The following is a 230,686-nucleotide window of genomic DNA, read 5'->3' as shown; positions in this document are numbered from 1 at the left end:
GAACCATGATAAGTGGAGTAGAAGTAGTAGCTTTATTTAAAGAAAGTAAAGGCGGAATAAAAGTAAGCTTAAGGTCTAAAGAAATAGTTGACGTTAGTAAAGTAGCAGAAAACTTTAATGGTGGAGGTCATAAAAGAGCTTCTGGTCTTTTTTGTGAAGGTTCCATGGTTGATGTAAAAGATAAAATATACAAAATATTAGAAGAAGAGTTGATATCATATGATAGAAAATAATAAACCCTTTGGAGTTTTAAATATAAATAAACCACTTGGTATTAGTTCCTTTGATGTAGTGAGAAAAATAAAAAAGTTAGCTAAGGAGAAGAAAGTTGGACATGGCGGTACCTTAGATCCAGAAGCTTGTGGTGTGCTTCCAGTATGTATAGGAAGAGCAACTAAGGCTATAGACTTTATCATGGAAGGTGAGAAGGAATATATAGCAAAGGTTAAATTGGGAGTAGTTACAGATACTTACGATAGAGAAGGAAAAGTACTTCGTGAAAGTAGGGTAGATTCTACAGAAGAAGAAATCACTAAGGCTATATATAAATTTGTAGGAACTATTGCTCAAGTTCCACCTATGTATTCTGCCCTTAAACAAAATGGAAAAAAACTTTACGAATTAGCTAGAGAAGGAAAAGAAGTCTATAGGGAGCCAAGGACAGTTACTATACATAGTATTGATATATTATCCATAGATAGTCCTATAATTCACATAAAGGTTAGATGTTCTAAAGGAACTTATATAAGAAGTTTATGCTATGATATAGGTGAAGAACTTGGTTGTGGAGCTATGATGTGGGAACTGGAGAGAACAGCCACAGGTCCTTTTAACATAGAAAGCAGCGTGGAGCTAAAAGACTTAACAGAGGAAAATATAGATAATTATATTATTTCCTTAGATGAGGTATTTAATAAGTTTCCTAAACTTGTAGTTAATGAAAAGTTTGAAAGGCTAATATTAAATGGAGTAACTATAAATGATAGAACTCTTTTAAATAGAATTGAAAAGTTTTGCAAATATGCAGTATACAACAATTCTAATAAACTTATAGGAATTGGCTCAGAAAGCGATTCGGGATTTAAGTTAATAAAACTTTTTCTTTAGGGGATATATTTATGAAAATTATAGAAGACAATTTTAATGAAATACTTAAAACACCTAGTATAATTGTACTGGGAAGTTTTGATGGTATACATAGTGGTCATAGAGAATTAATTAATAGTGCTAAGCAATTAGCAGAAAAGATTAAATTAACTCAAAACATAAAGGATATAAAAGTTATGGTATGTACCTTTAAAAATCATCCTTTATCTGTGATTAATAAGGAGATTTGTCCAAAACTAATTATGAGCAATGAAGAGAAAACTATTTTATTTGAAAAGCTTCAAGTGAATATATTAAATTTTATAGAATTTAATAAGGAATTCATGTCAATTTCACCAGAACAATTCATAAATAATTTAAAGAAGCATTATAATGCTAAAGGTATAGTAGTTGGTTTTAATTATCGTTTTGGATATAAAAATTTAGGTGATGTAGAGATCTTTAAAAAATATAGTGAAATCTTAGACTATGAGCTTTTCGTAGTGGAACCTATAACTTCAGATGGAGAAGTGGTAAGTAGTTCTGCCATTAGGCATAATCTTCAAGAGGGGAATATAGAGAAAGCTAATAAGTTTCTTGGTAGACCATTTATGTTAAGTGGAAATATAATTAAGGGAAAGCAAATAGGAAGAACCATGGGATTTCCTACTGTAAACTTAAATTATGATAAAAAGTTTATAGTACCTAAGGGTGGAGTTTATGGAACTATTGTAGAGTATAAAAATAGCTTTTATAAAGCCATAACTAATATTGGGTATAATCCTACCCTAGAAGGTAATAAATTAAGTATTGAGACTAATATTTTAGAATTTGATAAAAATATATATGGAGAAGAAATTAAACTATATTTTATAGAAAAAATAAGAGAAGAAAAAAAGTTTGGTTCCATTGATGAACTAAAGAATCAACTATCTAAGGATAAAAATTATGTAAATAGTAAGGATTATTCTTTATATGTAGATAAAATTTATAGTTAACTAATTTTTACAAATTTTTATAATTTAATTAGTTTTCTATTTACAAAATAAATTTAGTTTGATATAATTTCATATGAACCTTATGCTATGTATTCTGAATGCCAACGGGGTACATGGCATATGGCGATTTAACTATTGGAGGTGCATACAATATGGAAAAGGCAAGAAAACAAGAAATAATGCAACAATTTGCAAGAACAGAAGGAGATACTGGTTCTCCAGAAGTACAAATAGCATTATTAACAGAAAGAATTAAGGAATTAACTGAGCATTTAAAAGTTCACAAAAAAGACCACCACTCAAGAAGAGGTCTTTTAATGATGGTTGGACAAAGAAAAGGACTTTTAAGCTACTTAAAGAAGCAAGATATCGAAAGATACCGTGTTATAATTGCTAAATTAGGAATTAGAAAATAATTAAGAGCGGCAAAGCCGCTCTATTATTTTAATTAAATAGCAAAAAAAAGATAATAATAAGTATATATCTATATATATATTTTTAATAACCGAAAGGAGGAGATTAAATGACAAATACGTTAAGTACTTCTGTAGCAGGAAGAGAAATGAAGATAGAAATCGGCAAAATTGGAATGTTATCTGATTGTGCTATGTTTATTAGTTATGGAGAGACTGTAATCCTTGTAAATGTAAATGCATCTGAAGAACCAAGACAAGGAATAGACTTTTTCCCACTAAGTGTAGAATATGAAGAAAGACTATATGCAGTAGGTAAAATTCCAGGAGGATTTTTAAAGAGAGAGGGAAGACCGTCAGAAAAAGCTATACTAAATTGTAGAGCTATAGATAGACCTATAAGACCTCTATTCCCAAAAGGATATAGAAATGATGTTCAAGTGGTTTGTACAGTATTATCTGTTGATCAAGATAATTCTCCAGAAATATTAGCTATGAATGCTGCTTCAATAGCATTACTTTTATCAAGCATACCATTTACTGACGCTGTAGCTACAGTATCAATTGGATTAATCGATGGAAAGTTTGTAGTTAACCCTACATCCAAAGAAAGAGAATTAAGTTCAATGCAATTAACTGTATGTGCTACTAAAGAAAGAGTTATGATGATAGAAGCTGGTGGAGATGAAATTCCAGAAGAAACTATGATTGAAGCTATAGACTTTGGATTTAATGAATGTCAATCTATCATAGCATTCCAAGAAGAGGCTAGAGCTAAATTTGGAAAAGTTAAACCTGAGCCAGTACTATACAAGGTGGATGCAGAAATTCAAAGTGAAGTAAAAAACTTTGCTTTTGATATGTTAAAAGAAGCTATGTATATCACTGATAAGGATGAAAGAAATCTTAAAGTAAGTGAAATTAAGGCTAAAATAAATGAAGAGTTTTCTGAAAAGTATCCAGAGGGCGGAAGTGACATAGGAGAAGTTGTTTACAATATTCAAAAGGAAATTGTAAGAAACATGTTACTTAGAGATAAGAGAAGACCTGATGGAAGAGGATTTAATCAAATTAGATCTATAGCTTGTGAAACTGGACTCCTTCCAAGAACTCATGGTACAGGATTATTTACAAGAGGATTAACTCAAGTAATGACTGTAGCTACATTAGGAGCTCTAGGTGATGTTCAAATCATAGATGGTATTGGAGAAGAAGACTTCAAGAGATATATGCATCACTACAATTTCCCAGCATACAGTGTTGGAGAAGTAAAACCACTTAGAGGACCAGGAAGAAGAGAAATAGGACACGGTGCTTTAGCTGAAAGAGCATTAGAACCACTAATTCCTTCTATAGAAGAATTCCCATATGCTATAAGACTTGTTTCAGAAGTTTTAAGTTCTAATGGATCTACATCTCAGGCAAGTGTATGTGGAAGTACATTAGCATTACTTGATGCCGGAGTTCCAATAAAGAGACCAGCAGCAGGAATTGCCATGGGACTTATAACTAGCGAAGATTTAAGTGAAGAAGCTGTAATTACAGATATTCAAGGAATCGAAGACTTCTTTGGAGATATGGACTTTAAAGTAGCTGGTACAGAAAAAGGAATAACTTCAATTCAAGTTGATACAAAAATAAAAGGATTATCTAAGTATTGCATAAGAACAGCTATAGAAGATGCTAGAACAGCTAGATTATTCATCTTAGATAAAATAAATGAATGCATAGCTGAGCCAAGAGCTGAGTTATCTCAATATGCTCCAAGAATGTACACTATAAACATAAAACCAGACAAAATTAGAGATATTATAGGACCTGGTGGAAAAACTATTAAGAAAATAATAGCAGATACAGGGGTTAAGATAGATACTAATGATGATGGTAAGATAGTTATAATGTCTACTGATAGTGAAAGTGCTAATGAAGCATTAAGAATTATAAAAGAAATCACTAAGGAAGTTGAAGTTGGCGAAATATACTTAGGTAAAGTTACTAAGATTATGGCTTTTGGTGCTTTTGTAGAAGTACTTCCAGGTAAAGAAGGCTTAGTACACATATCTAAATTAGCTAACGAAAGAGTAAACAAAGTAGAAGATATCGTAGCTATTGGGGATGAAATACTTGTAAAAGTAACAGAAATCGATTCTCAAGGAAGAGTAAATCTTTCTAGAAAAGATGCGTTAAAAGATAGTGAAGAGTCTAAAACTGAAGAGTAGATAGAAGTTAAAATAAAAAGGTAAAATGCCTTTTTATTTTTTTTATATTGGTGTTTATTATGGTAATAATTCCTCTACATAGAAATATTTTTACTGTAAAACATAAGAACATACTAGTGTATAATTTCATAAAGTATAATATAATTGTATTAAGTTTCGTTAATTTACTCATAAATGTGTAATAGAAAACATATTAATCATAGTAATTTATAAAATTATGTATGGGGTGATATGTGATGGAAGAAAAATATAGATATTTAAGTGAGATGGAACGATATGAAATTATAAATATTAATGATGGAGATAAGTATAGTGTCCTAGGCAATAATGATATAGTTATAAATGAGAATGGAGAACTAAAGCTACTATTACTTGGAGATGGAAAGTCTAGTAAGATGTTTTTTAGAAATAATGAAATGCTGGAAGTTTCATGGGATTACGTAAAGAAGATAGGTTCTAAAACTATAATCATCGATGTTGATGGGGAAACACTAAGAAAATCCCATATATAACATGGAGGTAAGTATGGATATAGTTGTTCAGAAATTTGGTGGTACATCAGTATCTAGTGAAGATAATAGAAGATTAGTTGCAAAAAAGATTAAAAATGCTATAAAGGATAGGTATAAACCTGTAGTAGTAGTATCAGCTATGGGCAGAAAAGGTTCTCCTTATGCAACAGATACATTACTATCTTTAGTTAGTGAAGAATTTAAGATAAATAATCCAAGGGGCTTAGATTTACTTTTGTCTTGTGGAGAAACTTTAAGTACAGTAGTAATGTGTAATGATTTATTAAGAGAAGGCATAGAGGCAGTTCCACTTATGGGGGGAGAAGCAGGTATAAAGACTGATAATAACTTCAATAACGCCTCCATTTTAAATGTTGATCCAAGGAGTGTACTAAAGGTATTAGAAGATGGTAAAATACCGGTAGTAGCAGGTTTTCAAGGTATAAGTGAAGAAGGTAGCATTACTACCATAGGAAGAGGTGGAAGTGACGTTACAGCAGCAATTTTAGGAGCAGCATTAAAGGCAAAGGAAGTTCAAATATATACAGATGTTGATGGTATAATGACAGCAGATCCAAGAATAGTTTCTAAGGCCTCATTAATAGAGAGTATAAGCTATGACGAAGTATTCCAATTTGCTGATCAAGGGGCTAAAGTAATACATCCTAGAGCAGTTGAAATATCTAGAAAATATAATATTCCATTAGTAATAAAAAATACTCTTAGCAATTGTGCAGGAACAACTATTTCTTCCTATGGGGAGGATAATGAAAGAATTATCACTGGAATTACTCATATGAGTAATAGAGTTCAAATAAGAGTTAATGGTGGGTCAAAGGAACACTGCAACAATATATTCCATATTTTAGCTAAAGAAGGAATAAGTATTGATTTGATAAGCGTATTCATTAAAGATAAAATATTCACTATAAGTGATGCAGACTTAGAAAAGTTCAAAAATATAGCAGCTAACTTTGAAATTACTTATCAGTACACAGAAAATTGTAGCAAAATATCTATAATAGGTTCAAAAATGAGAGGAATACCTGGAGTTATGTCTAGAATTCTAAAAGCTTTAGAAGAAGGTAATGTAGATATTCTTCAAACAGCTGATTCTCATACAACTATTTGGTGTCTTGTAGAAAGTAGTAAAGTTAAAGATGCTATAAATTTACTTCATAATGAATTTAAATTAGGATAGTATATAAACACCTCTTAATGCACAGAATAAGAAACATTAGGAGGTGTTTTTCCATGGATAATGAAGAGAAAAATAAAAAATATAAGGAAGACAAAGATACTAAACACAAAAAGAATAATAAAAGTAAAGTTATAATAAATGAAGAAAATGAAGATGAACAAAATGAAGAGGATAACTCTAGAGGACTAAGTAAGGAAGTTGCAAATCTTAAAGAAGTAGGGGTCATGTCTGTAGCTAAGGCTGATGACAGGATTCAAGTTATACCTATAGTAGGTCAAGTTGAAGGTCATAATATTTCTGGTAACCAGACTAAGTCTACTAAATATGAGTTAATCATTCCCCAGTTAATAGCTATTGAAAGAGATGATAATGTAAAAGGTATACTTATAGTATTAAACACGGCAGGAGGCGATGTGGAAGCAGGATTAGCTATTGCAGAAATGATAACTAGTCTTAGTAAGCCTACAGTATCCATAGTAATAGGTGGAGGACATTCTATCGGAGTTCCGTTAGCTACTGCATCAGATTATTCATTTATAACTCCTTCAGCTACAATGATAGTTCATCCTGTAAGAATGAATGGATTTGTTATAGGAGTGCCTCAAACATTTGAATACTTTAGAAAGATGCAGGAGCGAATAGTTGAATTTGTAGTTAGGACTTCTCAAATTAATTCAGATGAATTTAGAAATCTTATGAGTCAAACTGATGAGTTACTAAATGATATAGGAACTATATTGATAGGCGACCAAGCTGTAGAATGTGGACTTATTGATGAAGTAGGTGGAATTAGAGAAGCTTTAGATAAATTAGAAGAGTTAATAAAACAAGGAGAAACAAAAGAACAGGGAGAAATTTCAGAAGAAAATAGTAATAAATAAACAGATAAAATATTAGCTTTTAAGCATTAAGTTGTCAGCAAAAGTATGTTGACAACTTTTTATTTATAAAAAAATTTGAAATGTAGGTGGATTTCAATGTACAATATATTGAGATGGATAAATGGAAATTATTTTCATGAATCTTAGGAAAAGTTTTGGAGGAGATACTATGGCTAGAGGAAAAGAACCTTTAAAAAAGAAAAACAGTAGTAAAAAGAAGACTGTTAAAAATAATAGTTCAAAAGATAATATAGCTAAAAAAGATAGAATTTTTGATTTTAATGGAATTATACTGATAACCTTAGGCGTTTTAATATTTTTAGCTTTGTTATCAGCTATGTTTTCGGATCCAACCTCTTTGGCTGGATCAATGGGAGTATTTATTAATAGAATTTTTATAGGATTGCTTGGAATAGGTGCCTATGCTTTACCTTTTGTACTTTTATATATGGGAATAAGCTATATAAAAATAGATAAATATTTTAAAGTAAATAAAAAATCCGTTGGAATTTTAATGTTTTTAGTTACTACCATGATTTTTGTAGAACTTATAGTATTACCTGCTTACTATGTAAAAGGAAATATGGCAAGTGCTATTATAGATCAATTTAGATCTAAGTCTGTGCTTCATGGAGGTATTATATCTTTAGTAATTACGGTTCCTATAAGTTTACTTTTAGGAAAGATAGGTAGTTATATAGTTTTATTTGCGTTATATATAATATCTTTAGTTCTAATTAATAATATTACTATAAAAGAATTATTTACATTTGAAAAAGTAGAAAGTAAAAAAAGGACTAAGGATTTGAAAGCAACGAATATTGTAATAGATGAGCCTATGAAATATGTATCTGCAGATGGTAATACTATAGACAATAAAAGTAGTGAAGAATCAAAGATTAAAATCATAGATTTTATGAAGATTGATGAGGGAGATAATCAATTAGAAGGAAAAATGGAATCAATTGTAGAAGAACCTCATAAGGCAAAGGAAAATAAAAGTAACATAGAGGATGTAGATATTGACATTTCCTTTGGAGATGGAAATAAAATATATGCATATGAACATCCTTCACCAGAACTACTTCATAAAAATATAAATAGCATAGGAAAAAATGGTGATAAAAAAGAGCTTCTTAATAGTGCTAATAAACTTCAAGAAACTTTAGGAAGCTTTGGAGTTGAAGCTAAGGTAATACAGGTTACAAAAGGACCATCTGTAACTAGATTTGAATTACAACCTCATGTTGGAGTTAAGGTTAGTAAGATAGTTAATCTAGCTGATGACATAGCCCTAAATTTAGCAGCCTCAGGAGTTAGAATAGAGGCGCCAATACCAGGAAAGGCAGCAGTGGGTATAGAAGTACCTAATAAGGAGTTATCAGCTGTATTTTTGAGAGAAGTAATAGAAAGTGAAGAGTTTGCTGTTACTAAGAAAAATTTGGCATTTGCCCTTGGAAAGGATATTGCAGGAAATTGTGTAGTAGGAGATTTAACTAAGATGCCTCACCTTTTAATTGCAGGAGCTACAGGATCAGGGAAAAGTGTATGTATTAATACTCTTTTAATAAGCTTATTATATAAATATACACCCCAAGAGGTTAAATTACTTTTAATAGACCCTAAAGTGGTAGAACTAAATATATACAATGGAATACCACACCTATTAATTCCAGTAGTTACAGAGCCTAAAAAAGCTGCAGGAGCATTAAATTGGGCAGTTAATGAAATGACTAGAAGATATAAGCTCTTTGCAGATAATAACGTAAGAAATATTGAAGGATATAACGATTTTGTAGAAAAGGGAATAATAGAAGAAAAACTTCCATGGATAGTAATAATAATTGATGAGTTGGCAGACTTAATGATGGTATGTCCAAATGATGTGGAGGAATATATAGGTAGACTTGCTCAAATGGCTAGGGCGGCAGGAATGCATCTAGTAATAGCAACACAAAGGCCATCTGTAGATGTAATAACAGGAGTAATTAAAGCTAATATACCATCTAGAATATCCTTTGCAGTTTCAAGTCAAATAGACTCAAGAACTATTCTAGATTCTTCAGGAGCTGAGAAGCTTCTAGGTAAAGGGGATATGCTATATTATCCTGTGGGAGAATCTAAGCCACTTAGAATTCAAGGTGCCTTTGTGTCTGAGGAAGAAGTAGAGACTGTAGTAGAATTTATTCGTAATGGATTAAAGGAATTAGAGTATAAAAAAGAAATTATGGATGAGATAGAAAATAGTGTATCTAAATCTAAGGGGGGTGAAGACTGCGATGAGTTATTAGACGAAGCTATTAAAGTTGTATTAGAAGAAGGGCAAGCTTCAACATCCTTGTTGCAGAGAAGACTAAAAATAGGGTATAATAGAGCGGCTAGAATTATAGATGAAATGGAAGCAGAAGGGATTATATCTGGTCGTAATGGAAGTAAGCCAAGACAGGTTCTTGGAAGAGATGATACCATTAGATGATAATTTGTTAACCAAACTTTCATTGATTTTACAAAAGAAGAGGTCTTAAGTAATACAGAGATAACATAGGAGGATAAAGGTGGAAAAATTAAAATTTGGAGTAATAAATTTAGGTTGTGACAAGAATAGAATAGATGCAGAAATTATAATAAGTAATTTAAAAAGTAGGTATGAAGCAGTAGCAGATGAAAGACAGGCAGATATATTACTAGTAAACACCTGTGGATTTATAGAAACTTCTAAGCAAGAATCTATAGATACCATATTAGAAATGGCAAAGTACAAGAAAGATAAGTGTAGCGTACTAATAGCTACTGGGTGCTTAACTCAAAGATATGGTAGTGAGCTTTTAGAACTTATGCCAGAATTAGATATAATTTTAGGTGTAAATGATTATGACAAGTTACTTGAATGTATTGAAAAATCCATGGCAACTGGAGAAAAGAGCTGTATTACAACCTATAGTGATACTAATATAAATATAGGAAAAAGGCAGGTTACCACAGGAGGAACTACTGCTTATATAAGAATATCTGAAGGGTGTAACAATATTTGCGCCTACTGTGCAATTCCTAAAATAAGAGGAAAATATAGAAGTAGAGATATGGAAGATATCCTTAAAGAAGCTAAGGAATTAGCTTTAAATGGGTATAAGGAGTTAATTATAGTAGCACAAGATACTACTAATTATGGTGTAGATATATATGGAGAAAAAACTCTACACATACTTTTAAGAGAACTAGGTAAAATAAAAAGTATAAAATGGATAAGACTTCTTTATTGTTATGCAGAAGAGTTAACTGATGAAGTTATAAATGAAATAGCTATAAATGATAAGGTATGTAAGTATATAGATATTCCTATACAACATATTAGTGATGATATTTTAAAATCAATGAAAAGAAAAGGCAGAAAGAAAATAATTACTGAAAATATCAAAAAGCTTAGAGATACAGTTCCTAATATAACTATAAGAACTACTCTTATAGTAGGATTTCCAGGAGAAACAGAAGAAAACTTCTTAGAATTATTAAATTTTGTGAGAGAGACTAAGTTTGATAAGCTAGGAGTATTTACTTATTCTCAAGAGGAAGGAACTGTGGCTGCAGAAATGGAAGGTCAAATAGAAGAAGATGTTAAAGAAGAAAGACTTCACTCCATAATGATGGCTCAGCAAAGTATATCAACAGAAATAAATAAAAATAAAATAGGTAGCACCTATGATGTATTAATCGAAAGTAAAGAAAAAGGAACATATTGTGGAAGAAGTTATGAAATGGCTCCAGAAATTGACGGAGAAGTTTATGTAAAATCTAATAAATTAAGTATAGGTGATTTTGTTAAGGTTAAAATAAAAGATGCACTAGAGTATGATTTAATAGGAGAAATCGCTAAATAATTTTTAGTTTTTTATATTTATAATAAAAATATTAATTAATAATAGAGAGACAACTTTTTAAAGTTAAATTAATATTAATAAACTAAATAATTTTAAGATTTTATTGTATAATATTTGTATAAGATAAAATAATTTATAATTACTAATAGTAAGAATTTATTTTTAGTTCTTTACAATAAGATTTGAGTTTTATTTAGCTAAAATGATTATAGATTGTTAAATTTCAGGAGTAGGAGATGTTAATGATGAATCTTGCAAATAAGCTTACGGTATTAAGAATAATATTAGTTCCTATATTCTTAATATGTGCAATGGTTAATACCACCACAGCTAATATTATTGCTTTATCAATATTTATAGTAGCTTCAGTAACAGATAAATTAGATGGCTACATAGCGAGAAGCAGAAATCAGATAACTAATTTTGGGAAATTCATGGATCCTCTAGCAGACAAGCTTTTAGTTACCTGTGCTTTAATACTTTTAGTTGAAAAAGGAATTATTGCAGCTTGGGTAGTAGTTGTAATAATTGCTAGGGAATTTATAGTATCTGGCTTGAGGACGTTAGCTGCTTCACAAGGAGTGGTAATAGCTGCAAGTAATTGGGGAAAGCTGAAAACTGTAATTCAGATGATAGCTATTATAATGGGGCTATTGTCTCTAGTATATAATCCAGAATGGCTTAATATTACAACACAAGTTACTATATACCTAGCAGCTGTTATTACTATAATATCTGGAGTGGATTATTTTGTTAAAGGAAAAGATATTATAAATATTAATGAATAATGTTTATAATTCTATAACTATGTCAAAAATGGTAAAGAGTTCCTTGAAAGAAATTTAAAGGAACTCTTTACTATAACACTTGACCTGATAAATTAAATAATATATAATAAGCATATAAGAACTATTGTTCGTAATGGAAGGATGTGAACCCTAAAGGGGAATTTATGAATAACGATAAATTAAAAGCATTAGAAGCGGCTATGGGTCAAATAGAAAAGCAATTTGGTAAAGGCTCAATAATGAAATTAGGGGAAGAAAGTACTTTGAATATAGACTGCATATCTACAGGATGTTTAGGCCTGGATATTGCACTGGGAATTGGTGGAGTTCCTAGAGGAAGAATAATTGAGATATTTGGACCAGAATCATCTGGTAAAACTACTGTAGCTTTACATATAGTTGCAGAGGCTCAAAAGAACGGTGGTTGTGCAGCGTACATAGATGCAGAACATGCCCTTGATCCAGTTTATGCAAAAGCATTAGGTGTAGACATAGATAATTTAATAGTATCTCAACCAGATACAGGAGAGCAGGCTCTTGAAATTACCGAAGCTTTAGTTAGATCCGGTGCAATAGATATAGTAGTTATAGACTCTGTTGCTGCCTTAGTTCCAAAGGCTGAAATTGAAGGTGAAATGGGAGATGCCCATGTAGGTCTTCAAGCTAGACTTATGTCTCAAGCTTTAAGAAAACTTACTGGTTCTATAAACAAATCAAAATGCTCTACTATATTTATAAACCAATTGAGAGAAAAAGTTGGAGTTATGTTTGGAAATCCAGAAACAACTCCAGGAGGAAGAGCTCTTAAATTCTATGCATCTGTAAGAATTGACGTAAGAAAGATAGATACTATTAAACAAGGAGAAACCTTCTTAGGAAATAGAACTAGAGCTAAGTTAACTAAGAATAAAGTTGCGCCACCATTTAAACAAGCAGAATTTGATATTATGTATGGTGAAGGAATATCTAGAGTTGGAGATGTATTAGATATTGGTGTTAAAGAAGAAATTGTACAAAAGAGTGGTGCTTGGTTTGCATACGGAGACGTAAGACTGGGTCAAGGTAGAGAAAATGCTAAAAACTTTTTTAAGGAAAACCCAGAAATTGCTAATGAAATCGAAAATAAAATAAGAGAAAAGTATTCTTTGCCGTTAAGTAACAATGCAGTAAAATTTGAGAATAAAGTAGAAGAAAATTAAAATTATCCTATTAAATAGATATAAAATATAATTATATATACAATAAAAAGATATATGAAGCTTTAAGTTAAAATATACACTTTGAGCTTTATATATCTTTTTTAATTAAAATTTAAAAGAATATGTATGAAATATATAAATAAATGTATAATTAAGATGTGTGATATTTTTATAGAAAAATTAAAGGTGATATTCTAATTAAAAATTTTTTTAAAAAGGTTGAAGTGAAGCCTAAGAGCTAGGTTGAGAGAATTTGTAGTATTTAGTAATAACCTTGACAATGATGTTAAAGTAATATAAAATGAATACAAATACTGGTTTAATATAAAAGGAATTGAATAGAATATGCACCTTTTCGAGCTTTCATTTTACTGCTAATATATGTCATAAAATAAGCAAAGGAGGTGTTGGAAAATGACTGAACCAAGTCAAATTATTTTAATAATAGCTATTGCGCTAGTTGTTTGTTTAGTCGCTATTTTTGTTTTTATTTATACAAGAAAGAATATATCTTTAGCTAACGTATCTAAATCAGAGGAAGACGCTAAAAAGATTTTAGGTGAAGCGCAAAAAGAAGCAGAATCTAAAAAGAAAGAAGCAATCCTTGAAGCTAAAGAAGAAGTTCATAGATTAAGAGCTGATTTTGATAAAGAATCCAGAGAAAGAAGAAATGAAATTCAGCGATTAGAAAGAAGGGTTCTTCAAAAAGAGGAAACTTTAGATAAGAAAACCCTATCAATAGAAAGAAAAGAAGAAGTATTATCTAAAAAACAACAAGAGGTTGAGACATTAGAATCAGGAATACAAGAGTTATATAATAGTGTAAGAGAAGAATTACAAAGAGTAGCAGGATTAACCTCAGAAGAAGCAAAGCAAATACTATTAGACGAAGTCAAAAAAGAAATTAAACATGAAACAGCAATAATGATTAAAGAAATTGAAGTTAAAGCTAAAGAAGAAGCCGATAAAAAGGCAAGAGAAATTATAACATATGCTATACAGAGATGTGCAGCAGACCATGTAGCTGAATCTACAGTACATGTTGTATCACTTCCTAACGATGAAATGAAGGGAAGGATTATAGGGCGTGAAGGTAGAAATATAAGAGCCCTTGAAACTTTAACTGGAGTTGATTTAATAATAGATGATACTCCGGAAGCTGTTATTCTTTCAGCTTTTGATCCTATTAGAAGAGAGGTAGCTAAGATTGCCTTAGAAAAACTAATAGTTGATGGAAGAATACACCCAGCAAGAATTGAGGAAATGGTTGAAAAAGCGAAAAAAGATGTTGAAAATGACATAAGAGAAGAGGGCGAGCAAGCCACCTTTGAAACTGGTATCCATGGATTACATGTGGAAATAATCAGACTTTTAGGAAGATTGAAATATAGAACTAGTTATGGTCAAAATGTATTAAAACATTCTATAGAAGTTTCATACTTAGCAGGCCTTATGGCATCAGAGCTTGGAATAGATCCTACCATGGCAAAAAGGTGTGGATTATTACATGATATCGGTAAAGCTGTAGACCATGAAGTAGAAGGACCACATGCACTAATTGGTGCTGAGTTAGCTAAAAAATGTCATGAATCTCCAATAGTTGTAAATGCTATTGCAGCTCATCATGGAGATGTAGAGTATCAATCTCTAGAAGCAGTACTAGTTCAAGCAGCAGATGCTATATCAGCAGCTAGACCAGGTGCTAGAAGAGAAACTCTAGAAGCCTATATAAAAAGATTAGAAAAATTAGAAGAAATCGCAAACTCATATGAATGTGTAGAAAAGTCATATGCAATTCAAGCCGGAAGAGAAATCAGAATTATGATTAAACCAGAAGATATTGATGATGCAGGTGCTATTGAAGTGGCTAGAGATATTGTCAAGAAGATAGAATCAGAACTAGAATATCCAGGTCAAATAAAGGTTAATGTTATCAGAGAAACAAGAGCAGTAGAATATGCAAAGTAAAATTAGGTAATGAAAAAAGTGAGTCTCCTATTTATTAGGAGGCTTTTATTTTTTTAGCTGTTATTTTAAGTAAAGTTTTAATTTGCAATAAACTAAAATTGTATTTTCAATAAAAGGAATTTTCAATTAAGTGTAGAAATAATATATAAGATTCTAATAATATTAATTTAATAAGTGATAAGTAGTAGTAGTAGGAGGTTTAATATGGAGGTATTAAAAGTTTCAGCAAGATCTAATCCTAATTCAGTAGCAGGGGCTCTAGCAGGTGTACTAAAACAAAGTAACGGAGCAGAAATTCAAGCTATAGGAGCAGGAGCGATCAATCAAGCAGTAAAGGCTGTAGCTATAGCTAGAGGATTTGTGGCACCTAGTGGAGTTGACTTAGTATGTATACCAGCATTTACGGATGTAGAAATCGATGGGGAAGAAAGAACTGCTATTAAATTAATAGTACAATCTAAATAAATAATTTTTAATTTATAAAGACATGAAATTAAAAATTTAGTTTCATGTCTTTATATTTGGAGTAAATAAGTTTATGATTTTTGGACAAATATTATTAAAAGTTAGTATGTAAAAATAAAAAATGCGAATAATAATAGTACGTTAAAATTACCGTATAATCTTTACACTATATAGAATAAGTGGTATTATACAGATATGAAGTTTATCTTTCATATGAAGCCATAATGCATTGAAAAATTCATTAGATGTAGAATATCCAACTCGTTTATTATATTTTTGAAAGTATAATAAAATGAAAAGGTTTAAATAATATTTCTTTTATTTGGATAGTTTTAATTATTTTATATTGTAAAGAATAAATATTAATGGGGGTAGTTATAATGATGCTATCAAAAAAAGCAATGGGAATTTCACCATCACTAACATTAGCAATTACAGCAAAGGCTAAAAAGATGAAAGCTGAGGGGATTGACGTTATAGGCTTCGGTGCAGGAGAGCCAGATTTTAATACTCCAAAAAATATTCAACAAGCTGCTATAAAGGCAATTGAAGCAGGCCAAACAAGATATACAGCAGCTTCAGGTATAATTGAATTAAAGGAAGCGGTTGTAAATAAGTTTAAAAAAGATAATAACTTAACTTATAAAACTTCTCAAATTATTATTTCCACAGGAGCTAAACAATGTTTAGCAAATATTTTTCAAGCTATATTGAATCCAGGAGATGAAGTTTTAATAGGTGCTCCATATTGGGTTAGTTATCCAGAACTTGTACAATTGGCTGATGGAGTTCCAACTTTTGTTGAAACAGAAGAAAGTAATTCTTTTAAATTAACAGTGGAAGCTTTGGAAAAAGCAGTAAATGAAAAAACTAAAGCTATGATACTAAATAGCCCTAATAATCCAACTGGAACAGCGTACACGAAAGAAGAGTTAGAAAAAATTGCAGCTTTTGCACAAAAACATGATATAATAATTATATCAGATGAAATATATGAAAAACTTTTATATGGAGAAAGTGGTCATATTTCTGTAGCAAGTTTATCTGAAGATGCCTATAATAGAACAATAGTAATAAATGGGGTTTCTAAAGCTTATGCTATGACTGGATGGAGAATTGGTTATGCAGCAACTAGTGAAAAGATAACTTCATTAATGTCAAACATACAAAGTCATACTACTTCAAATCCATGTTCAATATCTCAATATGCATCTGTAGAAGCTTTAAATGGAGATCAAAGTGAAGTTGAAAGAATGAAACAGGAATTTAAAAAGAGAAGAGATTTTATGGTAGATAGAATTAATTCTATAAATAACTTATCCTGCGTTAAGCCAGAAGGTGCATTCTACGTTATGGTAAACATATCAAAGGTATTAAATAAGGAAGTGGACGGTAAGATTATAAAAGATTCTCTTACATTCAGTGACCTACTTCTTGAGAAGGAGAAGGTAGCAGTAATACCAGGTATTGCTTTTGGAGTAGATGATTTTATAAGATTATCTTATGCTACATCTATGGAAAACATAGAAAAAGGATTGAATAGAATAGAAGACTTTGTTAATGGCATAAAATAAATTCTCGTAAATGAGGTGATAATATGCTAACAAAGGAAATAATTATTAATAATCCACAGGGATTACATGCAAGACCAGCAACTTTATTAGTTCAAAAGGCTACTACTTTTAAGTGCGAGGTTACTATAGAATGTAATGGCAAAGGAGCTAATGCAAAAAGTCTCATTGGAGTGTTATCCTTAGGAGTTAATAAGGGATATACAGTAAAAATTATAACTAATGGAACTGATGAGGAACTTGCGCTTACAGAAATCATTTCTACTGTAGAAGGATTATAATTCAGATAAAAGAACTGCTAAGGCAGTTCTTTTGTTCTATAGTAGGATTTTGACATTGAGGAGGATTTTATGAATGAAATAATAATACATAGTAACAAGGAACTTTATTTAGAAAAAAATAAACATTTTATTCAATGCTTCCTAGATATAAAGGGTGGAAGAAGTAAATATACAGCCATTAGCTATGAAAAAGATATAAAGGATTTTTTTAATACAGAGATTATAACTAGTATAACAATAGAAAACATAAGAGAAATAAATATATTTCATGTTCAAAAGTTTATACTAGATTTGCAAAATGAAGGGTTATCTTCTGCTACTATAAATAGAAAGATATCATCCCTTTCTGCTCTTTATAAGTGGCTTATGAAGTATGAGGATAATTACAGTGATATAAGAATTATTAAGTTTAATCCTTTTGCAAATGTAAAGGAAGAAAAACCTATTGTAACTAATAAAGTTACGGAATTTTTAACTGAGGAAGAAAGCAAGATTTTACTAGGCAGTATTGATACTACAACTGTATTAGGACTTAGGAATAAAGCTATATTAGCATTAGCACTTACCACTGCATTAAGAAAATCAGAAATGATAAATATAAGAATATGTCATATAAAAAAGTATGGAGAGTATGATGTCATAGAAGTAACTAGAAAAGGAAATAAAAAGGATCTAGTAAAGCTTCAGCCTAAGGTGAAAAGTTTAATTGAGGAGTATATTTTAGTTACCGGTAGAGAGAAAGAAGAATTTAAGAACAACTATTTATTTATAGGACACTCATCTAATAATAGAAATGGAGAAAAGTTAAATCCTAGTACTTTAAACTATATGCTGAAAAGTATATGTAGTAAGTGCGATATAAATAAAAAACTAAAAGTTCACTCCACTAGACACACAGCGATCACTATGGCCATTACTCAAGGAGCCACCATAGAAAAAGTTAGAGAATTTGCAGCTCATAGTAGTATTGCTACTACGAATAGATATGTTCACTCTATAGACAAGCTTAAAGATAACCCTGGAGATAATATGGATATAATATAAAGTTATAGGAATTTATTAGAGGCTAAAAGCATACATTTTTAATGTAATATAAAAAATGGAGGTATGTTCATGGCTTTTGATAATGAATATGAATTTGTACCCTTGGCTCCTATGACACATAATTCTTTGCCGGATGAAATGAAAGATTTCATATCTGTATGTGGGATGATGGGAGTAATGCCAAGAAATAATTTTATACATCCAATGCAAAAAGAACTGGCTGAAATTATAGATTTAAAAGAAACTCATGAGGATATAGATATTCCTACGGAGGCTTATTTTGATGAAGACTTTGAAGATGATGTAGAGAGATATGTAGAAGAGAATGGAAATAGATTATTGAAAGACTTTGGCGATGAAAATGACTTTAAACTTAGACAGGCTTCATCAAAAGAAGAAAATAATGATGAACTTATGAGAATAGAAAAAGTTATTAAATCTATAGAAAGAAATAATTTAGGAGTTTTTAAATTTTTAGAAGTTAATGGTATGCCTTATGAAAAAGCAAAAAAATTTATTCGAAGAATAATAAGGCTATCCATTCGTTATGCTGAATAAGCTGAATAAAAAAATCGACTTTGTCGATTTTTTTATTTTTAAAGTAAATTCTATAGTAATATTTATCTTTAATTATATATATAAATTAATAGGACAGGTTATTTCAAATTTAAAGTTAATTTATATTAATTAGAAATGGGGGTATAAAATGAAGTACACAAGATACAATATAAAATCTAAACCAAAGAAGAGTAACAGTTTTTTATTTTACTTAGCTATAACTTTGCTTATGGCACTACTATTAGGAACTTTTATATTTAAATTTATACTTAAAGACTCAGGCAAAATAGGATTTCTAAAAGGATTAGATATAAGCAATTCTGAGCAGAAACAAAATAGTGGTAAAGAACCTAGTAAAGGTGAGGTGAAGGAAGAAGGAAATCCAAGTGAAGTAAAAGAAGAAAAAGCTGTATCAGAATATAATTTTTATATACTACAGTGTGGTGTATTTAAAGTGAAAAGTAATGCTGAGGAAACTTTAAATAAACTATCATCCTTTGGAAATCCTTTTATAGGAGAAGAGGGAGAGTTATCTAAGGTGTACTTTGGAATATATTCTGATAAAAATATAGAAAGTGGAGCTTCCATTTTAAAAGAAAAAGGGGTAGATAATACCAAAGTAACTATAAATATACCTATGGAGGATAAATCTACAAAACAATTTTGTGAAATTGTAGATAGTTTGTTGCAAGTAGTGAATAAAACTTCAGAAAGCGGTGTAAAATCTATTAATTCAAGTGAACTTAAAAAGTGGATAGATGGGTTGGAGAAAATAGATGAGACTATGAAACAATATAATGAAGTTAATTCTTTAAAGGAATATATTAAGGCTCTCCCAGATGAAATAGATAAAACTAAGGATGGAGAAGTATTAAAATATGTCTATGACCAGTTAATAAAATTTAAAAAGTAATGTAGATATTATCATAAATAAGTATATACAAGGCTATCTGTGAACAAAAGTTCACAGATAGCCTTAATTTATAAAAAAAGTTTAAAAAATTTGTTATGGTCTTGTGTAAAAAAATATTAAATGTTACACTATATAAGATATAAAATATTATTGGTTAGTACAAATAGTATATTGAACATTTTAAATATACTGGGGGATATTTTTATGGGAAAATCATATAAAACCACTAAAGAGTATGTATTTATAACTCTTTTAGGAGCTATTTCTGGAAGCTTTATTGGAGAATTTTTAGGAAATACTTTTAAAGCCTTAGATTTTTTAGGAAAGAACTATTTTATAGGGTTAAAAAATCCTTTAGTCATTGATTTAAAAGTTTTAGAATTAACTTTTGGTCTAGGATTTGGTCTGAATTTAATGGCTATAGTAGGTATGGTTTTAGCAATAGTATTATATAAAAAATTCTAGGAGGAAGTTATGGATATAGTATTAGCTTCTGCATCACCGCGAAGACAGGAATTATTAAAAAGGTTAGTATATAATTTTCAAATAGAGATTAGTAACTTTGATGAGGGTTCTATCAGATTTCAAGGTGATATAGATAAACATGTATGTGATTTGGCTGAAGGAAAAGCTAGAAATATTTTGAATAAAGTGCAGAAAAATAGTATTGTCATAGGGTGTGATACTGTAGTATATTTAAATGGCAAAATTCTTGGGAAACCAATAAATGATAAAGATGCATTTGAAATGCTAAAGTCACTCAGTGGAAATGTACATAAAGTTTATTCAGGATTAGTTTTAATAAACAGTAAAACCAATGAATTAATAAGGAAAAGTGTTTGTACTGAAGTTAAATTTATGAATCTATCTGAGGATATGATGCTTAGGTATATAAAATCAGGACAATGCAAGGATAAAGCTGGCGCCTATGGGATACAAGACGATGCTGCTGTATTTGTTGAGAATATTAATGGCTGTTATTACAATGTAGTAGGCTTGCCTTTAAATACTTTATATTTATCACTAAGGGAGATGGGGGTAAATCAATAAAGGAGTTAATTTATGAACTATAAATTAAAGATTAAAGATTTACCTAAAAATGAAAGACCTAGAGAAAAAATATTAAGGTATGGTGCAGAATATCTATCTAATTCTGAACTTTTAGCTCTTATATTGAGGACTGGAACGAAGGAAGATAGTGTTTTAAACCTATGCGATAGGTTATTATCCCATTGTGGAGGCATAAATGGAATTTCCAGCCCCAGTATTAATGACTTAAAGCAGGTAAAAGGAATAGGGGAAGTTAAAGCTACTCAAGTTTTAGCTCTTGCTGAGCTAGCTACTAGATTCAATTCTTTTAAATCTGGTGAAGAGTATGTAGTAAGTAGTCCCAAAGATGTGTCTAATTATATGATGAGACAAATGAAAGGTTTAAAAAAAGAATATTTTAAACTAATTATGTTGAATACTAAAAACATAATTATATCAGTTAAAGATATTTCTATAGGAAATTTAAATAGTTCCATTGTTCATCCGAGAGAAGTCTTTATAGAAGCTATAAAGCTTAGTAGTGCATCGGTGATATTGTGTCACAATCATCCATCAGGTGATCCAACACCTAGCAAAGAGGATATACTAATAACTAAAAGACTAAAGGAGTGTGGAACATTACTAGGAATTGAAGTTTTAGATCATATCATTATTGGTAACGAAGCTTATATAAGCTTAAAAGAAAAAGGTATTGTATAGATTGAGAGGAGAGTTTTTATGGGTTTTTTTGGAAGTTCTAGAGACATTGGAATAGATTTAGGAACTGCAAACACGTTAGTATATATTAAAGGAAAGGGTATCGTACTTAGAGAACCTTCCGTTGTAGCAATAAATAAAAATACAGGAAAAGTTTTAGCTGTAGGTAATGAAGCTAAAAATATGATAGGTAGAACACCAGGAAATATTGTAGCAATAAGACCAATGAAAGATGGAGTTATAGCAGATTTTGATGTGACTGAAAAAATGCTTAGACATTTTATTGAAAAAGTTGGAGGTAAAAATTCCTTTAAAAGTCCAAGAATCATAGTTTGTTTCCCATCTGGGGTAACTGAAGTAGAGAAGAGAGCAATTGAAGAAGCAACTAAGAGTGCTGGAGCTAGAGAAGTTGGATTATTAGAAGAACCAATGGCAGCAGCTATAGGTGCCGGACTTCCAGTTGGAGAACCTACAGGAAGTATGGTTGTAGATATCGGTGGAGGTACTACAGAAGTAGCAATAATATCTTTAGGTGGAGTTGTTACAAGTATGTCATTAAGAGTTGCAGGTGATGAATTAGATCAAGCAATAATAGCATACATAAAAAAACAATATAATTTAATGATTGGTGAGAGAACTTCAGAAAATATAAAAATACAATTAGGTTCAGCTTATGAGTTAGATGAAAAGGCAGAAAATATGCAAATTAGAGGAAGAGATTTGATAAGTGGTCTTCCTAAAGTAGTAGAAATAGGTGAAGATGAAGTAAGAGAAGCTTTAAGAGAACCTGTATACTCTATTATAGAAGCTATAAAAACAACATTAGAAAAAACACCACCAGAACTTGCAGCAGATATTATGGATAAAGGTATAATGCTTACAGGTGGCGGAGCTTTATTAAAAGGATTAGATGCACTAATAGCCCATGAAACCCATATGCCAGTAAATATAGCAGAAATACCATTAGATTGTGTAGCTGTAGGAACTGGAAAAGCATTAGACAATGTAGATATTATGAGTAGAAGATAAAAAATGAAGATATTCAAGAATAAGCTGGCAGTAATAGTTATACTACTGTCAGTGTGCTTTTTGGGGTTAATTGGTTATTCGGTTCAAAAGGATAAGATGTTCATGGTGGAAAATGGTGTAGGAAGTGCTATAAACTCTGTTCAAGGTGTTGTTTATAAAGTAGGTAGTAAAATAAAAAGTTCTTTTAACTTAGTCCTTAATTTAGGAGATATAAAGAGTGAAAATGAGGAGTTAAAAAAAGAAAATGAAAAGTTAAAATTTAATGCTACTCAAAATGAGCTTTTAAGAAAAGAAAATGACAAACTTAGAGGCATGTTAAACTTTGATGATCTCAAGGATCAGTATAATTATATAGGTGTAGATATTCAAGGTTTAGCTGGAAATAATTTTTTGGATGGATATGTAGTTAATAAAGGTGAAAAAGACGGAATAGAAAAAGGTATGATTGCTATAGAAGGAGAAAGTCTAGTTGGTCAAGTTACTAGTGTTGGTAGTAATTGGAGTATAGTTCAATCTATTTGTAACGAGAATATGGCTGTAGCAGGATATGTATCGAGCACTGGAGAAAGCAATGGTATTGTAAAGGGTTATAAGGGAAATGATGATAAGTTTCTTACGGAAATTACAGGACTTTCCATGGATTCAAAAATTAAAGAAGGGGACACTATAACAACCTCTGGACTAGGTGATATATATCCGAAAGGAATTAAAATAGGAGAAGTTCTAGAAGTCTATGAGGATAGAGCAAAGGTTGTGAAGAGGGCAATTGTGAAGCCAGCAGTAGATTTTAATAAGGTAGAGCAACTTGTGATTATAGTGCCAAAGGAAAAAAGAGATGTTAAGTAGTGATACTAAGGTTAAAAAAATATTATATTTATTTTTAATAATCATCACTCTTTTTATTTTCGACAATGCAATTGCACCTTTTTTTGCTATAAAAAATATATACCCAAGCGTTCTTTTTGTATTTATAGTTTGTTATTCAATGATAAATGGGTATGGTGAGGCAACAGCTATTGGTGTTATAACAGGAATCCTTCAAGATATTTATTTCCCAGGAGTTATGGGAATTAACATGTTAGTAAACATGTTAATTTGTTTAATAGCAGCTAAAATTGGAAAAGGAATTTTCAAAGATAAAGTTATCATACCTATTTTTTCAACATTCCTACTGAGTTTATTAAAGAGTATTTTTATTTTTGCTATGTTTATATTAATAGGAGCTAGTAATGATTTTTTACACTTAATTATATATAAAGCTATTTATGAGATGATAGTGGCTTTACTGATATATAAGATTATACTTAAGTTTAGTGAAACCAAAACTATAAAAAAGGAATGGAGATTCTAAAGAAAGTATGAAAAGAAATAAAATAGTAAATAAAAATAAACAAATAAATAAAAGTAAAAAAAGTAAAAAAATTTTTTCAAGATATAACGTATTCTATATAGCTATGGCAGCTATTTTTATTGGAATTACAGGAAGATTACTCTATTTACAAGTAGTAATGGTAGACGATTATAGGGAAACAGCTAATAGCAATAAATATAAAAATGTTTCTGTTGCAGCAGCTAGGGGAGATATAATAGATAGAAATGGTAAAGTTTTTGCTGAAAGTGTACAAAATTATGTATTACAATTTAGTGAAACAGAAGAAAGTAAAAAGTATTTTTTTGAAACTATGTCTAGAGTTTTTGAAATATTAGATGAAAAGCAAATACCTATTGTAGATGAATTTCCTATAATTATAAATAAAGAGGGAAAACTAGAATATAACTTTAAAGCTACCGATGAACCAAGTAGAAAATGGCTAGAACTTAGATTTAAAAAGGATAGAGGCTTTTTAGAGAAGGTAGTAAAGAAAGAATATGGTGAAGAAAAGAAAACCTCAGAGTTAACAAAAGAGCAAGCAAAACACGTAGATGAGTTGTTATTACAGATATCTGCTGAAGAGGCTTATAAAACTTTAGAGAAAGATTATGGTGTAGATAGATACTATGAGTTAACTCTTCCTGAAAGAAGAAGGTTTTTACTATTAAAAGATGCTATGAAGATGCAAAGTTTTTCAGGTTATAGTCCGGTAGTAATTGCAAATACTTTAGATCAAGAAACTGCTTTTCTATTTGAGCAGCTACAACCAGATATGCCAGGGATAATAGTAGATACTCAGCCTAGGAGAAATTATCCTAATGGAGAGTTAGGTTCTGCATTTTTAGGATATATGTCTCAAATTAACCCTTGGGAACAAGGAAAATATGAAGAAAAGGGCTATGATGTAAGTACTGATGATGTAGGAAAAGCTGGTATAGAAGCAGCCTATGAATCCTATTTAAAGGGAACTAAGGGACAAGAAAGTATAGAAATTAATAAGCAAGGACGTAGAGTTAGAACTCTAGGACAGGTTGAAGCTTATCAAGGAAAAACTGTACAATTAAACATTGATATGGATGTGCAAAGGGCTGCAGAAAAGGCACTAGACGATGTGATGGCTGATCTGCAAAAGAGTGGAAAAAATTATTATGGAGATAGTACTAATGCAACTAGAGGAGCAGCAGTAGCCCTAAGTACTAAGGGGGAAGTATTAGCCCTTGTTAGTAGACCAGGTTTTGATCCAAATATATTCACAGACCCTGGAAAATTAAGTACTGAATTGTCACAGCAATACTTTAACCCAGATTTAGAAGCTATGGGAAAAGAGTATATTAAAAAAAGAGGGCTTGCAAATAAAAAAGGTATTTTAACAGATGAGGAATTAACTAAAAGTTTAGCAGAAAGAGAGCAAATATTGCTAGATAAAATGTTCCCAATAGATAAAAGTATAGAAGGAAATACTGATAAAAGAGAAGACAAATACGATATATTCCCTAAGCCTTTTTATAACTACGGAACCTTATCATTAGTTCCACCAGGATCTACTTTTAAGCCAGTTACTGCTCTTGCAGGACTAGAGGAAGGTGTTATTAATGAAGGTACAAAAATTTTAGATGATGGATATTATGATCACAGATACCCTAGTTATAAAGGATCTTGTTGGATATATAATATGAATAATCGACATGGCTCCCATGGAAAAATTGATGTAAAAGAAGCTTTAGAGGTTTCTTGTAACTATTTCTTTTATGATGTAGCAGATCGCCTTTTTATGAAAGGTGGCGCAGAAAAAAGTCCTAAAAATGCTTTAGATTTAATAGCAAAATATGGTTGGCAGTTAGGTCTAGGATTACCTCAAGGTAGTGATTTAAAAGCTTCTACAGGTATAGAGATTGAAGAAAACTTTGGTCAAATATATAATTATGAATCAAATAAAAATGTTCAAGCCAATACATTTATAAATCAAATGGCTGAATACTTAGAAAAAGGAATTAGCTCAGTGAATGCATCACATCACTACAAGTCTTTTGATATTACTCAAAAAGATGAAAGTGGTAGCGGGAAAGAATTAGAACAAATAAAACTTACTAACTCTAAGAAAAAGACTTTAGTGGATACCATTAGGGGTGAAATGAAAAAAGATGAAAGACCTGACTATGATAATATTATGAAAATGTTGAAGCCTTTAGTTGAAGATATTATTAACACTAATGAAGATATAAAGGCATTAGGATATTCTGAAGCAGATATAGATAATATTGTTCTTGCAATGTATAATGCTATAAATGATACTAATGGATATATTAAATCGGCAGCTAATGCCTATGATGCATCCATAGGTCAAGGTATGAATCAATTTACACCGTTACAACTAGCTAGTTACCTTGCTACCCTTTTAAATGGTGGAGATAGATATGATGTGAAGCTAGTTGATAAAATTATTGATAGTGAGACTAAAGAAGTTATTGAAGATATAGAGCCAAAGATTATAAGCAAGGCTAATTTTAGTAAGGAAAACATTGAAATTATTAAAGAGGGAATGGGAAAGGTTACTCAAGGAGAAAATGGTACAACTTCATCTGTATTTAATGGATTTCCTATACCTACTGGAGGTAAAACAGGTACTTCTAACGTGGTAACTTATGATCTCCAAGAACCTCTCGGAAGGGATGCAGCCTCTGTATATGTAGGTTTTGCACCTTATGATAATCCAGAGATTGTAGTATGTTCTATAGTATTCGATGCTGCCCACGGTGATGGAAGTATTGCCAAGGCAATGTTTGAAGCTTATTTTAAGGAAGAAATATTAAAAACTAATCCTAATTACGAATTTAAATATAAATAAAAAAGATAACAAATGGATTACCATTTGTTATTTTTTTAAATGAGTATTGTTATATGATTAACATTTCAACAAAAAACTTTAATTTTTATTAATATAAAGAAGGAATTTAGGCTGTATACGTTGAAATAGTAAGAATATCTCGATATGTGGAGGTTACATATGCAAGATGATGGTATAAAATTTAAAGGCGAGAAAGATGGACTTAATTTAGTTGTAAATATTAAACTCTTTAGCTCTATAGAAAGCTTAATTGAAGCATTGAGAGTAAAGCTTCGAAAAGGTAGAAGATTCTATAAGGGTGCCTCCATTAAAATAACTGTGGATATGAGGCAATTAGAAGCTAGAGATTTAAGAGCGATACGAGACTTTTTATCAACAGAATTTATGATAAAGGATTGCTCTTTTATAAATTTAGAAGATAGTAGTAAAAAGGTTTTTAATGGTATAAATGAAGGTAAAACTAAATTTGTCAGAAAAACTATAAGAAGTGGTCAAAGATTTGAATATTCAGGAAACATAGTTATTGTAGGAGATGTAAATTCTGGAGCAGAGGTATATGCCGCAGGAAATATAATAGTATTAGGTTCAGTTAAAGGTAGTGTATATGCTGGAATTAATGGTAATAGCAGTGCTATAATAGCAGCCTTTGTGTTAACACCGCATATAATGCAAATTGCTGACGTAATTACTAGATCTCCAGAAGATATGGATAAACCTATTTATCCAGAGTTGGCAAAAATTAAAAATGGCAATATTGTTGTAGAACCATATTCAGTAAATAAATATATTTAATCGGAGGTATTGTTAAATGGGAGAGGCTATAGTTATAACATCTGGGAAAGGTGGGGTAGGAAAAACTACTACTACAGCAAACATAGGTACAGCTTTAGCATCAATGGATAAGAAAGTAGTTGTTATTGACGGAGATACAGGATTAAGAAATTTAGATGTTCTCATGGGACTTGAAAATAGAGTAGTATTTACATTAGTTGATGTTATTGAAGAAAAGTGTAGATTAAAGCAAGCACTTATAAAAGATAAGAGATTTAGTAATTTATTTCTTCTGCCTACAGCACAAACTAGAGATAAAAATGATGTAGATATAAATGAAATGTTAAGAGTTGTAACAGAGTTAAAACAAGAGTTTGACTATGTAATTTTAGATTGTCCTGCAGGTATTGAACAAGGCTTTGAAAATGCAATTGTAGGAGCAGATTGGGCAATTGTTGTTGTAAATCCAGAAATTACATCTGTTAGAGATGCAGATAGAGTGATTGGAAAGCTAGATGCTAAGGGTGTAGAAAGACAAGAGCTTATAGTTAACAGAATGAACTTTGATATGGCTAAGAACGGTGATATGTTAAGTATAGAAGATATAAAAGAATGTTTAGCTATTAAGGTTATAGGGGTAGTACCAGATGATAGAAAGGTAACTATATCTACTAATAAGGGTGAGCCTATAGTGTTAGATAGTTCTGCTTATGCTGGTCAAGCATTTAAAAACATTGGAAAAAGAATTTTAGGAGAAGAAGAGCCATTCCTAGATTTTAATGAAATATACGGCCAAAAAGGTTTTATGAGTGCAATAAAAAAGTTATTTGGAGGAGGTAGAAATTAGATATGGGCTTGTTTAAAATTTTTTCAAGCAAAGTATCTTCAAAGGATATTGCTGCAGATAGATTAAAACTTATTCTAGTCCATGATAGAGCTACAGTTTCACCAGATTTTTTAGAAAATATTAAAATGGAGTTACTTAAGACTATATCTAATTATGCAGAAATTGACAATGGAGAAGAAATTGAAATAAGAATAACTACTAGTGATGAATATGAGGGGAATTCTCCAGCTCTAGTGGCTAGTATACCTATTAAAAAAGTTAAGACAAGATAGTCAATAAAGCTATGTTTTTCATAGCTTTTTTTCCTTGTTGTGATATAATAGGAACAGGTATGGAGGGAGATGCAAATGAATAAATTATTTGAGAAATTTAAAATAAATACCAAATTAATTAAGAACATAGATTTTAGTATTTTAATTGTAGTATTTTTAATTGTAGCCTTTGGTATAGTTAATATTTATTCTGCCATTGGGCCTAAGTATGCTATGCTTCAATTTTGTTGGATGATCGCAGGTATGATAACTATATACTTCATATTAACATTAGACTATGTGCAAATATTAAATTATGCACCTATTATATATTGGGCAGCAGTTATACTTTTGCTTTTTAATGATATAACTGGTAAGGCAGTAAATGGAGCTAATGCATGGATTAAGTTGGGAAATAGAGCTATTCAACCTGGAGAATTTGCTAAAATTGGTATGATCCTTATGGTTGCAAAGGTTATAGAAAATGCTGAAGGTGATATAAATGATATAAAAACATTTTCTAAAATAGCCCTTTATGCAGCTATTCCAATGATACTAATTGTAATACAGCCAGATATGGGACTTACCATGGTTTCGTTTTTCATAATGTTAGGTATAGTGATTGTAGCAAACTTGAATTGGAAGGTTATAGTTGGGGGTCTTTCTGCAGTAGCAGTGGCAGTTGTAGGAATTTGGAATTCGCCTCTTATGAAAGAATATTGGAAAACAAGATTTAAAGCTGTTATTGATCCTGAAATGTATGCACAAACAGAAGGGATGCAGCTAATTCAATCTAAAATAGCCATAGGTTCTGGTGGAATATTTGGTATGGGATTTATGAATGGAAAACAATATAAGTTTGTACCAGAAAACCATACTGATTTTATCTTTGCTGTAATAGGTGAAGAATGGGGATTAGTTGGAGCTTTAGTGCTTATGATATTATATGGAATACTTTTATGCAAACTTATAAATATAGCAAAGAACTCAAAAGATATAGCTGGAGGTATTATAGTGGTAGGTGTTGTAGCATCTATACTATTTTCAATAATACAAAATATAGGGATGACCATAGGTTTACTTCCCATATCAGGTATAACATTACCTTTTGTTAGTTATGGTGGAAGTTCTATGTTAACTTATTTTATATCTTTAGGATTAGCTTTAAATATAGGTATGAGAAAGAATAAAATTAATTTTTAGGAGTGATTTAAATGAGAGTTGCATTGGTTGCACACGATAAAAAGAAGGATGACATCATTGATTTTGCTAAAAGATATAAGGATGTACTAAAGGATCATGAACTTTATGCTACAGGTACTACAGGAAAGCTTATTAATGAAATAGTTGGACTTCCTATATATAGATTTTTATCAGGTCCACTAGGTGGCGACCAACAAATAGGAGCAAGACTTGCTGAAGGAAATATGGATATGATAATTTTTTTAAGAGATCCTCTTACAGCTCAACCCCATGAACCTGATGTAACGGCACTTATAAGACTCTCAGATGTACACTGTATACCTCTCGCAACTAATATCGGTACAGCAGAAGTATTCATGAAGGCTCTAAAAAATAGATAATAAAATTAGTATTAATATTATATAAAAGAAGCTGTCTCAAGACAATTTGCCAATCTTTTTAAAATATTGAGTTTGTACTTAAATATAAGTTCAAGCTTAACATTAGTTTAAGATTTAGCTTATGATGAGATAGCTTTTTTTATGAAATAAATTCTCATACCCATCATAAAGTTTAATTTTTTTAATATATATAAATTAGTCATAGTAAATTATGGGAGGATATTTTATGGGAATTTATAATGAATACTATCAAAAATATTATTCTAATATGAAAAAACAATCTGGCATTAGTGAGTATAAGTCTACAAAATACAATGGAAATAATACTAAGGCTAGTCACTATAAAGCAAATGGTAGAAGAAATACCTTCCCTATTTATTTGAACGTTATGGGGAAAGGCTTTGCCAGCATATTTATTGTTCAATGTATAATAGTCCTAATTCTTCTAGCTGGATTATTTGTAGCTAAAACATATCCTAATGGCTACGTTAATAAGGGGTATGATAAGGGGATAGCAATTATAAATAATGGTTTGCTAAATGGGAAAAATATAACTATGGGAAATATAGTCCAAGCATTTAATAAGGAAAATATATTGAACATATTTAAGAAGGAGAAAATAACTGAAGTTTTTAATGAAGTAAAGTCTATAGTTAGTTTCGAGGAAAAGAAAGAAAACTATATAAAAGAAAATTATGTTACTCCTATCACTATCACAGATAAAAAACAAATTACTGTAAAAGACAATAGGCTTTTTCTAAATTTAACTGGTGAAAGTGACATAAAGGCATCTTTTCCAGGAAAGGTAAAAAGTATTACTGAAGGAAAAGAAATTACTTTAACTATAGATTATGGTGATGGTATTGAGATGAAATATTTTGGACTTAGTAACAGTGAAGTTAAAACTGGAGATGTTGTTGATACAGGTGAGGTTATTGGTAAAATCAAGGGAGATGAAGGCAACATATTAAGTATAGAAGTATTTTATATGGGAAATATATTAAACCCAGAGAAATGCTTTAATTTTGAAACTATGATATAGCAAGATTATTAGGGGGAAATCATTGATACGAATAAGCAAATACTTAATACCCTATATAATTTTAATATTGATTATAGGCTTTAAACGTGAGCTAATTGTAGGCTTTATAATCATAATAATCCATGAAATAATTCATTTAATAACCGCTAGAATATTAGGTTATTCAGGATTTTCTATAGACATATTACCAATTGGTACTACGCTAAAATTAAAGGATTTAGAGGAAGCAAGTCCTAAGGAGGATATTATTATATCTTTAAGTGGTCCTATGGGGAACTTTTTAATTGCTCTAATTAGTTATTTTTTAGGAAGATACTTTTCTAATTCAAGTTTTATTGAATTTAGTAATTATAATTTAGTTATAGGTATATTTAATCTTATACCAGCATTTCCCCTAGATGGAGGTCGAATACTAAGAGATATTCTTAATATTAAGCTCATATTTAAAAAAGCTAATAAGATTGCGCTAAATATAAGTATAGTAATAGGATATATATTTGGAGCAATCTTTTTAATGGGATTATGCATGGAACGGCTGGTTTTAGATTTTGCCTTTTTTTCTATATTTATATTAACGATTTCCTATAGGGAAAAAAGGAGGATAGCTTATATAATAATGGGATATATCATCAAAAAAAAGGAAAAACTAATAGGTAGAGGATACTTAGAAAATAAAAGTATTTCTGTTTACTGCAAAATAAATATATTACAATTAATAGAATTAATAGATAAAAACAAGTATAATGTATTTACTGTACTAGATGATGAAATGAACATGATAGGTGTTTTATATGAAGAGGATATATTAAATGGAATTAAGGAGTTGGGAAATATAACTCTTGAAGAACTTCTAGAAAGCTATGAAAAATAGTATAGTTACTTGAAATATTATATGGTTATGCTAAAATGAAACTTAGCTTTAGTAGAGTTTACCTCTGTTGAAGCTAAGTTGAATTAACTTAAGGAGGATACTCAATGAATAAAATTTCCGATGATATTTTGTACAGAGTTGAGAAACCGGCTAGATATATAGGTGGAGAATTAAACTCATACAATAAAGATAAAAACAGTGTAGATATAAGATATGCCTTTTGTTTCCCAGATGTTTATGAAGTGGCAATGTCCCACTTAGGAACCAAAATACTATATCATCTTATGAATGAGAGAGAGGATACCTTCTGTGAAAGATGCTTTGCACCTTGGCCAGATATGGAAAAACTACTAAGAGAAAATAACATTCCATTAGGAACCCTTGAAACTAAGGATTCTCTTAGTGAATTTGATATTTTAGGATTCACTCTTCAATATGAAATGAGCTATACAAATATTTTAAATATGTTAGATATGTGCAATATACCAGTTAGAGCTTCAAAAAGAGGTGAAGAATATCCTATTATCATGATGGGAGGTCCTTGTGCTTACAACCCTGAGCCCTTATATGATATAGCTGATGTATTCATATTAGGAGAAGGAGAAGAAGTTACCCATGACGTTTTAGATATATATAAGGAAATGAAGGGTAAACCTAAGGCTGAATACCTAAGAGCCATATCAAAGATTCAAGGAGTATATGTACCATCTCTTTATGATGTGACTTATAACGAGGATGGCACTATTAAGGAAATGACTCCAAAGTATGAGGATGTACCTAAAACAGTTAAAAAGAGAATAGTCGCAGATTTTAATGCTAACAATTCTCCAGAAAAATTTATAGTTCCTTATACAGAAATTATCCATGATAGGATAGTTATAGAGACCTTTAGAGGCTGTACAAGGGGATGTAGATTCTGCCAAGCAGGAATGATATACAGACCAGTTAGAGAAAAAACCACAGAAAAGCTTATGGAAGAAATCGATGTTCTAGTAAAAAACACAGGTTATCAGGAAATTTCTCTAAGTTCCTTAAGTATTTGTGATTACTCTAATATCCAAAACTTAATATTTTCTTTAATTGAAAAGTATGGAGAAGAAAAAATAGGAGTATCTATACCATCAATTAGAATAGATGCCTTCTCTGTAGATTTAATAAAGGAGATACAAAAGGTAAGAAAGACAGGATTAACCTTTGCTCCAGAAGCTGGAACTCAAAGGATGAGAGATGTAATAAACAAAGGGGTAACAGAAGAAGACTTATTAAGATCTGCTAGAAATGCCTTTGAATCAGGTTGGTCAACTATAAAGCTATACTTTGTTATAGGACTTCCTTACGAAACCGTAGAAGACGTAGAAGGAATTGCACATTTAGCAGAAAAGGTAGTAGAGGAATACTTCCATGTACCTAGGGATGTAAGAAAGAGGGGCTTAAGAGTTACAGTAAGTACTTCTATATTAGTACCAAAGCCATTTACACCTTTCCAATGGGCTCCAATGAATCAAGTGGCTGAAGTGAGAGAAAAAATTTCAAGTCTTAGAGATGCTATAAAAAGTAAGGCTATTAACTACAATTGGCATGAATCGGCACTTAGCTACCTAGAAGCAGTATTTGCAAGAGGGGATAGAAAACTTTGTGATGTTCTAGTGAAGGCCTTTGAAAAGGGCGCTAGGTTTGATGGTTGGAACGAGTACTTCAACTCTGAATTGTGGCAAGAAGCCTTTGAAGAGTGTGGAGTAGATGGAGAATTTTATGCTTATAGAGAAAGAAGCTATGATGAAATCTTACCATGGGACTTCATTGATATAGGAGTAAGTAAAAAGTACCTAATAAGTGAAAATGAAAAAGCTAAGGAAATGGTTTTAACACCGGACTGTAGAGAGAGATGTACAGGATGTGGAATCAATACTAGCTTTAAGGAAAGGGAGTGCTTTGATGGTGCGTTATTTAATAAAATACACTAAGGAAAGTGAAATAAAATTTTTATCTCATTTAGACTTAATGAGAACTATACAAAGAGTTATAAGAAGAGCAAAGTTGCCTATAGAGTATTCTAAGGGGTTTAATCCTCATATGAGCATATCTATAGCACAACCTCTATCAGTAGGAGTATATTCTACAGGGGAGTACTTAGATGCAGTGTTTATTGAAGAGGTAGATGAAAAGGAAATTCTAAAGGCTTTAAATGAAAATACAGTAGGTGGAGTTAAATTTTTATCTGTTACCACCGTGGCGAGAAAAGAAGGACAAAAAAATCAACAAGCCATGGCTACCATAGATGCAGCTAAATATATAATAAAGTTTAAACTGAAGGATGAGTCTGCCCTAGATATGGATTCTTTAATGAAGTTAAGTCAATGGACAATTTTAAAGAAATCTAAATCAGGAGAAAAAGAAACAGATATTAAGCCTTTAGTTAAAGAGATAAAGTACTACATAGATAATGAGATATTAACTGTAGAAGGATTTCTTAGTTGTGGAAGCAGAGAAAATCTATCAGCAAGCTTACTTAGTGAGTTCATAAAAGCACATGTAAATGGAATAAAGGAAGATGCCTTTGTTGATATAAAAAGAGTAGAAATGTATGCTTTTAGAGGAAAAGAACTACTTACACTTCAAGAGTATTTTGCACAGTACTAGGAGTTGATTTAATGAAAAAAATATTCATTGAAAGACAAAATACATTGTTAAAGATTGCAGTGAAATATGGTGATATTCTTAAAGAATGCTTTATAGAAGAAGAGACAGAAGGACCTAAGGTAGGGGACATATATAGAGGAGTAATTAAAAATATAGTACCTTCTATTCATGGTGCTTTCATAGATATAGGTTATGAAAAAAATGGTTATCTTTCCTTAGAAAAAAATCAACATATAACAACCCTTAAAAAAGGTGATGAGGTTATGGTAGAGATAGTAAAGGAAGAAATAGATAAAAAAGGCCCAAAGGTAACTAGAAACCTTTCCTTACCAGGAGCTTATGCAGTACTCACTAAAGAACATAGCCATATAGAAATTTCAAAGAAGATTAAAACACCTAACTTTAAGGAATTAATAGAAGAAGGTATATCAAAGCCTGAGGATGTTGGAATAATAATTAGAACTAAAGCAGAAAATATTGATATAAACATTTTAAAGGAAGAAATAAGTGAGTTAATACATAGATACGAAGAAATATGTAATAAGTTTACTTACTCATCTAAAGTGGGACCTCTTTATAAGGATAATGGAATCCTAAGTAGGGTTTTAAGAAATTATACTGAAGGTGGAGCTGAAATAGTAGTTGATAACTATGAAGATTACATTTACTATGAGAAGTTAATTAAAGAAAAGCATTTAGAAAATATTCATCTCAGCTTTTATGAAGGAACTTTATCCATATTTGATAATTACGGCATAGAAAAAGAAATTTTAGCTTTAAGACATAATAAAATGAACTTATGTAGTGGTGGTAACATTGTGTTAGAACGCACAGAGGCCATGAATGTGGTGGATGTAAATACAGCCAAAAACATAAAGCCATCCTTAAAGGAAAATAATATCGTAGTAACTAATATGGAAGCTGCTAAGGAAGTTGTAAAACAGATAAGGCTGAGAAACCTAGGTGGGATAATAGTAGTGGATTTTGTAGATATGAAATCTAATGAAGATAAAATTCAAGTTTTAAATGTTCTACAAGAAGAGTTTAAAGATGATAAAAATAATACTAAAATATATCCTTTCACAGAATTAAATTTAGTTCAGATAACTAGAAAAAAATATGGTAAATCTATATGTGATTATGTATTTAATCATTGTATTCACTGTAAAGGAACTGGAGAAAAAATTTCTTTAGAATATATATTAAGTATTTTAAAAGGAAAAGTGAAAAAAATAAAATCAGAACAGGGGATTAAAAATATCTATATAGAACTAGATAAAAACTATGAGAATGAAATAAACAGTGACATAGTAAGATTTATAGAGAAATTAGATGCTCTAGACTGTGATATCTTTATTAGATTTCAGGAAAATCTAGATAATTTTAAAGTTGAATCTTTAATTTTTAATAGTCAAATTCAGGCTATGAAAGAATTGAAAGTATTTTCAGCAAAAACTAGATGTAACTAATAATTTTAAGGATAAAAAATACTATAAGTTGCTTTACAATCATTAGCGTATGTGTTAAAATGTCATTTGTAGACCGCACACATAAGGTTTTTTAAACTAACTTATAAAATTTTCTAAAGAATTTGTAAGTTATACCTGAGATGGCGAGACTGGATTGAGGAGGTGTATTTAATGTACGCAGTTTTACTTACTGGAGGAAAGCAATACAGAGTTCAAGAGGGAGACGTTTTATTCGTTGAAAAACTTGAAGCTGAAGTTGATTCAACTGTAGAATTCGATAAGGTTTTAGCAGTTGGAAAAGAAGACGGTTTAGTAGTTGGAAAGCCTGTAGTTGAAGGAGCTAAAGTTGTTGCTAAAGTTGTAGCACAAGGAAAAGCTAAAAAAGTTATAGTTTTCAAATATAAGCCAAAGAAAGACTACAGAAAGAAACAAGGTCATAGACAACCATTTACTAAAGTTGTAATAGAGAAGATTGAAGCTTAATTATGATTAAGGTAAATTTCAAAAGAAAAAAAAGCATGTTAGTATCATTTCATGTAGATGGGCATGCTGAGTATTTTGATGTTAAGCAAAATACAACAGTTTATGATGATGTTGTTTGTGGTTCTGTAAGTAATTTGGCACAGGTAACAATCTTAGGAGTGTTAGAGGTGCTAAAGTTAAAACCTACATATATCGCGGAAGAAGGAAATATAGCTTTAGATGTATCTAAGTTATCTCAAGTGGAAATAGAAAGTACACAAGTCCTACTAGAAACGATGTTATTGGGATTAAAGAATTTAGAAATTAGTTATGGAAAATATATCAAAGTTGTAGTAGAGGAGGTGCAGTGATATGTTACTAATAAACCTTCAGTTATGTGCTCATAAAAAAGGAGTAGGTAGCTCTAAGAACGGTAGAGATAGTGAATCTAAGAGATTAGGGGTTAAACGTGCAGACGGACAATTTGTACTTGCAGGAAACATCCTTGTAAGACAAAGAGGAACAAAAATTCACCCAGGTACAAACGTTGGTATCGGTGGAGATGACACTCTTTTCGCTAAGGTTGATGGAGTTGTAAGATTTGAAAGAATGGGTAAAGACAAGAAAAAAGCTAGTGTTTATCCAATCGATGTAGAAATTGCAATAGCTGAATAGTTAATTAAGCACCCGTAAGGGTGCTTTTTTATGACATAGGACAATTATTTATTAAATCTATGTTATAAAAAAACATCCCTAGGTGTTAATTAGTTAAAAAAAAGCATAGGTAAAATTATTATTTTTGTAAATAATAATACTAAGTCCCTTATATTTAATTCATAAAATATCAAAGGATATTTTGTTAGGAAGGTGAAATAATAATGTTTATAGATACAGCCAAGATTTTTGTACAGTCCGGAGATGGTGGTAATGGTTCCATTCATTTTAGAAGAGAAAAGTTTGCTCCACTAGGTGGACCAGATGGTGGAGATGGTGGAGATGGTGGAAGTGTCATATTAGTAGTAGATAGTAATATGACTACCCTATTAGACTTTTCTTATCACCGTAAATTCGTAGCTCCTAATGGAGGTAAGGGTGAAGGCTCTAAATGCTACGGAAGAGGTGGAGAAGATATTATTATCAGAGTTCCAATGGGAACTATAGTTAAAGATTTTGAAACAGACAAAGTTATGTGTGATTTAGCTCATGATGGAGATAAATTTGTAGTATGTAAAGGTGGAAAAGGCGGAAAAGGAAATGCAAAGTTTTGTACTCCTACAAGACAGGCACCAAACTTTGCAGAACCAGGAATGCCAGGAGAAGAAAGATGGATTAAGCTAGAGCTTAAACTTTTAGCAGATGTAGGACTTCTAGGGTTCCCTAACGTAGGAAAATCAACACTTTTATCCATGGTATCTAAGGCTAGACCAAAGATAGCTAACTATCACTTTACTACTATAAAACCAAACCTTGGAGTAGTAGCGGTGAAAGGTATAGAACCTTTTGTTATTGCTGATATTCCAGGTATTATAGAAGGAGCGGCAGAGGGAGTGGGATTAGGCTTAGAGTTCTTAAGACATATCGAGAGAACTAGAATGCTTATTCATGTAGTTGACATTTCAGGAGTTGAAGGAAGAAATCCTATAGAAGACTTTAAAAGAATCAATGAAGAGCTTAAAAAATATAGCATAAAGCTATGGGATAGACCACAGATAATTGCAGCAAATAAATCTGATATGCTCTACGATGAAGAAGTTTATGAAAACTTTAAAAAAGAATTGAAAGCTTTAGGATATGATAAGATATATAAGATATCTGCAGCTACCAATGAAGGTGTAGATGATCTTATGAAAGCAGCAGCAGAAATGCTTAGTACAATTCCAGTTAAAGAATTAGAAATTTTAGAAGAAGATAAATTTATTCCTGAAGAGAAGAGATTTACTTACGAAATAAATGAAGTTGAAGAAGGTATATTTGAGATTACAGGATCCTTTGTTGATAGATTATTAACTAGTGTAAATGTAAATGAGCCAGATTCATTAAGATACTTCCATAAGGTTTTAAGAAATAAAGGAATTATCGATGAATTAAAGGATATGGGAATACAAGACGGTGACCTAGTAAGATTAAATGACTTTGAATTTGAGTTCTTATTATAAAATTAGGGGGAAATAAATAACATGATAACAACAAAACAAAGAAGCTATCTTAGATCTCTTGGAAATCAATTAGAACCTATATTCCAAGTTGGAAAAGGTGGTATAGAAGAAAATTTTATTAAGCAGATAGATCAAGCTCTAGAATCAAGAGAATTGATTAAGATAAAAACTTTAAATAACAGTGGAATTACAGCAAGAGAAGCTTCAGAGATTCTATGTGAAGAATTAGGTTGCGAAGGAATTCAAGCTATAGGAAGTAAGTTAGTCATATATCGTAAATCTAAGAAAAATCCTAAAGTAGAACTCCCTAAATAAAACTACATTTAATAGAGTTTTAGAAACCTTTAAATATATGTAACTTTTAAACAAGTATACCATTTATTCGATGACTACCAGCTCTAATACTCATCTTCTTCAAAGTGTGAGTAAAGAGCGGCTACGTCTCTGGATAACAATTTCTAAGTATCGAAAATACTGATACCAAGAACTCTGTTTATAGTTGGTAAAATACTTCATATATGGTATTATAATTTAAAGAGGTAATAGCATGAAAAAGGCAATTTTTGGAGGAACCTTTGACCCTATACATATAGGACATATACATATAGCCTATGAAGCACTATATAATTTAAGTCTAGATGAAGTCATATTTATGCCAAATGGTCGACCACCACATAAAAGAGCTAGGGCAGTGACTGAGGAGAAAATTAGGTATAAAATGGTGTCTCAGGCTATAAAAGAGGAGAAAAAGTTCTCCATAAGTGATTTTGAGATAAAAAGTGACAGTTTAAGTTATACTTATAATACTCTAATGCAGTTTAACCATAGGGAGCCTTATACTCAATGGTATTTCTTGGTTGGAGTAGATAGTTTAATGACTTTAAGGCAGTGGAAAAATATTCATATAATATTAGATAACTGCACTTTAGTTGTATTCTCTAGAACTGGATATGCTATGGATGATGTACTGAAAATGAAAAAGGAATTAGAGGAAGATTGTGGTAGGGAAATAATTTTGTTAGAAATGTCTCTTTTAGATATATCGTCTACAGAAATAAAAAAGAAAATTTCAGAAGATAAAAAGGTTAGTTATCTTCTTCCCCAAGGGGTCGAGGAGGTAATTAATCAATATAATTTATATAGAAATAAGGTGTAAGGTATGTGGCAGGAAAATAGAATAAAGGATTATATAAAAATTCATCTTACAAAGGAGAGATATAACCATAGTTTAGGTGTAATGAAAACTAGTGAAGAGCTTGCAAAACATTATGGGATAAATCCTAATAAAGGTAGAATAGCTGGGCTTTGTCATGATTGCGCTAAAAATTTTTCTGCCAATGATTTAATTAATAAAGCAAGAAGTAATGGGATAATTATTTCTGATATATATTACAAATCTCCTCAGCTTTTACATGGTTTAATTGGAGCATATATTTCAAAGGAAATGTTTCATGTGGAAGATGAAGATATTTTAAATGCAATAAAATATCATACTACAGGGCGAGAAAATATGTCCACATTAGAAAAAATAGTTTACATTGCTGATTGCATAGAGCCTTCAAGAAATTTTAGAGGTGTGGAAGAGTTAAGGGCTTTAGCCTATGAGGATTTAAATAAGGCCCTTTTAAAATCCTTTGAAGATACTATAATGTATATACTATCTAGAGGCTCAATAATGCATATAGATACCATTAAAGCTAGAAATTATTTATTAGTTACCAAAAGAAACTAATATTACTAGGTATTTAATTATCTAGATAATATATAATAATTTAATTTGGGGAGGCAAATAAAATGGAGAAGATCATAATTAACACAGAAAAAGCACCTGCAGCTTTAGGACCATACTCACAGGCAGTTAAGGTAGGAAATTTACTATACACTTCAGGTCAACTACCAATCAATGAAGCTGGAGAATTAGTAAATGATGATATACAAAAAGCTACAGCTGTGTGCTTAGAAAATGTTAAAGCAATTCTTGAAAAAGCTGGTACATCTTTAGATAAAGTTGTTAAAACTTTAGTATTCATAAAGGATATGAATGATTTTGCAGCCATGAATGAAGTATATGGAAAGTATTTTACGACAAATCCACCTGCAAGATCTTGTGTTCAACCAGGTAAATTACCAAAAGATGCTTTAATAGAAATAGAAGTAATAGCAATAGTAGAATAATTAAGTATATGATTAAGCCTCCTAAACAAGGAGGCTTAAATATTTATAAATAGAGGTGACTAAGAAGATGAGTGTTATTACATATAAGGTAGGAAGAGAAGGCCAGGATGTGAAGATAAGAGATTACATGAAGGAGAGTTTAAATCTTTCAGGTAGATTCATTCGTGGGTCAGCTATGAATAGAAGGTTAAGAGTAAATGGTAAGGAAGTAAAGCTTAATTATAAGCTTCAAGAAGAAGATATTATTGAAGTTACTGTAAATGCAGAGGAAAGCCAAAATATAGAAGGTGAAGATTTAAACATACAAGTTATTTATGAAGATGATGATTTGTTAATAGTTGATAAGCCTCCTTTTATGGTAGTTCACCCAACTAAAAGCCATCCTATGGGAACCTTAGCTAATGGAGTTATCCATCATTTTAGAAGTAATAATGATAATTCTATAGTAAGATTAGTTAGTAGATTAGATAGAGATACTTCTGGACTTATAATGATAGCTAAAAATCAATTTTCTCACATGAATCTAGCGAAATCCATGGATAAGAATTTAATCAAAAAGTCTTACTTAGCAATAATTCATGGAAATCTTGAAAATAAAGAAGGAACTATAGACTTACCTATAGGAAGACCAACAGATGAAACTATAAAAAGAGCAGTTTTAGAAGAGGGTCAAAGAAGTATTACTCATTATAAAGTAGTAGAAAGCTACAAAGTAGGGGCCTTAGTAGAATTGCTTTTAGAGACAGGAAGAACCCATCAAATAAGGGTACATTTAAGCTATGTAGGATGCCCTATATATGGAGAACAACTATATAGTGATTTTAATGATGAAGAATTAATATCTCGTCAAGCTCTTCATGCTTATGCTCTATCTTTGCCTCATCCACGAACTGGTGAGATTCTAAATTTCAAAAGTCATCTTCCGGAGGATATGACAAGGCTTATACATAAACTTCAATCTGTATAGAATATTTAATAAAATTAATAAAAAGAAATGGTGTTGCATGAAATAAAATGCAGCACCATTTCTTTTTTATTAAATTAATATTTTCCTTTGTAAGAAGAGAAAAGTTTTTTTCGTTTCTTGGCTAATTTTCTTTTCTTAATAATATATATAATAGCTAATATTAGAAGAATAATTCCTAAAACTATTCCACCTATAATCATAAATAGATTTTTATAGCTTATAGTGTTATCCTTTGTAGTAACCAAATTACCAACTACAGGAAGCACTTCTTCTTCGTAATCACTACCACTTAAAACCTCACTACTATAGCTTTGACCATTATAATTAACTGCAACAGTAGTAATAATATCCCCTTTATTAAAAAATTTATTACTAAGTGTATCCTTATTTATTGTTATAGATGGCTTTTCTTTAGATGTATTATCTTTAGTATATAGTATGTCTTTTTCAGCCACCAGAGGAATAATTGAACCATTAGTAGTTTTGTAAGTATCTATTTCTTCACCTTTAGAAAAAGCCTTTTGGGTGGAGAAATTTTTAAAGGCCCAATCAAAAAGTTTAGGAGCCTCATCATAATAAGCCTTTTTTTCATCATATAATATTGCTATTATAAACTTTGCATCACCCTTACAAGCAGAAGCTACAAAAGAATGACGAGATTCATCAGTATAACCAGTTTTACCAGCAATGGCATCTGGATAATAGCATTCATAGGCATCATGAAGTAATCTATTATCGTTCCAAAGAGGTCTTTTATCTTTAAATATATTTGTAGGTTCTAAAAATGTAGATTTAGTTTTAGATATTTCAATATATTTTTCATGATTTAATAATTCTTTTTCTATAAGAGCTAAATCATAAGCTGTAGTTCTATGTTTATCATCATAAAGTCCATGTGGATTCACAAAGTTGGTATTTTTACAACCAAGTTCCTTTGCACGTTGATTCATTAATACAGCAAATTTTTCAGTGGAGCCAGAGATATGCTCTGCTAAAGCAGCAGCACAATCGTTAGCAGAAACCATTATTACTGAATATAACATTTCTTCTACAGTCATCTTCTCTCCCACATCTATATAGATTTTTGAGCCCTCAATGGTAGGAGGAAGTTCACCTACAGTTACAATTTCATCTAAGTCACAATTTTCTAAAGTTAAAAGCACTGTCATAAGTTTTGTTGTAGATGCTGGAGGGTAAGGTTTATTTTCGTTTTTCCCATAGACCACTGCCCCTGTATTAGCATCCATAACTACCACACTTTCACCCGTTATTGAAGGTGGTTCTGTGTATGCATATGCATTACTATAACTTAGTAAGGTTATAGTAAAAAATGATAATATGATAAATAATAGCTTTTTCATAGAAATCTCCTTACTATACATATTTAATTTTTATTTAACAAATTTTTTTACACATAATAAATAATTATATCAAAAAATAGTTGGAAGTTCGATAATAATTTATAAAAAAAGTGGATAATATGTTAATTGGGAGGTGTATTAAAGTGAAATTAAAAGAAAAAATTATAGGAGCATTATCCATATTAATACTTAGTATTATATTTTTGGTAGCTGGGTACATAATAAATCATAATAAAGAGGAAGAATATAAAGAAGTATTTGTTAATGAGCGACAGTATCTTCAGGGTGAAAATCTCAAAGGTAGTGGAGAAAATGAAAATAATGAAAATAAAGAAAGTGAGAATAAAGAAAGTAAGAATCAAGAAAATGTAGATAATGGTAAGATAGTTGTAGATATAAAAGGTGCTGTTAAAAATCCTAAAGAATATGAATTAAAAGAAGGTTCTAGAATAAGAGATTTGATAGAAATAGCAGGTGGACTTACAGCAGAAGCTGATGAGGAAAAAATATATTTTTCTAAGATTCTAGAGGATGAACAATGTATTAAAATATATAAAATTGGAGAAGAAGTATTGGATTCAGAAATAGAAACTCAAGGACAGCAGGAAAAGGATACAGGAACTGTAGATTCAAAAGGTATGATAAATATAAATAAAGCAACGGTGGAGGAGCTTATGACAATACCAGGTATAGGTCAAACAAAAGCTCAAAGCATAGTGGATTACAGAAATGAAAATGGAAAGTTTAAATCTGTAGATGAGCTCACAAATATAACAGGTATAGGAGCAAAAACCCTAGAGAAATTGAGAGATAAGGTAGACATAAAATGAGTATTAGTATAGAATTATTAAAGAATTAGTATAATTTTAATACTAAATAAAATTTAATTTTAACGAGAAATAAAGTTTAATTTTAATTATAGATTAAGGAGGTAAAACTATGTCAAAAAGATTAACAGAACTTTCAAAGACCTCTGGATGAGCAGCTAAAATAGGGCCGGAGACCCTTTCAAAAATATTAGATAAATTACCTAAAATGTCAAATGAAAACTTATTAGTAGGAATAGAAACCTCTGATGATGCAGCAGTTTATAAGCTAACAGAGGATATAGCAGCTATTCAAACTTTAGACTTTTTTACACCAGTAGTAGATGATCCTTATACCTTTGGAGCCATAGCAGCTGCCAATTCCCTAAGTGATGTTTATGCCATGGGAGGAAAGCCTACAGTAGCTATGAATATAGTTTGTTTTCCTAATTGCCTTAATATAGATGTATTAGGAGAGATTTTAAAAGGTGGTGCCGATAAAGTTATAGAAGCAGGTGCCGTAGTGATTGGTGGACATACTGTTGAAGATGATGAACCTAAGTATGGATTATCTGTTATGGGAATAGTACATCCTGATAAAATTCTTAAAAACCACGGTTGTAAGGTAGGAGATGTACTTATATTAACAAAGCCTATAGGTACAGGAATTGTTAATACAGCCATAAAGGCTGAAATTGCATCCAAGGAAGTATACAATGAAGCTGTAAAGGTTATGAGTACCTTAAATAAATATGCAGGAGAGATTATAGTAGATTACAATATAAATGCATGTACAGATGTTACTGGCTTTGGAATAATGGGTCATGGATATGAGATGGCATCAGCTTCTGATATAACCATAAAATTATTTAAGGATAAAATTCCAGTAATTAATGGTGCTAGGGAATATGCTGAAATGGGATTAGTTCCTGCAGGAACCTATAACAATAAAGGATATTTAGAAAATAAATATAAATTAGTAGATATTCCAGAATGGTTAGAAGATATTTTATTTGATCCACAAACCTCAGGAGGTTTATTAATATCTACACCTAAGGATCAAGTTGAATCTATGATGGAAAGATTAATGGATTTAGAGATAAAATCTGCTATCATTGGAGAAGTAATTGACAAGGATGAAGTACCTCTAATTGTGGAGTAAAATTACTTATATCTTATTAAAGTAGTGTATAGGAGAAGTTATATGAATAAGGAATTATTAAGAAAACTACCTAAGATAGATGAACTTTTAAAACTTCAATCAGTAAATAAGTTAATAGAAGAAAATTCTAGAACCATAGTTTTAGAATCCTTAAGGGAAGCCATAGAATTTTATAGAAATGGGATATTAAAGGGTAGTGTGGAAAGTTTAAATACAGAACAAGTGTTAGATTTTGCAATTCATACCCTAGAAAGCAAAAACAAAATGCATCTAGAAAGGGTTATAAATGCCACAGGAACTGTTATACATACTAATTTAGGCCGTTCTCTTTTGGGGAAAAAAGCCATCAAAAATGTGATAACAGTGGCAGGTAGCTATAATAATTTAGAGTATGACATAGAAAGTGGAAAAAGAGGTTCTAGATATTCTCATATAGAAGAAATCATTAAAAAGGTTACAGGAGCAGAGGCTGCCATGGTAGTAAATAACAATGCTGCTGCTATAATGTTAGTTCTAGATACTCTTGCAAAGGAAAAGGAAGTTATAGTTTCTAGAGGAGAACTAGTAGAAATAGGTGGTTCCTTTAGAATACCAGAAGTTATGAAGTTTAGTGGAGCTAAGCTTATAGAAATAGGAACTACTAATAGAACACATCTATATGATTATGAAAATAATATAACGGAAAATACAGGAGTGCTTCTAAAGGTTCATACCTCTAATTTTAAAGTTTTAGGTTTCACAGAAAGTGTGTCCCTAGAGCAACTTGTAGAACTGGGAGAAGAACATGAAGTTCCAGTAGTAGAGGATATAGGTAGTGGAGTTCTTATAGACTTTGGTAAATATGGTTTTACCTATGAACCTACCGTACAGGACAGTATAAAAAAAGGTATTGATGTAGTAACCTTTAGCGGAGATAAAATGCTAGGTGGCCCACAGGCAGGCATCATTGTTGGTAAAAAGAAATACATAGATAAGATGAAAAAAAATCAACTAACGAGGGCTCTAAGAGTTGATAAAATGACTTTGGCTGCATTAGAAGGTACTTTAAAATATTATGTAGATGAAAAAGAAGCTGTAGATAATATTCCATCTTTAAATATGATTTTAATGCCTAAGGAAGAAGTTAAGAAAAAATGCATACTTCTAAAGAGAAAACTGCAAAATAAGACTCAAGATTTTAAATTTTATATAGATAAGGGAGAATCAATGGTAGGTGGAGGGTCTATGCCTACAGAAAAAATTGAAACCTACGTAATTAAGGTAACCAGTGATAAATTTTCTCCAGTAGATATGGAGAGAAAACTCAGATTAGGAGAAACTCCATTAATAGCTAGGGTTTACAACGATGAACTAGTATTAGATGGGAGAACCTTATTTAAAGAAGATTTTGATGAAATAGTACAATGTTTTAAGGCTTTAGAGTAGACTAGATCAATCAGGTGGGTTACTACCTATCTGCTCTATTAGAAAATAGTTGCTTTGAAAGGATGAAGTTAAATAGATGAAGCATATAATCATAGGTACTGCTGGACATATAGATCATGGTAAAACTACCCTAATTAAAGCTCTTACAGGAAGGGAAACGGATACCTTACAAGAAGAAAAAAATAGAGGAATATCTATAAATTTAGGATTTACCTATTTTGACTTACCTTCAGGAAGAAGAGCAGGAATAATTGATGTACCAGGTCATGAAAAGTTTATTAAAAATATGCTAGCAGGAATAAGTAGTATAGATGTGGTGTTACTTGTAATAGCTGCAGATGAAGGAATAATGCCGCAAACCAGGGAACACTTTGAAATATTAAAGCTTTTAAATATAAAAAAAGGTATAGTAGTATTAACAAAGGCAGATTTAGTTGAAACTGATTGGTTAGACATGATAAAGGAGGACATAAAGGAAGAGTTTAGGGATACTTTCTTAGAAGATGCACCTATTCATGCAGTATCATCTAAGACTGAAATGGGCTTTGAAGAATTAATTAAGGATATAGATAAATTAACTGAAGAAGTAGAAGCAAAGGATACAGAAGGTCATTTTAGATTACCAGTAGATAGATCCTTTAGCATAAGTGGTTTTGGTACAGTAGTAACTGGAACTATAATAAGTGGAAAGGTATCTCTAGGTGATACCGTGGAGATATATCCAGGTAAGGTTAAAGCTAAGGTTAGAGGAATAAGAGTCCATGATGTGCCTTCAGATGTTGGAGAAGCAGGACAGCGTTGTGCAATAAATCTTGCAAATATTAAGGTGTCAGAGGTACAAAGAGGTAATGTAGTAGCTAAGGAAGATATTATGGAACCATCTTTAATCATAGATTGTAAGTTATACCATATAAAAACCGCTGAAAAATCTATAGTTAATAGACAAAGGGTAAGGTTATATCATGGTACAGAAGAAATAATCTGTAGAATTGTACCCTTAGATAAAGAAGAAATTAAACCTGGACAGTGGGCTTATGTTCAGCTTAGATTAGAAAAGCCTATTACAGCTCAAAGAAATGATAGATACATCATTAGAAGTTATTCTCCTATGAATACCATAGCAGGAGGAATAATAATAGAGCCTAATGCTAAAAAATCTAAGAAAATCACAGCAGAGTACTTAGAAGAATTAAAATTAAAAGAAAGTGGTAAATCCACAAATATTTTAGAAAATACAGTGAAAAATTTAAGTGATACTTATCCAGATACTTTAGCTATATTAAAGAGTCTAGGAAAAAATATGGATAAGATAGAAGAAGAGTTGGAAGTTTTAGAGACTGAAGGTAAGCTAATAAGACTAGGTGGAAAGGATAATAGTATATTCATTCACCAAGATTTCTTAAAGGATAAAACTAAGGAACTAAAAGTCTTATTGGAGAATTTCCATAAAAAGAATCCATTAAAATTTGGAATGTCTAAAGAGGAAGCTAAAAATAAAATATTTACTAAAAAATTAAAACAAAAGAATTATGATGAGATATTAAATATGTTAGTAGAGAAGAAAACAGTAAAAGTTAGTGAGAAGTTTATAGCTTTATATGATTTTAATGTAACCTTGAATAAAGAGCAGGAAAGAATGAAGAACTTTATAATAAATGAATATAAAAAGTTAAAATTTACTCCACCTAAGTATGTAGACTTAGCACAGGTGGAAAAAGATAAAGTTGGCTTTAAGATGGTATATGAACTTCTACTAGATGAGGAAATTTTAATTAAATTAAATGAAGACTGCACTCTACTTAAGGAAGATTATGAAGAAGCTAAGGATAAGATAAGGAATTGTATCCTTGAAAATGGCTCTATATCAGCAGCTATAGCTAAAGAGCTTCTTGAAAGCAACAGAAAATATACTATTACTATTTTAGAACACCTAGATAGTATAAAATTCACTAAACGTGTAGAAAATGATAGAGTAATGTATTAATAGTGAAAAAAATCAAGTATTGATGATATTGATACTTGATTTTTTATCTATTACATCTTATAATACCAAGTGTAGGAAGTAATATGGGAGTAGATAGGTGCTGGTGTGCCTGCCGGTCTTCAAAACCGAGTTGCCGTGCTAAGACCACGACGGGTGAGTTCGATTCTCACATATTCCCGCCAAAGTAATATAGGGACTTGAAAGTTAATAATAGAACTTTCAAGTCCTTTTGTTTTATGGTTTTAAAATATAAATTTTCGTGAAATTTTCCTGTTATTCAAAATAAATACTTATAAAAATACATAGATTGAAAGAAAAGTATATATAAAATAAACACCCGCAAACCCGCATGAACAGAACAACTATTTAAATAGTTATATAGTTTTATATTTAAATAGTTTCCTATGAAAATATAAAAATAGTCATATACTTCATATACAACTATTTCTATATTTATATAGTTTATATTAGTTGGGCAGTTGAAGCTATGATTTTAGTTTGGGTTATATTTTTTAATAAAGATATGTAAAATGCAAAACTTATGAAAAGAAACTCAATTTAGAACTAGAGAAAAAGGTTCAGGAAAGCACAAAGAAATTAAATGATTTGATAAATAAAGATGTGGTTGCCGGATTACATAGCAGAAAAAATATATATAAATTGATTATAAAACAATTTAAAAAGTTATAATTTTATCCATAAAATTGAATTGTAACTTCTTACTTTGGCAATGATATTACAGGGTGATATTATGGATAAATCAATGATTCAGATATGCATAGCAGCAATTTTTGGATGTACTATATATTTTTTATACAGCTACATGGGAATTTTTCCAGCTGCAGGGTTTATAATAATTCATATGATTCTATTTAAAAAAGATTTTAAGAGACCCCTGACTTTTATAGTTATGGGGTTTTCTATGTTGTTTTTTGTAAACTGCATTATATACTTTTATGGTGTACAGTTAGGGGAAAATGTTAAGTGTAGAATAGTAGATGAAGGTAAGGATTATTACATTGGTAGTCTGCAAAATAGAAGAATTAAAATTTTTCCTAAGAACAAAAATATTCAATTGGGAAGGCAGTACATATTAAAGGGTGAATTTCATAGAAAGGTAGAATATAGTAAAGGAATTGTAGGAGATTATAACATAATAGATTCTAAGCCTTTAAAGGAAGACTTAATATACAAGGGATACATGCTAAAAGGCCAACTCTATCAAAAGCTTCTAACCTTTACAGATGAAGAGGGAGCTGCCATAATTTTAGCAGTAAGTGGTGGAGATGATAGTTATATTGATTATGATAAAAGGGAAGAATTTAGTGTTTTAGGTATATCTCATATAATAAGTGTATCAGGACTTCATGTATCTCTAATTTATCAAGTACTTCAAGGTATAATTGGATATAAGCTAGCATTAGTAGTGCTTTTCTTTTATGTAATATTTACTGGAGGAAAAAGTTCTACCTTTAGAGCCTTCATAATGATACTTTTACTAGTATTAGGCCCTAAGGTGAAAAAGACCTATGAAGGCGTATCAGTCCTAGCTTTTGCAGCATTTTTGTTATTGTTAATAAAACCTTACTACATATTAGATATAGGCTATGTTCTAAGCTTTTTAGCTGTACTAGGAATTTTCACTTTAAATAATAAGATTAAAAGAAAGTTTTATAAGTTACCAGATTTCATAGCTTCATCTCTTAGTTTAACTCTTAGCTCCATGATTTTTACTACACCTTATATAATAATGAGATTTAATACTGTGAGTTTAGGTGGTTTCATTTCTAATTTATTATTAATTCCATTTTACACATTTTTATTGGTTTTAGGTAATTTACTATTTCTATTTATTAAGATTCCAACATTCTTTAATCTTTTATCTCTCATTACAAACTCGGTACTACTTATAATTAATACCATGGAGGAATTCTTAGTAAATCTTTTACCAGCTCCCTTAGAGTTTACCTACATGGAAGGGGTTATGATTCTCATATTATACCTAAGTTATATTCTTATAAGAAGAGGAGTGAAATCTTTGAGATATTTGCCCATACTACTATTTCTTTTCACCATAAAGGAACAATACATAATTTACCCGGAAATAAATTTAATAGCTGGTAAAAAGTCTGATATTGTAGAAATAAACTATGGTACTAGAAAAGTATTAGTAAGTCCGCAAAAGGTAAAGTTAAAATATGTATATGAAAATTATAAGGGATTAGATAGAATTTATGATGAATTTGAAGAAGATATGATCTTAAAACTTTCAAAGAGTTGTAGTATAGATATAAAGGATAAGGATGGAAATTTAGCTTTATCCATAAATCACAGAGGGAAAATTAGTAATATAACTATAGATAAGGAATATGAAAAAGAAACTCTTCAATGTTGTTATAAAAGCAATTCTTCATCAACAAGTCCAAACTGTGATATAATAAGGATTAATAGAAAAAGAGAAGAAATTAATCTAGGACATTATTATGAAAGCTATAAACTCATAGGCGGAAAAGTATATCATAATTATGTTCACTAGAATAAACAAAGAAATCATTATCTAGGGACGTAGCCGCTCTTTACTCCCACTTTGAAGAAGGTGGGAGTATTAGAGCTGGTAGTCATCGGATTAACAGAGTTCTTAGCTTCTCTGAAGCTTTAGAAATCGTTATCCAGGGACGTAGCGGCTCTTTACTACCACTCTAAAGAAGGTGGGAGTATTAGAGCTGGTAGTCATCGGATAAATATTATGTTGAATTAAAGAGTGGAGGTATTTTCTTTGATAACCTTAGAACAGCTTGAAAAAGACTTAAAAGAAAATAAACTAAAAAATTGTTATATACTTTGCGGTTCTGATGAAGGACTTATAAAGACAGCTATAAAAAAAATGAGAAATTTAAAAATAGATGAAAGTTTTGCTGATTTTAACTATACTAAAATTTCGGGAGATAAATTAGATATAGATGCATTAATAAATAATTGCGAGACTATACCGTTTATGAGTGAATATAGAATGGTAGAAATCTTTAGAGCTAATTTCTTAAGAGATAAGGGAGAAGATAAGGGAAAGTATATAGATAATCTTAGAAACTATATAAAGGACATTCCTCCCTATACCTTTTTAATTATGTATTATGTCTTTGAAGATGATAGAGAAAAACTTAGTAATAAGGTGAAAAAACTTCAAAATCTATGTGAAGTTGTAAAGGTTGATAAGCTAAAGGGCATGGGACTTCAAAGCAAAGTAAAAGATATGTTTGAAGAAAAGGGAAAGTCCATAGGAAAAAGTGAGCTTGGATACTTTTGTTCCATCATTGAGAATAACATGAACATAGTGGATAACGAGATAGAAAAGCTTATTTTATACACTGAGGAAAGGGCAATAACTAGAGAAGATATAATAAAGATGTCTCCCTATGAAAAGGAAAATGATATATTTAATTTGGTATCCTATCTCTCAGAAAGAAATATAAAGGCAGCCATAGACACTTTAAATCAATTAATATATAGAGGTGAAAAACCGCCTAAAATTTTATCTATGATAGAGCGTCAATTTAAGCTTTTGTTTGCTATAAGGATAAAGATTGGAAAGGGCATTAGAAAAGAAGACATAGTAAAGGAATATAACTTAAATCCATATATTGCAGATAAGATGATAATACAAAGCAAGAAGTTTTCTCAGGAAGCACTAAAGAATAATATAGAAAGCTGTCTTGAAACGGAAAGTGAAATTAAAAGCAAATCTGTAGATCAAAAGAATGCCATTGAAATGCTTATGGTAAAAACTATGATGAATAAATAAAAAGGTAAAATATAAAATTTAATAAATGCAAAAAAATAAATAACCGGTGGAAACACCGGTTTATTTATTAAGCAGATAATCCATTTAATTTAGCTGCTAATCTTGATTTTTTCTTAGCTGCTTTATTCTTATGTATTATGCCTTTAGAAGCAGCCATATCAAGGGCTTTAACTACATTTTTAAAGTTTTCTTGAGCAGCAGCAACGTCATTGCTAGCTAGAACAGCTTCAAATTTCTTTATAGTTGTCTTTAAAGAAGACTTTATCATAGTGTTTCTCATAGTTTTAGCTTGAGTAACTTTGATTCTTTTTTTAGCTGACTTAATGTTTGCCATTATTAATTCACCCCCTTGTAGTTTTATCAATCTCTCAGCGGCAGCTTTGGGGAAGTCTGCTTACGAGTTTCATATAACAAAAGCTATTATAACATTAAATTTTGCGTACTTCAAGTAGAATTTACCTTTAACATATTAGTATATGAAAGAAACTTTGGGAAAAGATAAATATACAGGCTAATGCATATAGAAATGATATGAAAAATACCATAAATGAGGTGTAATAATTATGATGAAAGAAAGCAAGGCTAAAGATAAAGAAGAGGTAGTTTACAGTGTTAGGACAGATTTAGCTTTAGAAGCTAAAGAGATTTATAGTGAAAATAATCCTGGAAAATTATCAGGCGTAAAATCAGAGGAATACATAGACAAAAATGTTAGGGTTACTGCTGTAAAAATATTAGATGAAGAGGGAGCTAAAAACATAGGAAAACCTATAGGTGAATATATAACCTTAGAGTTTCCAGAGTTCGTATACTATGATGGTCAGAGGATAATAGATGTAAGTGAAGTTATGGCCAAGGGGTTATCAAAATTAATAGATTTAAAAGAAGATATGGTAGCTTTAGTAGTAGGTTTAGGTAACTGGAACATCACCGCTGATGCCGTAGGACCAAAGGTAGTGTCAAAAATAATGATAAGTAGACATTTAAAGGAATATGTGCCAGATAGCATTGATGAAGGTGTAAGACCAGTATGTGCTATATCTCCAGGTGTTTTAGGGCTTACAGGTATGGAAACCAGTGAAATTATAAAGGGTATAGTAGATAAGGTAAAACCTAGTATCATAATTTGTATAGATGCTCTTGCCTCTAGGAAAACACAGAGAGTAAATAGAACTATACAGCTAGGTAATACAGGTATATCTCCAGGAGCAGGAGTAGGAAATAGAAGATTAGAACTTAGTGAGAAGACTCTAGGAGTGCCTGTAATAGCAATAGGAGTACCTACAGTGGTAGATGCAGGAACCATAGCAAATGACACCATAGACTTAGTCTTAGAAAGCTTAATTAAGTCTTCGACTAAGGGTGGTGCCTTCTACACAATGCTTAAGGAAGTAGATAGAGATGAAAGACAAACTTTGATTAGAGAGGTCTTAGATCCAGAATTAGGTGGTATGGTAGTAACTCCTAAAGATATAGATAAAGTAATAGATAGTGTATCTAAAATAATTGCAAATGGCATTAATATATCTCTTCAACCAGCTTTAACTTTAGATGATATAAACACATATTTAAACTAAAGTAATAAAATTTATTCCCCCCTCATATAAATTATTAGAGTAATTAATTATACCTAAGTATAACTCAAACAGGGGGGGATACAGTGAATAACAAAAGTAGGACAAATGCTGGAAAGTATTGCGCTAGAGCTATCCTTGCTATAATAGCAGTAGTCATGGTAATATCTATGGGTTTAAATAGATCTACACAAGCATTAGATGATGATAACTTACAAAGCATTAATAGAACAAATTTCTTTATGAAGCTAATTGGAGAAAGTGTCAGTGCTTTAAAGCCAGCTGTAAATAGGGATGATACCACATTTGTAGGTAACTTCACATTGAATCCTTTGGACATAGTTAGAAAGGAAATAAGTTTTTTAGATGAAGAAAACTTAAAGGATAAAACTGCTATAGAAAATGTGAAGGAACATGCTAAGGTAGCAGAAAAAATTACAATAAATCCTTTTGAACTAAAAGATACTGACATAAATAAATTTGAAGAAGGGGTAGACGTAGTTGGTAACCCAGAAGATAATTCTAAAAAGAAGATATTAATATATCATACTCATACTAATGAAGCTTATGCAGAAGGCAATGATGGTTTATCTACTACTGTAGCAGGAGTCGGAGATGTTCTTACTTCTGAACTAGAAAAGTTAGGCTTTACAGTTGTACATGATAAAACAATACATGATAAGGCTGATTATAATAGAGCTTATCATGCATCTAGGGAAACAATAAGTAAAAATATAAGTAATTATGGAGAGTTTGATTTAATAATAGACCTTCATAGAGACGGTGGACCTAAAAAGGAGTCTGTTACCGGGAACATAGGGGGAGAAGATGTTGCTAAGCTTGTTTTAGTAACAACTACACAGGATCCTAAATATCCTCAACACATAAATAATATTAAGTCTATAGTAGATATAGCAAATGAGCTTTATCCTGGATTATATAGAGATAAAGGTATAATAGCTTATGATCATGGAGGCATTTTATTTTATAACCAAGATCTAAGTGATAATGCAATACTTATGGAGGTTGGAGCAGATACAAACAACTTACAAGAAGCAAAAAACTCTATGAAATGCATGAGTAGAGTTTTTGCACAGTATTTAAATTCAAAATAAATAAAATAGATTAAGAGGAGCTCAAAAAGGCTCCTTTTTTGTTCAATGGGGTAATTTTGCCTAAGGAAATCAAAGATTTAGAGTGTCATTTTGGAATAAAATCGTAAGAAAAAGTACATCATTAAGTGTGAGGTGCTTTTTTATTTTGTGTACCTATAGGTAAAGGAGAAAAGAAAAATGAATAGTAAGATATTAAGAACAGGAATATGCAAGTTTTTAATAATAATTTCAGTAGGGTTTATGATATATGGAATTTTAATGGTAAATATGAATCTACCTCAGGTGGTGAGGCAAAACTCTAGTTTTTATGTGAGTTGTAATGAGAACTCATCAAAGGTTAATATAAATATAGGAAATTTTAATATAATTCTTAATGGTGAACCCTTTAAGAACTTTGTTAAAGGTACTAAGGTTATAGGAGATACTATTAAGGAGCTAATATTGCCATCAAATGAAACTTAAAAAGTTAACATTATAAAGTGTATTGACAATAAACCTTTATGTTATGGTATAATTTATGTTGGTTTATTATCTAACTTAGTATAGTTGATAATTAGATTAGGCATCTGAAAATAAATAACAATTCAAAGATGGAAAGTATATTTTGAGTTAGACAAGGAAACAGGTTCCGCAGATAGTAGCACTATCTAAGGGTTCTGTTGACGCAGTATAACACAAAATAAACGAGCATTCTGACTTATTTATTTTTTGAAGATGCCTTAGAAGAGTGACTTTAATAAAGAGTTAATATAAATTTACGGGGGTAGTTGAGTAGATGCAAACTAACAGACAAAAACATATAAGAAATTTTTCTATAGTAGCACATATAGATCATGGTAAATCTACTTTAGCAGATAGATTACTTGAGAAAACAGGTACTTTAACAGCTAGAGAAATGGAAGAGCAAGTACTAGACAATATGGAACTAGAAAGAGAAAGAGGAATTACAATCAAGGCTCAAGCAGCAAGACTTATACATAGAACAGAAGAGGGAGAAGAATATATTCTAAACCTAATAGATACTCCAGGTCACGTAGACTTTAACTATGAGGTTTCTAGAAGTTTAGCAGCTTGTGAAGGAGCTGTATTAGTTGTGGATGCAACTCAAGGTATACAAGCACAAACCCTTGCAAACTGCTACTTAGCCTTAGACCATAACTTAGAAATTGCTCCAGTTATAAATAAAATAGACCTTCAAAGTGCAAGACCTGATGAGGTTAAGCAAGAAATCGAAGATGTTATTGGAATTCCAGCAGATGATGCACCATTAATATCTGCTAAGACGGGATTAAATATAGAAGATGTAATTAAAACTGTAATAGATAAAGTTCCAGCACCAGAGGGAGATGAAGAAGCTCCTCTTAAGGCTTTAATCTTTGACTCTTACTATGATTCCTATAAAGGGGTAGTAACCTATATAAGAGTGTTTGACGGAGTAGTAAAGCCAGGAACTAAGATTAAACTAATGAATACTAATAAAGTATATGACGTAACAGAGGTTGGAGTATTTACTCCAGGGCCATTGAAGGTGGATGAACTTAGAGCAGGAGATGTTGGATATTTAAGTGCAGCAATTAGAAATGTAAAAGATGCTAGAGCTGGAGATACTATTACAGAAGCTAATAGACCTACAGCAGAATCACTAGAAGGATATAGACCAGCTATACCTATGGTATTTAGTGGTATATACCCTGTAGATGGAGCTAAATATGAAACTTTAAAGGAAGCTCTTGAGAAGCTACAGCTTAATGATGCGGCATTATCCTTTGAACCAGAGACTTCTATAGCTCTAGGCTTTGGATTTAGATGTGGATTCTTAGGATTACTTCACATGGAGATAATTCAAGAGAGAATAGAGAGAGAGTTTAACCTAGACATAATCACCACTGCACCATCGGTTGTTTACAAGGTAGCTAAAACTGATGAAGAAATTATAGAGATTACAAACCCAACTAACCTACCTGAGCCAAGTGAAATATCTTACATGGAAGAGCCAGAAGTAAAGGCTTCAATAATATCGCCTTCAGAATATGTAGGAGCAATCATGGAGTTATGCCAAGAGAAGAGAGGAACCTTCATAGATATGCAATACATTGAAGAAACAAGGGTTGTAATTAACTATGATATTCCACTTAATGAAATAGTATATGATTTCTTTGATGCTTTAAAATCAAGAACTAGGGGTTATGCATCCTTTGACTATGAGCTTAAAGGATATAAGAGAACTCAACTTGTTAAGCTTGATATACTTCTTAATGGAGATATAGTGGATGCCTTATCTATGATAGTTCCAGCAGATAGAGCTTATCACAGAGGCAGATCTATGGTAGAGAAACTTAAGGAAATAATTCCAAGACAAATGTTTGAAATTCCAATTCAAGCAGCCATAGGAGCTAAAATAATAGCTAGAGAAACAGTAAAAGCAATGAGAAAAGACGTACTTGCTAAATGTTATGGTGGAGATATCTCAAGAAAGAAAAAACTTCTTGAAAAACAAAAAGAAGGTAAGAAGAGAATGAGACAAGTAGGAAGCGTTGAAGTTCCACAAGAAGCATTCATGGCGGTACTTAAAGTTGACTAATTAGTAGTGCCTAAAATAAATTAATTAATATATTAATATTATGAAAATTCTTCGCAATGACAATAGGTAATCGGCGTAGAAACAATCATAAATTTGATTTTAGAAATTCTTAGACGTAGCGTTATAAAATTACCGTAATTCTTGCCACGACGGCAAGAGCCGAACCCTGAGCCATGACGGCGAATGGTGAGGGTAGGTAGTTTTATAAAAGCGAAGACTTAGAATTTCTTAATCAAATTTAGTTTCCTAGCGATTAACCTTGTCATGGAGAAGAATTTTCAGAAGTTAATAAAGTGTATATAAAAGGAGAAGAAAAATGGACACAGTAGGATTATATATTCATATACCCTTTTGTAAGATGAAATGTCATTACTGTGATTTTCCTTCCTATAGTGGTAAAGAAAGTTTAATGATAGATTATGCTAAGGCATTGAGTGAAGAAATTAAACTTTCTTGCCAGGATAAAATTATAAGTACAATATTTATAGGTGGGGGTACTCCCACCTATTTGTGTATTGAAGGATGGAAAATTATAGAAAAATCCATAAGAGGATTAAATAGAATAGATGAAGGTTTTGAGTTTACAGTAGAAGGAAATCCTAAAACCTTTAATGAGGAGCAATTAAAAACTTTTAAAGCTATGGGGGTAAATAGAATTTCTATGGGACTTCAAGCTGTGCAACAGTGTCACCTTACATCACTAGGAAGAATCCATTCCCTTGAGGATTTTAAACATAGTTATGAAATGTTAAGAAATTTTGGTTTTAATAATATAAATGTAGATTTAATGTTTGGACTTCCAAATCAAAGTATAGATCAGTGGAAGGAAACGTTAAGTAAGGTGGTGGAGTTAAAGCCAGAGCATATATCTTGTTATAGTTTAATTATAGAAGAAGGAACTAAGTTTTCTAATCTTTATGAAAAGGATAAATTAATTTTACCTAGTGAAGATGTGGAGAGAGATATGTATGCTGAAGCTATTAACTTTTTAGAGGTACAAGGATATCATCAATATGAGATTTCAAATTTTGCAAAGGAGGGATTAGAGTGTAAGCACAATAAAATATATTGGAATTTAGAAAGTTATATTGGTTGTGGTTCATCTTCTCATTCCTATGTCAATGGTGTTAGGTATAGAAATGAAGAAAAAATAGAAACCTATATTATGTCTATGGAAAATAAAAAGTCTGCAGTGGTGGAGAGTAATGCAAATTCCTTAAAGGATGATATAGAAGAGTTTATGTTCCTAGGATTAAGAAAAATAGAAGGCATTAGCATAGAAGAATTTAATAGAAGGTTTAATATCTCCGTTTTCGAAAAATACAAAGAAGTTATAGATAAGCATGTAAAGTTAAATTTATTAATTTTAAAAGGAGATAGACTATTTCTTACTAAAAGGGGGATAGAGCTCAGCAATCAAGTAATGGTGGATTTTATCCTATGACTACCACCTTCTAACACTCCCATCTTCTTAAAAGTGGGAGTGAAGAGCTGTTACGTGCCTGGATAACTATTTCCCATAAAGGACAACGACTTCTAAGTATCAAAAATACTCATACTGAGAACCCTGTTAATTTTGTAAATAATTTATGAATCATATTGACATTAAATTTTATAAATGATATATATTAAATATAGTCATTAGCACTCGTAAGTAGTGAGTGCTAACAAAGAGGTGATAAGATGGATATGGATGAAAGAAAGATTAAAATCTTACAGGCTATAATAAATGATTATATAACTTACGGAGAACCTGTAGGTTCAAGAACCATATCTAAAAAATACGATTTAGGAATAAGTTCGGCGACTATTAGAAACGAAATGGCTGATCTTGAAGAAATGGGATTTTTAGAACAACTACATTCATCCTCTGGAAGACGACCTTCTGATAAGGGTTATAGACTTTATGTAGATAGACTTATGACCCCTAGCAGACTTACAGAAGAAGAGCATGAAACTATAAGACATGACCTGATAAAGGACACATCTATTAGTGAAATAGATAGTATTATTAAGGGTGCTATAGACGTACTTTCTAATATTACTAGACTAACTTCTGTAGTGAAAGTTGCTCCTGTTAAAAAGTCTAGTATTAAGTATATAAAGTTATTAGCTATAGAAAACAACATAATTTTATCTACCATAATAACAGACAATGGCAATATAAAAAATAATACTATTAGAGTAACAAATCCAGTAGATGATAATAAGCTAATAAAAGTCAATAATGCTCTTAATAGACTACTTGTAGGAATTAGCATAGAACAAATAACTTTAGATTTCCTTGTTAATTTAAAAAATGAATTAGTTGGTTACGAAGAGATATTTGATAGTATAATTCCTGTACTTCATGAAACACTAGTGTTGGGAGATTCTGGTGAAATTTATACTAAGGGTGCTACAAATATATTTAACTATCCTGAATATAATAATATCGATAAAGCAAAGGCGTTTTTAGGATTAGTAAATAATGAAGAAAACCTAAATGAAATTCTTAGCAAAGGAAATAAAGATTCTTTATTTATTAGTATAGGAGAAGAAAACTTTGTAGAGTGTGCTAAGGAGTGCAGTATAATCACTGCTAGCTATACTTGTAATGGCCGTATCATGGGTACTATAGGAGTTATAGGACCTACAAGAATCCATTATGATAGAGTTATAGCTGTTCTTGATACTGTGGTTAATGAGATAAACGACAAGATTTCTAGCATATATGATCCAGATTAACTATGGGTTTATATATATTCAAAATTCAAAGTAAATGAGATAAGCATTTAGATTGGAGGAAAGAGCATTGCAAAATAATATGGAAGAAAACCAAGAGCTAGATAAAAAAGATATGGAAGATAATGCGGATGAAGTTTTAGAAAATGACCCTTCTGAAAAAATTCAAAATGAAGAGGAAAGCACTTCCGGTGAAGAAACCTCAGAGGTTAAAGAGGAAGATGAGAAGGAAGATGAAATGAAAAAATTCAGAAATCGCAAAGAAGAAATTAAAGAGCTAAAAGAAGAAAATGATTCTTTGAAAGATAAATTATTAAGAACTGTCGCTGAATATGATAACTTTAGAAAAAGAACTTCTAAGGAAAAGGAAAATATATATACAGAGGCCTGTGCTGATGTATTAAAGGAAATACTACCGGTGTTAGACAATTTAGAAAGAGCTGTTGCAGTAGATGGTAGTGCAGAAGATCTTAAAAAAGGTATTGAATTAACTATAAATCAGTTTACAGCTTCCTTTGAAAAGCTAGGAGTTGAAGAAATCTCATCTGATGGAGAATTTGACCCTAACTTCCACAATGCAGTAATGCATGTAGAAGATGAAAACTTAGAAAAAAATCAAGTAGCTGAAGTATTCCTAAAGGGATATAAAAAAGGAGATAAAGTATTAAGACATAGTATGGTTAAAGTAGCAAATTAATCTATGCTTTAGAAAAGTTGCAATCATTAATTAAAAATAAATGTATATAGTAAATTAGAACAAATTAAATGTATTAATTTATAGGAGGAAATTACAATGGCAAAAATAATAGGAATTGATTTAGGAACAACAAACTCTTGTGTATCAGTTATGGAAGGTGGAGATCCAGTTATAATACCAAATTCAGAAGGTGCTAGAACTACTCCATCAGTAGTATCTTTCTTACAAGATGGTGAAAGACTTGTTGGTCAAGTAGCAAAAAGACAATCAATAACAAACCCAGATAAAACTATAATCTCAATTAAAAGAGAAATGGGAACAAATCATAAAGTAAATATAGATGGAAAAGAATATACTCCACAAGAAATATCAGCAATGGTACTTCAAAAATTAAAAGCTGATGCTGAAGCTTACTTAGGAGAAACAGTTACAGAAGCTGTTATCACAGTTCCAGCATACTTCAATGATAGCCAAAGACAAGCAACTAAAGATGCAGGAAGAATTGCAGGTCTTGATGTTAAGAGAATTATAAACGAGCCAACAGCTGCATCTCTTGCTTATGGTCTTGACAAAATGGATACAAACCAAAAAATATTTGTATATGACCTTGGTGGTGGTACTTTCGACGTATCTATCTTAGAACTTGGAGATGGAGTTTTCGAAGTTAAATCTACAAATGGAGATACTCGTCTTGGTGGAGATGACTTTGACCAAAAAGTTATGGATTATATAGCTGAAACTTTCAAAGCTTCTAATGGAATTGATTTAAGAAATGATAAAATGGCACTTCAAAGATTAAAAGAAGCTGCTGAAAAAGCTAAAATAGAATTATCATCTTCTACTCAAACAAACATTAATCTTCCATTCATCACAGCTGATGCTACAGGTCCAAAACATATAGACATGAACCTAACAAGAGCTAAATTCAATGAATTAACTCATGACTTAGTACAAAGAACTATTGAGCCAATGAGAAAAGCTCTTAACGATGCTGATCTTTCAATAGGAGAAATAGATAAAGTTGTATTAGTTGGTGGATCTACAAGAATTCCAGCTGTTGTAGAAGCTGTTAAAAACTTTACAGGAAAAGAGCCATCAAAAGGAGTTAACCCTGATGAATGTGTTGCAGCAGGTGCAGCTATTCAAGGTGGAGTTTTAACAGGGGATGTTAAAGATGTATTACTTCTTGACGTTTCACCATTAACATTAGGAATTGAGACTTTAGGTGGAGTTGCTACTCCATTAATCGAAAGAAATACAACAATTCCAACTAAGAAAAGCCAAGTATTCTCAACTGCAGCAGACGGTCAAACATCTGTTGAAATTCACGTAGTTCAAGGTGAAAGACAAATGGCAGCTGATAACAAAACTTTAGGAAGATTTACTCTTTCTGGAATTGCAGCAGCTCCAAGAGGAATTCCTCAAATCGAAGTTACTTTTGATATAGATGCTAACGGAATAGTTAAAGTTTCAGCTAAGGATAAAGGAACTGGAAAAGAAGCTAATATCACTATAACAGCTTCAACTAACTTAAGCGATGATGAAATCCAAAATGCAGTAAATGAAGCAGAAAGATTTGCAGAAGAAGATAAGAAGAGAAAAGAATCTATAGAAGTTAAAAACACTGCAGACCAAATGGTTTACCAAACAGAAAAAACTTTAGCTGACCTTGGAGATAAAGTTTCTGCTGATGATAAAGCTAAGGTAGAACAAAGAATTCAAGTATTAAAATCAGTTAAAGACGGAGAAGATATAGAAGCTATTAAAAAAGCTACAGAGGAATTAACACAAGAATTCTACGCTGTATCTTCAAAGGTATACCAAGCTGAAGGCGGTCAACCAGGTGCAGAAGGTTTTGATCCAAACAACATGGGTGGAGCAGCAGGAGCAGGAGCTCAAGATGCACCACATGATGACAATGTTGTAGATGCAGATTTTAAAGTAGATGGAGAATAATATTCATTAAATAGGTTAAGGGATGATGAAACACTCATCCCTTAATTTAAGTGACTATCTAAATCTATGATTTATCAATGAGAAGTTAAGTGACATACCAAATTTAAATTTGGTAGTGGAACTTACTCATTTGAACGTAAGTGAAAAGGAGTTTCCTTTTACACAAACCCATGTGAAAAGGAGTTTCCTTAAAATTGATTATATATTAAATTTTAATATTTACATTAATACATGGTTGCAATTATACATAATATATTTTAATATATTAATCGAAGTAAAATAGGTGGTGAATTTTAAATATGGCTAATAAAGATTATTATGAAGTACTTGGCATAGATAAAAGTGCCAGTGATGATGAGATAAAAAAAGCTTTTAAAAAGGCTGCTTTAAAGTATCATCCAGATAGAAATCAAGGAAATACTGAAGCAGAAGAAAAGTTTAAAGAGATAAATGAAGCATATCAAGTTTTATCAGACCCAGAGAAGAAACAGAGATATGATCAATTTGGTACAGCTGACTTTAATGGAGCCCAAGGTTTTGATGGATTTGATTTCGGTGGAGGCTTTGGAGGCTTTGGAGATATTTTTAGCGATATCTTTGGTGGAGGATTTTCATCTTCTTCTAATAGAAATGCTCCAAGAAAGGGTGCAGATTTAGAATTTAATTTAAATTTAACCTTTGAAGAGGCTGTATTTGGCTGTGAGAAGGAAATTAAGGTTACTAGAAGAGAAAAGTGTGAAACTTGTGGAGGTACAGGAGCTAAAAAAGGTACTACTCCTAAAACTTGCTCTAAGTGTAGTGGTAGAGGTAAGATAAATGTTCAAAGAAGAACTCCATTAGGAGTAATTTCTACAACTGCAACTTGTGATGCTTGTGGAGGTAAAGGTACTATAATAGAGGAGTCCTGTTCAACTTGTAGAGGAACTGGTAAAGAAAGAAAAACTAGAAATTTAAAAGTGAATGTTCCAGCAGGGGTAGATACAGGAAATGTAATGCCGCTTAGAGGACAAGGTGAAGCAGGAGAAAATGGAGGTCCAGCAGGAGATCTTTATATAAATATAAGAGTTACATCTCATAATATATTTAAACGTAAAGGCTTTGATATCCATATGGAAACTCACATATCCTTTGCAAAGGCTGCCCTTGGTACAGATATAAAAGTTCCAACAGTAGATGGAGATGTTACTTACAAGGTTCCAGCAGGTACTCAACCTGGAACTGTATTTAGGCTAAAAGCTAAGGGGGTTCCTAGAGTTAACTCAGCAGGTAGAGGAGATCACTATGTTAAGGTAATAGTAGATGTACCAAAATCTTTAAGTGAAAAACAAGAAGAAGCCCTAAGAATGTTTATGGAAGCTAGTGGAGAAGCACCAGAAACCACCGTGGAAAAGAAAAAACATAAAAAGGGAATATTCGGTAAATAATAAAAGTAACAATAAGGTAATCTATAATGAAGTAAAATAGCTAAAGTCTTGTAATAGTTAAGTATAAGACTTTGGCTATTTTTAATGGTATAAGTATTGACCAAAGATAAGTTCAATTAATGACAAAATGAAAATAGAGATAACTATATGAATATTTCTAAAGTTTAATAATTGACTTTATTAGACGAAATATTTATAATATCACTGTAGAATTTAATGGTATTTTAGGGTTTATTGCACTTTGATTGATAGAAATGTAGAAGTAAAATTTATTGGTGATAGTAAACCTTTTATTCATGTTAAAATTATGTTACATTCTACAAAATCATAAGATATAATTTTAATATAAAGGGTGGAGGCAATAACATGAAAATCGAAAAACAAAAGATCTATGACTTTACCATTGATACCTTTTATGACATCATTGGTAGTATACTTTATGCCGCGGGTATTTATACCTTTGCATTATCAGCTAACTTTGCACCTGGTGGAATTTCAGGTTTATCAATAATTATAAATCATTTTACTAAAATACCAATAGGTACATGTAGTTTACTACTTAACATACCAATTATAATAATAAGTTATAAAGTATTGGGAAAATGGTTTTTAGTTAAATCTCTAAAAACAATGGTTATTTCAGCTTTCTTTATGGACATGGTATTTCCACTTTTCCCAATCTATTCAGGGAATCCTTTACTTGCAGCTGTTTTTGCAGGAGTTTTATCAGGAGCGGGACTAGCACTGATTTATATGAGAAATTCATCTACTGGTGGAACAGACTTCTTAATTCTATCTGTAAGAAAAAAAACACCTCATTTATCTATTGGACAAATTACTATTGCCATTGATGGTTGTGTTATCCTTCTAGGCGGATTAGTATTTGGAACTATTGATGCAGTATTATTAGGAATTATTATGACTATAGTTACCTCAACAATAATAGATAAGATTATGTCAGGTTTTGAAGCAGGAAAAATGGCTATGGTAATAACTAATCATGGAAAAGAAATAGCAGATGTTATTGGAAAGGAAGTTGGACGTGGAGTTACCATAATGAATGTTACTGGTGCTTTTTCAGGAGAAAGCCGTCAAATGCTAATGTGTGCATGTAGTAAATCTCAAGTATATAATTTGCGCAGAATTATAAGTACCATAGATCCAACTGCTATGACTATGATTTCTTCCTTCGATGAAGCCTTTGGTCTTGGATTTAAGGATAATATTATCGACTAAGGCTCTTTGGAACATTAAAGCAATAAAATTAAAAGCTCAGAAAAAATATAGATAAAATAAAAACTCTTTCTTGCAATAGAAAAGGATTAACTATTGCAAAGAAAGAGTTATTTTGTTATTTTGTTATATGTAATATGTAATTACACAATAAAGATTATTTTGTTGTAATACCATAAACATCTTTTAAGTTAATGGCAATAATATTAACTGAAACCTATTAACTATTGTTGATATAATTTAAGTATAATAAACAGAGTTCTTTGTTTCAGCGGGAGTATTTACTCCAACTGAAGCTTACTAACAGAATTCTTAGTATCAGTATTTTCGATACTTAGAGTTCGTTGTCCTTTAGGGGAAATCGTTATCCAGGGACGTAGCTGCTCTTTATTCCCATTCTGAAGAAGATTGGAGTATTAGAGCTGTAGTTATCGGATGAACTTTAATAATAGAGATATGGAGGAAGTAGAAATGGATCAGGATTGGATTGAAGTAACTGTACTTACAAGCAGTGAGGCTACAGAAGCCGTAGCTGGTTTTCTTTATAACTGTGATGTAGAAGGAGTTTCCATAGAAGATGTGGCAGATGTGGAATTTAAGAAGAAAAATTTAGGCTTTGCAGATTTCATAAATGAGTCAGTTTTAACTATTGAAGAAGGAGCCATGGTTAAAGGATACTTTAAAGATAGTGAAAACTTTATGAATACACTAAACTACATAAAGGAAAGTGTAGATAAGTTAGGTGAATTTGGTTTTGATAAAGGTGAAGGCATAGTAACTTATCATAAGGTAAATCAAGATGATTGGGCAAACAATTGGAAACAGTACTATAAGCCAACCAAGGTTGGTGAGCAGATTGTAGTAAAGCCTACATGGGAAGATTATGAGGAAAGGGCTGGAGAGGTTGTAGTGGAACTAGACCCAGGAATGGCCTTTGGAACAGGAACTCATGAAACTACAAGAATGTGCATAAAAGCCCTAGAAAAGAAAGTAAAGAAGGATACCACTGTATTTGATATAGGTACTGGTTCTGGAATATTATCTATAGCTGCAGCGAAGTTAGGAGCAAAACATGTAGTGGGAGTAGATTTAGACCCAGTAGCCGTAGAATCTGCAAATAAAAATTTGGAGTTTAATAATGTAAATAACATTGAAATTCTTTATGGAGATTTAATGGAAGTAGTTGAAGGTAAAGCTAATATAGTAGTAGCTAATATCTTAGCTGATATAATCATGCTTTTAAGTGATGGTGTAAGAGCCTTTATAGAAGAGGGCGGATATTTCATAGCTTCTGGTATTTTAAACACTCAAAGAGGTAAAGTAGTTGAGAAGTTAGAAGCTTTAGACTTTAAAATTGAAGAAGTCATGGAAGATGGAGAATGGATTTGTATTATTGCTAAAAAATAAAGTTGTGTGATGGGAGTATATTTAAAATGCATAAGTTTTTTGTAGAAGATAATAGCATAAATGAAAATCTGTGCATCATTGAAGGTGATGATGTTAAGCACATATATAAGGTGCTTAGACTAAAACAAGGGGATAAAGTAAATATCAATAACTGTAAAGGTGTTGAATATATAGGAGAAATTCTAGAGGTAAATAAAAAAGAAGTAAGGGTAAACCTAATTGAAAAGGTAGCTTTAAATAATGAGAGCCCTTTAAAGGTTCAGCTTTTTCAAGGATTACCAAAGGCAGCTAAAATGGATTTAATAGCTCAAAAGTGTACCGAACTAGGAGTGAGTGAAATCACCCCTATAATTACAGAGAGGGTTGTAGTTAAGGGAAATGAGTCCTCAGAATTTAAAAAGGTAGATAGATGGAACAGAATAGCTTTAGAAGCTTGTAAACAAAGTAAAAGAAGCATAATCCCAACTATAAATCAACCTATAGATTTTAATAACTTGATGGAAGATATAAAGAACTTTGATTTAGTTATAGTACCCTATGAAAATCAAGAAAATCAAGGAATAAAATATGTGAAAAGCCAAGTATCAGATAAAAATATAGAAACAGCAGCCATTATAATAGGACCCGAGGGTGGCTTTGAAGAGGAGGAAATTCAGGCCTTAAAGGATACAGGAGCATTTATAGTAACTTTAGGACCTAGAATACTAAGAACAGAGACTGCTGGCTTTGTAGCTCTTAGCTTAATTATGTATGAGCTTGGTGACTTAGGAGGAAATTAAAAATGAAAGTAGCACTATATACATTAGGGTGTAGGGTTAACTCTTATGAATCAGAAGCCATGGCAGAAAAATTCATAAAAGAGGGATATGAAGTTGTAAGTTTTGATGAATTTTCGGATGTATATGTTATAAATACTTGTACAGTAACTAACATGGGAGATAAAAAGTCAAGACAGATGATAGGAAGAGCAAGACGTCATAATCCAGAGGCTATAATAGCAGTAGTTGGATGCTATTCGCAAATAGCTTCTGATGAAATAGCACAAATTGAAGGTGTAGATGTAGTCTTAGGAAGTAGAAATAAGGGAGACATTGTTCACTGGGTAAATAGAGCAAGAGAAGAAAGTAAGCAAGTAATAGAAGTTAAAGATGTACTTAAAGACAATAAATTTGAAGAACTAGCTATCAATGAATACCAAGATAAAACTAGAGCCTTTTTAAAGATACAGGATGGATGCAATAGATTTTGTTCATACTGTCTAATTCCTTTTGCTAGAGGAGGAGTTTGTAGTAAAGAACCTGAGCAAATTTTAAAGGAAGTAAAAGAACTAAGTAAAAATGGGTTTAAAGAAATAATTTTATCTGGAGTTCATACTGCTTCCTATGGAGTAGATTTAGAAGGTGATTGGGATTTAGTTAAAATCCTAGAAGAGATAAATAAAATAGAAGGAATAGAAAGAATTAGAATAGGCTCTATAGATCCAACCTTCTTCACTGAAGGGGTAATAGAGAGAATTTGTAACCTAGAGAAGATGTGTCCACACTTCCATCTATCTCTTCAAAGTGGCTGTGATGTAACTCTTAGAAGAATGAATAGAAAATATACAGCACAGGAATATAAGGATGTAGTAGAAAGTCTTAGAAAACATATGAAGGATGTTTCAATAACTACTGATATAATTGCAGGTTTCCCAGGAGAGTCTAATGGTGAGTTTGAAGCTACTTATGAGTTTTTAAAGGGAATAAAACTAAGTAAAATGCATATCTTTAAGTATAGTAAAAGAACTGGGACTAAGGCAGCAGAGATGCCTTTCCAAGTAGATGGACTTATAAAGGAAGAAAGAAGTAAAAAGTTAATAGAATTAAATAATACCTTAGAAGTAGAATTTATGGAGAAATTCATTGGAAGAGAAATGAGAGTTCTTTATGAGGAAGCTATAAGTGGAAAAGAAAATACTTATGTTGGGTATACAGAGAACTATATAAAAGTAATTACAGAAAGTGAAGAAAACATAGAAGGCAAAATATTGCCTACAAAACTTGTATCTGTAGAAAATGAAAACATGGTAGGAATAATATAATACGATTAAAATATGGATACACTATCGTGGATTTTTAGAGTATAATATAGGGTATAGAAAATCATATTATATATTATGGGAAACTATAAGTATAGGTTTTTACTACTGAGAATGGAGGTGAAAAAATGTCAGATTGTTTATTTTGTAAAATAGCAAAGGGTGAAATTCCTTCTAATAAGGTTTATGAAGATGATAAGATATTAGCATTTCATGACATAAGTCCTGAAGCACCTGTGCATATTCTTATAATCCCAAAGGAGCACATAAGCTGTGTTAATGATATAAATGAAGAAAATAGCAGCATTGTAGCTCATATTTTCGCCAACATACCAGAACTAGTAAAAAAATTGGGAATTGATAAAAGTGGATATAGAGTGGTAACTAACACCTTAGAGCACGGAGGTCAGACTGTACCACATTTACATTTTCATTTATTAGGTGGAAGAAATTTAAAATGGCCACCAGGCTAAAAATATGTAAATAAAACTAATGAAAATCTTGACATAAGTTAATGTGAATTGTATAATTGAAAATGTGCTATTTAGGCCTCGCATTGGCTACTTTTAATTAAAATTAAATTGAGCTAGCGGAGGGAGGGATATAAATGTCAGAGATAAAAGTTGGAGAAAACGAATCATTAGAGAATGCATTAAGAAGATTTAAAAAGAAATGTGCAAGATCAGGTGTGCTTTCAGAAGTTAGAAAGAGAGAACATTACGAAAAACCAAGCGTAAAAAGAAAGAAAAAATCAGAAGCTGCTAGAAAAAGAAAATTTAAGTAGAGTTTGAAAGAAGGTTTATTAATGTCATCCATTAAGGAAACATTACAGGAAGACTGGAAAAATGCTATTAAACAAAAGAATAGGTTTAAAGCAAATGTAATAAGTATGGCTAAAGCTGCTATTTTAATGGTTGAAAAATCAGGGGTAGGAGAAGTAGATGATAATAAAGTCATCGAAATTTTAGCGAAGGAAGTTAAACAAAGAAGAGATTCTATGGTTGAGTTTGACAATGGGAATAGACAAGATTTAGTTGATCAAACAAAAGCTGAAATCGAGATCTTATTACAATACCTTCCTCAGCAGTTAACGGAAGAAGAAATCCGAAAAATTGTTCTGGAGTCAGCCGAAAAACTTGGTACTAGTAGCATTAAAGATATGGGAAAACTTATGGCAGATGTTAGACCTAAGGTAAATGGTCGAGCAGATGGCAAAGTAGTTAGTCAAATAGTAAAAGAATATTTGAATAAATAAAGAACTCAGTTTACTGAGTTCTTTTTATTTTAAGTAATTTATCATGAAAAGAAATCATAAAATTTAAAAGAGAAACTTTGTAAGCAAAAATTATGATTTTGAGGTGATGAATTTGAGTGATAAATTAAAGAAGGTAAAAGAAAAAGTCATATATGGATTAGACTTACCAGTAGATGTAGCCCTTAGTTTACCTAAAATTACTGTGATAGCTAGAAAAGAAGTAACTGTAGAGAATCATAAAGGGATAATAAAATTTAGCGACAATGAATTAGTTATAAATACCTGTCTTGGAGCTTTAAAAATTTTAGGTGAGGATTTTGAAATTATTTTTGTAGGAGGTACCACCATAACTTTGAGCGGATATTTTAAATCTATGGTGTATGAAATCTATGAAGAAGATCAATAATTTTAATAAAAGCTATATAACTGTTCAAGTAGATTCCGTTGAAGGAGAAAAAGTACTTAATTATCTTTGGAACAAAAATGTAAGTGTAAAAAATATAAAAAAAAATAATGCCTTTTCCATAACACTAGAAATTTCAGTGTCAGACTATCTTCATTTAAAAGAAGCCGTTAGAAAAGTAAAGGGAAAAATAAAGATTTTAAATCGTAAAGGGGTAAACTTTTTTTATCTTAAATTAAGTACTAGGAAACTTCTAATTGCAGGTATTGCTGTATTTTTCATTATTCTATATTATTTTAGTGGTTTTGTTTGGAGTGTGGATATAACCACGGATAAATATCTAGCTCCCCTTGAAGTTAGAAACATACTTAAAAGCTATGGTATAATGGTTGGAAGCAAAAAGAATTCAATAGATGTTCTAAAGGCTGAAGAAAACTTAGTTACAGATATAGATGAAATAATGTGGGTTAAAGTTAGAATTGAAGGTTCTAGGCTTACTGTAGACATAGTAGAGAGACAAGAGCCACCAAAGATTAAAGAAAAAGAGTACACAGGAGATTTAGTAGCTAAAAAAAGTGGTGTTATAAATAGAATATATACTAGTGCCGGAACTCCTGTGAAAGCCCTTGGTACAGTAGTGGATAAGGGCGAAATAATTGTAAAAGGACAAGAAGGCAAAGAAGGTATGGAGTTTTCTGTGAAGGCTGAAGGTAGGATATATGCTACTACCTTTTATGAAGAAATTACACAGGTACCCTTATCAACTATATCAAAAAGAAGAACAGGAAATAAGCAGGTACGCTATGGAGTAAATGTAAACAATAATAAAATTTATCTTAAGAAATCATTAAATAACTATACAACTTATGATAAAATAGAAGAAAACTGGGGCATCTTTATAAAAGAGACTTATTATGAAACAGAACAGGTGGAAGAGGATACTAACACCGACACTGTAATAAAGGAACTTGAAAACAAAATTACATTAAATTTGGATAGAGGGGTAAAAATATTAGATATTACTCCAGAAGTTAAAAAGCAAGATAATCAATATGAAATTAGAGTATTAATTACTGTAGAAGAAGACATAGCAGAAAGCCAAGTTGTAGTTACAGATGTAGAAAAGGAAGATGAATCCCCTGAGACTTAAAAAGAGGTGTAAATATGGGATATAAAAAAAGATTATCAAGGATAAGATTTCCAAGAATAAAACCCTATATTACTTTTATAACTACCACATTAATAGTTTATTTAATTTTAAGCACTGTAGTAGTAAGTAAAAAATATAACCTTCAAGTAGGTGAAATAGCTAAATTTGACATTAAAGCGCCAAGGGATGTAGAAGATAAAGTAGCGACTCAAAAGAATATTGAAGAAGAGTTAAAGCATATACAAGAAACCTATACCTATGATGCGAATATAAGAAAGGTTGCTATAGATAACATAAATAAACTTTTTGAAGTAGTTAAAAAAATAAATTCTGAAAATCCTCCTTATAATCCTTCCAGTGAAGATGATAATGAAAAAATTAAGTCGGAACAGGAAAAAATTGATGGGGTAAAGCTTAAAAAGTTAAAAGAGGAAGGTCCTATAAAAAATCTTTCTAGTGAAAACTATGGAATACTTTTGTCCTTAAATGATACTCAACTAAATAGTCTCAACGAAGATATAATAAAGTGCATGAATAATTTGTATGATACAACTCCGATATATGAAAATAAACCGCAGGATATAGTTGCGGCACAGGGGTATATAACTTCTGTATTCAATAATTTGAGTTATTCTAAGGATGTTAAGGATTTAGCCATGGCCATAGGTTATTCTCAAACTAAGGCTACCTATTTTATAGATCATGAAAAAACAGAAGAGGCAAGACGAAATGTAACTAAAAATGTAACACCTGTAACCTATAAAAAGGATCAAACTATAATAGCAGAAGGTCAACCTATTACTGAATCTCAAATAGAACTTTTAAATGACCTAGGCCTTCTAGATAATGATAAATCTACAGGTATTTATATGAATATAGTTTTACTCCTTGTTGTAGCAGGAGTACTAGGATTGCAATGGAGATATATACAGGAAAAACGTAGGGATATATATGAAGACAATAGCAAAGTTATACTGATAAACCTACTGACAGTATTGACTGTAGTGTTAGCTAGGGTAGCTATTCTCATATCCCCTTATGTTATTCCATTTGCCTGTATTTCAATTTTATTATCTGTACTAATTGATAGTAAAACCTCTGTAACCATAGGAATATTAAACGTAATATTTATATCCTTTATTGTTAAATTTTCAATAGATTTAACTCTTATTGCTATGCTTAATGCAGTAATAGTTCCAATGGTATTAAAAAGGGTTCAGCAAAGAAATGACATATTGTATTCTTCCTTACTAATTGGAGCTATAAATGTAGTATTTACTGGTACCATGGGATATTTCTTAAGTACTAATATGACCAGTATAATTAATAAGGCTATACTTGCAGGTGTATCTGCCATTGTTTCAGGAATATTAGCCATAGGAATATTACCACTATTAGAAAATATATTTGACGTAATCACTAACATAAAACTTCTAGAGTTAGCTAACCCTAATCATCCTTTAATGAGAAGGTTACTTTTAGAAGCACCAGGCACTTACCATCACTGTGTGTTAGTTGCAAATCTGGCAGAGATGGCTGCAGAAAGTGTGGGAGCAAATCCAATACTAGCTAGAGTGGCAGCCTATTATCATGATGTTGGAAAGCTAGAAAGACCTTATTATTTTAAAGAAAATCAAATAGGTATAGCAAATCCTCATGATGACATGTCACCAGCTTTAAGTTCTGCTATAATATTATCCCATGTGGAAGATGGGGTTAAATTAGCAGAAAAATATAACTTACCTGAAGTCATAACTGATGTTGTAAGAGAGCATCACGGAGATTCCCTTGCTAAGTATTTTTATATCACTATGAGAAATAAAAGTGAGAATCCAGAGGCGGTAAATGAAGCAGATTATAGATATGGTGGACCACCACCAAGAACAAAGGAATCTACTATTATAATGTTAGCAGATGGAGTAGAAGCGTCTGTTAGGTCCATTAATAAGCCTAATAAAAAGAAAATAGAAGATATGGTAAATAATATAATCAAAGGTAGAATTGATGAAAATCAATTTGTTAACTCTGACTTAACCTTTAAAGACTTAGAGAAAATAAGAGAGAGTTTCCTAAAGGTTCTATCTGGAATTTACCATGAAAGAATAGAATATCCTAAAGAGAAGCTTAATTTAGCTAAAGAAAACAAAGAAAAAGCCATTGAGGATAAAGAGGTGGCATCCTCTAGTGAAGAACAACTCGGCTTAAAAGAGCCAGAACCAGTAATACAAATGAAGGAAGCTGAAAAAGAAAAGCAGATATCGGATAAATAGGAGATATATTATGATTTATATGGACGATAGACAAAGTCTTATTTACGTTGAAAAGGACTTAGAAGAAAATATTAAAGAAATTATAGATTATGCTTTAAAAGAGGAGCAGGTACTAATTCCTTACGAAGTAAGTCTAATTTATGTGGACAATGAAATAATAAGAGAAATAAATGCAGATACAAGAGGGATAGATAGGGCTACAGACGTACTATCTTTTCCAATGTTGGATTATGAAGATAAAAAGGTATTCAAAGAGTGTTACTTAAATCATAAATTTTCAATTGTTGATTTAAATGAAGGAAATTTAGTCCTTGGAGACATAGTATTATCCTTAGAGAGAGCACAGGAGCAGAGTGAAGAGTTTGGACACTCATTTATAAGAGAGGTGTGCTACCTAGTAACTCATTCCATTCTTCATTTATTAGGATATGATCATATGGAAGACGAAGATAAGGTAATAATGAGAGCTAGAGAAGAAGAAATTCTTAGTAAGTTTAACATTGAGAGATAATATAAGTATATATGGTTGTATTAGGGTTAATTAAGGTGGGATTATTTATGAAGGTAAAGAAGCTAATAGATAGTTTTAACTATGCTATAGAGGGAATAATTTATTCAATACGAACTCAAAGAAACATGAGAATCCACATGATAATAGCTATGTTAGTGCTAACAACTTGTTTTTTCTTCGATATGACAAAGATGGAGCTTTTAGTACTTGCCATTACAATAACCATGGTTATCGTTGCAGAGATGATCAACACAGCAGTGGAGTGCGCTATAGATGCCACCACCAACTTTTATCATCCCTTAGCAAAGATAGCAAAAAATGTAGCGGCAGGTGCAGTATTAATCACTGCCATTAATGCAGTTTTAGTAGCATATATAATTTTTGGTGATAAGGTTCTACCTTTTTCTATAATTATTCTTTTAAAAATTAAAAATTCAGACCCTCACATGATATTTTTATTACTAGTTATAGTGAGCATTGCTACAGTAGTAGTAAAAGCTATATATGATGAAGGTACACCTTTAAGAGGTGGAATGCCAAGTGGTCACAGTTCCATAGCCTTTGCTGTGGCAACTACCATAACATTATTAACCACAGAGCCACTAATAATGATATTGGCATTTTTATTAGCCTTCATAGTAGCGCAAAGCAGAGTTGACTCCAACGTACACTCAATCTTAGAAGTAGTCCTAGGAGGAGCCTTTGGATCCTTACTAACCTTGCTTCTATATCAGCTTATTGGATAAACAGAATTCGTTGTCCTTTAGGGAAATCGTATCCAGGGTCGTAGCCGCTCTTTACTCCCACTTTGAAGAAGATGGGAGTATTAGAGTGGGTAGTCATCGGATAAATACTAGTAAATAAAAAAGCTTATAAAAATTAATGTGATAAAATTCATATTCTATGGTAAACTAATATAACTAAAGAAATGTGTGATTATTTTAAACCATGGATAGATTTGAATAATTAGGTTGGAGGAAGATGAAATGGATATAAAAGAATTAGTTAAACGTGCAATAGATGCTAGAGAAAAAGCTTATGTACCATATTCTAAGTTTAAAGTTGGAGCAGCTATAGAAATGGAAGATGGAAGTGTGTTTACAGGATGTAATATAGAAAATGCTTCCTATGGAGCTACTAACTGTGCTGAAAGAACAGCTATATTTAAGGCTGTATCTGAAGGACATTCTATAATGAAAAAAATTGCTATAGTAGGAGATATGTCAACATATACAGCACCATGTGGAATATGTAGACAGGTTATTGCTGAGTTCGCAGCTAAAGATATAGAAATAGTATTAATTAAAAATCAAGATGAGTATATAGTGAAAACTTTGGAAGAAATATTACCAGGAGCTTTTACTAAAGAGGACTTACTTAAATAAGGAGAGAAATATGTTTAAATCAGGATTTATAACTATAATAGGAAGACCAAATGTTGGAAAATCAACTCTGTTAAATCATTTAATGGGAGAAAAATTATCCATAGTATCAAGTAGACCACAAACTACAAGAAACAATATACAAACCATATTAACAAGAGACAACTTTCAAATAGTATTTGTAGACACTCCAGGTATGCATAAGCCTAAGCATAAATTAGGTGAGTACATGGTGAAGATAGCTAAAGATTCCATGCAGGATGTGGATGTGGTGCTATTTTTAACAACTCCTGAAGGGGAAATAAACAAGTCAGATCTTCATGTCTTAGAACAATTAAAGCAGTGTAATACTTCAGTATTTTTAGTAGTAAATAAAATAGATGAAAACCCTGCTGATAGAGTAGCTAAAACTCTAGAAGAATACGCTAAAGTTTTTGATTTTAAAGAAATAATACCAATTTCAGCTATTAACGGAAAGAACGCTGATAAATTATTAAAATTAGTAGTTGATGAGTTGCCAGAGGGACCAATGTATTACCCAGAAGATATGATAACAGATCAACAAGAAAGATTTATAGTCATGGAAACAATAAGAGAAAAGGCCCTAAGACTTCTATCTCAAGAAGTACCTCATGGTATTGCTGTAGAGATTTTAACAATGAAGAAAAATGAAAATGGAAGTTATCTTATAGAGGCAAATATGCTATGTGAGAAGAACTCCCATAAGGGTATAATAATTGGTAAGAATGGAGCTATGATGAAGAAGATATCTACCTATGCAAGGCAAGATATTGAAAAATTCTTAGGCTGTAAAGTAAACCTAAAGATTTGGGTTAAGGTTAAATCTGAGTGGAGAGATAGTGCATTTGTATTGAAGGAACTTGGTTATAAGTAGAATTGCAGGTGTTATTTATTGAGTACTATCAAGACTAGAGGGATAGTTTTAAAAACCCAAGATTATAAAGAAAATGATAAATTACTATGGATATTTACAGAGGAATTTGGAAAGGTATCTGTCATTGCAAAGGGAGCTAGAAAAAGTAAAAATAAGAATTTTTCAAATACCTTACCCTTTTGCTTTGGTGATTATGTATTATATAAAGGAAGAACTTTATACAACTTAAATGAAGGTAGAATTATAGATTCCTTTCAGGATGTATTAAATGATTATGACACCTTAATATATGGTTCTTATTTTAACGAACTCATAGATATTGCCATAGAAGAAGGGGAGAGTCATCCCATATTTATAGATTTAATGAAATGCTTTTACCTTATGAGAAATAAGGCTATAGACTTAGACCTTCTGGCAAGAGCCTTTGAAGTTAAGGTTCTAAAGGCTACAGGCTATGGTATATCTTTAGAAAACTGTGCCATATGTGGAAACAAAATAAATACCACAGACTATATTTCTTTTCAATTCTATGGAGGAATTTGTAGCCAATGTGAAAAGCAATATGGTACAAAAGTATCTGCTGCCACATATAATGGATTAAAGTTCCTAAGTAAAGTGGAGTTGGAGAAGGTAGGAAGACTTAATTTAGATATAAATACAAAGGAGGAAATAGGAAAAATCCTAGAAAACTTTATAAGTCTAAATTATAGAAAAAAACCTAATAGTCTATCCTTACTTAAGAAATTTTAGTATATAAATAATATAATATACTTAAATGGTGAATATTGAGGAGGAAATATTTATGGATGAAGCTACATTAAAAAAGATAAATATATTAAAAGAAAGAGCTAATCTATCTGAAGAAGAAGCAGAAGAGCTATTAGAAAGATTCAATGGGGACTTAATAGAAGCATTAATTCACTGTGAAAGAGAAAAACAAAAGGGAAATAAAAATTTTAATGAAAAAATTACTCAAAGTGAATTTGTAGCCTATATCAAAGGGCTGATAAAGGCTGGCAATGTTTCTAGGATCATCATTAGAAAGGATGATTCTATCCTAGTGAATATTCCTGTAAATGCAGGAATTGTAGTGGGCTTAGCATTATTATTGCAACCAGTTTTATTAGTTTTAGGAGCTGCTACTGCAGTATTTATTGATTTAGAAATAGATATAATTAAAGAAGATGGAACTGTAGAAGTAGTAAATAAAGTTGTAAAGAGCACTATGGAAACAACTGCAAAAAAAGCTACAGAAGTAACCCATGAGCTAAAAGAAATCTTTCTTGAAACCTCAGGAAAGATTAAAGAAAAATTTTCTAAAACAAAAAAATAACATAAATAATTAATTTGCATTATAAATTTTATATATTTGGATATAAATTAAAGATGAGTATATGCTCATCTTTTTTTATTTAAAATAAAAATAAAATAAGAATTAACTAAATATTTTAAAAATGTTTAGAGAAAGTTGCAAATTAAATAAATCTTTTATACAATATAATAGAAAATTACTTAAAAATAGCACTTACTCACCCCAATGTGTGATATAATTAAAACTATAGAATTTGGAGTGAATAATAAAATTTTGAAAGGTGGCGAATTGTCATTAAACTCTCGCTTAGACAGGAACAAATAATAGAATTAGTTAAAGAAAATGAACCAATAACCAGTGAAGCTATCGCAAAAGAGTTAGGGCTTACGCGATCCGCCATAAGACCAGATTTATCTATATTAACTATGACCGGTATACTTCAAGCAAGGCCTAAAGTAGGATATGTGTGTGTTAAAAATTCAAATAAGGGACCTAAAAACAGTGAAATTAGAAATATAAAGGTTAAGGATGTAATGACTGAACCTATTTTAGTAAAGGAAGACACACCTGTTTATGAGGCCATTCTAACACTTTTTTTAAATGACACAGGGACTTTATTCATTGAAAATGAAGGAATATTATTAGGAGCTGTATCTAGAAAGGACTTTATAAAGATGGCTATGGGAACAGCTGATATGCATAGAGTACCCGTTGGAATTATCATGACTAGAATGCCTAATATAGTTAGTGTATCAGAGGAAGATTCAGCCTTTGATGCAGCAAAAAAAATAATTGAGCATCAGGTAGATTCCTTACCTGTTGTAAGACAAGAACTTTTAAGGGGAAAAGAAGTTTCGAAAATTGTAGGTAAAATATCCAAGACAACAATTTCTATGATATTTGTAAAACTGGGTGAAAATGAATAACTTTATTCATTTGACTATATAACTATAATTTAAGAGTTAAGGGGTTGTATAACATGGAAAAGAAAAAATATGTGTACCTTTTTAATGAAGGCAACGGAGGCATGAAAGATTTACTAGGCGGAAAGGGTGCAAACCTTGCAGAAATGACAAGCATAGGAATTCCGGTGCCACAAGGCTTCACAGTGACAACTGAAGCTTGTAATAAATACTATGATGATGGAAAGAAAATTGCTGAGGAAATCGTTGAAGAAATTCATGAAAAAATGTCTGAACTTGAAAAACTTACAGGTAAAAAATTTGGAAGTTTAGAGAATCCATTATTAGTTTCAGTAAGATCAGGTGCTAGAGCATCTATGCCTGGAATGATGGATACTATCCTTAATCTAGGATTAAACGATGAGACTGTTGAAGTAATGGCTAATAAGACAAACAATCCTAGATTTGCCTATGATTCATACAGAAGATTTATTCAAATGTTTGCTGATGTAGTTATGGAAGTAGAAAAGAGAAACTTTGAAGATATCATGGATGAAATGAAGGCTGCTAGAGGTGTAAAACTTGATACAGAATTAAATGCTGAAGACTTAAAAGAATTAGTAGTTAAGTTTAAAGCTTACTACAAAGAAGCTAAAGGCGAAGAATTCCCAAGCGATCCTACAGAGCAATTAATAGCTTCCATCACTGCTGTATTTAGATCTTGGAACAATCCTAGAGCTATAGTATACAGAAGAATGAACGATATTCCAGGTAGTTGGGGAACTGCTGTAAATGTTCAAGAGATGGTATTTGGTAATAAAGGAAACACTTCTGGTACAGGGGTTGCATTCTCAAGAAACCCATCTACTGGGGAAAAGAAAATATTTGCTGAATACTTAATGAATGCTCAAGGAGAAGACGTTGTTGCTGGTATCAGAACACCTCAACAAATCGAGCAATTAGAAAAAGAAAATGCAGAAGTGTACAAACAGTTCATGGATATTGTTAACACTTTAGAAAACCATTACAGAGATATGCAGGACATGGAGTTCACTATAGAAGAAGGAAAGCTTTACTTCCTACAAACAAGAAATGGTAAGAGAACAGCTCAATCTGCTCTTAAAATAGCAGTTGACCTTGTAGAAGAAGGAATGCTTACTAAAGAAGAAGCAATTCTTAAAGTTGAACCTAAACAATTAGATACATTATTACACCCTGCCTTTGATTCAGCATCACTTAAGGCTGCAACAGTTATAGCTAAAGGACTTCCAGCATCTCCTGGTGCTGCTTGTGGTAAGGTTTACTTCACTGCAGAAGAAGCAAAAGCTGCTCATGAAAAAGGTGAAAAGGTAGTTCTAGTTAGACTTGAAACTTCACCAGAAGATATTGAAGGTATGATTGCTTCTGAAGGTATATTAACAGTAAGAGGTGGAATGACTTCTCACGCAGCTGTTGTTGCTAGAGGAATGGGAACTTGCTGTGTTGCTGGTTGTGGAGAGTTAATAGTAAATGAAGGAAATAAAACCTTTGCAGTAGGTGGAGTTACTTATAAAGAAGGAGACTACATTTCAATAGATGGAAGTACAGGAAATGTATATGCAGGACAAATTAAAACTGTGGATCCTGAAATAAGTGGATATTTTGGAACATTTATGGCATGGGCTGATGAAATAAGAAGCCTAAAAGTAAGAACTAATGCTGATAATCCAAGAGATACTGCTCAAGCAGTAAAATTCGGAGCAGAAGGAATAGGACTTTGTAGAACAGAGCACATGTTCTTTGAAGGCGATAGAATCATGGCTATAAGACAAATGATTGTCGCTAAGGATGAAGCTACAAGAAGAGCAGCTCTAGAAAAATTATTACCAATGCAAAAGGGTGACTTTATAGGAATCTATGAGGAGCTACAAGATAGACCAGCTACTATAAGATTCTTAGATCCACCACTACACGAGTTCCTTCCTCATGAAGATGATGAAATAGTAGAATTAGCTAAAGATCTTGGAATTACCTTTGAGGATCTAAAAAATACTGTTGAATCATTACATGAGTTCAACCCAATGATGGGCCACAGAGGTTGTAGACTTGCTGTTTCTTACCCAGAAATAGCTGAAATGCAAACAAGAGCAGTAATAGAAGCTGCTATAGATGTTAAAACTAGAAAAGGTTATGATATAGTACCTGAAATCATGATACCATTAGTTGGAGAAGTAAAAGAGCTTAAGTATGTTAAAAATATAGTTACAGAAACAGCTGATAAAATCATAAAAGAATCAGGAATAGATATGAAGTACATGGTAGGAACAATGATAGAAATTCCAAGAGCTGCTTTAACTGCTGATGAAATAGCTAAAGAAGCTGAGTTCTTCTCTTTTGGAACTAATGACTTAACTCAAATGACCTTTGGATTCTCAAGAGATGACGCTGGGAACTTCTTGAAGCACTACTATGACAAGAGCATATACGAATCTGATCCATTTGCAAGATTAGACCAAGTGGGAGTTGGAAAACTTGTTAAGATGGCTGCAGACCTAGGAAAATCTGCTAGACCAGACATCAAACTTGGAATATGTGGAGAGCACGGTGGAGATCCATCTTCCGTTGAATTTTGCCATGAAGTAGGATTAAACTATGTATCTTGTTCACCATTCAGAGTTCCAGTAGCAAGACTTGCAGCTGCTCAAGCTGAAGTTAAAAATCCAAGAAAAAAATGCTGCTGTGGATGTAAATAAGTAGTAATAATTAATAAAAAATATTTAATAAAATGGGCTGTTTCAAAGAAACAGCCCATTTTTAATCTTTATGAATTTTAGTATTAAATTTATTTTCAATATAATCCATCAGTTTATAACTGAAATCAATATGTATGTCATTGTGACATACAGCTTTGTTTAGAAGATTAATAAAAGCTTTTTTATTACATTTAGATATATTTTTATAGTAATCTCTAGATAGCTTCCAATATTTTTGAGGAAAAGCTAAGTAGGCAAGAATATATTTATAATCATCTAAAGTTAATGGATGATTGCTCTCATATTCCTGTAAAAAGTTTATGGCTAAATCTCCATTCCAGCAAGTGTTTTCTCTTCTCAAAAGTCTCCTTAAGCAATAGGATATATCAAAGGCTGAGTAGTCATATCTACATTTATCAAAATCTATAACAAAAATTTTATCATTGTTTACGATAAGATTTTTACTTACATAATCGTTATGACATATGGAAATAGACAAGTTATCATAGTCTATGGTATTAGCAACATTAGTTGATAAATTTGCTAGGCACATGCTATTAGTAAAGCTAACCCTATATATTTTAGAAAAATAATCTTTATACTTCAATGCTAGATTTTCATTTTTTACCAGTTGAAGGGTATGTTTATTTAAAGATTCTGTAAGATTATTTAAACCTTCTTTATGTTTACTACCTAAAATAGGAGAAAATCCTAAAGAAATTTCATGAATTTGTCCCAAATTTCTACTTGCCATGTTTAGATTATTTATATCATCAAAATCACATTTGTCTCCTTGAATCCAATCTGTGAGAATAAATAACATATCATTATACTTTACATATCTTCCATGATTAGTAGTAGATAGTATTCTAGGCACATTTATATTGTTACGATATAGCCATTCTATGGCTGAGTAAATAAAAAGAAGCTCATCTACATCATAATATACTTTTTTTAAGCAATACTCATTGGAATCGCTTTCTATTTTATAAACAGCTCTTTGCTTATCTGTATCTTTAAACTTCACCTGATATATGCTACTGTTATTAGATAAATTATAATAAGGCAAAACATTTTTTTTAATATTATTTGGCGATAGTAAATTTGAGCTAGAACTATCTACTATTGCATTACTCATTGAACTTCTCCCCTTTAAAATACTATAAGATAATATTAAATATCTCTACTATAATTATGTTTATGTGTTATTGGTGTCAAATATATCAATTTTTGAAAAAATTGAAAAAAATTTATGGTTACTTAAAGGAATATTCATGGATAATACAGAAACAATATACATACATAATATAGTGATTAAATTTAATATTTAAAATATATAGAATATTTAAAGGTTATAGAAATAGAAACATGATTTATGATATAATGTTAAAGTTTTGATAAGCTAATGTAAAAGACCTAAGATTAACCTTAAGTATTTATTAAGAAATAAGGTAGGTGCAATCATGAATATTAGAGAAAAGATAGAAAAGTGTGAAGAGTATAGTATAATACCACAGGGCTCGAAATCTAGAAACTCTATGGGTAGGGATAGAAAAGAAGAACTAGATGAAGTTAGAACTGCTTATATGATTGACAGAGATAGAATTATACATTGCAAATCCTTCAGAAGACTAAAGAGAAAGACTCAAGTGTACATAAAAACCTGGAGTGACCACTATAGAACTAGGTTGACTCATACCCTAGAAGTAGCACAAATTGCTAGAACTATAGGTAGGGGGATAGGGTTAAATGAAGATTTAATAGAAGCCATAGCACTAGGTCATGATATTGGACATGTTGCCTTTGCTCACAGTGGAGAAGAGGTACTCAATGAATTACTTAGCAATGGTTTTAGCCATAACCAAAATAGTGTTAGGGTATTAACTTATATAGAAAATAATGGAAAGGGACTAAATTTATCAAAGGAGGTATTAGACGGTATATTGTATCATAGTGGTTTTTCTGATAGGAGTAGTAGGGCTTTTACATTAGAGGGGCAAGTAGTAAAGTACAGTGATAAAATTGCTTATGTGAATCACGATATTGATGATTCATTAAGAGCAGGAATTTTATATATGGAGGATATACCAAAGGATATACTTGAAGTTTTAGGGAATACTCATGGAGAGAGAGTAGATACCCTAGTTAAAGATTGTATTTATAGAACAACAAATAATATAAATTGCAATGATATTCAGGTATCCTTATCTAAAGATATAGATTATAGTTTTAAAAAGCTTAGGGATTTTATGTTTAAAGAAGTATATAATGGAGAGTTTCTAAAAGAAGAAAGAGATAAAGCTAGGTTTATTCTTATTCAATTATATAAATACTTTTATTTTCATGAAGAAAAACTACCTGAATTTTACAAGTCCATTGCCAAAGAAGAGGGACTTAATCAAGGTGTTGCTGATTACATAGCAGGAATGAGTGATGAATATTGTATAAATCTATTTAAGGAGATATATATACCTAGTTAAAGATATTTAGTTAAAGTAATAAACTTTATTTAACCATTTATTTAGATAATTATACGAATAAAATGATTCTTTGTGAAGGAAAACTATATCTTATACAGAATATATAATGCATAGAGTACAATTATATTACAAAAAACTTTTTTAAAAAAAGGATTTAAGAAATATATGTCGAATTATAAGACCTAGGAATTTATCTGAGTTTTATAATAAACAGAGTTCTTAGCTTCTTTGAAGCTTAGAAATCGTTATCCAGGGACGTAGCCGCTCTTTGCACCCACTTTGAAGAAGATGGGAGTATTAGAGCGGGTAGTCATCGGATAAACGTGTATTTAAATTTTAAAAAGCAAGTTAAGTTAAAAATGAGATAAGTTCTTTTAAACTTAAGGTATAACATACTTAGTAGGTTTCTTTAAGTTTAAGATCACTTGAGAGTGAGGTGAGTTGAGAATGTTTTCTGAAGAATTAATACAAAAAATAAAAGAAGAAAATGATATAGTGGATATCGTTTCAGAGGTAGTAACCTTAAGAAAGACAGGAAAAAATTATTTAGGAAGATGTCCATTTCACAGTGAAAAAACACCTTCATTTACTGTATCAAGTGAAAAACAAATATATAAATGCTTTGGATGTGGAGAGGCTGGTAATGTAATAAGTTTTGTTATGAAAACCAGGAATATGGCTTTCCCAGACGCAGTAAAATTTCTTGGAGAAAAGGTAGGCATTGTAGTAGATGATACAAATTCACCAGGTAAAAGTTCAGCAGCTAATGAAAAATATCAACGAATGTATGATATAAACATACAAGCTGGGAGGTATTATTATACTAATTTAAAAAGATATAAGGCTCCTTATGAATACCTAAAAGGAAGAGGTATAACAGATGAGACTATTAAAAAGTTTGGTATTGGCTTTGCACTAGACAATTGGCAGGGAATACGTTCCTATTTAAAACAAAGAGGATTTAGTGAAGAAGAAATATTAGAACTTGGACTTACTACAAAAAATGAAAAGGGAAATATATACGATAGATTTAGAAATAGAATTATATTTCCTGTATTCAACGTCAGTGGCAGGGTAATAGGCTTTGGTGGAAGGGTTTTAGATGATTCTAAACCCAAATATTTAAACTCTCCCGAAACCCCAATATTTCATAAAGGAACAAATCTTTATGGATTAAATTTAGCAATAAAGAATAATTCGGCTAGAACAGTTATCATGGTTGAAGGTTATATGGATGTAATCTCTCTTTTTCAACAAGGAGTAACGAATGTAGTTGCAACGCTAGGAACTGCATTAACTGAAGGCCAATGTAAATTATTAAAGAGATATATTGATACTGTCATAGTATCCTTTGATTCAGATGCAGCAGGTCAAAATGCTACTATAAGAGGATTAGAAATACTACAAAAATCTGGATTTAACCTTAAAATTCTTAGAATTCCCAAAGGTAAAGACCCCGATGAATTTATTAGAGCCTATGGTAAAGAAAAATTTCTAAATCTAGTAGATGGAGCTCTACCTCTTATTGATTTCAAGCTAAAGATGGCAGAAAAGGGAATTGACTTTTCTAAGAAAGAAATGGTGATTAAATATCTAAAAGAAGTAGTTATAGTGCTAAAAGACCTTGATCCACTAGAAAAAGCTGTATATATTAAGCAGGTTTCAGAGAAAAGTGGTATAGGTGAAGAAGCTATAATGGAGTCTGTAGACAAAAATCATAAGAAATATATACAAAATGATAAAAATCATAATATAAATAGGGAATTTGGGCAAAAATTATATCTAGAGCCCGGATTTGTTAGGGCGGAAAGAACTGTATTAAGCCTTGCACTTCATAAAAGACTAAGTGATAAAATATTTAGTAGTATAAGTGAAGATGAGCTTATTTTAAAAGCACATAAAGTAATTTATAAAATTATTAAAGAAAACAATATGTGCTCTAAGGAAGAATTAATTAAGGTTATTGAACTGCAAACTATGCAGGATAGTGAGTTCACAAGAGAATGGATAAAAATTCAAGAATGTAAAATTGATATAGATGAGGTATCCATAGACAAAATGATAAGTGACTGTGTGAATAAGATAAAAAAATACAAGTTAGAGGAGTCAAAAAGGAAGATTATGGATAAAATTAGAAGGTGTGAATCTGAAGGGTTAGTTGAAGAATCTTTAACGCTAGCTAGAGAGCTAATGGATATACAGAAGGAAATGGTAAAACTATAGATGAGAGGAGGTAATGGAATGAAGGATAAAGCAGGAAAAGTTGCTGTAGTAAAGAAATTGGTGGAAAAAGGTAAGAAAAAAGGGAACTTAACTTATAAAGAAATAATGGACGAAGTAGAAGGCGTAGAGTTAACTCCAGAGCAAATAGAAAAGATTTATGAAGTTCTTGAATCCATGGGTATTGATGTTATAGGTGCAGCTCCAGAGGAAGAAGATGAAGAAGAGGTAGAGATAGAGGTTGACATAACAATTCCAGAAGGGATTGCCATAGATGACCCAGTTAGAATGTACCTTAAAGAAATTGGTAAGGTACCTCTATTATCTGCAGAAGAAGAAATGAGACTTGCGAAACTTATAGAAAATGGTGATGAATATGCTAAGAAAAAACTAGCAGAAGCAAACCTTAGATTAGTTGTAAGTATTGCTAAGAGATATGTAGGTCGTGGTATGTTATTTTTAGACTTAATTCAAGAAGGTAACTTAGGACTTATAAAAGCTGTAGAAAAGTTTGATTACAGCAAGGGATTTAAATTCAGTACCTATGCTACATGGTGGATTAGACAGGCGATTACAAGAGCTATTGCAGACCAGGCTAGAACTATTAGAATACCAGTACACATGGTAGAAACTATTAATAAGTTGATTAGAGTATCTAGACAGCTTCTTCAAGAATTGGGAAGAGAGCCATTACCAGAAGAAATTGCAAAGCATATGGATATGAGCGTAGATAAGGTTAGAGAAATAATGAAGATTGCTCAAGAGCCTGTATCCTTAGAAACTCCTATAGGTGAAGAGGAAGATTCTCATCTTGGAGACTTTATTCCTGATGATGATGCATTAGCACCAGCAGAAGCAGCAGCCTTCACTATGTTAAAGGAACAACTAATCAGTCAACTTAGAACTTTAACTCCAAGGGAAGAAAAGGTGTTAAGACTTAGATTTGGTCTTGATGACGGAAGAGCTAGAACTCTTGAGGAAGTTGGAAAAGAATTCAATGTAACAAGAGAAAGAATTAGACAAATTGAAGCAAAGGCTTTAAGAAAGTTAAGACATCCAAGTAGAAGTAAAAAACTTAAGGATTATTTAGATTAGTTAGAGCTGTCTTTTAAGGCAGCTCTTTTTACATAGCTAGAATTTGTAATAGACAAAATCACTTAGTATAATATAGAATAGGTATATATACATTTTATAAGGAGGTAATCCATGAATAGTTTCAATAGCAATAAGAAGCTAGAAATAATTCCCACTATATTAACTTTTGTTGTCTTGAATGTAATAGGGGTATGGGCTACACACATTTTAGATTCCTATCTCATGTTGAGTTTAATTAGAGTGGTGTTGGTGATTTGTAATATATTCTATTTATATCACATAGGAATATGGTTAACTGTAAAGTATGAAATAACAAATAGTGAAGTAACGATAAATGCGCTGGGTGGACTAAAAAAAGTAATTTTACCTTTAAGTGATATAGAATGCTACACTGTAGGAAAGGGAAAAATTAGAGGGATAAGTCTTTCAGGTATATCATCTAATAAATTTGCCATAGGAAGAATTGTAGTAAAAAACTTAGGAACTTCCAGAATGTTTGTAACAAGTGGTAGTAGTATTATATATTTAAAAACTGAAGATATAAGCTATGCTCTATCACCTAAGAAATTCAAAGAGTTCATGGAGGTACTAAATAAGCTAGGCATTGAAGAGAAATCTTGGACAAAGGAATATAATAAGGTTAATAAACTGCATAAGGATAAAAAATTTATACTTCCATTAGTTATAACTAGTATAATAATTTTATTTACAACTTTTTATCCAATGGTTTTATATATACTAAATAAGCTTCCGGATATAATGCCTTTAGTTCTTAATGTGTCAATGGAAGCTGCGGAAGTGGGTACTGACAAGCAATTTGCCTTCTCTCAGATGCTCTATGGAATATTAAACATGGCAGTGATGTTCTGTATGTATTATGCAGCTCATTTTTGTGCAAAATATGATAAAAAGTCTGCCTATAGGTATATCTATATATCACTTTTAGTGGCAATAGTATTCCTATATCTTCAAATGAGACTTATGATAGCTGTTATATAAATAAGGTGTTAGGTGAAAATATGATAATTAGCAAAAGATTAAAATTAATAAGTGATTTAATCACAGGGGTTAAGTCTATGGTAGATGTAGGAACAGACCATGGATATGTACCCATAGAACTTTTAAAAAGGAATAAAATAGGCTTTGCCATAGCCAGTGATATAAATAAAGGTCCAGTGGAAAAAGCTAAAAAAAATGTAAGTGATAATAACCTTCAAGAGAAAATACAGTGTAGACTTGGAGGAGGGCTTACAACTGTAACTCCTGGAGAAGTAGAAGTAGCTGTCATTGCTGGTATGGGAGGAAACTTGATAAGAGATATCCTAGAAGAAAGCAAAGAGGTCTTTAAAGAGTTAAACTATGTAATAGTTCAGCCTGTACAAAATCCAGAAGTCTTAAGAGAATATCTTTATACCTCAGGGTGTAACATCCTAGATGAGTGGATAATATATGATGAAGAAAAATACTATGAGATTATGAAGATATCCTGGGGAATTGAGCCTAAAGATATGGAGCCTATTTATTATGAAATAAGCAAGATTCTTTTAGGTAAGAAAGATGATACTTATAAGGAATATTTAAATTATAAGCTGGAAAAATATTTAAGAATCCATGAAGACCTTAAGGGTGACACAGAAAATTCAAGAAAAAGAAAATTAGAGTTATGGGATAAAATTCAAAAGATAAAAGATTTTTTACTTGAATAAATGTGTGGAGGATATAATATGGTAAAAATAAATCAAGTCATTGATATAATGGAAGAAATTGCACCATTAAACCTAAAAGAAAGCTACGACAATGTAGGTTTTATGGTGGGAGATAGAGAAAGTGAAGTAACTAGGGTCTTAGTTGCTCTAGATTGCACTCTAAAGGTCATAGAGGAAGCAAAGGAGTTAGGAGCTCAGTTGATTCTAACTCATCATCCACTGCTGTTTATAAAGCCTAAAAGCATAACTACAGATAGCCTTCAAGGAAAAAAGATTATGAGGCTAATAGAAAATGACATAGCGCTATATTCTAGTCATACTAATTGGGACACTGTAAAAGGCGGATTAAATGATGAGTTTGTGAAACTCCTTGGTTTTGAAGGAAGTAAAATTATTGAGATATCTCCATCAAATCCTACAGCTGGAGTGGGAAGAATAGTTCAGCTGAAGGAAGATACAACAGTAGAGAGAATAATAAATGGGATTAAGGATAAACTAAACTTACAAAATTTAAGATATTCCGGAGAGTTAGATAAAAAAGTAAGAACCGTATCTCTAGTTAATGGAAGTGGAGAAGATTACTTGCAGCAATCCTATGACCTAGGTGCTGATCTATTAATCACAGGGGATACTACCTATCACTTTGTATCTGACTATGAAGAGTTGGGATTGTCTGTAATAGATATAGGGCATTTTAATTCAGAATGGCCATTAGTAATGAGTTTATCAGAAAATATCAAAAAAATATTAGTGCCTATGGGTGTAGAAGTTATTTTATCTAAAGTTATTAAGGATCCATATAATTTTATCCGATGACTACCGGCTCTAATACTCCCATCTTCTTCAAAGTGTGAGTAAAGAGTGGCTACGTCCCTGGATAACGATTTCTAAGCTTCACTGGGAGTAAAAAACTCCCTCTGAAGCAAAGAACTCTGTTTATTTAGGTTTATTACTTTATAAAAACTGGCTTAATAAAGAGATGGAAATCCTTGAAATCCGCGCTATCACAACAACTAGTTAACTATTTAAATAGTTAACTAGTTAAAATTTTATATATTAAACTAGTCATATAGGTAAAATTTTCTATAGTTTAATATTTGTATATTTATATAGACATATAGTTTTATATTTACATATGAAGCTAGTTAAATAGTTTTATATGTGGATTATATAACCAAAAATAGAAAATTTAAAGACGTTGCAATGAGAAAAGATTTATGTTAATATTAATTTTGCGAGTAAGTCAGACAATCGCTGCTGAGAAATCAGGAGAGGAAAGTCCGAGCTCCATAGGGCAGGGTGCTGGGTAACTCCCAGTGAAGGCGACTTTAAGGAAAGTGCAACAGAGATATACCGCCTGAGTGACTTTTTAGAGGAATACATTCTAACTAGTTAGAATGCATAAGTTCCACTAACCAAATCGTAGATTTGGAGTGTCACTTAAGGTAAGGGTGGAAAGGCGAGGTAAGAGCTCACCAGCGCAATGGCGACTTTGCGGCTATGTAAACCCCATCTGGAGCAAGATCGAAAGTGGAACATTATGGGGCTGCCCGTCCCGTTCCCGGGTGTATCGCTTGAGCCCATTAGTGATAATGGGCCTAGATAGATGATTGTCGAATACAGAACTCGGCTTATAGATTTACTCGTACCATTAAAAACACTAAGATTAAACTTAGTGTTTTTAATTTGCCATTTTTAAACGAAGTATGAATAAATAAAATTTTGAAATCTTATTCTTTCAATTAAGGAGAATAAGATTTTTTTATTTTTCATTTCTAATTGGTCAATTTTCTAGAATAGTAGTAAATATAAATTTTATAGCATTAAAAATATTTTTCACAAAATGAAACTTGAATTAAAGTAAAATGTATCAATTTATAAAAATAGAAAATGAAAAACTTAATAAAGTATAGAAAAGCGTAGTAATATGGATTAATTGAAATATAATTTCCATATATTAGATTAAATGAATGAAAATAAAGTTTGAAGATTTGAGAATATGATATATTATATAAATATAAAGAAAATTTAGAAAATTAGACAAAATGAAACAATTAACTTCTTAGATGGTTGCAAATAAGTTACATGGGTTATAATTGTTTCAATAACAATAATATCTGTAGGCTTATTAATATTTCGGCAAATAAAAAATACTAAAATTTAAGAAGTTGTTAGCATTTCGTACAAGCACTAACTATCTCCCTCATAGTGTTTGTATATATTATGCAAGACTAGGATATCCCCCTATCCTAGTCTTTTGTTTTGTAAATAATTCAATTTGAATCGGAAAAAATAGATATGCTTGTAAAATGGTTTGATTAATATGAATATTTCTAAAAAAACAGGTCGTCTTTAGGAGACTCAAAATAAGTAATACCAATGGTTTAAACTATGAAGAACATAAAAGCATAAAAACTTAAAAACTTAAGAATATAAATACATAGTAATATGTAATTGCTTTAAGCTATTAAAGTTTATATAATATATAAATACAAAGGATATATATGGCTATATTTCCATGTGGCTATGGTAAAATATATGGCAAAATATTATAAATTATGATATAATTTTTGAGTAACGATGGAAATAAAAAGTTTTTGTTAATAAAATCACTAAAAACATGAAGATTAATAAAGAATTATAGGACTAAAAATAGGACAAGCTCATTGGTTGTACATAAAAAATATAGGTAATATAACGGATAACAAAAGTTAAAATGATATATAACGTTAAATTTGTAATATGTCATTTTTATTATCGTATATTATATAGGGAAAGTTTATAAAGATCTGAAAAATAAATAAGATTAAGAATTAATTAAATTTATGAAGAATGAAAATTTCATATCTTTGATTGGAGGAAGTAAAAAGTGAAAAGAGCGTTTGATTTAGTGGTGAGTGTTATAGCATTAATGTTACTATCACCTATAATTCTAATTATTTCTATATTAATCAAGTTAAATAATAAGGGTTCTATAATATTTAAGCAATGTAGAGTAGGAAAAGATAATAAGGAATTTGTGATTTATAAGTTTAGATCAATGGTGAAAGGTGCACCAGAGATAGCAAGCACAGCTTTAGAAAATCCTGATGCATATATAACTTCAATAGGCAAGTTCTTGAGAAAAACAAGTTTAGATGAATTGCCACAATTACTAAACATCATAAAAGGTGATATGAGCTTAGTGGGCCCAAGACCTGTTATTAATGACGAAAGTGAAAAAGAATTATTGAAATTAAGAACTGAATATGGTGTTTGTAAATTAGTTCCAGGGCTTACTGGTTGGGCGCAAATTAATGGTAGAGATAATATGTCTACAGCTAGAAAAATCACCTTGGAAAAAGAGTATCTAGAAAAGAAAAGTTTTGTTTTTGATATTAAAATACTTTTTATGACTTTTGTGAAGGTTTTTAGGCAAGAAGGTATTGTTGACGGAAGAGAAGAATTAGAACAAGTGGTTTATCGCTCAGTAAAAGCGAAGGATGCTATGTAGTTATATCTAAAGTGACAAAAGAATAAATTTTCAAGGAGTGTAATAGTTGAAAATATTAGTAGTGACACAATATTTTTGGCCAGAAGAGTTTAGAATAAATGATATTTGTGCTGGTCTGGTAGAGGAAGGTAATGAAGTAGAAGTTTTGACGGGAATTCCTAATTACCCTAAAGGTAAATATTTAGAAGGTTATTCTATAAAAGGACCTTATAGGGATGTATATAAAGGAATGAAAATTAGAAGAGTACCTATAGTACCTAGAGGTAAAAATAGTTCCATACTCTTAATGTTAAATTACTTATCATTTATGATTTTGGCTACTATAAGGATGATTCCTCTACTTTTTAAGAAATATGATAAAGTATTTATGTTCGAAACATCACCAATAACTGCTGCGATACCTGCTTTGGTATATTCAAAAATAAGGAAGACTTCATCCTATATTTACGTGCAGGATGTGTGGCCGGAGATTTTCTATACTATTGTACCAATAAACAATGAAAAAGTTAAAAAAATATTAAAGAAGGTTTGTACTTCAATATATAATGGATTTGATAAAATACTTATTAGTTCTAAAGGGTTTAAAGATATTTTATGTAAGACAGGACTGGGTTCAGAGAAGATAATATATTTTCCACAATGGGCTGAAGACTTATATAGAACTAATGTGGATATAGAAAAGAATGAAGATTTTACTGTTACATTTGCAGGTAATATAGGAAAGGCGCAGAGTGTGGATACTATAGTAAAAGCTGCAAATTTATGTAAGAAAAATAAGGATATAAAGTGGAATATAGTTGGAGATGGCAGTGAGTTTGAAAATATAAAAAAAATGGTAAAGGAATATGGGCTGGAGGATACTGTGATACTACCAGGTAGAAAGCCAGTAAGTGAAATGCCTGTATGTTTTGCAATGTCCGATGCCTTGATAGTAACTCTAAGGGATGAAGAAATATTAAATGCTACATTACCAGCAAAGGTACAGTCATATATGGCCTCTGGAAAGCCTATAATAACTGCTATAAATGGAGAAGGCAGTGAAGTAGTAGAAAAAAGTGGTTGTGGATTAGCGGGACAAGCCGGTGATTATAAACAGCTATATGAAAATGTAATGTTATTATACAATATGACTAATGTTGAAAGAGTAACTATGGGTGAAAGAGGAAGAATATATTTCGAAGAGAACTTTACAAGAAAAAAATTATTAAAAAAGTTGATAAATATAATGATATAATTTACAAGTGCGACTATGCACTTTATTTATATATAAGTTGTATAAATGGGGGCGTTTTAATTATGTTTAAAGATAAAGTATTATTAATAACTGGAGGTACAGGATCCTTTGGTAATGCAGTATTAGATAGATTTTTAAATATTGACATTGGAGAAATTCGTATATTTTCTCGCGATGAAAAAAAACAAGATGATATGAGAAAAAAATATAATAATAGTAAAATAAAGTTTTACATAGGTGATGTAAGAGACTTACAAAGTATTAAAGCTGCAATGTATGATGTAGATTACGTATTTCATGCAGCAGCATTAAAACAAGTTCCTAGTTGTGAATTTTTTCCTTTAGAGGCGGTTAAAACAAATGTTATAGGAACTGACAATGTACTTACAGCCGCCATAGAAGCCGGAGTAAAAAAAGTAATATGCCTATCTACAGATAAAGCAGCTTATCCTGTAAATGCTATGGGAACTTCTAAAGCGATGATGGAAAAAGTTTTTGTAGCTAAATCAAGAACAGTATCACCAAAGAAAACTTTAATCTGTGGAACTAGATATGGAAATGTTTTATGTTCAAGAGGTTCAGTTGTTCCTCTATTTATCGAACAGTTGAAGAGTGGAAAGCCACTTACAATAACAGAACCAAAGATGACAAGATATATAATGAGTCTAGAAGAGGCTGTAGAGTTAGTTGCGTTTGCTTTTGAAAATGCAGAAAGTGGAGACATTATGGTTCAAAAGGCACCAGCTTGCACAATTGAAGTTTTAGCTCAGGCTGTAAAAGAGTTATTTGGAGTAGAATCTGAAACAAAAATAATAGGTATTCGTCATGGAGAAAAGATGTATGAAACACTTTTAACTAATGAGGAATGTGCAAACGCTATAGATATGGGAGATTTCTATAGAGTACCAGCAGATAAAAGAGATTTAAACTATGATAAGTACTTTACTGATGGAAATGAAGGAAGGACAAAACTTGAAGAATATAACTCTAATAATACTCAATTATTAAATGTAGAAGAAGTAAAATCAAAACTTTTAACTCTAGATTATATTAAAGATGAATTGGAAGCATGGAGGAATAGATAGTGAAAGTATTAGTAACTGGTTCAAATGGTTTCATAGGTAAAAATTTAATTGAAAAGTTAAAAGAAATAGGTGGTTATGAAATAGCATCTATTGATAAAGAAAATTCTAAAGAAGAGTTAAAGTCAGAAGTATTAACTTCAGACTTTATTTTTCACCTTGCTGGAATAAATAGACCAGAAAAGGAAGAGGAGTTCTTTCAAGGTAATTCAGGGTTAACAGGAGAAATAATAGAGCTGCTAGTAGAGAATAATAAAAAAACTCCGGTTTTAATAACTTCATCTATTCAAGCAGAGTTAGATAATGCCTATGGTAAAAGTAAGAAAATGGCTGAAGAAGAATTATTGAAATATAAAGAAGTTGCAGGAGCAAGGGTTTTAGTATATAGATTACCAAATGTTTTTGGAAAATGGTGTAGACCTAACTATAATTCAGCTGTGGCAACCTTTTGTAATAACATAGCTAAGGGTGAGGAAGTATGGGTATCAGACCCTAGTAAAGAAATGACTTTAGCTTATATAGATGATGTTGTAAGATGCTTTATAAACTCTATGAAATCTAATGAAGAAGTAAGAGGATATGCGTCTGTAGATGTAGAGCATAAAGTGACTTTAGGAAGAATAGTAGAACTTTTGAATTCCTTTAAGGACAGTAGAAAGAATCTAATGGTTCCAGATATGAGTGATGGATTTACTAAAAAGTTATATAGTACTTATCTTAGTTATTTACCAGAGAAGGAGTTTAGTTATCCTCTAAAGATGAATGTAGATAATAGAGGTTCTTTTACTGAGTTTTTAAAGAGCCCAGAGAGAGGTCAGGTATCTGTAAATATATCTAAGCCAGGTATAACTAAAGGAAACCATTGGCATCATACCAAAAATGAGAAGTTCCTTGTAGTTAGTGGAACTGGACTTATTAGATTTAGAAAAATTGGTAGTGAAGAAATAATAGAATATAAAGTTAGTGGAGAAAAACTTGAAGTAGTTGATATTCCAGTAGGATATACTCATAGTATTGTTAACACTGGTGATACTGATATGGTAACTATAATGTGGGTTAATGAAGTTTTTGATCCTCAGGTTCCTGATACAATATTCTTGGAGGTATAAAGATGAAAAAATTAAAGGTAATGACTATAGTTGGAACAAGACCGGAGATTATAAGATTAGCTGAAACAATAAAAAAGTGTGATGAGTACTTTGAACATATATTAGTTCATACAGGACAAAACTGGGATTATACGTTAAATGATGTGTTTTTTAAAGAGCTAGAACTTAGAGAACCTGATCATTTCTTAGGAGTAGTAGGAAGTGATTTAGGAGAAACCATGGGGAATATTTTAGCTGAAAGTTATAAAATATTAGTTAAAGAAAGACCAGATGCATTACTTATACTAGGTGATACTAACAGTTGCTTAAGTGCTATTTCAGCAAAGAGATTAAAAATTCCAGTGTTCCATATGGAAGCAGGAAATAGATGTTTTGATCAAAATGTGCCAGAAGAAATAAATAGAAGAATTGTTGACTGTACAAGTGATGTAAATTTGGCATATACAGAACATGCAAGAAGATATCTTTTATCAGAGGGGATGAGAAAGGAATATACTTTTGTAACAGGCTCACCATTACCAGAAGTGTTTAAGAAGTATATGTCTAAAATAGATGCTAGTGATGTGCTAGAAAGATTAGCTCTAGAAAAGGGTAACTACATATTAGTAAGTGCTCATAGAGAAGAAAATATAGATAATGATGAAAATTTTAAGAGCGTAACAGATGCTTTAAATGCTATAGCAGAAGAATATAATATGCCAATTATCTATTCAACTCATCCTAGAAGCTGGAAGAGAATTGAAGATAAAGGCATCAAGTTCCATGAAAATATTAAACAATTAAAGCCTTTTGGATTCTATGATTATAATAAACTTCAAAAGGATGCTTTCTGTGTATTATCGGATAGTGGTTCTTTAGCAGAAGAGTCTAATATTATGGGATTCCCAGCAGTATCTATAAGAACAAGTACTGAAAGACCAGAAGCTATTGATAAGGGTTCAATAGTTCTTGGAGGAATAACCTTTGATAGCATAACTCAAGCTATGGAAGTTATAGTTAAACAAAAATCACTAGGTGAAGAAACAGTAAAAGTACATGATTATACAGATGTAAATGTAGGAATGAAGGTAGTAAATGCAATTCAAGGATATACATCAGTAATTAATAAATTTATATGGAGAAAATAGTTAATATTTTGGGGGTAAGTCTTTTATGAATAATAAGCCATTAGTAAGTGTGATAATACCATTTTATAATAGAGTTGATTGGTTAATGCAAGCTATAGATAGCGTATTAAATCAAACATATACAAATTATGAGATATTAATCATAAATGATGGCTCAAAAGAAAATATGGATGATTTTTTATTAAGGTATAAGGAAAAAATTATTTATATTGTAAAGGAAAATGGGGGGCCAGCGGCTGCTAGAAATTTAGGGATAAAAAAGGCAAGGGGAGAGTATATTGCATTTTTAGATTCAGATGATTTGTGGATATCAAATAAATTAGAGTATCAGATAAATGAAATGATAAATAAAAATGCAGCATGGAGTCAAACATCTTATGAATTATTTGGAGATGGAGCTGATGGGAAAAAAGTTAATGCAATAATAAATCCTAATTTATTTAAAAAAATGCTTTATATATCAAATGGTATTGCAACCCCAACTGTCATTATCAAAAAGCGAATATTAGAGGGTGAAGATACATATTTTAAGGAATATAAAAGATATGGTGAAGACATTGATCTTTGGATTAGATTATCTAAGAAAAGTGATATTTTAAGCATAGACAAATATCTAACTAAAGTGAGAATTAGAGGGAAAAATGCGGGACTACTAGCTTCAGTTCAACTCCAAAGTAGAGCTGAGTTTTGTGAAGATATAAAATTAATGGAAGAAGTAAATGGTGGAATAAAATTAAATTACAAAATTTGTAAGATGATGTATCAAATTCTATGTGATATAAAGCATAGAATAACTGATAATCAAATAATCTTTGAAGCGTGTAGTAAAATATTATATTTTGTACCGTATGTAATATTTAAACTATATAAAATTTATATGTTAAACATAAAGTGGAAATAGATATATAGGAAGGATAGTATTATGGCATTAATAGATTTTGTTATACCTGTATATAATGTGAAAAAGTATATAAAGCCTTGTGTAGAAAGCATTAAATCACAGGATTTTAATAATTTTAATATTATACTGATAGATGATGGTTCGACAGATGGAAGTTCTGAATTATGTGATATTATTGCAAGTGAAGATGAAAGAATAAGTGTTATTCATAAAAAAAATGGAGGCTTATCTGATGCAAGAAATTTTGCTCTTAATTATTGTACAAGTGAATATGTAACTTTTTTTGATGGCGATGATTTAATGGAAAAAAATATGCTTGAGAAAATTGCAAATAAGTTAAAAAATGATACTCCTGATGTTATGATAGGTAGATATATTTATTATTATGAAAATACAAATGAAAAAGTAGAGGGTTGCTGTAAACTTGAGAATAATAAAGTTTATAATAAATCATGTGATGAAGTTATTCAATATTTACTATCATCACCAAATTATACAATGGAAGCTTGTAGATATTTTATAAAACTTGATTTGATAAAAATAAATAATTTACGATTTAAAAAAGGATTCTATCATGAAGATGAAGAATGGACACCACGACTTTTATGCAGTGCTAGAAAATTTAGTGTTTTGGAAGAACCATACTATATATATAGACAGAGAAGTGGGTCAATTATGGCATCATATAATATAGAAAAAGAACTACATAAGATAGAAATTTCTAAAATCTTGATTAATAATGCACTAAATCAAGAGTATTCAGAAGTTAAAAAATCATTTATGTTATATAGGGCTGCAGTATTATATATAAATATTTTTATTAATTATTGTGAATATAATAAAGAGGAAAGAAAAAAATTATATAATATTATAAAAGGAGAAAAATATATTCTTAATATGCATAATAGTAAAAAAGTAAAGACTGTAAAAATAGCTTCACAATTATTTGGGATAAGATTTGTGTGTAGATTATTGCATATTAGGAAGTATTTGAAAAGTGCAATGAAATAATATTAAATATTGTAAATAGTGTTTTTAACAATACTGGAAAATAATTAATTATATTTATAGTATAAGAAACTTTATACAGCATATTAGGAGAAGATAACATGGAAAAAATACAAAACTTTATTTTAAATAAGAATTGCTTTGTAATTGGTGCTCTGTTAAGTTCATTAATAACGATAATACCATTTTTCGCAAGATTAATTACTTTTAATAAATTATTTATTGTATGGGGAATGGTGATAATAATTAAAGATTTATTAAGTAAAAAGATTATATTCAAAAATAAATTAAGATTTATTTTGATAATATTTTGCTTATTTTATGGAATAACAGTAATATTAAATTATGAAAATAATTTTATTTCTCAAGTGTCACATTTTGGTTATATACTTTGTACTATTTTTATTTTATATTCATATGATTTAAGTATTGAAAAAATGAAATATATTAAAAATATATATACTTTTAATAAAATTTTTAATCTATATTCATGTATATTTACCACGATTTCATTAATCTTGATAATTACAGGAACTAAGCTTAGTTATAAGAATAGTATGGGAGTTGATAGATTTATAGGGATAGGTATAAATAACAGGGCAGCAGGAATGTATGGAAATCCAATTGATTTTGGGTTTATTTGCATGTTTACCATATTTTTATGCACGATAAATCTAATTATTTTGAAGAAATTTAATAAGAGAAGTATTTTTTATATAGTGAATATTGTACTACATATTATTTGTTTGCCACTTACAGGGTCTAGAGGTAGTTTATTGGGAACTGCTTTATTTATAATCTTAATGTGCTTCTTTACTTTTTTTAAAAAGATAGATAATATGAGTAAGAATGAAAGAAAAAAAATTTTATTTATAACGATTCCTATAGTGAGCATATTTATGGTTATAGGACTAGTAGCTATTATTAATAAATATACCAATATAGAAAATACCGCCGATATCACTAACATAGAGAAACCATATAGTGATGTAATGGAGGAAAAAAATGAAGCTTTCTTAGGTGATAGAGGTAATTTTCAAGGAAATCCTTTAAGTGGTAGACTTGGAACTTGGAGAAGTGGACTTAAGGCTATTGCAAAGAAACCAGTTTTTGGATATGGACTTATAAATACTTTAGAGCATGCTAAAAACATAGAAGGTTCAGAAGTAGAATACTATAACCTATCAGGTGGAATGCATAATATATTTTTAGAATTTCTAATTGGCTCAGGTTTAATAGGTCTAATATGCTTTTTAATATTTATAGTATCATATATAGTATTAATTATTAAAGTACCTATTAGAAAGTATAAAGAACAGTATAAATTAATATCCGGAATTATTTCTATTATAATTTCAATGCTGGCAACAAATATATTTGATTCATCAATTATATTCCCATTATATTTGCCTTCAGTGATTTTTTGGACATACCTAGGATTTGGTATGTATATTAGAGAAAAGAGTATAGGAGAAGTATGATGAAAAAGATAATCTTTTTAACCCAAAATTTAGACGGTGGAGGAGCAGAAAGAGTATTAGTAGATACGGTAAATAATCTTGATGCTTCGAAGTATGATATAACAATAATGACAGTTCAAAATAAAGGTATATACAGAGAGCAATTAAATTCTAACATCAAATATAGAACGTTAAACCCATTTAAAAATGTATTTATTGAAAAAATATGGAATAAATTGATTTGGAAGTACTTTTACAAAATGATACATAAAATATTTATTAATAATAAATATGATATTGAAATAGCATATTTAGAAGGAGTTTCAACTAAAATAATAAGTCAATCTAAAAATAGAAAATCAAAAAAATTAGCTTGGGTACATATAGATTTATACAATTTCTTTTACACAGAAAAAATATTTAGAAATATTCAGTGTCAGAAAGAGTGCTACAGTAAATTTGATAACATAATATGCGTATCAAATGGAGTTAAAGAAAATTTTATAAAACGGTTTGACATAGAGAAAAATGTTAGTGTTTTATATAATGTCCTCGATAACAACGCTATATGTTTAAAAGCAGAGGAAGATATTAATTATTCGAATTTTGAAAATGATTTTATTATTTGTACTATTGGAAGGTTAACAAAGCAAAAGGCATATGATAGGCTTTTACGCGTACATAATAAGCTTATAAATGAAGGATTAAATTATAAACTATGGATAATTGGAGAAGGGGAAGATAGAGAGAAATTGGAGGAATATATAGAAGAAAATAATCTTTCTAATACAGTAAAATTATATGGGTTTCAAAAAAATCCATATAAGTATTTAGGAAAAAGTAACATATTTGTTTGTTCTTCTATAGCTGAAGGATTTAGTACAGTTGCAACAGAGGCGGTTATATTAGGAATTCCAGTAGTTACTACAGATTGTGCTGGAATGAGAGAACTTTTAGAAGATAACTTATATGGGATAATTGTAGAAAATAGTGAAAAAGCATTATATAAAGGCTTGAAACAAATTATTTCTAATCCTGAAGTATATAATAAGTATCTAGAAAAGGTTAAAATGCGGAGTGAAGAATATAAAATAGAAAAACGTATTAAAGAAGTGGAATATTACTTTAAATAGAGGAGAAAGACAAATATGAAGAAAATAGCTTTATTAGATACATCAATTTTTTCGGATAATAAGGGTGATGATATTATAGTACAAAGTGTTGAAAAAAACATTAAACATTTACTAGAAGGTAATTTTGTTATGCACATTCCTACTCATTCACCAGCATATCATGCATATCAAACTTTTAAAAAAAATGATAATTTGAAGAAAAGATTAGAGGAATTCGATTTAAAATTTGTGTGCGGAACCAACTTGTTATGGTCAGATATGCTGAGTAGAAAGCCATTATGGGATATAAATATTTTAAATTCAAAATATTTGTGTGGAAGTATACTGGTAGGGGTAGGATGTCCTAATAATGATATAAATGTTAATTCTTATACAAAGAAACTATATAGACAAGTGCTATCACATGATTATATACATAGTGTAAGAGATAGTAAAACCGAACACATGATGAAAGATATGGGTTTTAAGGTTATTAATACAGGATGCGTTACAACTTGGTCATTAACTCCTGAGCATTGTGCAGAAATACCAACTATCAAGAGTAGTGAAGTTATCTTTACATTAACAGATTATTGTAAAGATGTAGTTAATGATCAAAAGTTAATTAATATATTAAATGACAACTATAGTAAGGTATATTTTTGGGTTCAAGGATTACATGATTATGAATATTTATGTTCATTAAAGAATACTGAAAACATAGAAGTAGTTAATCCTACACTAGATTCATTTGAATATATATTAACTAAAGATATAGATTATATAGGAACTCGACTGCATGCTGGTATAAAAGCACTACAATACAAGAGAAGATCGATTATCGTAGCTGTAGATAGTAGGGCGCGCAATATAAATAAAGATATAAATTTAAATTGTGTTGAAAGAAATGAAATAGATAGTATTGTAGAACGTATAAATAGTAACTGGAAGACTGATATAAAAATCAATCAAGGTGCTATAAACCAATGGTTATCTCAATTTGAAATATATAAGTAGGGTAGTGAATTTATGACTAGAAGTAAGAGTTTAATAAAAAATACCGCAGTGTTCGCTATTGGAAATCTATGTTCGTATGTTATTATGGCAATAATGGTTTCACTGTATACTTATGTTTTATCAACACAAGAATATGGAAGTGTTGATATTGTAATTCAATTAGTAAGTTTAACTATTCCTATTTTTACATTAGGAATTTCAGATGCAGTTTTTAGATTTTCTATGGATAAAAATTATGAAGTAGAGAGTGTATTAACATCATCTTTAGTTGTTTTATGTTTTGGATTATTTTTATCATTTATAACTATGCCATTAATATTAGGCAAAACAGATATAAGTAAATATACTATATATTTTTTAATAATATTATTTATTCAATCAGTTTCAGTATTAGTTAAACAATTTACAAAATCTATAGAAAAAGTTAGACTTTACGCTGTTGGAGGAATAATTAATTCATTTTGTCAGCTTGTGTTTAATCTTATATTTTTATATGTATTTAAGTTAAATATACAAGGATATTTTTTAGCTATATTTTTTGCATATTTAATTGAACTTTTATTTTTGATCATTAATATTAAAATATGGAAATATATGAGTATAAAAAAGATAAATATTAACCTAGTTAAGCATATGACTTTATTTAGCTTGCCATTAATTCCTAATACCATAATGTGGTGGATTGTAGGGGTATCTGATAGATTTATAATAGCAAGTTGGCTTGGAATATCAGCTACAGGATTATATGCAGTGGCGAGCAAAATACCTTCAATTTTAAATAGTGGATTGAAAGTGTTTTTTCAAGCATGGCAAATTTCAGCTATAAAAGAACTAAACAGTAATGATAAGGATGAATATCAGTCTAAAGTATTTAACTTTTTAGCATGTGTACTTTTTTTAACCGTTTCTATTATAGTTGTATTTTGTAAGATAATTTTAAAAGTTTGGGTAGCACCAGAATTTTTCGGAGCGTGGATGGTTATACCAATATTATTAATATCAATTATATTTGATTCACTACAAGCATTTCTTGGAACAAACTACATAGCTAACAAAAATACTATGGGGGCATTTTTATCTTCACTGACTGGAGCTTTAATAAATATTATCATTAATATATTTTTAATTCCTCATATAGGAATAGCAGCGGCAGCTATATCTACAGCTATTAGCTATATTGCAATATTTTTAATAAGATATTATGGTACAAAGAGATATGTTAAGATTAATATTGATGTGAAAAAATTTAGTTTATCGCTATCAATTATATTAGGACAAATAATATTGATATATTCATCTGATTCAACAATAAATTTGATTGCATTTGTAGGCTGTATAATTATGATTTTAGTGTACAAAAAAGAAATATTTTCAATTTTAAAATTAGCTTTAAAGAATAAGTAAAGTGGCATTAATTTGTATATAGATATATTCTAAAATTTTATTAACTGAAGTATAATTTAAAAATAAGTTAGTAAATACTTTATGCATTAAATTTTATAGTTAACAATTTAATTACAAGGTAATAATTATAAAAAATAAAACTATTTTAGAATTAAATATTTTCTAAGGTAGTTTTATTGTTTTATATTACTTAAATTAGTAATAAAATTTGAATTATTCCTCCAACACATTAAAATTATTAAGAAATATATCATACTTTTCAAGGAAAAAACTGATAATATATTATACATATAGTTCAATTTATGGTATATTAAATGAATACAAAATTTTATTAAACTTAAGAAAAAAATATTTTACTTTTTATAAATTTGATGTACAATTGTATATGTGAAAATAGGAGGAAGAATGATGAAAATAAATTTTTATGAATCACAAAGAGAATATAAAGAAAAAAAAGATGAATTTGATAAAGCTATAAAAAATATAATAGATAGTGGTGCTTTTATATTAGGAAATGAAGTTAAAGTATTTGAGGAAGAAATAAAAGAATTTACTGGAGCTAAACATGCCATAGGAGTTGCATCAGGAACAGATGCTTTAGTTATTGCATCAGATATCCTTGGTTTTAGTAATAATAAAGAAATAGTAACTACACCTTTTACATTTTTAGCTTCTACATCTTGTCTTGCAAAACATGGTGGAAGACCTGTATTTGTTGATATAGATGAAGAATCTTGTGGTATGGATGTAGCTCAATTAGAAGCTGCTATTAATGATAATACCGTAGGAATACTCCCAATACATTTATTTAATCAAATGTGTGATATGGATAGTATAATGAAAATTGCTAAGAGACATGACTTAAAAGTATTAGAAGATGCTGCTGAAGCCTTCGGAATGAGATGGCAAATGCAAGGTGAAGAAGGTTATAGACATGCAGGAACTATAGGCGATATGGGTGTGTTTTCATTCTTCCCTACTAAGACACTAGGTGGATATGGTGACGGTGGAATGATAGTTACTAATAGCGATGAACTAGCAGATATGTGCCGTATGTTTAGAGTTCATGGAGCATCAAAGAAATATCACTACGACTACATCGGTTATAACTCAAGATTAGATGCAATGCAAGCAGCTGTGTTAAGGGTTAAACTTAAATATATAAACAATGCTATTGAAAATAGAAATAGAGTTGCTAAACTTTACACTGAAGGGTTAAAGAATGTAGAAGGTGTGAAAGTTCAAGGTATTAAGGCAGCAAATCAACATAATGTTTATTATGTATTTAATATCTTTGCTGAAAATAGAGATGGCCTTGCTGAGTACTTAAAATCTAAGGGAGTAGCAACTAGTATATACTATCCAAAGCCATTACACCTACAAAAGTGTTTTGAATACCTAGGATATAAAGAAGGTCAATTCCCGGTAACAGAAAAAATGTGTGAACAAATTCTTGCATTACCTATATATCCAGAGCTTACAAATGAAGAAGTTCAATATATCTGTGAGTGCATAAAAGAATTTTATAATTAATAATTATTAGAGTTTATCCAGTGACAACTAAGTTGTTGGGTAAACCTAATTTATTGTTAAAAATATATCAATATTAATTAAAATAATAATTGCTAAATTAAACAGTAGGAGACGATATAATGAAAGATTTAAAAATATCTTTAGTAGGACTTGGCTATGTAGGAATGCCTTTAGCAGTAGCTTTTGCTAAGAAGGCTCCTGTAGTTGGATTTGATGTAAACAAAGAAAAGATAAATAAGTACTTAAGTGGAGTAGATGTAACTAATGAAGTTGGAGATGAAGCTATAAAAGCATCTACTGTAGATTTCACATACGATGAAACAAAATTAAGAGGATGTAACTTCCACATAGTTGCAGTGCCAACTCCAACTAATGAAGATAAAACTCCGGATTTAAGACCAGTTATAGGTGCAAGTGAAGTTTTAGGAAGAAACTTAACTAAAGGTTCTATAGTAGTATATGAATCTACAGTATATCCAGGAGTAACAGAGGAAATTTGCGTACCAATCCTTGAAAGAGAATCTGGACTTAAGTGCGGACAAGATTTTAAAATAGGATATTCTCCAGAGAGAATAAACCCAGGTGATAAGGTTCATAGATTAGAAAACATTGTGAAGATAGTATCTGGTATGGATGAAGAAACTCTTGATACAGTTGCTAAAGCTTATGAACTTGTTATAGAGGCTGGAGTATATAGAGCTGAAAGCATAAAGGTTGCAGAAGCAGCTAAATTAATAGAAAACTGTCAAAGAGATGTTAACATAGCTTTTGTTAATGAACTTGCTATAATCTTTGATAGAATGGGGATAGACACAAAAGCTGTAATAGACGCCGCAGGTAGTAAGTGGAACTTTATAAAACTAAACCCAGGTTTAGTAGGAGGACACTGCATTGGAGTAGACCCATACTACTTAATCCATAGAGCTAAAGAGTTTGGAATAGATTCAAAAGTTATAGCTTCAGGAAGAAGTATTAATGATGGTATGGCTAAGTTTATTGCAGAAAACACAGTAAAAAGCTTAATAAAGGCTAATAAGAGAGTTAAAAATGCTAAGGTAGCAGTTCTTGGACTTACCTTTAAGGAAGACTGTCCAGATACAAGAAACACAAAGGTAGTGGACATTATAGATGAACTTAAAGACTATGGAGTAAATGTATTAACCACAGATCCTGTAGCATGTAAAGAAGAAATCAAAGAAGAGTATGGAATAGATATGGTTTCTATGGAAGATATTAAAGATGTAGATGCTATTATCCTTGCGGTATCTCATCATCAGTATAGAGATATGAGCATAAAAGACTTTGCTCCATTATATAGAAGTGAATCTTTAGACGAAGTAGCAGCAGCTAAGGATGAAGTAGAGAAAGACGTATTCATAGATGTAAAAGGCATTATGGATAGACATTGTGTAGATTCAGATACTATGGTTTACTGGAGATTATAATAATATAAAGCATAAATAAATCTATATAACATAAATAAAACACCGATTATCCTAGGATAATCGGTGTTTTATTTTACATATTATTTCTTATCAGCAAATATATAATCTCTCATTTGCTTTTTAACAGTTTCAATATCAAACTTCAAGTAGTATGTTCCTGTGCTCATATCACCTTGAGCATCTCCATCCCTTGGAAATCTTTCTTGTTCTAAATTTCCATTTCCTAAACCTACTACCGTAGTTGCTAGAGATATAAAGTCACCAGAACTTAGATTGGTTTGAACTAGGGGAAGGATATTATTTAATATATTAGGATATGATGTAGGTGATGCTGCAAGAGCCTTATTAAATACTGCAGACATTACATTTCTATGTCTATGAGTTCTTTCATAATCTCCACCACTGGCATATCTTATTCTAGAGTAGGCTAAGGCTTGTTCACCAGTTAATAATGTAGGGCCAGCAGAACTTACGCCTGGAATGTGAGATATTTCCTCTTCTTTAATATCTATTGTAATTCCGCCTAAAATATCAATTATTTGTGGCAGTGAAGAAAAGTTTACTGATACAAAATCCTCTACATTAAGTCCAAAGTTTTCATTTAAGGTTCTTAAAGCTAAGGTTGGACCTCCATAGGCATAGGCGTGATTTATTTTGTCCATACCATGATCTGGAATATTAACATAAGAGTCTCTCATAATAGATGTTACCTTAACTTTATTATGAGCTGAATCAATGGTAGCTATCATTATAGAGTCTGAACGACCAGCTTGCCCCTCTTCTGCATCAATACCATATAAAGCTATATTTTTTATAGAGTCATGGTTTTCATATTCTTTAAAGGTATCCTTTGAAGCAATACCTAACTTAGATTTGTCTATCTCTACAGTATCCATTTTGTTATACAATGAATAAAAATATCCAGCACCGATAGCTATTATAAATATCAATACTCCTAATATCCCCATTGAAATTTTAAATCCTAGGGATTTTTTCTTCTTTTTTCTTCTTTTATTATTATTTTTGTCGGAATTAATTTTACGTTGTGACATAGTTACACTCCTTTCTCTACCTAATTTTATCACCATATGTTATATGTGTAAATATAAAGAAATATGCAATGGAATATTATTACATAAAATTTATATTAAATTTTTATACATTTGATACGATAATTTAATTATAAATTAATAATATAAAATTAATAGTATATATGGATGTAATATGAATATTTTTGTTGGAATATATTAAAATATTATTCAAAATTATATAAAATATTGCAAGTAACTGGCGTTTTTAACTAGTAAAGTTACAAGGAATATGATATTATACAAATGTGACAATTATGTATACAATTGAAATATAAAGAAATATGTACTATTATACGGGTTTTACAACTAGATATACAAATTAAATTTAAATAAGGTAAAAATATATAAAATGTGTTGTAATATGTATAAATTAATTTTGTAAGGAGAATTAATTTGGAAGAGAATATTATTAGTTTAAGTGAGATCTTCGAAATTTTAAAAAGAAAGTGGAAACTTATATTAGTATTTGTTTTGAGCTCAACTTTAGTAGCATCAATAGCATTGTTTGTACTGATAGATCCACAATATGAATCAACTACTAAGGTATTTATAGGTAAAGAAGAAAGTCAGCAGGAAGGATATAATATTTCAGATATACAAATGTATCAAAAATTATTAAAAACCTATGCTGAAGTTATTAAAACTGAAGATTTAGTTAAAAAAGCCATAGATAAAACAGGATTAGATATAAAACCGAAAGAAGCAGTTGAAAGTTTAACAGTGGTGTCCTTAGCTGATACACAGATTATAGAAATAAAATATAAAAGTAGCTCACCAGAGGATGCTGTAAAGCTAGTGTCTGCTGTAAAGGATGAATTTGTTAAAGTATCAACAGAGTTAGTTCCTAATGGAAATGTTCAAGTAATTGAAGAAGCTAGATTTCCACTAAAGGCAGTAAGTCCTAATAAGAATATGGGACTAGCAATAGCTATAGTATTAGGATTATTTATGGGAATAGGAGTTATCTTTCTTATGGAATTTTTAGATAATACCTATAAAAATAAAGATATATTAGAACAAGAATTAAGTATACCAGTTTTAGGGATAGTACCGAAAATAGACCTATAGAACCTTACGTAGGATGATGAACACAAGATGGAAACGGAGGAAGAATAATTTTGGAAGAACAAGTAATTAGCCTTGGAGAAATTCTAGAAGTGTTAAAAAAAAGGTGGAAGATGATACTAATAATAACTCTACTAGCAACATTAGTATCAGGTTTGGTGAGCTTTTTTTTAATAAGTCCTAAGTATGAAGCAAGTACAAAGTTATTTATAGGTAAGGAAGCAGGAGCAGAAAAAGGTTATGATCAAAGTGAGATAGCTATGTATCAAAAGTTAATGAAGACCTACTCAGAAGCGATAAAAACTAGAGATTTAGTTGGAAGAGCTATAAAGTCTGCTAACAGCAATCTAACAGAAGATGAAGTGCTAAAAAAACTTACAGTGGTAACTGTAGCCGATACACAAATTCTTCAAATTAAAATTGATGATAAGGACCCTAATATGGCAGCAACTATGGTACAAGCCATAACTAATGAGTTTGTCACTACTTCTAAGGTTTTAGTGCCAAATGGGAATATAAAAGTTATAGAATCCGTAAAAGTTCCAGAGACACCAGTAAGTCCTAATAAAAAAATGAATATAGCCATAGCCTTTTTACTTGGATTAATGGTAAGCGTAGGGATAAGCTTCTTATTAGAGTTCTTAGATAACACCTATAAGAATAGAGAACAATTAGAAAATGAATTAGGAATTCCAGTTATAGGAACTATACCTAACACTGAGCAATAGAGAGTTACAGTAGATAAACTTATTAGATTTTTACTTAAGGAGAGAAATTAATGTTTATAGTAGAAAAAGACCCTAAGTCTATAGCTGCAGAAAGTTATAGAACTCTAAGGACAAATTTGCAATATTCATCCTTTGATGAGGAATATAAAGTAATAGTAGTAACTAGTGCAGAACCGGGAGAAGGAAAGAGTACTACAGCAGGAAACTTAGCATTATCTATAGCTCAAAGCGATAAAAAGGTGGTACTTATAGATTGTGATTTAAGAAAGCCATCACTACATAAAAAATTTGAAATATCTAATACTGCAGGACTTTCTGATGTAATAGTTGGGAAAGAGAGTATTTCTATAGTAGGTCATAGATACAATAATAATCTTACCATATTGACCTCAGGTAAGATTCCACCTAACCCATCTGAGATGTTAGGTTCAAAGTCTATGAAGGCTCTAATTGATGCTTTAAAAAAGGTCTTTGATTATGTAATATTGGATACTCCACCAGTACAAGCAGTTACTGATGCACAAATCCTTTCCACTAGAGCCGATGGAACATTACTTGTGATTAGGGCAGAGAAAACAAAAAAAGATTCTGTTATAAACTCTGTAAATCTTTTAAAAAAGGTTAACGCAAATATCATTGGTACCATATTAAATGGAGTGGACACTAAAAGAAACAGTTATTATTACTATTATGGTGATAAATAATATATAAAATTTCACTTTAAAGGTTGGAGGAGTGCTTATGATAGATTTTCATAGCCATATACTTCATGGGGTGGATGATGGATCTAAAGATGAAGATATGACTATAAATATGCTTAAGCTTGCAGAAAGCTCAGGAACAACAGGAATTATTGCCACACCTCACTTTTTTAGAGGTAGGTTTCAAGTGCCTTATGAAGAAATAGAAAAGGAGGTAGCTAAATTAAAAACTTTAGCTAAAGAAAATGGTATAAATATAGAAATTTACTGTGGTCAAGAGGTTTATTATACTAGTAGAATTCTAGAAAGTTTTCAAAGTGGGGATATATCTACCATTGAAAACAGCAGATATATGTTAATAGAATTTCCTTTAAGGGAATTTTCTGTGGATGAAGTAATAAATGATATTTATGAACTTCAATTAAAGGGGATTGTACCTATAATTGCTCATCCAGAGCGATATAAAACATTTATAGAAGCCCCGGAATTAATAAATAAGTTTATTGAAGAGGGGTTTTTATTTCAACTTAATACAGGTAGCATAGCAGGAGACTTTGGAAGAAGTGTTAAAAAAACTGCAGAGTTATTTGTAAAACATAAAATATATAGCGTTATAGGTTCCGATGCTCATAGAGCAGATGTTAGAACTACAGATATGACCTTAGGAGTAAGGGCTATAGAAAAAATAAAACCTGGATATGTAAGGGGTATGGACAACATTTCTCAGGAAATTTTAAAGAACAATAAAGTGAACTTTCAAGGTGAGAAAATAAAAAAACAACGCGGAATTATGAGCTTATTTAAAAGATAAATTTAAAGTATAAAAAAATTTAAACTGGGTGTATCGGTTATGTAAAAGTTGGGAATTGGGGGTGCTTTTAATCTGATGACTACCAGCTCTAAACTCCCTTCTTCTTCGAAGTGGGAGTAAAGAGTTGCTATGTCCCTGGATAACGATTTCTAAGCTTCAAAGAAGCTAAGAACTCTGTTCATAGCCGATAGGGGTAATATAAAATTCGACATAAATAACTTAATTATAAAGGGAATTATGAAATGTAGCCTATACTTGGGCGCTTGGACTACATGGAGTTAGTAGCGCAACCCACCTTTATCTTATTAATTCAGGAGAACTATAAGTTTGAAGGGGAAATTTATAGTAGGCGAGTTATATAAAAGATAGCGGTGGGTTATTTTTATCTGGTTTTATAAATTAAGAAATGGTGGGCACTCTTAATTAGTGAGTAATATAAAAGATAAAGTTTTAGGGGGGGTATTGTATGGCAAATCATAACTCAAATAGGAATTTAATAATTCTAGGAGCCGGTGGGCATGGTCATGTAGTTAAGGAAGTAGCAGAAGCTATGGGTATATTTGATAAGATAGATTTCTTAGACGATAATCCTAACTCTGGTGAAGCTATAGGGTTATGCTCAGATAGTGAAAAATTTGTAGAAGAGTACACCTATGCAATACCAGCCTTTGGGAATAACAAACTTCGTATGGTGTGGATTGAAAAACTTGAGAAGAATAAATTTGAAATTCCAACTTTAATTCATCCTACAGCATATATTAGTCCATCAGCTATAGTTTCTTCAGGTTCAGTAGTAGCAGCTAAAGCAGTTGCAAGAAAGATTAGTTAGTTAATTTTATTTTAAGTATTTTTTATAGTATATGGGGGGATATAAATGTTAGAATTGAAAAAAGAGATATCCATAATTACATCTAGTGAAGAATATAGTATTAACAATATGTTTTGGATAAAAGTATATGAAAAGACAAAAAGAGTATTAGATATAATACTGTGTTTAATAGTATTTCCGCTAGGAATTGTATTAGTAGCCATAGCCACCATATTTATAAAAATAGAATCAAAAGGTCCGGTATTTTATATACAAGAAAGATTAGGGAAAAGCGGTAAGGTATTTAAGTTGTACAAGCTTAGAAGTATGATTGTAGATGCTGAAAAAGAGGGTGCTCGATGGGCTGAGAAGAATGACCCTAGAGTTACTAAGGTTGGTAAATTTATTAGAAAAACTAGAGTAGATGAGATTCCTCAACTTTGGAATATATTTAAAGGAGATATGAGTATAGTAGGGCCTAGACCTGAACGGAAAGTATTTTACGACAAATTTGAGTGTGAAGGTATTCCATATAGAAAAAGATTGTTAGTGACACCAGGACTTACTGGGTTTGCTCAGGTGAATGGTGGATATGAAATGAGCCCAGAGGAGAAGCTTGAGTGGGATATGGAGTATATAAGAGAGCGAAGTGTTATCACAGATATAAAGATAATGTTTAAAACTGTAGCTATCGTATTTACTGGGAATGGGTCTAGGTAGATAAAATTAAATTATAGTGAATTTAGGAGGTTCAAAATGAATGAGCTGGTTTCAATTATAACACCTACTTATAATGCTGAGAAATTTATTAAATACACAATTGAGTCGGTATTATGTCAAGATTATGAAAATTGGGAATTGATTATTATTGATGATTGTTCTAAAGACACTAGTAGAGAAATTGTTGAAGAGTATATGAAGATAGATAAGAGAATTAAAATGATAGCATTAACAAAAAATGGCGGGGTAGCTAATGCTAGGAATAATGGTATAAATAACGCAAAAGGCAGATATATTGCTTTTTTAGATAGTGATGATTTGTGGCATCCAAATAAGCTATCTATCCAAATCAGCTTTATGAAGAGAGAAAAATGTGCTTTTACATATACAGGATATGAATGGATTAATGAGGATGGAGCCAAGTTAGGCAAATTAATAGAGGTTCCAGCAAAAATTAACTACAATAAACTATTAAGAGGCAATCTTATTGGGTGTTTAACGGTAATTATAGATAAAGAGAAAATAAAAAATATAGAAATGCCATTAATAAGACATGAGGATTATGCAGCATGGTTGAATATTCTTAAAACTGGTGTTGTAGCTTATGGTATAAATAAAAATTTAGCTCTATATAGAAGAACATCAAATTCATTAAGTTCAAATAAAATTAAAACTATTTTTTGGACATGGAATATTTTTAGAAATAGTCAGGATATAAGAATATTAAAGTCTATTATACATATGATTCAGTTTGTATTTACTAAAATGTTTAAGTATGTTACGTAAGTGAAATTCGGTATTATTTGATTTGTATTATAATTTTAAAAATATTAAATCTATTCAATATTAAATCCTATCATTGTAAATAATGGTAGGATAGAAATGTAAAATACATATTTTTATAAAATATATTTAATTTAAGAGAGGAAAATACAAGTGGTTATAAAAAATAAAGGTTATAAGTTAAAATTAAAGGAATTAAGCAGATATATATCAACAATATTATTTTTAACTTCAACAGTAATTTTTCCAAGGGTTTTTGATATGACAAGTGGATATAGTTCTTATGTAAATATATTGAAGGTCATAACTGTGTTTTACAATTTTGGAGTATTTGTACTTTTATTCAAAACTAGAAAGAAGACTTTAGTAAGTATTTATTTTGTCTTTATTTTGTCATTAATTATATTAAATATGTCATTTGTAAATTTTATAGCATATGTTTTGGCAACATATGCATATGGAGAAAGTGATAAAAATTTTAAAGCATATGTTTATACTAAATTGATTTTAGTTATAATAATTTTTATTCTGAGCTTATTTGGATTAAATAGTGAACACATAATGTATGAATATGAAAGAGGAATTAGATTCACATTAGGATTTACGAATCCTAATACTCCAAGTATGATGATTTTTGATGTTGTTATAGGGCTTATATATATACATAATAAAGATAAGAAGATAATATTTATTTCAACTATGCTTGTGTTAGGTGTGTTTTATTATACTAATACTCGTACATTATTATTAGTATATATATATTGCTTATTTATTTTGATGCTCAACTCAAAGATATTAGCTTTTTTAAAACCAATTATAATTAGAAGTTTTCTAATATGCTTTGTTTTAAGTATTGTGTTTGCTTTGTTTCATGAATCATCATTAAATAGTTTTTTTAATAGAAGACCAGAGCTGATATATAAATTTTTAACTTTTTATAAACTTAATTTATTCGGATATTCAAGGGATGGATTGTCTATTTCAGTTGATAATTCATATTTAAGAATATTAGTTGAATTAGGACTTGTATATTTTACAATTCATAGTGTCTTAATTAAAAGGATGATTAAAAAAATGTTTTTATATGAAGATTACCTAGGTATTAAAATAATTATGTCAATTCTTTTATATGATATTTTTGAGCAGTTTTCCATAGCTCATGGGTCAATACTTTTAGTATTTTTGTCAAACTATATGATTAAGTGTTCATCAATAAATAAGGTTGAGAAGGTAACAGCAGGAATAGATAATTCACAATTTTTGATAAAAACGAAGCGGGGTGATTATATTGAAAATATGTATTCTAGGACCTGTAATTAATAAACATCATTTTGGAGGAGTAGCTACTTTTGATGAAGGACTTAGAAGTGGGTTTTTACAAAATGGAGATGAAGTTCTTATGATTACAAATATTGAAAAGAGTGGAGAAAATATAGAGTATTTTGGGAAAGTAGACTTCTTTGTTTTTAAAAGGAAAATTATAAAAAAAATTATTAAATTTAATCCCGATATTGTTATATCATCTATGTGGTATGGAATTTTAAACAGAAATATTAAAAAATATTTGCCTAGAACTAAAACAGTTCATTTTGTTCATGGATTTCCAACATATCGTTATAAAAATTATAAAAGATACCTATTGAATACTGCTTTTAAAGAATATCGAAAACACTCTGATTTTTTAGTTAGTAATAGTTCATTTACTGGATGTATAAATACTGAGATTTATGGTATAAAGTGTGACAAAACTATTCATATAGGTCTTAAAGAAAAATTTGTGGATTTTGAAAAACAAAAGAATGAGAATGTTAACTTTGTGTTTGCAGGTAGGATTGTAAAAGAAAAAAATGTTGATAAGGTGTGTGAAATTTTTAAATTTATTTATCAATTTGACCAGAGTGTTAAGTTAACTATTATAGGTGATGGACCTGAAAGAGAAATTCTTGAAAAAAAATATGAAAGTGAAAAAATTATTTTTTTAGGTAAAAAATCTCGAGAAGAAACTTTGCAAGCTTTAGAAAAGGCAGATGTTTTTATATCACTTAATCCACATGAGCCTTTCGGTTTAGTTTATTTAGAAGCTTTACTAAAGAAATGCAAGATTATTTGTCCAAACACAGGGGGACAAGTTGAGTTTTTAAATGATTTTGAAGAAGTACTATGTATTGATATCAACAATTATGAGAATTTTAAAGAAGAATTTATTAAATTAATAAACATAGATGGATTTACTAAAACTAATTTATCAAGTTTTTTTGAGTACTTTAATTATAGAAGAGTTGCAAAGGAATTGATTAAGTTAAAATAAAGGATGATGCAATATGGAAAAAATAAGTGTTATTTTGCCTAGTTATAATGTGGAAAAATATATTGGAAAATGTATTGATTCATTGATAAATCAGTCATATGAAAATATAGAAATTATTATTGTTAATGATGGTTCTACTGATAGAACATTAGAAGTAGCTAAAGAATATTCGAAGGTTGACAGTAGAATTAATATTATTAATCAAGAGAATAAAGGTGTAAGTTGTGCAAGAAATAACGCAATTAAGAAATCAACAGGGAGTTATATCATATTTATTGATCCTGATGATTACCTACATGAAGATTTTGTAAAAAGTTTATATGATAGATTAGTTGAAAGTAATTCTGATTTAACAATTTGTGGTCACACCAAGGTATATGATAATTTATATAAAACTAAAAGTAAAACATCTAAAACTATTTTTAAAGGTGATGAGATATTTAAAGAGTATTTTATAGGAGAAAGTACATTAACAGTTTTGATGTGTGATAAGATTTTTAAATCAAAAATAATAAAAGAAAATAATATTTACTGTCCAGAAGAAGTAACGAGTGGTCAAGATCAGGTTTTTATTCTAGAGTATTTAGTGTATTGTAATTCAGTTTCAACTATCGATAATAATTACTACTATTACTATCAAAGAGTGGGGAGTAAATCAAAAAGATATGAATACCATATATTTGAAAGAACAATAACTAAACTTGAGTATTTGAAGAGAATATTGGTTGAAAATTCTCTTTATGATAAGTTTGAAAGGTATTTTAAAATAAGATTATATATGAATTTATTTTCTCAAGGTTTATTGCTATACACATATAATTTTGAGAAGAATTTTAAGAGTACATTTAAAATCTTAAAAAAAGATTCAGTTAGGTATATAAATAAGAATAGATTTTCAATGTTGTTAGACATATTACTATTATCAAAGTTAAATATTAAAGAAAAAATTGCATGTTTTACAATCTATTATTTACCGAGCTTTTTTGTAGAATTATTATATAAAAAATATCTAAGAACTTAATAGAAAGGATATAAGGATGAATGATTTTATCGTGGTGACAAATGGTTATCCTAGCGAAAATAAACTTTATAATAATGCTTTTGTTCATAGAAGAGTAATTAACTATTTAGAAAAAGGTTATGAGGGTTTTGTTATAGTTATAAGACCAGAGCATAAAATAATAAAAAAGTATGAATTTGATAATGTTGTTGTTTATGAAGGTAATAGTGAGAATGTTAGAAAACTACTTTTAAACAATTTAAGAGCTAAAATTTTTATTCATTTTGTTGATATCCATATGATAAAAGCTATTACATCAGTCAATGAAGATTATGAGATATTTATATGGATTCATGGAACCGAGGCTTTATCTTGGAAAAGACGTATATTCAACTTAAGTTTTAACTTAAAATCTATTTTGAGTTTTATCAAGTACATTTATTGTAATACAAAGCAGATGAAATTTATGAGAGAGCTAATTTTAAATAAAAAATTAAATATAAAATATATTTTTGTATCTGAGTGGATGAAGGATATTTTAGCGTTAGATTCTAAAACGATTTTAAATGCGTCAAGATATGAAATAATACCAAACATTATTGATGATACGTTGTTTTATTATCATAAAAAAAACGAAAAACATAGGTTTAAAATTTTAAGTATACGACCATATTCAAGTAAAAAATATGCTAATGACATTTCGGTTAAAACAGTACTAAGGTTATCTAAAAGAGCTTATTTTGATGAATTAATTTTTGATTTTTATGGTGATGGCTATTTATTTGATAAAACTTTAAAGCCACTTAAAAAATTTAAAAATGTTAATATACATAAAACTTTTTTAAGTCAATCGGACATTGCTAAATTACATAGTAAGCATGGGGTAATTTTATCTCCAACAAGACAAGATGCTCAAGGTGTGTCTATGTGTGAAGCGATAGCAAGTGGATTAGTTCCAATAGTATCTAATAATACTGCTATTCCTGAGTTTGTAACTAATAACTTTGGATTTTTATGTAATGATGTTGATGACTTTATTGAAGCTTTTGATACGATATATAGTGATAGTGATGATTTTATAAGAAAGTCGCAATTAGGCTCTGAATTTATGTTAAATAAGTGTGGAAGGCATAATATTGATAGAGAGTTAAGGTTAATAGGATTTAATAATTGCAACAATAAGAAGAATAAGCAAAACATTCTATAGTAGTATACAAAGGTACATTGTACATAGGTGTATCAGAAAGTATAGAGGCTGAATGGATAGCAAAACTGAACGAGAAAAGTAGATATAGCTGTTATAAATGAGTTAGATATGATATTTAACAAAATTAATATGGATACTAAAGCAGAATAGATGCTTAAGATAGTAAGTAGAATTTTATAAATATGAATATAGGATTATTTTACGGACATTATACAGGATTAGAGTCATACTGCTTAGTACACGAGTTAAAGAAATTTGAGTAGAATCTAAGACGTAGTATAAAAAATATAACAAGGTAAAGGAGTATAATGGATAATAATTTGTTGAAAAAGTTTATTCAATTTGCAATGGGAAATTGTATAGTTTTATTGCTGGGATTCATATCATCTCCTATTATTACTAGGCTTATAGATGATCCGAGTCAAATGGGTAAATTTAATATGTTTACTACAGTAGCCAATTTAGCAATGGTAATAGTTATGGTTGGAATAGACCAATCATATGTTAAATATTACTATGAAGAAGAGTTAAATAGTAGAGGTAAATTGCTAAGAAAATGTATAAAAGTACCTTTGTTGATAAGTATAGTCATAGGAGAATTGATACTGCTCTTTAATAGAAGTATATCTATGTATATTGTAGGGCAAGAAAGTTTAGGAGTTGCATTTTTTATAGCATTACATATAGTAGGACTGGTAATTAATAGATTTGCTTTGCTACAAATAAGAATGAAGCAAAACGCAAAGCTTTATTCATTTTTATCTGTACTTACTAAAATAACAAATTTAATATTAGTCGGATTACTTTATTTTAGATATAATAATAATTATATGACTTTAGTACTGTCAATAATTATTTCCAATATACTGGTTAGCATATTGGCTATAATATTAGAAAGAAAAGAATGGTTTAAATTTGACCAAAATACTGAACTAAAGGTAACAACAAGGCAACTTATGGTATATGGATTTCCTCTAGTTTTTACAATGGTAATTACGTGGTTGTTTCAGTCAATTGATAAGCTATTTATAAATCATTTTTGTGGATATAAGGAAGTAGGACTTTATGGCTCGGCTATGACTATAGTGGGGTTGTTAAATACGTTTCAAAGTGCGTTCACAACGTTTTGGGTGCCTGTTGCATATGAACATTATAATAATAGTCCTGATGATAAAAGTTTCTTTGTAAAGATTAATAATATTGTAACTGTAGTTATGTTATTTCTGGCGATAGGACTAATAACAATGAAAGATATAGTCGTTTTGTTATTAGGACCTAATTACAGAGATGCTGTATTTATATTTCCATACTTAGTTTTTATGCCAATAATGTATACCATATCTGAAACAACTGTTATGGGAATAAATTTTAAAGGAAAAACTAAGAAGCATATACTAATAGCGTCTGTTGCAGCAATAGTTAATTTATTAGGAAACTCATTTTTAGTACCAATTTATGGAGCTAAAGGAGCTGCGATTTCGACGGGAGTAGCGTATGTGGTTTTCTTTGGAATGAGAACGTATATGTCTAAAAAGGAATACAAGGTAAATTATAAATTAAAAACTTTAGCTATATCTACTGTTATAGTATATATGTTTGCAACTTATTCTAGCTTTTACAAATTTAATATGGTTATATTTTTAGCTTCTTTAATATCAACATTTATTGTATCTGTGCTATATAAAGATACTATACTTAAAAGTTTAAAATTATTAAAACTAATAGTTAAAAGCAAAAAAGTGAAAAGGTAGATTAAATATTTATATATAAATTTTGAAATTATGCTAGTAAGCTATAAAAATTAAAATTATAGGTGGGTATATGAAAATGAAGAAAAAAATAATGCTCGTCTTTGGTACAAGACCAGAAGCCATAAAGATGTGCCCTTTGGTAAAAGAACTTAAGACACGAAAAAATATTAAAATAATTGTTTGTGTAACTGGACAGCACCGTCAAATGCTAGATCAAGTTCTTGAAGCTTTTGATGTTATTCCTGATTATGATTTATCTATAATGAAAGATAAACAAACGCTTTTTGATGTAACAACTAATATTTTAAATAGAATCAAAGAGGTATTGGAAGAAGTAAAACCGGATGTGGTGTTAGTTCATGGAGATACGTCAACAACTTTTGTTACAGCTTTAGCTTGTTTTTATTTACAGATTCCAATTGGACATGTTGAAGCTGGACTCAGAACCTATAATATATATTCACCATATCCAGAAGAGTTTAACAGACAATCTGTTGGGATTATAGCAAAGTATAATTTTGCTCCCACTGAATTATCTAAAGAAAATTTACTTAAAGAAGGTAAAGAATCCAAATCTATCTATGTTACTGGAAATACTGCCATTGATGCCTTAAAAACTACTGTTAGGGAAGATTATACTCATGACCAACTTAAATGGGCAGAAGATAGTAGACTTATTATGATAACTGCTCATAGAAGAGAGAATCTAGGAGAACCAATGAGAAATATGTTTAGAGCTATTAAAAGGATAGTAGATGAAACCCCAGATATTAAAGCTATTTATCCTATTCATATGAATCCTATAGTAAGACAAGCTGCAAATGGGATTCTTGGTGATTGTGATAGGATTAGAATAATTGATCCACTTGATGTATTAGATTTTCATAATTTCCTTTCTAGGTCCTATTTAATTTTAACTGATAGTGGTGGTATCCAGGAAGAAGCTCCAAGTTTAGGTAAGCCTGTGCTTGTTATGCGTGACACCACAGAGAGACCTGAAGGAATAGCCGCTGGTACGTTAAAATTAGTGGGAACTGATGAAGAGATTATTTATAATACATTTAAGTTATTACTTGAGGATAAATTAGAATATGAAAAAATGAGCCATGCAAGTAATCCATATGGTGATGGTTTTGCCAGTAAGAGAATAGCAGATATATTGGAGGGTCTAGGCACTTTTGTTCAAGAAACTTGAACATTAGAGGAAGTTGCTGCTTCAAAATAGTCTTTAAATACTAGGAGATTGAAATATGAAGGATATAGACATTAGGAATTTATTAGGTAGGGATACAATACAACTTAAATCAGACCATATTGATAGATATATCAAGGATAAGGTTATTCTTGTAACCGGTGGTGGAGGAAGTATTGGCTCAGAGATAATAAGGCAGATAACTAAATTTTCACCAAAGAAAATTCTTATTTTAGATATATATGAAAACAATGCTTATGATTTACAAATGGAGCTTAATAGAAACTGTCCTCAGGTGTGTAAAAGTGTGATAATTACTTCAGTGAGGGATTTAGTGAGAATGGATCAGGGGTTTTGTCAGTATAGACCTGATGTTGTATTTCATGCTGCAGCTCATAAGCATGTGCCTTTAATGGAAGAGAATATGGCTGATGCAATTAAAAACAACATAATAGGCACATATAATGTGGTTAAGTGCGCTCATAGGTATGGGGTAGATAAGCTTGTGTTAATTAGTACTGATAAGGCTGTGAATCCTACTAATATAATGGGAGCTACTAAGAGGTTTTGTGAACTTATAGTACAAGCTTTTAATGAAGTGAGTAAAACTGATTTTGTAGCAGTGAGATTTGGAAATGTCTTAGGAAGTAATGGTTCTGTGATACCACTATTTAAAAGGCAAATTGAAAAAGGTGGACCTGTCACAGTGACACATCCAGAGATAACTAGGTTCTTTATGACTATACCAGAAGCAGCTCAGCTTGTAATTCAAGCAGGAGGATTTGCAGAAGGTGGAGAGATATTTGTCCTTGATATGGGTAAACCAGTTAAGATGGTGGAGCTTGCAAAGGAGTTAATAACTCTTTCAGGTTATAAGCCAGAGGAAGATATAAAGATAGAGTATATAGGTCTAAGACCTGGAGAAAAACTTTATGAAGAACTACTTATGGATGAAGTTGCATTAACTTCTACGGAACATGATAAAATCTTTGTAGAAAAACCCAAGGAAGCAAATATAAACTTCATAGAATCATCTATAGATGAATTTAAAAATGTAGACAATATATCTAAAGAACAAATTATAAAATTAATGAAAGAAAAGGTTCCTACATATTTCCCTATGGTGTTAGATTATGGGGTATCCCAAATAGCTGAAATCTCGCAAACCCTTGCTACGTCAACAACTAGTTATATAGTTTTATAGTTAAATAGTTCTATATTTATGTAGTTTCCTAGAGGAAATTTTAAATAGTTAAATATTTCATAGGGTAAACTCAATGAGAGAAGAATATCTAGGTATTCTTCTTTTTTTGCACAATCAGCATTTATGCTGAGCCGTTAGGTTGAAAGAAGTTTAAGTTTCCCCACCGGGGTTTGAATCTTTCTACAGGTTTAATAATAGAAGAAGCTAAAAATATGAAATATAGTGCAGTTTTTAAGGAGTTTGGTTATAATATAAATAAATAGATTTAAAGAATGGAGGATATTATGAAATCAATTAAAGAAAGTGGAATAGATATTGATATGCTCTATGATGTTATAGCCTTATGCACTTTTGGAAGTTACAATGAAAGTTGTTGGGACAAGGAGCGAAGTGACATAGATGTTATGGTTCTTTCTAATACAGAGCTAGAATGGAATAGGGAAATGGAAATAGAAGATTATTTAACTAATCATTTATCAGTGTATTTTAATCATGAAAATATTCATATTACCTTCATCAATGATTTTGTTTACCCATTTGGAGAAATTATGATATCAAGTCCTAATAAAGTCATACTACAGGAAGAACAGTATTTGGATTATATACTTGGGTACTCATGTTTTAAGAGAGATAGAGAGTATTTAGAAATTATAAGAGACTATCACCTAAAGGAGAAAGGAGTGTAGTTATGGTTTATTATAAATATAAAAAAGAAAAGTTGGAAGAAAAGCTTGTAGAAAGTAAAGTTTTTTTAGTGAAAATAAGAGAGTGTTTAAAGAGAAACCCAAATAGTGATGATGAAATAGTAGATGAAGCTATGATATCTTACTTTAATTCTTTCTGTGAATTTATATTAGATATGTGTGAAACATATTTAGTAGCAACAGAAAATTATATACCTAATAAATCAGGGGTAGATATAATAGATTTATCATCAACCTTTGGATTCATATCTTCAGAGGATTCTAAGAAACTTCAGGGGATAGTGAGACTTAGGAATAGGTATACTCACGATTATTATCAAAGGAAGTTAGCAAGAAAAAGAATTATAGATATATGTAAATCTGAAATCATAACTTTAGATTTATTTCTAGAAACTTCTTCTGAGAAAATAAGATTAGTTGTTAGTGACAAGCAGTAAGAGACTGTGAAGAAGGGTTTAAGATGGCTGATGAATTTATTGAAAAATTCCTTAATTTAAGTTCTACTTGCTGAATTTATAATTAAGACAAAAGAGATGTTCAAATAGTAAAATTGAACCTATATGATAGACACTATAAAAAGAGAGCCTATCAGTATAGGTTCTTTTTGTACAATAAAAGTATGAGGTGATTAAAATGAGCAAAAAGACTTTTACTGCTGAAGAAGTTGAACTATTATCAAAGAATAAATATGTTCAAAATGTAAGCGAAAAATCAATAACATATTCGAATGAGTTTAAAATATATTTTATAGCTGAATCTAAGAAAGAAAAAACATCTAGATTAATCTTCGAAGAAGCTGGTTTTGATATTGGTATTATAGGTGAAAAGCATTGTGAAGTCGCTAGGGCTAGATGGCGAAAAGCTTTTAAAGACAAGGGCGTACTAGGCTTAGATGATACTCATTTGTGTAAAACAGCTAATGTATCCCGTTCGGGATATTATAACTACTTAAAATGCAATGATAAAAGGAAACAACGCGAAAAAGCAGACGTGGTAGTGCGTGATACCATATTAATTGCTTTTAATCATAGAGGTTATAAAAAGGGCTCTCGTTTCATCAACTTGTCAGATAAAATCACTCTTGATATAGCTACAGGTACAATTCATAAACTAATGGCTACGCCAGGGCTACATCTAGATAAGACTGCTTTTATACATTCTGATCAAGGTGTACATTAAGAAGAAATATTAAAAAGGCTGAAAAGATAGTTGAGATAAAATATGATTTATCTGCAGAGGAATTTTATGCCAATAATAAGATGACATTAAAAAAGCAGGGGCAGCAAGCTTAGTTCTATTAGAGGCAATAAGACATGTGGCTAATTATACTAAAAAGTTTGACTTTGAAGGCAGTATGATAGAAAATGTGAAAAATTCCTTTAGGCGATTTGGTGCTGTACAAGTACCATATTTTTGCATATACAAGGAGTATTCTAGATTGTTCAAGATGATAAATAGGATTAATGAAATTGTTAAAAGGTAGCAAGTTATATATATTATAAAATAATTTAAAAATGTTGGTATATATAGATAATGGGATTAGAGACCGTTGTAACGAGTTCTAATCCCATTGTAAAAACTTGTAATGGGGTCTGACCCCACTGAAAAAAATTACATTTGATTACCTGTTGGTTGAGATATGTTCTTTAGAGCATCTTGTGCATTGTCAGAAAGAATAGGCTCAAGAGAAATATCTCCTAATGAAACAATCCCTACAAGACTATTATTTTCTACGATAGGAAGCCTACGTATTTGCTCTTTGCTCATTATTTCAGCAGCATCATGAACATCCATTTCTGGATTCCCTACAGTAGGGTTTGAGGTCATAATATTACTGACTGTTGTTTGGCCTGAATCTTGACCTGAAGCTACAGCTCTTAAAGCAATATCACGATCTGTAACTATACCACTTACCATATTGTTACTACATACCGGTATGGAACCAACATTATATTGTTTCATAAGTTGAGCAGCTTTTTCAATAGAGTCCTGTGGGTTTAAGCAAGCAACATCTTTTGACATGATTTCTTTTACTTTCATATAATTCACCTCCATATATAGAGTAACCAATTAAATTACTATTTATTAGCTAGCAAGGTGAATATTTTCTTTATGGAGCCTACCATAGGAAGTTACGATGTCTTTGTTGAAGGAACTTTTGGAAAAGTAATTCAAACTGAAAGTAAGATGAGATTTAACAATAATGAAGTAATAGAGTCCAAGTAATAGAGTATAACACCATAGCTTGGACTCAAATATAAAGCTGACGTGATGTTTCACGTCAGCTTTTGCAATGTGTAAATGTTCAGTTTTATGTTGAACCATGAGGCTAAAAGAAGTCAGAGGTTCATGTTGAGAAAGATTATAAATTTGGTCTTTTAAACTTTAAACTTTAAATTTCATAATAATTGTTTGTAAGTTTTGTGCTAAATTTGATAGGTTTTCACTAGAGCTTGCAATTTCTTCTATGGAGGCAGCTTGTTCTTCCATGGAGGCTGTTGCTTCTTCAGTTGCAGCAGCACTTTCTTCAGCAAGGGCTGAAAGTTTTTCAAAAATATCTAATATTTCATACTTTGTTTTTTCCATCTTTTCTCCTGAAATATTTAACTGCTTAACTACTTTTCCAGATTCATTCATTGCTTCAGAAATTAACATATATTTATCTCTAGTATTAATTACACTACTAGCTTGTTCTTTAGATATATTAGATAGCCTTTCCATTGTATTTACAGCATTTTTAGCATTATTTTGCAATTCATCAACCATTCCATCAATCTCTTTTGTAGAAGTTGAAGATTGCTCAGCTAATTTTCTGATTTCCTCTGCTACTACTGTAAATCCTCTACCGGCTTCCCCGGCTCTTGCTGCTTCTATTGCTGCGTTTAATGCTAATAAATTAGTCTGTTCTGCTATAGAGGCAATGACATTACTTGCTTGTCCAATTTTATTAGAACTATCATTAGTTTTTAATATAACTTCATATATCTCTTTTGTTGCATCATTACTTTCTTCTGTTATTTTTGATAGGGTATCAATGTCATTTAATCCCTCACTAACCACTTCGGTTACCTTCATTGAAGCAGTATTTAAATTTCTCACATTTTCTTGATCTTTTTCAATAATTTCTCCTAATAAAGTAGCTTTTGAAGATCCTTCTTCTGTAATTCGTGCTTGTTCAGAGGCTTCCATTGCTATTTCTTCTACTGTTTTTGATACCTCGTCTACAGCTTTGGCTGATTGGTGTGAAGTAGCCGTCAACTCCTCTGAAGCAGCAGTAACTTGTTCGGAAGAATCACTGACTTTATCAATAACATCCCTAAGATTATTAATTATGCTTTGTAAAGCTTGGGCTAAGGCTCCAATTTCATCATTCTTTTTAAAATAGTTTTCAGAAACATCTTCTGTAATATCTAAATTAGCTATTTTTTCTGAATGTTTTATTGTTTTTATAATAGGTTTAGCAATGGAATTACCAATTAAATATGTAATAGCAATACTAATAAACAAGATTACAGAAGTAACTATTGTAATTGTTCTTTGTAGCCTAGGAATTGCAGATAAAACCTCACTCTCATTGGCAGTAGTAATAAGTATCCAATCAGTACCTTCAATAGGTGCATATCCAGCATATAAATCATCACCTTCAAAGGAATAGGTGCTGACTCCTTGCTTGTCTTTCAATGCTTTCTGAAGTAGTGTAGACATTGAAGTTAGACTTTTATTTTTTTTCATTTCTTCAGACGGATTAAACTGATTTAATACCTTTTCCCTGTCTGGATGAGCAATTATTGTTCCATTACTATTAATAATATAGCTATATCCTTCATCCCCATATCCGACATCATCAATAATTTCACTTAAAGCATTTCCGTCTCTACGACCTATTAAAGCACCTACGACTTTACCATCTCTTTCAATAGGAGCTGCATACATTAAAACAACTTCATTGGTTACACGACTAATTAATAAGTCAGATACGTTCGCTTCGCCATTTAAAGCCTTTTTTACGTATTCTCTATCACCTAATTGGTTAGTTGATCCATTTGAATAGTGGGCAGTACCATCAGGATCAACCACAGCAATATCAAGAAAATTTAGACCTTCTACTTGTCTTTGTAGTATAGGTTGTTGTAATTTCCAATCCATGCTCTTTATTTTGTCTAATAGAGCTATTGTTTTTAAGCACTGTTCTTGGGTTTCACTTCTACTCTCTGTTACTCTTGCTCCTTCAGCTGCTAGTGAAACTAGGGATTTTTCTGCTTCTTTTGTAAGAGAAGCGTTAATATTTTGTGTAGAAATCAACTCTAATAAAATTGATGATAATAAAATTAGTATAGAAAAGTAGATAACTAATTTTGTTTTAATACTTTTTAGTTTAAATTTACATATAAAGCTTTTTAGACTTTTCACTTCCATCCCTCCATTTAATGAATATATAGATTTTGATTCTTGATAACTGATTACTTAAGGGTAGATATTTATAAGATGTTAGATGTGGTAAGGTGTAAATGGATTCCTTTAATAAAAAATATTACAAAATATGTAGTTTGCATTCCAATTTATATTATAACAAATAATACTATAAAACAACACAATTGAAATATTTTATACAAATAATACTATTTTTTTTAACTTGATGAATCAATTTTTAGAAATATAAGTAATCTAAAAAGTTAAAAAAATACTGTTAACTATTGAATCGTAAATACATAAAGATTGAAGGAAGTAGTGCTGAAATACCAATATTAGTTTAAAAATATACCAATATAGGATATAATATACTGGTAAGGAGGGGGATATATGAGAAAAGATAGGATACAAACCATATTATGCATAGTACTATCTATTGCTTTAATTGCTACTTTAGCTTTAGGTATAAATAAATCTAAGAAGGAAAAAGAAAAGATTTTACAAAGCAAGAAGCAATATGAAAGCTCAATAAATACAGCATCTAAACCAGAAGAAGAGACTAAAGAAGGTAATATAGAGGAAGAAAAGCAAGAAAGTGAAGAAAAATTAACTTTAGAAGGAAAAACTCTACTTTCTCTTGGAGATGGAGTTTCAAAAGTAAGTACATATCAAGAAAAGGTAAAGAATCTTTTGAATTTAAAAAGTGTAATTAATAACTCTAATAATGGCTTAGTTATGAGTAGTATGATTAGCTACATTAATAAAGAGGCCCTTAAGGATACTGATATAATAATGATTATGGTAGGTACTAATGACTATACTAAAGGAAGAGCCCTCGGAACTATAGATGATGGTGGGGAAGTTGAGTCTTTTTATGGAGATGTACAAGCGGTTATAAATGCAGTAAAAAATGCTAAACCCGAGGTGAAACCTGTATTTTTAACTCCATTAAAGCATGGGAATATTGAAGGACAGCCAAGCTATCCTGATAAAAATAATATTGAACTTGGACTAGATGATTATGCTAAAGCCATTAAAGATGTATGCGATAAAAATTCAATACCAGTAGTAGACTTATTTAACAAAAGTGGCATAGAAGCAGAAAATATAGCTCAATATACTGTAGACAATATGAACTTAAATGAAGCTGGAAACGAAAAAGTAGCCAAGACGATCAGTGAAGCGTTACAAAAAATATATAAGTAGGATATACTTAAGTAGATATGCATAACATATAATATAGATTTATATTATATATGAAAATTCTTATTCATGACAAGTTAATCATTTGAAACCAAAATTTAATGAAGAAATTCTAAATCTCCTACTTAATAAAATTGTTTACCTTCACTATTCGCCTTCATGGCTCAGTGTTCAGCTCTTGCCTTCCGTGGCAAGAATTACAACAATTTTACACGTAGGAGCTAAAAATTTCTAACATTAAACTTTCAATGGTTTCTGTATTGATTAACTTTTGTCATTTCTAAGAATTTTCAATAAGAATTATCTATTATATTAGAAAGTATTCATACACATAAAGAATTGAGTTTGGACCTTAGCTTTTTAAAGGCTAGGGTTCTTCTTTTTGCTGCTGTAGAGTAGTTAAGACTTCTGGATATTGAATATTCTTTTAGGTTTCCTTCACAGTTTATGTAAATGAAGGTTATTAAGTCTCTTAAGTTTTCTTGGAGGTTGTCCACTTCTTTTTTTATAAGTTTATACATTTCTTTTTCTATAAAATTATCTTCAGTTGATGCATCAGCTATTAAAGTATCCTCTATTCTTAGGTTAGTGCTAACTGGAGCTTCAATGGTTTGTACTTCGTTATCTTTTGCTCTTTGTCTTATTAGATAATTAAAATTATTTTTTATTGCATAAGAAATATAGGCTGTAAAATTACCTTTTCCCTGTATATATTTCTCTAAGCAACGAATTATTGTTATGTTTCCTATTTGAATTAGGTCTTCCATTTCATAGCCTCGGACATGAACCTTTGAAGCCTGTTTGATTATTAAGTATTTGTATTCATTGAGCAATTCTTCCATAGCACTTTGGTCTTTATTTTTTGCTTTTAATATAAGATTCTCTAATTTCGAATAATTCATAGATATAACCTCCTAAAAATACTTTAATAACATATATGCATTTTTTTGAAAAAGTGGAATATAACTAACAAAGAAATTTTAGCAGAAACATTAGTTTGTGTAAATATAAAATTTGAAAAATTTGGATTGTAGTATTAGTGTTTTAAAATATAAGTGTGAGGGAAGAATATTTATAGCAAATTCATATTCTGTATTATTTGATAATTAAAACAGAATAATATATATTATTAAGAAATAAGAGTTTTAAATAGCTTGAACGTATTCTTTCTGTATTATTAAAAATTTTTAAAATAATGCAGAATATCTTGCAATAGATAATAAGTGTTTGTTAATATGTAGGTATGGAAGATAATATGAATGCGGAGGTAATAAAATGGAACCTTTAAAATTAACTAATTCAGTTCATTGGGTTGGGGTTAATAATCCTGAACTTAGAGTGTTTGACATAATAATGGAAACACAAATGGGAACTACATATAATTCCTATTTAATTGAAGATGAAAAGATAACTATAATTGATACAGTTAAGGATGGATACTTCGAAAAATATTTAAAAAATATTAAATCTATTATTGGAGATAAGAAAATAGATTATATTGTAGTACAACATACAGAACTTGACCATAGTGGTTCATTAAAGGAACTTTTAAAGGAATACCCAGAAGTGCAGGTTGTTGGATCAAAGGCGGCAATAAGATATCTTAAAGGAATTATAAACATGGATTTTAAAGCTTTGGATGCTTCAGGAGATCTATCTATAGGAAGCAAGACTTTAAGATTCATAAATGCGCCAAATCTTCACTGGCCTGACAGTATATTTACTTACTTAGTAGAAGAAAAGACATTATTCACCTGTGATTTTATGGGGTGCCATTATTCACCTAATGGATGCATTACTGATAGTTGTTCTGGCAACTATGAAACTGAAATGAAATATTATTTTGATGTTATTATGGGACCTTTTAAAAGATTTGTTAATATGGCCCTAGATAAGATTGAAAATATAGAAGCTGAAATTATTGCACCTAGCCATGGCCCAGTTCATATTGACGATAGAGAGTATTATAAAAATTTATATAAAAGTTGGGCTAAGGAAGAGGCTATTGAAGAAAAAAACATTCAAATATTTTATATTTCAGCCTATGGAAATACAGAAAAGGTTGCAAATTGCCTAAAGGATGCCATTGAGAGAAGGGGAGTCAAGGCTGGAGTTCATGAAATTACAACTACACCTTTAGGAGAACTTGTATCTCTTGTAGATAGATCAAGTGGTATACTGATAGGTTCTCCTACAATAAACCAAGATGCAGTAGAGCCAGCTTGGAATTTACTTGCTCATGTTAGTGCAATTGTAAATCGTGGTAAAATTGCGGGTGCTTTTGGATCCTATGGTTGGAGTGGTGAAAGCGTTCCTATGCTTACAGAAAGATTAAAGAGCCTTAAATTTAATGTAATTGATTCAGGCTTTAAATTTAACTTTGTACCAAGTGAAGAAGAACTTAAATTAGCAGATGAATTTGCTGGCAACTTTCTTGGAATGTTAAAATAATTTATAGAATTAAAGTAAATTAAGTTTATAATAAAAGATTATGGTATATTATTAAGGTATGAGATATAATATTTAATATTATATTCCATGCCTTTTTTCATAGTTAATATAAAATACATACTTAATAATATGTTTACATGAAAGATTTTATTAAGGAATAGGCTATAGATAAAAAATATGGTAAAATGTAAGAAAACTGAGAAATTTCATTGCATTTTTATAGGAGTGATTATATTGAAGTGGTTAAATAATTTAGAGAGAAAATATGGCAAGCATGCCATTCATGGGTTGATGAAATACATTGTAGCAGCTAATTTGGCTGTGTTTTTATTAAGTACCATAAGCCCAGGTTTAGAAGAAAACTTAATGCTAATACCTGAGGCAGTAATGGCAGGTCAAGTATGGAGGATATTTACCTTTATTTTAATTCCACCAGCAACCAGTGCCTTTTGGATACTATTTACCCTTTATTTCTATTATATTATAGGCATGGGATTAGAACAGGCTTGGGGAAGCTTTAAATTTAATATATATTATTTAGTAGGGATGATTGCTACTATAATTGTATCCTTAGTTGGAGGAAGTCCTGCTACAGGAACCTTTATAAATTTAACTTTATTTTTAGCCTTTGCATCTATATATCCTAATCATGAGGTTTTATTATTTTTCATTTTACCTGTTAAGATGAAATATTTAGCCATTTTTGATGCAGTGCTTTTGGCACAACAGTTTATAATGGGTGGCGTTGGAATAAAACTCATGATTCTTGCATCTTTAGCTAACTACTTTATTTTCTTTGGAAAAGACTTTATAGAGTTATTTAAAACTAAGAAGAAAGTTAAGAAGAATAAGGAAAGATTTAAGGTCATAGAGATGAAGGATTATGTACGTCATAGATGTACTGTATGTGGAATAACTGAAAGAGATGACCCAAATATGGAGTTTAGATATTGTTCAAAATGTAGTGGACATAAGGAATATTGCATGAATCACTTGAAAAATCATGAACATATTAATGATTAGTAGTTTATCCGATGACTACCTGCTCTAAGACTCCCATCTTCTTCAAAGTGTGAGTAAAGAGTAGCTACGTTCCTAGATAACGATTTACCCTAAAGGACAACGAGTTCTAAGTATCGAAAATACTGATACTTAGAATTCTGTTAGTAAGCTTCAGTGGGAGAAAAAAAAGCCTCTGAAGCAAAGAACTCTGTTTATAAAAAAATTTAAGGGATGTATCAAAATTATAGGTTCACTGTTATAGGTTAGCTAAATTTTGAGGCAGCCCTTTTAATTAGTACATATGAAGGAGGAAAATCTATGAGATATGAAGGTGCAGTTTATAGGCCACCTAGTGAAGGAAGAAGTTTAATAGTTCAGGCTACCATTGGTTGTTCTCACAACAAATGCAGTTTTTGTAATATGTATAAGGCAAAGCAGTTTAGAATGAGAAATCTAGAAGAGGTAATTGAGGATTTAACTTGGGCTAGAGAGAAATATAGATATATAGAAAAAATATTTATTGCTGATGGGGATGCCCTTATCATGCCTACTCATATACTTATTACTATTTTAGATAAAATTAAAGAGTTATTTCCAGAATGCAAAAGCATTACTGTGTATGCTAGTCCAAAATCTATTTTGCTTAAAACAGAAGAAGAATTAAAGCTTTTAAAAAGCAAGGGATTAAATATGGTATATCTAGGCATAGAAAGTGGAGATGATGAGATTTTACTTAAGGTAAATAAGGGAGCAACTGCAAAGGAACTTATAGAAGCTGGTAGAAAAATTAAGGATAGTGGAATTAAATTATCATGTACTCTAATTAGTGGCTTAGGTGGGGGAGAGAACTGGAAAAATCATGCTCTGAACTCTGCAAAAGTTATAAATGCCATAGATCCAGATTATTTGGGACTTTTGACCCTTATGACTCCTGAAGATGCACCTATATATGAAGAGATACAAAAGGGAAACCTTATACTTTTAAATCCTATACAAGTAATGGAGGAAGTATATCACCTTGTTAAAAATCTTGAACTTACAAATTGTATATTTAGGAGCAATCATGCATCAAACTATGCACCACTAGCAGCAGTCTTAGGAAAAGAAAAGGAAAGATTACTTTCGGATATAGAAGGCTTTTTAGTAGGGCAAAATAACTTTAAACCAGAATATTTTAGAGGGCTTTAATAATATTGAAATAAAGCCCTCCCTTTGCTATAATTATTACGATAAGTAGCATTGAAAAATGTAAACCATTACCTAATGAAAATGAAATATTAATGTACTATTTATATTTAAAACAGTCTATTAAGGAAGGATGTTAATAATGAAAAATACATACATAAATATTCTTAAAAGAGAAGTTATACCAGCGTTAGGGTGTACGGAGCCTATAGCTCTTGCTCTTGCAACAGCGAAATGTAGTCAAGCTTTAGGAGGAGTTCCAGATAAAGTTACAGTTCTTGTTAGTTGTAATATTCTTAAAAATGGTATGGGAGTAGGAATACCAGGTACAGGAATGGTTGGATTAAATATTGCAGCAGCCCTTGGAGCTATAGGTGGTAATGCGGAGGCTGGATTAGAGGTTTTAAAGGATGTTACTAAGTCAGATATTGAGAAATCAAAGGAATATATAGCAGATGGCAAGGTTACAATAGACCTTACTAAAGCACCGGAAAAACTATATGTAGAGGTTATTGGACATAGGGGAGATGATAGCTCTTCTGTAATAATTAAAAATAAGCATAATAATATAGTTTTAATTACAAGAAATGAAGAGATATTATTTGAAATAGAAGAGGTTAAGGCAGTAAGTACTGAGGATAATGGAAATGAGGAACAGTTATCTGTTAAAGATATATATGAATTTATAAAAAATGTACCTTATGAGGATATAGAGTTCTTAATGGAAGGTATAGAGATGAATCGTAGAGTTTCAGAGGCTGGAAGAAAAGAAGAATATGGACTTAAAGCAGGAAAGATTTTATTGGATGGAAAGAACAGTAAGATGTTTGCAGATTCTCTTCAAACCTATGCTATGGGATTAACGGCTGCAGGTGTTGATGCTAGAATGGATGGATGTACACTGCCAGTAATGAGTACAGCAGGTAGTGGAAACCAAGGCTTAACAGCTACTTTACCTGTAATTGCAGCGGCAGAAAAACTAGGCGTTAGTGATGATACTTTAGTTAGGGCAGTAGCACTTAGTGATCTTATAACTATTCATGTAAAAAGCTTTATAGGAAGACTTTCAGCTCTATGTGGATGTGGAGTTGCAGCTTCAATTGGAGCTAGCTGTGCCATTGTTTATATGCTAGGAGGAGAACTATGTGCTATAAATAAAGCTATAAAAAACATGGTGGCGGACGTATCTGGTATGGTCTGTGATGGAGCAAAACCAGGATGTGCTCTTAAAATTTCTACGGCAGTAGGTACATCAGTACTATGTGCAGCCCTTGCAGTAGAAGGAGTAGAAGTTTCATCCCATGATGGAATTGTTCATGAGGACGTAGAGAGAACTATAAAGAACATGGCAGATTTAGGGGTAGTTGGTATGGCTGATGCAGATAGAGTTATACTTAACTTAATGATGTGTAAATAAAGAAATAAATTAGTAAATCAAGCTTCTAATGAAAGTGTAGAAATAGATGTATAATCATTTTTGTATCGGTATGTATTGCTTAGCAATTTTCATACCGTTTTTTTTGTTGAACTGTTGTCAGCCTAGAAAAATTTATATATAATTTATTATAAGGAAATTATTTGAATATTATATAAATAAAATTTTTTGGGTGAGGATTATATTATGACGTATAATGAAATGAAGTTAAAAATGAGAGATGGAAAAGAGATTTATTTATACAAGTGGGAGTTAGATGAAAGTGTTAAGCCTAAGGCAGTTATACAACTTATCCATGGTATGGCTGAATATGGTAGCAGATATGATAGATTTGCAAAGGAATTAGTAAAGGATGGATTTATAGTTTATGCTGATGATCATAGAGGTCATGGAAAATCCGCAGAAAGCTTAAGTACTTTAGGGTATATTAGTGATAATGATGGATTCCATGATATGGTTCATGATCAATATGAAATAAATAATCTTATAAAAAAGGAAAACCCGGGGCTGGATGTTTATATTTTAGGACATAGTATGGGGTCTTTTATAACTCAAAGGTATATGGAGATATATGGAGATACAGTTAAGGGTGTAATTTTATCAGGAACTGGTGGAAAGCCTAGTTCTACAATGAATATGGGTATATTTTTGTCAAAGGTTATAATGAATCTTAGAGGTAGAAGAGCTAGTGGAAGGTTAATGGATGATTTAGGTTTTGGAAATTATAATAAGCTAGTAGAAAATCAAAAAACTAAATATGATTGGTTAAGTAGGGATGAGGATGAAGTGGAAAAATATATTCTAGACCCATATTGTGGAGGAGTGTTTCCAGTATCCTTTTTCTATGATTTTTTAAGGGGAATGAAGGCCATTCACAAAAAGGACAACCTTGCCGGAATACCGAAGAATTTATTTATAACCATGATTAGTGGTGATAAGGATCCAGTAGGAAACTATGGGAAGGGAATATTATCTCTAGTTAACACCTTTAAAAGTTTAGGCATTAAAAATTTAAGTTATAAGTTATATGAAGGCGGAAGACATGAAATATTAAATGAGATAAATAGAGATCAGGTTACAGAAGATATTAAGGAATGTTTAAATAGCTGGGTTCAAGGTGATAATTATATTAGCAATGAAGTGACCTACACTGGTACCTTCATTGAAGGTAGTACTTTAAGTGAAAATTAGGCATTTGAAAATAAATAACAAGTCAAAGATGGGAAGTATATTTTGAATTATTTATTTTTTGAAGATGCCTTAAGCTATATTATAGATAAGTTAGTAATATAAACCTTAAGATTATCTCTGGTTTGACATATCAATCATTACAATATAGAATAGATAGAGTTGTAGTTATTTGAAATTACTATGGTATATTCGATGACTATCAGCTCTAATACTCCCATCTTCTTCAAAGTGGGAGTAAAGAGCTGTTACGTCCCTGGATAACGATTTCTAAAGCTTCAGAGAAGCTAAGAACTCTGTTTATAAGGAAATTAAGGATTGTTTACCATGGTAAAGGGAATGACTGCTTTATGGAAAGATGTTACTTAATTTGGAGGAATGATTATGTCAAAAACCATAGAATATAAAGATCTAACTGGAGACTATGTCCTTGTTGATGTGAGAAGTACAGGGGAATATAATGAAGCTACTATTAACGGAGCGGTAAGTATTCCTCTTTTTAATGATGAAGAAAGAGCACTTATTGGAACTATATATACTAGAAAAAGTACTGATGAAGCAAAGAGAGTAGGAGTAGAGACAGTATCTAAAAAACTTCCTTATATATATGATAAAATTCATGAATTAGAAAAAGAGCATAAAAATGTAGTACTTTTTTGTGCTAGAGGTGGCATGAGAAGTGCCTCTATTACAGATCTTTTAGGTGCTCTTGGCATGAGAGTTAGTAGAATTAAGGATGGATATAAAGGATATAGAGCTTTCATTAATGAACAGCTACCTAAGGTTAATGAAAAAGTCAACTATATAGTACTTCATGGTAATACAGGAGTTGGAAAAACTGAGATTTTAAAAAAGCTTAGAGCTGATGGCTATGATGTATTGGACTTAGAAGGCTGTGCTAACCATAGAGGTTCAATATTAGGTGCTGTAGGTCTTGGAGATGGTACTAGTCAAAAGCAGTTTGAATCTAATGTCTATGAGGAGTTAAAGGCAGTTAAGGGTAAATATGTTTTCATTGAAGCAGAAAGTAGAAGGATAGGGAAGGTTTTAATTCCAGAATATATACATTCTGACATGAAAAATGGATTTCATATTTTTGTAGATGCACCCTTAGATTTTAGAAGTAAGATAATAATTGATGAGTATACTAAAAGTAATAGTTGTAATGAAGAAATTTGTGATGCTCTAAGAAGATTAAAGAAACACATCAGTGAAAAAAATATAGAAATTTATTGTGATATGGTTAATAATGATCAGTATGAAGAAGTGGTAAAGGAACTTATGGTAAAGTACTATGATCCACTATATACTCATAGCTCTGATAAGTATGAATATGATAAAAAGCTTATGATAAACTCCATAGATGAAGGAGTAGAAGAATTAAAAAGCTTTATAAATAATTTAAAATGTGAAGAATAAACAGGATTCTGAATAAAATATGTATATTAAGTAAAGCTTATAATTAATGTTTATGGGACTTTCGTAAAATAAACTAATCTAAATGAACGTTGAGGATGTACTTATAATATTAAAGCACATGCTAACCGTTCTATATAAGATTAGTTATATATTTTACGAAAAACCTACTAGAACAGTAATTGTAAGCTTTTTTGTATAAAGGTTTAATTATATTATAAAAATTGTAGGAAATAAATCTTTATTAAAGATAAAATAAGAACGTTTGTTTTACAATTTCAAGAAAAAACTTTACTACTTAGGAATAAAGTTATACAATAACAAATGTAACTCAACTTTTAAGGAGGGATAACATGGCAGAAAAAGAGAATAATAGAGGTACTTATGAAGTTACAGATCTCACATCTCTCGAGAAATTAGAGCCAGTAAGAGTTAGGCCTGGAATGTACATTGGATCAACAGGGACTAAAGGTTTACATCATTGCATATGGGAAATACTAGATAACTCTATTGATGAAGTTGCCAATGGATTTGGAGATAAAGTAATAGTTACTTTAAATAAAGATAAAACTGTTACTATTGAAGATAATGGAAGAGGAATACCTACAGGTATACATCCTGTTAAGAATAAATCTGGAGTGGAGATGGTTTATACAGAACTTCACACAGGAGGAAAATTTAACAATAATAACTACAAGACCTCAGGAGGACTTCATGGAGTTGGAGCTGCTGTTGTAAATGCGCTGTCTAAGTGGTTAGATGTAGAAGTTAAACAAAAGGGGAATATTTATTTACAGAAATTTCATTATGGATACGACAAAGAACTCAAAAGGGACATGCCGGGAACTCCAGCTACACCTTTGAAAGTAATAGGAAAATCTAATGAAACTGGAACTAAAGTAACCTTTTTAGCGGATAACGGGATTTTTGGGAATGTAGATTATAGGTTTGAAATAATTGATGAGAGATTAAAGGAACTTTCCTTCCAAAACAAAGGAATTACATTAATTCTTAGAGATGGTAGGAAGGATGAAGTAGAAGAAAAGGTATATCATTCTGAAAGAGGTCTTTTAGACTTTATAGATTATTTAAATGAAAGCAAAACTGTGCTTCACAAGGAGCCAATAATTTTTCAAGGAGAAAGAGAAATTAATGGACTTATGGTATCAGGAGAAATATGCATACAGTTTACAGACTCCACTACAGAATATATTGCTAGTTATGTAAATAATATTCCTACTAAGGAAGCTGGTACCCATGAAACAGGATTTAAGACAGGGATGACTAGAGCCTTTAAGGAAGGTAGTAGAAAGTTAAATCTTTTAAAGGAAAAGGATAAAGATTTTGAAGGAGACGATATTAGAGAAGGTATGACTGCCATTGTAAAGGTAAGAATTACAAATCCGGTCTTTGAAGGTCAAACTAAAACTAAGCTAGGAAATGTAGAGGCATATTCTGTAATGAATGAGCTTGCCTATACTAAGCTAGGAGAATGGATAGAAGATAATAAAGAACTAGCTACAGTAGTTATTAATAATGCAATTTCAGCTGCAGCTAGAAGAGAAAAAATTAAAAAAATTAATGAAGCAGAGAAGAAAAAGATAGGAAATGGAACTGCACCACTAGCAGGAAAAATAGCTGTCTGTACTTTAAAAGACAGAGAATACACTGAATTTATAGTAGTGGAGGGAGATTCAGCGGGAGGTTCTGCAAAACAAGCAAGGGATAGACGGTTCCAAACCATAATGCCTTCTAAGGGTAAGATTATGAATACGGAAAAGCAAAAACTAGAAAATGTTCTTGCTAGTGAAGAGCTTAGAATTTTTAATACTGCCATAGGAACTGGAGTTTTGGAAAACTTTAAAGCAGAAGAATTAAAGTATGGAAAAATAATTATACTAAGTGATGCCGATGTGGATGGATATCATATCAGAACCCTTTGGATGACTTATGTTTATAGATATATGAGACAACTTATTCAAAATGGAAATTTATTTATTGCTTTACCACCTCTTTATAAGGTTTATAAAACCACTAAAAATGGTGAGGTTAGCAAGTACGTTTATAATGGTGAAGAACTAGAAAAGGCTAAGAAAGAAATTGGTAAGGGTGCTTTGATTCAAAGATATAAAGGTCTAGGAGAGATGAATGCAGACCAACTTTGGGATACTACATTAAATCCAGCTACTAGAACTCTTCAAAGGGTAACCATTGAGGATGCCGCCAAGGCAGAAAAGATGGTATCTCTATTCATGGGAGATGTGGTAGAGCCAAGAAGAAATTACATGTACAATCACGGTGAATTTTAGGAGGTGTTACTATGGCAAAGAAAAAGGAAGCAATTCCAGTAGATAATAATATTATAGATGTTTCTATAGATGAGGCTATGCCAGAGAACTATCTCCCTTATGCTGTAGAAGTATCAAAGGATAGAGCTCTTCCAGATGTAAGAGATGGATTAAAGCCTGTTCATAGAAGAATTTTATATGGAGCATATGTGTTAAAGGCTTTCCCAGATAAGCCTTACTATAAATCTGCTAGAATAGTTGGAGATATTTTAGGTAAATATCATCCCCATGGGGATTCTTCAGTTTATGATGCTATGGTTATTTTAGCTCAAGATTTTAGTACTAGAAAACCCCTTATAGATGGTCATGGAAACTGGGGTTCTATAGATGGAGATAGTGCAGCTGCTATGCGTTATACTGAGGCGAGGCTTGCCCCTATTGCCATGGAGATGCTTAAGGATATAGATAAAGATGTAGTAGATATGATGGATAACTATTCTGACAGTGAAAAGGAGCCAAGGGTATTACCAGCTAAATATCCAAACCTTTTAGTTAATGGAGCCTTTGGTATAGCTGTAGGTTTAGCTACAAATATTCCACCGCATAATTTAGGTGAGGTTATTGATGGAGCCATTGCCTATGCAGATAATGAGGATATTACCACTAGAGAACTTATGGAATATATAAAGGGACCTGATTTACCTACTGGTGGAATTCTAATGGGAAAGGATTCTTTAGTTTCTGCCTATGAAACTGGAGAAGGGAAAGTGGTATTAAGAGCCAAAACTCATTTTGAAACCTTGGAAAATGGTAGACTTGGTCTTGTTATTACAGAGTTTCCTTATAGAAAAAATAAGGCTAAGCTTCTTCAAGGCATTTCTGATTTAACAGGGGATAAAAAGCATAGTAAGGCTGTAGAATCCATTGCAGATATTAGAGATGAATCCGATAGAAATGGTATTAGAGCCGTTATAGAATTTAAGAAGAATACTGCAGAGGAAACTGCAGATAGAGTACTTAAATATCTATTTAAGAGAACGGAGCTTCAATGTAATATATCCTTTAATATGGTGGCTCTAGCTGGTGGAAAGCCAAGAACAATGGGCCTTAAAACCATAATTAAATACTATATAGAACATCAAAAGGAAGTTGTTACAAGAAGAACAAGAAGAGAGCTAGAAATAGCAGAAAAGAGATTCCACATTGTAGAGGGCTTTATTAAAGCCATTGGAATCATGGATGCGATAATTAAGACTATTAGGGCATCTAAATCTAAAAAGGATGCAGGAGAAAATTTAGTAAGTCAATTTGGCTTTACTTATCCTCAATCAGAAGCTATTTTAGAGCTGATGCTTTATAGACTTACAGGTCTTGAAATTAAGATATTCCAAAAGGAACATAAAGAATTAGAGGCTAAAATTAAGGGCCTTAAAAAGGTATTAGGTAGTGAAAAGGAACTTATTAATGTTATTAAAAAGGAGCTTTTAGAGGTTAAGGAAAACTATGATGATCCAAGAAGGACTACTATTTTAGAGGACGATAGTGACGCTAAAATTGAGCTAGAAGAACTTATAGTAGAGGAAGATGTGGTAGTAACCATGTCTAATGATGGATATATTAAGAGAACTTCTTTAAAATCCTTTATTAGAACTACACAAAATACTGAGGATATAGAGTATAGAGAGGGAGACTTTAATAGATTCTTTTTTGAATGTAATACTAGAGATTCCCTATGCATTTTCACTAACCAAGGAAATATGTATCAATGTAAAGTTGGAAATTTAATCGAGTTTAAGTGGAGAGATAAGGGTGAGAGAATTCAAGGATTTATTAGAACTCTAGACTTAGATAAAGAAGTTATAGTTAATGCCTTCGTAGTAAGTGATTTTTCCCTTTCTAAGGATGTGATTCTTATAACATCTAGAGGCTTTATTAAGAAAACTGAACTAAGCAAGTTTATTACTAATAATTCAAGGCTTCAAGGTATTAAACTTAAAAAGGATGAAGAATTAATAAGTGCTGAGTTAGTAGAGAAAGATAGAGAAGAAAGATTTATAGATCTAACTACGGACAAGGGATTAAACTTCATAGTAGAGGAACCTAAGGTAGAGCCAGTGGATAGAGGTATAGTTGGAAAATCTATAATTAGTTTAACAGATGGAGACAGTATAACTCAGTGTAACTATGTAAATGAATTTAACTATAAAGAATTCTATATAACTGTTAATAAAAAAGGACTTTTAAAAACTTCTAGTAGAAAAAGCGGAGAGCCAGTTATCACTACATCAAACTCTAGTAGTGAGTTATTCCTATTTACAGCTCATGGAGATCTATTTAAAATATCAGCCTTAATGATACAAAACATAGATAAAAAGGGTATTGAACTGGAAAAACTATTTGAAGTTTATAATTCTAAGGATCAAGTAATTGCAATAATATCTGTGGATATGAAATCAAGTTCTAAAGAAAGTTTTTACTTCTTTACAGAAAAGGGTGTAGTAAAGAAAACTAGTATAGAAGAATTCTTAGGTGATTATACTCATAGCTCCGGATATAAATTTAAAACTCCAGATGATAAGCTGATTAAAGTGGAGCTTGAAGCTGAAGAAGGTGAAGGATTACTCTTTACAAGAAAGGGTATGTGCCTAAAATTTGATTTAGAAACCATAAATATTATGGGTAAAAATGCCAGTGGAGTTATGGGGATTAGTTTAAAGGATGATGACAAAGTTATTTTTGCAAAGGCAAGAAGTGGTGCAATTTCAAATAAAAATAATGAGTTATGTGTAGACTTATTTGAAGAAAATCTTAAAATAACTACAAATAATAGGCAAGAGAAGATAGTGGAATTAGGAGCCCTACCAATTCAAAATAGAGCTGGTAGAGGTAAAAATGTAATTGTATTTATGGATGATGACTTTATTCAGCAGGTAGAGCTAGTTAAGTAGTAGAAGTAAAGTGGGGAAAAACATGGATAAGGTAATTTTAAAACATGGAGTTAAGTTGCTCTATGAAAGAGTTCCAGGGAATATAACTTCTTTTACCATAGGTCTTGAAGCTGGAGCTAATAGTGAAAATTCTAATAGCATGGGTATTGCCCATGCTGTAGAGCACATGGTATTTAAGGGCACTCGCAGTAAAAGTGAGAAGGAAATTAATGAGCTATGCAATGAGTATCTAGGGTTTCATAATGCTATGACTAATTATCCCTATGTGGTTTACTATGGAAGTTCCTTAAAGGAAGATTTTAAAAATGCTTTTAGTATATATTTTGATATAGTTTTTAATCCAGCTTTTAGAGAAGAAGGCTTTAAGGAAGAAATGGCAGTTATCCTAGAAGAGCTTAAGGAGTGGAGTGATGATGTAGTTCAACACTGTGAAGACTTTTTATTCTACGAAAGCTTTGAAAAAAGAAGAATAAAGGAGTTAATCATAGGTAGAGAAGACACTATAAAGACTCTAACCTTAGACCATATTAGGGAGTATCATGAGAAGTTTTATGCTCTAGATAATTGTGTAATTTCTGTAGTAACATCTTTAGGAGTAGATGAAATTCTTGAAATTATTGAAGGTGAAATAAAATCCATGAAAAGAGCAAAAACTTATTTAAGAGATAAAACCAGTGAAATAGTTCCAATGGCTAAAGGTCTGGAAGTAGAGGCTTTTTCTCTTTATGAGAATCCAAAAGAGGGTACGTTTATAGAAGAGAATCTATCGATAAATGGATGTAAGCTCCAATATATATTTCCAATTCATAGTCTAAGTGAAAGGGAAGTCACCTTACTTCAATTATTTAATGAATATTTTGTAGGGGGCACTAGCTCCTTGTTATATGATGAAATCAGAACTAAGAGAGGGTTAGTCTATGATATTCAAGGGAATGTTAAGGGAGAGAAGGGCATAAAACTGTATACCATAACTTTATCCACTTCTAAGGGAAATATTGATTTAGTTAGGGCGATAATTAAAGAAAATATTAGTAGGGTAAAAGCTTCAAAGGGTATATTCACTGAAGACTTCTTTAGAAAATATATAAAAAGTCAAAATCTAAAGAGGATGTTAGCTATTGAGAAATCCATAGTTTTATCCATGCACCTAACTGTCTATGAAATAATGCACAGTGGTGGAGACTTACTTTTAAATGAGTTTTATAGCCTAAGTAATTGCACAGAAGAAGAAATGCTTAGTGTCATAAATAAAGTATTTATCAATGAAACCCTGGGAATCATAAGAAACTAAATAGGAAAGAGGTTGTCTCAAAATAAGTTGAATCTTGAATTAATGTTGAGTTTGCCCTGTATTATAATAATATTACGGCGCAAGCTCACATTTTATAAAGATAGGCGAATTATTTTTAGACAACCTTATTTTTTATTAAAAATATGATATGATAGGAGAAAAGCTAAAATAGAATTGACGGTAGAGTAAAGGTAAGGTGATTTGGTGAAGACTGTTTGGAAAGAGAGTCAGTGCTCTATGGAGGTTTTAAAGGAGTTACTTAGCTATATAAAAGTTACTCCTATTACTCTTAGGGTACTTATGAATAGAGGAATAGATACTAAGGATAAGGTGGAGGAGTTTTTAAATTCTTCTTTGAAGAAGATGCATAATCCTTATCTTATGAAGGATATGGATAAGGCTATAGAGATTATGGTAGATGCTATAAATAATAAAGAAAAAATAATTGTCTATGGAGATTATGATGCAGACGGTGTTACTAGTACTGCTATTCTTTATAAGGCCATAAAGAACTGTGGTGGAATAGTAGATTATTATATACCTCACAGGGAAAATGAAGGCTATGGTATGAGCGTTTCTAGAATAGAGACTATAGCGGAGGAAGGTTTTGACCTTATAATAAGTTGTGATAATGGGATTTCGGCTATAGAAGAGGTGAGAAGAGCTAAGGAACTTGGATTAAAGGTGATTATTACAGATCACCATGAGCTTCCCTTTGAGGAGATAGATGGAGAAAGAAGGGTGGTAGTTCCAAGTAGTGATGCCCTTATAAATCCTAAGCAGGAGGATTGTAATTATCCTTTTAAGCTTTTATGTGGAGCTGGCGTGGCTTATAAGTTTTCTTTAGCTTTATATGGAGCCATGAATATGGGAAATAAGAATACTGATGATCTTCTAGAGTTAGCTGCCATTGGTACTATATGTGACGTGGTAGACTTGATGGATGAAAATAGAATCATTGCCAAGGGAGGGCTAAAGATACTTTCTAACACAAAAAATTTAGGATTAAAGGCTTTAAAACATATAATTGATATAAAAGATGAGGTAACTTGCTACAATGTGGGTTTTAACATTGGACCTTGTATCAATGCTACAGGAAGGTTAGAAACAGCTCAGCTTTCTTTAGATTTACTGCTTTGTGAAGATATGGGTCAAGCTGTGGACATAGCTACAAAGGTATTTAATCTTAATAAAGAAAGACAAGACCTTACCACAGAAAGTGTAGAACAAGTTTGCGCTGATATAGAAGGATCTTCCTTAGTGAATGATAGAGTGCTTGTAGTATATAACCAGCATATACATGAGAGTATTGCAGGAATCGTGGCAGGAAGAATTAAAGAAAAGTATGGGAAGCCAACCTTTATTTTAACCAAGGGAAAAGAAATGCCAAAGGGCTCAGGTAGGTCCATTGAAGAATATAATATGTTTGAAGAAATGCTAAGGTGTAAAGACGTTTTAAGTAAGTTTGGTGGACATCCAATGGCGGCAGGACTTTCCATTGAAGAAAAAAATATTTCAAAGTTTAGACAGCTATTAAATGAAAACTGTAATTTAAGTGAGGAGGACTTAGCTTCAAAAATGAAAGTAGATTCTCCGATAAAGTTAAGCTATGTAACAGAACAGGTTGTGCAAGAATTTAAATTATTAGAGCCTTTTGGAAAGGGAAATCCAACACCAATTCTTCAAGCAAATAGAGTTTTAGTTGCAGATATAAGATTTTTAGGCAGTGAATACCAACATGTTAAGTTTAGATTTAATAAGGATGCTACTAATAACATGATAGATGGGCTATATTTCAATAAAAGAGATGAAGTTATTGAAATTCTAAAAGATGTCTATGGCGATGAATATGGAGATATTGGAAATGGATATATAAGACCAAAGGGTCTATTTTTGAACATATTATTTCAGCCAGATATAAATGAATATATGGGAAGAAGAAGTGTACAGTTAAAACTTAAAGATATAAAATTAAATTAATAAGGAGATGCACCTATAAGGTGCATCTCCTATTTTTGGGTTTACTTACTATTAAATAATTTATTTAGATATTAATATATCCTATAAATTTCTTTCGTAAGCTTCAACCATTTTTTTAACCATTTGTCCGCCGATTGATCCAGCTTCTCTAGAAGTTAAATCACCGTTATATCCTTCTTTTAGGTTAACTCCAACTTCTTGAGCTGCCTCCATCTTAAATCTGTCTAAACCTGCTTTAGCTTCTGGTACTAATAATCTACTTTTGCTTGTCATTTTATATTCCTCCTCCAATAAATTAGTAGAAGTCAACAAACATATTAATGTAAAACTCTTATTATTTAAACAAATTTTGCTAACTTCTTAAATAATAAATTTACCAACATGCTACTTACAAATGTTTAATTATAGATTTCTTTCGTAAGCTTCAACCATTTTTTTAACCATTTGACCACCAACTGATCCAGCTTCTCTAGAAGTTAGGTCTCCATTATATCCTTCTTTAAGATTAACTCCTACTTCTTGAGCAGCTTCCATTTTGAATTTGTTTAAACCTTCTTTAGCTTGAGGTACTGCTGGTTGATTAGAATTATTATTTGCCATGTAATTTCACCTCCTTTTCTTTGATAATAGTATTGTACCCGGATATAAGAAGATTATTTAAGAGAATGGGTGGCAACATATGAAAGATTATGAGTAATTACCTTTTATTGTATATTATTTGTTTTTATATAAATTTCTCATTTTATATTTACATTTATCTTCATATGTGGCATAACTTAATAAGGAGCATAATATATCTAATATAATATAAAAAAGTTATATAGTAATAACATTATTTTTAGCTTTAGTGAGTATACATATACTTAGCTAAGGCTTAGATATTTTTCTTTGAAATATTTCAAAGAAATTAATGCTTTTACTATGTTAATTTTAGGAGGACTTTTAAATTGAGTAACAAAAAAATCATTATGACTGGTGGAGGAACAGCTGGACATGTAACTCCAAATATCGCACTTATGCCCAAGCTTAAGGAGCTTGGATATGAAATTCAGTACATAGGTACTGAACATGGTATAGAAAGAAAACTTATAGAAGCAGAAAAAATAAAATATCATAGTATATCTAGTGGTAAGTTAAGAAGATATTTTGATGTAAAGAATTTTACAGATCCTTTTAAGGTGATTAAAGGGGTTTTTGAAGCGAAGTCAATTATAAAAAAAGAAAAACCGGACATAGTTTTTTCAAAGGGCGGATTTGTATCGGTTCCAGTGGTGTTAGGAGCATATTTTAATAAAATACCAGTTATAATACATGAATCAGATATTACACCAGGTCTAGCAAATAAAATATCCATGCCTTATTCAACAAAGATTTGTGTTACCTTTGAAGAGGCTATGGAGCATGTTAATAAAAAGAAAGCTGTACTTACAGGTTCACCAATTAGAAGTGAACTATTTAAAGGTAGTAAAATAAAGGCTAAAGAATTTTGCAACTTCAAAGATGATAAGCCGGTGATTTTAGTTACTGGAGGTAGTTTAGGTTCAAGAATTATAAATGAATGTGTTAGAGAAGCACTACAGGACATACTTAAAACTTTCAATGTAATACATCTATGTGGAAAAGGTAATTTAGATAAAAGCTTTAATGTAGTTGAGGGATATGCTCAGTTTGAATATATTAAGGAACAGTTATCAGATTTAATGCAATTAGCAGACATAGTAATTTCTAGAGCTGGATCTAATACTATATTTGAACTTTTAGCTTTAAAGAAACCTAATATTTTAATACCACTATCAGCTAAGGCAAGTAGAGGAGATCAAATATTAAACGCTAAGTCATTTAATAAATCTGGCTACAGTAAAGTTATTGAAGAAGAAAACTTAAATGCACTGACTCTTTTAGAAGCTATTGAAGATGTTGATAGAAATAAAGAAACATATATAAAAAATATGAGTAAAAGCAAACAAAGGGACAGCCTTGTAAAAATAATAGACTTAATAGAAAGCTGTAAAAGAAAATAAGAATAATAAAATTAATGTAGAGCATGTACTTATATTATTATCGCTCAGCCGTTTCGAAGCATTGATTTACTAAAAGGATTTATTCAAGTTAAAATCTACAACACAACAACTCGTATGCACTCAAACAAGTTGTGTTGCTTACGATTTTACCATTCATAAATCCTAAGTAAATCTAAGGCTCCTACAAATGGCGTTCGCTAACAATAATATTAAAGTACATGCTCTACATTTATAAAAATTATTATAGTATATACATAGAAAATACCTGAAACCCGCACTATGGCAACAACTATTTAACTAGTTAAATAGTTTTATAGTTAAATATAGAAAATTTTCCCTATATAAATAGTTATATAGGGGTATTTTTATATATGGAAATAGGTAAAAATTTAAATATATAAATAGTTCATACATAAACCTGTGGTATTAGTGAATAATAGTAATTAAACTAAAGAAAGATAGGAGAAGTGTTGATGGAGATAAAGTTAAAGTTTTTGGGAGCTACTAGGTGTGTTACAGGTTCAAGTCATTTGCTTACTGTTAATGATAAAAAAATACTTTTAGATTGTGGATTATTTCAAAGTAATGATTTAAAGACTTATAGTAATGATATATTGAATGTAGATCCTAAGGAAGTTGATTATATTGTGTTATCTCATAGTCATGTGGACCATAGTGGAAGAATACCGCTTTTGTTTAAGTTAGGATTTCAAGGGAAGGTTATTTGTACTGAGCCTACTAAGGATTTATGCGGGTATTTATTGAAGGATGCTGCTAGGATTCAACAGGAGGAAACTTATTTTGAAAATCTTTCTAGACATGGTAAGGGGGTTAAAGCTCTAACTCCTTTATATGATGAAGAGGATGTGGAATTAGCTCTAAAAAATTTTTATACCTATGGATATAATGAGGAAATTCTTTTGGAAGAGGATATAAAAGTTATTTTTAGAGATGCTGGGCACATATTAGGTTCCGCGATATGTGAAATTTTAATCAAAAATTGTGGTGAAAGTTGGACTAAATTGATATATACTGGAGATATAGGAAATATTAATAGAGATATTTTAAATAATCCATCAAAGGAACTCCATGGAGATTTTTTAATTGTTGAAAGTACTTATGGAGATAAAATGCATGAAGAAAAAGATAATTATTCAAAACTCCTAGAAATTGTAAAGGATATCATGGATTGTAATGGGAATTTAATAATCCCCTGTTTTTCACTAGGAAGAACCCAGGAGATTATATACATGTTAAATAGCTTTATAGAAAGTGGACAGGTGAAAGATTGTAATGTCTATGTAGATAGCCCCTTAGCATCAGAAATTACCAAAATATTTAGAAAATATGAAGAATACTTTGATAAGGAAGCGAAGGATCTTATAAAAAAAGGTGATGATCCTATGAACTTCAAAGGACTACATTTTATAGAAAATAGTGATGATGCAAAGAAGGTTTATGAAGTTAAATCAAAATCTATAATTATTGTAGCTGGAGGAGTTTATGATGGAGGAAGAATAGCTAAGCATTTAAGAAATAATCTTCCTAGGCCAGAGTGTGGAATATTAATTACATCTTATCAAGGAAACAAGAGTATTGGGAGTAAATTATTAAAAGGAAATAAAAGAATTAAGCTTAATGGTGAAACTATAGAGATTAAAGGAAAAATCTATTATATGGATGGATTATCAGGTCATGCAGATAAGGTAGGATTATACAACTGGGTAAACAGTATGAAGGAAAAACCTAAAAAAATATTTCTAGTTCATGGTGAAGGAAGGAATCTTGAATCCTTCACAAACAAATTAAAAAGCGAAAATTATTCGGTGATTACACCGGATTTTTTGGATGAATTTGCCTTAAAAATTAATTAAAAAGTTAACAAAGCCTGTTGATTTTAAGGGTTGAATTTTGACAAAATTGAGGTATAATTTAAATGTAAGACCATGTTAAAGATTACCAAGCCAAGCTTGGTATTAATATGTCTTAAAGTAATAGCTAAATATAAGTGAATTCATGATAGCATTTTCACAAAGAAAAAATAAGATTATGAGTTTGCTAATAAAATATTTATAGAAGAAAGAGGGTTGCTTACAATGAGAAAAATGAAAACTATGGACGGTAACACCGCCGCAGCTCACGTAGCCTATGCATATACTGATGTAGCAGCTATATACCCAATTACTCCATCATCACCAATGGCTGAACATTGTGATGAATGGGCAGCACAAGACAGAAAAAATGTATTTGGACAAAAGCTAAAGATAATGGAAATGCAATCAGAGGCAGGTGCAGCTGGAGCAGTTCACGGTTCACTACAAGCAGGTGCGTTAACAACTACTTTCACAGCATCACAAGGATTATTACTTATGGTTCCAAACATGTACAAGATGGCTGGAGAATTACTTCCAGGTGTATTACATGTAAGTGCTAGAGCATTAGCTGCTCAAGCTTTATCAATATTTGGAGATCATCAAGACGTTATGGCTACAAGACAAACAGGTTTTGCTTTACTTGCAACTAATAGCGTTCAAGAAGTTATGGACCTTGCTCCAGTAGCTCACTTAGCATCTATTGAAGGTAGAGTTCCATTCCTACATTTCTTCGATGGATTTAGAACATCACATGAAATACAAAAAATTCAAACTTGGGATTATGAAACTCTAGGAAAATTCTTAAATAGGGATGCAGTAGATGCATATAGAGCAAGTGCTTTAAACCCAGAGAAACCTGTAACTAGAGGAACAGCTCAAAACCCAGATATATACTTCCAAGCTAGAGAAGCTTCAAATCCATTCTACAATGCAATTCCAGGAGTTGTAGAAAAATATATGGAAATGATTAATAAAGAAATTGGTACTGATTATCACCTATTCAATTACTACGGAGCACCAGATGCAGATAGAGTAATTGTTGCAATGGGTTCAGTATGTGATGTTGCTGAAGAAACAGTTGATTACTTAACAGCACAGGGAGAAAAAGTTGGACTAGTTAAAGTTCACTTATATAGACCATTCTCATTAGAACACTTCTTTAAACATATGCCAGCAACAGTTAAAAAGATTGCCGTATTAGATAGAACAAAAGAGCCAGGATCTGCTGGTGAGCCATTATATCAAGACGTTAGAAACGCATTTTATGATAGAGTTGAAAGACCAGTTATTATTGGTGGAAGATATGGACTAGGTTCAAAAGATACTACTCCATCTCAAATAGTTACTGTGTTTGATCACTTAAAAGAAGAAGAACTTAAAAATGGATTTACTATTGGAATAGTTGATGACGTTACAAATACATCATTAGATATTACAAGAACTATAGCTACTACACCAAAAGGAACTGTAGAGTGTAAATTCTGGGGCTTAGGATCTGACGGAACAGTTGGAGCTAACAAGAGTGCTATAAAAATCATAGGAGACCATACAGACATGTATGCTCAAGCATATTTTGCTTATGACTCTAAAAAATCTGGTGGAGTAACAATGTCTCACTTAAGATTTGGTAAAGAAGAGATTAAATCTCCATACTTAATCAACCAAGCTAACTACATTGGATGTCATAACCAATCTTATGTTAATAGCTATGATGTATTAGCTGGAATTAAGGATGGTGGTACATTCTTATTAAACTGTATTTGGGATGAAAAAGATTTAGAAGAACACTTACCAGCAACAATGAAGAGATATATTGCTGAGCACAACATAAACTTCTACACAATAAATGCTGTAAAGGTTGCTCAAGAAATAGGTCTTGGTGGAAGAATTAACATGATTTGTCAAGCTGCTTTCTTCAAACTAGCTGAAATCATTCCAGTAGACGAAGCTATTAAATATCTTAAAGATGCTGTTCAAACATCTTATGGTAAAAAAGGTGAAAAAATTGTTAAAATGAATAATGATGCTATAGATGCTGGAGTTAATGCTATAGTTAAAGTTAATGTTCCAGAGTCTTGGAAAAATGCACAAGACAAAAATGAATGCAAGAAGGAAACTCCTGACTTCATTAAAAATATTGTTGAAGTTATGAATAGACAAGAAGGAGACAAACTTCCTGTAAGTGCTTTTGAAGGAAGAGAAGATGGTACTTTTGACCACGGAACAGCTGCTTATGAAAAAAGAGAAATAGCTGTTAACGTACCAGAGTGGATTCCAGAAAACTGTATCCAATGTAACCAATGTTCTTATGTATGTCCACATGCTACAATAAGACCATTTGTTGGAACAGAAGAAGATTTTGCTAATGCACCAGAAAATATTAAAGTTGTAGATGCTAAAGGTGGACAACTTAAAGGATTAAAATTTGCAATTTCTATATCACCTCAAGATTGTACAGGTTGTGGAAACTGCGCACAAGTTTGTCCAGCTAAACAAAAAGCTTTAGTTATGAAACCTCTTGATACTCAAAAAGATCAAATAGGTTGTTGGGAATTCTTAGTTAAAATGAAGAAACATGAAAATCCATTAGGTGTTGCTTCAGTTAAAGGTAGCCAATTTGAAACTCCGCTTCTAGAGTTCTCAGGTGCTTGTGCAGGTTGTGGAGAAACTCCATATGCTAAGCTTATAACTCAATTATTTGGAGACAGAATGATGATAGCTAATGCTACAGGATGTTCTTCAATTTGGGGAGGAAGTGCTCCTTCAACTCCATACACTAAGAATCAAGAAGGTAAAGGACCGGCTTGGGCTAACTCATTATTTGAAGATAACGCTGAGTTTGGTTTAGGTATGTTCTTAGGTGCTAATCACCAAAGAGAAATGCTTACTGATTTAGTAAAAGAAGTAGTATCAACAACTTCTAATGAAGAGTTAAAAGCTGCTTTAAATGAATGGTTAGAAAACAAAGATAATGCAGAAGCTTCAAAGGCTGCTACTAAGAAAGTACTTCCATTAATCGAAGCAAACAAAGATTGCTGCGAAACAATGGCAGAGTTATATAAATTTAAAGACTTCTTCGTTAAGAGATCTCAATGGATCTTCGGTGGAGACGGTTGGGCATACGACATTGGATATGGCGGTGTTGACCACGTTCTAGCATCAGGAGAAGATGTAAATGTATTTGTATTTGATACAGAAGTTTACTCTAATACTGGTGGACAATCTTCTAAAGCTACTCCAACTGCAGCAATTGCTAAATTTGCAGCTTCAGGTAAGAGAACTAAGAAGAAAGACCTTGGAATGATGGCAATGAGCTATGGCTATGTATATGTTGCTCAAATAGCTATGGGAGCTGACCAAGCTCAAACTCTTAAAGCTATAAGAGAAGCAGAGGCATATCCAGGTCCATCTTTAATCATAGCTTATGCTCCATGTATTAACCACGGAATTAAGAGTGGAATGGGTAATACTCAATTAGAATCTAAAAAAGCTGTTACTTGCGGATATTGGGGATTATACAGATTCAATCCAACTCTTAAAGAGGAAGGTAAGAATCCATTTAGCTTAGATTCTAAAGAGCCAACTGAATCTTTCAGAGACTTCTTATTAAGCGAAGTAAGATATGCATCACTTCAAAAAATGTTCCCAGAAGTAGCTGAGGAATTATTTGCTAAGACTGAACAAGATGCAAAAGAAAGATTAGAAGGTTATAAAAAACTTGCAGCTCAATAATAGTTTTAAATAATTTAGGGAGCTTTCGTAAAATAAACTAAGATTAGTGATATATTTTACGAAAGCCCCTTTTGTTTATATAAAATTGTGACGATAAAATAAAAACTTTATATGAAATATTATAAAAACACTTCTAAAATATGCAGATTAAGGGTACAATGAAAAGGAGTATTATTTAAGGAGGCTATTATTATGGGAAATAATTGTTGTGGACATAATGAAGATAAAAAAGAAACAGGCTGCTGTGGAGGACATAGCCATGATAGTCATGAAGGATGCTGTGGAGGGCACGACCATGATCATGACCATGAAGAATGTGGATGTGGTTGCGGAGAACACGAAGCAATGTTCGTTGAGTTAGAAGATGAAGAAGGAAATGTAACTCAATGTGAAATAGTTGATGGATTTTTATTTGAAGAAAATGAATATGCTTTAGTACAAAATCCAGATGATGGTTCAATATACTTATTTAAAGTAGTTGGTGATGATGAAGTAGGAGAGCTTGTTGTACCAGAAGATGAAGAGTATGATGCAGCAAAAGCATATTACGAAGAATTACTTGCAAATGAAAATAGTGAAAACTAATTAAATTTCTAAAAGCCGCTATTTATATAGCGGCTTTTGTGCTATGTTGTCCATATTCCTCTTTAATAGAGTAGATATATGACAGAGCTACCCAAGAAATGAAAAATTTTAAATAACACGAAAGTAGGTCAATTTCACATGGAAAAACTAGCTATATTTGATATTGATTATACATTAACCAAAAAGGAGACTTCTATAGAATTATATAAATATATGCTTAAGAAAGATAGGAAATTACTTAGATATTTACCATCTCATATAATAACAGGAATTTTTTATGGTATAAGGCTTTATAATGCTGGAAGAACTAAAGAAAATTTTTTAAGATTTTTAGCAGGAACCAGTGAAGAAGACTTAAAGGCTTCAGTGAAAAGCTTTTATAAGGAAAAGATAGAAGGTATATTGTACGAAGATGCAATTAAAGCAATTAAGGATTTTAAGGAAAAAGGTTATAAGATATATCTAATTTCTGCCTCTCCTGAGTTTTATGTTAATGAATTTTATAATATAAAAGAAGTAGATAAGGTTATAGGAACTAAGTTTCATATTGATGAGGGAAAATTTAATCCTAAAATTTTAGGCGAAAATTGCAAGGGCGAAGAAAAGGTAAGAAGATTAATGGAAGAACTTAAAAAAGATAATATAGAAGTGGATTTTAAAAATTCATATATGTTTTCTGATTCTCTTTCAGATCTACCTCTTTTAAAGCTAGTGGGTAAAGGATATTTAATAAATTATAAAAAAAATCATGAATTAGAGATTTTAAGGTGGCGATAATTATGGAGAATTGTATAAATGATTACTTTGTAAAAAATGATGAAGTTTATGAAAGAGATGAATTTCAGGATACATATGTAGCGGAAGGTAAGTGCATATATGAAGTTATAAGGGTTATAGATGGAGCTCCTCTATTTTTAAATGAACATTTAGCTAGACTTGAAAATTCATTAAATTTAGAGAAAAAAGAAGAACTTATATCAATGGATATAATTAAGGAATACATAGGAAAGTTAATAACTCTAAATAGAGTTGAGAATGGTAATTTAAAGCTTGTAATAAATAATGATAATCTGTTTATATTTTTTATAAAGCATTCTTATCCTACTAAGGAAATGTATAGTAATGGAGTAAAGACAATTCTTTATTTTGGAGAAAGACATAATCCTAATGCGAAGGTTATAGATAATTCTTTTAGGGAAAAAGTTAATGAGAAGATAGCAATTAGTAGTAGTTATGAAGCTATTCTAGTGAATAGTAAAGGATATATTACTGAAGGAAGTAAATCTAATATATTTATGATTAAGGGTGATGAAGTAATTACAGCCCCAGTGGAGGGGGTGCTTCCAGGAATAACTAGAAGTGAGATAATAAAATCTTGTGAACAGTTAGGTTTAAAGGTAAAAGAAGAAAATATTCAGTATGAACATATTAAAGATTTAGATGGATTATTCATATCTGGAACTTCTCCTAAGGTGCTACCTATAAATGAAGTTGAAGGAATTATAAAGTATGATAAAATTTATCAAAAAATTTATGATATAAAAGATAAATTTGAAGAATTAATTGCAATAAACTTGAAGAATTATAAAACAGATAAATAGTAAAGTATGTCAAAAACAATACGATAATATATTATAGTATTGTTTTTGTATTTTAGAAGGAAATAATCTGTATTATATATTAGGGGTGATAATGTGGAAAATAAGACATTAAGGGGAACTGCAAAAGTACTTGATGGCAAACTAATTATTACTGATGAAGAAAATATTTCGGAAGGTCCTTGGATTGTAAAGGGTAAGGGCGTTAGTTTATTAGTAGATGAACAAGAGGTAAAAGGAAGGGTTAGAGTTAGCTCTGAAAGTAAAATAGAAATAATTTTTAATGAATCTAAGGCAACAAGAGAATTAAATATTAACGTTAGCGAAGATAAAATGGTAGCTAGTATATCAATAAACTATAGTCCGGAAGTTATTTACACTTTAGAAGATACAGCAGAAGCATCTATGATTACCTTAAATTCAAAGGTAAAAGGAGAAAAGTTTCCACCTAAATTTACAAGAGATGAAATATTAAAAGAACTTAAAGCAAAGAACATAGTTTATGGAATAGATATTAAGATGATAGATGATTTAGGAAATATGGACAAGATAGAGAATATTATCGTTGCTAGGGGAAAGGAACCTGTTGAACCTATAGATGATATATTAGAAGTATATTTTGATACTAATATCAATAAAGGGTTTAAAAGCGACCAATGTGGTAATGTAGATTTCAAATCTATAGGTAGTATAACAAGTGTGAAAAAAGATGATATTCTTGCAAAACGTACTGTGGGAAAAGAAGGAACTATAGGTATTAACTTGTTTTCTCAACCTATCCAACCGAAGAAAAGAAAAGTTAAGGACATGATGGTGAAAACAGGATGTAAATTTAAAGATAAGGATACTATAGTGTCCACAATGGAGGGAAAACCTCAAGTAAAGGGATGCATTTTTCAGGTTAATAATGTTCATGAGGTTCTTAGTGATGTAGATATAACTACAGGAGATATTAATTTTATAGGAGATGTAATTATTAATGCTGATGTTAAAGAAGGTATGAAGGTTAAATCTGGGAATACCATAAATATAAAGGGAAATGCCATAAGATGTAGTCTTTGGTCAGAGGGGGATATGCAAATCATTGGTAGTGCAATTTCATCTACTATAAAGATTAGAAGTGAGTTCGCTGAGTTTAAGGGGTATTTAGAGGAGTTATCTGCCATAGTTGATAGTTTTCATAGTTTGTATAAAGCTGTAATAGCTGTTAAGGAAAGTGGAGATATAAAGGCTGGTATAAAAGATTGTGATATTATAAGCCTTGTTATAAAGAGTAAATTTCCTCTATTAACTAAGATAATTAATAAATTATTAAGTACAATGGTAGAAATTAATGATAATAACAATGAGTTATTTAGAATGTTAAAGATTAAATATGCCAATAAAAATTATATTTTAATAAGTGGTGTAGAAGAATTAATTAAGGTTAAGACTTTGGCAGAAGAAAAAATAAAGGCCATAGAAGCTATGAAAGATATTAACTCCGATGCAACAATAGGATATATACAGGATTGTACAGTAATCTGTTCTGGAAGCATAACAGTAAGTGGAAAAGGTATTTATAAATCCAATGTCTATGCAGAAAAGGGTATATATTTTACAGGAGAAGGTCAATGTGAGCTTCGAGGGGGAAAAGTTAAAGCAGAAAATGAAATTAAGGTAAAGGTAGTAGGTTCCCCTTCAGGAGTTATGACGGAGGTAATAGTGGGTAAGGAAGGTCATATTTATTGTGATATGGCTTACTTAAATACTAAGTTTATAGTTGGAAATATGGAAACTATAGTGGATGAAACATGCAAAAGTGTTCATGTATATATAGATAAAAATAGAGATTTAATCGTTGATAAGTTTAAAATTTAGGAGGTATAAAATTGGCAGAGGAATTTAAATTACTTATATTTAGATTAGGAGAGCAGTGCTTTGCGGCAGATATTAGAGAGGTGGAACGTATTCTAAACTATGAAGAGCCAACAAAAATTCCAGATTCACAGGATTTTTTAGAGGGAGTTATAAATTATCAAGATGGAATATTGCCAGTAATTAGCTTAGCTAAAAAATTTGGGATATATAATCTAGAAAGTAAGGAAAATAATGGCTCAATAGTAGTTGCTAGAAATGAAGACGGTGCCATAGGAGTCATAGTAGAGGCTGTTAATGAAGTTATATCTATGAACTTGGATGACTTAGAGGATACTCCAGACATATCTTCTAACATATCTAAAAGATATGTTAAAGGGATAATAAAAGACAAAAATAAAAATACTATTATTTTGCTTTTAAATTTAAATGAACTTCTTTCAAAGGATGAAAAGGAGCAGATAGAAAGGTAAGCTATGGAATACAAGGAGATAAGAGTAGGCATCGCAGATTATAAAATAGCCAAATGCCCAGATAGACTTATGACAATTGGGTTAGGTTCTTGTATTGGCATTGCTATGATAGACAAAAAAAATGGGGTTGGAGGCCTTGCACATATTATGCTCCCAGACAGTGAAAAATTTAATAAGGTTGCAAATGAAATAAAGTTTGCGAATCTTGCAATACCTATTCTAATTAAAGAAATGATAGAAAATGGGGCAAAAGAAAAGGATCTAAGAGCTAAGATTGCAGGGGGGGCATCTATGTTTAACTTTGCAGATAGCAAAGTTAATATGGATATAGGTGCTAGAAATAGCATGGCAGTTAAGGACATATTAAAGGCTAGAAGAATACCTATAGATAGTGAAGAAATTGGAGGAACTAAAGGAAGAACAATAACCTTTGATACAGTAACAGGAGAACTGTATGTGAAAACTGTAGGAGAAGGGATTAAAATTATATAGAAATTAATGATTGGAGTGATTACATATGGTACAGAAAATTTCAGTTATGGTTGTAGATGACTCCGCTTTAATGCGAAAGATGATATCAGATATGATAAACATGGAAGATGATATGGAAGTGATAGCCATTGCAAGAAATGGAGAAGACTTGCTAGAAAAGTTAAAAAATCAGGTTCCAGATGTTATCACCCTAGATATTGAAATGCCAAAGATGAATGGAATAGAGGCTTTGAAGAGAATAATGGAGTTAAAGATACCAACAAAAGTTATAATGATTAGTAGTTTAACTCAAGATGGTGCAGAGGTAACTATGGAATGTTTAGAAAATGGGGCTATAGATTTTGTACCTAAACCATCAGGTTCCATTTCTTTAAATATTAATGTGGTTAGAGAAATTTTGATTTCAAAAATAAGAGGTACTATATTTGTAAGAAAGCCGTCTACAATTAGTAGCACAAAAGATGTTGAACCAAAGGAAAGTAAAACAAGAGAAATACATAGAGTATCTACAGTTTTGAAAATCAGAGAAAGAAGTTCAACCCCTAAAGATATACGAAGTAAAGAAATAAGAAATAAGAAAGTTTCGGCAGTTGTAATAGGTGCATCCACAGGTGGTCCTAAAGCATTATTTAATGTTATTACAAATCTTCCGGAAAAATTGGGAGTTCCAATATTTGTAGTTCAGCATATGCCAGAAGGATTTACTAAGGCTTTTGCTGAGAGACTTGATAAATTTTCTAAGGTTAAGGTAGTTGAAGCGAGGGAAGGTATGGTCATAGAAAAAGATGTTGTCTATATAGCACCTGGTGGTAAACATATGGAGATAAGTAGAAATAAATCTATAACCTTAAATTTAGAACCTCAAATTTGGGGAGTACGGCCTGCTGTAGACAAGCTATTTGTTTCAGGAGCTAAGGTCTATGGGGAGAACTTATTAGGTATTATTCTAACGGGTATGGGAAGAGATGGAGCCGATGGAGTTATAGAAGTGAAAAAAGTAGGTGGAGCTACTATTTCTGAAGATGAGTCTACTTGTATAATATATGGAATGCCCAAAGCAGCTTATGACACTAATATGATAGATGAAGTTATTCCACTTTATGATATTAGTAAACGAATAGCTAATATAGTACTGGGGGATGTGAAAAATTAATGGATTTTACAAAGTTTGAGAATTTCGTATTGAGAGAGTTTAAATTAGATTTATCTGGATATAAATCAGCTCAGTTACATAGAAGAATACTTACTATTATGTCTAGAACTGGAGCCAAGGATTTAGATGAATATATGGTATTAATAAAAAAAGATAAGGTCATAAGGGAAAAGTTTTTGGATTATGTTACGATAAATGTAACAGAGTTCTATAGAAACCCACAAATATTTGAGGAGCTTCAAAACTTTATAAAAAGTGAATTACCTTACAATAGACCACTTAAAATATGGAGTGCAGCTTGTTCTATTGGAGCAGAACCATATTCTATATCTATGATGCTAAAAGAGATGACGCCTAGTGTTAGACATAAAATATTAGCTACAGACATAGATACCAATATCCTATTAAAAGCAAAAGCTGGAGAATATATAAGTGGAGATGTTAAAAATATTCCTAAGTACCAGTTTCATAAATATTTTAAATGTGAGGGTGAAAAATTTATAATTAATAAAGAAGTAAAAGATCTAGTAACATTTAAAAAACATGATCTCATACTAGATAGTTATGAAGATGGTTTTGACATAATAGTATGTAGGAATGTAGTTATATATTTTACTAATGAGGTAAAAGAAAAAATTTATGAAAAGTTTTCGAGAGCATTAAATCCAGGAGGATTATTATTTATAGGTGCTACTGAAAGTATATATGGATATAAAAATTTTGGTTTTGAAAAACTTTCAACATTTATCTATAAGAAAATTTAAGGAGGGGTAACATGGACACTTCTCAATATCTATCTATGTTTTTAGAAGAGTCAAGTGACAATCTACAACTATTAAATGAATCATTACTTATATTAGAAAATAATTCTGAAGATATGGAAATATTAAATCAAATCTTTAGAGTTGCACATACCATTAAAGGGATGGCTGCCACCATGGGATATACTAAAATGGCAGAACTTACCCATAAAATGGAGGATGTATTATCCAAGTTTAGAGAGGGACAACTTAAAGTAACCCATGAAGTAGTAACAGTATTATTTAATTGTCTAGATATTTTAGAATCCATGGTAGGAGACATTACTGATGGAGGTGATGGAGATTTAGAAGTTAATAATATTGTAACTCAATTAGTAAGCATAGCAGAGGGAAATAATGATATACCAGATAAAGAAAGTTCATCTGAGGTAGAAGTTAAAAAAGACATAATGGATAATCAAGGTGGGATAGGAATAGACTTCAATGAATATGATATTGATACATTAAAGGAAGCTTTAAAGAATGACTTTAATACCTTCAATATTAATATTGGACTAGATAAAAATACTGTTTTGAAATCTGCCAGAGTGTTTACTTTATTTCAGAAGTTAGAGGAGTATGGAGAAATAATAAAATCAAATCCAAATCTTGAGGATTTAGAAAATGAAAACTTTGATTTTGATATTAAGTTAACATTTGTAACAAAAGCTTCCTTAGAAACAATAAAAAATTCTATTGAAAAAATATCTGAAATTAGGGAAGTTGGAGTAATAGATATAGGGGATTTAGTAAGGCAAAGTAATACAAGCTCAAAAGAAAAAGAAAATAAAACTACCATAGATTTAAATCTTGATGAATATGATATTGATACTTTAAAGGAAGCTATAAAAAACAATTTCAATGCTTTCCATATTCATGTTGGTCTTGATGAAAAAACTATTTTGAAATCTGCTAGAGCCTTTATTTTATTCCAGACTTTAGAGGAGCATGGAGAAATATTAAAGTCAAATCCAAAGCTTGAGGATTTAGAAAGTGAAAACTTTGATTTTGATATTGATTTAGTATTTGTAACAGAAGCATCTCAAGAAATAATAAGTAAATCTGTTAATGGAATATCTGAAATAAGACAAGTTGAAGTAACAGATATAATCGGAATAATTAAAAACAGTAATGATGTTAAAGGTAATTCTAATAGTGATGTTAAGGAAGTTGCTGCCACAAGTGTAGTTACTAATACTCAGGTTGAAGAATCTAAAATTAAAGAAAATTCTAGTAAAGTAGTAGAGCTAAAAGAATCAAAAAATAATCTTAAGGCTAAAACTGTAGAAACAGCACCAAAGACCACAGAACAAAATAAAAAACAATCTGCAAGACCTAAGAATAAGGGCGTTGGACAATCTGTTAGGGTTGATCTAGAAAGATTAGATAACTTTATGAATATGGTATCTGAGCTAGTAATTCATAGAACTAGATTAGAGCAAATAAGTGCTAACCATAAGATTGTAGAACTAAATGAAACTTTAGAAGAGGTAGCTAGAACTACTACTGATCTTCAAGATTTAGTTATGAAGATTAGAATGTTACCTTTAGATGTGGTATTTAATAGATTCCCAAGAATGATAAGAGACTTATCAATGGAACTAAATAAAGAGATTGATTTTGAAATTCAAGGTCAGGATACAGAGTTAGATAGAACTGTAATCGAAGAAATAGGAGAACCTTTAATACATTTACTCAGAAATGCTGCAGACCATGGAGTTGAATCAGCAGAAAAAAGGATTAGTCAAGGTAAACCGGCAGCAGGAAAGATAAAATTGATAGCTTATTCTGAAGGTACTAAGGCTGTTATAAAGGTAGAAGATGATGGTAGTGGTATCAATGTAGAAAAGGTTAAGGCTAAGGCAGAAAAAAGTGGTATTAATACTGAAGGTATGAGCGATAATGATATAAAAAATCTTATTTTTGCTCAAGGCTTTAGTACCAATGAAGTAGTTACTGATATATCGGGAAGAGGAGTTGGAATGGATGTTGTAAAAACAAAAATTTCAAGTCTTGGAGGAACAGTAGATGTATTTAGTGAAGAAGGAAAGGGAACCTCCTTTATAATAAAGTTGCCTTTAACTCTTCAAATAATTCAATCCTTACTTGTTAAGATTGGAACAGAGACTATGGCTATATCCTTAGGATTTATAGATAGAGTTATGGAATATAATCCAGATGAAATTAAAAGAACAAATAATAAAGAAATTGTGGTATATAATGATAAGGTGTTTAAATTAGTAAGAATTAATGATAAATTAGATATAGAAAGTAAGGATTATGGCAAAAAATATGTAATACTTGCAAAGGTTGGCGAAAATGAAGTTGCCTTAGTAGTTGATTCATTATTAGGACAAAAGGAAATAGTTATAAAAACCTTTGGAAAAATATTAAAATCCACAAAAGAATATATTGGAGCTACTATATTAGGTGATGGATTAGTAACCTTAATTTTAGATGTAGCGGCACTTATATAGGGGGAGAACTATGGAATTTACCGAGTTACAAATAGATGCATTGAGAGAGATAGGTAATATAGGTCTTGGAAATGCAGCTACAGCCATGGCGCAAATCTTAGGAAAAGAGATACAGATATCAGTTCCTAGGGTAAATGTTATTTCTTTAGAGGAGATTTTTGAAAGAGTAGATGAGGAAACTACAGTTTATGCAGTAATTGCAAGAGTTCTCGGAGAAGCTCCAGGAAATATTTTGTTTATGTTTGATACAGCTACTATGATGAAGATAGCAGAAATGCTAGTTGGAAAGCAAGAGGGAGAAGAGTTAAATGAAATGGGTTATTCAGCTCTTGGTGAAATAGGTAACATAATATTTGCAACCTATATGAATGCCATAAGTCAAATGACTAATTTAAGGCTATTCCCATCGGTACCAGCAGTAACAAAGGACATGCTTACAGCTGTACTTTCCACAACTTTCATTGAATCTGGTCAATTTAATGACTATGTATTAGATATAGAAACAGGATTTTCTCAAGAGAATGAAGACTTAAGAGGTGATTTTTATTTTATCCCAGCACCAGGGTCTTTAGAAAGAATATTAGAATCATTAGGATTAAATTAACGGAGGTTATGTAGAAAATGGCAAGAGTATTAATAGTAGATGACGCGACTTTTATGAGAATGATGGTTAAGGATATTTTAGAAAAGAATGGATATGAAGTTATTGGAGAAGCTAGTAATGGAATTAAGGCAGTGGAGATTTATAAGGCAGAAAAACCAGATATAGTAACAATGGATATTACAATGCCTGAGATGGATGGAATAGAAGCAGTTAAACAAATCAAGGCTTTTGATCCAAGTGCTAAAATTGTTATGTGCAGTGCAATGGGACAGCAAAGCATGGTTATGGATGCTATAAAAGCAGGAGCAAAGGATTTTATAGTAAAACCATTCCAAGCAGACAGAGTGCTTGAAGCTATAAAAAAAGTATTAGGATAGTATGGGAGGGATTTTAGTGCAAGTTGTGGTTTTTACAATAGGTGACGAAGAATTTGCAGTAGAGACAAGTAAAGTTCAAGGAATAAATGGACTAATGAAAATCACAAAGGTTCCCAAAGCAGAAAAATATATTAAGGGACTCATAAATTTAAGAGGAAGTATTCTTTCTGTATTAGATATCAATCTTCTTTTAGGGATGAATATAAGCGATGAGAATAATAATAACATTATAGTTTTAGAGTTAGATGGTGAACAGGTTGGAATAACTGTAGACCATGTAGAAGAAGTTATGAATGTAGAAGAAGAGATGATTAAAAGAGTTCATGAAGATAAAAATAAGCCTTTTATAAAAGGACTTATAAATCTTGAAAATCGAATATTAACTATGATTGATATTGATAAACTACTACAATAGACCCATTGGGTAGAAAGAGGTAGAATATGGCAGAAACCTTATCACAAAGTGAAATAGATGCACTTTTATCTGCCTTGTCTTCTGGTGACTTAGAACCAAGTGACATTGAGAAAGATGAAGAAAATGTTAAAATTAAAAATTATGACTTTAAAAGACCACAAAAGTTTTCTAAGGATGTTATTAGAGCGGTAGAAGTTATCCATGATAATTATTCAAGAATAGTGTCTAACTATTTAACGGCTCAGCTTAGAAGTAATGTTAAGGTGAAGATAGAAAGTGTAGAGCAAATAACCTATGAAGAATTTATACATTCTATTCCAAGCACCACTGTGCTTAACTTGTTTAGAATGCCTCCCCTTGATGGTCAAATAATATTAGAGACCAATGAGGAGTTTGTACTTAGAATATATGATGTTCTAGCTGGAGGAAGTGGAGACAAAAAGCCTAAATTTAAGGAACTCACAGATATAGAAAAAAACATTATTAAGCATGTTAATCAGGAGATGATTTCTAAGTTAAAGTTAGCTTGGGAAGATGTAATGGAGGTAGAACCAATTCTAGATAGTATAGAAACTAATCCAGCATTGAATCAAATTCTAGCTCCTAATGAGCCTGTAGCATTAGTAACTTTTAGTGTGGATATGTTTGATACAAGTTTACTTATAAATATATGTATTCCGTATCTTAGCATAGAAAAGGTTTTAGATAACTTGGTTATAAAAAATTGGTTCAGCACCGTAGATAATGAACAAGGTGAAGAGGTAAAAGCAACTATAAATAAAACTATAAAAAATGTAGATGTAGCAATGAAGGCTGTCCTTGGAGAAACGAAAATTTCCGTAAATGACTTCTTGAATTTATTTACAGGAGACATTATTACTCTAGATAGAAGCTACGATAGTACAGTTGATATTTATGTAGAAGATGAACTTCTATTTAAAGCTAAACCTGGCCTAAAGGCTAAGAATAAGGCAGTTCAAATAATTGAATATATAGACAGAGGAGTTGAGAATGATGGATAATTCGTTTCTTTCACAAGAGGAAATAGATGCACTTCTAAATGTAGATGGTGGTTCTTCAGAAAGTGAACCAGTTAATGAACCAGAGAAGGATTTATCAGATTTAGAAAAGGATCTATTAGGTGAAGTGGGAAATATATCTATGGGTACAGCAGCCACAGCACTTTCAGCTGTAGTTGGTAAACCTGTAAATATTACAACTCCAACTATAACAATTAGTACATTAAATAAGCTAAAAAAGAGCTTTAAAACACCTAATATAGTATTAGATGTTCAATTTGTTAGTGGAATAGTTGGAGGAAACCTATTTATAATAAATATTATAGATTCAGCAGTTATTGCAAACTTAATGATGGGTGGAGATGGAGTTGTGGAGCCACCAAGTGAACTTTCTGAATTAGAGATAAGTGCTGTTCAGGAAGCCATGAACCAAATGATAGGTTCAGCAGCAACTTCCATGGCAACTATGTTTAATAGAGAAGTAAACATATCACCGCCTATATCTTCTGTTTGTGATGAAAATTCAGAGGAGATATCTACAGATATCACTGCAGATGAAGAAATAGTAAATGTTTCCTTTAGAATGACAATAGGTGATCTAGTAGATAGTAATATTGTTCAAATATTACCAATTGCTACAGCAAAGAAAATTGTAAGTATTATGATGGGAACTGAGGATGAAGTAGCAGTATCAGAACATACAAAGGTGCCAGCTGAAGTTGAAGTTGTAGCTGAGCCTAAAGAAATTTATATGAACAATGAAGAAGTGACCAATGAAACAGCTTCAAAGGAGACTTATAACAATGAAACTACTTACAGTGTTCAAGGTCAAGGAACTGTAGAAAATCGCTATCAAAGTCATGAAGAACCTGTTAATGTGAAGCAGGCAACCTTTGGACAACTAGAAGAAATTAGAGGTGCAGAAATGCCTAAAAATATAGACTTAATATTAGATGTTCCATTAGAATTATCAGTGGAGTTAGGTAGAACAAAGAAAAATATAAGAGATATCCTAGCCCTTACTAGAGGTTCTTTAATTGAATTAAATAAGCTAGCAGAGGAACCAGTAGATATTTTCATTAACGGTAAACGAATTGCCCATGGTGAAGTAGTTGTAGTAGATGAAAATTTTGGTGTTAAAATTACTGAAATAGCTAGTGGAGAGGATAGAGTAAAAAGTCTTTCTAAGTAAAGACTTTTTTTCTATTAATAAAAAATTAATAGGGTTGTAAAAATTTTACTTAAAAACCCTATAAACTTTGATTAAATAGATTCGAGTATAAAGGTAGAGAGAAATAGTTGGGAGTGAAATCATGAAAGTTAATAATGGAAATATTCACGCTCTATATGTAAATAGCTATAAGACTAAAGAAAATGCTAAATCAGAAAATAGTAATGTAAACAAGGAGGCTGTTAAGGATACTTGTCAGCTTTCAGCTTTAGGAAAGAGCCTGAATAAATTAGCATTAGAAGAAGAAAGTGTCGGTATGAGTGATAAAGAAGTAGAAAAGATTAAAAGTAGAATTTCTAAAGGAACATATACTGTAGATTCACAGGTCTTGGCTAAAGCTATGATGGCATATGGGAAGGGTGGACAATAGATGAAAAACCAGCTTAAAGGAATATTAGAAGAAGAGCTAAAAGCAATAAAGGCTCTTACGGATATTTTAGAAGCTCAACATGAACTATTGGTTCTTCAAGATGTGTTTAAATTAGAAACTATAACTAATGATATAGATGATTGTAGTAGAAACTTAGCAAGAGCTGAAGGTTTAAGAAGGAGCTTAACAGGAAAAGAGTCTATTAAAAAAATAGTAGAAGAAGTAAATGAAAAGGAAATTACTGATATATATGATGAAATCACTAAAGCTATTAATGCTTTAGTGATTCAAAAGGAAACTAATGAACTACTAATAAAACAAAGTCTTAGCTACACAAATTCTATGCTAGCTATGATAAGTCCTAAAAAAGAGCCAGTAGTTTATAATGGATATGGAAAAATAAAGAGATAAGGAGAAGATTATGTCAGGATTATTTGCAACATTAAATACATCAAAGGGTGGTATGTTTGCTCAACAGCAATATATCAATGTAACTAGCCATAATATTTCAAATGCTAATACGCCAGGTTTTTCAAGACAACATATTGTACTTCAAACAGCAAGACCTCAAACTATAGCAGGGGGCGTAGGACAAATTGGTACAGGTGTAACAGTAAGTTCCATTGAAAGAACAAGAAATCAGTTTCTTGATTTTCAAATAAGAAAGGAAAGCTCTCTTCTTGGCAATTATGGTGTTAGACAAGACTACTTATCAGAAATTGAAGGTATCTTTAATGAACCTTCTGATACAGGAATGTCAGAGCTTATGTCAGAGTTTTTTGATGCTTGGCAAACTCTTTCTAAAAATCCAGAAAAATCTGATGCTAGGACAGTAGTAGCTCAAAAGGCAAAAGCTTTAGCAGATGAATTGAATCATACTTATAAAAAATTAAATGATACTAAGGATAATGCAGCTAAAGAAATACAAAGCAACCTTTTTGAGGTAAACACTATTCTTGATCAATTAAATTCTATAAATAAGGAAATTATAACTGTTACCATTGCAGGTAACAATCCTAATGACTTATTAGATAGTAGAGATTTACTTTTAGATGAGCTTAGTACAAAGTTTGGTATTGATACTAGAAACCAAATGCTGAATGGAATTACTTGTCAACCGGAAGATAATAAATCTATGAATTTAATAAGAAATAAGGATTCACAAGACATTAATAAATTAGGATTCGTAAATAAATTAACAAAAAATGCTGATGGAACCTACGATATAGAATATTATAAAAATGGAGATATGACTTCAGATAAGAATAAAGTTACTTTAACAGGAGTTACTCTTTCACAAGAGCAATATGAAAATTTAAATAATGGAAGGGTTCTTGTTACTGATGAAGATGGAAATGTAAATCTCACAGGTGGAGCATTAAATAATGATCAAATATTTAATCCATCTTCAGGAAGAATAAGTGGGCTTCAATCAATTCACGAAGATGCTGAAAGTTACATAGAACAAACTAATACCTTAGCAAAGACTTTAGCATTTGCGGTAAATGCTATTCATACAGAGGGAGTTCCAGCAGGTGAGCAGTATGCTTTCTTTGTTAATTCAGGAAATAATCCTCTTGATTATGATGGTATTACTGCTGGAAATATAACAATGAATTCAGATATTCTAAAAAATGTTATGTTGATTCAGGCTGGAGCAAGTAAGGGATCAGGTTCTACTGATGGAGATAGAGCAGGAGCATTAGCGAGCCTAAGAGATTTTGGATTAAATATAGATAGTATTCAAAGTGGTAAAAAGAAGGATGGTTCAGTATATGACTATAAAGCTTTTGTAGAGGAACACTTAGGTACTACGGCTGAAGGCGATGTACCAAAGTTTAATACTATTTCTGGAGGCGTTAAGGTAGAGGGTTTCTTTAAGAATACTATAAATAAGTTAGGAGTTCAGTCTGAGGAAGCTACTAGAATTGTTAAAAACCAAAATACTTTGTTAAAGGGACTTGTTGAAAGAAGGCTTTCAACTTCAGGAGTATCCTTAGATGAGGAAGCTATAAATCTTGTGCAATTCCAACATGCCTTCCAAGCTAATGCAAAGGTAATAACAACAGTAGATCAATTGTTAGATGTGGTAATTGGTCTAGTTAGGTAAACAGATAAGAAGTTGAGGTGATAAAATGAGAATAACTCATGGTGTAATGGTTAATGGCTTTTTAGGTGATATGAATACTAACTTAAATAGCTTGAATAAAATACAAAAACAATTAAATACTGGTAAGGTATTTTCAAAACCTTCAGATGACCCTTTTAGAGTGGCAAGGTCCATGCAGATGTATTCAGAAATAAATGCTAACAAGCAATATAACACAAATATAAAGGATACTATAAACTGGATGGATACTACGGACACAGCTCTAAGCAATGGTACTAAGTGTCTTCAGAGAATAAGGGAACTTATGGTATCTGCAGGAAATGCTGCCTATGGTTCATCAGAATTTACTGCTATTAAAGAAGAGATAAATGAGAGAGTAGCAGAATTTGGACAGATCTTAAATACAAGCTTTGATGGAAAGTATATCTTTGGTGGTAAGGATGGAGCGTCAAAGCCAGTAGAGGTAAACTTAGATGGTGTAACAGGTGAAAATTCTATAAGTATAGCAGGAAATGAAAATATTATTAATAAGTCTTTAAAAGTAGAGATTTCTTCTGGAGTTACAGTGGATTACAACATAAATGCAGTAGAAGTTTTAAAATTTAAAGATGCTAATGGGAATGTGGTAGATGGTGCCGGAGTACCAACAGGTGAAATGGATGTAATGAAATTCTTTGATGACCTTCTAAATAATTTAGGCGATGTAAATGGAAAGTCTAAGGTTATAGGAGAGAACTTAGATCAAATAGATAGCATTATAGAAAATATGCTTAGTATAAGTGCCAAGGTTGGTACTGTACAAAATAGGATGGAAAGTGCTAAGGATTTAAATACAGCACAAAATGAAAACCTTACAGAAATACTATCAGCTAATGAAGATATAGATTTCATGGAAAAGAGTATGGAGATGGCAGTAGCTCAAACTATATACGTAGCCTCTCTACAAACTAGCTCCAAGGTACTTCAGCCATCAATTCTAGACTTTTTATAGAGAATTGTAATCTATGAAAATTCTTTTCCGTGCCAGGATAAGTGCTTGAAGCAAATTTTTCATTAAGAAACTCTAAGTTTACGCTTTTGTGAAATTACCTACCCTCACTATTCGCCATCGTGGCTCAGTGTTCAGCTCTTGCCGTCCGTGGCAAGAGTTACAGTAATTTCACAACGCTACAACTAAGAGTTTCTAGAATCAAAAATTTCATTGCTTCTGCTCTATTTATCCTTGTCATTACAAAGAATTTTTAAAGGTAAAGAAAAGCCATGTAAGAACTGATAGATGATAGGCTGAGGAGATTATTCTATACAATAGATAAGAGGTGTGATGATGACTTTAGAGGAAAAAGCAAATAATATTATTACATTTAATAATGGGTTACCTGGATTTGAGAGTTTGAAAACTTTTGTACTTGAGGATATAGAAGGGTCAGAGCCTTTTAAGATGATTAAGTCTATAGAGGATGAAAATATAGGCTTTGTTACTATAGTTCCCTTTGATTTCAAAGTGGATTATGAGGTTAAGTTAACGGAGGCTGTTATAAATTCTCTTAAGGTAGAAGCTCCTGAGGATGTGTTGATTTTAAATACGGTGACTCTTAATAGTGATGTTAAGAAGATTACTACTAATTTGAAGGCTCCTATTATAATAAATTTGAAAAATAACTTAGGGTATCAAATGATTCTAGATAGGGAAAACTATAGCATTAAACATCCCTTAATAAAGGAGTGATAGTATGCTAGTGGTAACAAGAAAACCAGGTGAAGGAATTAAAATTGGAGACGACGTAGAGATAACTATAGTTAAAATTGATGATAACTCTGTAAAGGTATCTATCAATGCACCTAAGGAAGTTAAAATATTAAGAAGTGAGCTTTATAAAGAAGTAGGAGAAGAAAATATCAATGCTTCTAAAATAAACATGGAGCTATTATCTAAAATAAAAAAATAATTTAGTCTATGACCCCCATATAGTTAAATATTTATATTTTTAACTATATGACTATATAAATATTTAGCTATATAAATATAAAATTATATAGCTATAAAACTATTTAACTATTTAACTAGTTGTTGTCATAGTGCGGGGTTGAGAGGTTAAATATAAATATCAGGGAAGATAATTAATATAATTTACCGAAACATTTATTATAAAATATTATAATTTGGGGGAATTAATATGGAAGTGAATAGAGTTAATGTTGGAAGAACCATGGAAGGTGTAACTCCAGCAAGAGAAGTTCAACGTGTTTCAGAAAATAATGCAACTACACAGGAAACTACAGATAAAAATCAAAATTATAAATTAGAAGAGATTCATAAGGCTGTTGATAAACTTAATAAATTTATGGAAGATGAAGATATCCATGCAGAGTATGAGGTACATGATAAATTTAATCAAGTTATGATAAAAATAGTAGATAATAAAACAAAGGATGTATTACTTGAAGTACCACCAAAAAAAATCCTAGACATGGTTGCTAAAATGTGTGAAATGGTGGGGATACTTGTAGATAAAAAGGCCTAAACTGGAGGAGATAAAATGTATAATGCAGGTGCTAATGCATATAATGCGTATAAAAATAATAGTGTAAATTATGCTTCTAAGGATCAATTGCTATTAATGCTTTTAGATGGAGCAGTAAAATTTTCTAAAATAGCTAGACAAGCTATTTTAGATAAAGACATTATCAAAAGTCATGAAAATCTTGTAAAGACTCAGGATATATTTACAGAACTTATGATTACCTTAGATCAAAATGCTGGTGAATGGGCTGTAAATATGTATAAGGTATATGAGTTTATAAAAGAAAGACTTTTCCAGGCAAACTTAAAAAAGGATGTAAAGATACTAGATGAGGTTATGCCCTTAATAGAAGAGGTAAGGAATACTTGGCATGAGGCCTATGAAGTTTCAAAAAGAAAGAAATAAGGAGGAGTAAATATGAGGATAACAGGACTTGCAACAGGGATGGATATGGATAAATTAGTTAAGGAAACCATGCAACCTTATAGAATTAAGATTCAACAACAACAACAGCAAAAGGAAATACTAGAGATAAAGCAACAACTTTACAGAGATGTAATTAAGGAGTCAAGAGAGCTTTATAATAAGTATTTTGATGTGGCAAAAACAGATAGTTTACTTTTAAGTAAGAACTGGTCAACAGTAAAATTTCAATCTTCCAATGAAAATGTACTGACTGTAACTGGTGGGAGTGATGTAAAGCCAGGAAACTATGCAGTTACAGGAAACACAGCCACATCAGCTAAATCAATAGTTACAGAGGGAATAGATGTAGGTAACAATCTTGTGATAAATGGAAAAGAATTTACGCTACACGGTGATACAGCAAAATTAAGAGCTGAGAATTTAAATAAAGAATTAAAAGAAGCTGGAATTAATGTATCTGTTAGATATAGCGATTTTGCAGGGACAGAAGCTGGAAATCAAAGCGGATTTATCTTTGAATCTACAGTTTTAGGTAAGGATAGTACCTTTACTATTGGAGGAACAAGCTCAACAATAGGAGCGATAGTAACTGGAATAGATGCAACAGCATCAACTGTAACTGGGTTTACAGTTCAAGATTTAAAAGATGCTAATGGTAAAATAAATATAAATGGTGAAATTATAACTATAGATATTAAAGATGAGTATGTTAATGATGATATAGAGAAATTACTACAAAGTAAATTGAGTGAAAAAAAATTAACTGCTGAAATTGCTGAAAATGGTGATATTACTTTTAGTAGTAAAGTATTAGGAAATGCAGTGGAAGATCCTAATATAGAGATAAATGGTAATATAGGAACTTTTACTAAAGGAATTAATGGTGAGAAGACTACTAATACAGTTGCTTTAGATAGTATAAAAAATCAAAAAATATCTATTAATGGAAATGTTATAGATATGTCTAAAGCAGTAGCGGGACAAGAAGTAGAATATTTAAATAAAGTACTGAAAGAACAAAATGTAAATACAACTGCTAAATTAGATGAAAGTGATCCAAGTAAGGTTATATTAACATATAATTTAGTTGGAGATGATTATAAAGTTGATATGAGCATATTAGACACTTCAACTAGTACAGCAATGATATCACAAGGTAGAGATTCATCAATAGTAATAAAGGATGATAAGGGCGGAGTATATACGCATACTGGTATTTCTAATACTATAACTTTAGACGGAATGACTTTTAAATTTACAGGGGAAATACCAGAGAATGGTACAATAAATGTAAATGGTAAAAATGATGTTGCTGGAGTAAAGGATAAGGTTGTTAATTTTATAAATGATTATAATAAGCTTATGGAAAAGCTTAATACCTTAACTACAGAAAAAAGAAATAAAAACTATTCGCCATTAACAGATGAACAAAAGAAAGGGTTATCTGAAAATGAAATAAAAGCTTGGAATGAAAAGGTTAAGCAAGGACAACTATACAAAGATTCTGATGTGTCAAGAATAGCAAATTCTATGAAAAGTGCAATGAGAGGTCTTGTAGCTGGGGTAGATGGAAATCTAAAGAAATTTGGAATTGAACCTGTGGCAGACTATCAAGGTGCTAAAAATGGAACCTATACCATAGATGAGACAAAACTTACAGAAGCTCTAGAAAACAACTCAGAGGAAGTAATGAAGCTTTTCATAGGCACTCCTACTGTAGTAGAAGGAATGTCTGATCAAGAAAAATTTAGTAACACAGGAATTGCCCAAAGGATAAAATCTGTGATTTATAATGAAACTGTAACTACATCTTCAAAGATTATAAAAAAAGCTGGTATAGAAGGAACTGCTTCTGTAGGTAATAATGAATTAACAAAATCTATAGAAAAGTATGAAAGAAAAATGAAGGATATGGAGATAGATTTTTCAAGAAGAGAACAACAGCTTTACTCAAAGTGGGCAACTATAGAAAGTATGATGAACAAATTAAACTCTCAACAAAGTTATCTAATGTCTCAGTTAGGAATGGCATAGACTATGGAATTAAGAGAACTATTGTTAAAATATAAAGATATTACTGAAAATTTTATTAAAGCTTTAGAAAATCAAGAATATGAATTCTGTGGTGAAGAACTTTTAAATAAAAGAGAAGAGCTTTTAGGCGAATTGAAGAGTATGTCTTTTAATAAGGATGAGTTTGTGAAAATTTCAAAGGAAATAGATTTAATGAATTTGGAAGAGAAATCTTTTAAGTTACTTAATATTGAGAAAAGTAAAATTAAAGAAGAGATTTTTAATTTGAAAAAAAACCATAATGCAGTTAAGTCCTATGGATTTAATTTAAAAAATTTTAATTTTATTAATGAAGAAGTATAAAGCAAAAGAAAAAAACTTCGATATATTTAGTATAAGGATTTAAATAATATATTAATTAGAAAAGATTTAAAAAAGATATAAAGTTAATATATAACTAATTCGAATATGAAATTATAAGGCTTAAGCAAAAGTTTTATATATAGAAATCTATTACCTAAGGGTAGTATTTCTAAACATCATTGATTAATGGTGAAAAATATATAAGGGACAAGGATGTCCGCAAAAATCAAGGAGGAATATAAAATGATAATTAATCACAATATGAATGCATTAAATGCACACAGAAACATGGGAATAAACACAACAGGAGCAGGTAAATCAATGGAAAAATTAAGCTCAGGTTTAAGAATAAACAGAGCTGGAGATGACGCTGCAGGATTAGCTATATCAGAAAAAATGAGAGGACAAATCAGAGGATTAGAGCAAGCATCAAGAAACTCTCAAGATGGTATCTCATTAATTCAAACAGCTGAAGGCGCTTTAAATGAAACTCACAACATTCTTCAAAGAATGAGAGAACTTTCAGTACAAGGTGCTAATGATACAAATGTATCAGTAGATAGAGCTGCTATACAAACAGAGTTAAAGCAATTAACTTCTGAAATTGATAGAATTGCTAGTCAAACTCAATTTAATAAACAAAATGTATTAGCTAATACATCAACAGTAAATATCCAAGTAGGAGCTAATTCAGGTCAAAAGATAACTATTTCATTAAAAACTATGAATAGTACAGCTTTAGGATTAGCATCAAAAGATTTAAAAGTTGGAACAACAGCTTCTGCAAATGATTTAACAACCAAACTTGATACAGCTATTGAAAGTGTATCAACTCATAGATCAAGCTTAGGAGCGCTACAAAACAGATTAGAGCATACAATAAGCAACTTAAACAATACATCAGAAAACTTAACAGCAGCAGAATCAAGAGTAAGAGATGTTGATATGGCTAAAGAAATGATGAACTTCTCTAAAAATAATATTCTTAACCAAGCTGCACAAGCAATGCTTGCACAAGCTAATCAAACACCACAGGGAGTTCTTCAATTATTAAGATAAGCATAAGCAGTGAACCAATTTTAGTGATATTCTAAAATTGTGTGGATCGCTTACTCTGCTACCAAATGGTATTCAGGTTTAACTTGAATTATAATTGATTTTGGTAATTTCAAAAAATATATAAATGAGTTATTTAATACTAAATAGAAGTCAGGTTTTAAAAATAAACTTAGATTTTCAATTTAGATAATAAAAAATATATAAGGGACAAGGATGTCCGCAAAAATCAAGGAGGAATATAAAATGATAATTAATCACAATATGAATGCATTAAATGCACACAGAAACATGGGAATGAACACAACAGCAGCAGGAAAATCAATGGAAAAATTAAGCTCAGGTTTAAGAATAAACAGAGCTGGAGATGACGCTGCAGGACTAGCTATATCAGAAAAAATGAGAGGACAAATCAGAGGCTTAGAGCAAGCATCAAGAAACTCTCAAGATGGTATATCATTAATTCAAACAGCAGAAGGAGCTTTAAATGAAACTCACAATATTCTTCAAAGAATGAGAGAGCTTTCAGTTCAAGGAGCTAATGATACAAATGTATCAGTAGACAGAACAGCTATAGAAACTGAGTTAAATCAATTATCATCTGAAATAGATAGAATTGCTAGCCAAACTCAGTTCAACAAGCAAAGCATATTAGCAAATACTTCAAAGGTAAATATTCAAGTAGGAGCTAATGCAAGTCAAAAAATTACTATTTCATTAAAAACTATGAATACTGCTGCTCTTAAAATAACTGCAGCAAGTTTAAAAGTTACATCTACAACAATAGCTAATGCGTTAACAACTGTATTAGATAAAGCTATCGAGGGTGTATCAACTCATAGATCTGATTTAGGAGCTCTACAAAACAGATTAGAGCATACAATAAGCAACTTAAACAATACATCAGAAAACTTAACAGCAGCAGAATCAAGAGTAAGAGATGTTGACATGGCTAAAGAAATGATGAACTTCTCTAAAAATAATATTCTTAACCAAGCTGCACAAGCAATGCTTGCACAAGCAAATCAACAACCACAAGGTGTTCTACAATTACTAAGATAAGTGATACTCTAAATCTATGATTTAGTTATTGGGAACTTACTCGGCGACCAGAAGGGAGTCGAGTTTCCTTTATAATAAGCATAAATATATTATTTAGTTAGTAAAGTATAGAAACACAAAAAGGACAAGGATGTCCGTAGAAATCAAGGAGGAATATAAAATGATAATTAATCACAATATGAATGCATTAAATGCACACAGAAATATGGGAATGAACACAACAGCAGCAGGGAAATCAATGGAAAAATTAAGCTCAGGTTTAAGAATAAACAGAGCTGGAGATGACGCTGCAGGATTAGCTATATCAGAAAAAATGAGAGGACAAATCAGAGGCTTAGAGCAAGCATCAAGAAACTCTCAAGATGGTATCTCATTAATTCAAACAGCTGAAGGAGCTTTAAATGAAACTCACAACATTCTTCAAAGAATGAGAGAGCTTTCAGTACAAGGTGCTAATGATACAAATGTATCAGTAGATAGAGCTGCCATAAAAACAGAATTAGACCAATTATCTCAAGAGATAACTAGAATTTCTGATCAAACTCAATTTAACAAGCAAGATATATTAAAATCAACTGGAACAGTAAATATTCAAGTTGGTGCTAATGCAAATCAAAAAATAACTATTTCATTAAAAACTATGAATGCTGCAACATTAGGAGTAGCAGGAGCAACTTTAGATGTTACTTCAACAGCTTCTGCAAATGATTTAACAACCGCATTAGATACAGCTATTGAAAATGTATCAACTCATAGATCAAGCTTAGGAGCTCTACAAAACAGATTAGAGCATACAATAAGCAACTTAAACAATACATCAGAAAACTTAACAGCAGCAGAATCAAGAGTAAGAGATGTTGATATGGCTAAAGAAATGATGAACTTCTCTAAAAATAATATTCTTAACCAAGCTGCACAAGCAATGCTTGCACAAGCTAATCAAGCACCACAAGGTGTTCTACAATTATTAAGATAGTAAAATTATTTAAAGAGGGGCTAAGGTCCCTCTTTAAAATTATAATTTTAAGGAGCAATACAATGGATAAAAAAATGAATATTAAGGAATTGGATAGAAAAACAAAATATAAACTTAGTATATGTATGATAGTTAGAGATGAGGAAAAATTCCTTGACAACTGTTTAAGAAGTTTAAAACCGTTAATAGATTCTAATTTAGCAGAATTGGTAATAGTTGACACAGGATCTATTGACAATACAGTAGAAATTGCTAAGAATTATACGGAACGGATATATTTTAAACAGTGGAATAATAATTTTTCGGAAGCAAGAAATTATAGTATATCTCTTGCTAGGGGCGAATACATATTTATAATGGACGCAGACCAGGAGATGGAATATGTTGAGGTTGAAAAACTGATTAAACTTTTTAGTAGTAATGCCTATAAAAAATTTAATACATATTCATTAGTTTATAAAAATTTTACTAATGAGGACTTAAATGAATATACATATTTTTCTTTAAACTTAATATTTAAAAATGATGGTTATTTCAAGTATGAAGGCAAAATTCATAATCAACCTTTATATAAAGGACCAGTAAAGAATTTAGAAATATATATGCTTCATTATGGATATATAATGACAGAAGATATAAAGGAAAAAAAATTTAAAAGAACAGCTACCTTATTAAAAAATGAAATAGAAAAAGATCCGAAAAATATTTATTATATATATCAGCTTAGTAGAAGCTATGAAATGCATGGAGATACTAAAGATGCTGTAATTGAATTAGAAAATTATTTATCATTAATGGAAACAGAAAAAGTTAATGATAATTTTAAAATAAATTATTATCACAATGCTACAATTATATATTTTAATGCAAAAGAGTATGATAAATGTATTTATTATTGTGAAAGAATGAAAGAGTTAGATAATGAATTAATTGATTGCTATTATTTAAAAGGAAAATGCAATGTTATCGAAGGAAATATGGATGAAGCAATAGAAAATTTAAATTTGTATCTAAAATATTTAGAAAACTTCAAATATGAGAAATATGCAAGCACTAATGGGTTGGAAATATTTTCATATGGTCATAGGTACAGAGTAATTGGAGAGCTTTTAAGATTTAAAATAAAGATAAATCAATTAGAATGTATTGATAAGTATATTTATCTACTAATGGAAGATACGGATACATTTATGTTAATGTTAGGTGAAATATTGAAAGTATATATGATTCTTAAGGATTTTTCTTCTTTAGATAAAACAATTAATAAAGTGAAAGAAAGAAACGAAGAAATATTATTATTGTACTTACTTTCTAAGTCTATATGTGAAACAAATGATACAGACAAAGAATTAGTTATTAAAAAAATAAATGCACTAAGTAATGAAGAAAAGAAGTTATTAGATTTAAAAGTAAAAAAAGAAGAAAAAAATGCTTTTGAAAATTTGATTGATTTCATTGATGAAAGTGGAAAAGAAAGTAATAAAGTTATTAATATTGAAAATTGCGTTGTTCCATTAATTAATACATTAAATAGTTCGTCTATAGATGAAATTATTAGTTGCAATTTTAGAGATGATATGATTTATATTATTAAATATTTACTTAGTAAAAGTGATATGCTTATTAATGCATACTTAGTTGATAAATATAAAATAATCGAATTATTAAATAAATATGGATTGATTATTAAAAATTTAAATCAAGATAAATTTAAAGAAGACTTGGATTTTGTAGATAAATTAGATGAATTTAGAAGATATATTGATAATGGAGAAGTGATTAAAGGGATTTCTAAGCTAAAGGAAGCTATTGAAATTAAAAGTGAGTTTAGTAATTTAGTTGCTATCATAAAAGATTCTATACTATTGCCAGACTGCAATGAATCTAATAATTTAGTTTTATATAATGATATAATTAAGATTAAAGAAAATCTGATGACGTTAATTAATAGTAATATGATTAGAGAAGCCATGGAGTTATTCGCTCAATTAGAAGAGTTGTATAATATAAAGGAAGATGTTGAGTTATTATCTATTAAGAGTACATTAAAGTTTTATAATAATGAAATATTAGAGGCTGAGAAATTATTAAAAGAAGGATTAAAATATTATCCTAGAAATATAGATTTATTATATAATTTAGGTTATATATATGAAGCAAATAAGAAATATTTATCTGCAATGAATATTTATATTGTTATATTAGAAATTGATTCAGAAAAGTTATACTCTAAAGGAATTAATGATAATATGGATAGGTTAAGAAATTTAGTACCGATAATATAATTTAAAATAAAAGGAGTTTAATCTCCTTTTTATTGTAAAAGGAAGAAAAAATATGAATAAAAATATTTTATTAAGCATTTGTATGATAGTAAAAAATGAAGAAGAAAACATAGAAAAATGTTTAAAGAGCATGATACCTTTAATTAATGAGGATAGTATAGAATTAATAATAGTTGATACGGGCTCAACAGATAAAACTGTGGATATCTGTAAAAAGTATACAAAGCATGTTTATAATAAACAATGGAATGATGATTTTTCTGAGGCAAGAAATTATAGTATTTCTATAGCAAAGGGAGAGTACATTTTTATTCAAGATGCGGATCAGACTATAGATGAAAAGAGTATAGATAGGCTTATAAATTTGTTTAAAAATAAAGGGTATAGAAATTACAACACTATATATATAAAATTAAGAAATTATTTGAATGAAAAGTTAGATAAATTTTCTGAACTTAGATTTCCATTAATATTTAAGAATGATGGAGATTTTAAATATACGGGGGCTGTACATAACCAACCAATATTTAAAAAGCCTATAATGTATTCAGATATACAAATAAATCATTATGGATATATTATGAATGAAGAAAAGAGACTTGCCAAATTTAATAGAACAGCTACTATATTAAAAAAAGAGTTAGAAAGAGAACCAGATAATTACTATTATAGATTTCAACTAGCAAAAAGTTATAATTCTATAGGTGATTATAATAATGCTATGATTCAAGTTGATTATTACATGAAATACATTATAGATAGTAAGAATTATAGTAAAGATGATTTGAAATATTATAGAACTGCTGCGCAAACTTATTATATAAATGATAATTTTGATAAAACCATATATATATGCAATAGAGTATTAGATGGGTTTCCAAATTTTTTAGACTTTATATACTTAAAGGGTCTATCTCTTGGGAAAAAAGAAATTTATGAAGAAAGTAATAAGGAACTAAGTAACTATTTGAAAGTTTTAGATAGAGGACTATATCTAGAAAATAATGAAGTAGAGATGTTTTCAATTTCATCTAGAGATAATGCTGTAAAAACTATAGAAAAAAATAGAAGAGAAATGGAATTTAATAATCATGTACTTGTTATTAAGAGTAATTTAAAAGTTTTAATGGAAACCAATATTAAAGAAGCTGTTAAAATTATAGAGGAACTTAAAAAAATAGAAAAGTATAACAATATAAAGGATTTAGAGTTTTTCTCTATTACATCAGTTATATACTTTTTAAATATGAATTATGAGAAAGCATTAGAAGAAGTAGATAAAGGTCTGAGTATGGATAATAATTCATTTGATTTGGTATACAATAAAGCGTGTATATTAGAAGGCAAGGGGAACTTTAAAGAAGCCATAAAATATTATGATTTGGCTAGAAGCTTGTGCAATGATGCTGAATTATTATTAATTATTAATAATAAATTAAAAGAATCCAAGTAGATATAAGTGCATTGAGGTGTTGCTATTATGAATGATATATTAAGATATTCAAAAGATATCTGCGAATTAGAAGATATGATAAACACTATCAAATTGGAAAAGAATAGACTTTTTAATTTGGTGAATGATTTGGCAAATTTTTTGGATAATAATAAAGTAAGGTATCAAAGCTTTAATACGTATATAAAATTACTAGAAGAGTTGGTTATGTTCACTAAATGGTGTAATTCTAATAAATATAGTGAAGACGAAGTTAATTTACATGTCAATAATATTGCATTATGTATGGAAGAATTTTTATATGAATTGAAGGGTAAATATAGATATAATTTTATATTTAAAATAGATGATAGACTAGACTTTTTAGACGGATTTAAAGATTATAATAATATGAATAATAATTATATTGGCAACAAAATTTTCAATATAGTAATTTGCTATGAAAAAGATATAGAGAAATACAAGAGTGAGGAGAAATACAATTATGTTATTCCTTATGAATATATAAGCAAGCATTTGTTTGAAACATTTACTGAGAAGTATTATTTAAATTACCAATCATATTTTTTGAAAAATAGTATAGATAGGTCAAAAAAAAGTGATATCGAATCAATTTCAGTAGGTTTGTCATATGGTATGTTTGGAATAGATGAAAGAGTTTTAAAAGAAAATTGTAAAAATTTATGTCTAAGTAGCCAAGATTTATTTTATTCCTATATGATTTCAAAAGATATAATTGAAGATAATCTTTCAGTGAAAAAATGCTATATATGTTTAGGATATTATTCTTTATATTTTGATTTATCAAAAAGTGTAAATGAAAGAAGTAAGATTGAAAATGTTTATTATCCAATAACACATGAAAAACATAATTATGTAGAATGTAAATCTAAAGATATTTTTGATTTAAGTTTTATTGAGGATTGTGTGTTAAGATGTATAATTAAATCTATTGATCTCCAAATGCATTTTTATAGAATTATATATGAATGTGGAAATGAAGTGTATTTTAATGAATTCAATAATAGAAAATCTAATATACTACCAGATGGAGTGGAATTTAGGAATATAAATTTAAATACCAATATTGAATATGGTAAAATTAGAGCTAATCAACATAATCAGTTAATAAAATATTATAAAACAAGAAAAGAAAATATAGAGATATTAGAGAGTTTTATTAAATATTTAAATAGTAAAAGTATATTAACAAACATAATAATACTTCCTTGTACTAAGTATTATACAAATTATATAGATGAAAATTTTCAAGTTGATCTTTATAATGTCCTTGATTGTATTAAGAAAAAAGGCTTTAAGTTTAAGGTGCTAGATTTAAGTTATGATTCAGAATTTGATGATAATGATTTTATTGATTATGATCATCTAAGTGAATTAGGAGCTATAAAAGCCACAGAAAAAATATATGATATGGAATTTACTAAATTATATTAAAGATTAGTGGAAACTTTCCGAAAATACTTAAGGTAGCTTAGATAATTAGCTACCTATTTTCAATATAGAAGATAAATGTATAGTGATTAAAGACTATTTAGGAGGAATTATTTATGAAGATATCTTTAGCTATGATAGCTAAAAATGAAGAGGAAGTTTTAACAGAATGTATTAATAGTGTTAAAGATATTGTGGATGAAGTTGTATTGGTAGATACTGGCTCAGAAGATAACACTATGAGTATAGCTAAAGAAATGGGAGTTAAGTTATATGAGTTTAAATGGCAGGATGATTTTTCATTAGCGAGAAATTTTGCTGCTGAAAAATGTAGTGGTGATTGGATATTAGTTTTAGATGCTGATGAAATAGTTGAATTTGGAAGTAGAGAAACTTTAATAGAATTTGCAACTAATAATCCTAATAGTATAGGGAAGATAGAAATTTATAGTAAATTTATGGATGGTAATGAAATAAATTTTTCTAAAGAGTATGTATCTAGGTTTTATCCTAAAGGGATACTTTATAAAGGAGGTATTCACGAACAGTTAGAAACAAACAGATGTCGTATTAATATGGAATTTAAGGTAAATCATAGTGGATATTTTAAGAGAGATAAATCAGAGAGAAATTTACGACTTTTACTTAAAGAGTCAGAAAATAATCCTACAGATCATTATATACTATATCAAATAGCGAGAACTTTGCATGTAGCTAAAAGGTATTTAGAAGCAGATGAATATTTTGAAAAATATTATAAACTTACTAAAGGTGAGTATGCATATACAAGAAATTTTATAACTTTATATATATATAATACATTAAACACAGAAAAATTTTCTGTTGGACTAAGTATTATTGAAGAATATAGAGAAAAGTATTTTAATAATACAGACTTTAATTTTGCTTGTGGGATATTTTATATGAATTTGATTTTATCGGATGTCAGTTCTTATGGTCAACATCTTTATCTTATAGAGAAATCTTATTTACGATGTTTAGAAATTGGAGAAGATTTAGAAGATACTGTAGTAGGGCTTGGAACATTTAAGGCAGCATATAATTTAGGTGTGTATTATGAGACTACAGGGGATATAGATAATGCACTATATTACTATAATTTATCTGCAACATATGGATATAGACTAGCCATAGAAAGAATAGATAATATTGATGTCTAGTACATAATTAATTGTAAAATAGAATAATAATTTATTTGTTAATCTAAACTCTATTAAGATTTTTTAAATAAAAACGATAATTATACTATAAAATTTAAAGCAAGTGAGGAAAATTAAATGAATAATTGTAATAAAGAACTAGTTGAATTATTAAGCACTATGGATGAATATATAAATTATGGTAAGGAGAGATTAGAGAGTTCTAAATTTAATGAAGAATTTAATGATGGAATGAATGCTTTTATAGAAGGTTTCATTATGGCAGAAAAAGTAATACAAGCACATTCTGGAAAACTGAATGAAATAACATTAAAAGAAAAGAATAAGCTCGCTGAAGGATTGGAGTTAAGTATAGAGAAAATTAATGGCAAACAAGAATATTATTTAAATGAGTATTCAAAAAATATCATAGAACCATTTATAAATTGGAAAAATTTAATATTAAATAATATTGAGTTATCATCTTAACTATAAATTAAATTTAAAAATGTTTAATTAACAGGAAAGATAAAGGTAGATTATGGAAGAAAATAGAATTGAAGATATAAAAAGGAAAATAGAAAATTTAATTAATAATAATTATTGTAATGAAGCTATAGAGTTATTAAAGAAGTTAATTGAGTCTTTGCCACAGGATACAGATTTATATTCTATGTATACCGTATCATTATCTATGTTAGGAAGGTTTGAAGAGGCAATAGATATATGTAAAAAAGGGTTAGAAGTAGAATTAGATAATTTCGATTTAAACTATAATTTAGCTTATATATATGAATCTATGGGTGAATATTCAAAAGCTCTTTCTTTATATAATACATCTATCACATATTGTAATGATGAAAAATTAATAGAATCAATTAAAGAGATGACAAAAAATATACATTATACAAGAAAAGTAAGTGAATGTGATAAAATTATAGTATTTGTAAAAAAAAATATGGACTCTTTTTTGGGAGACATTATAAATGGATTAGAAAAAGAGTTTATAGTTGTAAAGGTTGTAGTTAACAATTATAATCAAATTGACTTAGGGATGGAATGGGCTGATATATGTTGGTTTGAGTGGTGTGACGAACTTATAGAGTATGGAAGTAGACATAGATTAGCTGAGGAAAAGAAGTTAATTTGCAGATTACATAGTTATGAGGCTTTTACGAATTATATTCTAAATATAAATTGGGATAATGTTGATAAAATTATATTTGTTGCACATCATATTAAAGAGCATGCATTGAGCAAAATTGATATAGATTTATCTAAAGTTGAGGTCATTCATAATGGAGTTGATGTCAATAAATATAATCTCATAGAAAGAAATCCAGGATTTAATATTGCTTATGTTGGATATATAAATTATAAAAAGGGTCCTATGCTGCTATTGCATACTTTTAAGGCTATATATGATAAAGATAATAGATATAAGCTTCATATAGCAGGGGATTTTCAAGATGAAAGGTATATTTTATATTTTGACCAAAAGATAAAAGAATTTGGTCTGGAAAATAATGTTATTTACCATGGATGGCAAGATAATATTTCAAAATGGCTAGAAGATAAAAATTATATTATATGTACTAGTGTGTTAGAGGGTAATCCGGTTGGATTGATGGAAGCGATGTCTAGAGGAATAAAACCTATAATTCATAGTTTTGTAGGAGCAAAGCAATTATACCCTGAAGAATATATATGGGACACTATAGATGAAGCAGTTAACATAGTTCTTAAAGGTGACTATGATTCTAATAAGTATAGAAGTTATATAGAAAAGAATTTTAGCATAGAACTTCAATTGGAAAAAATAAAGAAGGTGATTGAGAGTATGATTTTAAAAAAAAATATAGATGATTCATATATAAAGGGTATTAATGCAATTAATTTTCATAGTTATTTATCAGGTGATAAGTTTTCATCAGGATTAAAAGTATATGTAGAAAATAATAATATGAAAATTGTTGATAGAATGTCTTATTTAGTAGAAGTTTGTAAAAATAAAAATGTAATACATTTAGGATGTGCAGATCATTTAGAGTTAATCGATTCTAAAAGACAAAACAATTTATGGTTACATGATTTATTAACTAATGTTTCTCAAAAATGTATTGGGTTTGATATAAATGAAGAAGCAATAGATTATATAAATAAAGAGCTAAAAATTTCTAATGTATTTTATGAAAATATTATAAGCAAGAAATGTGATATGATATGTAATAGCAATTGGGATATCATGGTGATTGGTGAAATTTTAGAACATGTAAATAATCCAGTTGAATTTTTGAGCAAAATTAAAACCTTATATAAAGGCTCTTTGCAAAAGTTGGTTATAACTGTACCAAATGCATTAAGGTTAGAAAATTATATATTTTCTCAGAGTGGTTACGAATGTATAAATTCTGATCACAGATATTGGTTTACGCCATATACAATTAGTAAGGTAGTATATGAATCAGGTTTAAAAGTAGAAGAAATATTTATGACTACCGGATATAAAGTGGAGGATGAAAATATTAAAAACGTTCTTATGAAAAATAATATTTTAATGGATACTATAGCGGTAATTGTTAAATTATAATGTTGTATTTTAAATTATGTAATTTGGCCTATTGACCTCATGATTGAAGTATAAAATAATATACTGACTTCTATATGATTGAAAAGAAGGATGGTTAAATAATGTGCTTATACTTATATTTGTAAAAAAAGGTAATATAGTAAATTTGAATAAAAGATAAATTAAGAATAAGCTATGGATTTTATGAATCTCTTACTCATTGTGAAAATATATAGTTACTATGTGGTATGATACCACACCCGACATTCATTAAGAGGTGATAATTTTGCATTATAAACTAAACACAGTATATTTTAGTGCTACAGATACAACTAAGAAAGTAATATCTGGTATAGAAGAAGGATTTTCACAAGCTATGAATCTAAAGGAAAATATAAACAATATTGATTTTACATTGCAAAAAGCATTAATGGCTAAAAATAGCTGTTAATGCTTTTTAAAAATCATAAAGTTATTATTATAAATATCGATAATTTAAGTAATTTTAAATATATATTACTAAAATTTTGTGACAGGGGGGATTAAATTTATGAAAAGCTTAAAATGGAAAATAACTACTATTATTCTTACTATTATTATAATTATTTCGTTGTCTATGATGTTTATGGGACTTTTCAAGTCATTTAACGTTACTAAAAATATTATCAACAAGCAGTACGAAGAAACAATAAATTCAGGGTATAATATGTTGGAGATTTATCTTAGGAAGCAGTTTGGAACATTAAGTCTTAATAGTGAAGGAAAACTAGCAGACTCTTCTGGTAAGCCAATTGATGGAAGATTTGAGTATATTGATGAATTAGCAGAGGGTTCTAACATTGTTGCCACTGTTTTTGCTAAGTCGGGCGATGACTATGTAAGAGTTTTGACTACAATTAGAGATGAAAAAGGAGACCGAATTATTGGAACAAAATTGGATTCCAATGGGGAAGCCTACAAAGAGATTTCAAATGGAAATGCATATTTGGGTGATGCTGATATTTTAGGTGAAAAGTATATGACAAAGTACGCTCCTATTATAGGAGATAATAAAGAAGTTATAGGTATTTATTATGTTGGGAAATCTATAGAATCTATTATGGATATATATAATGAAGGGGTAGTATCTACACTTAAATCAGTAGTTATAATAATTATTATTGGATTACTTATATCTATTGCTATAAGCTATGGCTTAGGACTATCAATTACAAAACCTATAGTTGCTTTAACTACGACTATAAAAAAACAATCAAATCTAGATTTTAAACTTGATGAAAAAGATGAGGTATTAAAATATATAAAAAGAAAAAACGAAATAGGTATAATGGTAAGTTCTCTTAAGATTATGGAGAAAAATGTAAGAGAGTTTGTTTTAAAAACTTCAGAAGGTGCAGAAAAGGTAGTTGCAACTTCGCAGGAATTAACAGCAACATCAGAGCAATCAGCTATAGCTTCTGAAGAGATATCAAGAACTATAGAAAATATAGCTAGTGGAGCAAGTAGCCAAGCTCAAGATACAGGGGAAGCAGCTTTAAGTGTAGAAGAAATGGGCAATTTATTAGAAGAAAATAAAGAATATACAAAGGAAGTAAATAAAGCTGCAAAAGATATAGAAAAAGAAAAAGAAGAAGGCTTTATTATATTAAAAGATTTGGTATCAAAAACGGAAGAAAGTAATAATGCTTCTAAAGATGTATATGAAATTATAATAAGTAATAATGAAAGTGCAGAAAAAATAGAAAAGGCAAGTTCAATGATTCAATCCATATCTGCACAAACAAATCTTCTTGCTTTAAATGCAGCTATTGAAGCAGCAAGAGCTGGTGAGCATGGAAGAGGTTTTGCAGTAGTAGCGGAAGAAATAAGAAAACTTGCAGAAGAATCTAATAATTTTACAGGAGAAATTAAAACTGTAATGGAAGAATTAAAATTAAAATCTGAAAATGCAGTAAATAGAATGCAAGAAGTGAAAAGCATAATAGATTTACAATCTGAAAGCGTAGAGAAAACAGAAGAAAAATTTCATAGGATAGCAAATTCTATAGAAATAACTAATAATGTTATAGGCAAGCTTAATGAATCAGCAGAAAAAATGAATGAAAATAAAGAAAAGCTTGTAGATCTAATGCAAAATTTATCAGCAATAGCGGAAGAAAATGCGGCTGGAACTGAGGAAGCTTCAGCAGCCATAGAAGAACAATCAGCAAGTATAGAAGAAATAGCAAATGGCAGCGAAGGATTAGTAAACATTATAGATGAGCTACAAGGTATTATTAATAAATTTACAGTTTAGTTAAGGAGTCTGGCCCCACAGTAACTAAAGTATATTCACTACACTTCGATAATAAGAATATAAAAAGTTTGGTGGGGATTTTGCCCACATAGGGAGTGAGATAATGAGATTAAGTAGAAATATGGCCTCTGTAAGGATATTAAATAGTTATACTAAAAATTTAGCAGCTCAATCTAAGTCTTATAGTAGTATTAGCTCAGGACTTAAAATACAGACTTATAGAGACAATCCTAATGCTAAGGCTAAGAGCGAAAAGTTGAAGTTAGAGATTAGAGGGCTTCAAATGGCTACTAGAAACATTCAAGATAGTGTAAGTCTTATGCAAACTATGGATGGTGGTATGCAAAATATAAGTGAGTCTTTACAAAGGGCTAGAGAACTTATGGTTCAAGCTGGAGGAGCTACTACGGAGGAAGATAGAGCCATTATTCAAAAGGAAATAGACCAAAATCTAGAACATATAACTTTTACCGCTAATAATACAGAAATGAATGGTGTAAAGCTGTTAGCAGATAAAAATAATCCAGGTGATACAGTTGATCTACTTATTGGAGCAACTAGTGGAGAAGTAATTAAACTACCAACACGTAATTTTACATCTTCAGGATTAGGACTTGTGAATGTTGATGGTAGCAATAAGATAAGTGTGGACAACATAGATGATAGTTTAAATCGCTTAGATGATGCCATAAATAAGTTGAATTCTGGAAGAGGAAAGTATGGAGCTCTAAGTAATAGAATGGAGTCTACAGTGGATTATGCCAATGAAATATCTGGTAAAATCGAGGGAGCAGAAGCTATCATTACTGGAACTGATGTAGCATTTGAAATGATTGAGTATTCTAAAAACTCAATTCTGGTAGAATCTGGTATGGCGATGATGGCTCAAACGAACCAATTTCCAAAGGATATTTTGCAAATATTAAGCAATGTATACCCTAATAAATAAAAAAAGTAATTTCATGTAGCAAATAAGGAATTTTAAGCAAAAAATAAATAATTTTAAGTATAAATGTTGAATGAAAGAAAAATATAGTATATAATGCAAATATGTGAAAAATTTAATACGCAAAACTCACGAAAGTTAGTGACGCAAAGCTATAGGGGCTAAGCCTTAGGGGATGCCAGCCAGTTGCCAAAGAGTAAGTACACTTTTTGTTTTAGGTATTATAGAAGTAAATAATACTTTTATTCTAACCTTTTGTAATTTAAAGCTACTCTTTTTGAGTAGCTTTTTATTGTGTGAAATTTCTGATTTTTCATAAGAATTGCAATAAATTTTATGGAGTATATTATATTGTAAACATTTACTAGATTTGTGTTTTACAATTAATATTTATATAAGGTTATATGCAACCAATATTATTTGAAGTTTATCAGTATATGTTTTACTAATGATGAAATTTGTAGAATTATTTCTATTAAAAGTAAGGTTAAAGTATGTAAGAATAAATAATAATTCATGTAACTAACAAAAAAAGAAGGGAATTTAAAGTTTATGTCTAATTTATAAACGATAAGTATGTTCTTATAGGATGTGGAGGTATAAAATGTCGCAAAATGAAGTATATGGGTTGCTAAAAAAATCTATGAACGTAACCGTAGAGGCTAATAAGGTTATTGCTAATAATATAGCAAATGTAAATATGAAAGATTATAAAAGGTATTATGTTCCCTTTGAACAGGTTATGGAAGAGTCAACAGCTAGTGGTAAGTTAAAAATTACAAATGAAAAACATATAGGAATGAGAAGTAAGGATGTACAAGTTAAAAGAGATGACAGTACGTCTATGAGAGAAGATGGAAATAACGTGGATATTGAAACTGAAATGACAAGTCAAGCTTCTAATACCATGATGTATGAATCGTTAGTTAGATTTGCCAGTGGAAAAATAAACAGTACAAGTAGAGTTATAAAAGGAGGGAACTAAAAATGGAGGCATTTAGGGGGTTAAGAATTTCAGCTAGTGGGCTTACAGCAGAAAGATTAAGAATGGACACTATATCATCTAATATTGTTAATGCTGGGACTACTAGAGGAGAAGATGGAAAACCCTATGTAAGAAAAATAGCTGTGTTTCAAGAAAATTTAAAGGAAGCTTACAATAGAAGCACTGGAAAAGTAGAGAATAAGCTAAATGGCATTAAAGCAGTAGGCATTGTAGATGATGAATCAGAGCTTACTAAAGTATATAATCCAAGTCATCCAGATGCTGATGAAGAAGGATTTGTAACTATGCCTAATGTAAATATCTCAAATGAAATGGTAGAGTTAATTGCATCAAGTAGAGCTTATGAAGCAAATGTCAATGCAATGAATGCACAAAAGAGTATGTTTTTAAAAACTTTAGAAATAGGTAAATAATAGGATAGGAGTAGTACTTTATGATAAACAGTTACATACCAAACGCAACAATCTTTCAAAATGAATTACAACAAATTTATGGGGTAAAAGAAAGGGATACTGAGGAGAATAGCTCTTCAAATGGCACAGGTTTTGCAGTTATAATGAAGGATGAGTTACAAAAAGTGAACGATTTGCAGGTGGAAGCAGATAATAATATAAAAGGATATATTGCTGGAGAAAAAAGTATCAATGAAGTAGTGTTAGCCACAGAAGAAGCATCTATGTCCTTAGAGCTTGCTATTCAAATAAGAAATAAGCTGGTTGATGCTTATAAGGAATTTAATAATATGCAAGTATAATGGAGGTAAGGATTAGATGAGTAAGCTATCGGAGCTAATGAAGAAGATAAAAGATAAGTGGAATTCCATGTCGAAAACTAGAAAGATAGCTTTAGTGATAATTTCAGTAGTGACAGTTTTAGCAATAGGAACCCTACTTTATGTATCACTTAAACCAAAGTATACAGTTTTATTTTCAAATATGGATTCCCAAGATTCAGGAAAGATTATAGCCAATTTAGAAGGCAAAGGAACTAAGTACAAAATAGAAGGAAATTCAATCTTAGTTGAAAAGTCTCAAGTAGACAAGTTGAGAATGGAAATGCTGTCAGAGGTGCAAATAACAGAAGGAAGTCAAGGATTTGAACTTTTTGATAAAGGTAGCATAGGAGCTACAGATGAAGAGTCAAGAATAATGTATCAAAGAGCACTTTCTGGAGAATTAGAAAGAACTATAAAGGGATTTGAGGAAGTTGAAGCAGCAAAGGTAAATTTAGTTTTACCTAACAACTCAGCCTTTGTAACTAAACCAGCTCCTGCCAGTGCTTCAGTAACAGTAAAGTTAGTGCCAGGAAATGAACTTTCACCAGAACAAGTTAAGGCTATTGTGCACCTAGTAACAGGCAGTGTGGAAAACTTAGATAAGGAAGATGTTACAATAGTATCAGACAATTTAAAGTTATTAACAGAAGGTTTATTTGATAATGAAAAAGGAACTCAGGCTACTAGCACAGAAAACCAAATTGATTCAACTAAAAAAGTTGAAAAAGAATATGAAAAGAAAATTTTAAATGTACTAGAGCCAATTTACAAAGATAATGTGAAAGTATCTGTAAATGCAGAGCTTAACTTTGATGCTGTAAAGCAGAATAATGTTACATATGATCCGAAGACTTCGGCGGTAGTAAGTGAACATATCATTAAAGATAATAGTAAAGATACTGAAAATACTTCTGGAAGTACTGTAGATAACAATATGACTAATGCACAAGATGCAGAAAAAAATACTGAAAAAGCAGGTTATTCTGAAGAAACTAGAAACTTTAATAATTCTAAAAGTGAAGAAACAGTGGTAAAAGCTCCAGGGCAAGTGGAGAGAATTACCACATCTGTAGTTGTTAATGGAGATATAGATAATGCTACTAAAAATACTATAAAAAATTTAGTTTCTGATGCCATTGGTTTCGATAAAGATCGAGGTGATGGAATTTCAGTTGAAAGTTTAGATTTTAATGATGATTATAAAACTCAAGCAGAAGAAGAAATTAACGCTATGAAGGAAGCAGAAGCAAAATCTAGAAGGATTAAGCTTATTGCTTTAGGAGCAGGAGCGGTTATAGCACTTATACTTATTATTGTATTTATTTCTATTCTTAGAAATAAGAGAAAAGAAGAAGACGAAGAAGATGAAGAGGCTATAGAAGGACTAGATGTAGTTATAGGAGATGAAACTTTAGAAACAGTGGCAGATTTATATAAAGATTTAAATTTAGAAGCAGAAACTGAAAGAGAAAAAGTCATGAAAGAAGTTAAAAAATATGCAGAAAAGAAACCAGAACAGGTAGCTGATATTATAAAATCATGGATGACTGATGAAGAAGGGAGATAGTAATGGCTAAAACAGAAAAATTTACCGGCATTCAAAAAGCAGCAATATTATTTATCTCTTTGGGACCAGATGCATCTGCAGCAATAATAAAAAGATTAAATGAAAGAGATATACAAAAGGTAACCTATGAGATTGCTAATATGTCATCGGTTAAAGCTGAAGACAGACAAGCTGTTTTGGATGAGTTTATGGAATTAAATAAGGCTAAAGATTATATTCTTGAAGGTGGAGTAGAGTATGCTAGAAGCGTTTTATCTAAAGCTTTAGGGACTCAAAAGGCCAATGATATTTTAGATAGAGTTACAGAGTTTTCACAGCAGTTTAGACCGTTTTCTATTGCTAGAAAAGCTGATGCAACTCAGCTTATGAATGTAATTTCAGGAGAACATCCTCAAACTATAGCATTAATACTTTGTCATTTACAGCCGGATAAAGCAGGTCAGATAATGTCCGCACTTCCATCTGAATTGCAGAGTGAAGTTGCTTTTAGAGTTGCTACCATGAGTAACATATATCCGATAGTAGTGAAGGAAATTGAAGAGGTATTAAATAGTAAGTTATCTTCAGTAGTTACTAGTGAAAGCACTGTCATAGGAGGAGTTCAATCTTTAGTTAACATACTTAACCAAGTTGATAGGACTACAGAGAAAAATATTACAGAAGGTCTTGAAAGAGAAGATATGGAACTTGCAGATAAAGTTAAGGAATCTATGTTTGTATTTGAAGATATTATCACTATCAATGATGTGGAAATTCAAAGAATTTTACGTGAGGTTGATAATAAGGAGCTTTGTATGGCTCTAAAGGGTACTTCAGAACAAGTGATAGAAACTATATCAAGAAACCTTTCAAAACGTGCAGCAGCTACATTAAAGGAAGATATGGAATTCTTAGGACCTGTAAGACTTATGGATGTTGAAAAAGCTCAACAAAAAATTGTTGCATTAATTAGAAGACTAGATGAAGCTGGAGAAATAACAATTGTAAGAGGTGGAGACGATGCACTCATCTTATAGGGTAATTAAAAGTGTTAATGTATGTGAAAGCGGAACGAAGGTAATAGATACAGACTTTTATATAGAGCCAGCTCCTATAATAGAGGAGACCTTGGATTTAGAGAATTCTAGCCCCCTAAATATGGAGGAGTATCTAAAGCTAAAGAAAAAGGGTGAAGAAATAGTTAAAAATGCCAGTATAGAAGCTGAAGATATTCTTGCCAATGCAAAGGGAAAAGTAGAAGAAATCATATATGAAGCCAAGGAAAATGGATTTAATAAGGGTTATGAAGAAGGCCATGGCATTGGTTATAAAGAGGGTTATGATAAGGCTTATGATGAAGGTGTAAAAAAGGGTGAAGAAATAATTCAAAATGCAAATTTTATTCTTTATCAAGCTAAGGAAGAGTATGATAAATTTCTTAAGTCTAAGGAAATGGGCATTAGAAAAATTATTATAAATGCCGTAGAAAATATGCTCAAGAAGGAATTGGAGAATAAGGATGCACTAAATGAATTACTATTCGATATCCTATCCGAAGAGAAGAATGCTAAGATGATAATTATAAGAGTATCAACTAACTATTTAGAAAAAATAGAGGCCAAAATAGAAGAATTCAAACATAGTATAGGCATCAGAGGAGAAATAGTAGTTTTACAAGATAATTATTTAGAAGATGGAACCCTAGTTGTTGATAAGGATGATGGAAAAACAACCTTTACTATTAAGGGAAGCATAGAGAAACTAAAGGAAATTCTCATGGAAGCATAGAGGAAGATGGTATTATGATTAATTTGAATATAGAAGACATCGATAAAAATATTAATAAAACAAATTTTAATCATATGGAAGGCGTAGTTAAAAACATAATTGGTCTTACCATTGAAGTAAAAGGAGTTAAGGGGTTTGTAGGAGAGATTTTCCATATATATAATGAAGAAAATAATACTATAGTCTGTGAAGTAGTAGGGTTTAAAGATGGCAATTTAATTCTTATGCCCCTTGGAAACCTAATAGGCATATCGCCAGGATGCAGAGTAGAGAGAACAGGAAAGCAGCTAAGTATAAAGTGTTCAGATGAACTTTTAGGAAGAGTTTTAGATGGAATTGGCAATCCTTTAGATGAAAAGGAATTAACTCTTTATAAGAATTATCCTTTGGAAGCTATGCCACCAGACCCATTGAAGAGAAGAAGGATCAAAGAAATCCTTCCTACAGGGGTAAGAGCCATTGATGGATTTCTTACTTGTGGTGAAGGACAAAGGATTGGTATCTTTGCTGGTTCAGGGGTAGGAAAAAGTACTACCCTTGGAATGATTGCCAGGGAAGCAAAGGCTGATGTAAATGTGATATCCCTAATAGGTGAAAGAGGGAGAGAGGTTTTAGATTTCATAGAAAAAGATCTAGGACCAGAAGGGTTAAAAAAATCTGTAGTAGTATGTGCTACTTCTGATCAACCAGCCCTTGTCAGGCTAAAGGGGGCATTTACAGCCACAGCTATTGCAGAATACTTTAGAGATAAAGGGTTAAAGGTTATTCTTATGATGGACTCAGTGACCCGTTTTGCTATGGCACAAAGGGAGATTGGTCTTGCTATAGGAGAGCCTCCAGCTACTAAAGGATATACTCCTTCGGTTTTTGCAATGTTACCAAAACTTCTTGAACGTAGTGGAATGTCTGACAAAGGATCTATTACAGCTTTTTATACTGTACTAGTTGATGGAGATGACTTTAATGAGCCCATCGCAGATGCAGTAAGAGGTATTTTAGATGGACATATTGTATTAAGTCGTGACCTAGCTACTAAAAATCATTATCCAGCTATTGATGTGCTTAAGAGCGTATCTAGGCTTATGCCAGAAATTGCTGAGGAAATTCATATAAAGGCAGCTTCTCTTGCTAGAGATTTAATGGCATCTTACAAAGACGCGGAAGATTTAATAAATCTAGGAGCCTATGTAAAGGGAAGTAATTCCAAAATAGATATGGCCATTGAGTATATAGATAGTATAAATGGATTTTTAACTCAAGAAATAAAAGAAGCTTGTGAACTTGAAGAAAGTAAAGATATGCTTATTAATATGTTTAAATAAAGGTGGTGTAGACTTTGGGACAAATTTATAAATTTAAATTGCAAAGGTTGTTGGACATAAGAGAGAAAGAAGAAGACAGTAGAAAAATAGTTTTTATGGAAGCTCTAAGGGAAAAGAACAGGGTAGAAGCAGAGCTTGAAGGTCTAGAAAATAACTTCCAAAGATATTCTACTGTGAATAATAACATGAGTGTAACTGAAAGAAAAATTCAGCATCATTATTTGAATCTATTAAATAGTACTATTAGCATAACAAAAGAAAAACTTAAAACTGATGAAGAAAGGGTAGAAACTACGAGAAAAGAGTTAGTTACTGCTCAAGTAAACAAAAAGATAGTAGGGATATTAAAAGATAAGGATCGAGCAGCATTTATAAAGGAAGAAAATAGGATAGAGCAAATTCATAATGATGAATTTGCACTGTATGGATTTTTACGTGAAGGCGGGAGGCGATAAATTTGATGGAAATGGCACAAGTTAGTGTTGGAAATGACCTGTATAAAGGTAGTGGTATTGGTGAAAAAGTTAAAAAGTCTGAAGGAAATAATAATAAATATTTTAATGATGAATTTTCAAAGGAACTTAAAAACTACAGTAAAAACTATGAAAAGTATAAAACCGAAACTAAATCAGTAACTTCTAATGAACAGGGAAAAGTTAAAGAGCCTTCTAAGGATTACATAGTGAACTCTGAGGAAGTTGATCAAGGTGAAGAATTGAATACCTCAGAAAACATGCAGTCACTAATAAATTATATTTTAGCTCTTTTGAATAAGGAGAATACCGCTAACGCTGAATTAGATTCAACTAATATTATCAGTGAAACTGAAGCTAAAGGGGAAATTCAATCTTTATTAGAGATTTTAGGAAGTGAAAAAAAGGCAAACAATTTATTAGAACTATTAAATGAAGTATCACTAGATAGTGATAAGAAAAATAAACTTACAGAGTTACTCACTTTAATTAATGATGATTTCACAGATTTAAAAAGTAATAGAGAAGCTCTCATGAAATTACTGACATCAGAGGAAGGTATAGAGGCTGATGACCTAGTAAGTCAGTTGCAGAAAATAGTTTCAATGAAGGATGTTAATAAAGACGATGTTTCTTTAAATATACCTATAAGAATAGGTATGGAAGCTGAAGTTATAGATAAAAGTAGGGTAGTAGCTGGAGCTGAAGACAATAAAGAAAGTAATGGTACAGATAGTAAGTTTTCAAAAGAAACAGCTATTTTGAACAAAGTAATTAATGGTGAAGAGAAGGACTCAAAGGTTACAAGAGCTACTGATTTTATGTCATCATTTGAAAATAGTTTACTGAAATCTGGCGAAGTATCTAGTGATAAGCCTATAGCTATTACAAAGAGTGAGCTAAATAATGATGTAATAAAAGCTTTATCATATATGGATAAGAATGGTGTTAAAGATTTAACTGTAAAAATTTATCCTAAAGAATTAGGTGAAATATCGATATCTGTAAGTATGGAGCAAGGTGCTTTGAAAGCAATGATTAAGGCTACGTCAAAGGAAACGGTAGAGATGCTAGCTTTAGGACTTAAGGATATAAATGAAAAGTTAAATGGAAATAACATAAAAATACAATCAGTAAATATAGGACTATATGAAGAGGATACTACCTATTTTACTCATGGAAATAGCCAGGGTAAAGCTTATGAAAATGGTGGACAAGGTAGTAGTGAAAGTGGTAGACAAGGATCTCATGGGGATATAGTTGAAGAGGATGTTATACCTGAAGCTAAAGGTAAAGCTTCTAATGAAATAGATTTACTAGTTTAGGAGATGATGAAATGCCAATATCAACCCATAATACAAAAGTAACATCAGAAGTTTTAGGAAATAAAACGGAAAATGGTACACCTATTGTAAAACCAGGGGCAGAGTTCGACAAAAACTCTTTCTTTAAAATATTAGCTGCAGAGCTTTCTAATCAGGATCCAACCCAAGCTCAAGACACTACTGCTTACATCTCACAGTTAGCACAATTTACAACCCTTGAACAGATGAGTTCATTAAATTCTACAATGACTCTTTCTTCAGCACAAGGATTAACTGGAAAATTTGTGGCTTTAGATGCTTTAGATTCTAAAGGAGTTCCTCAGTGTGGGGTAGTTAGAGCTGTATATAAATACGGGGGAGACGTATATGTAACAGTAGAAGGTGTGGATGGAAAATATACAGATTATAAATATAGTCAAGTTACAGATGTTATTGATTCTGGAGATCCGAACATGGATAACTTAACCTTCTCTAATGCAGTAACATTGATGGGTAAGATTGTTGAAATAGCATTACCATCAGATACAACGGAAGAGAAACCAGAGGGGGATGGAAAGAAAGAGAAAGAAGAGAAAACTAAGTCTATTACAGGTAAAGTTGTAGAAGTATATAGGGATGCAGAAGGCATTAAACTTAAGGTTGAAGTTGAGGTTGATGGTAAAACTGAAATTAAAGATTACTTATTTGACTCTGTAATTGGAGTAAAAGGCTAATAAAATTATAGTAAAAAATAGAGAATCGGAGGGATAGTATAATATGTTAAATTCAATGTATTCAGGGATATCAGGTTTAGGAGCTAATCAAAAAAAGCTAGATGTAATAGGAAATAATGTGGCAAACTCAGGAACTACTTCCTTTAAATCATCTTCAGTTACTTTTCAAGATAGCATGTATCAAAGTTATAGAGGGGCATCAGGCCCAGGATTAAACCTAGGAGGAGTTAACCCTTCAAGAGTTGGTATGGGAGTTTCTATACAAAGTATAGTTACAAATATGGCTCAAGGAAGTTTACAACCAACAGGAAGACCTTATGATGTAGCTGTAGATGGAACAGGATATTTCATAGTAGCTAAAGGACCAGAAGGTGGAACAATAACAGTTAATCCAGACCAAAGTATGGGATCTACAACTTTAGAGAGCTTCTATACAAGAGATGGTTCTTTTAAGGTAGATAGTAAGGGTAATCTTTTGAATTCTAATGGATATAGAATTATGGGTTATGCTATAAGTGATGGAACAGCAACATCTCCAGCAGGTGGAATAGTTAATTATGTAGATGGAGAATCAGCAAGCTTAAATGCTAATCAAAATGAATTAGTACCACTTAAAATACCTGAAACTGTATCTAAGTTGGTAACTGATAAAGATGGAAATCCAGAAGTTGGTACTGATGGGAAGCCAACAGGAAGAAGAGAAGATGTTAGGATTCAAGGTTTCTCTATAGAAAATGATGGATTAATTAAAGCTGTTCTTGCTGATGGTAGTACTACTGTTCTTGGACAAGTTGCTATGGCATCATTTACTAACAATGAAGGTCTTGAGAAAATTGGTAACAATCTATATACTCCTTCAGCAAACTCAGGTAATCCATTAGCTAGAGTTGGAAAGTATGCAAATGAAGCGGCTTTAGGTGGAAGAGAAGATAATGGAAAGGCATATGGAAAAGTTTTAAATGGATTTTTAGAGATGTCAAATGTAGATTTATCTGCACAATTCACAGATATGATAGTAGCTACTCGTTCTTTCCAAGCTTGTGGTAAAATTATCACAACTGCTGATGAAATATTACAAGAACTTGTAAATTTAAAAAGATAATTAGCTTAAATATATAAATGTGATTTTTCTTAGGCTAAGTACAAGAATCATATTGTTCTTAGCTTAAGTAAATCTACTATATCATAGGAGGTATAGGAGAATATGATAGAAGTTAACCCCTTAAATGGAAATAAGTTTATTCTTAATAGTAATCACATTGAAAAAATTGAGGAAATCCCAGAAACAGTTATTACCTTAATCAATGGGAAAAAGTATTTAGTTAAAGAAAGTTCTAAAGAAATAGTTGAAAAGGTTATAGAGTTTAAGCGAAAATACTGGGCAAATGTACGGTTGGAGGAAAGCAATGAAGAAGAATGATATGTTAACAGCTATAGGTTTTGTGATTGCAATTGTACTTGTATTTTATGGAATGGTAAGTGGAGGATCGTTAAAGTTATTCTATGATGTACCATCCTTAGCTATAACAATAGGAGGCTCCTTTGGAGCACTTTTAATGTCATACCCTTTTAATGAAATTAAAAGATTTATTAAGGTTGCAGCACAGGCATTTAAAGAGGATAGTGTATCTAAAATAGATAATATTGCATTATTTGTTAATTTATCTAAGAAGGCTAGAAGAGATGGACTACTTTCTTTAGAAGAAGATATACAAGAGATTAATAACGAATTTGTTAAAAAAGGTTTGAATATGATAGTTGATGGTATTGAACCTGAATCTATAAGAGAAATAATGACTTTAGAAATTAAAGAGTTAGAAAAAAGACACGAAGATGCAGCATCTATGTTTACAACTTGGGGTGCATATGCTCCAGCAATGGGTATGATTGGAACATTAATTGGACTTATACAAATGCTTGCTAACTTATCGGATGCGGACAACTTAGCATCAGGTATGGGTAAGGCTCTTATTACAACTTTTTATGGTTCTATGCTTGCTAATTTAGTTGTACTTCCTATAGCAGGAAAACTGAATTATAAAACAGCTAATGAAGTAAACCAAATGGAAATGATGATTGAAGGGGTGCTTTCTATACAGTCAGGAGTAAACCCAAGGGTAATTGAAGATAAAATGATAGTATATTTATCACCAGAGGATAGAGTAAAGTATTTAAGCGGTGTTAATCAAGGAGAGTAGGTGAGTAATTATGGCGAAGAGAGAAATAAAGACTGATGGTTGGCTAGCTACTTATGCAGATACTGTTACTTTGCTATTAACCTTCTTTGTTTTACTTTATTCATTATCAACTGTAGACTCACAAAAGCTTCAGCAGATAGCTGCAGCAATGCAAAGTGCTTTTAGTGGCAAGGCTGATAAATCAATACTTGAATTTAATTCAAGTAGTGGAGATGTACCTATAGTTGGAAAACCACAACTTACAGTGGAGGATGCTCAAGAAAATGAAAACTTGGAAATTGTAGAAGATGTTTTAACTTACATTAAAGAAAATGATTTAGAGAATGATGTTCAAATATATGAAGATGAAAAAGGTCTTAATATACAGATGAAGGATTCAGTGCTTTTTGATACTGGAAAGGCAGAGCTAAGGTCAGATAGTAAAAATGTATTAGATAAGGTTAGTGATTTAATAGGTAAGGTAGACAATAAAATTATAATTGAAGGTCATACAGATAATATACCAATTAATAAACCGGGTATGCCAAATAACTGGCACTTATCTTCTGATAGAGCATTAAGTGTATTAGACTATTTTTTAGATAATAATAAAGTTTTAAATCCTAAGAGATTTTCAGCACAGGGATGTGGAGAGTATAAACCGATAGCTCCAAATGATACCAATGAAGGAAGAGCTAAAAATAGAAGAGTTAATATTATAGTTGTAACTAATGTAAAGGAGCAAGGAAATGAGCAAGAAAAATAGTAATGGTAATGAGTTAGAAAAAGAAAAGGGCGGAAGCTCTAAATTGGTTCTAATTATAGTAACCGCTATAGTAATATTTGCACTTATAACTGGAGCTGTGTTTGTTGGATATACGGTTGCAACAAAGCAGGCAGGTAAAAGTAATAGTGGCGCTAGTGAAAGTAATCTATTAGAAAAAGAAGCTACTTTAGACTTAAAGGAGTTTTTAGTAAATTTAAGTGATGAGGAAAAATCTAAATTTGTTAAGGTTAATATATTCTTAGGCTCTGATGGAAAAAACAAAAAATTACAAAAAGAGTTAACAGCAAAAGTTCCGCAAATAAGAGATTGCATAAATAAGATCCTAAGAACTAAAAAGTCTACAGACTTCACAACAGAAGGAGAAGCTCTATTAAAAGAAGAGATAATTGTAAAGGCAAATGAACTTTTAAATAATGGCAAGATAGCTAATGTTTATTTCACAGATTTAATTGTTCAGTAGGTGAAATATGGATAGTCAGTTGATTATGACATTATTAAAACTAGTAATATTTTTTCCATTAGTTATAGGACTAATTCTTTGGTTAGGAAAGACAGTTGAGAAATATAGTCACATAAATAGGAAATCTACAATGAGAGTAATAGAGAGATTAACAATCAGCAAAGATAACTCTCTGCTCATTGTAAAGATAGGAGATAAATTTTATTTAGTTACTTCAGCTCAAGGTAAAATAGAAATTGTAGAAGAAGTTGAAGGAGAAAATTACAAAGAAATTGAAATGGTTCAATTAAAGAATAGTAGGGAGTTAAAGCAACTTTTTAAAGACAAGTATCTAAAGTGGAGAAAGTAAAATATTATTTTAAGAATAAAGGGATAATACATATGAAAAAAATTGATCTAAAAAAGTTTATTAAACCAATAACACTAATACTACTGGTGTTTTGTGTTATTTCAATTAGTAGTAAAGTAGCTTATGCTACTGGAGACACCATGCCAATTCCAGATATAAATATATCCTTTGGAGATGGAAATACAAAAACTCCTACTGAATATGTGGACAATATAAAGTTATTATTAGTATTAACAGTACTTACAATACTTCCATCAATCCTTATAATGACCACAGGATTTATAAGAATTGTAACAGTACTTTCCTTTTTTAAGAGTGCTATAGGAGCTACATCAATTCCAAGACAAATAATTATTGGATTGTCCTTGTTTCTAACTTTCTTTGTAATGGCACCTACCTTTTCAGAAATTAATGAGAAGGCAGTTCAACCTTATATAAAAGAAGAAATAACTATGGATGTAGCTATAGATAAAGGTATTAAGCCCATGAGGGAATTTATGTTAAAACAAACTAGAGTAAAAGATTTAAAGCTTTTTCTTGAAGCAGGAAAAGTAGAGGATGCTGTTAAAGTAGATAAGGATGCAGAGGGTAAGGAGACATACAATTATGATGAAGTTCCGCTTTATGTAATTGTACCAGCTTTTGTTATAAGCGAATTAAGGACAGCCTTTGAAATAGGGTTTTTACTATTTATACCATTTATATTGGTAGACATTGTAACTGCTAGTGTGCTTATGTCTATGGGTATGTTTATGTTACCGCCGGCAATGATTTCACTGCCATTTAAATTACTTTTATTCGTATTAGTAGATGGATGGAACTTGTTAAGTCAATCCTTAATATTAGGATTTTAGAGAGGTGATATAATATGACACAGACTATGGTGGTTGCAATATTGCAGGATATGGTTAAGACTGCGTTAATGGCAGCTGGTCCTATATTGCTTACGGCTACAGCAGTGGGACTTTTGATAAGTATATTTCAGGCCACAACTCAAATACAAGAACAAACCTTAACCTTTGTACCTAAAATAATAGCTGTGGCTATAGTGGGAATAATTACTGCCACTTTTGTAGGAAATACAATTGTAGGGTTTACTCAAAGAATTTTTTCAATAATTTCTAATATAGGAGCTTAGGTGGGATAACGTTGGTAGATATTTTAATGTTCATAGCTTTTTTAATGATATTTATGAGGATAACATCCTTACTTTTTACAGTGCCAACCTTTTTCCCAACAGGAACACCAAGCATAGCTAAGATTGGTGTAGGACTTATTATATCCATGATTTTATCTCCAATAATTAGTACTGAAGCATTGCCAGAAATAAATAATATCTTTGTTTTTATAATGCTCATAGGCAAAGAGATAATGATGGGAATATGTCTAGGATATATAGTAAATTTACTGTTTAGTGTTGTACAGATGGCAGGACAAATTATGGACTTTTCCATAGGTTTTTCTATGATGAGCCTATTTGACCCAGTTGCAGGTGAAAACATATCAGTAATAGGAAGGTTGATGTACTGGATTTGTCTTGCTGTATTTATGTTAGTTGATGGACATCTTATTTTAGTACAGTGTCTTATAGATAGTTTTACATCAGTACCTATAGGATCTGTAACTTTTAATAAAGAAATTTTAGGATATATTATTCAGGTTATATTTGAATTTTTTACTATTGGGATTAAGATTGCAGTACCAATAATGCTTATAATACTTATGACTGAAATTGTATTAGGCTTAGTTTCAAGGGTTATGCCTCAGCTTAATGCTATGATACTAGGAATGCCAATCAAAATTTTTGTTGGACTTGCAACCTTTGTAATTTCGATTCCTTTAATTATGAAAATTATAGCTTCAAATTTTGATGCTATTAAACATATATTCTCTGAAATCTTCACTATGATGCCTTTTATATTAATTTCGGCAGCTAATGATAGTGGAGATAAGACAGAAAAACCTACTCCTAAAAAGCTTCAAGATGCTAAGAAAAAAGGGCAGGTAGCTAAAAGTAAGGAGTTATCTTCTGCATTAACTCTTTTAGCAGCTACTTTAGTTATAGCTATTTTAAGTAGCTTTGTACTAAATATCTTAAGAGATAGTATGAAAATGTATCTAGAGAGTTACTTAAATTTTCAATTAAGTCAGGAGAGTTTAGTGGGATTGCTAATAAAGGTTTTAATTGATATTTTTAAAATATTTATACCAGTGGCAGTTCCTATTATGGTTGTGGGAGTAATTGGGAATGTACTTCAAACAGGATTTATAAATACTACAGAACCTCTAAAACCACAGTTTAGTAAACTAAATCCTATAAGTGGATTTAAAAGAATGTTTTCAATAAGATCCTTAGTGGATTTAGTAAAGAACTTGTGTATTGTTTCTATTGTAGGATATATAGGATATAAGTTTGTGTTAGATAATTACTATAGTCTTTTAAATTTTGGAAACTATAAAACGGGAGTAATACTTACAGAATTAGGTAGTTTAATAATTAATGTTTTTATTAAAGTTGGTATAGCCTTATTAATAATAGGATGTATAGATTTTTTATATCAGAAATTCCAACATAATAAGGATTTAAAAATGACTAAACAAGAGATAAAGGAAGAATATAAACAACAAGAAGGAGACCCTGTAGTTAAGGGGAAAAGAAGACAGAAGCAAAGAGAAATGGCCATGAGAAGAATGATGCAATCAGTACCAGATGCTACTGTTGTAATTACAAATCCAACCCATATTGCGGTGGCTTTGAAATATGAAGAAAATAGTGGGAAAGCACCACTGGTTATAGCAAAGGGTAGTGAGTATGTAGCATTAAAGATTAAAGAAAAGGCTATCGAAAATAATGTACCAATTATAGAAAATAAACCATTAGCTAGACTCATGTTCAAAGAAGTTGAATTAGATAAAGAGATTCCCTTTGATATGTATAAGGCAGTGGCAGAAATATTAGTATTAGTCTATAAAATGAAGAAATAATGTAAAAAGGATGATAATTATGCTTAAAGATAAGGGATTTAGTATTAAGAATAACTTAGATATAATAGTAGCATTTGGGGTAATTCTTATTGTACTAATGATAATTATACCATTGCCACCGGGAGTACTTGATATTTTCTTTGCCATTAATATTTCAATATCTATAGTTATAATGTTACTTACAATGTTTACTACAAATGTATTACAACTATCAGTGTTTCCGACATTATTACTTGTAACTACTCTATTTAGGTTGGCATTAAATGTATCTTCTACTAGGCTTATTCTAGGACAAGCAGATGCAGGAAAGATAGTACAAGCCTTTGGAGAGTTCGTAATTGGTGGTAACTATTTTGTAGGAATAATAATCTTTTTAATTATTGTTATTATACAATTTTTAGTTATAACTAGTGGTGCTGGAAGAGTATCAGAGGTTTCAGCTAGATTCACCTTAGATGCAATGCCAGGAAAGCAAATGAGTATAGATGCAGATCTAAATGCAGGAATGATTACTGAAGAAGATGCAAGAAAGAAAAGACTTGACCTACAAAGAGAAGCAGATTTTTATGGAGCTATGGATGGAGCATCTAAATTTGTTAAAGGTGATGCTATAGCAGGTATTATTATTACTATAATTAATATTTTGGGTGGTATTGTTATAGGAGTAGTAATGATGGATATGCCAATAGGTGAAGCTGCTGGTAAGTTTACACAACTTACTATAGGAGATGGACTTGTAAGCCAATTGCCGGCACTGTTAATATCTACAGCATCAGGTATATTAGTTACTCGTTCAGGAAGTGATGACAACTTTGGAGCCCAAGTTACATCACAATTAACTGCATTCCCAGTAGTAATAGCCATAGCATCAATAGTATTATTTATACTAGGAATAATTCCAGGTATGCCTACACTTGTGTTTTTTGCTCTATCAGCAGCTGCTGGAACAAGTGCTTACCTAATGTATAAGGATGAAAAGCAGCAAGTTAAGCAGAAGATAGAAATAGAAGAAAAAGAAATTGTAGAAAGTGAGAGCAGAGAGCCAGAAAATGTGATGAATTTAATTTCAGTAGAGCCATTAGAGGTAGAAATAGGCTATGGACTTATTCCTATGGCAGATGAATCCTCAGGAGGAGATCTATTACAGAGAATTTCATCAGTAAGAAGGCAATGTGCTATAGAGATGGGAATTGTGGTTCAGCCTATCAGAATTAGAGACAATCTACAAATTAAAAATAATGAATATGTAATAAAGATAAGAGGAACAGTAATAGCTAGAGCCGATATAATGCCAAGCATGTTTCTATGTATGAATCCTTCTGGAGAAGATATAAATATGCAGGGAATAAAGACTATAGAACCTACCTTTGGAATAGAAGCTATTTGGATAAATAAGGATCAAAGAGAAGATGCAGAGATAAAGGGACTTACTGTGGTAGATCCAACTACAGTTATGGTTACCCATCTTACAGAAACTATTAAAGTTCATTCTTATGAACTTCTTGGTCGCCAAGAAACTAAAGTGATTCTAGATTCTGTGAAGGAAAAATACCCTACAGTTGTAGAGGAGCTTGTACCAGACCTTATGACTATAGGAGAAATTCAAAAGGTTTTACAAGGACTTTTAAAAGAAAAGGTATCTATAAAAGACATGGTAACTATATTAGAATGTCTTGCTGATAATTCGCGAAATACCAAGGATATAGAAATATTAACAGAATATGTGAGGTTCTCGCTAAGTAGAACCATATGCAATGACCTAGTGGATGAAGAACATAAAATTACAGCAGTAACTATATCTCCAGATATAGAAAAATTAATAGGAAGTAATATTCAAAAATCTATGCAGGGTTCTTTCCCAGCCATAAACCCAGATATTACAACTGAAATATTTAATAGTATTAAGGTAATGTTAGAAAGTACACACTTTCCAACTAATATACCTATAGTTCTAGTTTCGCCAAGAATTAGACCAGCTTTTAGAAAGCTTATAGAAATGGTATTTCCAGGTATTGTAGTATTATCTTTAAACGAAATACCTAATGATGTAGAGATAAGAACTGAAGGAGTTGTATCTATCTAATGATTATAAAGAAATATGTAGCTTCTAGTATGAAGGAAGCATTAAGTAAGATAGGTAAGGAATTAGGTAAAGATGCTGTAATTATAAGTCAAAGGGTTGTAAGAAAGCCTGGTATTAAAGGTTTATTTTCTCCTAAAGTAGTGGAGATAACGGCAGCTGTTGAATCTAAATCTAATGACTTAAGTTGTGATGATAAAGAAATAAACAATAAGAGTGTTTTACCAGTGGAAATAGTGAAAAATGATGAATTGGAGCTAAGACAAGAAGTTGAAACAATGAAGAGTATTATTGATTCCTATTTTTCTTCTCAAAATAATAATCCTATCAATGAGGAATTTAAATTAGAAGATTCAAATAAAAACAATCAAGAAGAAAATCAATTGCAGCAAGAAAATCGCAACCCTAATGAAATTTATTTTAATGAGGCTAAGGAAAGACTTAGAGAATTGGATGTATCAAAGGATATAGTTGAAGAATTAATTGAAACTATTAAATTAAGTAAAAAAGTGTCTTCCATTGATGAAATCATGAATGGAATTGTAGAGGAGCTTAAATCTAGTATAAAAATAGATTCAAGTGAAATAAATGGCATCGTGGCTTTAGTTGGTCCTACAGGAGTAGGGAAAACTACAACTATAGCAAAGCTAGCAGGGGATTTAGCCCTTGTAAAAAAGAAAAAGGTAGGTTTAATAACTGTGGATACTTATAGAATAGGCGCAGTAGAGCAGTTAAAAACCTATGCAGATATTATGAATATAGATTTCAAAGTGGTATTTTCACTAACTGAGATGGAAGAAGCAATAAACTCAATGAAAGAATGTGATGTAATTCTATTAGATACTACTGGTAGAAGTAGTAAGAATACTATGCAAGTATTGGAACTAAAGGCTTTTTTAGATAAGGCAAAGGTAGATAATGCTTATTTAGTAGTCAGTGCTACTACTAAGAGTGGTGACATGGACATCATAGCTAAAGGATTTTCTAATATAAAATATAAGGGATTAATACTTACTAAGCTAGATGAAACTTCAACTTATGGTTCTATATTAAATATATGTAGAAGGACTCAAGTTCCTATTAAATTTATCACTCTAGGACAGAATGTACCAGATGATATAAAGGTGCCATTGGAGGATGAGGTAATAAAATTGGTGTTAGGGGAAAATAGTATATGTTAGACCAGGCTTCAAGATTAAGACAGATGGTATTTGAAGAGCAAGAGAATATTGAAGAAAGCAATAAAAATACTAAAATTTTTACCATAACTTCCGGTAAGGGGGGAGTAGGTAAAAGTAACATGGTAATTAATTTAGCAATTTCTCTTAAAAAACTAGGGAAAAAGGTCTTAGTACTTGATGCAGACTTAGGTATGGGTAATGTAGATGTTTTAATAGGAACTATACCTAGATATACCATATTTGATATAATATTAAATAATAAATCCGTTAATGATGTAGTTATAAATGGGCCTTTAGGTATAAAAATTTTATGTGGAGGTACAGGGCTTTCTAGATTAGATGATTTAAATAAGGAACAAAGAGAAGTATTAATTAATAAGCTAGGCGAAATTAAAGATTTCGACTATATATTAATTGATACAGGAGCTGGCATAAATAGGACAGTTATGGCTTTTATAGAATGTAGTCATGAAGTTTTTATTGTGACTACGCCAGAACCAACAGCATTAACTGATGCATACAGCTTACTAAAAACTATATGCAGTCATAATGTGAAAAATAGAGCCAAAGTTATTGTAAATAAGGTTTTAACTAAGGAAGAAGGAAATGATACTTTTAATAGACTTAATAGTTCAGCAAAGAGATTTCTAGATGCTAAATTAGTGCATTTAGGAAATGTAGCAGAAGATAAAAAATTAGTGCAGGCTGTTAGGATGCAAAGACCTGTGGTATTGTCCTTTCCTAAAAGTGAAGTAAGTGAAAACATTGAAGCTATTGCAAAGGAGTTAGAAGGTATAAACTATAATAAGGGTAATAGCATACAAGGTATATTTAAAAAAATGCTTAATATTTTTTCATAGGAGGAGAGCATGAAGGCTAATAATATGATGGAAATCAATAATAAAATAGAGATTTACACAAAAAATTGTGAATTAGCAAAATCGATAGTTCAAGACATGGATGAAGAAGGTATATATATAGCTATAGCTACACCTATATTAAATGGCATAAGTTATCCCTTAACCACTGGAGATACAATTACGTGTAATTATAATGATGGAAAAGGCAATATATATAGCTTCCAGGCTAAAGTCAAAGGAAGAAAGTTTGATAATATAGCTATGATTATATTGGAAAGAGAAAGTGAACTAAAGAAAGTACAAAGAAGAGACCATGTAAGAATTCCATTTATGAATAAGGTAAAATATCTCCCTATAGATAAATATAATGAGAGCATGCTTAGAGATATTGAAAACTGTGATTATAGAGAAGGACAAACCCTAGACTTAAGTGGCGGAGGTATTAGAATAAAAGTAAAAGAAAGTCTTGATTTAGGACAACTAGTCATGCTGAATACTAAGATTAATAACCAAGACATTTTAGCATTAGGTAAAATAGTTAGAGATGAAACCCAAAATAAAAATGAACATATATATGGAGTAAAATTTAAATATATTGATGCTAAGGTAAGAGAAAGCATAATACAGTTTATTTTTCAGAATATGAGAAAGCTAATGAAAACAAAGTAGGAGGGAACTGATGTGTCTGTAGCTTGTGATCTAGATGTTAGGGAAGAGATAATTAAAAAGAATATACCACTTGTAAAGTATATTGCTTCTAAGATTATAGTAGGAAAAAATAAATATGTTGAATATGAAGACTTAATAAGTTATGGAATGATTGGGCTTATGGATGCAATAAATAAGTATGATGACACAAAGGGTATGAAATTTTCCACCTATGCTGCCATAAGAATAAATGGAAGTATTATAGATGAAATAAGAAAAAACAGCCCTATATCAAAAAGAGCAATAGATAAGCTTAATAGATATAATAAGGTAGTAGAAGAATTACAAAATAAGCTTTACAGAGAACCAAAGGATGCTGAAGTAGCTGAAAGGATGGAAATAAGTTTAAAGGAGCTTACAGATATACAGGGATATGTAAACTATATTTCAATGATGTCCTTAGAAACTATTCTATTTGGTGATGATGAGGAAATGTCTTTAATTAATTCCATAGAAGATACTAAAAGTCCGTCTCCACAAAGGTCATTGGAAGAAAAAGAAATGTTAGAATACCTAAGGAGAGGGCTAGATAATCTAAAGGAAAGAGATAGACTTATATTAAATTTATACTACTTTGAAAAGCTTACTTTAAAACAAGTGGGAGAAGTATTAGAGGTATCAGAATCAAGGGTTTGTCAACTTCACAGTAGAGCAATTTTGAATTTAAGAAAAGAAATTGAAAAACTCCAATATGACATTAAGTCATAGAAGATAGGTGGGAATATGTATATTTTATTAATTATTATTGGAGTGGCTTTAATTGCTACAAATATAAGGGCTATAATAAGAGAAGAAAATAACTTTAAGAAAGCTATAATAGATGCAGAATCTAATATAGATGAAGTAGATATGAGACTCATTGAAATAAGAAGTGAGTTTGCTAAAACAATTACAGAATTACAAAGAGAAATAAGTGATTTGAAAAAAGAAAATTATACTGAATTTATTAAAGAAGAATTATTAGAAAAAAGTGATGATTCGAAAAAAAATATTAGTAATGATGAGTACATAAACACCTTGGTAGATAAGGTTGATTCATTAGATGATGATATACTTATTCAAGGGGAGAACATAGATGAGTTAATGAATGACTCAAAAGAAGAAGAGAAAGACAGTAATCCTAAAAAAGATATAAGCGGTAATAGCTTAAAAGTAGAAGAGGTAAAAGAGCTATTAGTAGAGGGCTTAAGTGAAGATATCATAGCACAACGTCTGAATATAGGGAAGGGTGAGGTCTTATTAATAAAGGAATTATATCTAAAATAAAAAAGTTTATCAATGTTTTAAGTGATAGAAAAGTTTTGTTTGGTATAGGAATGGGTATAATTTTGGGAGTAATTTTTACTATACCTGCTAAAATAGATTATAAACTTAGTGATGGTGAAATTGAAATAAGAGCAAAAAAGTTAGGAATGAGTTATCCAGATCAGATTAAAATAGATATAAAGGCGGGTGCAAACAATGATTAGAGGGTTGTATACAGTAGCTTCTGGAATAATTACTAGTGAAAAGAATCAAAGTGCTATTATGAATAATCTAGCAAATATAAACACTACAGGATATAAGTCACAGATATTGTCAATGAAGAGTTTCGATGAGGTATATATTTCTAATAAAGATGGAAAAAATAATGAAAGAGTAACCATTGGATCTATGAGTAATGGAGTAGAAATAAATGATCGTACCACTAACTTTTCCCAAGGAAGTATAAAGGATACAGGAGTAACAACTGATTTCGCCCTTCAGGGAGAAGGATTTTTTGTAGTTCAAAGACAAACCGCTAATGGAGCTACAAATTATTATACAAGAGATGGTCATTTTGCTGTAGACACTTCAGGATATTTAGTGACCTCTAATGGAGATAGGGTACTTAGTAGGAGTGGAAATGGACTAGCACCGATATATATAGGTCAAGGAAGTATTTCTGCAGACGTTGCAGGAAATATATCTGTGGATGGAAGAGCAGCTGGTACATTAGCTGTGGTTAATTTCACAAAGAATGACCAAGGTAAATATGAAAATCTTAATGAATTTACATACAACCTTTTTGAAGGAACAAATCCAACCTTTGTTAATAATCCTTATGTGGTTAATAAGTCCCTTGAAGGCTCTAATGTTAGTGTAGTTCAAGAAACTAGTAACATGATGACCGTAATGAGAAACTTTGAAAGTAATGCAACTATTTTAAAGATCTTAGATTCTACTTTAGATAAGGCTGTCAATGAAATAGGTAATGCTAGATAAACAGAGTTCTTAGCTTCTCTGAAGCTTTAGAAATCGTTATCCAGGGACGTAGGCAACTCTTTACTCCAACTTTGAAGAAGATGGGAGTATTAGAGCTGGTAGTCATCGGATTAACAGAGTTCTTAGCTTCTTCGAAGGTTAGAAATCGTTATCCAGGGACGTAGCAACTCTTTACTCCAACTTTGAAGAAGATGGGAGTATAGAGCTGGTAGTCATCGGATAAAAGTAATAGAGAAAAAAATTTAAGGAGTGAGTTTATGTACGGTATGTTTTACACCAATAGAAGTGCAATGGAAGCACAACAGAATAAACTAGACCTAATATCAAACAATATAGCAAACACTGGTACTATTGGATATAAAAAAGTATCATCTACATTCCAGGACCTCTATACTAGTTCTTTAGAGAGACTGGGAGTACCTTGGTCTAAGGATGCAAATGCTGAACTTTATGTTGGTACAGGAGTGAAATCTACTAATGAAGTTAGAATAAAAACTCAAGGAAGCCTAACTAATACAAAGCTATCTACAGATTTAGCCATAGATGGAGAAGGGTTATTTAAAGTATATAAGCAAGATGGAAGTGCAGCGTATACTAGAAATGGAAACTTCAAAGTGGATGCTGCAGGAATTTTAGTAGATAATAATGGATATAGATTATCTATAACTGATGCCAATGGTAATGAAGTAAATGTACCAGGAGGTCCAATAAACTTTGCTAAAGATAAGTTTTCTATAGATGCAAATGGAGCGTTATCATTAGATAATGATGGAAATCCTATAAAAGTTGGAGACATTAAAACTTATAAGACTATAGGTGATACAGATTTTATTTCTGCTGGACAAAGCTTATTTGTTCCAATAGAAGGAGCTACCGTAATAGAAACTACCAATAGAGATATTTATCAAGGATTTACGGAAAACTCCAATGTAGATGTATCTACTGAGATGACTGACATGATTGTAGCTCAAAGAGCCTTTCAGTTAAGTTCCTCTGCTTTAAAAACTGCAGATGATATGTGGGGAATGATAAATAATTTGAGATAGACATGTAAATAGAAAAGAATGAAAGACAGAGTTTTTCATTCTTTTTTTATGTTTTAAAACATATAATATAACATTAACAAAGGATGAACTTTAAATAAGAGGAGGGATATGATGGGGTAGGATATTTATTTGGATGTTTGTTAAGTATATTATTTTGGAAGTTTGATAGGCATGACTTAGCAATAAAAGTTAATGAGAAATTTAGTGTGAAAATAAGAGACAAAGCAGTATTACAATGGGTATATTTTATACTTATAATCATCTTAGGCGTAATTATAAGTATTATATCTGATAGTGAGATTGTTAATGCTATTGTAGCTTTCTTCGTTATTGAGATAAGTAATAGTGAGAGAAAAACTGTAATTAAAAAATCAACTGAAAAAAAGGAATTTTACAATACTTTATCTTTAATTAGTAAATCACTGATTTGTGGGTTTTTAGCACCTTTAATCTATATTCTACTTATAGGTAATACAGGTGGAGTAATATATACATTAATATATTATACCAGTGATGATGAAGGACTAAAGTTTATAAATAGTATTTTAAATATGTTAAATATTATTCCCACTCTAATAGGAGGAATGTTCTTATATATTGTCTATGTAATTAGAAATAAAACCTTTAAAATTAATTTTAAAGGAGATTTTTTTATAAATATATTTACTAATCCACTATTAAACATATATATTTTAGCTGCGTATATTGAATCAGTTAACTTTTACTATATACAAGATAAGGGAGTGCATTATCTAAAAAGCTATGGGGTGTACCAGGGAAAAATTGATGATTTATGTGTTAAGGATTTTTTAACGGTTATATATGGAGTATGTTTTATTTTCTTTGTTATTTTCTGGATTTATATGGTGAATAAGGGCTCAATGATAAAATTAACAGTCATTTAACTCAATAGAAAGAGGCTGTCTCCATAATTAATTTTAGGGGACAGCCTTCTTTAGAGCTATGGAACTACTTGATTTGGTTTATAACTTCTGAAAGAGGTGGAATAACTTGTTTCTTTCTAGAAACTATCTTATCAATGTAAGCTGTTCCATTACTTAACTTCACATTAAAGGCTCTAGAGAATATTTCTTTGTGTTCACCACATACAATAAATAGAGAAGAACTTTTAAAGATGTCAGTAACCATAAGAATAATCATGTCAAATTTACCTTGAGTTAATTTTTCGTTCATTACAGTCTTTAAATCATTAATTAGCGGAGTAAATCCATCCATATAAGTAGTTGTTATTTGTCCAACTCCTACTTTGAAATTTCCCATATTAAAAATTTTAAAGTCTTGGTATAAAAGTTCTTTTGAACTTTTTCCTTCTAATGAAGTTCCAGCTTTAAACATCTCTTGTGCAAACTTTTCTATATCTATATCTGCAATTTCAGATAATCTCTTTAGAATGATTTCATCTACAATAGTCGCTGTTGGAGATTTTAATAGTAGAGTATCGGAAATAATAGCTCCACATAAAAGTCCAGCCACTTTTTTAGATGGTCTAATTCCATTTTCAAAGAATATATTAGCAACTATGGTAGAAGTACTTCCAACAGGCTCATTTCTAAAGTATATTGGTTGACCTGTTTGAATATCACCTATTCTGTGGTGGTCAATAATTTCTAAAATATTTGCATCCTCAAGACCATCTACAGACTGAGTCTTTTCATTATGATCCACTAAAATTACTTTCTTTCTTTGTTGTGTTATTAAGTGATATCTAGAAATACTTCCAACTACGGAACCATCTTCGTCTAAAACTGGATAACTTCTATATCTAGTTTCTAGCATAATATCCTTAATATCTTCAATGAAGTCACTAGTAGAAAAGGTAATTACATTATTTTTAGTCATTACATATTCTATAGGAATACTTTGAGGTATTAATCTAGCAGCAGTAAATGAGTCATATGGAGTACTGATTATAGTACAGCCTTTTTCTTTAGCTAGGTCAATGATTTTTTCAGAAGGAGTAGTATTATTAGTAATTATCATTAATCTAGCATTACACTCCAATACAAATTCCTGAACTACCTCGCGGTCTCCGCAGATGCAAATATCTTCTGCTTCTATTAGATTTCTATCATTTGGTTCCATCATAGAAACTACAACTTTTCCCTTAAGTTCTAAGTTTTCATCTGATAAATAAACAATTTGAGCAGATAAAGTTTCTAAAATGTTACTAATACTTGTTTTACTTTTTGCTAAAACATAATTATCCCAAATATCTAGATAGCTAGAAGCTAGATTTGATACTGAAACAATTCCAGCTAATTTCTCGTTAGGATATATAACTGGAAGAGTCTTAATATTTTTTTGCTTCATTATAGACCAAGCCATTTTTAATGATATGTCTGAAGCAATAGGAGCTACTGTATCTATTTTTAAATCCATAATTTGAGGTTTTACCGTTTGAACAAGTTGTGGTGGTTTAACTCCAAAGTAATCTAGAATAAATTGAGTTTCTCTACTAACATCTCCTAGTCTAATTGGGATAGCATTAATTCTTTGGGTTTTATTTTTAAACTCTGAATAGGCAATGGCTGAACATATAGAATCAGAGTCAGGATTTCTATGACCTGTTATGTATACCTTATTTATCATGAATAACCTTCCTTTATAATATCTATTTTATCCGATGACTACCAGCTCTAATACTCCCATCTTCTTTAAAGTGAGAGTAAAGAGCTGTTGCGTCCCTGGGTAATGATTTCTAAAGATTCAGAGAAGTTAAGAACTCTGTTAATCCGATGACTACACAGTGGGAGTAAAAACCTCCTCTGAAGCAAAGAACTCTGTTTACCTGATAATTAGTATTTTAAATGTTTATTTACTTTATGTAAAGTTAAAGTTTTCATATACTGGTAATATGCTACATATATTTAATAATAGATTATTTCTAACTATAATAAAATAAATTGTTAAGGGGGAGAAAATGTGAGTGCTAAAGAATATAGAGGACTATCTACCAATGAAATAGAAGTTAGACTGAAAGAATACGGACTAAATGAGTTACAGAGTAAGAAAAGAGTGTCACCTATAAAAATATTTTTATCACAATTTAATGACTTGATTATTTGGATATTAATGGTGGCAACTGTTATATCGGGTTTTATGGGGGATAAAGCAGATGCTATAACTATTTTAATAATTATAGTAATGAATGGAATTTTAGGCTTTGTTCAAGAATATAAAACTGAAAAATCCTTAGAACAGTTAAAAAAACTATCATCACCTACAGCTAAGGTAATAAGAGATGGAAAAATTGAAGTTATAAATTCTATATATCTAGTGCCAGGAGATTTAGTTATATTAGAAAGTGGCGATAGGATACCTGCAGATAGTATTTTAATTGAAGGAAATAATCTTATGATGGATGAATCTCTTCTAACTGGTGAATCAGTAGGAGTACACAAGAGTTCAGAGGATAGTGAAAATAATATATATATGGGAACTATTGTTTTAACAGGTAGGGGTAAGGCAAAGGTATATGGAACTGGTATGAATACAGAAATGGGTAGAATAGCTCATATGCTTCATTCTATAGAAGATGAACCATCACCATTAAAGGAAAGATTAAATTCCCTTGGAAAAGTACTTGTAGTTCTTTGTCTAATTATATGTGCTGTAGTAACATTTTTAGGTATTTATAGAGGGGAAAATATCTATGACATGTTTTTATCTGGAGTTAGTTTAGCCGTTGCTGCTATTCCAGAAGGATTATCAGCTATAGTAACTGTTGCACTTGCTTTAGGGGTATCTAGAATGCTTAAGAGAAATGCCCTAGTAAGAAAGTTACCAGCAGTGGAAACCCTAGGATGTACCTCTGTAATATGTAGTGATAAAACAGGAACATTAACAGAAAATAGAATGACGGTAACAGCACTTCTTCATAATGGAAAAATTCATGATATTGATGAAGATAAAAGCTTTGACCATGACATCTTAAAAAAAATATTTGTGTATTGTAATGATTGTAACTATAATTATTCTTCTAATTCTATAGAAAAGGCTTTAATGGGAGATCCTACAGAAACTGCTTTAATAAAAGGATTCTTTAAAAAGGTCTCTGAAATAGAAGCTTTTAATTGTAAAGTAGAGAGAATTTTTGATATACCCTTTGATTCAACAAGAAAAATGATGACAGTAATTGTGAAGGATACCAATACTAGAAAGGACATATGTTATGTTAAAGGAGCTCCAGAGAGAGTGCTAGATAGATGTTCACACATATTAGTAAATGGAAGAGTAGAACCATTAACTATTCCTTATAGAAGAAGTGTAGAAAAGCTTATTGATGATATGTCTTTTAGAGCTCTTAGATGCATTGCAGGTGCATATAAAGAGGATAATTTAATTAAAGGAGATAAAGTGGAAAATGGCTTAGTTTTTGTAGGTGTAGCTGGAATTATAGACCCACCGAGAAAAGAAGTAAAAGATGCAGTTTTAAGATGTAGAGTTGCAGGAATAAGACCTGTTATGATTACTGGTGATCATAAAAATACAGCATTTGCCATAGGCAAAGATCTAAATATATGTAATGAAAGCAAGGAAGTAATTACAGGAGCTGAACTTGATAGAATAAGTGATAAAGAACTTGAAAAGTCCATAGATGATTATAGAATATTTGCAAGAGTTAGCCCTAAGCACAAATTAAGAATAGTAAAGGCTTTTAAAAACAGGGGTAATATTGTAGCCATGACTGGTGATGGAGTTAATGATGCACCTGCTATTAAAGAAGCCGACATTGGAATAGCTATGGGAATTTCAGGAACAGATGTAACTAAGGAAGCTGCATCCATGATATTATTAGATGATAACTTTGCTACCATTGTAACTGCTGTAGAAGAAGGTAGGGTTATATATGATAATATTAGAAAGTTTATAAGATATTTATTGTCTTGTAATTTAGGTGAAGTATTGACCATGTTCTTAGCTTCATTGTTTTATTTAGAAGTACCACTACTTCCTATTCAAATTTTGTTTGTAAATCTAGTTACAGATGGACTGCCAGCTATAGCTCTTGGTGTAGATCCTCCAAATAAAAACATAATGTATGAAAAGCCAAGAAAAAAAGGAGAAAGTGTTTTTGCAAGAGGATTAAAAGAAAAGATATTAATTAGAGGAGCTTTAATTGGTGTTTGTACAGTTCTTGCATTCTTAGCAGGTAAGTATTATGGATATGGCTTGGGAATTTGTAGAACCTTGGCCCTTGGAACTTTAATTTGCTCACAGTTAATTCACGTATTTGAATGTAGAAGTGAAAAGTATTCATTATTTGAAATCAATCCATTTACTAATATGTATCTAATAGGCTCTGTTGTTATTTCAGTGACAGCACTTTTATTAGTAATATATGTTCCTGTATTACAAGGTATATTCCATACCATGTCTATAGGTATTGGTCAGTGGGCAATCATTGTATTCTTCTCAGGAATAATATCCTTTATTAATAGCATTGCTACCTTTGTAGGAAATAGATCCTAGCAATGTTCGAATTTATATAAAAACAATACCCACGGATACCGTTAAGGTGATGTGGGTATTTTATCTTGTAGATTACTTCATTTTTAATCTATATAAAATTAGCAAATATGGAGGCTCCAACTACTGTGAACAAACCTGCAACCGCTATTGCAAGACCACTCATAGCTCCTTCAATTTCTCCCATTTCCATTGCCTTTGCAGTTCCTATGGCATGGGAAGAGGTTCCTATGGCAATTCCTTTGGCAACAGGTTCATGAATATGAAATACCTTGCAAATCATTTCAGCAAGGATATTACCAATGATACCAGTTACAATAATAACAGCTACTGTAATTGTGACAATTCCATTTAGCTCTTCTGAAATTCCCATTCCTATAGCTGTGGTAATCGATTTTGGAAGCAAGGTTACATACTGTTCATGGGTAAACTGAAAAAGTAAAGCAAAGAGAAATACACTTATAAGACTAGCTGCTACTCCCGAAAAAATTCCTATTATAATAGCTTTAAAATTGTTTTTTAGTAAATCCAATTGTTCATATAAAGGGATTGCCAGACAAACTGTAGCAGGTGTTAACAAATAGCTTAAATATTTTGCTCCATCATTATAACTTTCAAAATCTACTCTAAAAATAACTAGAGCTATCATTACAAAAAGAATTGAAATAAGTAGCGGATTAAAGATTCCCTTATTAAATTTTTTCTTTAAAAATAAACCTATCTCATAGCCTAGGACACTGACTACTACACCAAAAAATGCTGAATTACATAATAAATCCTTCAATTCTTATTCATCCTCTCTAATTTAATCATAAGCTGAGTAACCTTACCTGTCACTGTCATTACAATTACAGTGGTTAAAATGGTTATTATAATAATAGGAATATAAATATCCTTTAGTGATTCCCAAGAAACTAGTAAACCAACTGCTGCTGGTATAAACATTAGAGGCATAATTTCTATTAAAAAAGTTCCAGTTTCTTTTACTTGATCAAGAGAAATTATTTTTGATTTTAAAATTAAAAGCATGAGAATTAAACCATATATACTGGCAGGAATAGGTAATGGAATAATATATTTTAATATCTCTCCAATAAAAGTTATTGACAAAATAATTCCAAATTGACGAACATACTTCATGCAAACATCCCTTTCTAAATTGGTACTACCAATTTAGAATTGTACCTCTTTTTTATATGCATGTCAAACGAAAAATAGTGGTTATTAACCACTATTTCTTATCATTTATTAATAATTTATCAATAACATTATAATGTTCATTGATTGCTTCAACACCTATGGACAAGTCTTTCTCTACTAGACTTTTAAATATTTTTTTATGCAAATTTATAAGGATAGTTTTTTCATTGTTTAATGTTCGACTTAGTATGTGTTCTATAAATTCTTGACATATCTCTGATAAGCCTTCCATAATACTTAGCATTAACTGGTTCTTAGATAGGGTCACAACAGCATAGTGAAATTCTTTATCTAAAATAGCTCGTTGTATTTCACTGCATTCATCCATTTCATCTAACAAAGTGTTAAGATTAGTTAAATCTTCTTCTGTAATTAGGTTCATAGCAAGGGAGAGAGCCTGAATTTCAATTCCACGTCTCAATTGACTAATTTCAAGATAATCTACACGTTTCATCAACAACATCATAGATAAGGAGTCTGTAAAACTCCTACCGATATTTCCCATCAAATAATTGCCAGAACCTTGGCGACTTTCTATAATTCCCATGTTTTCCATCATTCTTATTGCTTCACGTATAGAATTCCTACTTATATTTAATTTTTCTGACAACTCACGTTCTGTGGGGAGTTTATCTCCCATACTTAATTGCTCACTTAAAAGTAATTGTTTTATGTACTGAATTACTTTTAAATAAGATCTATTTTCAATTCCCATAAACCTCACCTTACCATATATGGCTACTTTACTTAAAGATATGAATTTTTCAAATTTCATTCACTTAGAATTTATCGGAAAAAGCACAGGATAAAAGTGGTATCCTGTGCTAACTAAGAAGTTAAGTTTTCCTATTAAGCCCCAGCTAAGGGAGCTTCTTTACTTATTTAAATCTTCTATCTTGTTTTACTCTCTGTATCTTCTTTTGACCACCCTCAACAGGAACTAAGTCTCTCTTATTAGTAAGATTCATAACGTTCATTATGCTTATGTAGTCTTTGAATTTCTTTTTCTTCTTTTTCTTTTTAGAATAATCAGGTTTTAAACCTTGGATTAATAGAGAATGACCTTGAGATACAGGAATGAATTCTGGCTTTTTAAACCATCTCTTTTTCTTATAAACACAAGTTGCTATAGTTCTAGCACTGTCTTGCTTTACTACAATAGTAACAATAATAGTATTTAAAATTCCAATAAAAGATTTTTCCTCTGTTTTAACAGATAAAGCTCTTCCTTGAACTTGCGTTATTCTATCGCCATATCTATTTATAAAAGCATTAGAATAACTTTGTGATAATTTGTCTTTGAATCCCATATGAATAACTCCTTTACATGAAGAATAAATAACTAAGTATAATATCTGACTGTATCCAAGTGTATAATATTACACAATACCATTATTATATAATAATTAAGTTGTTATAACAAGTTTATGTTTTATTTTTAAAAATTATATCATGAATTTTTATGTTTTTGTTCCAAAAGTCCTTTTATAAGAATACTAATATACTAAATGATTTTATTTGGGAGGACAGTATGAAAAGAGTTTTAAAACCCAGTGAAGTTTTGTATGATTTTGAAATTGTTGAAGATAGAGAAATAGAAGGCGAATTTATATTACCACAATATAAAGACGTATATAATAGAATAAAAACCTCACTTCTTTTAAATGGTGAAGGCTATAATATTTACTTAGTTGATGAATTTTGTAAAGATAGAGTAAAACATATTACTAGCTATGTGAAACATATATTAATGGATGGAAAGCCACCAAAGGATATATGTTATGTTATTAAAGGAAATGCAAAGGAACCTGTTCCTTTATCTGTTAATAATGGATATGGAAATAAGTTAAAAAAGATAGTAGATAAGATTCAAGAGTTTTATGCAGAGAGTATATTTAAATTTTATAATGGAATAGATAATAAAGAAAAAGAATATCTTATTAGTGCTATAAAAGACAGGCGTAGCAAAATAGTTGGTGATTTAATAAAACTTTCTAGAGAGCATGGCTTTGATATAAAAACTAGTGGAGATGGATTTACATTTATACCACTAGTTGATGGAAAAGAAATGACAGAGGAGGAATTTGATAATCTTAAAGAAGAAGAAAAATTTGATATATTAAATAAAGTGGATGAGTTAAAGATAAATGCTAATGATATATTAGAAAAGTTAAGAAATATGAAAAATAATGAAATAAATAGAATTAGAGAGATAATGGATAACTTTTTTAAAGAAGAAATTAAAGATTTAAATATTGTAATAGAAGAAGAATTTAAGGATGATAGTGAGGCTAAGGCTTATATACATTACTTAATTACTGAGATTAAGGGAGAACTTGAGGAAAACTATTCTATAAATTATGAGGATGATGAAGAAGGCATAAGAGATATTATATATAAATATGATGTAAATGTAATTGTTGATAATTCAGAGGTCACATATCCACCGGTAATTTTTGAAGAAGATCCTAGTGTATCTAACCTTTTTGGGTCTATAGATTATGAAAATCATAATAATATATATGTATCTACAGTAAAATCCATAAGAGCAGGAAGTTATGTAAGAGCTAACGGTGGATGTTTAGTTTTGAGAGCTAGTAGTTTATTAAGTAATTCTCAGTCCTATTATTATTTGAAAAGAGCTATAATATCAGAAAAGGTAGACTTAGATTACAACAGAGGATATATAGAACTCTTTACTTTAAGTAGTCTAAAACCGGTGCCTATGCCAATTAATACTAAAGTAATAATAATTGGTGATTATGATATTTATGACGCTTTGTATAACTATGATAAAGAATTTAGAACAATATTTAAGACAAGGGCTGATTATAGAGGAATATTAAAAGCAGAAAATAAGGTTAAGACGGTATTATTAAAAGAGATAAATAGATTGGCTAAAGAAAATAAGGTTGAACCTATTACTTCTAGTGGCATAAGAGAAGTTGCAAAATTTTTGTCTAGAAAGGCAGAAAATAAAAATAAGATATACTTTGACCATGATGAATTGTCAAACCTTATTATACAAGCTAATTATAGGGCTGTAGAGGAATCAAGGGAATTTATTGATGGAGATGATATAGAGAAGATTGCTTATAGAAAAGAAACTATAGAGAGAGAATATCTTGAGTTATATGATGAAAAAAAATTATTAATAGATGTTACAGGAAGTAAGGTGGGACAAATTAATGGGCTTTCTGTCATTGATACAGGATATACAAGTTTTGGAAAACCTGTTAAAATAACCTGTACTTGTTTTAAAGGAGAGGGAAAAGTCATAGATGCTCAAAGAGAATCCAATCTTAGTGGTAAAATTCATACTAAAGGAATCAATATTTTAAAAGGATACATTAATAATATCAATGGAGGATATAAAACTTTACCAGTAGATTTTAATCTTAGCTTTGAGCAGTTATATGGAGTTATAGATGGTGATAGTGCCTCAGTAGCTGAAGCATTAGCTATAATATCTGCGCTATGTAAGATTCCTATTAAACAAAATATTGCAATAACTGGTTCTATAAATCAATTTGGTCAAGTACAGCCTATAGGTGGTGTAAATGAAAAAATTGAAGGGTTTTTTGAAGTGTGTAAAATAATGGATGATATCGAAGATAAGGGAGTTATTATTCCTTTATCAAATAAAGATAATTTAGTACTTTCAAGAGGCGTTGAGAGAGCAATATTTGAAGGGAAATTTAAAATATATACTATTGAAACTGTAGAAGATGCAATGGAGTTAATATTTGATGCTGAAGAAATTAGCATGGATAATATAATAGATTTAATAAGTAAACAGTGTATGGAATATGAGAAGAAGTAATGGTAAAACAAAGGTGGATAATCTCTGAAACCCACATGAACAGAACAACTAGTTAACTAGTTAAATATTTCTATATACAAATATTTCAATATTTGTATAGGAATATAGAGATATAGCTAAATATTTATATATTTATAGTTATAATATTAAAAATAGGTATGAGTGAATTGCACTCATACCTATTTTATTAACTGTAGATTTATAAATAATCAATTATTTACATTATTATACGTTGAATCTAAAGTTTACAACATCCCCATCTTGCATTATATATTCTTTTCCCTCAAGTCTGTAGAATCCTTTTTCTTTAGCTGCAGCTTCAGAACCGCATTCAACTAACTTATCAAAGGAAATTACTTCTGCACGAATAAATCCACGTTCTATATCACTATGAATTTTACCAGCAGCAGCAGGAGCCTTTGTACCTATCTTAATTGTCCAAGCTCTCACCTCTTGAACACCAGCAGTTAAGTAACTCATTAGCCCAAGAAGTTTATAGCTAGCATGGATTAGTTTATCAAGACCAGATTCTTCAAGACCATATTCTGAAAGTAAGTCTTTCTTTTCTTCATCATCTAATGTAGATAACTCTTCTTCTAATTTAGCACAAACTATGATGATTTCAGATTTTTCATTAGCAGCATAGGCTTCAACTTCTTTTACCATATCATTTTCGCCGCCACACTCCATTAAATCATCTTCACTTACATTGCATGCGTATAATACAGGTTTAGAAGTTATTAAGAATAGAGATTTAACAAATTCTTCTTCTTCATCTGTAAACTCTAAAGTTCTAACAGGATTATTATCTTCTAAATGTTTTTTAACTTTTTCCATGATTGCATATTCAACTTTTGCAGTTTTATCACCTGAGCGTACTAGTTTTATTGATTTTTCCATTCTTCTTTCAAGCACTTCTAAATCAGAAAAAATTAACTCCAGATTAATAGTTTCAATATCTCTTATAGGTGATACAGATCCTTCTACATGAACAACATTGTCATCTTTAAAACATCTAACAGTATGAACTATTGAAGCTACTTCTCTTATATGAGATAAAAACTTATTTCCAAGTCCTTCACCTTTGCTTGCACCTTTAACTAATCCTGCTATGTCATAGAATTCTATGGCAGTATGTACTTGTTTTTTAGAGTTATATAAATTTTGTAATACATCAAGACGGCTGTCTGGTACACTAACAACTCCTACATTTGGCTCTATAGTACAAAATGGATAATTAGCAGACTCTGCTCCAGCTTTTGTAATGGCATTAAATAATGTACTCTTTCCTACGTTAGGTAAACCTACTATTCCTAATTTCATATAATATTCGTCCTTTCTATGTAAACCCTGGGGCTTATTACTTAAAAATTTCATTCTTTTAAATTATACTCTACAGCAAAGGGAATTTCAATAATTCCAAGGGCTATATGTATTAAATAGAAAAAAGGTGTAGAAAAATAAGGTGTTAAGTTGAAACTATGTAATATAATTGAATTTTGTTGAGGAATTTTTATAAATATTCATAAATTTGTTTAAAAAAATTTTTTTATTTAGCCAATATTTAAAAGGAATTTATGTAAACTTATAGAATTATTTATGGTACAATGATAAGTGTATAAATGGGGTCTATGATTTATATTATATAAATGTAAGACAAAACAAAGGAGAATATATAATGGAATTTAAACACTTTTCAGTAATGTTAGAAGAATGTATAGAAATGCTAGATATTAAAGAGGATGGTATATATGTTGATTGTACTCTAGGTGGAGCAGGACATTCAATGGAAATTTTAAAGAGACTTTCACCAAAGGGAAGATTAATAGGAATAGACCAAGATTTAGATGCACTTAAGGCTGCAAAGGAAAAACTAAAGGAATTTAAAAATGTTACCTATGTACACAATAATTTTTATAATATTAAGGACATATTGGAGTCTTTAGAAATAGAAAAAGTTGATGGTATACTCATGGATTTAGGAGTTTCATCTTATCAGCTGGATCAAGGTGAAAGGGGCTTTAGCTATATGAAGGAAGCTGCATTAGATATGAGAATGAATAGGGAGGAACCTTTTTCAGCTTATAATGTAGTAAATGAATATGGTGAGGACGAACTCTTTAGAATCCTTAGAGATTTTGGAGAGGAGAAGTTTTCAAGAAGAATTGCTAACAGGATAGTAGAAAAAAGAAAAATAAAACCTATTGAAACTACTCTTGAACTTGTAAAAATTATAGATGAGTGTATACCTGCAAAGTTTAAAAGAGAAGGTGGACACCCTGCTAAAAGGACATTTCAAGGTATCAGAATAGAAGTAAACAGTGAATTGAGTATTTTAGATAGAGCTATAAGTGATGGTATAGAAGCTTTAAATAAGGATGGAGTTATGGCAATAATTACGTTCCATTCCTTAGAAGATAGAATAGTGAAAAATAAGTTTAGAGATTTAGTAGATCCATGTAAGTGTCCTAAGAACCTTCCGATGTGTGTCTGTGGGAAAAAGCCAATAATTAAATTAGTTAACAAAAAGCCTATAGAAGCTACTAAGGAAGAACTTGATAACAATTCAAGAAGTAAAAGTGCTAAGTTAAGGGGATGTAGAAAAATTTAGTTCTAAAAACTAGATGGGGGTAGTAAAATGGTAGTAGAAAATAGAAAAAATGCGGTAAGTGGGAATACAGCTTTAGCTTCTCAGGCAAATCCGTTACCTAGAGAAAGGGTAAAAGTTCCTACTAAACAAGGCCCAAATAAAGAAGAATTAAGAAAAATTAGGAAGCAAAAGATAGCAAAATTTTTAAAGCTTAATGGAAGTATAGTAGCAGCAGGATTAGTTGGGGCTATTATAGTATCTAGATATAGTGCTATATATCATAATCAAAAGGAAATAATAGCTCTTCAAGAACAAATGCAAATTGTAACAGAAGAGAGTGAAGATTTGAGGATAAAGCTACTTAAGTTTAACAATATTTCCTACATAGAAGAAGTTGCCACTAAAGAATTAAAAATGATTGAACCAAAGAGTACTAATGCAATCTATTGTGATATTAATGCAGTTAAAGAGATAGCTACAAGTAGCGCTAATGAAGAAAAAGGGGAAAGTTTATTAAGTAAAATTAAGAACTTATTATTTAATTAGTTAGTGAGGTAATTGTAGGTGGCAAAGAAAAATTTTGTTGATAAGGTATTAATGAAAAAGAGAATGATAGTATCTATGCTGTTAGCTTTCTTAGTTTTCCTGGGATTAAGTATAAGATTAGGTTATGTTATGTTTGTTAAAGAATCTACCTATAAGTCTTTAGCAACACAGCAATGGACTAGTGATGTTAGGATAAATGCTAAAAGAGGCAGGATACTAGATAGAAATGGTAATGAGCTGGCGGTAAGTGGTGACGTTTATAGAGCGGACTTGGATTTGAATACTTTAAGGAAAGATATAGAAAATAATGGGATGACCATGGAACAAGTTGCAACAGCTCTAAGTGAAATAATTGGAGAAGAACAGGCTGATGTATTGCACATCTTAACTAATCCACTTCCAAATGGAAAGCCTAGAGGTTCTGCTATATTAAAGAGAAGAATAGAGAAAGATGTAACAGATGCCATAAGAGAGTTTTGTAAAAATAATAACATAAATGGTATACTAATATCACCTGATACGAAAAGGTATTATCCAAATGGTAATTTTGCAGCTCATATATTAGGTCATACTAATTCAGACGGAGAAGGACTTACGGGGTTAGAGCTTTATTATAATAAGTATCTAGCTGGAGTTCCAGGAATTAAGGTTGCTGAAATTGATCAAAAGAGTGAGGGATTACCTTATACAATCTCAGAATTTACAGAACCTATTGATGGAAGAGATGTAGTTACTAGTATTGATGAGAATATACAAAACTTTGCAGAAAAGTTAGCAGAAGAGGCTTTGGTAGATAATGAGGCTAAAGCAGTATCTATTATGGTTATGGATCCTAATACAGGAGAAATATTAGCTTTAGCAAATAAGCCAGATTATGATCCTAATAATCCATGGGTAGAAGGGGTGTCTGACGAAGACATTCAGCAGATGTGGAGAAATAGATTAGTCAGTGATGCCTATGAACCTGGGTCTATATTTAAGGTAGTTACAGCTACCGCAGCTATAGAAAAGGGGATTCTTACAGAAGGAGAAACCTTTAATTGTGGAGGATCACTTACTGTTGGAGGAAGAAATATTCACTGTTGGAAGACTTCAGGTCACGGGCCTCAAACCTTCGAAGAAATATTAAAAAATTCTTGCAACGTTGGATTTATGGTTTTAGGAGAAAGATTAGGTGCAGCAAATCTTAACGAATACATTGAAAAGTTTGGATTAGGACATAAAACAGGAATTGATTTACCGGGTGAATCAGCCGGTATAGTTAAAGCAACGGAAGATATATCTGCAACAGACTTAGCAACTATATCTTTTGGACAAAGTAATACAACTACAGGAGTTCAATTTATGAGAGCTTTCAATGCTATTGCCAATGGTGGATATTTGATAACGCCTCATCTAATGAAGGAAGTAACTCATAAGGATAAAAAAAATGAGCTAGTAGTTGATGAAACTTATAAAATAGAAAAACAACAACGGTTTACACCAGAGGCTATGACTGAAATGAGACTTCATCTAGAACAAGTAGTTGGTACTGGTGGAGGATCAAAGGCTAAAATAGATGGATATAGAATTGCAGGTAAAACAGGTACAGCTCAAAAGGTAGATACTGTTAATGGTGGATATGCAAATGGTAAATATCTTTCATCCTTTGCAGGAATGGCTCCTGCTGACAATCCAAAATACACAGTATTTGTGTCTATTGATGAACCAAACCCATCTTGGTACTATGCAGGACAAATTGCTGCTCCAGTTGGACAAAAGCTATTTAATGATTTGTTTAATTATACAGAAATGAAACCTAATGGAAGCTATATGGAGGCTGATGAAAGCTTAAAAGCAGATGTAATTGTACCTGAGGTTAGAGGGTTATCAGTTGCAGATGCTAAAAAAGTAATAACTGATGCAGGATTAACGGTTAGAGTAGAAGGTAGTGGAGGCACTATTACAGATATAAATCCAAAACCAGGTTTCACCCTTAAGGAAGGTAAGGAAATAATCTTATATGCAGGAGGAAGTAATGGAAGTACAGATACAGTTGTAATTCCTAATTTAAAGGGATTTACAAAGGAAAGTATTGAAAAGCTTTTTCAGGATTTAGGATTAAAGAGTGAATTTATAGGTGAAGGCCTAGTGGTAGAACAAAGTGTTGCACCAGACCAAGAGGTTAAAAAGGGAACAACAGTAACCTTCCACCTTGGTACCTTAGTAGATTAAATTATCCGGTAGTTACAGTTTGACTTGTGCTACCGGATTTTATATGCTATAGAGTATAAAAATTAAATTTTGGACAATGTTTTAATTAGTAAGAAAAGTATTTTAAGGATGTGATTAAGGTGAAAGTAGAAGATTTATTAAAGGGGTTAGCCTATAGAATATTAGGTGGAGATAAGAATATAGAAATTAATAATCCACAATATGATAGTAGAAAGATAAAACATGGAGATATGTTTTTCGCCATAGGAGGATTTAATGTAGATGGACATAATTTTATATCAAAGGCTATAGAAAATGGTGCTAAAGCAGTTGTAGTTGAAAAAGATGTGACTATCGTTGAAGGTATAACATATATAAAAGTCGAAAATGGTAGAAGGGCTTTAGCTGTAGCAGCTTCAAACTTTTATAACAATCCAAGCCAAAGGATGAAGATTATAGGTATAACTGGTACCAATGGAAAGACTACATCTGCCTTTATGTTAAAGGGAATATTAGAGTCTAGGGGTTATAAAGTTGGATTAATAGGTACTATAGCTAACTTTATAGGTGATAAAGAAATTCATACAGAAAAAACTACTCCTGAATCTTTAGAACTACAAC

The 230,686-nt window shown here is 30.7% G+C and carries 215 protein-coding genes, 1 tRNA gene, 1 other RNA gene, 1 pseudogene and 2 riboswitches (2 of these 220 only partly in view); of the genes and pseudogenes, 203 read left to right on the top strand and 15 right to left on the bottom strand.

Annotation, left to right across the window (positions count from 1 at the left end; genetic code table 11):
• From ABDZ93_RS04400 to ABDZ93_RS04180, 45 genes are all read left to right on the top strand, one after another.
• Positions 1-233, top strand: the 3' end of a protein-coding gene (locus ABDZ93_RS04400; RefSeq protein WP_343823982.1) for a DHH family phosphoesterase. The gene continues 742 nt to the left of window position 1, outside the view; only the last 233 of its 975 coding nucleotides appear in the window; its start codon lies off the left edge, out of view; the stop codon is at positions 231-233.
• Positions 220-1,107 (top strand): tRNA pseudouridine(55) synthase TruB, encoded by an 888-nt coding sequence (gene truB / locus ABDZ93_RS04395; protein ID WP_343823980.1) that lies wholly within the window; start codon positions 220-222, stop codon positions 1,105-1,107. The genes ABDZ93_RS04400 and truB overlap by 14 nt, the downstream gene beginning before the upstream one ends.
• Before the next feature lie 11 nt (positions 1,108-1,118).
• Positions 1,119-2,084: a bifunctional riboflavin kinase/FAD synthetase gene (locus ABDZ93_RS04390; RefSeq protein WP_343823978.1), complete on the top strand. Its 966-nt coding sequence runs from the start codon at positions 1,119-1,121 to the stop codon at positions 2,082-2,084.
• Between the two features lie 152 nt (positions 2,085-2,236).
• On the top strand, positions 2,237-2,500 hold the full coding sequence (gene rpsO, locus ABDZ93_RS04385) for a 30S ribosomal protein S15 (protein ID WP_150843836.1): 264 nt from the start codon (positions 2,237-2,239) through the stop codon (positions 2,498-2,500).
• Positions 2,501-2,607: 107 nt separating this feature from the next.
• Positions 2,608-4,716, top strand: coding sequence for a polyribonucleotide nucleotidyltransferase (locus ABDZ93_RS04380; protein ID WP_343823976.1), 2,109 nt, complete (start codon positions 2,608-2,610; stop codon positions 4,714-4,716).
• 236 nt (positions 4,717-4,952) lie between these two features.
• Positions 4,953-5,228: a YlmC/YmxH family sporulation protein gene (locus ABDZ93_RS04375; protein ID WP_035132817.1), complete on the top strand. Its 276-nt coding sequence runs from the start codon at positions 4,953-4,955 to the stop codon at positions 5,226-5,228.
• A gap of 13 nt (positions 5,229-5,241) precedes the next feature.
• Positions 5,242-6,429, top strand: coding sequence for an aspartate kinase (gene dapG / locus ABDZ93_RS04370; RefSeq protein WP_343823971.1), 1,188 nt, complete (start codon positions 5,242-5,244; stop codon positions 6,427-6,429).
• A 53-nt stretch (positions 6,430-6,482) separates the two neighbouring features.
• Complete coding sequence (locus ABDZ93_RS04365; RefSeq protein WP_343823969.1) at positions 6,483-7,310, top strand: ClpP family protease; 828 nt, start codon at positions 6,483-6,485, stop codon at positions 7,308-7,310.
• 169 nt (positions 7,311-7,479) lie between these two features.
• Positions 7,480-9,786 (top strand): FtsK/SpoIIIE family DNA translocase, encoded by a 2,307-nt coding sequence (locus tag ABDZ93_RS04360; protein WP_343823968.1) that lies wholly within the window; start codon positions 7,480-7,482, stop codon positions 9,784-9,786.
• A gap of 79 nt (positions 9,787-9,865) precedes the next feature.
• Entirely contained in the window at positions 9,866-11,185 is a 1,320-nt protein-coding gene (rimO, locus tag ABDZ93_RS04355) for a 30S ribosomal protein S12 methylthiotransferase RimO (RefSeq protein WP_343823967.1), read from the top strand.
• A 245-nt stretch (positions 11,186-11,430) separates the two neighbouring features.
• A complete protein-coding gene (gene pgsA / locus ABDZ93_RS04350) occupies positions 11,431-11,973 on the top strand; it encodes a CDP-diacylglycerol--glycerol-3-phosphate 3-phosphatidyltransferase (protein ID WP_343824529.1) in 543 nt (180 codons plus the stop codon).
• A 164-nt stretch (positions 11,974-12,137) separates the two neighbouring features.
• On the top strand, positions 12,138-13,172 hold the full coding sequence (gene recA / locus ABDZ93_RS04345) for a recombinase RecA (RefSeq protein WP_343823965.1): 1,035 nt from the start codon (positions 12,138-12,140) through the stop codon (positions 13,170-13,172).
• A 414-nt stretch (positions 13,173-13,586) separates the two neighbouring features.
• On the top strand, positions 13,587-15,140 hold the full coding sequence (rny, locus tag ABDZ93_RS04340) for a ribonuclease Y (RefSeq protein ID WP_343823963.1): 1,554 nt from the start codon (positions 13,587-13,589) through the stop codon (positions 15,138-15,140).
• A 204-nt stretch (positions 15,141-15,344) separates the two neighbouring features.
• Complete coding sequence (locus tag ABDZ93_RS04335; RefSeq protein ID WP_343823961.1) at positions 15,345-15,605, top strand: stage V sporulation protein S; 261 nt, start codon at positions 15,345-15,347, stop codon at positions 15,603-15,605.
• A gap of 380 nt (positions 15,606-15,985) precedes the next feature.
• Positions 15,986-17,179, top strand: a complete 1,194-nt coding sequence (locus tag ABDZ93_RS04330; RefSeq protein WP_343823959.1) for a pyridoxal phosphate-dependent aminotransferase — start codon at positions 15,986-15,988, stop codon at positions 17,177-17,179.
• Between the two features lie 23 nt (positions 17,180-17,202).
• Positions 17,203-17,457 (top strand): HPr family phosphocarrier protein, encoded by a 255-nt coding sequence (locus ABDZ93_RS04325; protein ID WP_035128745.1) that lies wholly within the window; start codon positions 17,203-17,205, stop codon positions 17,455-17,457.
• A gap of 69 nt (positions 17,458-17,526) precedes the next feature.
• Positions 17,527-18,501: a tyrosine-type recombinase/integrase gene (locus ABDZ93_RS04320; RefSeq protein WP_343823955.1), complete on the top strand. Its 975-nt coding sequence runs from the start codon at positions 17,527-17,529 to the stop codon at positions 18,499-18,501.
• Positions 18,502-18,570: 69 nt separating this feature from the next.
• Positions 18,571-19,059 carry a hypothetical protein gene (locus ABDZ93_RS04315; protein ID WP_343823953.1) on the top strand — a complete coding sequence of 163 codons (489 nt, stop codon included), beginning with the start codon at positions 18,571-18,573 and terminating at the stop codon, positions 19,057-19,059.
• A 148-nt stretch (positions 19,060-19,207) separates the two neighbouring features.
• A complete protein-coding gene (locus tag ABDZ93_RS04310; protein WP_343823951.1) occupies positions 19,208-19,972 on the top strand; it encodes an SPOR domain-containing protein in 765 nt (254 codons plus the stop codon).
• Between the two features lie 204 nt (positions 19,973-20,176).
• Positions 20,177-20,437 carry a DUF4321 domain-containing protein gene (locus tag ABDZ93_RS04305; protein ID WP_343823949.1) on the top strand — a complete coding sequence of 87 codons (261 nt, stop codon included), beginning with the start codon at positions 20,177-20,179 and terminating at the stop codon, positions 20,435-20,437.
• Between the two features lie 9 nt (positions 20,438-20,446).
• Positions 20,447-21,022 (top strand): Maf-like protein, encoded by a 576-nt coding sequence (locus ABDZ93_RS04300; protein ID WP_343823947.1) that lies wholly within the window; start codon positions 20,447-20,449, stop codon positions 21,020-21,022.
• A gap of 12 nt (positions 21,023-21,034) precedes the next feature.
• On the top strand, positions 21,035-21,721 hold the full coding sequence (radC, locus tag ABDZ93_RS04295; RefSeq protein ID WP_343823946.1) for a RadC family protein: 687 nt from the start codon (positions 21,035-21,037) through the stop codon (positions 21,719-21,721).
• Positions 21,722-21,739: 18 nt separating this feature from the next.
• Entirely contained in the window at positions 21,740-22,747 is a 1,008-nt protein-coding gene (locus tag ABDZ93_RS04290; RefSeq protein WP_343823945.1) for a rod shape-determining protein, read from the top strand.
• Between the two features lie 3 nt (positions 22,748-22,750).
• On the top strand, positions 22,751-23,593 hold the full coding sequence (mreC, locus tag ABDZ93_RS04285; RefSeq protein WP_343823944.1) for a rod shape-determining protein MreC: 843 nt from the start codon (positions 22,751-22,753) through the stop codon (positions 23,591-23,593).
• Positions 23,583-24,098, top strand: coding sequence for a rod shape-determining protein MreD (gene mreD / locus ABDZ93_RS04280; protein ID WP_343823943.1), 516 nt, complete (start codon positions 23,583-23,585; stop codon positions 24,096-24,098). Before mreC ends, mreD begins: the two co-directional genes overlap by 11 nt.
• Positions 24,099-24,105: 7 nt before the next feature.
• Entirely contained in the window at positions 24,106-26,964 is a 2,859-nt protein-coding gene (locus tag ABDZ93_RS04275) for a penicillin-binding transpeptidase domain-containing protein (protein WP_343823942.1), read from the top strand.
• Between the two features lie 159 nt (positions 26,965-27,123).
• Positions 27,124-27,756, top strand: coding sequence for a septum site-determining protein MinC (minC, locus tag ABDZ93_RS04270; protein WP_343823941.1), 633 nt, complete (start codon positions 27,124-27,126; stop codon positions 27,754-27,756).
• A 16-nt stretch (positions 27,757-27,772) separates the two neighbouring features.
• Entirely contained in the window at positions 27,773-28,582 is an 810-nt protein-coding gene (gene minD / locus ABDZ93_RS04265; RefSeq protein WP_343823940.1) for a septum site-determining protein MinD, read from the top strand.
• Between the two features lie 2 nt (positions 28,583-28,584).
• Entirely contained in the window at positions 28,585-28,854 is a 270-nt protein-coding gene (gene minE, locus ABDZ93_RS04260; protein ID WP_343823939.1) for a cell division topological specificity factor MinE, read from the top strand.
• Positions 28,855-28,929: 75 nt separating this feature from the next.
• Positions 28,930-30,036 (top strand): rod shape-determining protein RodA, encoded by a 1,107-nt coding sequence (rodA, locus tag ABDZ93_RS04255; protein WP_343823938.1) that lies wholly within the window; start codon positions 28,930-28,932, stop codon positions 30,034-30,036.
• Positions 30,037-30,047: 11 nt separating this feature from the next.
• The gene (gene mgsA / locus ABDZ93_RS04250; RefSeq protein WP_035128787.1) at positions 30,048-30,416 is read left to right on the top strand and encodes a methylglyoxal synthase; all 369 of its coding nucleotides are present in this window, start codon (positions 30,048-30,050) and stop codon (positions 30,414-30,416) included.
• A gap of 226 nt (positions 30,417-30,642) precedes the next feature.
• Positions 30,643-31,458: a peptidoglycan DD-metalloendopeptidase family protein gene (locus tag ABDZ93_RS04245; RefSeq protein WP_343823937.1), complete on the top strand. Its 816-nt coding sequence runs from the start codon at positions 30,643-30,645 to the stop codon at positions 31,456-31,458.
• Positions 31,459-31,480: 22 nt separating this feature from the next.
• Positions 31,481-32,329, top strand: coding sequence for a site-2 protease family protein (locus ABDZ93_RS04240; protein WP_343823936.1), 849 nt, complete (start codon positions 31,481-31,483; stop codon positions 32,327-32,329).
• Positions 32,330-32,433: 104 nt separating this feature from the next.
• Positions 32,434-34,293 (top strand): TIGR03960 family B12-binding radical SAM protein, encoded by a 1,860-nt coding sequence (locus ABDZ93_RS04235; RefSeq protein WP_343823935.1) that lies wholly within the window; start codon positions 32,434-32,436, stop codon positions 34,291-34,293.
• Positions 34,265-34,969: a TIGR03936 family radical SAM-associated protein gene (locus tag ABDZ93_RS04230; RefSeq protein ID WP_343823932.1), complete on the top strand. Its 705-nt coding sequence runs from the start codon at positions 34,265-34,267 to the stop codon at positions 34,967-34,969. The genes ABDZ93_RS04235 and ABDZ93_RS04230 overlap by 29 nt, the downstream gene beginning before the upstream one ends.
• Before the next feature lie 11 nt (positions 34,970-34,980).
• Complete coding sequence (locus tag ABDZ93_RS04225) at positions 34,981-36,438, top strand: Rne/Rng family ribonuclease (protein WP_343823931.1); 1,458 nt, start codon at positions 34,981-34,983, stop codon at positions 36,436-36,438.
• 171 nt (positions 36,439-36,609) lie between these two features.
• Positions 36,610-36,921, top strand: coding sequence for a 50S ribosomal protein L21 (rplU, locus tag ABDZ93_RS04220; RefSeq protein ID WP_035128800.1), 312 nt, complete (start codon positions 36,610-36,612; stop codon positions 36,919-36,921).
• Positions 36,922-36,923: 2 nt separating this feature from the next.
• A complete protein-coding gene (locus ABDZ93_RS04215; RefSeq protein WP_343823930.1) occupies positions 36,924-37,271 on the top strand; it encodes a ribosomal-processing cysteine protease Prp in 348 nt (115 codons plus the stop codon).
• Between the two features lies 1 nt (position 37,272).
• Positions 37,273-37,575, top strand: a complete 303-nt coding sequence (gene rpmA / locus ABDZ93_RS04210; RefSeq protein ID WP_343823928.1) for a 50S ribosomal protein L27 — start codon at positions 37,273-37,275, stop codon at positions 37,573-37,575.
• 203 nt (positions 37,576-37,778) lie between these two features.
• Positions 37,779-39,056 (top strand): GTPase ObgE, encoded by a 1,278-nt coding sequence (gene obgE, locus ABDZ93_RS04205; protein WP_343823926.1) that lies wholly within the window; start codon positions 37,779-37,781, stop codon positions 39,054-39,056.
• Positions 39,057-39,077: 21 nt separating this feature from the next.
• Positions 39,078-39,371, top strand: a complete 294-nt coding sequence (gene yhbY / locus ABDZ93_RS04200; RefSeq protein ID WP_343823924.1) for a ribosome assembly RNA-binding protein YhbY — start codon at positions 39,078-39,080, stop codon at positions 39,369-39,371.
• A 232-nt stretch (positions 39,372-39,603) separates the two neighbouring features.
• Positions 39,604-40,212, top strand: coding sequence for a nicotinate-nucleotide adenylyltransferase (gene nadD / locus ABDZ93_RS04195; protein WP_343823922.1), 609 nt, complete (start codon positions 39,604-39,606; stop codon positions 40,210-40,212).
• 3 nt (positions 40,213-40,215) lie between these two features.
• Entirely contained in the window at positions 40,216-40,788 is a 573-nt protein-coding gene (gene yqeK / locus ABDZ93_RS04190) for a bis(5'-nucleosyl)-tetraphosphatase (symmetrical) YqeK (protein ID WP_343823920.1), read from the top strand.
• A gap of 62 nt (positions 40,789-40,850) precedes the next feature.
• Positions 40,851-41,231, top strand: coding sequence for a RidA family protein (locus tag ABDZ93_RS04185; RefSeq protein WP_343823919.1), 381 nt, complete (start codon positions 40,851-40,853; stop codon positions 41,229-41,231).
• A 67-nt stretch (positions 41,232-41,298) separates the two neighbouring features.
• A complete protein-coding gene (locus tag ABDZ93_RS04180; RefSeq protein WP_343823918.1) occupies positions 41,299-42,198 on the top strand; it encodes an RluA family pseudouridine synthase in 900 nt (299 codons plus the stop codon).
• Between the two features lie 74 nt (positions 42,199-42,272).
• Here the strand turns inward: ABDZ93_RS04180 and ABDZ93_RS04175 are convergent, their stop codons facing one another.
• Positions 42,273-43,559 carry a serine hydrolase gene (locus tag ABDZ93_RS04175; protein WP_343823916.1) on the bottom strand — a complete coding sequence of 429 codons (1,287 nt, stop codon included), beginning with the start codon at positions 43,557-43,559 and terminating at the stop codon, positions 42,273-42,275.
• 143 nt (positions 43,560-43,702) lie between these two features.
• On the opposite strand from ABDZ93_RS04175, the gene ABDZ93_RS04170 reads away from it, so the two are divergent.
• The 7 genes from ABDZ93_RS04170 (at position 43,703) to holA (ending at position 52,735) form a co-directional block, all read left to right on the top strand.
• Positions 43,703-44,389 carry a helix-hairpin-helix domain-containing protein gene (locus ABDZ93_RS04170; protein ID WP_343823914.1) on the top strand — a complete coding sequence of 229 codons (687 nt, stop codon included), beginning with the start codon at positions 43,703-43,705 and terminating at the stop codon, positions 44,387-44,389.
• Positions 44,390-44,498: 109 nt separating this feature from the next.
• A complete protein-coding gene (selD, locus tag ABDZ93_RS04165; RefSeq protein ID WP_343823913.1) occupies positions 44,499-45,527 on the top strand; it encodes a selenide, water dikinase SelD in 1,029 nt (342 codons plus the stop codon).
• Between the two features lie 42 nt (positions 45,528-45,569).
• Positions 45,570-46,952 (top strand): L-seryl-tRNA(Sec) selenium transferase, encoded by a 1,383-nt coding sequence (gene selA, locus ABDZ93_RS04160; protein WP_343823911.1) that lies wholly within the window; start codon positions 45,570-45,572, stop codon positions 46,950-46,952.
• Between the two features lie 76 nt (positions 46,953-47,028).
• Positions 47,029-48,936 (top strand): selenocysteine-specific translation elongation factor, encoded by a 1,908-nt coding sequence (selB, locus tag ABDZ93_RS04155; RefSeq protein ID WP_343823909.1) that lies wholly within the window; start codon positions 47,029-47,031, stop codon positions 48,934-48,936.
• Positions 48,937-49,021: 85 nt separating this feature from the next.
• Positions 49,022-49,118: transfer RNA gene (locus ABDZ93_RS04150), tRNA-Sec, on the top strand.
• A 569-nt stretch (positions 49,119-49,687) separates the two neighbouring features.
• Positions 49,688-51,472, top strand: a complete 1,785-nt coding sequence (locus ABDZ93_RS04145; RefSeq protein WP_343823907.1) for a ComEC/Rec2 family competence protein — start codon at positions 49,688-49,690, stop codon at positions 51,470-51,472.
• 240 nt (positions 51,473-51,712) lie between these two features.
• On the top strand, positions 51,713-52,735 hold the full coding sequence (gene holA / locus ABDZ93_RS04140; protein WP_343823906.1) for a DNA polymerase III subunit delta: 1,023 nt from the start codon (positions 51,713-51,715) through the stop codon (positions 52,733-52,735).
• A 67-nt stretch (positions 52,736-52,802) separates the two neighbouring features.
• On the opposite strand, the gene rpsT is transcribed toward holA, so the two are convergent.
• Entirely contained in the window at positions 52,803-53,069 is a 267-nt protein-coding gene (rpsT, locus tag ABDZ93_RS04135) for a 30S ribosomal protein S20 (protein WP_343823904.1), read from the bottom strand.
• Positions 53,070-53,298: 229 nt separating this feature from the next.
• On the opposite strand from rpsT, the gene gpr reads away from it, so the two are divergent.
• The 27 genes from gpr to ppdK all read left to right on the top strand — a co-directional run bounded on the left by gpr (position 53,299) and on the right by ppdK (position 82,335).
• Positions 53,299-54,312, top strand: coding sequence for a GPR endopeptidase (gpr, locus tag ABDZ93_RS04130; protein WP_343823902.1), 1,014 nt, complete (start codon positions 53,299-53,301; stop codon positions 54,310-54,312).
• Between the two features lie 83 nt (positions 54,313-54,395).
• Positions 54,396-55,424 (top strand): stage II sporulation protein P, encoded by a 1,029-nt coding sequence (locus tag ABDZ93_RS04125; protein ID WP_343823900.1) that lies wholly within the window; start codon positions 54,396-54,398, stop codon positions 55,422-55,424.
• A gap of 177 nt (positions 55,425-55,601) precedes the next feature.
• Positions 55,602-55,886, top strand: a complete 285-nt coding sequence (locus ABDZ93_RS04120) for a hypothetical protein (protein ID WP_343823898.1) — start codon at positions 55,602-55,604, stop codon at positions 55,884-55,886.
• Positions 55,887-56,199: 313 nt separating this feature from the next.
• Positions 56,200-58,005, top strand: coding sequence for a translation elongation factor 4 (lepA, locus tag ABDZ93_RS04115; protein ID WP_343823896.1), 1,806 nt, complete (start codon positions 56,200-56,202; stop codon positions 58,003-58,005).
• Between the two features lie 316 nt (positions 58,006-58,321).
• Complete coding sequence (gene hemW, locus ABDZ93_RS04110; RefSeq protein ID WP_343823895.1) at positions 58,322-59,449, top strand: radical SAM family heme chaperone HemW; 1,128 nt, start codon at positions 58,322-58,324, stop codon at positions 59,447-59,449.
• 245 nt (positions 59,450-59,694) lie between these two features.
• A complete protein-coding gene (gene hrcA, locus ABDZ93_RS04105; protein WP_343824527.1) occupies positions 59,695-60,732 on the top strand; it encodes a heat-inducible transcriptional repressor HrcA in 1,038 nt (345 codons plus the stop codon).
• A gap of 67 nt (positions 60,733-60,799) precedes the next feature.
• A complete protein-coding gene (gene grpE / locus ABDZ93_RS04100; protein WP_343823893.1) occupies positions 60,800-61,426 on the top strand; it encodes a nucleotide exchange factor GrpE in 627 nt (208 codons plus the stop codon).
• Between the two features lie 96 nt (positions 61,427-61,522).
• Entirely contained in the window at positions 61,523-63,382 is a 1,860-nt protein-coding gene (gene dnaK / locus ABDZ93_RS04095; protein ID WP_343823891.1) for a molecular chaperone DnaK, read from the top strand.
• Positions 63,383-63,681: 299 nt separating this feature from the next.
• Positions 63,682-64,806, top strand: coding sequence for a molecular chaperone DnaJ (gene dnaJ, locus ABDZ93_RS04090; protein WP_343823889.1), 1,125 nt, complete (start codon positions 63,682-63,684; stop codon positions 64,804-64,806).
• 366 nt (positions 64,807-65,172) lie between these two features.
• Positions 65,173-66,042, top strand: coding sequence for a YitT family protein (locus ABDZ93_RS04085; RefSeq protein WP_343823887.1), 870 nt, complete (start codon positions 65,173-65,175; stop codon positions 66,040-66,042).
• Positions 66,043-66,510: 468 nt separating this feature from the next.
• On the top strand, positions 66,511-67,446 hold the full coding sequence (gene prmA, locus ABDZ93_RS04080; protein ID WP_343824525.1) for a 50S ribosomal protein L11 methyltransferase: 936 nt from the start codon (positions 66,511-66,513) through the stop codon (positions 67,444-67,446).
• Between the two features lie 26 nt (positions 67,447-67,472).
• A complete protein-coding gene (locus tag ABDZ93_RS04075; RefSeq protein ID WP_343823885.1) occupies positions 67,473-68,225 on the top strand; it encodes a 16S rRNA (uracil(1498)-N(3))-methyltransferase in 753 nt (250 codons plus the stop codon).
• A 2-nt stretch (positions 68,226-68,227) separates the two neighbouring features.
• On the top strand, positions 68,228-69,526 hold the full coding sequence (gene mtaB, locus ABDZ93_RS04070; RefSeq protein ID WP_343823883.1) for a tRNA (N(6)-L-threonylcarbamoyladenosine(37)-C(2))-methylthiotransferase MtaB: 1,299 nt from the start codon (positions 68,228-68,230) through the stop codon (positions 69,524-69,526).
• Between the two features lie 125 nt (positions 69,527-69,651).
• A complete protein-coding gene (locus tag ABDZ93_RS04065; RefSeq protein WP_343823881.1) occupies positions 69,652-69,996 on the top strand; it encodes a histidine triad nucleotide-binding protein in 345 nt (114 codons plus the stop codon).
• Between the two features lie 134 nt (positions 69,997-70,130).
• On the top strand, positions 70,131-70,307 hold the full coding sequence (gene rpsU, locus ABDZ93_RS04060; RefSeq protein WP_035128888.1) for a 30S ribosomal protein S21: 177 nt from the start codon (positions 70,131-70,133) through the stop codon (positions 70,305-70,307).
• A 21-nt stretch (positions 70,308-70,328) separates the two neighbouring features.
• The gene (locus ABDZ93_RS04055; protein WP_343823877.1) at positions 70,329-70,778 is read left to right on the top strand and encodes a GatB/YqeY domain-containing protein; all 450 of its coding nucleotides are present in this window, start codon (positions 70,329-70,331) and stop codon (positions 70,776-70,778) included.
• Positions 70,779-70,890: 112 nt separating this feature from the next.
• Positions 70,891-71,184 carry a sporulation protein YqfC gene (gene yqfC / locus ABDZ93_RS04050; RefSeq protein WP_343823875.1) on the top strand — a complete coding sequence of 98 codons (294 nt, stop codon included), beginning with the start codon at positions 70,891-70,893 and terminating at the stop codon, positions 71,182-71,184.
• The gene (gene yqfD, locus ABDZ93_RS04045) at positions 71,168-72,331 is read left to right on the top strand and encodes a sporulation protein YqfD (protein WP_343823874.1); all 1,164 of its coding nucleotides are present in this window, start codon (positions 71,168-71,170) and stop codon (positions 72,329-72,331) included. Before yqfC ends, yqfD begins: the two co-directional genes overlap by 17 nt.
• A 14-nt stretch (positions 72,332-72,345) precedes the next feature.
• Complete coding sequence (locus tag ABDZ93_RS04040) at positions 72,346-74,601, top strand: HD family phosphohydrolase (protein WP_343823872.1); 2,256 nt, start codon at positions 72,346-72,348, stop codon at positions 74,599-74,601.
• A 10-nt stretch (positions 74,602-74,611) separates the two neighbouring features.
• On the top strand, positions 74,612-75,112 hold the full coding sequence (ybeY, locus tag ABDZ93_RS04035; RefSeq protein ID WP_343823870.1) for an rRNA maturation RNase YbeY: 501 nt from the start codon (positions 74,612-74,614) through the stop codon (positions 75,110-75,112).
• Between the two features lie 47 nt (positions 75,113-75,159).
• Positions 75,160-75,858: a diacylglycerol kinase gene (locus ABDZ93_RS04030; protein ID WP_343823868.1), complete on the top strand. Its 699-nt coding sequence runs from the start codon at positions 75,160-75,162 to the stop codon at positions 75,856-75,858.
• 240 nt (positions 75,859-76,098) lie between these two features.
• Positions 76,099-76,497 carry a cytidine deaminase gene (locus ABDZ93_RS04025; RefSeq protein WP_343823866.1) on the top strand — a complete coding sequence of 133 codons (399 nt, stop codon included), beginning with the start codon at positions 76,099-76,101 and terminating at the stop codon, positions 76,495-76,497.
• Between the two features lie 10 nt (positions 76,498-76,507).
• Entirely contained in the window at positions 76,508-77,389 is an 882-nt protein-coding gene (era, locus tag ABDZ93_RS04020) for a GTPase Era (protein ID WP_343823864.1), read from the top strand.
• Between the two features lie 18 nt (positions 77,390-77,407).
• A complete protein-coding gene (recO, locus tag ABDZ93_RS04015) occupies positions 77,408-78,139 on the top strand; it encodes a DNA repair protein RecO (RefSeq protein WP_343823862.1) in 732 nt (243 codons plus the stop codon).
• Between the two features lie 52 nt (positions 78,140-78,191).
• Positions 78,192-78,722 (top strand): DUF4342 domain-containing protein, encoded by a 531-nt coding sequence (locus tag ABDZ93_RS04010; RefSeq protein WP_343823860.1) that lies wholly within the window; start codon positions 78,192-78,194, stop codon positions 78,720-78,722.
• Between the two features lie 272 nt (positions 78,723-78,994).
• Complete coding sequence (gene ccpN / locus ABDZ93_RS04005; RefSeq protein WP_343824523.1) at positions 78,995-79,627, top strand: transcriptional regulator CcpN; 633 nt, start codon at positions 78,995-78,997, stop codon at positions 79,625-79,627.
• Between the two features lie 53 nt (positions 79,628-79,680).
• Complete coding sequence (gene ppdK / locus ABDZ93_RS04000; protein WP_343823858.1) at positions 79,681-82,335, top strand: pyruvate, phosphate dikinase; 2,655 nt, start codon at positions 79,681-79,683, stop codon at positions 82,333-82,335.
• A gap of 61 nt (positions 82,336-82,396) precedes the next feature.
• On the opposite strand, the gene ABDZ93_RS03995 is transcribed toward ppdK, so the two are convergent.
• Positions 82,397-83,473, bottom strand: coding sequence for a CotS family spore coat protein (locus tag ABDZ93_RS03995; protein ID WP_343823856.1), 1,077 nt, complete (start codon positions 83,471-83,473; stop codon positions 82,397-82,399).
• A 325-nt stretch (positions 83,474-83,798) separates the two neighbouring features.
• On the opposite strand from ABDZ93_RS03995, the gene ABDZ93_RS03990 reads away from it, so the two are divergent.
• The 20 genes from ABDZ93_RS03990 (at position 83,799) to ABDZ93_RS03895 (ending at position 107,761) form a co-directional block, all read left to right on the top strand.
• Positions 83,799-84,815: a deoxyguanosinetriphosphate triphosphohydrolase gene (locus ABDZ93_RS03990; RefSeq protein ID WP_343823854.1), complete on the top strand. Its 1,017-nt coding sequence runs from the start codon at positions 83,799-83,801 to the stop codon at positions 84,813-84,815.
• 447 nt (positions 84,816-85,262) lie between these two features.
• Positions 85,263-87,038, top strand: a complete 1,776-nt coding sequence (gene dnaG / locus ABDZ93_RS03985; RefSeq protein WP_343823852.1) for a DNA primase — start codon at positions 85,263-85,265, stop codon at positions 87,036-87,038.
• An 18-nt stretch (positions 87,039-87,056) separates the two neighbouring features.
• Positions 87,057-88,130 (top strand): RNA polymerase sigma factor RpoD, encoded by a 1,074-nt coding sequence (gene rpoD / locus ABDZ93_RS03980; protein WP_343823850.1) that lies wholly within the window; start codon positions 87,057-87,059, stop codon positions 88,128-88,130.
• A 111-nt stretch (positions 88,131-88,241) separates the two neighbouring features.
• Positions 88,242-89,129, top strand: coding sequence for a PH domain-containing protein (locus tag ABDZ93_RS03975; protein WP_343823848.1), 888 nt, complete (start codon positions 88,242-88,244; stop codon positions 89,127-89,129).
• A gap of 20 nt (positions 89,130-89,149) precedes the next feature.
• The gene (locus ABDZ93_RS03970) at positions 89,150-89,836 is read left to right on the top strand and encodes a tRNA (adenine(22)-N(1))-methyltransferase (protein WP_343823846.1); all 687 of its coding nucleotides are present in this window, start codon (positions 89,150-89,152) and stop codon (positions 89,834-89,836) included.
• Between the two features lie 18 nt (positions 89,837-89,854).
• Positions 89,855-90,652 (top strand): Nif3-like dinuclear metal center hexameric protein, encoded by a 798-nt coding sequence (locus ABDZ93_RS03965; protein WP_343823844.1) that lies wholly within the window; start codon positions 89,855-89,857, stop codon positions 90,650-90,652.
• A gap of 419 nt (positions 90,653-91,071) precedes the next feature.
• Positions 91,072-91,486: RNase P RNA component class A (gene rnpB, locus ABDZ93_RS03960), an RNA gene on the top strand.
• Between the two features lie 1,219 nt (positions 91,487-92,705).
• Positions 92,706-93,329 (top strand): sugar transferase, encoded by a 624-nt coding sequence (locus ABDZ93_RS03955; protein WP_343823842.1) that lies wholly within the window; start codon positions 92,706-92,708, stop codon positions 93,327-93,329.
• 46 nt (positions 93,330-93,375) lie between these two features.
• Positions 93,376-94,563: a glycosyltransferase family 4 protein gene (locus ABDZ93_RS03950; RefSeq protein ID WP_343823840.1), complete on the top strand. Its 1,188-nt coding sequence runs from the start codon at positions 93,376-93,378 to the stop codon at positions 94,561-94,563.
• 62 nt (positions 94,564-94,625) lie between these two features.
• Positions 94,626-95,648 carry a polysaccharide biosynthesis protein gene (locus tag ABDZ93_RS03945; protein ID WP_343823838.1) on the top strand — a complete coding sequence of 341 codons (1,023 nt, stop codon included), beginning with the start codon at positions 94,626-94,628 and terminating at the stop codon, positions 95,646-95,648.
• A complete protein-coding gene (locus ABDZ93_RS03940; RefSeq protein WP_343823836.1) occupies positions 95,648-96,754 on the top strand; it encodes a polysaccharide biosynthesis C-terminal domain-containing protein in 1,107 nt (368 codons plus the stop codon). The genes ABDZ93_RS03945 and ABDZ93_RS03940 overlap by 1 nt, the downstream gene beginning before the upstream one ends.
• 2 nt (positions 96,755-96,756) lie before the next feature.
• Complete coding sequence (wecB, locus tag ABDZ93_RS03935) at positions 96,757-97,881, top strand: non-hydrolyzing UDP-N-acetylglucosamine 2-epimerase (protein ID WP_343823834.1); 1,125 nt, start codon at positions 96,757-96,759, stop codon at positions 97,879-97,881.
• Between the two features lie 25 nt (positions 97,882-97,906).
• Positions 97,907-98,782, top strand: a complete 876-nt coding sequence (locus tag ABDZ93_RS03930; protein WP_343823832.1) for a glycosyltransferase family 2 protein — start codon at positions 97,907-97,909, stop codon at positions 98,780-98,782.
• 21 nt (positions 98,783-98,803) lie between these two features.
• Entirely contained in the window at positions 98,804-99,793 is a 990-nt protein-coding gene (locus tag ABDZ93_RS03925; protein ID WP_343823829.1) for a glycosyltransferase, read from the top strand.
• Between the two features lie 98 nt (positions 99,794-99,891).
• Positions 99,892-101,271 (top strand): O-antigen ligase family protein, encoded by a 1,380-nt coding sequence (locus ABDZ93_RS03920; RefSeq protein ID WP_343823827.1) that lies wholly within the window; start codon positions 99,892-99,894, stop codon positions 101,269-101,271.
• Positions 101,271-102,383, top strand: a complete 1,113-nt coding sequence (locus ABDZ93_RS03915) for a glycosyltransferase (RefSeq protein WP_343823825.1) — start codon at positions 101,271-101,273, stop codon at positions 102,381-102,383. Before ABDZ93_RS03920 ends, ABDZ93_RS03915 begins: the two co-directional genes overlap by 1 nt.
• A gap of 15 nt (positions 102,384-102,398) precedes the next feature.
• Positions 102,399-103,379 (top strand): polysaccharide pyruvyl transferase family protein, encoded by a 981-nt coding sequence (locus ABDZ93_RS03910; RefSeq protein ID WP_343823823.1) that lies wholly within the window; start codon positions 102,399-102,401, stop codon positions 103,377-103,379.
• A 12-nt stretch (positions 103,380-103,391) separates the two neighbouring features.
• Positions 103,392-104,783 (top strand): lipopolysaccharide biosynthesis protein, encoded by a 1,392-nt coding sequence (locus ABDZ93_RS03905; RefSeq protein ID WP_343823821.1) that lies wholly within the window; start codon positions 103,392-103,394, stop codon positions 104,781-104,783.
• 408 nt (positions 104,784-105,191) lie between these two features.
• Positions 105,192-106,316, top strand: a complete 1,125-nt coding sequence (locus ABDZ93_RS03900; protein WP_343823819.1) for a DegT/DnrJ/EryC1/StrS family aminotransferase — start codon at positions 105,192-105,194, stop codon at positions 106,314-106,316.
• 119 nt (positions 106,317-106,435) lie between these two features.
• The gene (locus ABDZ93_RS03895; RefSeq protein ID WP_343823817.1) at positions 106,436-107,761 is read left to right on the top strand and encodes a nucleotide sugar dehydrogenase; all 1,326 of its coding nucleotides are present in this window, start codon (positions 106,436-106,438) and stop codon (positions 107,759-107,761) included.
• A gap of 80 nt (positions 107,762-107,841) precedes the next feature.
• Here ABDZ93_RS03895 and ABDZ93_RS03890 read toward each other — a convergent pair whose 3' ends face one another.
• Positions 107,842-108,813 carry an LCP family protein gene (locus tag ABDZ93_RS03890; protein WP_343823815.1) on the bottom strand — a complete coding sequence of 324 codons (972 nt, stop codon included), beginning with the start codon at positions 108,811-108,813 and terminating at the stop codon, positions 107,842-107,844.
• Positions 108,814-109,245: 432 nt separating this feature from the next.
• Between ABDZ93_RS03890 and ABDZ93_RS03885 the strand changes: the two genes are divergently transcribed.
• The 18 genes and pseudogenes from ABDZ93_RS03885 to ABDZ93_RS03800 all read left to right on the top strand — a co-directional run bounded on the left by ABDZ93_RS03885 (position 109,246) and on the right by ABDZ93_RS03800 (position 125,317).
• Positions 109,246-109,920: a YveK family protein gene (locus ABDZ93_RS03885; RefSeq protein ID WP_343823813.1), complete on the top strand. Its 675-nt coding sequence runs from the start codon at positions 109,246-109,248 to the stop codon at positions 109,918-109,920.
• A gap of 50 nt (positions 109,921-109,970) precedes the next feature.
• Positions 109,971-110,645, top strand: coding sequence for a YveK family protein (locus ABDZ93_RS03880; RefSeq protein ID WP_343823811.1), 675 nt, complete (start codon positions 109,971-109,973; stop codon positions 110,643-110,645).
• Between the two features lie 50 nt (positions 110,646-110,695).
• On the top strand, positions 110,696-111,349 hold the full coding sequence (locus tag ABDZ93_RS03875; protein ID WP_343823810.1) for a CpsD/CapB family tyrosine-protein kinase: 654 nt from the start codon (positions 110,696-110,698) through the stop codon (positions 111,347-111,349).
• A gap of 37 nt (positions 111,350-111,386) precedes the next feature.
• Positions 111,387-112,157: a tyrosine-protein phosphatase gene (locus ABDZ93_RS03870; protein ID WP_343823808.1), complete on the top strand. Its 771-nt coding sequence runs from the start codon at positions 111,387-111,389 to the stop codon at positions 112,155-112,157.
• 221 nt (positions 112,158-112,378) lie between these two features.
• A riboswitch (cyclic di-GMP riboswitch) is annotated at positions 112,379-112,462 on the top strand.
• A gap of 161 nt (positions 112,463-112,623) precedes the next feature.
• Positions 112,624-112,986: a PglD-related sugar-binding protein gene (locus ABDZ93_RS03865; RefSeq protein WP_343823806.1), complete on the top strand. Its 363-nt coding sequence runs from the start codon at positions 112,624-112,626 to the stop codon at positions 112,984-112,986.
• Positions 112,987-113,031: 45 nt separating this feature from the next.
• Entirely contained in the window at positions 113,032-113,685 is a 654-nt protein-coding gene (locus tag ABDZ93_RS03860; RefSeq protein ID WP_343823804.1) for a sugar transferase, read from the top strand.
• Positions 113,686-113,721: 36 nt separating this feature from the next.
• Positions 113,722-114,471, top strand: a complete 750-nt coding sequence (locus ABDZ93_RS03855) for a glycosyltransferase family 2 protein (RefSeq protein WP_343823802.1) — start codon at positions 113,722-113,724, stop codon at positions 114,469-114,471.
• A gap of 150 nt (positions 114,472-114,621) precedes the next feature.
• On the top strand, positions 114,622-115,788 hold the full coding sequence (locus ABDZ93_RS03850; RefSeq protein ID WP_343823800.1) for a hypothetical protein: 1,167 nt from the start codon (positions 114,622-114,624) through the stop codon (positions 115,786-115,788).
• A complete protein-coding gene (locus ABDZ93_RS03845) occupies positions 115,757-116,776 on the top strand; it encodes a glycosyltransferase family 4 protein (RefSeq protein WP_343823798.1) in 1,020 nt (339 codons plus the stop codon). Before ABDZ93_RS03850 ends, ABDZ93_RS03845 begins: the two co-directional genes overlap by 32 nt.
• A 13-nt stretch (positions 116,777-116,789) precedes the next feature.
• A complete protein-coding gene (locus tag ABDZ93_RS03840; protein ID WP_343823797.1) occupies positions 116,790-117,797 on the top strand; it encodes a glycosyltransferase family 2 protein in 1,008 nt (335 codons plus the stop codon).
• Between the two features lie 16 nt (positions 117,798-117,813).
• The gene (locus tag ABDZ93_RS03835) at positions 117,814-118,983 is read left to right on the top strand and encodes a glycosyltransferase (protein ID WP_343823795.1); all 1,170 of its coding nucleotides are present in this window, start codon (positions 117,814-117,816) and stop codon (positions 118,981-118,983) included.
• Positions 118,984-119,291: 308 nt separating this feature from the next.
• Positions 119,292-120,734 (top strand): lipopolysaccharide biosynthesis protein, encoded by a 1,443-nt coding sequence (locus ABDZ93_RS03830; protein WP_343823793.1) that lies wholly within the window; start codon positions 119,292-119,294, stop codon positions 120,732-120,734.
• A 76-nt stretch (positions 120,735-120,810) separates the two neighbouring features.
• Positions 120,811-121,929: a non-hydrolyzing UDP-N-acetylglucosamine 2-epimerase gene (gene wecB / locus ABDZ93_RS03825; RefSeq protein ID WP_343823791.1), complete on the top strand. Its 1,119-nt coding sequence runs from the start codon at positions 120,811-120,813 to the stop codon at positions 121,927-121,929.
• Between the two features lie 70 nt (positions 121,930-121,999).
• Positions 122,000-123,040 (top strand): annotated as a pseudogene (locus ABDZ93_RS03820) (UDP-N-acetylglucosamine 4,6-dehydratase family protein); the annotation flags it as partial.
• Between the two features lie 374 nt (positions 123,041-123,414).
• Entirely contained in the window at positions 123,415-123,816 is a 402-nt protein-coding gene (locus ABDZ93_RS03815) for a nucleotidyltransferase domain-containing protein (protein ID WP_343823789.1), read from the top strand.
• Between the two features lie 2 nt (positions 123,817-123,818).
• Positions 123,819-124,271, top strand: a complete 453-nt coding sequence (locus ABDZ93_RS03810; RefSeq protein WP_343823788.1) for a HepT-like ribonuclease domain-containing protein — start codon at positions 123,819-123,821, stop codon at positions 124,269-124,271.
• Between the two features lie 196 nt (positions 124,272-124,467).
• Positions 124,468-125,013, top strand: coding sequence for an HTH domain-containing protein (locus ABDZ93_RS03805; protein ID WP_343823786.1), 546 nt, complete (start codon positions 124,468-124,470; stop codon positions 125,011-125,013).
• 136 nt (positions 125,014-125,149) lie between these two features.
• The gene (locus ABDZ93_RS03800; RefSeq protein ID WP_343823783.1) at positions 125,150-125,317 is read left to right on the top strand and encodes a hypothetical protein; all 168 of its coding nucleotides are present in this window, start codon (positions 125,150-125,152) and stop codon (positions 125,315-125,317) included.
• Between the two features lie 128 nt (positions 125,318-125,445).
• Here ABDZ93_RS03800 and ABDZ93_RS03795 read toward each other — a convergent pair whose 3' ends face one another.
• A complete protein-coding gene (locus ABDZ93_RS03795; protein WP_343823782.1) occupies positions 125,446-125,874 on the bottom strand; it encodes a CBS domain-containing protein in 429 nt (142 codons plus the stop codon).
• Between the two features lie 57 nt (positions 125,875-125,931).
• On the opposite strand from ABDZ93_RS03795, the gene ABDZ93_RS03790 reads away from it, so the two are divergent.
• Positions 125,932-126,060: a hypothetical protein gene (locus ABDZ93_RS03790; protein WP_343823781.1), complete on the top strand. Its 129-nt coding sequence runs from the start codon at positions 125,932-125,934 to the stop codon at positions 126,058-126,060.
• A gap of 159 nt (positions 126,061-126,219) precedes the next feature.
• On the opposite strand, the gene ABDZ93_RS03785 is transcribed toward ABDZ93_RS03790, so the two are convergent.
• Positions 126,220-128,244 carry a methyl-accepting chemotaxis protein gene (locus tag ABDZ93_RS03785; RefSeq protein WP_343823779.1) on the bottom strand — a complete coding sequence of 675 codons (2,025 nt, stop codon included), beginning with the start codon at positions 128,242-128,244 and terminating at the stop codon, positions 126,220-126,222.
• Positions 128,245-128,634: 390 nt separating this feature from the next.
• Here ABDZ93_RS03785 and ABDZ93_RS03780 point away from each other — a divergent pair, with 390 nt between their 5' ends.
• Positions 128,635-129,450, top strand: coding sequence for an SGNH/GDSL hydrolase family protein (locus tag ABDZ93_RS03780; RefSeq protein ID WP_343823777.1), 816 nt, complete (start codon positions 128,635-128,637; stop codon positions 129,448-129,450).
• A 320-nt stretch (positions 129,451-129,770) separates the two neighbouring features.
• Here ABDZ93_RS03780 and ABDZ93_RS03775 read toward each other — a convergent pair whose 3' ends face one another.
• Complete coding sequence (locus tag ABDZ93_RS03775) at positions 129,771-130,349, bottom strand: sigma-70 family RNA polymerase sigma factor (RefSeq protein WP_343823775.1); 579 nt, start codon at positions 130,347-130,349, stop codon at positions 129,771-129,773.
• Positions 130,350-130,722: 373 nt separating this feature from the next.
• On the opposite strand from ABDZ93_RS03775, the gene ABDZ93_RS03770 reads away from it, so the two are divergent.
• The 10 genes from ABDZ93_RS03770 to recJ all read left to right on the top strand — a co-directional run bounded on the left by ABDZ93_RS03770 (position 130,723) and on the right by recJ (position 146,631).
• Positions 130,723-131,898: an FprA family A-type flavoprotein gene (locus ABDZ93_RS03770; RefSeq protein ID WP_343823774.1), complete on the top strand. Its 1,176-nt coding sequence runs from the start codon at positions 130,723-130,725 to the stop codon at positions 131,896-131,898.
• Between the two features lie 225 nt (positions 131,899-132,123).
• Positions 132,124-132,921, top strand: a complete 798-nt coding sequence (locus ABDZ93_RS03765) for a rhomboid family intramembrane serine protease (protein ID WP_343824521.1) — start codon at positions 132,124-132,126, stop codon at positions 132,919-132,921.
• 297 nt (positions 132,922-133,218) lie between these two features.
• Positions 133,219-134,088 (top strand): radical SAM protein, encoded by an 870-nt coding sequence (locus ABDZ93_RS03760; RefSeq protein ID WP_343823773.1) that lies wholly within the window; start codon positions 133,219-133,221, stop codon positions 134,086-134,088.
• Between the two features lie 139 nt (positions 134,089-134,227).
• The gene (locus ABDZ93_RS03755) at positions 134,228-135,502 is read left to right on the top strand and encodes an L-cysteine desulfidase family protein (protein WP_343823771.1); all 1,275 of its coding nucleotides are present in this window, start codon (positions 134,228-134,230) and stop codon (positions 135,500-135,502) included.
• A gap of 204 nt (positions 135,503-135,706) precedes the next feature.
• Positions 135,707-136,711, top strand: a complete 1,005-nt coding sequence (locus ABDZ93_RS03750; protein WP_343823769.1) for an alpha/beta hydrolase — start codon at positions 135,707-135,709, stop codon at positions 136,709-136,711.
• Positions 136,712-137,092: 381 nt separating this feature from the next.
• On the top strand, positions 137,093-138,127 hold the full coding sequence (mnmH, locus tag ABDZ93_RS03745; RefSeq protein ID WP_343823767.1) for a tRNA 2-selenouridine(34) synthase MnmH: 1,035 nt from the start codon (positions 137,093-137,095) through the stop codon (positions 138,125-138,127).
• 350 nt (positions 138,128-138,477) lie between these two features.
• Positions 138,478-140,433: a DNA gyrase/topoisomerase IV subunit B gene (locus ABDZ93_RS03740; protein ID WP_343823765.1), complete on the top strand. Its 1,956-nt coding sequence runs from the start codon at positions 138,478-138,480 to the stop codon at positions 140,431-140,433.
• An 11-nt stretch (positions 140,434-140,444) separates the two neighbouring features.
• Entirely contained in the window at positions 140,445-143,360 is a 2,916-nt protein-coding gene (locus ABDZ93_RS03735; protein ID WP_343823763.1) for a DNA topoisomerase IV subunit A, read from the top strand.
• Positions 143,361-143,382: 22 nt separating this feature from the next.
• Positions 143,383-144,651 (top strand): M16 family metallopeptidase, encoded by a 1,269-nt coding sequence (locus tag ABDZ93_RS03730; protein WP_343823761.1) that lies wholly within the window; start codon positions 143,383-143,385, stop codon positions 144,649-144,651.
• A gap of 237 nt (positions 144,652-144,888) precedes the next feature.
• On the top strand, positions 144,889-146,631 hold the full coding sequence (recJ, locus tag ABDZ93_RS03725; RefSeq protein ID WP_425544754.1) for a single-stranded-DNA-specific exonuclease RecJ: 1,743 nt from the start codon (positions 144,889-144,891) through the stop codon (positions 146,629-146,631).
• 81 nt (positions 146,632-146,712) lie between these two features.
• Here recJ and ABDZ93_RS03720 read toward each other — a convergent pair whose 3' ends face one another.
• Positions 146,713-146,904 carry an alpha/beta-type small acid-soluble spore protein gene (locus ABDZ93_RS03720; RefSeq protein WP_035129176.1) on the bottom strand — a complete coding sequence of 64 codons (192 nt, stop codon included), beginning with the start codon at positions 146,902-146,904 and terminating at the stop codon, positions 146,713-146,715.
• A 129-nt stretch (positions 146,905-147,033) separates the two neighbouring features.
• Entirely contained in the window at positions 147,034-147,231 is a 198-nt protein-coding gene (locus tag ABDZ93_RS03715) for an alpha/beta-type small acid-soluble spore protein (protein ID WP_343823758.1), read from the bottom strand.
• Between the two features lie 347 nt (positions 147,232-147,578).
• On the opposite strand from ABDZ93_RS03715, the gene ABDZ93_RS03710 reads away from it, so the two are divergent.
• The 68 genes from ABDZ93_RS03710 to ABDZ93_RS03375 all read left to right on the top strand — a co-directional run bounded on the left by ABDZ93_RS03710 (position 147,579) and on the right by ABDZ93_RS03375 (position 215,128).
• Positions 147,579-148,652 (top strand): undecaprenyldiphospho-muramoylpentapeptide beta-N-acetylglucosaminyltransferase, encoded by a 1,074-nt coding sequence (locus ABDZ93_RS03710; RefSeq protein ID WP_343823756.1) that lies wholly within the window; start codon positions 147,579-147,581, stop codon positions 148,650-148,652.
• Between the two features lie 473 nt (positions 148,653-149,125).
• A complete protein-coding gene (locus ABDZ93_RS03705) occupies positions 149,126-150,526 on the top strand; it encodes an MBL fold metallo-hydrolase RNA specificity domain-containing protein (RefSeq protein ID WP_343823754.1) in 1,401 nt (466 codons plus the stop codon).
• Positions 150,527-150,748: 222 nt separating this feature from the next.
• Entirely contained in the window at positions 150,749-154,258 is a 3,510-nt protein-coding gene (gene nifJ / locus ABDZ93_RS03700) for a pyruvate:ferredoxin (flavodoxin) oxidoreductase (protein WP_343823752.1), read from the top strand.
• A gap of 192 nt (positions 154,259-154,450) precedes the next feature.
• Positions 154,451-154,843, top strand: coding sequence for a DUF1292 domain-containing protein (locus ABDZ93_RS03695; RefSeq protein ID WP_343823750.1), 393 nt, complete (start codon positions 154,451-154,453; stop codon positions 154,841-154,843).
• Positions 154,844-154,981: 138 nt separating this feature from the next.
• Positions 154,982-155,620, top strand: coding sequence for an HAD-IB family hydrolase (locus ABDZ93_RS03690; protein WP_343823748.1), 639 nt, complete (start codon positions 154,982-154,984; stop codon positions 155,618-155,620).
• Between the two features lie 2 nt (positions 155,621-155,622).
• Positions 155,623-156,444, top strand: coding sequence for an aminotransferase class IV (locus tag ABDZ93_RS03685; RefSeq protein WP_343823746.1), 822 nt, complete (start codon positions 155,623-155,625; stop codon positions 156,442-156,444).
• A gap of 93 nt (positions 156,445-156,537) precedes the next feature.
• Positions 156,538-158,301, top strand: a complete 1,764-nt coding sequence (locus ABDZ93_RS03680) for a flagellar assembly protein A (protein ID WP_343823744.1) — start codon at positions 156,538-156,540, stop codon at positions 158,299-158,301.
• A gap of 11 nt (positions 158,302-158,312) precedes the next feature.
• Entirely contained in the window at positions 158,313-158,771 is a 459-nt protein-coding gene (locus tag ABDZ93_RS03675; RefSeq protein WP_343823743.1) for a chemotaxis protein CheW, read from the top strand.
• A 3-nt stretch (positions 158,772-158,774) separates the two neighbouring features.
• Entirely contained in the window at positions 158,775-159,263 is a 489-nt protein-coding gene (locus tag ABDZ93_RS03670; protein WP_343823741.1) for a chemotaxis protein CheD, read from the top strand.
• A 25-nt stretch (positions 159,264-159,288) separates the two neighbouring features.
• Entirely contained in the window at positions 159,289-160,416 is a 1,128-nt protein-coding gene (locus ABDZ93_RS03665; protein WP_343823739.1) for a protein-glutamate methylesterase/protein-glutamine glutaminase, read from the top strand.
• A complete protein-coding gene (locus tag ABDZ93_RS03660; RefSeq protein ID WP_343823738.1) occupies positions 160,416-161,180 on the top strand; it encodes a CheR family methyltransferase in 765 nt (254 codons plus the stop codon). The genes ABDZ93_RS03665 and ABDZ93_RS03660 overlap by 1 nt, the downstream gene beginning before the upstream one ends.
• An 11-nt stretch (positions 161,181-161,191) precedes the next feature.
• The gene (locus tag ABDZ93_RS03655; protein ID WP_343823736.1) at positions 161,192-163,693 is read left to right on the top strand and encodes a chemotaxis protein CheW; all 2,502 of its coding nucleotides are present in this window, start codon (positions 161,192-161,194) and stop codon (positions 163,691-163,693) included.
• Between the two features lie 10 nt (positions 163,694-163,703).
• Complete coding sequence (locus ABDZ93_RS03650; RefSeq protein ID WP_343823734.1) at positions 163,704-164,297, top strand: chemotaxis protein CheC; 594 nt, start codon at positions 163,704-163,706, stop codon at positions 164,295-164,297.
• A gap of 17 nt (positions 164,298-164,314) precedes the next feature.
• Complete coding sequence (locus tag ABDZ93_RS03645) at positions 164,315-164,674, top strand: response regulator (RefSeq protein ID WP_343823732.1); 360 nt, start codon at positions 164,315-164,317, stop codon at positions 164,672-164,674.
• A 16-nt stretch (positions 164,675-164,690) separates the two neighbouring features.
• The gene (locus ABDZ93_RS03640) at positions 164,691-165,089 is read left to right on the top strand and encodes a chemotaxis protein CheW (RefSeq protein WP_343823730.1); all 399 of its coding nucleotides are present in this window, start codon (positions 164,691-164,693) and stop codon (positions 165,087-165,089) included.
• Positions 165,090-165,115: 26 nt separating this feature from the next.
• On the top strand, positions 165,116-166,111 hold the full coding sequence (gene fliM / locus ABDZ93_RS03635) for a flagellar motor switch protein FliM (protein WP_343823727.1): 996 nt from the start codon (positions 165,116-165,118) through the stop codon (positions 166,109-166,111).
• On the top strand, positions 166,104-167,300 hold the full coding sequence (fliY, locus tag ABDZ93_RS03630; protein ID WP_343823725.1) for a flagellar motor switch phosphatase FliY: 1,197 nt from the start codon (positions 166,104-166,106) through the stop codon (positions 167,298-167,300). The genes fliM and fliY overlap by 8 nt, the downstream gene beginning before the upstream one ends.
• A gap of 121 nt (positions 167,301-167,421) precedes the next feature.
• On the top strand, positions 167,422-167,709 hold the full coding sequence (gene flgM, locus ABDZ93_RS03625) for a flagellar biosynthesis anti-sigma factor FlgM (protein WP_343823723.1): 288 nt from the start codon (positions 167,422-167,424) through the stop codon (positions 167,707-167,709).
• On the top strand, positions 167,710-168,120 hold the full coding sequence (locus ABDZ93_RS03620) for a flagellar protein FlgN (protein WP_343823721.1): 411 nt from the start codon (positions 167,710-167,712) through the stop codon (positions 168,118-168,120).
• A gap of 10 nt (positions 168,121-168,130) precedes the next feature.
• Positions 168,131-169,819, top strand: a complete 1,689-nt coding sequence (flgK, locus tag ABDZ93_RS03615; protein ID WP_343823719.1) for a flagellar hook-associated protein FlgK — start codon at positions 168,131-168,133, stop codon at positions 169,817-169,819.
• Between the two features lie 25 nt (positions 169,820-169,844).
• On the top strand, positions 169,845-170,810 hold the full coding sequence (gene flgL / locus ABDZ93_RS03610) for a flagellar hook-associated protein FlgL (protein ID WP_343823717.1): 966 nt from the start codon (positions 169,845-169,847) through the stop codon (positions 170,808-170,810).
• 330 nt (positions 170,811-171,140) lie between these two features.
• Positions 171,141-171,545 carry a flagellar assembly protein FliW gene (fliW, locus tag ABDZ93_RS03605; RefSeq protein ID WP_343823715.1) on the top strand — a complete coding sequence of 135 codons (405 nt, stop codon included), beginning with the start codon at positions 171,141-171,143 and terminating at the stop codon, positions 171,543-171,545.
• Positions 171,546-171,549: 4 nt separating this feature from the next.
• Positions 171,550-171,765, top strand: a complete 216-nt coding sequence (gene csrA / locus ABDZ93_RS03600; protein WP_343823713.1) for a carbon storage regulator CsrA — start codon at positions 171,550-171,552, stop codon at positions 171,763-171,765.
• A 228-nt stretch (positions 171,766-171,993) separates the two neighbouring features.
• Positions 171,994-172,341 (top strand): flagellar protein FlaG, encoded by a 348-nt coding sequence (locus ABDZ93_RS03595; RefSeq protein ID WP_343823711.1) that lies wholly within the window; start codon positions 171,994-171,996, stop codon positions 172,339-172,341.
• A 15-nt stretch (positions 172,342-172,356) separates the two neighbouring features.
• Positions 172,357-172,746: a flagellar export chaperone FliS gene (fliS, locus tag ABDZ93_RS03590; RefSeq protein ID WP_343823708.1), complete on the top strand. Its 390-nt coding sequence runs from the start codon at positions 172,357-172,359 to the stop codon at positions 172,744-172,746.
• A gap of 12 nt (positions 172,747-172,758) precedes the next feature.
• Complete coding sequence (gene fliD, locus ABDZ93_RS03585) at positions 172,759-174,801, top strand: flagellar filament capping protein FliD (protein WP_343823707.1); 2,043 nt, start codon at positions 172,759-172,761, stop codon at positions 174,799-174,801.
• 3 nt (positions 174,802-174,804) lie between these two features.
• A complete protein-coding gene (locus ABDZ93_RS03580; protein ID WP_343823706.1) occupies positions 174,805-175,143 on the top strand; it encodes a hypothetical protein in 339 nt (112 codons plus the stop codon).
• A gap of 243 nt (positions 175,144-175,386) precedes the next feature.
• The gene (locus ABDZ93_RS03575; protein WP_343823705.1) at positions 175,387-176,202 is read left to right on the top strand and encodes a flagellin N-terminal helical domain-containing protein; all 816 of its coding nucleotides are present in this window, start codon (positions 175,387-175,389) and stop codon (positions 176,200-176,202) included.
• 243 nt (positions 176,203-176,445) lie between these two features.
• Complete coding sequence (locus ABDZ93_RS03570; protein ID WP_343823703.1) at positions 176,446-177,261, top strand: flagellin N-terminal helical domain-containing protein; 816 nt, start codon at positions 176,446-176,448, stop codon at positions 177,259-177,261.
• A 160-nt stretch (positions 177,262-177,421) separates the two neighbouring features.
• Positions 177,422-178,237: a flagellin N-terminal helical domain-containing protein gene (locus tag ABDZ93_RS03565; RefSeq protein ID WP_343823702.1), complete on the top strand. Its 816-nt coding sequence runs from the start codon at positions 177,422-177,424 to the stop codon at positions 178,235-178,237.
• Between the two features lie 62 nt (positions 178,238-178,299).
• Positions 178,300-180,522, top strand: coding sequence for a glycosyltransferase (locus ABDZ93_RS03560; RefSeq protein ID WP_343823700.1), 2,223 nt, complete (start codon positions 178,300-178,302; stop codon positions 180,520-180,522).
• Positions 180,523-180,574: 52 nt separating this feature from the next.
• Positions 180,575-181,975 carry a glycosyltransferase gene (locus ABDZ93_RS03555; protein WP_343823698.1) on the top strand — a complete coding sequence of 467 codons (1,401 nt, stop codon included), beginning with the start codon at positions 180,575-180,577 and terminating at the stop codon, positions 181,973-181,975.
• A gap of 27 nt (positions 181,976-182,002) precedes the next feature.
• Positions 182,003-183,430, top strand: coding sequence for a hypothetical protein (locus tag ABDZ93_RS03550; protein WP_343823696.1), 1,428 nt, complete (start codon positions 182,003-182,005; stop codon positions 183,428-183,430).
• Between the two features lie 113 nt (positions 183,431-183,543).
• A complete protein-coding gene (locus ABDZ93_RS03545; RefSeq protein ID WP_343823694.1) occupies positions 183,544-184,608 on the top strand; it encodes a glycosyltransferase family 2 protein in 1,065 nt (354 codons plus the stop codon).
• 117 nt (positions 184,609-184,725) lie between these two features.
• Entirely contained in the window at positions 184,726-185,076 is a 351-nt protein-coding gene (locus ABDZ93_RS03540; protein ID WP_343823692.1) for a hypothetical protein, read from the top strand.
• 52 nt (positions 185,077-185,128) lie between these two features.
• Positions 185,129-187,177 carry a glycosyltransferase gene (locus ABDZ93_RS03535; protein ID WP_343823690.1) on the top strand — a complete coding sequence of 683 codons (2,049 nt, stop codon included), beginning with the start codon at positions 185,129-185,131 and terminating at the stop codon, positions 187,175-187,177.
• Positions 187,178-187,442: 265 nt separating this feature from the next.
• Positions 187,443-187,607 carry a hypothetical protein gene (locus ABDZ93_RS03530; RefSeq protein WP_343823688.1) on the top strand — a complete coding sequence of 55 codons (165 nt, stop codon included), beginning with the start codon at positions 187,443-187,445 and terminating at the stop codon, positions 187,605-187,607.
• Positions 187,608-187,706: 99 nt separating this feature from the next.
• The gene (locus ABDZ93_RS03525; protein ID WP_343823686.1) at positions 187,707-189,452 is read left to right on the top strand and encodes a methyl-accepting chemotaxis protein; all 1,746 of its coding nucleotides are present in this window, start codon (positions 187,707-187,709) and stop codon (positions 189,450-189,452) included.
• A 103-nt stretch (positions 189,453-189,555) separates the two neighbouring features.
• Entirely contained in the window at positions 189,556-190,401 is an 846-nt protein-coding gene (locus tag ABDZ93_RS03520) for a flagellin N-terminal helical domain-containing protein (protein WP_343823684.1), read from the top strand.
• 108 nt (positions 190,402-190,509) lie between these two features.
• Positions 190,510-190,592, top strand: a riboswitch (cyclic di-GMP riboswitch).
• 410 nt (positions 190,593-191,002) lie between these two features.
• Positions 191,003-191,383: a flagellar basal body rod protein FlgB gene (gene flgB / locus ABDZ93_RS03515; RefSeq protein ID WP_343823682.1), complete on the top strand. Its 381-nt coding sequence runs from the start codon at positions 191,003-191,005 to the stop codon at positions 191,381-191,383.
• 2 nt (positions 191,384-191,385) lie between these two features.
• Positions 191,386-191,817, top strand: a complete 432-nt coding sequence (flgC, locus tag ABDZ93_RS03510) for a flagellar basal body rod protein FlgC (protein WP_343823680.1) — start codon at positions 191,386-191,388, stop codon at positions 191,815-191,817.
• Positions 191,818-191,837: 20 nt separating this feature from the next.
• Positions 191,838-192,158: a flagellar hook-basal body complex protein FliE gene (gene fliE, locus ABDZ93_RS03505; protein WP_343823678.1), complete on the top strand. Its 321-nt coding sequence runs from the start codon at positions 191,838-191,840 to the stop codon at positions 192,156-192,158.
• Between the two features lie 16 nt (positions 192,159-192,174).
• Positions 192,175-193,746 carry a flagellar basal-body MS-ring/collar protein FliF gene (gene fliF / locus ABDZ93_RS03500; RefSeq protein WP_343823676.1) on the top strand — a complete coding sequence of 524 codons (1,572 nt, stop codon included), beginning with the start codon at positions 192,175-192,177 and terminating at the stop codon, positions 193,744-193,746.
• A gap of 2 nt (positions 193,747-193,748) precedes the next feature.
• On the top strand, positions 193,749-194,762 hold the full coding sequence (fliG, locus tag ABDZ93_RS03495; RefSeq protein ID WP_343823674.1) for a flagellar motor switch protein FliG: 1,014 nt from the start codon (positions 193,749-193,751) through the stop codon (positions 194,760-194,762).
• Positions 194,746-195,513 carry a FliH/SctL family protein gene (locus ABDZ93_RS03490; RefSeq protein ID WP_343823672.1) on the top strand — a complete coding sequence of 256 codons (768 nt, stop codon included), beginning with the start codon at positions 194,746-194,748 and terminating at the stop codon, positions 195,511-195,513. Before fliG ends, ABDZ93_RS03490 begins: the two co-directional genes overlap by 17 nt.
• A gap of 14 nt (positions 195,514-195,527) precedes the next feature.
• Positions 195,528-196,835: a flagellar protein export ATPase FliI gene (gene fliI, locus ABDZ93_RS03485; RefSeq protein WP_343823669.1), complete on the top strand. Its 1,308-nt coding sequence runs from the start codon at positions 195,528-195,530 to the stop codon at positions 196,833-196,835.
• Between the two features lie 14 nt (positions 196,836-196,849).
• Positions 196,850-197,290 (top strand): flagellar export protein FliJ, encoded by a 441-nt coding sequence (fliJ, locus tag ABDZ93_RS03480; RefSeq protein WP_343823667.1) that lies wholly within the window; start codon positions 196,850-196,852, stop codon positions 197,288-197,290.
• Positions 197,291-197,295: 5 nt separating this feature from the next.
• Positions 197,296-198,633, top strand: coding sequence for a flagellar hook-length control protein FliK (locus tag ABDZ93_RS03475; RefSeq protein ID WP_343824520.1), 1,338 nt, complete (start codon positions 197,296-197,298; stop codon positions 198,631-198,633).
• Positions 198,634-198,644: 11 nt separating this feature from the next.
• A complete protein-coding gene (locus ABDZ93_RS03470) occupies positions 198,645-199,346 on the top strand; it encodes a flagellar hook capping FlgD N-terminal domain-containing protein (RefSeq protein ID WP_343823665.1) in 702 nt (233 codons plus the stop codon).
• Positions 199,347-199,389: 43 nt separating this feature from the next.
• Entirely contained in the window at positions 199,390-200,448 is a 1,059-nt protein-coding gene (locus ABDZ93_RS03465) for a flagellar hook-basal body complex protein (protein WP_343823663.1), read from the top strand.
• A gap of 102 nt (positions 200,449-200,550) precedes the next feature.
• A complete protein-coding gene (locus tag ABDZ93_RS03460) occupies positions 200,551-200,766 on the top strand; it encodes a flagellar FlbD family protein (RefSeq protein ID WP_343823662.1) in 216 nt (71 codons plus the stop codon).
• On the top strand, positions 200,753-201,544 hold the full coding sequence (locus tag ABDZ93_RS03455; protein ID WP_343823660.1) for a motility protein A: 792 nt from the start codon (positions 200,753-200,755) through the stop codon (positions 201,542-201,544). The genes ABDZ93_RS03460 and ABDZ93_RS03455 overlap by 14 nt, the downstream gene beginning before the upstream one ends.
• Positions 201,545-201,554: 10 nt before the next feature.
• On the top strand, positions 201,555-202,289 hold the full coding sequence (locus ABDZ93_RS03450; RefSeq protein WP_343823658.1) for an OmpA family protein: 735 nt from the start codon (positions 201,555-201,557) through the stop codon (positions 202,287-202,289).
• Positions 202,273-202,770: a flagellar basal body-associated FliL family protein gene (locus ABDZ93_RS03445; protein WP_343823656.1), complete on the top strand. Its 498-nt coding sequence runs from the start codon at positions 202,273-202,275 to the stop codon at positions 202,768-202,770. Before ABDZ93_RS03450 ends, ABDZ93_RS03445 begins: the two co-directional genes overlap by 17 nt.
• Positions 202,771-202,777: 7 nt before the next feature.
• Positions 202,778-203,119: a flagellar biosynthetic protein FliO gene (locus ABDZ93_RS03440; protein ID WP_343823655.1), complete on the top strand. Its 342-nt coding sequence runs from the start codon at positions 202,778-202,780 to the stop codon at positions 203,117-203,119.
• Positions 203,120-203,151: 32 nt separating this feature from the next.
• Entirely contained in the window at positions 203,152-203,973 is an 822-nt protein-coding gene (gene fliP, locus ABDZ93_RS03435) for a flagellar type III secretion system pore protein FliP (RefSeq protein ID WP_343823653.1), read from the top strand.
• Between the two features lie 14 nt (positions 203,974-203,987).
• A complete protein-coding gene (locus ABDZ93_RS03430) occupies positions 203,988-204,257 on the top strand; it encodes a flagellar biosynthetic protein FliQ (RefSeq protein ID WP_343823651.1) in 270 nt (89 codons plus the stop codon).
• A gap of 11 nt (positions 204,258-204,268) precedes the next feature.
• Entirely contained in the window at positions 204,269-206,104 is a 1,836-nt protein-coding gene (locus tag ABDZ93_RS03425; protein ID WP_343823649.1) for a fused FliR family export protein/FlhB family type III secretion system protein, read from the top strand.
• A gap of 19 nt (positions 206,105-206,123) precedes the next feature.
• Positions 206,124-208,187: a flagellar biosynthesis protein FlhA gene (flhA, locus tag ABDZ93_RS03420; protein WP_343823647.1), complete on the top strand. Its 2,064-nt coding sequence runs from the start codon at positions 206,124-206,126 to the stop codon at positions 208,185-208,187.
• Complete coding sequence (gene flhF, locus ABDZ93_RS03415; protein WP_343823645.1) at positions 208,187-209,365, top strand: flagellar biosynthesis GTPase FlhF; 1,179 nt, start codon at positions 208,187-208,189, stop codon at positions 209,363-209,365. The genes flhA and flhF overlap by 1 nt, the downstream gene beginning before the upstream one ends.
• A complete protein-coding gene (locus ABDZ93_RS03410) occupies positions 209,359-210,225 on the top strand; it encodes a MinD/ParA family protein (protein WP_343823643.1) in 867 nt (288 codons plus the stop codon). The genes flhF and ABDZ93_RS03410 overlap by 7 nt, the downstream gene beginning before the upstream one ends.
• A 9-nt stretch (positions 210,226-210,234) precedes the next feature.
• Entirely contained in the window at positions 210,235-210,894 is a 660-nt protein-coding gene (locus tag ABDZ93_RS03405) for a flagellar brake protein (protein WP_343823641.1), read from the top strand.
• Positions 210,895-210,906: 12 nt separating this feature from the next.
• A complete protein-coding gene (locus ABDZ93_RS03400) occupies positions 210,907-211,641 on the top strand; it encodes a sigma-70 family RNA polymerase sigma factor (protein ID WP_343823640.1) in 735 nt (244 codons plus the stop codon).
• Positions 211,642-211,656: 15 nt separating this feature from the next.
• Positions 211,657-212,199: a hypothetical protein gene (locus ABDZ93_RS03395; protein WP_343823639.1), complete on the top strand. Its 543-nt coding sequence runs from the start codon at positions 211,657-211,659 to the stop codon at positions 212,197-212,199.
• Positions 212,200-212,249: 50 nt separating this feature from the next.
• Entirely contained in the window at positions 212,250-212,402 is a 153-nt protein-coding gene (locus ABDZ93_RS03390; protein ID WP_343823637.1) for a hypothetical protein, read from the top strand.
• On the top strand, positions 212,395-213,177 hold the full coding sequence (locus tag ABDZ93_RS03385; protein ID WP_343823635.1) for a flagellar hook-basal body complex protein: 783 nt from the start codon (positions 212,395-212,397) through the stop codon (positions 213,175-213,177). Before ABDZ93_RS03390 ends, ABDZ93_RS03385 begins: the two co-directional genes overlap by 8 nt.
• Before the next feature lie 257 nt (positions 213,178-213,434).
• Complete coding sequence (locus tag ABDZ93_RS03380) at positions 213,435-214,223, top strand: flagellar hook-basal body complex protein (RefSeq protein WP_343823633.1); 789 nt, start codon at positions 213,435-213,437, stop codon at positions 214,221-214,223.
• A gap of 137 nt (positions 214,224-214,360) precedes the next feature.
• Positions 214,361-215,128 carry a hypothetical protein gene (locus ABDZ93_RS03375; RefSeq protein WP_343823631.1) on the top strand — a complete coding sequence of 256 codons (768 nt, stop codon included), beginning with the start codon at positions 214,361-214,363 and terminating at the stop codon, positions 215,126-215,128.
• A 64-nt stretch (positions 215,129-215,192) separates the two neighbouring features.
• Here ABDZ93_RS03375 and ABDZ93_RS03370 read toward each other — a convergent pair whose 3' ends face one another.
• Positions 215,193-216,833, bottom strand: coding sequence for a putative manganese-dependent inorganic diphosphatase (locus tag ABDZ93_RS03370; protein WP_343823629.1), 1,641 nt, complete (start codon positions 216,831-216,833; stop codon positions 215,193-215,195).
• 333 nt (positions 216,834-217,166) lie between these two features.
• On the opposite strand from ABDZ93_RS03370, the gene ABDZ93_RS03365 reads away from it, so the two are divergent.
• On the top strand, positions 217,167-219,716 hold the full coding sequence (locus tag ABDZ93_RS03365; protein WP_343823627.1) for a calcium-translocating P-type ATPase, PMCA-type: 2,550 nt from the start codon (positions 217,167-217,169) through the stop codon (positions 219,714-219,716).
• Positions 219,717-219,804: 88 nt separating this feature from the next.
• Here the strand turns inward: ABDZ93_RS03365 and ABDZ93_RS03360 are convergent, their stop codons facing one another.
• The 4 genes from ABDZ93_RS03360 to ABDZ93_RS03345 all read right to left on the bottom strand — a co-directional run bounded on the left by ABDZ93_RS03360 (position 219,805) and on the right by ABDZ93_RS03345 (position 222,223).
• Positions 219,805-220,497 carry an LrgB family protein gene (locus ABDZ93_RS03360; RefSeq protein WP_343823625.1) on the bottom strand — a complete coding sequence of 231 codons (693 nt, stop codon included), beginning with the start codon at positions 220,495-220,497 and terminating at the stop codon, positions 219,805-219,807.
• Positions 220,494-220,853: a CidA/LrgA family protein gene (locus ABDZ93_RS03355; RefSeq protein ID WP_343823623.1), complete on the bottom strand. Its 360-nt coding sequence runs from the start codon at positions 220,851-220,853 to the stop codon at positions 220,494-220,496. Before ABDZ93_RS03355 ends, ABDZ93_RS03360 begins: the two co-directional genes overlap by 4 nt.
• Positions 220,854-220,944: 91 nt before the next feature.
• Positions 220,945-221,628: a FadR/GntR family transcriptional regulator gene (locus ABDZ93_RS03350; RefSeq protein WP_343824519.1), complete on the bottom strand. Its 684-nt coding sequence runs from the start codon at positions 221,626-221,628 to the stop codon at positions 220,945-220,947.
• Positions 221,629-221,791: 163 nt separating this feature from the next.
• Complete coding sequence (locus ABDZ93_RS03345) at positions 221,792-222,223, bottom strand: hypothetical protein (RefSeq protein ID WP_343823621.1); 432 nt, start codon at positions 222,221-222,223, stop codon at positions 221,792-221,794.
• Positions 222,224-222,444: 221 nt separating this feature from the next.
• Between ABDZ93_RS03345 and ABDZ93_RS03340 the strand changes: the two genes are divergently transcribed.
• Positions 222,445-224,736: an AAA family ATPase gene (locus ABDZ93_RS03340; RefSeq protein ID WP_343823620.1), complete on the top strand. Its 2,292-nt coding sequence runs from the start codon at positions 222,445-222,447 to the stop codon at positions 224,734-224,736.
• 225 nt (positions 224,737-224,961) lie between these two features.
• On the opposite strand, the gene ychF is transcribed toward ABDZ93_RS03340, so the two are convergent.
• Complete coding sequence (gene ychF / locus ABDZ93_RS03335; protein WP_343823619.1) at positions 224,962-226,059, bottom strand: redox-regulated ATPase YchF; 1,098 nt, start codon at positions 226,057-226,059, stop codon at positions 224,962-224,964.
• Between the two features lie 355 nt (positions 226,060-226,414).
• Between ychF and rsmH the strand changes: the two genes are divergently transcribed.
• From rsmH to ABDZ93_RS03315, 4 genes are all read left to right on the top strand, one after another.
• Positions 226,415-227,347: a 16S rRNA (cytosine(1402)-N(4))-methyltransferase RsmH gene (gene rsmH, locus ABDZ93_RS03330; RefSeq protein ID WP_343823618.1), complete on the top strand. Its 933-nt coding sequence runs from the start codon at positions 226,415-226,417 to the stop codon at positions 227,345-227,347.
• A 27-nt stretch (positions 227,348-227,374) separates the two neighbouring features.
• Positions 227,375-227,872, top strand: a complete 498-nt coding sequence (locus tag ABDZ93_RS03325; RefSeq protein ID WP_343823616.1) for a hypothetical protein — start codon at positions 227,375-227,377, stop codon at positions 227,870-227,872.
• A gap of 18 nt (positions 227,873-227,890) precedes the next feature.
• Positions 227,891-230,086, top strand: a complete 2,196-nt coding sequence (locus tag ABDZ93_RS03320) for a stage V sporulation protein D (RefSeq protein WP_343823615.1) — start codon at positions 227,891-227,893, stop codon at positions 230,084-230,086.
• Positions 230,087-230,205: 119 nt separating this feature from the next.
• Positions 230,206-230,686: the 5' portion of a UDP-N-acetylmuramoyl-L-alanyl-D-glutamate--2,6-diaminopimelate ligase gene (locus ABDZ93_RS03315; protein ID WP_343823613.1), read on the top strand. Its footprint extends 968 nt past the window's final position; the window shows 481 of its 1,449 coding nt (coding positions 1-481); it begins with the start codon at positions 230,206-230,208; the stop codon falls past the right edge of the window.

Origin of the sequence: Clostridium subterminale (assembly GCF_039521425.1) — a bacterium.
GTDB lineage: Bacteria > Bacillota > Clostridia > Clostridiales > Clostridiaceae > Clostridium_J > Clostridium_J subterminale.
The sequence above is the reverse complement of the archived record's forward strand: the minus strand, read 5'-3'. Positions and strand labels throughout refer to the sequence as shown.

Excerpts from the sequence above, each read along its gene's own strand:
- ABDZ93_RS03995 (WP_343823856.1), bottom strand. The coding sequence starts at position 83,473 with ATGAGTAATGCAATAGTAGATAGTTCTAGCTCAAATTTACTATCGCCA.
- flgK (WP_343823719.1), top strand. The coding sequence starts at position 168,131 with ATGTCAGGATTATTTGCAACATTAAATACATCAAAGGGTGGTATGTTT.
- ABDZ93_RS03430 (WP_343823651.1), top strand. The coding sequence starts at position 203,988 with ATGACACAGACTATGGTGGTTGCAATATTGCAGGATATGGTTAAGACT.
- ABDZ93_RS03895 (WP_343823817.1), top strand. The coding sequence starts at position 106,436 with ATGAAAGATTTAAAAATATCTTTAGTAGGACTTGGCTATGTAGGAATG.
- ABDZ93_RS03395 (WP_343823639.1), top strand. The coding sequence starts at position 211,657 with ATGTATATTTTATTAATTATTATTGGAGTGGCTTTAATTGCTACAAAT.
- dapG (WP_343823971.1), top strand. The coding sequence starts at position 5,242 with ATGGATATAGTTGTTCAGAAATTTGGTGGTACATCAGTATCTAGTGAA.
- dnaG (WP_343823852.1), top strand. The coding sequence starts at position 85,263 with ATGTTTTCTGAAGAATTAATACAAAAAATAAAAGAAGAAAATGATATA.
- yqeK (WP_343823920.1), top strand. The coding sequence starts at position 40,216 with ATGTGGCAGGAAAATAGAATAAAGGATTATATAAAAATTCATCTTACA.
- rpoD (WP_343823850.1), top strand. The coding sequence starts at position 87,057 with ATGAAGGATAAAGCAGGAAAAGTTGCTGTAGTAAAGAAATTGGTGGAA.
- fliI (WP_343823669.1), top strand. The coding sequence starts at position 195,528 with ATGATTAATTTGAATATAGAAGACATCGATAAAAATATTAATAAAACA.
- prmA (WP_343824525.1), top strand. The coding sequence starts at position 66,511 with ATGGATCAGGATTGGATTGAAGTAACTGTACTTACAAGCAGTGAGGCT.
- ABDZ93_RS03580 (WP_343823706.1), top strand. The coding sequence starts at position 174,805 with ATGGAATTAAGAGAACTATTGTTAAAATATAAAGATATTACTGAAAAT.
- ABDZ93_RS03570 (WP_343823703.1), top strand. The coding sequence starts at position 176,446 with ATGATAATTAATCACAATATGAATGCATTAAATGCACACAGAAACATG.
- fliS (WP_343823708.1), top strand. The coding sequence starts at position 172,357 with ATGTATAATGCAGGTGCTAATGCATATAATGCGTATAAAAATAATAGT.
- ABDZ93_RS03760 (WP_343823773.1), top strand. The coding sequence starts at position 133,219 with ATGAGATATGAAGGTGCAGTTTATAGGCCACCTAGTGAAGGAAGAAGT.
- hemW (WP_343823895.1), top strand. The coding sequence starts at position 58,322 with ATGGACACAGTAGGATTATATATTCATATACCCTTTTGTAAGATGAAA.
- ABDZ93_RS03660 (WP_343823738.1), top strand. The coding sequence starts at position 160,416 with ATGGATTTTACAAAGTTTGAGAATTTCGTATTGAGAGAGTTTAAATTA.
- ABDZ93_RS03620 (WP_343823721.1), top strand. The coding sequence starts at position 167,710 with ATGAAAAACCAGCTTAAAGGAATATTAGAAGAAGAGCTAAAAGCAATA.
- ABDZ93_RS03770 (WP_343823774.1), top strand. The coding sequence starts at position 130,723 with ATGGAACCTTTAAAATTAACTAATTCAGTTCATTGGGTTGGGGTTAAT.
- selB (WP_343823909.1), top strand. The coding sequence starts at position 47,029 with ATGAAGCATATAATCATAGGTACTGCTGGACATATAGATCATGGTAAA.
- ABDZ93_RS04065 (WP_343823881.1), top strand. The coding sequence starts at position 69,652 with ATGTCAGATTGTTTATTTTGTAAAATAGCAAAGGGTGAAATTCCTTCT.
- ABDZ93_RS03810 (WP_343823788.1), top strand. The coding sequence starts at position 123,819 with ATGGTTTATTATAAATATAAAAAAGAAAAGTTGGAAGAAAAGCTTGTA.
- ABDZ93_RS03535 (WP_343823690.1), top strand. The coding sequence starts at position 185,129 with ATGGAAGAAAATAGAATTGAAGATATAAAAAGGAAAATAGAAAATTTA.
- ABDZ93_RS03900 (WP_343823819.1), top strand. The coding sequence starts at position 105,192 with ATGAAAATAAATTTTTATGAATCACAAAGAGAATATAAAGAAAAAAAA.
- ABDZ93_RS04075 (WP_343823885.1), top strand. The coding sequence starts at position 67,473 with ATGCATAAGTTTTTTGTAGAAGATAATAGCATAAATGAAAATCTGTGC.
- ABDZ93_RS03560 (WP_343823700.1), top strand. The coding sequence starts at position 178,300 with ATGGATAAAAAAATGAATATTAAGGAATTGGATAGAAAAACAAAATAT.
- ABDZ93_RS03390 (WP_343823637.1), top strand. The coding sequence starts at position 212,250 with ATGGGTATAATTTTGGGAGTAATTTTTACTATACCTGCTAAAATAGAT.
- fliE (WP_343823678.1), top strand. The coding sequence starts at position 191,838 with ATGATAAACAGTTACATACCAAACGCAACAATCTTTCAAAATGAATTA.
- ABDZ93_RS03730 (WP_343823761.1), top strand. The coding sequence starts at position 143,383 with ATGGATAAGGTAATTTTAAAACATGGAGTTAAGTTGCTCTATGAAAGA.
- ABDZ93_RS03715 (WP_343823758.1), bottom strand. The coding sequence starts at position 147,231 with ATGGCAAATAATAATTCTAATCAACCAGCAGTACCTCAAGCTAAAGAA.
- ABDZ93_RS04360 (WP_343823968.1), top strand. The coding sequence starts at position 7,480 with ATGGCTAGAGGAAAAGAACCTTTAAAAAAGAAAAACAGTAGTAAAAAG.
- ABDZ93_RS04055 (WP_343823877.1), top strand. The coding sequence starts at position 70,329 with ATGTCATCCATTAAGGAAACATTACAGGAAGACTGGAAAAATGCTATT.
- ABDZ93_RS04085 (WP_343823887.1), top strand. The coding sequence starts at position 65,173 with ATGAAAATCGAAAAACAAAAGATCTATGACTTTACCATTGATACCTTT.
- dnaK (WP_343823891.1), top strand. The coding sequence starts at position 61,523 with ATGGCAAAAATAATAGGAATTGATTTAGGAACAACAAACTCTTGTGTA.
- ABDZ93_RS04330 (WP_343823959.1), top strand. The coding sequence starts at position 15,986 with ATGATGCTATCAAAAAAAGCAATGGGAATTTCACCATCACTAACATTA.
- mreC (WP_343823944.1), top strand. The coding sequence starts at position 22,751 with ATGAAGATATTCAAGAATAAGCTGGCAGTAATAGTTATACTACTGTCA.
- gpr (WP_343823902.1), top strand. The coding sequence starts at position 53,299 with ATGATGAAAGAAAGCAAGGCTAAAGATAAAGAAGAGGTAGTTTACAGT.
- rpsO (WP_150843836.1), top strand. The coding sequence starts at position 2,237 with ATGGAAAAGGCAAGAAAACAAGAAATAATGCAACAATTTGCAAGAACA.
- ABDZ93_RS03460 (WP_343823662.1), top strand. The coding sequence starts at position 200,551 with ATGATAGAAGTTAACCCCTTAAATGGAAATAAGTTTATTCTTAATAGT.
- rpsT (WP_343823904.1), bottom strand. The coding sequence starts at position 53,069 with ATGGCAAACATTAAGTCAGCTAAAAAAAGAATCAAAGTTACTCAAGCT.
- ABDZ93_RS03815 (WP_343823789.1), top strand. The coding sequence starts at position 123,415 with ATGAAATCAATTAAAGAAAGTGGAATAGATATTGATATGCTCTATGAT.
- rsmH (WP_343823618.1), top strand. The coding sequence starts at position 226,415 with ATGGAATTTAAACACTTTTCAGTAATGTTAGAAGAATGTATAGAAATG.
- ABDZ93_RS03440 (WP_343823655.1), top strand. The coding sequence starts at position 202,778 with ATGGATAGTCAGTTGATTATGACATTATTAAAACTAGTAATATTTTTT.
- ABDZ93_RS03970 (WP_343823846.1), top strand. The coding sequence starts at position 89,150 with ATGATAATTAGCAAAAGATTAAAATTAATAAGTGATTTAATCACAGGG.
- ABDZ93_RS03575 (WP_343823705.1), top strand. The coding sequence starts at position 175,387 with ATGATAATTAATCACAATATGAATGCATTAAATGCACACAGAAACATG.
- ABDZ93_RS03325 (WP_343823616.1), top strand. The coding sequence starts at position 227,375 with ATGGTAGTAGAAAATAGAAAAAATGCGGTAAGTGGGAATACAGCTTTA.
- fliW (WP_343823715.1), top strand. The coding sequence starts at position 171,141 with ATGATGACTTTAGAGGAAAAAGCAAATAATATTATTACATTTAATAAT.
- wecB (WP_343823791.1), top strand. The coding sequence starts at position 120,811 with ATGAAGAAAAAAATAATGCTCGTCTTTGGTACAAGACCAGAAGCCATA.
- recA (WP_343823965.1), top strand. The coding sequence starts at position 12,138 with ATGAATAACGATAAATTAAAAGCATTAGAAGCGGCTATGGGTCAAATA.
- flgB (WP_343823682.1), top strand. The coding sequence starts at position 191,003 with ATGTCGCAAAATGAAGTATATGGGTTGCTAAAAAAATCTATGAACGTA.
- ABDZ93_RS03695 (WP_343823750.1), top strand. The coding sequence starts at position 154,451 with ATGGGAAATAATTGTTGTGGACATAATGAAGATAAAAAAGAAACAGGC.
- ppdK (WP_343823858.1), top strand. The coding sequence starts at position 79,681 with ATGGAAAAGAAAAAATATGTGTACCTTTTTAATGAAGGCAACGGAGGC.
- ABDZ93_RS03920 (WP_343823827.1), top strand. The coding sequence starts at position 99,892 with ATGGAAAAAATACAAAACTTTATTTTAAATAAGAATTGCTTTGTAATT.
- ABDZ93_RS03470 (WP_343823665.1), top strand. The coding sequence starts at position 198,645 with ATGCCAATATCAACCCATAATACAAAAGTAACATCAGAAGTTTTAGGA.
- ABDZ93_RS03355 (WP_343823623.1), bottom strand. The coding sequence starts at position 220,853 with ATGAAGTATGTTCGTCAATTTGGAATTATTTTGTCAATAACTTTTATT.
- flgL (WP_343823717.1), top strand. The coding sequence starts at position 169,845 with ATGAGAATAACTCATGGTGTAATGGTTAATGGCTTTTTAGGTGATATG.
- ABDZ93_RS03565 (WP_343823702.1), top strand. The coding sequence starts at position 177,422 with ATGATAATTAATCACAATATGAATGCATTAAATGCACACAGAAATATG.
- ABDZ93_RS03905 (WP_343823821.1), top strand. The coding sequence starts at position 103,392 with ATGACTAGAAGTAAGAGTTTAATAAAAAATACCGCAGTGTTCGCTATT.
- ABDZ93_RS03475 (WP_343824520.1), top strand. The coding sequence starts at position 197,296 with ATGGAAATGGCACAAGTTAGTGTTGGAAATGACCTGTATAAAGGTAGT.
- rpsU (WP_035128888.1), top strand. The coding sequence starts at position 70,131 with ATGTCAGAGATAAAAGTTGGAGAAAACGAATCATTAGAGAATGCATTA.
- ABDZ93_RS03910 (WP_343823823.1), top strand. The coding sequence starts at position 102,399 with ATGAAGAAAATAGCTTTATTAGATACATCAATTTTTTCGGATAATAAG.
- ABDZ93_RS03735 (WP_343823763.1), top strand. The coding sequence starts at position 140,445 with ATGGCAAAGAAAAAGGAAGCAATTCCAGTAGATAATAATATTATAGAT.
- hrcA (WP_343824527.1), top strand. The coding sequence starts at position 59,695 with ATGGATGAAAGAAAGATTAAAATCTTACAGGCTATAATAAATGATTAT.
- ABDZ93_RS04290 (WP_343823945.1), top strand. The coding sequence starts at position 21,740 with ATGGGTTTTTTTGGAAGTTCTAGAGACATTGGAATAGATTTAGGAACT.
- nifJ (WP_343823752.1), top strand. The coding sequence starts at position 150,749 with ATGAGAAAAATGAAAACTATGGACGGTAACACCGCCGCAGCTCACGTA.
- ABDZ93_RS04305 (WP_343823949.1), top strand. The coding sequence starts at position 20,177 with ATGGGAAAATCATATAAAACCACTAAAGAGTATGTATTTATAACTCTT.
- ABDZ93_RS04185 (WP_343823919.1), top strand. The coding sequence starts at position 40,851 with ATGGAGAAGATCATAATTAACACAGAAAAAGCACCTGCAGCTTTAGGA.
- ABDZ93_RS03965 (WP_343823844.1), top strand. The coding sequence starts at position 89,855 with ATGGTAAAAATAAATCAAGTCATTGATATAATGGAAGAAATTGCACCA.
- ABDZ93_RS03835 (WP_343823795.1), top strand. The coding sequence starts at position 117,814 with ATGAATGATTTTATCGTGGTGACAAATGGTTATCCTAGCGAAAATAAA.
- ABDZ93_RS03930 (WP_343823832.1), top strand. The coding sequence starts at position 97,907 with ATGAATAATAAGCCATTAGTAAGTGTGATAATACCATTTTATAATAGA.
- ABDZ93_RS04325 (WP_035128745.1), top strand. The coding sequence starts at position 17,203 with ATGCTAACAAAGGAAATAATTATTAATAATCCACAGGGATTACATGCA.
- fliY (WP_343823725.1), top strand. The coding sequence starts at position 166,104 with ATGGATAATTCGTTTCTTTCACAAGAGGAAATAGATGCACTTCTAAAT.
- ABDZ93_RS03795 (WP_343823782.1), bottom strand. The coding sequence starts at position 125,874 with ATGAAAGTAAAAGAAATCATGTCAAAAGATGTTGCTTGCTTAAACCCA.
- ABDZ93_RS04030 (WP_343823868.1), top strand. The coding sequence starts at position 75,160 with ATGAAGGTAAAGAAGCTAATAGATAGTTTTAACTATGCTATAGAGGGA.
- yqfD (WP_343823874.1), top strand. The coding sequence starts at position 71,168 with ATGAAGAAGATCAATAATTTTAATAAAAGCTATATAACTGTTCAAGTA.
- ABDZ93_RS04300 (WP_343823947.1), top strand. The coding sequence starts at position 20,447 with ATGGATATAGTATTAGCTTCTGCATCACCGCGAAGACAGGAATTATTA.
- ABDZ93_RS04380 (WP_343823976.1), top strand. The coding sequence starts at position 2,608 with ATGACAAATACGTTAAGTACTTCTGTAGCAGGAAGAGAAATGAAGATA.
- ABDZ93_RS03455 (WP_343823660.1), top strand. The coding sequence starts at position 200,753 with ATGAAGAAGAATGATATGTTAACAGCTATAGGTTTTGTGATTGCAATT.
- ABDZ93_RS03445 (WP_343823656.1), top strand. The coding sequence starts at position 202,273 with ATGAGCAAGAAAAATAGTAATGGTAATGAGTTAGAAAAAGAAAAGGGC.
- ABDZ93_RS04225 (WP_343823931.1), top strand. The coding sequence starts at position 34,981 with ATGAAAAAAATATTCATTGAAAGACAAAATACATTGTTAAAGATTGCA.
- ABDZ93_RS04145 (WP_343823907.1), top strand. The coding sequence starts at position 49,688 with ATGGATAAATCAATGATTCAGATATGCATAGCAGCAATTTTTGGATGT.
- recJ (WP_425544754.1), top strand. The coding sequence starts at position 144,889 with ATGGAGGTTTTAAAGGAGTTACTTAGCTATATAAAAGTTACTCCTATT.
- ABDZ93_RS03465 (WP_343823663.1), top strand. The coding sequence starts at position 199,390 with ATGTTAAATTCAATGTATTCAGGGATATCAGGTTTAGGAGCTAATCAA.
- ABDZ93_RS03410 (WP_343823643.1), top strand. The coding sequence starts at position 209,359 with ATGTTAGACCAGGCTTCAAGATTAAGACAGATGGTATTTGAAGAGCAA.
- ABDZ93_RS03990 (WP_343823854.1), top strand. The coding sequence starts at position 83,799 with ATGAATATTAGAGAAAAGATAGAAAAGTGTGAAGAGTATAGTATAATA.
- ABDZ93_RS04180 (WP_343823918.1), top strand. The coding sequence starts at position 41,299 with ATGAGTGTTATTACATATAAGGTAGGAAGAGAAGGCCAGGATGTGAAG.
- ABDZ93_RS03830 (WP_343823793.1), top strand. The coding sequence starts at position 119,292 with ATGGATAATAATTTGTTGAAAAAGTTTATTCAATTTGCAATGGGAAAT.
- mtaB (WP_343823883.1), top strand. The coding sequence starts at position 68,228 with ATGAAAGTAGCACTATATACATTAGGGTGTAGGGTTAACTCTTATGAA.
- nadD (WP_343823922.1), top strand. The coding sequence starts at position 39,604 with ATGAAAAAGGCAATTTTTGGAGGAACCTTTGACCCTATACATATAGGA.
- ABDZ93_RS03450 (WP_343823658.1), top strand. The coding sequence starts at position 201,555 with ATGGCGAAGAGAGAAATAAAGACTGATGGTTGGCTAGCTACTTATGCA.
- ABDZ93_RS03740 (WP_343823765.1), top strand. The coding sequence starts at position 138,478 with ATGGCAGAAAAAGAGAATAATAGAGGTACTTATGAAGTTACAGATCTC.
- ABDZ93_RS03975 (WP_343823848.1), top strand. The coding sequence starts at position 88,242 with ATGAATAGTTTCAATAGCAATAAGAAGCTAGAAATAATTCCCACTATA.
- rplU (WP_035128800.1), top strand. The coding sequence starts at position 36,610 with ATGTACGCAGTTTTACTTACTGGAGGAAAGCAATACAGAGTTCAAGAG.
- ABDZ93_RS04175 (WP_343823916.1), bottom strand. The coding sequence starts at position 43,559 with ATGAAAAAGCTATTATTTATCATATTATCATTTTTTACTATAACCTTA.
- ABDZ93_RS04235 (WP_343823935.1), top strand. The coding sequence starts at position 32,434 with ATGAATAAAATTTCCGATGATATTTTGTACAGAGTTGAGAAACCGGCT.
- ABDZ93_RS03645 (WP_343823732.1), top strand. The coding sequence starts at position 164,315 with ATGGCAAGAGTATTAATAGTAGATGACGCGACTTTTATGAGAATGATG.
- obgE (WP_343823926.1), top strand. The coding sequence starts at position 37,779 with ATGTTTATAGATACAGCCAAGATTTTTGTACAGTCCGGAGATGGTGGT.
- csrA (WP_343823713.1), top strand. The coding sequence starts at position 171,550 with ATGCTAGTGGTAACAAGAAAACCAGGTGAAGGAATTAAAATTGGAGAC.
- flhF (WP_343823645.1), top strand. The coding sequence starts at position 208,187 with ATGATTATAAAGAAATATGTAGCTTCTAGTATGAAGGAAGCATTAAGT.
- ABDZ93_RS03380 (WP_343823633.1), top strand. The coding sequence starts at position 213,435 with ATGTACGGTATGTTTTACACCAATAGAAGTGCAATGGAAGCACAACAG.
- ABDZ93_RS04245 (WP_343823937.1), top strand. The coding sequence starts at position 30,643 with ATGGGAATTTATAATGAATACTATCAAAAATATTATTCTAATATGAAA.
- ABDZ93_RS03520 (WP_343823684.1), top strand. The coding sequence starts at position 189,556 with ATGAGATTAAGTAGAAATATGGCCTCTGTAAGGATATTAAATAGTTAT.
- ABDZ93_RS04315 (WP_343823953.1), top strand. The coding sequence starts at position 18,571 with ATGGCTTTTGATAATGAATATGAATTTGTACCCTTGGCTCCTATGACA.
- ABDZ93_RS04120 (WP_343823898.1), top strand. The coding sequence starts at position 55,602 with ATGAATAGTAAGATATTAAGAACAGGAATATGCAAGTTTTTAATAATA.
- ABDZ93_RS03685 (WP_343823746.1), top strand. The coding sequence starts at position 155,623 with ATGGAGAATTGTATAAATGATTACTTTGTAAAAAATGATGAAGTTTAT.
- ABDZ93_RS03345 (WP_343823621.1), bottom strand. The coding sequence starts at position 222,223 with ATGGGATTCAAAGACAAATTATCACAAAGTTATTCTAATGCTTTTATA.
- selA (WP_343823911.1), top strand. The coding sequence starts at position 45,570 with ATGAATAAGGAATTATTAAGAAAACTACCTAAGATAGATGAACTTTTA.
- ABDZ93_RS03865 (WP_343823806.1), top strand. The coding sequence starts at position 112,624 with ATGGCAAATCATAACTCAAATAGGAATTTAATAATTCTAGGAGCCGGT.
- ABDZ93_RS04040 (WP_343823872.1), top strand. The coding sequence starts at position 72,346 with ATGGGATATAAAAAAAGATTATCAAGGATAAGATTTCCAAGAATAAAA.
- ABDZ93_RS03780 (WP_343823777.1), top strand. The coding sequence starts at position 128,635 with ATGAGAAAAGATAGGATACAAACCATATTATGCATAGTACTATCTATT.
- ABDZ93_RS04390 (WP_343823978.1), top strand. The coding sequence starts at position 1,119 with ATGAAAATTATAGAAGACAATTTTAATGAAATACTTAAAACACCTAGT.
- ABDZ93_RS03490 (WP_343823672.1), top strand. The coding sequence starts at position 194,746 with ATGCACTCATCTTATAGGGTAATTAAAAGTGTTAATGTATGTGAAAGC.
- lepA (WP_343823896.1), top strand. The coding sequence starts at position 56,200 with ATGCAAACTAACAGACAAAAACATATAAGAAATTTTTCTATAGTAGCA.
- minE (WP_343823939.1), top strand. The coding sequence starts at position 28,585 with ATGGGCTTGTTTAAAATTTTTTCAAGCAAAGTATCTTCAAAGGATATT.
- fliD (WP_343823707.1), top strand. The coding sequence starts at position 172,759 with ATGAGGATAACAGGACTTGCAACAGGGATGGATATGGATAAATTAGTT.
- flhA (WP_343823647.1), top strand. The coding sequence starts at position 206,124 with ATGCTTAAAGATAAGGGATTTAGTATTAAGAATAACTTAGATATAATA.
- ABDZ93_RS04215 (WP_343823930.1), top strand. The coding sequence starts at position 36,924 with ATGATTAAGGTAAATTTCAAAAGAAAAAAAAGCATGTTAGTATCATTT.
- ABDZ93_RS03875 (WP_343823810.1), top strand. The coding sequence starts at position 110,696 with ATGTTTATAGTAGAAAAAGACCCTAAGTCTATAGCTGCAGAAAGTTAT.
- rodA (WP_343823938.1), top strand. The coding sequence starts at position 28,930 with ATGAATAAATTATTTGAGAAATTTAAAATAAATACCAAATTAATTAAG.
- ABDZ93_RS03540 (WP_343823692.1), top strand. The coding sequence starts at position 184,726 with ATGAATAATTGTAATAAAGAACTAGTTGAATTATTAAGCACTATGGAT.
- ABDZ93_RS04010 (WP_343823860.1), top strand. The coding sequence starts at position 78,192 with ATGGATGAAGCTACATTAAAAAAGATAAATATATTAAAAGAAAGAGCT.
- yhbY (WP_343823924.1), top strand. The coding sequence starts at position 39,078 with ATGATAACAACAAAACAAAGAAGCTATCTTAGATCTCTTGGAAATCAA.
- mgsA (WP_035128787.1), top strand. The coding sequence starts at position 30,048 with ATGAGAGTTGCATTGGTTGCACACGATAAAAAGAAGGATGACATCATT.
- flgC (WP_343823680.1), top strand. The coding sequence starts at position 191,386 with ATGGAGGCATTTAGGGGGTTAAGAATTTCAGCTAGTGGGCTTACAGCA.
- ABDZ93_RS03755 (WP_343823771.1), top strand. The coding sequence starts at position 134,228 with ATGAAAAATACATACATAAATATTCTTAAAAGAGAAGTTATACCAGCG.
- ABDZ93_RS03385 (WP_343823635.1), top strand. The coding sequence starts at position 212,395 with ATGATTAGAGGGTTGTATACAGTAGCTTCTGGAATAATTACTAGTGAA.
- ABDZ93_RS03720 (WP_035129176.1), bottom strand. The coding sequence starts at position 146,904 with ATGACAAGCAAAAGTAGATTATTAGTACCAGAAGCTAAAGCAGGTTTA.
- pgsA (WP_343824529.1), top strand. The coding sequence starts at position 11,431 with ATGAATCTTGCAAATAAGCTTACGGTATTAAGAATAATATTAGTTCCT.
- ABDZ93_RS03545 (WP_343823694.1), top strand. The coding sequence starts at position 183,544 with ATGAAGATATCTTTAGCTATGATAGCTAAAAATGAAGAGGAAGTTTTA.
- mreD (WP_343823943.1), top strand. The coding sequence starts at position 23,583 with ATGTTAAGTAGTGATACTAAGGTTAAAAAAATATTATATTTATTTTTA.
- ABDZ93_RS04335 (WP_343823961.1), top strand. The coding sequence starts at position 15,345 with ATGGAGGTATTAAAAGTTTCAGCAAGATCTAATCCTAATTCAGTAGCA.
- dnaJ (WP_343823889.1), top strand. The coding sequence starts at position 63,682 with ATGGCTAATAAAGATTATTATGAAGTACTTGGCATAGATAAAAGTGCC.
- ABDZ93_RS03550 (WP_343823696.1), top strand. The coding sequence starts at position 182,003 with ATGAATGATATATTAAGATATTCAAAAGATATCTGCGAATTAGAAGAT.
- rny (WP_343823963.1), top strand. The coding sequence starts at position 13,587 with ATGACTGAACCAAGTCAAATTATTTTAATAATAGCTATTGCGCTAGTT.
- ABDZ93_RS03525 (WP_343823686.1), top strand. The coding sequence starts at position 187,707 with ATGAAAAGCTTAAAATGGAAAATAACTACTATTATTCTTACTATTATT.
- ABDZ93_RS03860 (WP_343823804.1), top strand. The coding sequence starts at position 113,032 with ATGTTAGAATTGAAAAAAGAGATATCCATAATTACATCTAGTGAAGAA.
- rpmA (WP_343823928.1), top strand. The coding sequence starts at position 37,273 with ATGTTACTAATAAACCTTCAGTTATGTGCTCATAAAAAAGGAGTAGGT.
- ABDZ93_RS04230 (WP_343823932.1), top strand. The coding sequence starts at position 34,265 with ATGGTGCGTTATTTAATAAAATACACTAAGGAAAGTGAAATAAAATTT.
- ABDZ93_RS03405 (WP_343823641.1), top strand. The coding sequence starts at position 210,235 with ATGAAGGCTAATAATATGATGGAAATCAATAATAAAATAGAGATTTAC.
- ychF (WP_343823619.1), bottom strand. The coding sequence starts at position 226,059 with ATGAAATTAGGAATAGTAGGTTTACCTAACGTAGGAAAGAGTACATTA.
- flgM (WP_343823723.1), top strand. The coding sequence starts at position 167,422 with ATGAAAGTTAATAATGGAAATATTCACGCTCTATATGTAAATAGCTAT.
- ABDZ93_RS03340 (WP_343823620.1), top strand. The coding sequence starts at position 222,445 with ATGAAAAGAGTTTTAAAACCCAGTGAAGTTTTGTATGATTTTGAAATT.
- ABDZ93_RS03775 (WP_343823775.1), bottom strand. The coding sequence starts at position 130,349 with ATGAATTATTCGAAATTAGAGAATCTTATATTAAAAGCAAAAAATAAA.
- ABDZ93_RS03925 (WP_343823829.1), top strand. The coding sequence starts at position 98,804 with ATGGCATTAATAGATTTTGTTATACCTGTATATAATGTGAAAAAGTAT.
- ybeY (WP_343823870.1), top strand. The coding sequence starts at position 74,612 with ATGATTTATATGGACGATAGACAAAGTCTTATTTACGTTGAAAAGGAC.
- minC (WP_343823941.1), top strand. The coding sequence starts at position 27,124 with ATGCAAGATGATGGTATAAAATTTAAAGGCGAGAAAGATGGACTTAAT.
- ABDZ93_RS04310 (WP_343823951.1), top strand. The coding sequence starts at position 19,208 with ATGAAGTACACAAGATACAATATAAAATCTAAACCAAAGAAGAGTAAC.
- mnmH (WP_343823767.1), top strand. The coding sequence starts at position 137,093 with ATGTCAAAAACCATAGAATATAAAGATCTAACTGGAGACTATGTCCTT.
- ABDZ93_RS03870 (WP_343823808.1), top strand. The coding sequence starts at position 111,387 with ATGATAGATTTTCATAGCCATATACTTCATGGGGTGGATGATGGATCT.
- fliG (WP_343823674.1), top strand. The coding sequence starts at position 193,749 with ATGGCTAAAACAGAAAAATTTACCGGCATTCAAAAAGCAGCAATATTA.
- ABDZ93_RS03690 (WP_343823748.1), top strand. The coding sequence starts at position 154,982 with ATGGAAAAACTAGCTATATTTGATATTGATTATACATTAACCAAAAAG.
- era (WP_343823864.1), top strand. The coding sequence starts at position 76,508 with ATGTTTAAATCAGGATTTATAACTATAATAGGAAGACCAAATGTTGGA.
- ABDZ93_RS03555 (WP_343823698.1), top strand. The coding sequence starts at position 180,575 with ATGAATAAAAATATTTTATTAAGCATTTGTATGATAGTAAAAAATGAA.
- ABDZ93_RS04275 (WP_343823942.1), top strand. The coding sequence starts at position 24,106 with ATGAAAAGAAATAAAATAGTAAATAAAAATAAACAAATAAATAAAAGT.
- ABDZ93_RS03915 (WP_343823825.1), top strand. The coding sequence starts at position 101,271 with ATGAAAAAGATAATCTTTTTAACCCAAAATTTAGACGGTGGAGGAGCA.
- ABDZ93_RS03805 (WP_343823786.1), top strand. The coding sequence starts at position 124,468 with ATGAGCAAAAAGACTTTTACTGCTGAAGAAGTTGAACTATTATCAAAG.
- ABDZ93_RS03855 (WP_343823802.1), top strand. The coding sequence starts at position 113,722 with ATGAATGAGCTGGTTTCAATTATAACACCTACTTATAATGCTGAGAAA.
- fliF (WP_343823676.1), top strand. The coding sequence starts at position 192,175 with ATGAGTAAGCTATCGGAGCTAATGAAGAAGATAAAAGATAAGTGGAAT.
- ABDZ93_RS04375 (WP_035132817.1), top strand. The coding sequence starts at position 4,953 with ATGGAAGAAAAATATAGATATTTAAGTGAGATGGAACGATATGAAATT.
- ABDZ93_RS03595 (WP_343823711.1), top strand. The coding sequence starts at position 171,994 with ATGGAAGTGAATAGAGTTAATGTTGGAAGAACCATGGAAGGTGTAACT.
- wecB (WP_343823834.1), top strand. The coding sequence starts at position 96,757 with ATGAAAAAATTAAAGGTAATGACTATAGTTGGAACAAGACCGGAGATT.
- truB (WP_343823980.1), top strand. The coding sequence starts at position 220 with ATGATAGAAAATAATAAACCCTTTGGAGTTTTAAATATAAATAAACCA.
- ABDZ93_RS03670 (WP_343823741.1), top strand. The coding sequence starts at position 158,775 with ATGGAATACAAGGAGATAAGAGTAGGCATCGCAGATTATAAAATAGCC.
- ABDZ93_RS04320 (WP_343823955.1), top strand. The coding sequence starts at position 17,527 with ATGAATGAAATAATAATACATAGTAACAAGGAACTTTATTTAGAAAAA.
- ABDZ93_RS03750 (WP_343823769.1), top strand. The coding sequence starts at position 135,707 with ATGACGTATAATGAAATGAAGTTAAAAATGAGAGATGGAAAAGAGATT.
- ABDZ93_RS03665 (WP_343823739.1), top strand. The coding sequence starts at position 159,289 with ATGGTACAGAAAATTTCAGTTATGGTTGTAGATGACTCCGCTTTAATG.
- minD (WP_343823940.1), top strand. The coding sequence starts at position 27,773 with ATGGGAGAGGCTATAGTTATAACATCTGGGAAAGGTGGGGTAGGAAAA.
- ABDZ93_RS03655 (WP_343823736.1), top strand. The coding sequence starts at position 161,192 with ATGGACACTTCTCAATATCTATCTATGTTTTTAGAAGAGTCAAGTGAC.
- ABDZ93_RS03890 (WP_343823815.1), bottom strand. The coding sequence starts at position 108,813 with ATGTCACAACGTAAAATTAATTCCGACAAAAATAATAATAAAAGAAGA.
- ABDZ93_RS03945 (WP_343823838.1), top strand. The coding sequence starts at position 94,626 with ATGTTTAAAGATAAAGTATTATTAATAACTGGAGGTACAGGATCCTTT.
- ABDZ93_RS03650 (WP_343823734.1), top strand. The coding sequence starts at position 163,704 with ATGGAATTTACCGAGTTACAAATAGATGCATTGAGAGAGATAGGTAAT.
- fliP (WP_343823653.1), top strand. The coding sequence starts at position 203,152 with ATGAAAAAAATTGATCTAAAAAAGTTTATTAAACCAATAACACTAATA.
- radC (WP_343823946.1), top strand. The coding sequence starts at position 21,035 with ATGAACTATAAATTAAAGATTAAAGATTTACCTAAAAATGAAAGACCT.
- ABDZ93_RS03705 (WP_343823754.1), top strand. The coding sequence starts at position 149,126 with ATGGAGATAAAGTTAAAGTTTTTGGGAGCTACTAGGTGTGTTACAGGT.
- ABDZ93_RS03840 (WP_343823797.1), top strand. The coding sequence starts at position 116,790 with ATGGAAAAAATAAGTGTTATTTTGCCTAGTTATAATGTGGAAAAATAT.
- ABDZ93_RS03350 (WP_343824519.1), bottom strand. The coding sequence starts at position 221,628 with ATGGGAATTGAAAATAGATCTTATTTAAAAGTAATTCAGTACATAAAA.
- ABDZ93_RS03370 (WP_343823629.1), bottom strand. The coding sequence starts at position 216,833 with ATGATAAATAAGGTATACATAACAGGTCATAGAAATCCTGACTCTGAT.
- ABDZ93_RS04365 (WP_343823969.1), top strand. The coding sequence starts at position 6,483 with ATGGATAATGAAGAGAAAAATAAAAAATATAAGGAAGACAAAGATACT.
- ABDZ93_RS04025 (WP_343823866.1), top strand. The coding sequence starts at position 76,099 with ATGGATATAAAAGAATTAGTTAAACGTGCAATAGATGCTAGAGAAAAA.
- fliM (WP_343823727.1), top strand. The coding sequence starts at position 165,116 with ATGGCAGAAACCTTATCACAAAGTGAAATAGATGCACTTTTATCTGCC.